Below are 228532 nucleotides of genomic sequence, written 5' to 3' on the forward strand. Positions count from 1 at the left end.
ACTGGTCATTTCCCCTGGAAGCGGGCGGGGACGGGTGGCGGACCCGGTGGCCGGGGGCGGTGGGGGCGGAAGGTAAGGTCAGGGGTCAACGTCGGTACCGTTCCCAGCAGGAGGCCCCCGGGTGGAGGTCCAGGAGACTCAGGTCCAGACGGACCGGGTCCTCACCATCCCCAACATTCTCAGCATGGCGCGCCTCGTCGGCGTGCCGCTGTTCCTGTGGCTCATCCTCCGGCCGGAGTTCGGCGGGCCCAACAGTGACGTCTGGGCCCTGGTCGTCCTGGCGCTCAGTGGCGTCAGCGATTACCTCGACGGCAAACTCGCCCGGCGGTGGAACCAGATCAGCAGCCTCGGCCGGCTGCTGGATCCGGCCGCCGACCGGCTCTACATCCTGTCCACGCTGGTGGGCCTCACCTGGCGCGAGATCTTGCCACTGTGGCTGACCGCCGTCCTTTTGGCGCGCGAAGTCATGCTGCTGGTCATGGTGGGAATCCTCCGCCGGCACGGCTACCCGCCGCCGCAGGTGAACTTCCTCGGGAAAGCTGCGACTTTCAACTTGATGTACGCCTTCCCGTTGCTGCTTCTCAGTGACGGAACCGGCTGGCTGGCGTCACTCGCTGAAGTTTTCGGATGGGCTTTCGCCGGATGGGGTACAACTCTCTACTGGTGGGCAGGGATCCTCTACGTGGTCCAGGTCCGCCGACTCGTGAAGGCGGATACCGCGGCCGATTGAGCCCGTCCGTCCCGTGCCGTGCAGCGTCGCCGGCAGGAACGAGGACGTCCGAGGGCGAGTGAGCGGACAGGTTTGGTCGGCAGGACCGTCGTCTCTTCAAGGAGGACGCTTCCGACATGAAGGCCGTCGTGATGGCCGGTGGCGAAGGAACCCGCCTTCGCCCCATGACCTCGAGCATGCCCAAGCCTCTTCTGCCGGTGGTGAACCGGCCGATCATGGAGCACGTCCTGAGACTGCTCAAGCGGCACGGTCTCAACGAGACCGTCGTCACCGTGCAGTTTCTCGCGTCGCTCGTCCGGAACTACTTCGGCGACGGCGAAGAGCTCGGGATGGAGCTCACCTATGCCAACGAGGAAAAGCCGCTCGGCACAGCGGGCAGTGTGAAGAACGCCGAGGAAGCGTTGAAGGACGACGCTTTTCTCGTGATCTCGGGGGACGCCCTCACCGATTTCGACCTCACCGACCTGATCCGTTTCCACAAGGAGAAGGGCGCCCTCGTCACGGTCTGTCTGACACGGGTGCCGAATCCGCTGGAATTCGGCATCACGATCGTCGACGAGGAAGGGAAGGTCGAGCGTTTTCTGGAGAAACCGACCTGGGGGCAGGTCTTCTCCGACACCGTGAACACGGGCATCTACGTCATGGAGCCCGAGGTCTTCGACTACGTCGAGGCCGATGTTCCGGTCGACTGGTCCGGTGACGTCTTCCCACGGCTCATGAAAGAGGGCAAGCCGATCTACGGCTATGTCGCCGAGGGCTACTGGGAGGACGTCGGCACCCACGAGAGCTACGTCAAGGCACAGGCGGACGTCCTCGAAGGCAAGGTCCAGGTCGACATCGACGGCTTCGAGATCTCGCCCGGCGTCTGGGTCGCCGAAGGCGCGGAAGTGCATCCCGACGCTGTGCTGCGGGGGCCGCTGTACATCGGGGACTACGCCAAGGTCGAGGCCGGCGCCGAGATCCGCGAGCACACCGTCGTCGGCTCCAACGTGGTGGTGAAGACCGGGGCGTTCCTGCACAAGGCGGTCGTCCACGACAACGTCTACATCGGACAGCAGAGCAATCTCCGCGGCTGCGTCATCGGCAAGAACACCGACGTCATGCGGGCGGCCCGGATCGAGGACGGGGCCGTCATCGGCGACGAGTGCATGATCGGCGAGGAGTCGATCGTGCAGGGCAACGTGCGGGTCTACCCGTTCAAGACCATCGAGGCCGGTGCCTTCGTCAACACCTCCGTGATCTGGGAGTCCCGTGGGCAGGCCCACCTCTTCGGGGCGCGCGGGGTGTCCGGGATCCTCAACGTCGAGATCACGCCGGAACTGGCCGTACGGCTCGCCGGGGCGTACGCGACGACCCTGAAGAAGGGCGCCACCGTCACCACCGCCCGTGACCACTCGCGCGGTGCCCGCGCGCTCAAGCGGGCCGTGATCTCCGCGCTCCAGGCCAGCGCCATCGACGTGCGGGACCTGGAGAACGTGCCGCTGCCGGTGGCCCGGCAGCAGACCGCGCGGGGAAGCGCCGGCGGGATCATGGTGCGTACCTCTCCCGGGGTGCCGGACTCCGTCGACATCATGTTCTTCGACGAGCGGGGCGCGGACCTGTCGCAGGCCGGGCAGCGGAAGCTGGACCGGGTGTACGCGCGGCAGGAATACCGGCGGGCCTTCCCCGGAGAGATCGGCGACCTGTCCTTCCCGGCGAGCGTCTTCGACTCGTACACCGGGTCCCTGCTGCGGAACGTCGACACGTCCGGGATCGCGGAGGCCGGGCTGAAGGTGGTCGTGGACGCGTCCAACGGAAGCGCGGGGCTCGTCCTGCCCAGCCTGCTCGGGCGGCTCCAGGTGGACTCGCTGACCATCAACCCGGGACTCGACGAGTCGCGGCCCACCGAGTCCGTCGAGAGACGGCGGGCAGGGCTGGTCAGGCTCGGCGAGATCGTGGCGTCGGCGCGGGCCGCGTTCGGCGTGCGGTTCGACCCGGTGGGCGAGCGGCTGTCGCTCGTCGACGAGCGGGGCCGGATCATCGAGGACGACCGGGCGCTGCTCGTGATGCTCGACCTGGTGGCGGCCGAGCGCCGGTCCGGCCGGGTCGCGCTGCCGGTCACCACGACCCGTATCGCCGAGCAGGTGGCCGCGTACCACGGCACCCAGGTCGAGTGGACGACCACCTCGCCCGACGACCTGACCCGGGTCGGACGGCAGGATTCGACGATCTTCGGTGGGGACGGGCGCGGCGGGTTCATCGTGCCCGAGTTCAGCAGCGTCTTCGACGGGGCCGCGGCCTTCGTGCGGCTGATCGGTCTGGTCGCGCGGACGCAGCTCACGCTGAGCCAGATCGACGCCCGCATCCCGCGGGCGCACGTCATCAAGCGGGACCTCGCCACACCGTGGGCCGTGAAGGGGCTCGTGATGCGGCGGGTGGTCGAGGCGGCCGGCAGCCGGTCGGTGGACACCACCGACGGCGTGCGGGTCGTGGAGGCCGACGGACGGTGGGTGATGGTCCTTCCGGACCCCGCCGAGGCCGTCACCCATCTGTGGGCGGAAGGACCCGACGACACCTCCGCACAGGCGCTGCTCGACGAGTGGGCGCGGGTGGTCGAGAGCGCGGGTCGCTGACCAGGACGCGGACCGGGGCCGGGCGGCGGTGCGACGGGGCCGCCCGGCCTTTCCCAGGGGCCATTCGGTGGTAGGGCGTACGACGTGCGACGATGTGCGGCATGTCGCAGCAGCCCCCCGTTCGGAGCACAGGATCTCCGCCCCCGCGCCCGGACGCGTCGATGTCGCTGCTGAACAACGTCATCGACCACGCGCTGGACGACGGGTACGCGGAGGCGACCGCCCGGCGCGAGGCCGAGGGCGGCCCGACGCGGAAGCCGCTGCGGGCCCAGCTCGGCCTCGCGGCCGGTCTCGTGCTGGCCGCCGCCGTGGTGACCGTGGGCGCGGCCGAGGCCCGGATCTCGGCCCCCGTCGTCGCCAAGGAGCGGCAGGAGCTCATCGACCGGATCGAGGACGAGGACGAGTCCGCCGACAAGCTGGAACAGGACATCGAGCGGATCCGCGCCGAGGTCGGCGAACGGCAGCGTGCGGCGCTCGAGAAGCACGGCGGCGACCAGGCGGAACTGGTCGCCCTGCTGTCCGGGGCCGTTCCCGTGAGCGGCCCGGGGGTGAAGCTCGTCGTCGACGACGCCAAGGGCTCCGACGGTGGAGGCGGCGGGCCGCGCGAGAGCGCCGGCTTCTCCGACACCGGCCGGGTGCGGGACCGCGACCTCCAGCGGGTCGTCAACGGGCTGTGGGAGTCGGGCGCCGAGGCCGTGTCGATCAACGGCCAGCGGCTGACCTCGCTCTCCGCCATCCGGGCCGCCGGTGACGCGGTCCTCGTCGACAACCGGCCGCTCGTGCCGCCGTACACCGTCCTCGCCGTCGGGGACGGACAGCGGCTCCGCACCGCCTTCCAGGACAGTGCGGACGGGCAGTACCTGCACGCCCTCGTGGAGAACTTCGGGATCCGCAGCAGCATCTCGGCCGAGGGCGACCTGCGGCTGCCGGCCGCGCCGAGCCTGATCGTACGTACAGCAGAGCCGAGGGGGGCCGGGGCGACGACGCCGACCGGCCGGGCCACGGCCGACAAGGGGAAGGCAACATCGTGATCGCCGTACTGGGTCTGATCGTCGGAGTCGTGGCCGGACTGCTGGTCCGGCCCGAGATCCCGGCGGTCGTCGAGCCCTATCTCCCGATCGCCGTGGTCGCCGCCCTCGACGCGGTCTTCGGCGGCCTGCGGGCCATGCTCGACGGGATCTTCGTCGACAAGGTCTTCGTCGTCTCCTTCCTGTCGAACGTGGTCGTGGCCGCGCTGATCGTCTTTCTCGGCGACAAGCTCGGCGTCGGCGCGCAGCTGTCCACCGGTGTCGTGGTCGTGCTCGGCATCCGGATCTTCTCCAACGCGGCCGCGATCCGCCGCCATGTCTTCCGGGCGTGAGGCCGATGAGTGTGAACCCGAACGAGAAGCCGGAGCCGGACGAGAAGCCGGACACGCCGGATACGGGTGAGAAGCCCGAGCAGGACGTGAAGCCCGAGCAGGCGGAGACGGGGGAGCCGCGCGAGGCTTCCGGGACGCCCAGGCTCTCCAAGGACCCGGAACCGGGGGCGCGGCCCGTGGAGGGCGGTGAGACCGCTCCCGAGGCGGCTGTGCCCGCCCCGGCGGCCGGCGCCGGTGCCGGGGACGCGCCGAGCGGGCGCCGGCGACTCGCGGACGCCCTGTGGCCGCCGCGGGTGACGCGGGCCCAGCTCGTCGTCGCCCTGCTGCTGTTCTGCCTGGGCTTCGGCCTCGCCATCCAGGTCTCCTCGACCAGCGAGAGCAGCGCCCTGCGCGGAGCCCGGCAGGAGGACCTCGTACGGATCCTCGACGAGCTCGACGACCGGACCCAGCGCCTGGAGGACGAGAAGGCGCGCCTCGAGAAGCAGCGGTCCGAGCTGGAGTCCAGCTCCGACCAGGCCGAGGAGGCCCGCCGGCAGACGCAGGAGAAGGAGCGGCAGCTCGGGATCCTGGCCGGTACGGTCGCCGCCGAGGGCCCCGGCATCACGCTGACCGTGACCGACCCCGTGGGCGCGGTCGAGTCCGACATGCTGCTCGACGCCATCCAGGAGCTGCGGGCGGCCGGCGCCGAGGCGATCCAGGTCGACGGGGTGCGGGTGGTCGCGGACAGCTATTTCACCGGCAGCGGTGATGACATGCGGATCGATGGAACGCCGGTGGCCGCTCCGTACGTCTTCAAGGTCATCGGCAAGCCCGAGGATCTCGAGCCCGCGCTCAACATCCCCGGTGGAGTCGTGCAGACCCTCGAGAAGGAGCAGGCCACGGCCACGGTGGAGCGGTCGACGAAGATCGTCGTCGACGCCTTGCGACCCGCGAAGCGGCCTGACTACGCTCGGTCGTCCTCCCCGTGAGAGAGGGGGCGGGGGGTCCCGCGACATGGGCTGGAGCGTTGCGGGGGGTCGGCGCACCACAAGGGTGGTGCGTGGTGGAAACTGTCCAGAGGATACGGACGTTGTGAAGGTGTCCGGGTCGGCAGGTGTGATGGATCTCGGTTCGTCCTGCCCCACGGGCGGGTCTGTTTCGGTCAAGGGGAATCGCCCGTGAAGTTGTTTGCGAAGTTGTTCGGCAAGAGCGCACGCGAGGACGGCGGCAACGCCAAACACCGCGCGTCGCGCCATGCCCAGAGCGAGGAGCAGGGCGGCGAGCGTCCGCTCTTCCGTGACGAGGTCGGTGGCCCGGGCGGTGACATTCCGGGCGCTCAGGGCGCGTTGTCTGTTGACCCTGCCGGTGCCGCGCGCATAGGTTTCGGTGAACCATCAACCTCAAGTACGGGTGGAGGGTTCACCCCCGACCCGTACGCGACCCAGACCTCCGCGGGGCAGCCGCGGCAGGAGGACGCGTCCATGCCGGTGTGTACGAGGTGCGGTCACCGCAACGCGGCGGACAGCCGCTTCTGCTCCCACTGCGGCACGCCGCTGCGGGGCGGGGTCGCCGCGGAGCGTCCCTCCGAGACGACGTCGACGATCTCGATCTCGGGTCTCGAGGCGTACGACGCGGAGACCACCGGTCAGATCGCGATGCCGGCGCTGTCCGCCGAGGCCCTGGCGGCCGTCGAGGCGCTGCCGCCCGGCTCCGCGCTCCTCGTGGTGCGCCGCGGCCCGAACTCGGGCAGCCGCTTCCTCCTGGACGGTGAGCTGACGACGGCCGGCCGTCACCCGCAGAGCGACATCTTCCTGGACGACTTCACGGTCTCCCGGAGGCACGTCGAGTTCCGCCGGGGCCAGGACGGCACCTTCACCGTCTCCGACGTCGGCAGCCTCAACGGCACCTACGTCAACCGCGAGCCGATCGACTCGGTCGTGCTCAACAACGGCGACGAGGTGCAGATCGGCAAGTACCGCCTGGTCTTCTACGCGAGCCAGCGAGGCGTGTGACGCCTCGGAGATCCTTCAGGAAAGGTCCATGGTGCGAACACCGACGGGCGGTGCCGGATCCGGCACCGCCACCGCGGGCGACCGGCTGGTGAGTATCGGCACCGTGCTGAACCAGCTGCGGGACGAGTTTCCCGAAGTGACGATCTCCAAGATCCGTTTCCTGGAGGCCGAGGGGCTCGTCGAGCCCCGCCGTACGGCCTCCGGGTACCGGAAGTTCAGCCCGCAGGACGTGGAGCGGCTCGCCGCCGTCCTGCGGATGCAGCGGGACCACTACCTTCCCCTGAAGGTCATCAGGGAGCACCTCGACGCCCTCGCCCGGGGCGAGCAGGTGAAGCTCCCGGCGCCCGGCCGGCGCCGGGATCTGCTGGACGGCCTGCTCGACGGCCCCCCGGACGAGGGGGAGGGTGAGCGGCCGGCCGCCGCACGGCTGGGCCGGGCCGAGCTGATCGCCGCGGCCGGGGTCACCGAGGCCGAGCTGGCCGAGTGGGAGTCCTACGGCCTGATCGGCGAGAGCGAGGGCGGCGGCTACGACGCGGAGAGCGTCGGCGTGGCCCGGATCGTGGCCGATCTCGGGCGGTTCGGGCTCGAACCGCGGCACCTGCGGGGCGTGAAGGCCTCGGCGGACCGGGAGGCCGGGCTCATCGAGCAGGTCGTCGCGCCGCTGCGCCGCCATCGCAACCCGCAGACCCGGGCCCATGCCGAGGACACGGCCGCCGAGCTGGCCCAGCTGTCGGTGCGGCTGCACGCCGCCCTGGTGCAGACGGCGCTCGGCATCCGCCTGCAGTGACGTCCGCGGGTGGCTCCGGAAGGGCTCCCGCGGTGCCGAGCGGGGCCCGAGCGGGAGCCCGGGCACGGCCCTGAGCGGGGGCCCGACTATCCAAACCGGCCGGGCACGTCCTAGGGTTGCTGTGTGAACGAGCTCGACGTTGTGGGTGTCCGGGTGGAAATGCCCTCCAACCAGCCGATCGTGCTCCTGCGCGAGGTGGGAGGCGACCGGTACCTTCCCATCTGGATCGGACCCGGCGAGGCGACCGCGATCGCCTTCGCCCAGCAAGGCATGGCTCCGCCCAGGCCGCTGACGCACGACCTCTTCAAGGACGTGCTGGAGGCCGTGGGCCAGGAGCTCACCCAGGTCCGCATCACCGACCTGCGGGACGGGGTCTTCTACGCCGAGCTGGTCTTCGCCAGCGGCGTGGAGGTGAGCGCGCGGCCGTCCGACGCGATAGCCCTGGCGCTGCGGACCGGTTCGCCGATCTTCGGCAGCGACGGCGTCCTCGACGACGCAGGCATCGCGATTCCCGACGAGCAGGAGGACGAGGTGGAGAAGTTCCGCGAATTCCTCGACCAGATCTCGCCGGAGGACTTCGGGAGCCAGTGACCGGCTGAGCCGGTGACGGAGGCCGCCGGTGAGGGGTGCGGAGGCGGGAGAGGGCGGCCGGGGAGCGCTGTCAGCACATTCGAGGCATTCGAGTAGCCTTTCCCGGATCGGGATACGTGAAACCACTCTTCGGGTGATTATCACTCGGCGTGCCGAGTGTGGCGATCGTTGACGCACCCCTGGTGACTGCCTACCTTCGAGTGGGCAGGTCAAGGACGGAGGGTCGGCGTGATGAGCAGCGCGGACGGTACGGCAGGGAGCTCGCTCGGACGTGTGTCCGGGGAGACCGCTCCGTATCCGCTTCACGGCAGTGGGGGCGACTTCGGTCCGGGGACGAGCGCCGGGGCGGCGGACGAGGCGATCGGATACCGCGGCCCCACGGCCTGCGCGGCCGCCGGCATCACCTACCGTCAGCTGGACTACTGGGCGCGCACCGGGCTCGTCGAGCCGAGCGTGCGGCCCGCGTACGGCTCCGGGACACAGCGGCTGTACAGCTTCCGCGACGTCGTCGTCCTGAAGATCGTCAAGCGTTTCCTCGACACGGGCGTCGCCCTCCAGAACATCCGGGCCGCCGTGCAGCACCTGCGCGCCCGCGGCTTCCGCGACCTGGAGCGGATGACGCTGATGAGCGACGGGGCGACCGTCTACGAGTGCTCCTCGCCGGACGAGGTGGTCTCCCTGCTCCAGGGCGGGCAGGGGGTCTTCGGCATCGCGGTGGGGGTCGTCTGGCGGGACGTCGAGGCGGCACTGTCGCAGCTGCACGGCGAGCGCGTCGACACCGGCGAGACGCTCGTCGGGCACAACCCGCAGGACGAGCTGGCGCGGCGCCGGCGCGACCGGGCCGTCTGAGGAACCCTTCCCTCCAGGGCGGGCGGCCGGTGCCCGCACCGGCGACTGTCAGTGGCGTGAGGCAGCATCGGAGACGTGAGAGCCGCCCCCACGATCCTGCACCTGGACATGGACGCCTTCTTCGCCGCCGCCGAGCAGGCGTCCAAGCCGAGCCTGCGCGGAAAGCCCGTGGTGGTGGGCGGGCTCGGGCCGCGCGGTGTGGTCGCCACCGCCTCGTACGAGGCGCGGCGCTTCGGCGTGCACTCGGCGATGCCGATGGCGCAGGCGCGCAGGCTCGCGCCCAACGCGGCCTATCTGGTGCCGCGCTTCGCCTTCTACCGGGCGATCAGCGGACAGGTGATGGGGCTCCTCGGGCGGCTGTCGCCGCTGGTGGAGCCGCTCAGCCTCGACGAGGCCTTCGTGGACCTGGAGGCCGGGGGACTGGCGGACGACAGCGCGAGCGCGCGGGCCGTGGGGGAGCGGCTGCGGGCCGAGATCCGGGCGACGACCGGGCTGACCGGGTCGGTGGGGCTCGCGGGGTCCAAGATGCTCGCGAAGATCGCCTCGGAGGAGGCGAAGCCGGACGGGCTCGTGCTCTTCGAACCGGGGACCGAGCGGGCGCTGCTCGCTCCCCGGTCGGTGCGGATCATCCCCGGCGTGGGGCCGGCGACCGGCGACCACCTGCGGCGGGCGGGGATCACCACGGTCGCCGAGGTGGTGGAGGCCGGCGAGGACGAGCTCGTACGGATCCTGGGGCGGGCGCACGGGGCCTCGCTGTACCGGATGGCGCTCGGGCACGACGACCGGCCGGTGGTGGCCGAGCGGGACGCCAAGTCGGTCTCCGTGGAGGACACCTTCGACATCGACCTGCACGACCGGCTGCGGATCCGGCTGGAGGTGGAGCGGCTGGCGGAGCGGTGCGTGGCGCGGCTGCGGGAGGCGGGGCACTCGGGGCGGACGATCGTGCTGAAGGTGCGGCGGTACGACTTCTCGACACTGACCCGGTCCGAGACGCTGCGGGGGCCGACGGACGACCCGCTGGTGGTGCGGGAGGCCGCGGAGCGCCTCCTGGAGCTCGTGGACACCACGGGCGGGGTGCGGCTCCTCGGGGTCGGTGTGAGCGGCCTCGCCGACTACACGCAGGAGGACCTCTTCGCCCAGGCGGAGGCCCAGGCGGAGGCTCGGACGGAGGCCGAGGCCGGGGCCGTCACGAGGACGGAGGCCGTCACGGAGGCGGAGACGGGGGTTGAGACGCCCGAGGGGGCTCGGGGGGCCGCGGCGGCCGTCGTGGCCGTGGCCGCGCCGCCGACGGCCACGGAGACCGCGACGCGACGGTGGGCGCCCGGCCACGACGTCCGGCACGCGGCCTTCGGGGCCGGCTGGGTGCAGGGCAGCGGACTCGGCCGGGTCACCGTCCGCTTCGAGGAGCCCGGCGGTACGGCTCCGGGGCGGGTGCGGACCTTCGCGGTGGACGACCCGGAGCTCGAGCCGGCGGATCCGCTGCCGCTGGTGCCCGGCGGGGTGACCGGGGCGGAGGAGACCGCCCCGGCCCTCCAGGGGGACGGGTGAACGGGCCCTACACGGTGTCGTCCTGTCCGGCGAGCCGGCCGAAGTCGGGGACGTCGTCCGGTGGGGGAGGCAGCGTCAGCTGGTAGTGGCGGTAGAGCTGGAGCTCCTGCTCGGGGGAGAGGTGGCGGCCCACGCCGAAGTCCGGGGCGTCCTTGACGAGGGAGCGGTCGAAGGGGACGTGGAGGCCGTCGTCGGCCAGCTCGCTCGGCTCCAGTGGGACGAACACGTCCCTGCTGAACAGGCCGGTGCGGACGGCGGCCCACTCGGGGACGCCGGTGGCGTCGTCCAGGTACACCTCGTCCACGGTTCCGATCTTGTGCCCGTTCCGGTCGAACGCCTTGCGGCCGATCAGGCTGCGCGGATCGATGTCGGTCTGCACGGTCCCTCCAACTGGTCGCAACTGCTCTACACCCCTACGAAAGGGCACATCCGGGATGTCGGCCACTTGAGCGATGGCACGCACAACCGCGCTGGTAGGCTGGCTGTGGCTGTCGACACCGTGCGGGAGAGTCCTCCGGAGAACGTTTCCGGTGGCGCCGAAGGAGCAAATCCTCCCCGGAATCTCTCAGGCACCCGGTACCGCGCGGGCGAGGTCACTCTGGAAAGCAGGGCGGAGGTCCGACGGCATCCGCTCTCACCGACGGTGAAAGCCGGCGTGCCCCCGGGCGTGCCGGTGAAGCTCTCAGGTTGAGATGACAGAGGGGGAGGCCGTCCGGGCACCCGCGCCGCGGTGCCCCTCGCAGGTCGTGACGACCAGGAGGCCCCCGCATCATGACCGCCAACCGCACTCCGCTCTCCGAGCTCGAACAGGGCATTCCCTTCGAGCAGCGGCACATCGGACCCGACGCCGAGGCGCGGGCCAAGATGCTCGCCCAGGTCGGTTACGGCTCGCTCGACGAGCTGACGGCCGCCGCGGTGCCGGACGTCATCAAGAACGCCGAGGCGCTGGACCTGCCCGGCGCCCGCACCGAGGCCGAGGTCCTGGCCGAGCTGCGCGCCCTCGCCGGCCGCAACCAGGTCCTCGCCCCGATGATCGGCCTCGGCTACTACGGCACCTTCACCCCGCCGGTGATCCTCCGCAACGTCATGGAGAACCCGGCCTGGTACACGGCGTACACGCCCTACCAGCCGGAGATCTCGCAGGGCCGCCTGGAGGCGCTGCTCAACTTCCAGACGATGGTCGCCGACCTCACCGGCCTGCCGACCTCCGGCGCCTCCCTCCTCGACGAGGGCACCGCCGCCGCCGAGGCCATGTCGCTCGCGCGCCGCGTCGGCAAGGTCAAGAACGGCGTCTTCCTCGTGGACGCCGACGCGCTGCCGCAGACCATCGCCGTCATCGAGACCCGCGCCGAGCCCACCGGCGTCGAGGTCGTCGTCGCCGACCTGAGCGAGGGCATCCCCGCCGAGATCGCCGAGCGCGGTGTCTTCGGCGTGCTCCTCCAGTACCCGGGCGCCTCCGGCGCGGTCCGCGACATCAAGCCGCTGATCGACGCCGCCCACGAGCTCGGCGCGGTCGTGACCGTCGCCGCCGACCTGCTCGCGCTCACCCTGCTCGCCTCGCCCGGCTCGCTCGGCGCCGACATCGCCGTCGGCACCACCCAGCGCTTCGGTGTCCCCATGGGCTTCGGCGGCCCGCACGCCGGCTACATGGCCGTCCAGGACAAGCACGCCCGCTCGCTGCCCGGCCGGCTCGTCGGCGTCTCCGTCGACGCCGACGGCAACAAGGCGTACCGCCTCGCCCTGCAGACCCGCGAGCAGCACATCCGCCGCGAGAAGGCCACCAGCAACATCTGCACCGCCCAGGTGCTCCTCGCCGTCATGGCCGGCATGTACGCCGTCTACCACGGCCCGGACGGCCTGAAGCAGATCGCGCGGCGCACCCACCGGTACGCCGCGATCCTCGCCGCCGGCCTCACCGCGGGTGGCGTCGAGCTCACCCAGGGCGCCTTCTTCGACACGCTCACCGCCCGCGTGCCCGGCCGTGCCGACGCCGTCGTCGCCGCCGCCCGGGAGGCCGGCGTCAACCTGTACCGCGTCGACGCCGACCACGTCTCCGTCTCCTGCGACGAGACCACCGGCCGCGAGCAGCTCGCCGCCGTCTGGGGCGCCTTCGGCGTCACCGCGGACATCGAGGCCCTGGACGCCGTCACCGAGGACGCCCTCCCGGCCGGACTGCTGCGCTCCGACGCGTACCTGACCCACCCGGTCTTCCACGCGCACCGCTCCGAGACCTCGATGCTGCGCTACCTGCGCAAGCTCGCCGACCGCGACTACGCGCTCGACCGCGGCATGATCCCGCTCGGCTCCTGCACCATGAAGCTGAACGCGACCACCGAGATGGAGCCGGTCACCTGGCCCGAGTTCGGCCAGATCCACCCCTTCGCTCCGATCGAGCAGGCCCAGGGCTACGTCACGCTCATCACCGAGCTGGAGGAGCGCCTGGCCGAGGTCACCGGCTACGACAAGGTCTCGATCCAGCCGAACGCCGGTTCGCAGGGCGAGCTGGCCGGTCTGCTCGCGGTCCGCGCCTACCACCGCGCCAACGGCGACGAGCAGCGCACCGTCTGCCTCATCCCGTCCTCCGCGCACGGCACCAACGCCGCCTCCGCCGTGATGGCCGGCATGAAGGTCGTCGTCGTGAAGACCGCCGAGGACGGCGAGGTCGACGTCGAGGACCTGCGCGCCAAGATCGAGCAGTACCGCGACGAGCTCGCCGTGCTGATGATCACCTACCCGTCGACGCACGGCGTCTTCGAGGAGCACGTCGCCGACATCTGCGCGGCCGTGCACGAGGCCGGCGGCCAGGTGTACGTCGACGGCGCCAACCTCAACGCCCTGGTCGGCCTCGCCAAGCCGGGCCACTTCGGCGGCGACGTCTCGCACCTCAACCTGCACAAGACCTTCTGCATCCCGCACGGCGGCGGCGGCCCCGGCGTCGGCCCGGTCGGCGTGCGCGCGCACCTCGCCCCGTACCTGCCGAACCACCCGCTCCAGCCCACCGCGGGCCCGGAGACCGGCGTCGGCCCGATCTCGGCCGCCCCGTGGGGCTCGGCCGGCATCCTGCCCATCTCCTGGACGTACGTCCGCCTGATGGGCGGCGAGGGCCTCAAGCGCGCCACCCAGGTCGCCGTCCTCGCGGCGAACTACATCGCCAAGCGCCTGGAGCCGCACTACCCGGTGCTCTACACCGGTCCGGCCGGGCTCGTCGCCCACGAGTGCATCGTGGACCTGCGGCCGCTGACCAAGGCGACCGGCGTCACCGTCGACGACATCGCCAAGCGTCTGATCGACTACGGCTTCCACGCGCCGACCATGTCCTTCCCGGTGGCCGGCACGCTGATGATCGAGCCGACCGAGTCCGAGGACCTGGCCGAGCTCGACCGCTTCTGCGACACGATGATCGCGATCCGCGCCGAGATCGAGAAGGTCGCCTCCGGCGAGTGGCCGGCCGAGGACAACCCGCTGCGCAACGCCCCGCACACCGCGGCCGCGCTCGGCGGCGAGTGGGCCCACGCCTACGACCGCGACGTGGCGGTCTTCCCCGCCGGAGTCTCGGCCGCCGACAAGTACTGGCCGCCGGTCCGCCGCATCGACGGCGCCTTCGGCGACCGGAACCTGGTCTGCTCCTGCCCGCCGCTCGACGAGTACGACCACTGACGGCAGGCGTGACAGAGGGCCGGTCCGGAGTCTCCTCCGGGCCGGCCCTCGGTCGTGTCCGGGCGGCGGTTCAGGCCGCCGTCGTCACCCGGCCCGCCGTCAGCAGCCGGTGCGGAGCGATGATCTGCCCGTCCGGCAGCAGTTCGCCGGTGTCCTCGAAGAGGAGGACACCGTTGCACAGCAGGCTCCACCCCTGCTCCGGGTGGCACGCCACAGGGCGGGCGGCCTCACGGTCGGCGGAGTCGGCGGTGGGACAGGCAGGCTGGTGCTGGCACATGGGTGGGTTCTTTCGCTGCGTCGTGGTGGATGTCCTGCGGCTCTTGGCGCTCATAACCGCCCCCGTCGGTCGGCTCGGTTCCGGTCCCAGTCTTGCCGCACGGACGGCCTTCCGCAGGGATTTCGCGTCAGCTCGTCCGCTCCTGGGAAGACGCATCACCCGCAGGGGCGGTTCAGGTCAACACCCCCGCCTTTTCGGGTGGTTCGGGGTGGCCCGAGCGGGCTAGTCCGTACGGGAGGGGTGTTCGGGGCTGCGTTCGGACGCGGTTTCCCGGACAACAGTGCGCCCCGTGACCCGGCGGGGTCACGGGGCGGTGCGTGGGGGCCGGGTCAGGCGGGCGCCGCGGAGCCGAGCAGCGGCGGCGGCGTGAGGCGCGTGCTGAGCACGGGCAGCAGATCGGCCACCCGGTAGGGGCGGTTGGCGGCGATGCCGGGCGGCGCGGGGGCGAGCGGCACGAGGACGTCGGCGGACTCGGCGCCCGGTTCCGTACCGTCCGGGTCCGGTTCGGCGTGCAGCCACAGCGTCAGCATGTACAGCTCCGGGACCGAGAGCAGCCGTGGCTGGTACGTGCCCGGCAGCGCCTCGGCCTGGGCCAGTGCCCGTTCCGTGGCGGCGACGTACGGCCCCTCGAAGAAGTGCGAGAAGGACCAGCCGTCCGGAGTGAGCATGGTGTCCGCGGCGGCGATCGCCCGGTCCCCGCTGCGGATGAGGAAGCGCCAGCCGACGAGCCGGGTGCCGGGCGCCTGGCCGGCGGCGTCGGAGATCCTCAGCACGTGGACGGGCAGGGGGAGTTCGGGACTCAGCGGTCCCGAGGCGGCACGCAGGGCGGGCGTGCGGGCCTCGCGTACGGCCGTGGGCGAGCCGAGTGCCGCCAGGACACTGCGGAGGGCCGGCGCGGGTGCCGGGGAGGATCGGAGCATCGTGTGGGTCGCCTCTCGCTCAGGAGACACGGTGATACGGGGGCACGGAGCAGGTACGACGGCGCTGTCGGCGGCGGGGGCGGAGCGGGGGCCGTGCGGGCATGGCCGTCACCGGCGCTCCGTCTCGTCCGCGGAGTTTATACGACGCGTGTTCACAGAGTGTTTCCGCTAGACCCCGACGATATTCCTGACAAGGCTCCATCAGGTCGTCCGCGAGGAGTCGCGGAGGGGAATCGGGGCGAAGACAGGATCTCCGTCCTCGCATTCCCCGGCAAGCCGGACGTCCGAATTCCGAGAGCCGTCCGGTCCGCACCGGAGAGGCGATATGACATTGGTATATGTCGTCGGCCGGTCCGGATACGGAGGGCCGCGTGCGCGACGGACAGGTTCGTACCAGACTATCCGTGGAACCATCCGCGGAGCGGCCGGAAACGCAGGCGTTGTCGATCAGCGGTGTGGGCATCATCGTCCGTACGCGCGGCCCCGCCCGGTGGCCGCCCACGCGGAGGGACGCCTCGATGGGGGAGAAGGTCGTGACGGACGGGTTCGGCCCGGCCGACCGGCAGCGGTACCGGCGCAAGCTCCAGCAGTGTCTGGCGGCGCTGGCCCGGCTCCTCGCGGAGCAGCGGTTCGACCGCCCGCGGAACCTCATGGGCGTGGAGATCGAACTCAATCTCGCGGGCCCCGACGGCCTTCCGAGGATGCTGAACGAGGCCGTCCTCGAAAAGATCGCGAGCTCCGATTTCCAGACCGAACTCGGAATGTTCAACCTGGAAGTGAACATCGCGCCGCGCCGACTCGCCGGCCACGTTTTCGACCGGCTCGCGGAAGAGCTGAGGGCCGGCCTCGGATATGCCGACCGCAAGGCCGCCGAAGTCGACGCCGGGGTCGTCATGATCGGCATACTGCCGACCCTCTCCCAGCGCGAGCTCGTCTTCGAGAACCTTTCTTCGGCGGATCGCTACGCCCTGCTCAACGACCAGATACTCGCCGCCCGCGGAGAACAGATCGCCCTCGACATCCAGGGCGTCGAACGGCTCCGGCACACCTCGGAGTCGATCATCGCGGAAGCCGCCTGCACCTCGGTCCAGCTCCACCTCCAGGTCACCCCGGCCCGCTTCTCCGCCGTCTGGAACGCCGCCCAGGCCGTCGCCGGCGTGCAGATAGCCCTGGGCGCCAACGCGCCCTTCGTCTTCGGCCACGAGGTGTGGCGCGAGTCCCGCCCGCCGCTCTTCCTGCAGGCGACCGACACCCGCCCGCCCGAGCTCCAGGCCCAGGGGGTCCGGCCGCGCACCTGGTTCGGCGAGCGGTGGGTGGACTCGGTGTACGACCTCTTCGAGGAGAACGTGCGCTACTTCCCCTCGCTGCTGCCGCTGTGCGACGAGGAGGACCCACTGCGCGTCCTCGACGACGGCGGAGTGCCGCAGCTCAAGGAGCTCGTCCTGCACAACGGCACCGTCTACCGGTGGAACCGGCCGGTCTACGGGTGGGCCGACGGCGTCCCGCACCTGCGGGTGGAGAACCGGGTCCTGCCCGCGGGCCCGACCGTCACCGACGTCCTCGCCAACGCGGCCTTCTACTACGGGCTCGTCCGAGCCCTCGCCGACGACCCGCGCCCGCTGTGGCGGCGGATGGCCTTCGAGGACGCCGAGGCGAACTTCGACGCCGCCTGCCGGTACGGCATCGAGGCGGAGCTGCGCTGGCCCCGGCCGGGGCGCGCGGGCGGGATCGCGACCCAGCCCGCCGTACGCCTCGTCCTCGACGAACTGCTGCCGCTGGCCGCGGCGGGGCTCGACGCCTGGCGCGTCGACCCGGCGGACCGAGACTTCTACCTGGGCGTCATCGAGCAGCGGTGCCGCCGCCGGGTGAACGGGGCGTCCTGGCAGGCCGACACCTTCCACCGGGCCCTGGAGACCGGTCTCGACCGGGAGGCGGCCCTTGCGGCGACCACCCGGCGCTACCGGGAGCTGATGCTGGAGGGCGAGCCGGTGCACACCTGGCCGGTGGGGGTCGCGGGGGCGTGAGGAGCGCCCGGGGCGCGGGACGCCGGGCCGGGTGGCCGGTGAGGGGGGGAGAGGCGGCCCGGGGAACGGGCGTGGAGGGCCGGGCGGTCGGTGGTGGGGCAGGTGAGGGGAGGGAGAGGCGGGCCGGGCCGCGGGGGTGGAAGGACGTCCGCCGGACCCCTGGATGGCGTACCGGGGGTGCCGTCGCGCATGATCGTCGTACCGGGGCCGTGGGCCGGTCCCGGGGCGGTCGCGACGGGAACGGGAGACGGGTGTGGTGGCGGAACAACGGATCGTGGACGCTTCCCCACCGCCGGGCGGGCCGCCGCGCCGGGTGCTGCGCTCCGAGACCCTCATCGTGCTCGCGCTCTCGCTCGGGGCGAGCGGGGTCTCCTCCCTCATCAGCTTCATCGGTTCGCTGACCAAGCCCGGCGCGCTCAAGGAGCAGGCCGCCACTCTCAACGGCTCGTACGCCCCCGGCCGCCCCTGGCTCGACCTCACCTGGCAGCTCTTCGGCATCGCCACGGCCCTCGTGCCGGTCCTGCTCGTCGCCCACCTGCTCATGCGGGAGGGCTCCGGCATGCGGGACCTCGGCTTCGACCGCACCCGGCCCTGGTCCGACCTCGGGCGCGGCGCGCTGGTGGCCGCCGGGATCGGCAGCGCGGGCCTCGCCTTCTACCTCGCGGCCCGGGCCTCCGGCTTCAACCTCACGGTGGTGCCGGAGTCGCTGCCCGAGGTGTGGTGGAAGTACCCGGTCCTGATCCTCTCGGCGGTGCAGAACTCCGTCCTGGAGGAGGTCGTCGTGGTCGGCTATCTGCTGCGCCGGCTGGGGCAGTTGGGGTGGTCGCCGATGGCCGCGCTGGTGGCGAGCTCGGTGCTGCGCGGCTCGTACCACCTCTACCAGGGCGTCGGCGGCTTCATCGGCAACGTGGTGATGGGCGTCGTCTTCGTGCTGCTCTACCGCCGCTGGAAGCGGGTGGGGCCGCTGGTGGTCGCCCACGCACTCCTCGACATCGTGGCCTTCGTCGGCTACGGGCTGCTGGCGGGGAAGGTGGACTGGCTGCCCACGCTGTGAGATCCGGCGGGAGGGACACGGAGGGGCGTACGGCATCGGAGCCGTACGCCCCTCCGCCGTACGCGGTGCGGTGCGTCAGGCGTGCAGCTCACCGTCGATGACGGTCACGGCGTGGCCGGTCAGGAGGGTGCGGTCGCCGCGCAGACGGGTGCGCACCAGGCCCGTACGGGCGCCGCCCTGGAAGCCGGTGAGCTCGTCGCGGCCGAGGCGGGCCGACCAGTACGGCGCGAGCGCGGTGTGGGCGCTGCCCGTGACCGGGTCCTCGGCGATGTCGATGGCGGGGAAGAAGCAGCGCGAGACGAAGTCGTAGCCGCAGCCGGGGTCGGCGGCACGGGCCGTCGCGATCACGCCGCGCGAGGAGTGGGCCTTGAGGGCCGCGAGGTCCGGCGCGAGGCCCCGGACGGCCTCCTCGTCGCGGAGCTCGACGACGAGGTCGCCGATGTGGGCGGCGGTGCCGTGGACGGCGACGATCTCGGCTCCCAGCGCCTCCAGCAGGCCGTCCGGAACCGGCAGCGGGGTGAGCGAGGAGGTCGGGAAGTCCATCGTGATGCCGCCGTCCGCCTCGGGGGCGGCGCCGAGGACGCCCGAGCGGGTGGCGAAGCGGACCGGACCTGACGCCGCTCCGGTGGTGCGCAGGACGTGCGCGGTGGCGAGGGTGGCATGGCCGCACATGTCGACCTCGGTCGTCGGCGTGAACCAGCGCAGCGCCCAGTCGGCCTCGCCGCCCGCGGGCAGCGGATGCGCGAAGGCGGTCTCGGAGAGGTTGACCTCGGCGGCCACCTGCCGGAGCCAGGAGTCGTCGGGGAAGGAGTCGAGGAGGAGGACGCCGGCGGGGTTGCCGGAGAAGGGGCGGTCGGCGAAGGCGTCGACGATTCGGATGCGCATGGTCCGGACCGTACCGGCGGCGGGAAGGGGCGGACCAAGGCCAATCCGGAACGGATGGCCCCGGATTTCGTCTTTCACGGGGCGGATGCCCGGTGGGTTGTTCATCGAACAGTTCCGATATATCGTTGAAGCATCGCGACAGTTCAGTGAAGGAATCTCGCGGAAGGAGCGTTGCGATGCGTTCACATGGACACGACCACGGACACGGATACGAGTTCGGTCAGGGCCGCGGTGCCGGGCGCGGGATGTGCGGGCCCGGGCCGCGGGGCGACTTCGAGGGGCGGCGGGCCGCCTTCGGGCCCTTCGGGCCCGGTTTCGGCGGCGGGCCCGGTTTCGGCGGGCCCTTCGGGCGCGGGCGGGGCGGTGGCCGGGGGCGGGCGCGGCGCGGTGACGTGCGCGCCTCGATCCTGGCGCTGCTCAAGGACCGCCCGATGCACGGCTACGAGATGATCCAGGAGATCGGCGAGCGCAGCGGCGGGGCCTGGAGGCCCAGCCCCGGCTCGGTCTACCCGACCCTCCAGCTCCTTGAGGACGAGGGCCTGATCGTCAGCGCGAGCGAGGGCGGCAAGAAGCTCTTCTCGCTCACCGACGCCGGGCGCGAGGAGGCCGGGGCCGCGCCGGACGCCCCCTGGGAGGAGGCCGGCCGCGGCGTCGACTGGGAGGCCGTCAACGAGATCCGGCAGGCCGGCTTCGGCCTGATGGAGGCGTTCGGGCAGGTCTGGAAGACCGGCAGCTCCGAGCAGCGGCAGAAGGCCGTCGAGGTCATCAACGAGGCACGGAAGAAGCTGTACCTGATCCTCGCCGACGAGCACTGAAGGCGAGCACTGAAGGCGGGCACTGAGGGCGGGCGCTGAGCCGCGGCGGAGACTGTGAAGGGCCCCTCGGCGGCGTGTGCCGCCGAGGGGCCCGCCTCGTGTGCGTCCGGGTCAGGCGACCAGGCCGGAGAGCTTGCGCAGCGACTCGTTCAGCGCCGCCGTCGCCGAGTCCTTGAGCTTCCCGGCCATCAGCGAGACCGCCGCGCCGGTGAACTCGCCGTCGATGCGGACCGTCGTCGCCCCGCCCTCGTCGGCGAGCGAGTAGCGGGTGCCGACGACCACGCCCATCGGCCCCTTGCCCCGGATGGCGAGGACCCGGCCGTCCTCCAGCTCCTCGACGGTCCACAGCACCTCGGCCGGGAAGCCCATCAGCTTCATGTTCTCGGTGAAGGTGGACCCGGTCGCCAGGGTCTCGGGGCCGCCGCCCGGGAAGCTGGTGTGGGTGGCGTTCCACTCCCCGTACGAACCGAAGTCGGTGAGGCGTTCCCACACCTTCCCCGCCGGTGCCTCGATCCGTGCCTCCGCGCTGACTTCGGCCATGACGACCACCCCTTCACGCGTGCCCGCTGGGTTCTGGTGTCGCGGAACGTAGCCGCAGGGGCGTGAACATTCAATACTGATGAACCGTCAGTTCTGCGAGGGTCGGGTCCGTGCCCCCGACCCACCGGATCTCGGCCGCGTCGAAGGAGTCCGACACCCGGGGACCGCCGTCGTCCTCGTGGCGGTGGAACGCGGCCCAGAACAGATCGCCCGGCAGCGCCTCCCGGGGGGCGTACACCCGGTACACGAACTGCCGGCCGTCGCACGCGCGCAGACCCACCATCCAGAACACGGGGGAAGGACGCGCGACGGCGGCCCGTGGTTGCGTCCCGGGCCGAAGGCAAGGCGGCGCGCCCCTCTTACGGGAAACCGGCCGGATCTCCTCCCCGAGGAGGAGGAGCCGCGCGCGCCCGCACGACTCCGGTGGGACGCGGACATGGTTCTCCCGTGGGATGACCCGGGCGGGCGCGGCTGATGAGGTGGAAGGGTGCACCCTCCCGTCCCGTCGCGCCCCGTCCCGCCCCCGGCCCCCGCCGGGCCCGCGCCGCTGCTCGCCACCGTGCTCGGCGCCGCCCGCCGCCGGGCCCTGCGGGACGGCGACCGCCAGGTCGACACCGCCCACCTCCTGCACGCGCTCGTCGAGTCCGACCCGGAGACCCGCGCCGCCTTCGACGGCGAGGAGCGGGTCGCGCGGGTCCTCGGCTACCTCGTCCAGCGTTCGATCGGATACGGGCTCCGCTGGCAGCGGTCCGCCGAGGGCGAGGGCGCCCCGCGCCCGCTGCCCGCCGCCCGGGCGGGGGAAGGGACGCCGCGCCGCACCTCCCGCTGGTCACCGGCGGCCGCGGCCGCCCTGGAGGAGGCCCTGCGCCGCGCCGCAGCCCGAGGCGAGGAGCAGCCCCGCGGGCTCGACCTGCTCGCGGGGCTCGCCGCCGACCCCGGCAGCCGGGCCGGCGAGGTGCTGCGGCACGCCGGTATCGAACCGCCCGCGCTGGGCGCCCGCGCCGTCGCGCTCGCGACGGCCTCCGCCGTCGGCGTCCTCGACCGTGAAGGGCCGTCCACGGAGGTGTGCGCGCGGGAGGCGGAGCGCTGAATTCCGGGGACGGGGAGGGGGCTTCCCGGCCGCCGTCTCAACAGGTGCGACGGGGGTTACACGCCTGACCGGGTCCTGTCATCATGACCGGATGCACGCGTCTCAGGGGAGAAGCGCCGGCCTGGGACTCGCCCTGGCCTCGGCCTTCGCATTCGGTGGTTCGGGAGTGGCGGCCAAGCCGCTGATCGAGGCGGGCCTCGACCCGCTCCACGTCGTCTGGCTCCGGGTCGCCGGCGCCGCGCTCGTCATGCTGCCCGTGGCCTGGCGCCACCGGGACCTGCTGCGCCGCAAGCCCGGCCTGCTCCTCGGCTTCGGCCTGCTCGCCGTCGCCGGCGTCCAGGCCTTCTACTTCGCCTCCCTCTCCCGGATCCCGGTCGGCGTCGCCCTGCTCATCGAGTACCTCGCCCCGGCGCTGGTCCTCGGCTGGGTCCGCTTCGTCCAGCGGCGGCCGGTCACCCGCGCCGCCGCCCTGGGCGTGGTGCTCGCCGTCGTCGGTCTCGCCTGCGTCGTCCAGGTCTGGTCCGGGCTGAGCCTCGACCTCCTCGGGCTGCTCCTCGCGCTCGCCGCCGCCTGCTGCCAGGTCGGCTACTTCGTCCTCTCCGACCAGGGCACCGACGAGGCCGAACCGGCCGATCCGCTCGGCGTGATCGCGTACGGCCTGCTCATCGGCGCGCTCGTGCTCACCGCGGTCGCCCGCCCGTGGGGCATGGACGGCGAGGTCCTGGCCGGGCGGGCCGACCTCGACGGGACCTCCGTGCCGGCCTGGCTGCTGCTCGGCTGGATCGTCCTGATCGCCACCGTCCTCGCGTACGTCACCGGCGTCGTCACGGTGCGCCGGCTCTCGCCGCAGGTCGCCGGTGTCGTGGCCTGCCTGGAGGCGGTCGTCGCGACCGTCCTCGCCTGGGTGCTGCTCGGCGAGCACCTGGAGGCGCCGCAGCTCCTCGGCGGCGCGCTCGTCCTCGGCGGCGCCTTCATCGCCCAGTCCGCCGCGCCCAAAGCTCCGTCCGGGGAGCCGGTCGCCGGGTCGGACGGGGCCGTGGGCGCGGAGCGCGAGGGGGAGTTGTCGGCCGGTCGGACCACCCCGTAGGGTGCGGGCCATGCACTCGACCGTTCTTCCGCCGCCCGCCGCCTAGCGCGCGCGGCACCTTCTCCGAAGAAGACCGACCGGGCTCGGGCGGGCGACCACGCCCCGAGGCGATCACGCCCCCGAGCGGTCCGTCGCTGCCCGCGCGCGGAGCCGGCGACCACCCTTCACCCCGGTCCGTACGCACGGACCGTCTTCACGGAGAGAACACGTGTCGAACCAGCAGTCCCTCCCTGCCGCTGCCGCGGACCCCGCCCTGCCCGTCGGGCGGAGCCTGATCTATCTCGTCGTCGCCGGAATCGCCTGGGGCACGGCCGGCGCCGCCGGTTCCCTCGTCTTCCGGAACAGCGACATGGGCCCGCTCGCCCTCTCCTTCTGGCGCTGCGTCGGCGGCCTCCTGCTGCTGCTCGCGGTCCCGGCGCTGCGGCTGCCGCGCCGGGGACGTACGCGCGGGGCCGACGCCGCGGCGCCCGTCGTCGAGCCGCGGCGGACCCGGCTGATCCGGATCGTCGGCACCGGGATCGGGCTCGCGGTCTTCCAGAGCGCCTACTTCGCCGCCGTCGAGTCCACCGGGCTCGCCGTCGGCACCGTCGTCACCCTCGGCGCGGGACCCGTCCTCATCGCGGTCGGAGCCCGTGTGACCATGGGCGAGCGCCTCGGCCTCGGCGGCCTCGCGGCCGTCGCCGGCGCCCTCGCCGGGCTCGCCGTCCTCGTCCTGGGCGGCGGGGGCGCGGAGGTCCGGCTCGCGGGCGTCGGCCACGCGCTGCTCTCCGCCGCCGGATTCGCCTTCATCACCCTGCTCACCCGCCGGCTCGGCCGCGCGGGCGGCAGCGCCGCCGGCTCGCTCGCGAGCACCGCGTGGACCTTCGGCGTCTCGGCGCTCGTCGTGCTTCCCCTGGCGGCCGTCGAGGGGCTGCTGCCGCACACCGAGGACGCCGTCCGGCTGCTGCTCCTGCTGCTGTACGTGGCGGCGATCCCGACGGCCCTCGCCTACGCCCTGTACTTCGCGGGCGCCGCGGCCGTCCGGGCCGCGACCGTCTCCGTGATCATGCTCCTGGAGCCGGTCAGCGCCGCGCTCCTCGCCGTCACCCTCCTCGGCGAGGAGCTGACGGCGACGACCGTGCTCGGCACCGTGCTGCTGCTCGCCGCCGTCACCGGCCTCGTCCTCGCGGAGGCGCGGACGGCGGCGGAGCGGCGCGGGGACGCCGAACCGGTGGCCGTGTAGCGCGCGGACCCGGGTGGCGGGCCGCCGGGGTCAGGACCCGTCGGCCAGGCGGCGGAGCTGGTGGGCGCGGGCGGCCAGGTCGCCCGGTCCTGCCCGTTCGGCGAGCCGGGCCGCCACCCGGGTCCGTACCCCGGCCGGTTTGTTGCCCGCGTACTTGAACTTCGCCCGCACCTCCGTCACCTCGAGGACCAGGCCCCGGAGGCCGGGGAGCAGCCGGCCGAACGGGGCCTCGCCGGGGGCGACGGGAGCGGTCCCGCCGTCCGGCTGGAAGTGGGCGACCTGCCGGTTCAGGAGCTCGGCCTTCTCCGCCGGGTCGTCCACCACGCGTGCGACGCAGTGCAGTTGCACGGCCGCGTAGTACGACGTCGGGGTGGAGTGCTCGGAGGGCGTGCCCTCGGGGGCCGTCCAGGGGCCGGGGACGTACACGTAGTCGTCGACCACACTGAGCAGCACCCGCGGGTCGGCCTCAAGGGCGCGCCACAGCGGGTTGGGGCGGGCCAGGTGGGTGAGAACGCGGCCGTACGGGCCCGGCTCCGCCTCGTACCGGAAGTGCGTCGGCTGCACGGAGGGAGGTTCGCCGGGCAGACCGTTGACGGCGAGCTGGCCGAAGTCGTGGCGGGCGAGCCACTCCCGCCACTCGGCCTCGTCGGTGGCGGCGTCCCAGGGATGGATGAGCATGGCGGCCTTCTCAGCGGGCGGTCAGGTAGTCGGGCAGGGCGATCTCCGGGGCGAGGTCCGCCGACGGGACGGGGGAGCCGGTGCGCGGGGCGACCGGGACCACGCCGGCCCAGTGCGGCAGGGCCAGGTCCCCGGCGTCGTCGTCGGGGCCGCCGGTGCGGACCTTGGCCGAGACCTCCTCCAGGTCGAGCCGGATCACGGCGGTGGCGGCCAGTTCCCTGGCGTTCGCGGGCCGGGAGTCGGCCGAGCGGCCCGGGACCACCTGGTCGACGAGGGCGTCGAGCGCGGTGCGCAGCTCCTCCGGGTCCGTGACCTGGTGGGCGGTGCCGTGGACGACGACCGAGCGGTAGTTGAGCGAGTGGTGGAAGGCGGAGCGGGCCAGGACGAGGCCGTCGACATGGGTGACCGTGAGGCAGACCGGCAGGCCGGGGGCCCCGGTGGCTCCTTCGGCGGGCTGCGCGCCGGCCATGCGGAGCGGGCGGGAGCCGGTGGAGCCGTGCACGTACAGCCGCTCGCCGACCCGGCCGTAGAGGGTGGGGAGCACGACGGGCGCGCCGTCCCGGACGAAGCCGAGGTGGCAGACGTACCCCTCGTCGAGGATCGCGTGGACGAGTGCCCTGTCGTACGAGGCGCGCTGCCGGGAACGGGTGGGCACGGTCCGGTCGGTGGGGGTGTAGCTCGTGGCGGTCGTCGTCGTGGTCGTCACGGTCGCGGAGGTCATGGTGCGTCCCCTTGCCCCTTGTTTTGTACTAGTGCATAATGTGGTTTGTGCTAGGAGAGTATCGGATCGAAGGTCGTCGCGCATCGGAGATCGCCGCCAGCGTGGAGCGGGGGGTGGGAGCGGGAGCGCTGGAGCCCGGCCAAGTCCTGCCACCACTGCGGGAGTTGGCCGCCGAACTGGGCGTGAACCCGAACACCGTCGCCGCCGCCTACCGCACCCTGCGCGAGCGCGGGGTCATCGAGACGGACGGGCGGCGCGGCAGCCGGGTGCGCCCGCGGCCCGCCACCACCGCGCGCGGATCGCTGCGCGTCGAGGCGCCGCCGGGCGTCCGGGACGTCAGCAGGGGCAACCCGGACCCCGCGCTGCTGCCGCCGCTCGACGAGGCCTTCGCCGCGGCGGCCCGGCGGTACGCCGCACGGCCCGGCCTCTACGGCGAGGCGCCCGTCGACCCCGACTTCGCGCGGCTCGCCCGCGCCGCCTTCGACGCCGACGGCGTCCCCGACGGGCCGGTGGGCGTGGCCTCCGGCTCGCTCGACGCCATCGAGCGGGTCCTCGCCGTCCGCCTCAGGCCCGGCGACGCCGTCGCCGTCGAGGACCCGGGCTGGGGCAGCCTCCTCGACCTCGTCCCCGCGCTCGGGCTCCGCCCCGTACCGGTCGCCGTCGACGACGACGGGCCGCTCGCCTCCGAGGTCGAACGGGCCGTGGAGCGCGACGGGGCCCGCGCGGTGATCGTCACCGACCGCGCCCAGAACCCCACCGGTGCCTGCGTCGGTCCGGCCCGCGCGGCGGAGCTGCGCCGGGTCCTCGCCGCCCGTCCCGGGGTGCTGCTCGTCGAGGACGACCACGGCCACGGCATCGTCTCCCAGCGGCTGCGGCCGCTCGCCGGGGTCACCGACCACTGGGTGATCGTCCGTTCGATCGCCAAGGCGTACGGGCCGGACCTGCGCATCGCCGCCTTCACCGGCGACCCCGAGACCGTCGACCGGGTCCTCGGCCGGCAGCGCCTCGGCCCCGGCTGGGTCAGCCGGCTCCTCCAGCAGGCCGTCGTCCACCTGTGGGCCACGGACGCGGTGGACCCCGAGACCGTCGCCGACGCGTACGGGGAGCGGCGTGACGCCCTCGTCCGGGCGCTGGCCCGGCGGGGCGTCGAGGCGCGCGGCCGCAGTGGCATGAACGTCTGGGTGCCGGTCGCCGACGAGACCGGCGCCGTCGCCCGCCTGCTCGCCGCGGGCTGGGCGGTCGCCCCCGGCGCCCGCTTCCGCATCGCCGCGGGCCCCGCCGTCCGGCTCACGGTCTCCGGCCTCTCGCGCGACGACATCGACTCCCTGGCCGACGCCGTCGCCGGGGCCGCGGGCCCGGCCCCGGCCCGCAGCTACGGCTGACCCCCGGCCCCGCGTTTCGTACGGATCAGGTGCGGGCCGGGGCCCGGCGGCGGGCTTCGGCGGGGGCCGCCGAGACGGGGACGGTGCGGGAAGGGGGCGGGGTCCGGCGGGAGGTGCGGGTCTGGGTGAGGGCCGCGCCGAGGAGGACGACCGCCGCGCCCACGGGGGTGTTCCAGGCCAGGTGCTCGCCGAGGAAGGCCACGCCCGCCGCCGTCGCGATGACCGGGATGAAGTACGTGACCATGGAGGCGGTGGTGGGGCCGACCTCGGCGACCACGCCGTACTGGAGGAGCATCGCGTAGCCGGTGCCCAGCGCGCCGAGGGCGACCACCGCGAGCAGCGGGAGGAGCTCGACCGACTCCGGCAGGGTGGTGAAGAGCGGGGTGACCAGGGCCAGTTGCAGGGTGGCCAGACCGACCTGGCCGGTCGCCAGGGAGAGGTGGGAGGAGCCGGTGGCGCTCAGGGTGCGGCGGACGTAGATCCAGCCGACCGCGTAGCTGAACGAGGCCAGCAGCGCCAGCGCCGTACCCGTCACGTCCAGGCCGGAGAAGCCCTGCCACGCGCCGAGGACCGTCAGGACGCCGACGAAGCCGATGCCCAGGCCCGCCGCCCGGACCCGCGTGGGCCGGTCCTCGGAGAGCGCCACCAGCGAGAGGACCATGCCCCACAGCGGTGTCGTCGCGTTGCAGATCCCCGCCAGCGTCGACGGGATCGTCAGCTCCGCGTACGCGAAGAGCGAGAACGGCAGCGCGTTGAGCAGGAACGCCGCCACCGCCAGGTGGCCCCACACCCGCGCCCCGCGCGGCAGCCGGTCCCGCCTCACCAGGAGCGCCGCGGCCAGCACCGCCGTGCCGAACAGCAGCCGGCCCAGCGTCACCTGGAAGGGGGCGAAGCCCTCCGTGCCGACCTTGATGAGCAGGAAGCTGAAGCCCCAGATCAGGGCCAGCACGCCGAAGCGGACCCGCCAGTCGAGGCGACGGGCGGAGGGGGAGGGTGAGGGGACGGGGGACGGCGAGGGGACGGAGGCGGCTGCGTGGCTCATGTACTCAGGGTGACGACCCCGACGTCGTAGGACAAGCGAGATTCCGTCGACCCTTTCCTTTAGTATCACTTACATGTTGAACCTGGAGCGCCTCCGCACCCTCGACGCCGTCGCCCGGCACGGCTCCGTCAGCGGCGCCGCGGACGGCCTGCATGTGACGACCTCCGCCGTCTCTCAGCAGCTGTCCAAGCTGGAGCGCGAGGTGGGTCAGCAGCTCCTCGCCAAGAACGGGCGCGGGGTGCGGCTCACCGACGCCGGGCTGCTGCTCGCCGAGCACGCCGCCCGGATCCTCTCCCACGTCCAGCTCGCCCAGGCCGACATCGAGGCCCGGCGCGGCCAGGTCGTCGGCGAGGTCCGGCTCGTCGGCTTCCCGACCGCCGCGCGCGGCCTCTTCCCCGCCGCCCTCGCCTCGCTGCGTACCCGACACCCCGAACTACGGGTCCGCACCGCCGAGTTCGAGCCCGAGCAGGGGGTGCGGGCGGTGTTGCGCGGTGACGCCGACCTCGCGATCGTCCTGGACTGGAGCAACCGCAGGGCGCCGGTCCCAGGCGAGCTGGAGCGGGCCCATCTGCTCGACGACTCCGCGGACGTCGCCCTGCCGGTCGGGCACCGGCTCGCCGGGCGGGACGCGGTGGACCTGGAGGACTTCGCGGACGAGGACTGGGTGTCCTGGCCCGAGGGCGAGTTCTGCCACGACTGGCTGATGTTCACCCTCCGCTCCCAGGGCATCGAGCCGCACATCGCCCACTTCGCAGGGGAGCACCACACCCAGCTCGCGCTCGTCGCCGCCGGGCTCGGCGTGTGCGTCACGCCCCGGCTCGGCCAGCCGCACCCCGAGGGGGTCGTCTGCGTCCCCGTACGGCAGCAGATGCGCCGCCACATCTACGCCACCTGGCGCACCGACGCCGGCCGCCGGCCGTCCCTGCGCGCCGTCGTCGAGGCGCTGAGGGAGGCGGGACGGCCGCACACCGGCTGACCGGCCGCACGCGATCGGCCCCCTATAGTGCGCCCAGCTTGCGGAAGTCCCAGGAGGCGACCGCGTCCGGGGTCAGTCGGAGCCAGGCGTGCCGGCCGTCGTGCGGCATGGTGTCCAGGCCGAAGTTCTTCGCGGCGAAGAGGCGTTCCACGGCGTCGAGTTCGGGGCACGGCTCGCCCGTGCGCGGCGCCTCGCCGACGAAGACGGCCGTCCCCGACAGCTCGACCCCGCGCAGCTCCCCGTACTCCTCCCCGTCGTCCACCAGGACGGAGATCCGCGGATCGGCGCGCAGCTCGGCCCAACGGCGGCTGCGCGTCAGCGAGTAGAGCCAGAGCGAGGTACCGTCCCAGGCGAACCAGAGCGCGCTCACATGGGGACGGCCGTCGGCGGAGACGGTCGCCACCCGGCAGGTGCGCTGTTCGGCGAGGAAGGAGTCCAGCTCCTCCGGGGTCATCATGATCCGGCGTCCACGGCGCTGCGCGACGGTCATCGTCCGCACCCTTCTGGATTTCTGATGAGACGTCAGAAATCATGGGCGCGCGACCACGCCGGTGCAAGGGTACGCGCGAGGGGGAGAGATGGGCGGAACGGAAGCGACGGACCGGGGGAGAGCGGTGTCCCGCAAGGAGGAGCTCGACGAGCTGCTACGCCCGGACGGCACCGTCCTGCTCACCGTCGAGTGTCAGGAGGGGGTCGTCGGCGCGGACAGCGCCCTGCCCGAACTCGCCGCCGTCGCCCGGAAGTCGGGTGCCCTGACCAACGTGGCCCGGCTGGTCGACGCCGCCCACGGCGCAGGCGTCCAGGTGATCCACGCCGTCGCCGAGCGGCGCCCCGACGGGCGCGGCTCCAACGGCAACGCCCGGCTGTTCCGGGCCGCCGCACGGCTCCCCGTGCAACAGCACAGCGGCTCCACGGCGGTACGCGTCGCGGCGCCCATCCGGGTGGCGGACGAGGACCTGGTGGTACGGCGGCTGCACGGCCTGTCCCCGCTGGCCGGAACGGACGTGGACGCCCTGCTGCGCAACCTCGGCTGCCGGACCCTCGTCGTCACCGGCGTGTCCGCCAATGTGGCCGTGCCCAACGCCGTCTTCGACGCGGTGAACCTCGGCTACACGGTCGTCGTGCCCCGGGACGCCATCGCGGGGGTGCCGGCCGACTACACCCCCGCGATGATCCGCAACACCCTCGCCCTCGTCGCCACCCTCGCGACCACCGACGACCTGCTCGCCGCCTGGAGGGCGCCGAGACGTTCCGCCGCCGGCCGGGGCTAGGCGTACGTCCGGCCGGGGATCTTCTCCGGGCCGGGTCAGCCGAAGGAGATCTCCTCGCCCTTCACCTCGATCGGCTCCGGCGGCAGTGAGGACGTCGCCGGGCCCGACTTCACGCTGCCGTCCGACATGTCGAACTTGCTCTGGTGGCACGGGCAGACGATGAGGCCGTTCTCGACCGCTCCCACCGCGCAGCCCGCGTGCGTGCACTTCGAGGAGAACGCCTTGAACTCCCCGGCCTTCGGCTGGGTGATGACGATCCCCTTGTCCGCGAGGACCTTGCCGCCGCCCACCGGGATGTCCCCGGTCTTCGCGAGCGGGCCCTGCGGCGCGCCGTCCACGCCTCCCGTGCCGGTGCCGCCCTCCGTGTCCGCGCCTCCGCAGGCGGCCAGTGCCGCCGAGGCGAGTCCCGCCCCGCCGGCCGCCACCACGGTCCGCCGTGCCACTCCGCTCATGCCTTGCCCCTTCTCCGTCCGCACGCACTGCCGTGCTTCGGGAGTGACGGTAGACGCAGTGGCTGTGACGTACGCCCTGTTCGCCGCAGACTCCTCCTGCCGCTCTACGGTCCGCACCGGGAACACCGTCCTCGACGGGATCACCGGTACGCCGTGAGGCCGGAGTTCACGCTTCCGGGCGACGATCTCTTTGTTTCCCCCGACGGCACCTGCGGGCAAGACCCGGGCGGATAAAATTCCGGGGCGGGGGTGACGGTGTGGACGAGTGGGCTGTGTCGGCTGAGGTGACGCGCCGTGATGGGGCCGGTTCCGGTGACGGCGGGCGCGACGTCGCCGTGACGCGTCGCGACGACGGCGGCGACGCCCCGACGCTGCTGCGATTACCGTCGGCGCTCGTCGAACGGTTCGTGGCGGTCCGCGAGTTACCCCACCAGGGGCGCGAGGCGGATGTGCTGCTGGTCCGCGACGCGGAGGGCGACGAGTTCGTCGCGAAGGTGTACCGCAGCGGCGTCCGGGTCGCGCCCGGCGTCTGGGAGCGGCTGCGGGGACTGGACACCGGCCATGTGGCGCGGCTGATCGAGACGGGCTTCTCGGACGGGCGCGACTACGAGGTGTCCGAATACCTGCCCCGGGGGTCCCTCGAGGGTCTGACCGGGGCCGGGACGGCGGTGCCGCCGGCCGTCCTGACCAGTGTCGTCTCCCAGCTGACGGAGGCGGTGGCCCAGCTGCACGGCGCGGGGATCGTGCACGGCGACCTGAAACCGTCGAACGTGCTCCTGCGCCGCAGGGAACCGCTGGAATTGGCTCTGGCGGACTTCGGGGTGAGCAAATCACTGGACGCGACCTCCCGGTTCACCCGGCGGGTGTTCGGGACGCTGGCCTACTCGGCCCCGGAGTACGTGTTCGGCGCGGAGGTGTCCGGTTCGCAGGACTGGTGGTCCGTGGGGGTGATCGTCCGCCAACTGGCCACCGGCCGCGCGCCGTTCGACGGCCTGTCGGAGCAGGCCGTCCGGCACCATCTGGCGACCCGGCCGGTCGACCTGTCGGACGTGCCGGACGAACGGGTGCGGCTGCTGTGCGCCGGGCTCCTGGTCAGGGACCCCGAGCGCCGGTGGGGCGCCGCCGAGGTGCGCGGCTGGCTCCGGGGCGACACCCCGGAGGTCCCCGAGGACCGGCCGTTCCCCGGCGCCGTGCCGCCGGGCGCCGCCGGGCGCAGGCCGCTGGAGTTCAACGGCGTGAGGCACACGGAGAAGGCGGCACTGGCCCGGGCCCTGGCTGCGGACTGGGAGACCGCCGCGCGCCGGTTCTTCGCCCTCATGGGGGACCCGGAGGACCCCGGGCAGGGCTGGCGCCAACTGCGGGGCTGGCTGGCCCAGTTCGAGGACCCCGAGCACGACCGCCTCGAAGAGCTCGCGGACCTGGTCGACGTCCACCTGCCGGGAGGCGACGCGCCGGACGTGAAGATGCTGCGGCTGCTGCACTGGCTCGACCCGACGATGCCGCCCGTCTACCGCGGCGGGCGGATGCTTCCCGAGGACCTGCTCTCCCTCGCCGAGCGGGCCTCGGCCACCCGGGACGACGACGGACGCCGGGCCGCCCGCGCACTCGTCGACGAGCTGTACACCCACGATCTGCTCGCCACCCTCGCGGCCTTCGGCGCGGGCGCCGACCGGCTCGCCGGCGTGGACCAGCGCTGGCGCGACCTGAACGCCCGGTGGGACGGACTGCGGCGGTCGGCCGCGCTGCCCCCCAGGATCCGGGAGGAGCTCGGGGCCGCCGACATCCGGGTGGAGGCGCTGGCCATCGCGGTGGCGCCGGAATGGGCCCGGGCGCTGCGGCAGCGGGTCGAGTCCTCCGCGGCCTCCGTCCGGGGCGGGACCGGCTGGTTCGACGCCCTGCTGGCCGACGGCGGGGACCCCGTCCGGCACCTGGCGGCCGCGCGCGTCCTGCCGACCGCCGCCGCCGAGGCCCGCCGCCTGGAGGAGCTGCGCCGCGCCCACCGGGCCGCGGAGGCGGTCCACCGGCGCGAGTGGACCGAGGCGGAGGAACGCAGACGCTCCGGCTCCCGGGAGGCCGTCCTGCGCGCCCTCGGCGGCGTGGCCCTGCTGGCCGTCCTGCCGTTCGGCGTCCCCCTGGTCCTGGGAGCCCTGATCGGCGACGAGGAGTTCCTCCCGCGGTTCGTCCCCGCCGCCACCGTGACCTTCGGGATTCCGCTCGTCTGCGAGCTGCTCCTGGCGGCGAGGCTCGGAGAGGCCTACCACCCGCGGTGGTCCCTGCAGTCCCGCCTCGCCGGCCTGCGCCGCCGGCTGCCCGGCCGGCAGGGGGCACTGGCGGTACAGCTGCGGTCCATGCGGAAGAGGACGATCGCCTGCGGCGGGGGCTGCCTGCTCTACCTGGCCCTCGCCACCGTGACCTGGCTGATCGTCACCCTGCGGGTCTGGTCGCCGATCCCCCTCCTGGTCGCGGCGGGGTACGGGACGTGGTCGTGGGTGCGGTACCGGGACTGGCGCGCGGCGCACCAGTCGCAGCGGACACAGATGCTGGGGGAGAGATGAGCGGGCCCAAATGCGCGACGTACCAGTGCGATCCGTCCCTCACCGCCGCCGAGTTGCGCGCGGCCGCGCGGGACGCCGCGGTGCGCGAGGCCACCCGGCGCCGTGCGGAGGCCGCCCGCGAGGCGGCCCTCCTGGCCGCGGCCGCCCGGGACGCGGCCGTACGCGGCGTGAAGACCCGCAACGCGCGGATCGCGGCGCTCGCCCGCTTCCGGGCGGAGCTCGCGGAGCGGTACGGCGACGCCGTCACCGTACGGCCGCCCGCACCGCTCCACCTCGACACGCAGCCCACGTCCGGCCTTGAGGCCTGGTGCGCCGAGACCGACCGCGCGCTGGACGCCGCGGAGCGGGAACTGCGGGAACAGGCCGCCCGGGCCGTCGCGGCGGACCTGTTCAAGGACGTGACCGGAGAGCGCGCCGAACGCCCGGCCGACGCCGCCGAGTCGTTCGCGGACCGCCCGGAATCCGATGGTGCCGTCGGAGCCGGGCACGAGGACGCGGAGGACGTCGAACGGACCCTGACCCGCGTCCTGTCGCGGCTCCTCCCGGACTGCGACGACGCCCACCGGGCGGAGGCCCACGCGGCGGCGGCGCGGATGGCCGGGGCGGCCACCCCCGGCGAGGCGCGCACCTGGCTGACCGAGACGCGGCTCCGGGTCCAGCGCGCCAACGCGGCCGCGGAGACCCGGCGGAGCGAGGCCGACGAGGCGGTCCGCCTCCTCCACGACCTCGACGCCCCGGGAGACGCCGGGAACGAGGCGGAGACGGACGCGGTACGGGCCCTGCTCGCGGAGGTCGTGGCAGGCCGCCGCGCCCTCGACGCGCCGCTGCGCCGACGGGCGGCCGACCGCCGGGCCGCGGCCGAGGCGGAGGCGGAACGGCAGTACGTGGTCACCACGGTGACCGACGCCCTCACCGACCTCGGCTACCAGGTCAGCCAGGGGTTCGAGACGCTCACCGTCACCGACGGCGCCCTGCGCCTGTCCCGGAGCGAATGGCCCGACCACGCCGTCAACCTGGTCGTCGACCAGCAGGGCGGCCAGCTCCGTACCGCCGTGGTGCGCACCGCCGCGGGCCGCGGCGACGACGACGCCCACCTGGACGCCGAACGCGAGGAGCAGTGGTGCGAGGACTTCCGCGACCTGCGGGGCCACCTCGCGCAGGCGGGGCTGACCACGGACCTCCAGGTCGCGATCCCGCCCGGACAGGTTCCCGTACCCCTGGCCGTCCCCCCGGCCGCGTCGGGCACGCGGGCCCGGCCCCGGCACCGGGAGCGCGACCGATGACCCCTCCGTTCGTCCGGGAGTTCGAGGCGACCCTGCCCGTCCACTCCCAGTTCGTGCTGTGGGGGAACCGCCACGACAGCTTCCTCGTCCGGGAGCCCGGCGGCGCACGGCCCCGTCTGCTGTCCCTGCCCGACCTGCTCTGGGAGACGCTCCGCCGCAACGGATACGCGTGCCTGCTCGTCCACGACCCCGTGGACGGCCTCCGGGCGCACCTGCCCGCCGGCGCCACGGCCGAGGACGCCGACCGGGCCGAGGACGCCGTGTCCCGGCTGTTCACCCGGGCCCCGCGACCGGGCACCCTCCCGTCCCTGGAGGCCCTGCGGACGCTGATGGCCGAGCTGGCCCGCCCCGCGCAGCCGATCCGGGCGGCGCTCGCGATCGACGACGCCTCCCGCATCGCGCGCGGCGCCACCGAGATGGAACCGAACGAGCGGGACTTCTTCAGGTTCTGCGCCGGGCTCTCCCGGCTCGCCGCCCCGGTGGGGGCGCGGACCGGCCGTACGACCCCGCTGTACAACCCGGTGATCTGGCTGGCGGACCGCGAGGGCGATCTGCCGGCCTGGCTCACCTCGGCCAACGACCAGGTCCGGTCCATCGGCCTTCCGCTGCCGGACCTCGGCGACCGGCAGGCCACCGCGCGCCTGCTGATGAAGCTCTTCGGCGTCACGGACCTCGACGCGGACCCGGGGGCGGCCGAGGCGTGCGAAGCCTTCGCGGCCCAGACGGACGGCCTCACCCTCCAGGCGATGATCGAGGTCACCCGGCTGGCCCGGGACCACGGCCTGACCCTGACCGGACTCCCGGACGCGATCCGCGTCTACAAGCTCGGCGTCATGGACAACCCCTGGAAACGGGAGTACCTCCGCAAGCGGATCACGGACGGCCAGCAGTCGATCCCGCGCCGCGTCGTCGGACAGCCGCAGGCCGTCACCAAGACCCTCGACATCCTGAAGCGGGCGGCACTCGGACTGTCCGGCGCACAGCAGGCCAGCTCCTCGGCCCGGCCGCGCGGCGTGCTCTTCTTCGCCGGCCCCACGGGCGTCGGCAAGACGGAACTGGCCAAGGCCGTCTCCTCGTTGATCTTCGCGGACGAGTCCGCCTATCTGCGGTTCGACATGAGCGAGTTCTCCTCGGAGCACGCCGGGGACCGGCTGATCGGGGCGCCCCCGGGGTACGTCGGCTTCGAGGCGGGCGGCGAACTGACCAACGCGGTGCGGCAGCAGCCCTTCCGGGTGATCCTCTTCGACGAGATCGAGAAGGCGCACCCGCGGATCCTGGACAAGTTCCTGCAGATCCTGGAGGACGGCCGGCTGACGGACGGGCGCGGCGCGACGGCGCACTTCTCCGAGTCCGTCCTCGTGTTCACCTCCAACCTCGGCATGAACGTGACGGACGACAGCGGGCGGCTCGTGCCGCACGTCCATCCCGGCATGCCGTACGAGGAACTCGAAGGCCGCGTGAAGGCGGCGATCAGCGACCACTTCACCCGCGTCCTCGGCCGACCCGAGCTGCTCAACCGCTTCGGCGACAACATCGTGGTGTTCGACTTCATCGACGACGAGGCGGCCACCCGCATCTTCGGCCTCCAGCTCGACAACATCGTCTCCAGGGTCCGCGAGGAGCAGGGCATCGTCCTGGAGGTGACCCCCGAGGCCCGGGAGGCGCTGCGCACGGCCTGCGCCGACCACCCGCGGATGGGCGGCCGGGGCATCGGCATGGCCCTGGAGTCGCAGTTCCTCAACCCCCTCGCCCGCGCCCTGTTCGACCGCGACCCGGCGGCGGGGGCGCACGTCCGGGTGACCGGCCTGCGGCGCGAGGGCGACATCGTCTCCCTGGAGCTGGCATGACGTCCCCCGTCCCGTTGATGCTGAACAAGGCGCACTACCCGGTGACGTCGCTGGGACCCGGCACCCGGGCGGGCATCTGGACGCAGGGCTGCACGATCGGCTGTGCCGGGTGCGTCTCCCAGGACACCTGGGAGGCCGACCCCGGCACGTCCGTGGACGTCGCGGCGGTCCGGGCCTGGCTCGCCGGGCTGCCCGAACCGCTCGACGGGATCACGGTCTCCGGCGGCGAGCCGTTCCAGCAGCCGGAAGCGCTCGCCGCGCTCCTGGAGTGGGTCCGCGCCTGGAACCGCGAGCGGCCCGTGCCCCTGGACGTGCTCGTCTACAGCGGGTACTCCCTCACACGGCTGAGGAAGGAGCACCCCTCGCTCCTCGGCCTGTGCGACGCGGTGCTCACAGGGCCGTACGTCGAACGCCTCAACAGCCCCGGCCTGCGCTGGAAGGGGTCGAGCAACCAGCGGCTGACCGCGCTGACCGACCTCGGACGCGAGCGCTACGAGGGAACGGACCCCGGGGACGCGCCGCCGCCCATGCAGGTCGCGGTGGACGACGGCCGCGTCTGGTTCATCGGTGTGCCGCGCCGGGGCGACATGGACCGCCTGAGCGCCCGGCTCCGGTCGGCCGGCATCACCGTGGAAGGGGCGTCGTGGCGCAGCTGACCTGTCCGGCCTGCGGTCTGGAGGCGGAGGGGGACGATCTCGTGTGCCGGGGATGCTCCGGCAACCTCAGCCGGCCCGTCGTCGCACGGTACGCGGCGGGCGACGGGGGCGAGGACGGCGGCGGCGAGGGCGGCGCGGCCGAGGAGGAGTCCCCGGTCTGCCCGCACTGCGGGGCCCCGGTGCCGGTGCCGACCAATCGGATCTGCGTGGTCTGCCAGCGGATGCTGGGGGAGACCGGCCCGTCCCGCGCCTCCGGCCCCGGCGAGCGGGCCGTGGACCCGTACACGACCCGCCGCGACCTTCCCGCCACCGTCCTGCGGATCCGGTTCGGCACGGTGGAGCGCACCGTGACGCCGGGCGGCACCCTGCTCCTCGGCCGCGCTCCGGCCGCCCGTACGACGCGCGACCTGCTGGAGCGTCACGACAACGTCTCCCGCAGGCACGCCACCGTCGGCCTGGAACCGGACGGCTCCGCGTGGGTGCGGGACGAGCACTCCACCAACGGCACCTTCGTGAACAGCACCTCGGTCACCCCCGGGGCGCGGACGCGCCTCCGGGACGGTGACGTGCTGCGGCTGGCCGCGGACTGCACGCTCGGGATCTCCGTGGATCAGCCCGATCAGCCCGATCAGCCCGATCAGCCGGATCAGTCCGAGCGGCCCGGGGGAGCGGATTCGCGCCCCTGAGACCGGTTCACTCGCACCCCTTGGCGCTGTTCGCCGTGATCGCCTCGGCCGTGTACGGGCACTGGAAGCCGATCCAGCGCAGCTCCTCCCACAGCTGGGGCCAGGGCTTCAGCGGGCCGCGGCACACCATGAACTCCTGGCCGTCGTCGGAGACGGGCAGGTCGCTCTCGTAGGCGCCCCGCTTCTCGCACGAGGTGAAGAGCCTGCCGAAGTGCTCCGGGTCGACGCCGATGGTGATCACGGTGGTCTTGTCCTCGCCGGGCACGCCGAAGTCGGCGTACGAGTTGTGCCCGCTGTACGCCTTCGGCAGCCCGTACTCCGGCCCCCACCTGTCGATCGCGCCGGCCTGGCCGTAGTGGTTGCCGTAGACGACGGTACGTGCCTGCTCGTCCGGCGGCAGCGAGCGGTGGACGGCGCTCACCTGCCGGGTCAGCTCGGGCCAGCCGGCCTGGTCGAACTGGACGATGGCCATCTCGCTGAGGACGGGGTTGGTCGCGTACACGTGGATCGGGAGCGTCGGCAGCAGCAGGACCGCGCAGCTCGCCGCGTTGAGCCCGGTCAGGCCGCCGATCACACCGAGCCGGACGGTGCTGCGGGCCCACCGGTCGACGACCACGGCCCCGGCGGCGAGCAGGACGTACTGCAACGAGGTCGTGTAGGCGCCCTGCCCGCCGATGGCCAGCAGGACGACCACCATCAGGAGGTACGCCCAGCCGACGAACCGGTAGGCGCGCCATTCGGGGCGGCGCAGCAGCGCGACGAGCCCGGCGATCCACACCGGGCTCAGGAAGAGGCCGATGAGGAGGAGCTGCATCGGGAGGAAGGTGCTGCGGGCCAGGCCCTCCAGGGCCTTGGACAGCGCGGCGCTCATCTCCAGCTGCGGCATGCCGTGGGTGATCTGCCAGAGCAGCACCGGCGAGGAGACGACCACGGCCACGCCGACCGCGGCCGGGAAGCGCCAGGTGCGGAACACCTGCCGCGGCCCGGACAGCAGCAGGCCGGCCCCGAGGCAGAGCAGCAGGAGGACCAGCAGGTACTTCGCGGTCAGGCCGACCCCGACCACCACGCCGACCGCCCACCACAGGCGGGTGTCGCGGGTGCGCGCCATCCGGATCAGCAGCCAGGACACCGTGAGCCAGGACAGCTCGTCCCAGTTGTTCGTGCCCATGATGTGGCCGGTGTACATGACCAGGCCCGAGGCGAACGCCATGAGCGCCGCGAGGATCTGCGCCCGGGAACCGCCGCCGAGCTCGCGGGCGATCAGCGGGGCGAGCAGCACGGCGAGGGAGGCGAGCAGCGCCGGCACCACGCGGAAGCCGAAGAGGGTGTCCCCGAACACCGCCGTCTCGACCCTGGCGACCAGGGCGACGAGCGGCGGCTGGTCGATGTAGCCCCACGCGAGGTGGTGGCTCGCCGCCCGGGTGTAGAGCTCGTCCACGTGGTAGCCGTGCCGGGTGGCCAGCGCCAGCAGGCACACCGTCATCGAGGCGGCGATCAGCGACACCGGCCGCCAGGGCACGGGGGCCGGTCTCTCCGGGGACGGGGTTGCCTCTGGTACGGGGGAAGCGGTCGCTTGTGCCAAAGTCATCGGGACTCCGTTCCGTTCCGTCATGGCCGGCCGCCGTGCCGGAGGCCGGACACGACTCAGCCGCCCACTATCGGGGCGCGCCACCGTGTCCTCAACGAACTTGAGCCGTGCCGACAGTACGCAGGCCGTGGCCCGCGCCCGGTGGCGTGACGCGGCTGGCCTCGGAGTTTCGTCCACGGGGCAACTTCATGGCAGGGCCCGGCCCGCCGCCGGGAGACTCGGGGCGTCGGCCGCCGTCACCCAGGGAAGGCACGGTATGACCACGCCCCTGCCGCGCAACCGCGACTACCGCATCCTCTGGTCCGGCATGTTCCTGTCCGAGATGGCGGGTGAGGTCGCGTACATCGCGTTCCCGCTCCTCGTGCTCGCCCACGGCGGCTCGGCGGCCGCGGTCGCCGGTGTCGCCGCGATGCTCGCCGGCGCCCGCGCCCTGGTCAGCCTGCCCGCCGGGGCGCTGGCCGACCGGGTGGACCGCAAGCGGGTCATGGTGGCGACCCAGTGCGTACGCACCGTGGCGATGCTCAGCGTCGCCGTCACCGTCCTGCTGGGCGACTGCCCGCTGTGGCTGATCCTGCTGGTGGCGGTCGTCGAGGGCGCGGCCGCAGGTGTCTTCGTACCGGCCGAGCACGCGGCCCTGCCCCAGGTGGTGCCGGCGAGCCTGCTGCCGCAGGCGCTGGCGCGCAACGCGGCGCGGCCGTTCGCCGCGCTGTTGATCGGTCCGGCGCTGGCCGGCTTCACGTTCGGGCTGCACGAGGCGCTGCCGTTCACGCTGAACACCTCGGTGCTCGCGGTGTCGTTCGTGGCGCTGGCCGCCCTGCACCTGCCGCGCCGCGCCGCCCAGGAGACCGCGGCTGTCGCCGCGCCGCAGGTGGGCGGGTTCGCGCCGCTGCTGCGCATGCGGATGATACGGGCGACGACGGCCTGGATCGTCGGCGTGAACCTCGCGTTCCACACCCTGGTCGTGCTCGTCCTCATCGTGTCGGGCGAGGCCGACGTGGCGCCCGGGCAGATGGGCCTGATGATGACGTGCTTCGGCGCGGGCGGTCTGGCCGGCGCCCTGATCGCCGACCGGCTGCACGCGGCGGCGCTGTCGCCGGCGGTCCTGGTCATCGGCTCGACCTGGGTCTTCGCCGCCGTCGCCGGAGCCATGGCGTACGCACCGCGCGGCGTGCCGCTCGGCATCCTCCTCGGTGTGGCCGCGATGGCCATGCCGGTCGCGAACACCACCGTGATCACCTGTCAGCTGTCGGCGGTGCCCGACGGCTTGCGCGGACGCCTCTCAGGGCTGACGGCGCTCGGCTCCGAACTGGCCGCCACGGCCGGGCCCGTCGTCGCCGGCGTGCTGTCCACCACCACCCGGGACGGCGCCGTGAGCATCCTCGGCGCGGCCGCGCTGCTGGTGGCCGTCGCCGCCCTCGCCACCCTGAGCCCGACCCTGCGCCGCCTCGCGCTGCCCCGGCCGGTCGACGGTTCGGCCGAGGAACAGCCGGTGCACTCCTGACCACCGGGTCCGACCATCGACTCTGACCATCGGCTCCGGCCACCGGCCCTGGCCATCGACAACGGAGGAAGACGATGCTGAAGCTGCGGTTGCGCGACGAGGACGTCGTCGCGATCGAGAAGATCACCGACGAGGTCGCGGGGCGCTTCTCGTCCATCGAGGACCCCGCCCTGCACCGGGCCGCGCAGGTCTACGCGCACGAGCTGCCCCGCGGACTGCGGTCGGCGCTGGTCGACTTCAGGCTGACCGAGCCGTCGGGCGTCCTGGTCGTGTCCGGACTGCCGGTCGACGACACGGTGCTCGGGCCCACCCCGCCGGACTGGCGCGAGAAGGAGGCACCGGACGCGACCCTGCGTCTCGACATCCCCTTCCTGCTCATCGGCTGCCTGCTCGGCGAGCCGATCGCCTGGGCCACCCAGCAGGACGGGCGCCTCATGCACGACATCTTCCCGATCCGCGCCCACGAGCACGGCCAGATCGGCTGGGGAAGCGCGGAGACGCTCGCCTGGCACACCGAGGACGCCTTCCACCCCCTGCGCACCGACTACCTGGGGCTCATGTGCCTGCGCAACCCCGACGGGGTGGAGACGACCTTCGCCGACATCGCCGACGTCCGGCTCGACGACGCGACGCGCGCGGTCCTGGCGGAGAAGCGCTTCAGGATCCTCCCGGACGACTCGCACCGCCCGCAGAACCAGGTCGAGGGCGGCCGGGAGGACCAGGAGGGCCCCGAGGCGGCCGAGTTGAGGAGGCGCAGCGCCGAGCGGGTGGAGAGCGCCCTGCGGTTCCCCGAGCCGGTGGCGGTGCTCTTCGGCTCGCCCGAGAATCCATACGTCCGACTGGATCCTTATTACATGCAGGGAGTGCAGGGCGAATACGAGCAGCGGGCACTGGACAAGATCGGAAAAGCCCTGGACGACGCGATGAGCGGGGTGGCGCTGGTCCCCGGCGATATCGCTTTCATCGACAACTATCGCGTGGTGCACGGACGCAAGCCCTTCCGGGCGCGTTTCGACGGAACCGATCGCTGGCTGCGTCGGCTGAATATCACCCGCGATCTGCGCAAGTCCCGGCATGCGCGGCTCTCGGCGGGCGCGCGCGTCATCTACTGAGGCGCGGCCCGGCCGTTCCCGGCTTTCCCACGGCCTCGGAGACTGGCACGGAACACCCGCCGTCGGCCAGTCGATTCTCGGACGACTACGGCCGAATCGCGGTGATCGGGGTCCGGATGCGGGGCTCGGACGCGGCGGGGACCGGGCCCACCGGGGGTCGGGCGCAGGTGACGGCGCGAACGGCGGTGATGGCCCGCACCGGACACGGGGGCGACAATTCCGTGGCCCGGACGTGAAATCGGATTACCGTCGTCCGCTGTCGACTTCCTCGTCGAATCACTGTTCTTGCCACGGCTGGCGGCTCGCACTTAGGCTCCGCGTGACAATTGTGTATCGGGGGAAGCCAATGCTGCGCATCAAAGTCTCCAGCGAAGACATACAGCGGCTGAGAATGGTACATACTTTAGGTCCGGTGTCCGAAGCGGTCTTCGCACTGCACCACTTCGGACGGGACCGGGCCCGCAACGGCGCCGGCTGGCACAGATGCGTCCGCGAGCGCCTCGGCGACGACCTCCCCGCCGTGAACGAGGTCGTCTCCCAGTACCAGGTGGTGCCGGATCTCCTGTGGCTGCTGGAACGGGACGGGACCGACGCGGACTCGGTGCCGACGGCCGTGCGCGCCCGGGCCCGCAGCCTCGCCCAGATCGTCTTCCTGTTCTGCAGCGCCGGCGTCCTGCCCTACTGGTCGCAGATGCGGGCCCGGCTGGAGATCGAGCGTGACGTCCGAGGACGGATCGCCATCACGAACGGCGTCGAGTTCCTGCTCGCGGGCCTCCACCCGAAGGTGACCTGGGAGTCCTCGGAGCTGCGCATCGCGTCCGAGGCCGACCTGGAGATCCAGCTCGACGGACGCGGCCTGCTCCTGTGTCCCTCGCTCTTCCTCCCCGACAAGACCTGCGTGCTCGTCCGCTCCGAGCGGCAGTCCAGCCTGCCGGCGCTCGTCTTCTCGGTCCCCCTGGACCTCCACCTCCTGGAGTCGCCCTCCGAGGAGGCGGGGACCGAGGGCGACCGGGCGCTGGCCGCCCTGGTCGGGGCCACCCGGGCGGCCGCTCTGCGCGCGCTGTCCGAGAGCGGCACCACCGGTGATCTGTCCGACCGGCTCGGCATCTCCCTCTCCGGCGCCAGCAAGCAGGCCACCGTCCTGCGCGAGGCGGGCCTGATCACGACGCTCCGCAACCGCACCACCGCCATGCACACGCTCACCCCGCTCGGCCTGGCGCTCCTGCAGCGGGAGTTGCCCACCGAGACCGTCGGTCTCCCGGGCCACGCCGACAGCCTCCGGGCGGGCGCACGAAGGAGCCGTCCCGTTCCTCGCTGTTAGCTACGCGCATCACGGCCGTTCAGCTACGCGCATCACGTCCGACGCCGCCACGATCCACGAACCCGGACAGGGGCCTCACGGCATGACCCGTGTCTCGACCACGCGTCCCTCGGCGAGCATCACCACCACGTCGGCCCGTTCCAGCGAGGCCAGGCCCTCGGCCGCGGCCACCACGCACAGCCCCCGCCGGTCCACCGCCTCGCGCAGCAGGTCCAGGACCGCCGCCGCGGCGACCGGCGGAAGCCCGCTCGTGAGACGGTCGGCGACCAGGACGTCGGGAGCCCCGGCGACGGCGACCGCGACGGCGGCCGCGCGCTGCCCCTTCTCCGTCAGGTCGCGTACCGGGGTGTGCCGTTCCTCCCACAGGTCCAGCCGGTGCACGGCGTCACGCAGCACCTTGGCGGCTCCCGCCGGCAGCTCGTCGAGCGCCGTGGCGAGGGTGCCGGCCGCCGCCGGCTGCTCCGCCACCGGCAGCAGCCCCACGTGCGCGAGCCGGAGGCCCTCCGCGAGCCGGACCTCGCCCTCCGTCACCGGGTCCAGACCCGCGGCGCACCGCAGGACGGCGGTCCTGTCCTCGGCGGCCGGCCCGGCCACGGCCGTCCAGGTCCCGCGCTCGCAGGCGAAGGACACGCTCTCGATCACGTACGCGGACTCGTCGCCCCCGGCTCCGATCCTGCCGGCGCGGCTCAGCCGCAGCGCCGGATGATGCTCAGTCATGGTGGTCCCTTTCCCCCCTCGGGAGGTAGGTTGTGCAACCGGTCCGCCGTCCCCGTTCCACTCCGGCGGAGGTGGGCCGACCCTGTCCACCCCCCGTTCCCGACAATCGGCCTGACCGGCATGTTAGAGCTTCCGTCAGCGCGGGGCCCATACCTTCCGCCGCAGGGAAACAACTACAGCCTGCTGTAATGCGCGCGGCGGCCCGGTCTGTTCCGGTGCTCCGGGCCTGGGCGCCGTCGCCGCGGGCCGCGGTCTATCTGCTCGGGGAACTCGGCACCGCCGTCACGAGCCTGCTGTCGTTCCTGCTCCTCTGCCATCCGAGCATGCGTCGGTCGTGGGCCGACTGGCACCGGCAGCGCGCCGGGCGCCTGCTCGGCCGGAAGGTCCGCGCCCAGGACGTCGGACTGCCCCGTCTGCTGCGCTGGCTCGCCCTGCACGTCACCTTCGGCATCGCCTGCGGCCTCGCCACGCTCGTCTGCGTCGGCAACGCCCTGCTCCTCCTGGTCACCCCCCTGCTGCCCTGGCTGCTCCCGGCTCGGGAGACCCCGCAGACGGTGCTGGACATGCCGGTGGCCGGCTGGCAGGAGGACGCCGCCGGCCCGTCGGTGGGGACCGTCCTGTTCGCCGTCGGCTGTCTGGCGCTGTCGCCGCTCGCCACGGGGTACGCCCGTCTGACGCTCGCCGCGCTCGGCTCGTCCCGTACCCAGGTACTGGCCGACCGGGTGGCCACCCTCACCCGCACCCGAAGCGACGCGCTCGAGACGCACGCCGCGGAGCTGCGGCGGATCGAACGCGACCTGCACGACGGCACCCAGGCACGGCTGGTGGCCGTGGCCATGCGGCTCGCGATGGCCCGGCGGTGCCTCGACGGCGACCCGGCCACCGTCGCCCGGATGCTGCGCGAGGCGACCGAGATCACCGAGGAGGCGATGGTCGAACTCCGCGAGGTCCTCCGCGGGATCTACCCGCCCATCCTCGCCGACCGGGGCCTGCCCGGGGCCCTGCGCACCGTCGCCGCCCGGGGCGGGGTGCCGGTCTCCCTCGACATCGGCGAACTGCACCGGATCCCGGCGGCCATCGAGGCGGTCGCCTACTTCGCGGCCGCCGAGGCGCTGACGAACGTGGCCAAGCACAGCCGGGCCACCGAGGCGGGGCTGCGGGTGTCGCGCACCGAGGACGTGCTGACGGTCGTCGTCACCGACAACGGCGTGGGAGGGGCGCGGGAGACGAACGGCAGCGGACTGGCCGGCCTCCGCGGCCGGGCGCGGGCCCTCGACGGCAGCGTCACGGTCGTCAGCCCGGCGGGCGGGCCCACCACGATCACCGTGGAGCTGCCGTGCGCATAGTCATCGCGGAGGACAACGTCCTGCTCGCCACCGGCATGGAGCTGCTGCTGACCCACGCCGGCTACGAGGTGGCCGAGGTCGCCGGCGACGCCGAGGGGTTCCTGGCCGCCGTGGACCGGCACCGCCCGTCCGCCACCATCGTCGACGTACGGCTGCCGCCGTCCTTCCGCGACGAGGGGATCCGGGCCGCGATCGAGGCCCGGCGCCTCCACCCCCGCCTGCCGGTCCTGGTCCTCTCCCAGTACGTGGAGCAGACGTACGCCTCCGAGCTGCTCTCCGGCAGCGGGGGAGGGGTCGGCTACCTGCTCAAGGACCGCATCAGCCGGGTCGACGAGTTCCTGGAGGCGCTCGACCGGGTGGCCTCCGGCGGAACCGCGCTCGACCCCGACGTGGTGGCCCAGCTGCTCGCCCGGCGCACCCAGCCGCTGTCCACGCTCACCCGCCGGGAGCGGGAGGTCCTGGCGCTCATGGCGGAAGGGCACGACAACGCCACACTGGCCAGGAAGCTCTCCATCACGGACAACGCCGTGCACAAGCACATCGGCAACATCTTCGCGAAGTTCGACCTCACCGAGGCCGACGCAGGCCACCGCCGGGTCCTGGCCGTCCTGACCTACCTGGAAGCACGCTGAGAGCGGCGGGCCCGTCCGCCGGACGGGCCCGCCGCTCCCGTGACGCGCTACTTCCGCACGCGCTCCTCCCGCCGGACGGAGAGCCTGCCGGTGATCTGCACCCGGTCGATCCCGCCGGTCGCCGGGTCGCGCAGGAACCGCCCGAGGTACGGCATCGCCGCGCGCGGACCACCGTCCGAGGGCGTACGGAAGGCGAGGTCCTCGCCGACGTGGAGCCGTACCGGGGCCGTACCGGCGACCGAGAGCAGGAGGTCACCGCCGTCGGTCTCGACACGGCAGGACCAGTCGCCGTTCACGTACCGCCCCGCGCATTCCGGCGGTGCCGGCACGGGCCCGGTGCCGCTCGTGTCCCGGGGGTGGTCGCCGACCCGCAGGCCGGTCCCGGCCAGCCGCCCGAGCAGCGACTCCCACAGGCGCGCGCCGGTGCTGCCGTTGGCGGTCAGCGCCACCACGGTCCGGGTCGGCGGGTGCACCCGAAGGTGGCTCCAGGCGCCGTCGCCGGTGCCGTCGTGGCCGAACCAGCTCCCGTACCGCGACCAGCCGGCGCCCCAGCCGCCCGCGAGGCCGTGGGCGCCCGCGGCGAGCCCCTCCGTGACGTCCTCCCGCATCGCCGGCGCCGTCCCGGCGTCGAGCAGGGACGTGCCCGGGCCGAGGCCCAGGTGCGCGGCACCGAACACCGCGAGGTCGCGGGCGGAGAGGCACAGGCCCGCGGCCGGGTCCTCCAACGGCGGCACGGACTGCTCCCGGATGGGCCGGGGCGGGGCGTCCGGGCGTACGAGATGGCCCGGGGCCACGGGTCCCGCGCCCTCGTGCCCCAGGGGGCGCAGCAGCATCGCGTCGACGGCCTCCGCCCAGTCGAGGCCCGTGATCTCCTCGACCAGCCGGCCGGCGACGAGATAGCCGGGGTTGGAGTACGAGAAGACCGTGCCCGGCGCGTGCACCGGCAGCTCGGCCGCGTGGCGGGCGAGCCACCGGGCGCGGGTGGTCCCGGGCGGCAGCTCGGCGGTGTTGGCCGCGAGGCCCGCGGTGTGGCTGAGCACCTGCCGCAGCGTGAACTCCGGGACCCCGCGCAGCTCGGCCAGCTGTTCCGACAGCGGCTCGTCCAGGTCCGCGTCGCCGTCGGCGACCAGCAGGGCCGCGAGCGTGGCGGTGAACGGCTTGGTGAGCGAGCCGAGCGGGAACGCCGTCTCCGCCGTCACCGGGCGTCCGGAACCGGCCTCCTCCTCACCGGTCTCCGCGGTGAGCAGGTCGCCGTCGCGCCAGACGGCCAGCTGGGCGCCGGGGACGCCGTGCCGGAGGGCGAGCTCCGCCAGAAGGTCCTTCACCGGTGGCCCTCCGTCCCGAGGGCCGGGTCGCAGAGGCGGGCGATCGACCGCAGCGCCGCCACGAGCTCCGAGCCGACCCGCTCGATCGTGTCGGGCTCGTGCAGGTCGACCGAGTAGTACAGGTCGAAGCCGAGCCGCCCGTCCTCGACGGCGCCGACCACCTCAAGGGCCTGCACGACCCGCTCGCGGTCGTCCTGCTCCCGGCCGATCGGCTCGTGGAAGGCGTGGAACAGGGAGCGGTCGGCCGTCTGCGTGATCTCCTGGGTCTGGCTGTGGTAGTTGAACAGCACCGCGGGCGGCGTGTGCTCCGCCGGCGGGGTGCCGGTCCCGGCGAGGTGCCGCAGCGCCCCGTGGCCGAGCCCGTTGCCGGGAACGGCGCGCAGACAGCGCCGCACCGACCGTACGACGGCCGGCCAGTCGGCCTCGTCCCCGGCCCGTCCCGGCACCTCCAGGGCCACCGGGTACGAGCTGGTGAACCAGCCGACGGTACGGGACAGGTCGACGTCCTCGAAGATCTCCTCCCGGCCGTGGCCCTCCATCTCGATCACCAGCCGGTCCTCGCCGGACCAGCGGCACACCGTCCACGCCAGCGCGGACAGCAGCACGTCGCTGGCCCGGGCCCGGAACCTGCCGGGCGCCGTGTGCAGCAGCACCGCGGTCTCGTCCCGTTCGAGGCGCACCGGCATGATCCGCCGCGAGGACACCACGTTCGGCCCCGGACCGTCGGCCGGCAGCGGCGCCGGCTCGGGCACCGCGTCCCAGTGCGCCGTCTGGTCCGCGAAGCCCCCGTCGGCCGCGTGCGCCGCGAGCCGCGTGGCCCACTGCCGGAACGAGGAGGTCTTGGCGCCGAGGTCGATCGCCTCGCCGTCCACGGCCTGCCGGTAGGCGAGGTCCAGGTCGTGGTTGAGGATCCGCCAGGACACGGCGTCGACCACGAGGTGGTGCACGGTCAGGTGCAGACGGGCCCGCCGGTCCGGACCGAGGTCGAACAGGACCGCCCGCAGCAGCGGCCCGGCCGCCAGGTCGAAGCCGGTGTCGGCCGCCGCGGCGAGCCGGTCCATGACCGGGAGCAGCTCCTCGTCGGGCAGCCCCGACAGGTCGTGGCGCTCGAACAGTTCACCGGTCTCGGCGGCGGCGTTCCACTGCGACCAGCGGCCCTGTTCGTCCCGGGTGTAGCGCATCCGCAGCGCGTCGTGATGGGCGACGACCGCCGTGAGCGCGGCCCGCAGCGCCGACTCGTCGGTGCCGGCGGCGAGTTCGACGTGGATCGACTGGACGAGGTGCTGCGGGGCGACCGTGTTGCGGGCGAAGAACTCGTGCTGGATCGGGGTGAGCGGCACCTCGCCGGCCTCGGCGTCCTGGGTGGCGGCGACCCGGCGGTCCCGGCCCGCGGCGGCGACGAGCCGCTCGACGGTCGGATGGCGGAACAGGTCGCTGGAGGAGACCTGCAGCCCCGCCCGGCGGCTCTTGAACACCACCTGGATGCTGAGGATCGAGTCGCCGCCGAGGTCGAAGAAGTCGTCGGTGACCCCGACGCGCTCCACGCCGAGGACCTCCGCCCAGATCGCGGCCATCGTGCGCTCCTCGGCCGTGCGGGGCTCCACCCGGGCCCGGCCGGACGGTGTGGCGGCGGGCTCCGGCAGGGCGCGGCGGTCGACCTTGCCGTGCGGGGTGAGCGGCATCCGCTCCAACCGCACGAGCGCGGCCGGGACCATGTACGCGGGAAGCCGGTCGGCGAGGTACCGGGTCAGTTCGGCCGGGTCCTGCTCCGAGACGACGTACCCGACCAGACGCCGGCGGCCCGGCTGGTCCTCGCGGACGACGACCGCGGCCCCGGCCACGTCCGGGTGCGCGGTGAGCGCCCGCTCGACCTCGCCGAGCTCGACGCGGTAGCCGCGCAGCTTCACCTGGTCGTCGGTGCGGCCGACGAACTCGAGCGTGCCGTCCGGGAGCCGGCGCATCAGGTCGCCGGTGCGGTACATGCGGGCACCGGGCGCCCCGAACGGGTCCGGCAGGAAGCGTTCCGCGGTCATCGCGGGCCGGTCCCGGTAGCCGCGGCACACCCCGTCCCCGGCGATGTACGCCTCCCCGGTCACCCCCACCGGCACCACCTGGAGGTCCCGGTCGAGGAGGTACACCCGGGCGTCGGCGGCCGGCCGGCCGACCGGGACGGTCCGTCCGGGCCGTCCACCGCGCTCGACCGGGAAGCACGTCGCCGTCACCGAGCACTCGGTGGGGCCGTACGCGTTGACGATCCGCAGGTCGGGCAGCCGGTCCAGGACGCGCGCGCAGTGCGGCCCGGACAGCGCCTCGCCGCCGACGACGACCTTGCGCAGCCCCGCGAGGATGCCAGGGTCGGTGTCGGCGACGGCGTGGAAGAAGCCCGCCGAGAACGACATGGCCTGCACCTCGTGGTCGCGCAGGAACTTGTCGAGCTCGTCCACCGAGCGGAAGTCGCCGGGCCGCACGGCCAGGCACGCGCCGCTCAGCAGCGTCTGCCACAGCTCGTTCTGCGCGGCGTCGAAGGAGATCGAGTGGTGCTGGGCGACGGTGGCCGCGTCCCCGAAGGTGTGCTCGCCCGCCGCCCGCACGAGGCGGGCGAGACCACGGTGGGTGACCATGCTCGCCTTGGGCGTGCCGGTCGAGCCCGAGGTGTACACGAGCACGGCGAGGTTGTCCGGCACGGTGCGCGAGGGCGGCGGCCCGTCGAAGGCCCCCGGCCGCAACTCACCGGTCAGAAGCTCGTCGGTGAGCAGGACCCGGGCCTCGGTCGGCGGCAGGCCGGGGGCGAGCGCGGCACTGGTCAGCAGCACCGGCACCCCCGAGTCGCGGAAGAGGTGGGCGAGGCGCTCGGGCGGGTAGCCGGGGTCGAGCGGCACGTACGCGCCGCCCGCCTTCAGGACGGCGAGCATGGCGGTGATCATCTCGGCGCCGCCGGGCAGGCAGATGCCCACCGGCACCTCGGGACCGACCCCCCGGCCGACGAGTTCGTGGGCGAACCGGTCGGAACGGGCGTCCAGTTCGGCGTAGGTGAGCCGGGTGTCGCCGGCGACGACCGCGGGCCGGCCGGGGTGCTCGCGGGCCACCTCCGCGAAGAGCTCGTGCAGGCACCGCTCGGGGTAGCCGGACGGCGTCCCGTTGAACTCCTCGACCAGAAGGGCGCGTTCGGCGCCGCGGACCATCGGGAGCTCCCGCAGTGTGGCGCCGGGCGCCGTCACCATCGCGTCGAGCACGCCGAGCAGGTGACCGGCGAAGCGGCGCGCGGTGGCGTCGTCGAACAGGCGCGGGTCGTAGCCCACCCGCAGGTGGAGCCCGCCCACCAGGTGCGCCACGCACGTGAGCGGGAAGTTCGACGTCTCCAGGCCGGCGAGCGACCGCACCTCCAGACCGTGGCGCTCGGCCGCGTGCTCGTCGTACGGGAAGTTCTCGAAGACCACGCAGCTCTCGAAGAGGTCGGTGCCCGCCGGGATCGCGGCCCAGCGCCGCACCTCGGCGAGCGAGACGTACTCGTACTGGCGGCCGTCGACCTGCTGCTCCTGGATCTCGCGCAGCCAGGACCGCAGTTCGCTGTCGGGCGAGACGGTCAGCCGGGCGGGCAGGGTGTTGATGAACAGGCCGATCATGTCGTCCGAGCCAGGCAGTTCGGCGGGCCGGCCGCCGGCCGTGGTGCCGAAGCAGACCTGCCGGTCGCCGCTGTAGCGGGACAGCAGCAGGGCCCAGGCGCCCTGGACGAGCGTGTTGACGGTGACCCGTGCCTCCCGGGCGAAGCGCTCCAGGCGCCCGGTCTCCTCCGCGGTGAGCGCGAGGTCGACGTGCCCGGTGTCGCGGGACTGGTGGGAGCGCAGCGGCGTCCGGTCGTACGGCAGCGCGGTGGGCGTGGAGAACCCGGCGAGCAGCCCCGTCCAGTACGCCTCCGCCGCCGCGGTGTCCTGCTCGCCCAGCCAGCGCACGTACTCGCGGAACGGGCGGCGGGGGCGCGGCGGTTCGACCTCGCGTCCGCTGAGCGCGGCGTGTTCCGCGAACACCTCGCCGAGCACCTCGGCGAAGCTCCAGCCGTCCAGGAGCAGGTGGTGCGAGGAGCAGCGCAGGTGGACGGCGGACGGGGAGAGCCGGGCCAGGTGCAGCCGCAGCAGCGGCGGCCGCGACAGGTCCATCGGTTCGACGGGTGCCTCGGACAGCAGGCGTATGCGCTCCTGCTGCTGAGTATCCGTCAGCTCCGACCAGTCCTCGACGACGACGGGCACGCGCACGTCCCGGTGGACCACCTGAAGGGGGTGTCCGCCGTCGGCGTCGGCGATCGCCGTGCGCAGCACGGGGGTGCGGTCGACGACCCGCTGCCACGCCTCGGCCAGCAGCGCCGGGTCGCGGACGCCGTCGAGGACGAGCGCGAGGTGGGTGAGGTACATGTCGTCCTCGTGCGCGTCGAGCGAGTGGAACAGCAGACCGCTCTGCATCGGCGTCAGCGGGTAGACGTCCTCGACCGTGCGGCCGTCCCCGGCGATCCGGTCGACGCCGGCCTGGTCGAGCCCGGCGAGCGGGAAGTCGGAGGGGGTGCAGCCGCCGGCCCGGGCGCAGTGCGCCACGATCTCGGCGAGCGCCGCCGTGAACCGTGCCGCGAGGCCGGCGACGGTGGCCTCGTCGTGCAGCGCGGTCGAGTACTCCCAGGAGAGTTCGAGCCGGCCGCCGCGGACCATGCCGGTGATCTCCAGGGGGTTCGGGCGGGTCAGCTCCGCACCGCGGTCCGGCGCCGGGCTGGGGTGCCAGGCGCGCAGCAGGCCGTCGCCCGAGGCCACGTCGAAGTGGCCGTGGTAGTTGAAACCGACCTGGCAGCGGCCGCCGCCGAGCCCGGAGCCCTCGGTGAGGTGGCGCAGGGCGCCGTAGCCGATGCCGGCCTCGGGGACCGCGCGCAGGGTCTCCTTGACGGCCTTGAGCCGGGTGCCCCAGTCGCCGTCCGGCACGGGCAGCACCACGGGGAAGAGCGTGGTGAACCAGCCGGCCGTACGGGACAGGTCGACGTCGTCGAAGAGGTTCTCGCGGCCGTGGCCCTCCAGCTCGACGGCGACGGCCTCGCCGCCGGTCCAGTCGGCGAGCACCGCCGCGAGCGCGGTCAGCAGGACGTCGTTGACCTGGGTGCGGTACGCCGCCGGCACGTCCCGCAGCAGCGCGCGGGTCAGTTCGGGGTCGAGGGCGGTCTCGACCGTACGGGCGTGGGCGAGGGTGTCCGGTGCCGTGCGGTCGAGGGGCAGCGGCGGGCAGGCGGCGGAGGCGGCCTCCACGCCCCGCCAGTACGGCAGTTCGGCGGCGAAGCGACCGGATCCGGCCGCCTCGGTCAGCCGCGTCGACCACTCCCGGAAGCCGGTGGACTTCTCCGGGAGGACGACCGGCAGGCCCTGTGCCGCCTGCCCGTGGGCGAGTTCGAGGTCGGCGAGCAGCACCCGCCAGGTGACCCCGTCGACGACGAGGTGGTGCGCCGTGACGAACAGCCGGTCGGGCTCGGGGGCGCCGGTGAAGAGCACCGCGGCGAACAGGGGCCCGGTGTCCAGCCGGAAACCGGTCTGCGCCGCCGTGACCGCCTCCCGGACGGCCCGTTCGCGGGCGGGGCCGTCGAGCCCCGAGAGGTCGACCGTGCGGAAGGGCTCGCCCGTCTCGGCGGGCGGGCAGTGCTGCCGCCAGGTGCCGTCGGCGGGGACGGCGCGCAGCCGCAGCGCGTCGTGGTGGTCGACCAGCGCCGTCACGGCCGTGCGCAGGGCGGCCGGGTCGGTGCCGGGGGCGAGCTCGACGAACAGCGACTGGTTGAAGTGGGCGGCGCCCTCCGGGTACTGCTCGAAGTACCAGCGCTGCACCGGGGTGAGCGGCACGTCCCCGACCGCGGCGGCGGGCGCCCGCCGCTCCGACGGCTCCACGGCCCGGACGACGGCGGCCAGTTCGGCCACGGTCTGGTGCCGGAAGATCTGCTTGGCGGTCAGGCGCAGACCGGCCCGCCGCGCCTTCGACACGACCTGCAGCCCGACGATCGAGTCGCCGCCGAGCTCGAAGAAGTTGTCGCCGACACCGACCGTGCCGGGCTGAAGTCCCAGCACCTCGGCCCAGATCGCGGCGAGCGCGGCCTCGGTGGGGTCGCGCGGCGGCACGTGGTCCCCGCCGGTCTGCTCGGTGAGCGCCGGGGCGGGCAGCGCCTTGCGGTCGAGCGTGCCGCTCGGGGTCGCCGGAAGCTCGTCGAGGACGACGAGCGCGGAGGGGATCGCCGGGTCGGGGACGATCCCCGCGAGGAAGGCGCGCAACTCGGTGAGGGTGGGCGCGGCACCGTCCGCGACCAGGTAGCCGACGAGCCGGTCGCGGCCGGCCGTGTCGGCCCGTACGGCGGCGGCCGCGGCGGCGACGCCGGGGTGGCGCAGCAGGGCGGCCTCGACCTCGCCGAGCTCCACCCGGAAGCCGCGGATCTTGACCTGGTCGTCCGCCCGGCCGAGGTACTCAAGGTCGCCGTCGGGCCGCCATCGCCCGATGTCGCCGGTGCGGTAGAGGCGCCCGTCGGTGAACGGGTCGTCGAGGAAGCGCTGGGCGGTCAGCTCGGGCCGGTTCCAGTAGCCCTGCGCCACACCGTCACCGCCGATGTGGATCTCGCCGGGCACGCCGACGGGCACGGGCCGCATCCGGCCGTCGAGGACGTACGTACGGGTGTTGCCCAGCGGCCGGCCGACGGGCACGACCGCCGTGCCGGCCGACGTACCGGGCCGCAGCCGGTACGTCGTGGAGTCCACGGTGGTCTCCGTGGCGCCGTAGTTGTTGGTGACGACGGCGTCGGCGGGGAGCAGCTCCAGGACCGCCGCCGCGTCGTCGGCCAGCCACGCCTCCGAACCGACCGCGAGGACGCGCAGCGAGTCCGCCCGGCCGCCCGCCCAGGACAGCTCCTGGGCGACCGCCTTGGCCAGCGACGGGGTGGTCACGAGCAGCTGAGGGCGGACCTCGGAGATCAGCGCGGCCAGGGCGGGCGGATCGGTGACCACGTCCGCCGGGCAGATCACCATCTCGCCGCCGTACATCGCGGACATCAGGAAGTCGCCGAGGAACAGGTCCACGGCGAGGCTGGACACCGACAGGCTGCGGCCCCGCAGCCCGGCCAGGTCGTAGCGGTCGTCCCAGGCGCGCATCATGTGGACGGCGTTGCGGTGGCTGACCATCACGCCCTTGGGGCGGCCGGTCGAGCCGGAGGTGTAGACGACGTACGCCAGGTCGTCGGGCCCGGCGGCCGTGACGGGGGGCGTGGCGGGCCGGCGGGCGATGGCGTCCTGGTCGGTGTCGAGCCGGATCGTGGTCCAGGAGCCCTCGCCGATCGCCGCCGAGTCGGTGATCAGCACCGGCGCCGCGGCGTCGTCGAGCATCAGGGCGAGCCGCCCGGCGGGATGCTCGGGGTCGAGCGGCACGAACGCGCCACCGGCCTTGAGCACGGCCAGCAGGGCGACCATCGCGTCCACGGTGCGGTCGAGGCAGACCCCGGTCAGCGTGCCGGGGCGGACGCCGGCCGCGACCAGGTGGTGGGCGAGCCGGTTGGCCCGCGCGGCCAGTTCCGCGAAGGTGAGCCGCCGGCTGCCGTCGCTCACCGCGACGGAGTCGGGGGTCCGGGCCGCCTGCTCGTCGAAGAGCCGGTGCAGGGTCCGCGCGGGCGGTACCGGGAGGGCCGGGCCCTGCCAGTCCGCGGTGAGCGTGCGCAGCTCCTCGGCCGGCAGCATGGACAGACCGGCGAGCGGGGCCGCGGGCTCCCGCGTCACCGCGCGCAGCAGGGTGACGAGGTGGCCGCCGAGCCGCTCGACGGTCGCCCGGTCGAACAGGTCGGTGCTGTATTCGAGGTAGCAGACGAGCGAGGAGTCGTCCTCGTAGAAGTCGAAGGTGAGGTCCAGCTTCGCGACGTCGACCGGCGGCTGGATCTCGGAGACGTCCAGACCCCGGAAGTCCGGCAGCGTGGCGGCCATGTTCTGCAGGTTGACCATCACCTGGACCAGCGGCGGCCGGGACGCGTCCCGCTCGGGCCGCAGCGCGTCCACGAGGCGTTGGAAGGGGACCTCGTCGTGGGCGAAGGCGTCGAGGAGGCCGTCGCGCACCCGGCCGAGCAGCTCCGTGAACGCCAGGGACTCGTCCACCTGGGAGCGCAGGACCACGGTGTTGATGAAGAAGCCGATCAGGTTCTCCAGTTCGGGCCGCTGCCGGCCCAGGGTGACCGTGCCGACGGCCACGTCGGGCTCGCCGCAGTACCGGGCGAGCAGCACCTTCGTGACCGTGACCAGGGACATGAACAGCGTCGCGTCCTGCCCGCGGCTCAACTCCCGCAGGCGGTCGAGGACGTCGGCGGGGATCTCCACCGGCAGGGTCGCGCCCGCCGGCGTGCGGACCGGCGGCCGGGGCCGGTCGGTGGGCAGCTCGGTCGGGCGTATCCCGGCGAGCCGCTCGCGCCAGTGGGCGAGCTGCTCGTCGAGCGCGGCGGACCGCTCGCGCTCCCAGACGGCGTAGTCGGCGTACTGCACGGGCACGGGCGGCAGGGACGCGCCGGTGCCGGCGGCCCCGGCCTCGTAGGCGGCGGACAGTTCGCCGAGCAGCTGCCCGGTCGACCAGCCGTCGCACACGATGTGGTGCATGGCCAGGACGAGCACGTGCTCATGGGCGTCGACGCGCAGCAGCGTGGCCCGCAGCAGCGGCCCGCGGCGCAGGTCGAACGGCCTGTTCATCTCCTCCGCGAGGAAGCGCTCGACCGCGGCCGGGGCGTCGGGCCCCGACACGTCGACGACGGACAGGGCCCGGCCGGCGGGCTCGTGGACGACCTGGACGCCACGGCCGTCGACCGCGTCGAAGGTGGTGCGGAGCACCTCGTGCCGGCGCACGACCAGGTCGAGCGCGGCGGCGAGCGCCGCGGTGTCGAGCCGGCCGCTCAGCCGCAGCGCGCGCAGGGTGTTGTACTCGGCGCTGTCCGGCTCCAGTTCGGCCAGGAACCAGAGCCGTTCCTGCGCCGAGGACATCGGCAGCAGACCGTCGCGGGGAACGGCCGGGATGGGCCGCTCCTCGGGCGCGGACTCGCCGGCGAGGCGCCGCAGCAGCTCCGCCTGCAGGTGGGCCGGGACGGACGCGAACTTCTCGTCGGGCTGGGTCATCTGCGTTCCTCTCTGGGTCAGATCCGGCCGGGCACTTCGGGACCGGGGACGGCGGTCAGGCTCGCGAGGACGCGCTCCTGGACCGTTCCGGCGAGGTCCCGCACATGGCGGTGCTCGAACAGGTCCCTCGGGGAGATCGGTACGCCGAACGCCGCGCGCATGCGGACGGCCAGGCGGATCGCGTTGATCGAGTCGCCGCCGAGGGCCACGAAGCCGTCGTGCGCGCCCACCCGGGGCACCGCGAGGACCTCGCCCCAGATCCGGCAGAGGGCCTCCTCGGTCGGGCCGTCCGGCGCCACGTACGACTCCTCGGCCGGGCGGAGCCCCACCTCGGGCAGCGCCGCCCGGTCGAGCTTGCCGTTGCGGGTGACCGGCAGCACGGTCAGCGGCACCACGGCCGCCGGGACCATGTACGCGGGGACGTGGCGGGCGACGTGGTCGCGCAGCTCCTCCGCGGACGGCACGCCGCCGCGCGGCACCACGTACGCGACGAGCCGCTTGCCGGCCTCGTCGGACCGCACCACGACCGCGGCCTCGGCCACCGCCTCGTGCCGCAGCAGTACGTTCTCGACCTCGCGCGGTTCCACCCGGAAGCCCCGGATCTTGACCTGGTCGTCCGCCCGGCCGGCGAACTCCAGAAGGCCGTCCGGGTTCCAGCGGACCAGGTCGCCGGTGCGGTACAGCCGGGCGCCCGGCCGGCCGAACGGGTCGGCCACGAAGCGCTCCGCCGTCAGGCCGGGACGCCCGACGTAGCCGCGGCCCACGCCGACGCCGCCCAGGTAGAGCTCGCCCGTGACGCCCGGCGGCACGGGGCGCAGCCGGTCGTCGAGGACGCGGACGCTGGTGTGGGGGATCGGCCTGCCGATCGGGACGTTGTCGTACCGGACGCCGGGCTCCACCGGGAACAGCGTGGCGGCGACCGCGCATTCGCTGGGCCCGTACCCGTTGAGCAGGCGGCGGCCGGGCGACCAGGCGGCCGCGACGTCCGGGGTCAGGACCTCGCCGCCGGTGTTGATGGATTCGAGGCGCGGCAGCGCCTCCGGGTCGAGCACCGGAAGGACGGTCGGCGGCCCGGTGACGGCGTGGACGTCGGCCTCGCGCATCTGCTCGATGAGTTCGGCGCCGCTGTACGTCCCGGCGGTCCTGGGGGCGACCAGCGTGGCGCCGCCCGCGAGCGAGCTCAGGAGGACGAGCGAGGCGGCGTCGAAGCTCATGGGGGTGAGCTGGTAGGTCCGGGCGCCGGGGCGCACGTGCAGGGGGATGAACGTTTCCACAGTGTTGACCATGGACCGGTGCTCGATCATGGTGCCCTTGGGCCGCCCGGTGGAGCCCGAGGTGTAGACGATGTACATGAGGTCGCGGGGGCTGCCGTGGTCGGGCGGGGCGGTCGCCGGCCGGGCGGCGATGGCGGGCCAGTCCTCGTCGAGCAGGACGAGGGGGGTCGCGGTGCCCGCGAACACGTCGGCGTGGCGGGCGTGGGTGAGCACCACCGCCGGACGCGCCTCCTCCAGGATCGCGGCGGTGCGCGCGACGGGGTGGTCGGGGTCGATCGGCACGTACGCGCCGCCGGCCTTGAGCACACCGAGGACGCCGACGACCAGATCGGGGCCCCGCTCGACGGACACCCCGACGATCACGTCCGCGCCGACGCCGAGGCCGGTCAGGTGGTGGGCGAGCCGGTTGGAGCGCTCCTCGACCTCCGCGTAGGTGAGCCGGTGCTCGCCGCGCTCGATCGCGACGGCGTCCGGCCACCGGGCGGCGCGTTCGCTGATGAGGTGATGCATGCGCCGCTCGACGGAGTACGCGGCGGGCGGGGCCGTGCCCCACGCGCCGAGGACGAGTTCCCGCTCGGCGCCGGTCAGCGCCGTCACGTCGCCGACGCTCGGCGCGGCGGGGTCGACCAGCCCGTCGAGGACCGTGATCAGCCGTGCGGCGACCCGTTCCACGGTGCCCGGTTCGAAGACCGTCTCGTCGTAGAGCAGCCGCATGACCAGGGACTCGTCGGGGAACACACTCAGCGCGAGCGGGTAGTTGGTGGCGAACTCGACGTCGAACGCCTGGACCGCGGTCCGGTCGAACGGATAGTTCTGGAACACGACGGCGGTGTGGAACAGCGCGGCCCCGGGCTCCACGTCGGCGAAGGACTGCACCCGGCCGAGCGGGGCGTAACCGAACTCGCGCGCCGTGGCCAGCTCGCGCTGCAACTCCTCCAGCCAGGGCAGGACCGGCCGGTCGTCGTCCGCCAGGACCCGGACGGGCTGCGTGTTGATCATCATGCCGACCATCGACTCGACCCCGGGCAGCTGCGCGGGACGCACCGCCGCGCTCGTGGCGAAGCAGACGTCCCGCTCGCCGCTCAGCCGGGCCAGGAGGACGGCCCAGGCCCCCTGGACCAGGGTGTTGACGGTGAGTCCGGTGCGCCGTGCGTACGCCGAGACCCGTGCGGCGGTCTCCGCCGGCACGGTCACCCGCACCGACCGCCTGGCCGCGGGCCGGTGGCCCTCGGGCGGCTGCCGGTCGCCGGGCACGGCCACCGGACTCGTGAAGCCGGCCATCCGGTCGCGCCAGTAGGCGTCGGCCGCGTCCAGGTCCTGCTCCGCGAGCCAGCGCACGAAGTCCTGGAAGGGCGGCCGCGTCCGCACCGGCTCGCCGCGGTACCCGTCGAGCACGTCCTGCAGCAGCTCCGCCGAGCTCCACCCGTCGGTGACCACGTGGTGCATCGTCCAGACGAGCTGAACGGAGTCCGGGCCGAGCCGCACGACCGTGACCCGGCTCAGCGGCGCCCGGGTGAGGTCGATTCCGGCGGCACGGTCGGCGTCGAGCAGCTCCCGCAGCCGCGCCGGGTGCTCCGCCTCGGGCACGGCGCTCCAGTCGAGGTGGGTCACCGGCAGCGTGACCTTCTCCCTGACGTGCTGGACGGGCTCCTCGACGTCGGCCCAGCGGAGTTCGGTGCGCAGCACCTCGTGCCGCTCGGTGGCCTCCTGCCAGGCCCGGCCGAGGCGGCCGGGGTCGGTGACGTCGCCGAGCCGGACGACGAACTGGATCAGGTGCAGCGCCGGGTCGTCGAGCATGAGCGCGTCGAAGAGCATGCCGCTCTGCAGGGGGGTCAGGGGGTAGCTGTCCGCCCGCCGCGTGCCGTCGGGTGCCGCGGGGGACGCGGGTGCCTCGTCGAGCCGGGTCGCGGCACCGGCCATCGCCTCGACCGTCGGGTGGGCGAAGACGTCGGCCGTGCTCAGGACGAGCCCCCTGGCCCGCGCCCGCGCGACGAGCTTCATGGTCAGTACGGAGTCGCCGCCCAGGGCGAAGAAGTCGTCGCGTGCGCCGACCCGTTCGACACCGAGCGTCTCGGCCCAGAGCACGGCGAGCTCGCGCTCGGTGGCGGTGCGCGGCGCGAGGTACGCCCCGGCGCCGTCGGCCGGGGGCTCGGGCAGCGCGGTGCGATCGACCTTGCCGTTGGCGTTGACCGGAAGCCGCTCGGTCCAGACGACGCGCGCGGGCACCATGTAGCCCGGCAGGCGCGCGGCCAGCCGGTCGAGGAGTTCGCGCTCGGGGAGCGGCCTCGGCCCCGTCGGGTAGGCGAGGATGCCGCGGGCCGGGCCGTTCTCCCGCACCACGGCGACGGCGTCGGTGACGCCGGGGCAGTCGCGCAGCGCGGCCTCGATCTCGCCCAGCTCGATCCGGAAACCACGGATCTTGACCTGGTGGTCGACGCGGCCGAGGAACTCGACGAGCCCGCCCTCGGTCAGCCGTACCCGGTCGCCGGTGCGGTACAGGCGGCCGCCGGGCACGAACGGATGGGCCACGAACCGCTCGGCGGTCAGCGCGGGGCGGCCGGAGTAGCCGCGGCCCGTGCCCTCACCGCCCAGGTACAGCTCGCCGGTGCCGCCCGCGCCGACGGCCCGCAGCCGCTCGTCGAGCACGTACGCCTCGGTGTCGTCGAGGGCCGTGCCGATCACCGTCACCCCGCCGCGCTTCTCGTCCGGCGTCATCCGGTGCGCGGTGGCGAAGACCGTGCACTCGGTCGGACCGTACACGTTGACGAGGGCGGTGTCCGGGCAGGCGCGGCGCACCCGCTCGACGGCGCTCTCCGACGGGACCTCGCCGCCGGTCCACACCTCGCGCAGCCCCGCGTAGCAGTCGGGCTGCTCCTCGGCGAAGAGCCGGAACAGCGCGGCGGTCAGGAAGAGCGCGTCGGGGCGGTGCTCGGCGACGAGCCCGGCCAGCGCGGGAGCGGTCAGCTCCGCGGGCCCTATGACCACACGGCCGCCGTTGAGCAGCGGCAGCCAGACCTCGTAGGTGGAGGCGTCGAAGGCGAGCGGCGCGTTGAACAGCGCGCACCGGCCGAACGCGGCGCGCACCCGGGGTTCCCGGGCCAGCGCGGTGATGTTGCGGTGGGTGATGGACACGCCCTTGGGCAGGCCGGTGGAGCCCGAGGTGTGGATGACGTACGCGAGTTGCTCCTCGTCGACGGTGACGCGCGGGGCGTCGGGGCGCCGGCCCGGCTCCGCGTCGTCCACGAGGAGTACGGGCGGCCCCGCGACCGCCGCCCGGCCCTCGGTCGACCGGTCGGCCATCAGGACGACCGCGCCGGACTCGGCGAGGAGCCGGCGGACCCGCTCGTCGGGATAGCTCTCGTGCAACGGCACGTAGACACCGCCCGCCTTGAGCACGGCGAGCAGGGCGACGACGGTCTCCGGCGTGTGGCCCGAACGGCCCGTCAGCAGACCGACCCGCGACTCGGCGGCCACCCCGGCGGCGACGAGGCGGTGGGCCAGGTGGTTGGCGCGCTCGTCCAGCTCGCGGTACGTGAGGGTGGTACCGGCATCGACGACCGCGGGCGCGCCGGGCTCCCGCCGGGCGTGTGCGGCGACGAGGTGGTGGACGGCCCGGCTCTCCGGGCCGACCGGTGCGTGGGCAGGATCGTGGGACATGCTCGGCCTCCACTGGGGACACGCGTGGCGCGCGGATCTGTCGACGGTCGAGCTTGGCCCGCGGAGCCGTACCGGCTCCACGTTCTTGAACGGTGAGGAAACTGCCCGCTCGGTACGGGGCGGGCGGCGGGGACGTGACACAGGCGAGGCGCGGGCGGCGGGCCCGGAAATGGGTGAGACGCGGGCGGCGGCCCGCGAAACGGGTGAGACGCGGCCGGAGCCGCGCCTCACCCGTGCCGACGGCCGCCCGTCACTCGGCCCTGGCGATCGCCTCCACGGCCGGGGGCCGCAGCGCCAGCCTGGCCGGCAGCATCACGGCGGGCCAGGCGATCGCGGCGGCGGCGCCCACGATGCCGAGGTACATCAGGGGCGGGATGGACGGGAACACGGACTCGCGGATCGCGTAGCTCATCCCGATCAGCGAGGGCAGCGCGGCGAGCGTGCCGACGACGACGGCGGAGAGGACGACGATGCCCGCCTCCCGGCGCATCATCGACCTGACCTGGTCGGTGCGGGTGCCGACCAGACGCAGCAGGGCGAACTCGCGGCGCCGTGAGATCGTCGCCATGACCAGGGTGTTGACGACGGCGATGGCGAGATAGCCGAGCAGGACGGCGTTGAGCACGAGGCTGATCCCGCCGCCCCCGTCGTCGGTCGGCGCGGCGGTGAGCGCCTCGGCGTCCCGCAGCCGCAGGGTGGGGTACGCCTTGAGCGCCGCGCTCAACTCCGCCTCGCGGTCGGTGTTCACCATCAGCCACTGGTCGAGGTGGTCGGTGGTGTGCGCGATCACCACGTCGTGGGGGAGGGTGACGTCGCCGAAGCCGAGACCGTTCTCGTAGACCGCGACCACCGTCGCCTTCTCGACGGTGCCGTCGCCGAGGTGCACGTCGACGCTGCCGCCCACGTCGACGCCGACGGTGCCGGCGACGAGACGGCTGAGGGCGACCGTGGAGCCGGTGAGACGGTTCAGGTCGCCGCGCAGCAGACCCAGGTCCAGGGTGTCCGGTACGGCGGCGGGGTCGACGCCCTGCGCCGTGGAGATCCGGTACTGGATGCCGTCCCCGTCGTCGGGCCAGGTGAGGATCGCCGAGGTACGGACGACCGGGCCGACCGTGCGGACGCCGGGGACGTCCCGGAGCTCCCCGGCCAGTCCCGGTGAGATGCCCGCGCCGACGGAGGTCACCACGTGGTCGGCGATCACCCCGGCGGCGGCCTGGTCCTGCGCGGTCGCGGCGAGCGTCGTCCCGCTGAAGAGCTGGGCGGACGCCATGGTCACGCCCATGATCAGCGGGGTGGTGGCGGCGCTGAGCCGGCGGGCCCGGGCCCGGGAGTTGGCGATGGCGAGGAAGCGGGTGACGCCGCCGGGCCGTCGGCCGAGCAGGGCCGCGATGCCGCCGAACAGCTTCGGCCCGAGCAGGCCGACCGCGATCACCAGGATCAGGGCGGAGCTGGCGGCGCCCTCGATCGCCGCCTCGCCGGGCAGCACGATCGGCAGCACGACCGCGACGGCCAGGCCCGCGGGCACGAGCAGCACACCGAGCGAGAGGCGGAACCAGCCGAGCTTCCTCGGCTCCACGGCCACGTCGCCGAGCGCCTCGACGGGACTGACCTTCGCGGCGCGCCGGGCCGCGAGCCAGCCGCCGATCCGGGCCGCGAGGACGCAGACCAGCAGGGCGAACAGCACCGGCAGCACCGTGATCACCAGCGAGAACCCGGGCGGCAGCGCGCCGGCCGCGGTGAACACGGTGTGCAGCAGCAGGGCGAGCAGGACGCCGGGGACGGCGCCGAGCACGGCACCGATCCCGCCGACGAGCACGGCCTCGCCGCCGATCATGCGGAGCACCTGCCGGGGGGTGGCGCCGACGGCCCGCAGCAGGGCCAGTTCGCGGCGGCGCTGCTGCACCGAGAGGGCCAGCGTGCCGGCGACCACGATGATCACCAGCAGGATCATGGTGGCACCGAAGGCGCTGGCCACCTCGATGACGAACGCCCGCATCTGCCCGACGTCGAGCGTCTCGGCGTCGCTGCGGTCGTCGCCCGTGTACGTGACCACGCCGGGCACGGCTTTCTCGATCCGCTCGGCGAGCTCGCCCGGATCGGTCCCCGGCGCGGCCAGCACACCGACCGCGTCCACCGTGCCGGGCGTGCCGTGGAGCCGCGCCGCCCGGTCGTCGGTGAAGAAGACCGCGGACTGGCGGTGGAACGGGGCGGCGGGCGCGGCGACGCCGCTGACCCGGTACGACGCCGGTTCCGAGCCCGTCACGAGCGTGACCGCGTCTCCCGGGGAGGCTCCGAGCCGCCGGGCGAGGCCCTCGTCGAGGACGACGTCCTCGGCCGCGCCCGGCGGGGTGCCGGCGCGCACCGTGAACGGCGCGAGCACGGAGGCGGACCAGCCGTGCCCGTACACGGGCGGACCGTCGAGGACGGAGCCGCCCTTGAGGACGGTCGTGCGGACGCTGACGTCCCCGACCGCGGACTCCACGCCCTCGACCGCGGCGACCTTCCCGACCGTGCCGGCGGGCAGCCTGACCCGTTCGGAGAGCCGCGGGTCCGTGTCGCCCTCGACGGGCATGGCCTGGTGGCCGCCGACGACGACGGCCGCCCGGTGGTACCGCTCGGCCGGGACTCCCGAGCGGATGCCGGTCTCCAGGAGCACGCCGCAGGCGGTGATCACGGCGGAACCGACCGCGACGGCGACGAGGACCGCGGCGAAGCCGCCCTTGCGGCCGCGGATCGTGCTCCAGGCGAGGGAGAGGTTCTGGCGCGAGAGCGTACGGACCTTCTTCTTCGTCTTCCGGGTCTCCCGCGTCGTCAGGGCCGTCGCCGGGGCCGCCGGCCGGTCCGCCGCCGTGGTCCCGTACTCGCGGCTCACCCGTCACCGAGCCTGGTCATCCGGTCGGCCACCTGCTCCGGCGTCGGCCGGACGAGCTCACCGGCGAGCCGGCCGTCGGCCAGGAAGGTCACCGAGTCCGCGTGCGAGGCGGCGACCGGGTCGTGGGTCACCATCACCACGGTCTGCCCGGTCCGGTCGACGACCCCCCGCAGGAGCTCCAGGACCTGCTTGCCGGTACGGGTGTCGAGCGCGCCCGTCGGCTCGTCGGCGAAGATCACGTCGGGTCTCGTGATGAGGGCGCGGGCGATGGCCACGCGCTGCCGCTGGCCGCCGGAGAGCTGCCCGGGGTAGCGGTCGCCCATGTCGGCGAGGCCGACGTTCGCCAGTTCGGCGCGCACCTGGTCGGTGGGGACCGGGGCGCCGGCCAGCCGGAACGGCAGGCCCACGTTGTCGGCGACGGTGAGCGAGTCGAGCAGGTTGTACGACTGGAAGACGAACCCGACCCGCTCCCTGCGGATCTCGGTGAGCCGCTCCTCGTCCAGGCCGGCCAGCCGGACGTCGCCGAGGACCACCCCGCCCTCCGTGGGCTTGTCGAGCCCCGCCGAACAGTGCAGGAAGGTGCTCTTGCCCGAGCCGGAGGGGCCCATGACCGCGAGGAACGTCCCGCGCGGCACGCCCATCGTGACGCCGTCAAGGGCTGTGACCGCATTACGGCCGGAGCCGTAGGTTTTTGTCACGGATTCCAATAAGAGCGCGTACCCGCCAGTCACCGCACACCCCTTTCCCTATTTGCCGGAACGGTAGCGTTCGGCGCCCTCGCCGATCAACTCGGATGCGAGGGCAATACGATTTCGCGCCTTCCGCCACGGCCCGCGCGCACGGCCCCCCACCTGCGGTCCCCTCTTCGGCCGTCGCCTCCCCGTGCGGCCGCCCGGCCGGATCCCGACGCCCGTCGCACAGCTGTTCATGGGCTGGCCGACCGCTGTTCACGGTCGGCCGGCGGGCGGGCCCTGCGGCGAGGAGGCCCGCCGTGGCGCCCCGGGCGGCGCGCCACGGCCGGAGCGCGGGCCTCGGGGCGGCCCCGAGCTGGGGGTTTCACTCTGCGGGCAACAAGATGGCCGATCCGTCGCGCCCGCCGAAATACTTGTCGACGCCCCGGGGATTTCTCACCGCCGGGTCATGGGGCACAAATCGAGCCCGATAAAGCTTGACAATTCCCTTGCATCGATGGGCAGCGAAAACAATGATTCCTGCGAATCTGGAACGCGCCGTCTACGGAATGTATGCCACCCACGCCCTGCACGTCGCGGACAGGCACGGCGTGTTCGAGCACCTGACGCGGCACAGCGGCGACAGCGCCGAGAAGATCGCGGCCGCCCTGGCCGTCGACGAGGACACCCTGGAGCGGCTCCTGCTGGTGCTGGCCTCCTTCGGCGTCCTCGACGCGGAAGGAGGGCGCTACGGGCTCGCCGCGGGCGTGCGGCCCTACGTCGACCGCGAGGACCCCCGCTTCCTGATGGGCTTCGTCGACCACCTGCTCGGCGACACCGCCGAGCAGTTCGGGCGGCTGAACGGCTATCTGCGCGCCGGCAAGGCCGAGACCGACCGGGACGCGCCGGCCCCGTTCGAGTCCCTCTACCGCGACGAGGAGTCGGTGGGCCGCTTCCTCGACGCGATGTGGGGCCTCAGCCACCACGTCTCGCACGAGCTCGCCGCCCTGGCCGACCTGGGCGAATCCCGCCGGCTGATCGACGTCGGCGGAGCGAGCGGCCCCTTCTCCGTGGCCGCCCTCCGGGCCTTCCCCGAGCTCCGCTCGACCGTCTTCGACCTCCCCCAGGTCGGCCCGCACCTGACCGCACGCGCCGCCGAGCACGGACTCGGCGACCGCCTCGACTTCGCGGCGGGCGACTTCTTCCGCGACCCGCTGCCGGCCGGCGACTGCTTCGCCTTCGGCTACATCCTGTCCGACTGGGACGACGAGACCTGCGCGGCGCTGCTGCGCAAGGCGTACGAGGCGTGCCTCCCCGGCGGCCGTGTCCTGATCATGGAGCGGCTCTTCGACGACGACCGCGGCGGCCCGCTCGCCACGGCCGTCATGAACCTCTCCATGCACGTCGAGACCCAGGGCCGGCACCGCACGGCGGCGGAGTACCTGGAACTGTTGCGCGGGGCCGGGTTCACGGACGGCACGGTCCGGCGCTCCACCGGCGACAAGCACCTGGTCATCGGCCGGCGGCCCACCGAGAGCGGGTCCGGGAGATGAGCGCCGTACGCTCCGTCGCCCCGCCCCGCTCGCGGGAACTGCCCGCCGTCTGCGCCGAGCTGGCCGCCCGGCTGCACGCGACGCCCGTCGCCGAGCTGCCCGAGGACGAGCTCCTCCGGCTCTCCGCGCTCCACGACACGAGCGCGGCCGGACCGGAGAGCGAGGAGAACGAGATCCTGCGGCTCCTGACCCGGCCCTTCAGCAAGCGCCTCGACATACCCGAGTACTACCGGTACACGGGACTGCACGTGGCCGGCTGGTACTTCGCCCGGCGGGAGGACTCGTACGAGGCGGCCCTGCTGCTCCTGCACGCGCTCGTGAGCGAGCTGATCGCCCTGGAGGAGCGCGAGGCCGGACTGCACGAGACCACGGTCGAGGAGGGCGCCGAACGCGTGCGCCGCCTGGAGGCCGTCCTCGACCACCTGGGCGGCTCCCCCCTCGGCCAGGGCCGCACCATGACGAGCGCCGAACTGGTCCGGCTCGCCGACCACGACGACGTCCTGGTGCGCGACCTCCTCGTGGTCAACCGCTGTTCGGGTTTCCGCCGGTCGGACAAGCACGACGAGCACATGTTCATGCGCACCGTGCAGGCCTGCGAGATCGGCTTCTTCCTCGTCCGCTGGACCGCCCGCCGCGCCACCGAGGCCATCGGCCGCGACCGCGACGAGGCCCTCCTGCGGCTGCGTCAGCTCACCTCGGCGTCCGAACTCCTGAACGTCCTCTTCCACGCGCTGCGGACGCTGACCCCGGAGCTCTTCATGGGTTTCCGGGACGCGACCGGCAGCGCCAGCGCGGTCCAGTCGCTCAACTACCACCTGATGGAACTGGTGGTGTACGGCCACGACGACCGGAAGGCCGAGATCTACGAGCGCTTCGCGCACCTGGCCCCGATCACCAGCCCGCTGCTCCGCGCCTTCACCTCCCTGCGGGACGCGGCGGCCGGCGCCCACGACGCCGACGTACGCGAGGCGTTCGCCGCGAGCGAGGCGCCGCTGCACGTGTGGCGCGGCCGGCACTACGGATTCGGCCGCCGCTATCTGCCGGAGATGACCGGCTCCGGCGGCACCGAGGGGGCCGGTTACCTCAAACGCTTCGTCGGGAAAGCCGGATTGGCTTCCGGTGACCGCATCGACGATGTCGAGCAACTCCTCATCCAGTTCGCCTTCTGCTGACGGAGGTCCCTCCTCGATTCCTATCCCGGCGTCCCGTACGCCGGTGAGTCCCGGCACCGCCGGGGCTCCAAGCACGCTTCGCCCGACACTCCTTGAGAGGTGCTTGTGAACAGAATTCAGCCCGCGGTCTCCGCAGAGAACCTGACGCAGTTCGAGACCCTCGCCCTCACCAGTCCGATGAACCTCGCCGACGGCCACGCCCGCCAGCAGCTCACGGCCGCGCAGGGAAAGATCGTCGCCGAATTGCCGTCCCTGTGGGCCGAGGCCGCCCTGCGCCCGGTCGACGAGATCGAACAGGAGACCGCCGACGCGTTCTTCGGCATGCTCGGCCAGCACAGCCACCCCGCCGCGGCCGGACGGACGCTGAGCTGCTACTCGTCCTCGCTGGCCATGGAGATCCTCGCCCGCTCCCTGGTCACCACGTCCGACGCGGTGGCCCTGATCCACCCCACCTTCGACAACATCCCCGACATCCTGCGCGGCGTCGGCCTGCGGCTCGTACCGGTCGAGGAGGAACAGGCCCACGACGACGACCTGCCGGCGGAGCTGCTCGAACAGGTCGGCTGCGTCTTCATCACCACGCCGAACAACCCCACCGGCCGGGTGATGAGCGAGGACCGCCTGCGCAGGCTCGCCGAACAGTGCGCCGAGCACGGCGTGGTGCTCGCCCTGGACACCTGCTTCCGGGGGTTCGACCCCGCCGCCCAGTACGACCACTACGCCGTGCTCGACGCGAGCGGCTGCCGCTGGGTGGTCATCGAGGACACCGGCAAGCTGTGGCCCACGCTCGAACTCAAGATCGGCTGGCTGGTCCGCTCGGCCAACGTGGACCTGCCGATCGAGAAGATCCACTCGGACATCCTGCTCGGCACCTCGCCGCTGATCATGCTCATGGTGAAGAAGTTCGCCGAGGACGGGGCCGACGGCGGCCTGGCCGAGCTCCAGCGCACGATCGCCGACCACCGGGCCCTCGTCCGCACCGCCCTGGACGGCGTGCCCGACATCGGCTTCGTCGACGGGAACGCCCGGGTCAGCGTGGACCGCCTGCACGTCGGCTCCCGCCTCGCCATGGACGTCTGGTCGGCGGTCCGCTCGCAGAACCTCTACGTGCTCCCCTGCCAGAAGTTCCACTGGGCGAGGCCGCACGAGGGCGAGCGGATGCTGCGCCTGGCCCTCTCGCGCAACCCCTCCACCCTGCTCGCGGGCGCGCGGGTGCTGCGCTCGGCCCTGCTCGACACCGCCGGGACGCAGGGCTGATGGTCCGTCCGGCCCCGACGGCCGCCCCGCTCCCGCACGCCCGGTGGTGGCGCGCGGGAGTGGTGCAGGCCGTCTCCCCGCCCGGCGTCATCGACCTGGGGCCGGGCTATCTGGAACCGGGCCTGCTCCCGGTCGACGAGGTCCTCCCGCTCTACGCGGAGGCCCTCACCGAGTTCGGCCCCGCCGCCCTCGGCTACGGGGCCAACGCCGGGGCCGAGCCGCTGCGCGCCCTGCTGGCCGCCCGGCACGGCTGCGCGGCCGAGGAGGTCATGGTCACCGCCGGCACCTCGCAGGCGCTGGCCCTGCTGTGCACCGTCCTCGGCCGGCCCGGCCGCTCCGTCCTGGTCGAACGCACCTGCTACGACCTGGGCCGCACCGTCATGACCGACCACGGACTGAGCCCGCACGAGGTGGACGCCGACGGCGAGGGCGTCCGGCCCGAGGCCCTCGACCGGGCCCTCTCGCGCGGCGACGACGTGGCCTTCGTCTATCTGACGCCGACCTTCCACAACCCGACCGGCACCGTCGCGGGCGAACCCCGCCGCCGGGAACTGCTCGCCGTCGCCGCCCGGCACGGCGTGCCGATCGTGGAGGACGACGCGTACGCGGAACTGGGCCTGGACGGCTCCGCCCCGCCGCCCCCGCTCGCCGCACTGGCCGGAGGGCGCGGCGTGATCCGGCTCGGCTCGTTCTCCAAGACCCTCGGACCGGGCCTGCGACTGGGCTGGCTGCAGGCCGAACCGGACCTGGTCGGAACCCTGACGGGCCGTGGACAACTGCTCAGCGGCGGAGCGCTCAACCACCTGACCTCCCTTGCCGTGACCATGCTGCTGGGGGACGGCCGCTACGACCGGCGGCTCTCGTGGCTGCGCGGGCAGCTCCGGCTGCGGCGCGACACGCTCGTGGCGGCCCTGCGGGCCGGCCTGGGCGAGTCGGTCACCGTCAGCAGCCCAGCGGGGGGCTTCTTCCTCTGGCTGGCCTTCCGGCCGGGGCACAGCGAGGCGTCGCTGCTCGCCGCGGCCGACCGGGCGGGCGTCGCGGTGGCGCCGGGCTCCCGCTTCGGCAGCACGGACGGCACCCGCCTGCGGCTCGCGTACAGCTTCCACTCACCCGACCGTCTGGCGGAGGCGGCCGCACGGCTCGCCCCCGCCTGGAGAAACGAGGAGTCCCTTCGATGACCGGTTCCGTCGTCAGCGGTCCGCTCGGCTACAGCCTTCCGCTCTCCCCGTCCGGCACCTCGGCCACGCTGACCCCTCCGCCGTGGCACTTCGCCGGCGAGGTCGTGATGGTCGACTACCGGGTGGACCCGGAGGCGGCGGCGCGGTTCCTGCCGCCCGAGCTCGACCTCGGCGCCGACCCGGGGCAGGCCGCCGCGGTCTTCGCCCGCTGGCAGTGGTGCTCGGAGCCGGGCACCGAGCTGGCCGACCCGGGGGCCAGCCAGTTCAACGAGTTCCTGATCCTGCTCGGCTGCGAGTACCAGGGCCGCCGCCTGGCCCGCTGCCCGTACGCCTGGGTCGACCAGCCCGTGCCGCTGCTGCGCGGCTGGGTGCAGGGCATGCCGAAGCAGTTCGGCGAGGTGCACCAGACCTGGCCGATGCGCGTCGGCAGGGCGGGCCCCCTGGACTCCGCCGGAGGTACGTACCACGGCACCGCCTCGGCGGGCGGCCGCCGGATCGTCCACGCGTCGGTGACCGCGACCGCCCCGGCCGCCGAACCGCCGGAGCTGCACACCGTGCCGCTGGTGCACAGCCGGGTCCAGCCGGCCTGGCTGCCCGGCGAGAAGCCGTCCGTCGAGCTTGTGACCTCGACCGTCACGGGGGTCGAGTTCTCGGAGGTGTGGTCGGGCGACGCGACGCTCGACCTGTTCGACGTGCTCGACGCGGACTTCGCCTCGCTGCGGCCGGTCTCGGTCGGGCGAGGCCATGTCTTCGGCTACGCCGAGACGCTCGTCTCCGGCCAGGCCCTCGTCTGAAAATCCCACCCCTTCAGGAGGAGCAGAAGATGACCAACCCGTTCGACGACACCGACGCGACCTTCAAGGTGCTGGTCAACGACGAGGGCCAGCACTCGCTCTGGCCCTCCTTCGCCGCCGTGCCCGAGGGATGGCACATCGCGCTCGCCGACGCGGAACGCGGCACCTGCCTCGCGTATGTCGAGGAGCACTGGACCGACATGCGCCCGAAGAGCCTGGCCGACCGGATGGCCACGCCGTGAGGGGCGTCGCGGTCGTCGGCGGCACCCGGCTGCACTACGACGACGTCGCGCCCGACGGCCCGGGGACCGGCGAGCCGGTCGTCCTGGTCATGGGCGCGGGCGGGCGCGGCCGGGCGTGGCACCTGCACCAGCTCCCCGCCCTCGTCGAGGCCGGCTACCGGGTGATCACGTACGACTCCCGAGGCGTGCCCCCCAGCGACCCCGGCGAGGCGGGGTTCACCGTCGCCGATCTCGCGGCCGACCTGGCCGGGCTCATCGAGCACCTGGACGCCGGTCCCTGCCGCCTGGTGGGGACCTCGCTCGGCGCGCACGTGGTGGAGGAGCTGCTGCTGACCCGGCCCGAACTGGCCACCGCCGCCGTCCTGATGGCCACCCGCGGCCGCGACGACCACCTGCGCGCGGCGGCCGCCAGGGCCGAGCTCGAACTCCTCGACTCCGGCATCAGCCTGCCGCCCCGCTACCACGCGGCCCTGCAGGCGATCCAGAACCTGTCCCCGCACACGCTCGACGACGAGGTCGCGGTCTCCGACTGGCTGTCGGTGTTCGAGCAGTCGCTGTCCACCGGCCCCGGACTGCGGCACCAGCTCGCCATCACCCCGGCCCCCGGCCGTCTCGCGGCCTACGCCGAGATCACCACCCCCTGCCTGGTCCTCGCCTTCGCCGACGACCTGGTCACGCCCCCGCACCTGGTCGCCGAGGTGGCCCGCGCCATCCCCCACGCCACCCACCGCCTCGTCCGGCACGCGGGCCACTACGGGTACCTGGAGCGGCCGGAGGAGGTGAACCGGCAGATCCTCGCGTTCTTCCGCACCACCCCGGCCCGTCCGCTCGCCCGCACGGGCCGTGCCGCGCCCCACGGGCACCGCGTGCCCACCCCCTGAACCGTCGCCGACCGAGGAAACCCGCCGATGGCCCCCGTACCCCTGAAGACCGTCGTCGTCGTGCCGACCTACAACGAGCGGGACAACCTGCCCGTCCTGGCCGGTCTGCTCGCGGAGCTGCCGGTGCCGAACCTGCGGCTGCTCGTGGTCGACGACGACTCGCCCGACGGCACCGGCGAGGTCGCCGACAAACTCGCCGCCGATTCGCCGGACACCGTCGGCGTGCTGCACCGCGTCACCAAGGACGGACTGGGTCGCGCCTACGTCGCCGGCATGACCCGCGCGCTGGACGAGGGCGCGGACGTCGTGGTCCAGATGGACGCCGACCTGTCGCACCCGCCCTCGGCGATCCCCGCCATGCTCGACACCCTGCGGACCGGGAACGCCGCCGCCGTCATCGGCTCGCGCTACGTGGCCGGCGGCTCGACCGCCCCCGACTGGCCCCGGTCCCGCAGGGCACTGTCGGCCTGGGCCAACGTCTACGTCAACACGATCCTGAGGCTGCGCCTGAAGGACGCCACCGCGGGGTTCAAGGCGTGGCGGGCCGAGACCCTGCGCGCGATCGACCTGGACTCGGTGCGCAGCAACGGCTACGCCTTCCAGTTCGAGATGAACCACCGTGCCGTCAGACGGGGCTTCACCCTCCTGGAAGTCCCGATCCGCTTCGAGGAACGGGACCGGGGCACGTCGAAGATGGACCTGGGCGTTCAGCTCGAATCCGCCCTCGCCCCGTGGAAGTTGTGCTTCGGCGGCAGACCCTAGGGTCTGTCTCCCCGATCCGTGCACATCTGGTTCGCGCGGCTCGACCACTCGGTGGCAGGGTGCAGTCATGGATCAAGCAGAGGTATTGCTCATCGGAGGGCGTGCCGGCGTCGGCAAGACGACGGTGGGGTGGGAGGTCTCGGCACGTTTGCGTGCTGCGACGGTTTCTCACTGTGTGATCGAAGGCGACTTCATGGGCCAGGCCCATCCCGCACCGGAGGGGGACCCGGACCGTAGGAAGATCGCCGAGCGCAATCTGGCGGCGCTCTGGTCGAACTATGCCGAGCTCGGGTACCGCCGCTTGATCTATACCAACACGGTGAGCGTCCTGGCCGAGAACGAGGGCATGTTCCTGCGAGCCATGGGTGCGGATGTCAGGATCGTGCGGGTGGTGCTCACCGCCTCCGACGCCACCGCCCGTGAGCGGCTGACCGGCCGGGAACTGGGCTCGGAGCTGGAGCAGGAGTTGGAGGCCAGCGCCCGCAAAGCGCGGATTCTGGATGAGCGGATGCCTCCGGACACGGTGCGGGTGGTGACCGACGGACGGACCGTGGTCGACATGGCGCGCGAGGTCGTGAGCGCCACCGGATGGCTGGCGAGCGCCCCCGGGTAGGTTCCTCGCCGCCCAGGGCCGAGTCCAGATGAGGATGGCGGCGACGTGGAGTGCGGTCTGGTAGGCGATGGCGAGCTTGCCCGTTCGCAGGGCCGGACCGCGCCACTGTTCGAGCCGGTTGATGCATCGCTCGACCGCGTTGCGCTGCTTGTACACCTCGGCATCGAACGCCGGTGGGCGACCGTGGGCGCGGCCTCGCCGTGGACGGTGGCCGACCCGTTCGGACGGTTGGGGAATGACAGCACGGATGCTTCGCCGACGAAGACGGGTCCGGATCGCCCGGGACGAACAGGCACGGTCCGCCAGGACGATGTCCGGGCGGGTGCCCGGTCGTCCAGGTCCGCTTCGCGGGACGCGGATGGCGGCCATGACGGTCTCGAAAGCGGGGCGTCGCCCGCCTGGTCGGCGGTGAGGTGAAGGGCCAAGGGCCGGGCGTGGCCGTCGCCGGCGAGATGGACCTTCGTGCTCAGGCCGCCGCGGGAGCGTCCAAGCGCATGGTCGCCGGGTGGGTCCGGGAGGTGTGGCCCTGCGTGGAAGGCTCGCGGCGGCCCGTGGGGCCTGGCTCGTCTTCGAGGACGAGGCCGGGCACTCCATGACGCCGCCACAGGCGAAGACCTGGTCACAGCGCGGCCGGACCCCCGTGGTGCGGGTCCGCGGCCGCTCTCGCGGACGGATGTCGATCGCCGCGCCGACCTGCCGCGAGCCCGGCCGCAGGTCGCGGCTGATCTACCGGCCGCGCCGGGACGACGGCCGGCGCGGCGGGCGCAAGAGCTTCTCCTGGCGCGACTACCGGGACCCGCCGATCGCCGCCCACCGGCGGCTCGGCGGCCCGACCGTCCTCGTCCGGGACAACCGCGACGTCCACAAGGCCGCCGGCCCGCGGGAGTTCGCCGAAGCCCGGGACCGGTCGACCATCTCCTGCCTGCCGCCCCGCGCACCCGGCCTCGGCCCGGCGAGGGCATCTGGCCACTGCTGCGGCGCATTACCCGCCGACGCGTCGGCGGAGAAGACGACGGTCGCCTGAGGGCCCCGCAGGACGCACCCCGCGCACGGCGCGGGCGGCATGGCCGTGTGCCTCGCCGCGCTCGGTGCCGGGGTTCTGCCCCTGGCGCGTGCCGCGCGCGGGCGGCTCCCGCCGGTGACACCGCCGCCGCGCCGGTACGCCTGGTGCACGCGTTCCGCGTGATCCCGCCGCCCGGGCCGGTCCCCGCTGACGCGCCCGTCGTACCGTCCTCGGTGCCGGCCCTGGCAGCCGTCGGCACCGGCCCGCTCACCGCCTGTTCCGGCGGCGGCATGGCGCCTCCTGCCGACCGCGCCACCTCCGACGGCAAGAAGGCCGGGGCCGCTGAAGCACTCCGCAGGCCCGGCCCGGAGCGGAAGGCGAGGCTCACCGAGGCCGAGACCCCGCTCGACCCCGGCGGCGGGCACACGGTCCGCTCCTGGGCGTACGGGGACGACCTGCCCGGCCGGGAGACGCGGGTCACCGTCGACGACACCCTCGTGCTCACCCTCGCCGGCCACCTTCCCGAGCCCGCGAGCGTCCACCGGCACGGAATCGCCCTGCCCGACGACATGGACGGCGTGCCCGGCCTCACCCGGCGCGACACCCGGCTCGGCGGATCCTTCGATCACCGTTTCGCGGTCGCCCACCCCGGCACGTACTGGTTCCACCGGGACACCGTCGCCACGGGGCGGTCCCGGTTCCTGCCTCACCGGCTCGACGGACTCGCCGAAGAGCCCGGGCCCGGGGCGCCGCGGCCCTCACGGACACCCGGGTCGGAGAGGCCGTGGTGCCCGCTCCGACGGGCCGGCGGGGGCCGCGTTCCGGAGTCGGCCAGGCACCTCCGGACGCGCCGCTGAGCGCGGCGCCGGGGCTCAGGGGTGCTGGTGGAGGAACCGCACGATGGCATTGTTCACGCGCTCTGGTTCCTGCTCTGCCGGGTAGTGGCCGGACCGTTCGAAGACGAGCGGGGTGACGTCGGTCGCGAGGGCGGCCAGTCCTTCTGCGACAGCCACCCCCATCGCGTGCCGGCCTCCGACCGCCAGGACGGGTGTGGAGATCGGCCGCCGGGAGAGTGCCCGGATGTCCTCGACGTCTTCCGACCGGGTGCGGTAGTACGCGAGCCCGGCGTCCAGGACGCCTGGAGCGCTGTACGCCTCGACGTAGGCGTGCAGGACGTCCGGGGCGAGGCCGGTCGGTCCGGCGCTCTGTTGCAGGAAGGCGCCGTAGTACGCCGCTTCCCGCCCGGGTACGAGCTGCTCGGCGAGGCCGGGTGCTCGGTTGAAGGGGCCGTGCCAAGCCGGATAGTGGCTTCGGCCGGCAGGGGGGATCTCGACGTCGACCCCGGGAAGGATCTCCTCCTCGACGACGAGCGCACTGACCGACTCGGGCGCTGCGGCGGCCATGAGGTATCCGACCGTCGCGCCCCAGTCGTGACCGACGACGGCGTAGCGGGTGACGCCCTCCCGCGCCAGCCGCGTCCGGACCCGTTCCGCAAGTGCCGCCTTGCGGTAGTCGCTCACGTCGGGGGCGGGGGCGACGCCGAGTCCGGGAAGCGTGACGGGGATCGTGGTGACACCGGCTGCCTCAAGGGCTGGAACCAGGTGTCGCCAGTGACCGGTCGTGACCGGCCAGCCGTGCAGGAGTACCGCCGTCGGGGTTCGGTTGTCGTGCGTCATGATGCCCTTCGGTATGCGCGATGGCTGTGGCGAGAACTCGATTCCGGCTCCGAGCTCGGTGGTCACCGCCGCCCGGACGGAGTCGGCACGGGTGATTCCGGTCGGAGCGAGGCCGCGGGGCGCGGAGTCCGCGGACTCCGCACGGCCTCAGTCCCGGTCTCCGTCCGTGAGGAGGGCGAGCAGGACGTGACGCAGATGGGCGTCCGTCCCGGCGCTGCGCCGCCCGGCGACGCCGGAGCGGAAGAGGGAGGCTCCTTCCATGAGCATCACGAAGACCTCGGCCCGCCGACGGGCGGTGTCCACGGACAGCACGGGGGCGTGGTCGCGGAGGAAGCCGGCCACATGGGTGGCGTACTGATCGTAGAAGGCGCGGACGGCCGCTGCGGCCTCCGGGTCGTGTGCGGCCATGGCCCAGACCTCGGTGAACAGCCTTACGAGAGCCGGGTCGTCGTGGTCGGAGAGGACGCCGTCGAGGAGCGCGTCGACGCTGTTGCCGTCCGGGCGACCGGTGAGGAGTGCGACCCGTTCCAGTGAGGAGGCGAGGACGCGGTCGAGGAGAGCGGACAGGAGGGCGGAGCGTGACGGGAAGTAGTACTGGAGGTGCCCGAGTCGTACGCCGGCCTCGTCCGCGACCGCCCGCAGTGTGAGTTCGGAGCCTCCGGACGAGGCGAGGATGCGCTCGGCCGCGTCCAGGAGGGCCGTGCGCCGCTGCCTGCCCTTGGGCGTCGGCTTGGTGCTCACGAGGCGACCTCGCCGTGGGCCCGGTCGGTTCCCTCGTCGAGGGCGAGCTCGACGCCGAGGGCCGCCAGGGAGTCGATCGCCTGGGCGGGGGACGGGTGTTGTTCGGGGAAGACCGGTCCTCGGGGGGCGGGGGAGCCGTCGGTGCCGAGGACGCGGCGCAGGCCCAGCACCGCACCGACCGCGGTCAGGTGGTGCTGTCCGAGGGGGTCGGTGACGGTCGTGGTGCGGGTGCGCCCCCGGTGGGAGACGTCGACGCGCACCTGGGCCGTGCCGCCCTCGCCGGGCGAGTGGAGGACGGCCCGGCGCACCGGGGTCCAGCGGTCACCGGACGCCCAGCGGAAGAACCCCGTCCTGCGCAGCGCGAGGAGTGCGCGGGTCGTGGCCGGGGAGCTGAAGCCGATGCGGGTGGCCGCCGTGGTGGCCCCGAGGGTCAGGGGGAAGGTGAACTGTTCCGGGGTGTCGATGCGCGCGACTCGTACCGGCGCACCGCCGATGCCCACGGTCCGCGTGTCCGTGAGCGGCGTGGCGAGCCGGCGTGCACCCCGCTCGACCACCTCGAAGTCCACGCCCAGCCGGTCCATGAACTCGACGGAATCCGCACCGGCCCGGTCGGCCGTGTCCCAGCGCACGGCGATCTCGATCCGCTCGGCGCCGCCCAGGTCCGCCGCGAGCGCCGCCGCCACCAGACTGCTCACCCCGCCCATCCAGGCGGAGGAGAACAGGACGGGTGAGTCCGGGCGGAGCAGGGCGGTGAGTGCGGTGGCCCGTTGCAGCCGGCTCGTCCAGCGCGTGATGTCGACGTAGGGGACGCCCCCTGCCACCGTCGCGCGCAGCACTCGGTCGTCAGGGTCGTTGACCGAGCTGATGACGGCCCGTACGTCCGCCCGGAAGGGGGTCGGGTCCGCCAGGTCCCAGGTGCGTGCCTCGCCCCCGAGGGCAACCGCCAGGGGCCGGCCCTTGTCGGGGGAACGCCCTGTGAGCAGGACCGGAGTGTCCGCGGCGACCATCCGGGCGATCTCGGCCCCCACGGTGCCGTACCCGCCGGTGATCAGTACGGGGCCGGAGGGGTCCAGGCGTACTTCGTCCATCGATTCAGTGATCATGCATCCCAGTATAGGTCGTACGACCTAGAAAGTTGCACGGGGACGTCCGGCGGCCGGGGCTCCTCGGTGCCCTGGCGGTCGTCGAACGATCTCCGGTCGGGGATCGCGGTCGGGTGACACGTCGCCGTGAACCGTCCGGTGCGGAGCGGCCCTTCGTGGAGCCGTCGCCCCGGTCCGGGTGGGGCGGCGGACGGCTGGACGCTCCTCGTGCGGAGGGCCGGGCCCGGCGGGGCGTGCCCGAGCGGTACGGCTCCCGAGTCACGCCTCCGCTCGCTTCCGCCGGCAGGCTGCGGACGGCGCCTTCGACCGGAGGCTCCGGGTCACCCGGGCGAAGACCGACTCGGCGGTCGGGACGGCGGGTTCACCGCGTGGCCCCTTCTTGGGGCCCGGGGGATCCCCGCCGGGGAAGGGGAGTACCGCCATCTCTGCGATGAGCGGTGGAGTGAGGCCGGCGGGCAGGCCGGGCCCCGGTTCGAAGGCGTCGCACGCCAGGGCCCGTTCGGCGCCTGCCGGGCTGACGGGGAGGCCGTCCATCCGGCGCGGTGCCCGCTGCCGCCATGACGGAGGGCGGCAGGCTGCTGGGCCGCCATCAACCCGCCTCCCCCGGCGGAGTACGCGAGCAGACCACCCGCGAACGCTGGAACAGGATCCACGATCTCCCCGGTCAAGGTATCGGCCTGCTCGACTGCTCTCGCCGGTTGGGCCTGGCCCTGAACACCGTCAAACGGTATGCCCGCGTGCCCGAACCCCAGACCCCGCGCCTCACCCCTGCCTACCGGCCCACCTTCCTCGAGCCCTACGACCGCGAGCACTTGCGCCGACGCCGTGCCGAAGAACCAGCCGTCCCGGTCGCCCACCTCCTCGAAGGGATCCGAGGACCGGGCTGCACCGGCGGCGCAAACCTGCTGGTCCGCTACCTCAACCAGGCCGCACCGAAGGTGATCGCCCCGTCACCACGGTGCGTCACGCCGGTCGCCTCCCGCTCACCCACCCCGAGAACCTACGCCCGAAGGAAACGGCCCTGTTGGAGAAGATCGCCGCGGCCTGTCCGCAGATGACCGCACTCGCCGATCCCATACGCGATTTCGTCGCTCTGCTGAAACCAGCCGAGGGCAACGACACGAAACTCACCGATCGGATCAGCACCACCCGCGCCGTCGCCCTGCCCCACCCGCGCAGTCTCGCCAACGGGCTCGAAAACGACCGGCCCGCCGTGAACACCGGCCTCACCCCGCCTTACCGCAACGGCCGCGCCGAAGGCGGCGACATCCGCACCAGGAGGATCATGCGGCAGACGCACGCACGTGCCGGATTCGACCTTCTCCGGCACCGCATCCTCCTGCGCCGTCCAGGCCGCACGCATCCTGTGACACCGCACCGACCTCGCCACCGGAAGATGCAGCCGCCAGACCGTCTACGCGGTCACGGACCCGACCTCGCAGGCTGCCTCGCCCTCGCGCCAGGCGCAGTAGGAGGAGCGGGTCACGTGCGGCACCCGGCACAGCAGCACGATCAGGTGGTTCGCCTTCTCCACGTGGATCAACCGGTACAGCTCGCTCACCGGTCGCCCTCCTTCACGAAGAGGGCCGTCGCTTTTCCAGGATCTCGATCGCCTGCTGCTGCTCGCGGACCTCCTTGCGTAGCCGCTTGAGCTCCTCGCGCGCGGCGCTGGTCAGCTCACCGGACTCGCCCTCGCCCCGGTCCGTCTTGGCCCGGCGGTACCAGCTGCGCAGGGACTCCGAGCTGATACCGAGTTCCCGGGCAACCGCGGTGACCGTCCTGACTGAGGAATCCGCGAGCGCGATCGCGTCCCGCTTGAACTCCTCGGCGTACCGCCTCGTGTGCTTGCTTCCCACCCGGTGCTACTTCCTCCGGAACCCCAGGATCCCAGTCTCCGGGCGTCCACGATCAAGGGGAAGCCTCACTCGGCGTTCCCACCGGTGCCGGGGGGTCGGGGGCTGCTGCAGGCGGTGCCTCAGCTGCCATCTCGGAGCCCCGCGCCAGGCCCCCGTGGCGTGCGGCTCGCGCGGCGTGGTGCCAGGAGGGACATGCGGCGAAGCGCAGCCCGGTTCGCCGGTCCACCCGCCTGCTGCACGGCGGGCGCTGCACCCGGCACAAGGAGCCGACCGGGTGAGACACAGTCCACCAAGCCCGCCCGTCGCACCAGACGTGGAACCAATGTCTGCGAGGCGGGGAGTTGCCCTGCCACGACGGAAGGCAGACAGACCATGGGACACGGCGGAAACGTGATCGACGAATTGAAGGCTGACCACCGAGAGGTGGAAGAGCTCTTCGGCCGGCTCCAGCAGATGACCGGCGGCGGGCAGGACCTGCGGGATCTGGTGGACGAGGTCACCATCGAGCTGGTGCGACATTCCGTGGCCGAAGAGGAGTACCTCTACCCGGCCGTACGCGAACACGTCGAGGGCGGAGACCGCCTGGCGGACAAGGAGATCAACGATCACAGCCGGGTCGAGAACCTCCTCAAGCAGCTGGAGAAGATGGACACCGCCGACCCCCGGATGAGCCCCACGCTCCAGCAGCTCATGGACGAGGTCGCCGCTCACGTCCGGGACGAGGAGAACAACCTCTTCCCCGCACTCGCCGAAGCCTGCAGCCCAGAGCAGTTGGACGAACTCGGCGACAAGGTCCGCCGGGCCAAGTCGATGGCACCCACCCGCCCGCACCCCTCCGCCCCGGACAGCCCGCCGGCCAACAAGCTCCTCGCCCCCGGCGCTGGGCTCGTCGACCGCGCCCGCGACTTCGTTTCCGGCCGCGGACGGTCCTGAACCACCTCTGCGGGGGCGGGCGCATCGCGCCGCCCCCGCAGAGGTGGTTCAGGACCGTCCGGTCGGAAGCTCGGGCGTGACGCGCATCATGCCGTTCTCCGCCTCACCCCACCTACACTGGTCGGCCACCCGCGGGGCAGCGCAGCCCCGCACCAGCGGCTCGCACAGTCACATCATGTGATGCACACGGACGAGCCCCGCCCCGAGGAACCGATCACCGTGGCCGCCGACCTCACCCCCGTCATAGCCGCATCCACCCGCTGGCTCCTGAACGCCTATCCACCCCCGCCAGGAGCCCTCAACCGCGCCCTGGCCGAGGCCCAGGCCCGCCAGGCCACCACCCTCGCGGCACACCTGCGCTACCCCACAGCCACGGACGTGCACCTGCTGCACCTGCTCGGCCCCGGCGGATCCGACCACCTCGACAGCCTCACCGGCAGACCTCCCGGTTCGGAGGAATCCGACACGCTGTGGCGGACCTGGGTCGACGAGACCGTGGTGAGCTGGGCCGCCGGATTCCTGGCCGAGCCGGCACTCACCGCCCGCGCACACCTGCTCTCCCAGGGCCTGGACGTCGAAGGCCTCCGGCGCCTGGCCGCGCCAGGCGATCACGAGAACGAGGCCGCCGTCCTGCTGCGCCATCCCGACCTTCTCGAACCGGTCGCCGCACTTCACCGCCCTCAGCTGCTCGAACTGCTCGACCGCAAGGACACCGCGGTGGCGTAGTCGTGCTCGGACACCCGGACAGGCCGGCCTTCCGCCGTGACGCCAGAGCCCGTGCCGGGTTCTTCCGGCGTGACATGCAAGGCCACGGGGACGGCTACAGGGAGGTGAGGGCCTGCGGCGCCAGATTCTTGATCATGGTGTTGGTCCAGCGCATCTGCCGCAGGGTCCGCGGATGGCAGGAGGAGGCGAGGGCGAGGAGCCGGGTGTCCTTGGATGCCTGGGCGGCCTGGGCGAGCATCTCCCAATGAAGGGACACGTGCGTGGCCGCCAGGTGCGTCTCGCGCAGGTCCCGCAGAAGCAGCAGGGCGGGTTCGGGACGGCTGCCCGTCAGGTCGGACGCCTTCCTCCTGAGCGAGGCGAGCAGGCCGTCGGAGCTGTCGCCGGGCGGGCCGGCGAGGTCGAGGCCGTAGTGGGCGGCCGTCTCGGCGAGGCGCCGCAGGTGCTCGCGGGACCACGCTGCGATATCGGTGGCGACATGGTGGACCTCGTGGTCGGCGCGGTGCCGTTCGGACAGCGCCATGAGCTCGTGGACGACGTTGCGTTCGCCGTGGTGGAGGGTGCGCAGGGCGAGGGTGATGCCGTTCACCGGTGGTCTTCCTTCCTGTCCCAGGTCGCGTCCGGCACCTGGGACACCTGTGCCGTGGGTCCTCCCGCGGTGGCCGGCGCGGCGTCGGGGCGTACCGGGGCGGAGGCTGTCGTGGTGGGGGCGGGGGAGGGCTCTTTGCCGCCGCGTTCGACGAGGGTGACCGCGGCCGCGGCCGTCTTGAACAGGGGCTGTTTGGAGGCCGGGTCCCAGTCGGTGACGGTGGTCTCGTTGGCGGCCCGTCCCGGGGCGGCGACGTCCGGGCCGGCACCGGAGGGGGTGTCCCAGTAGCCGTAGTGGAACGGTACGAAGACCACCCCCGGCCGCAGGTCCGTGACGCGCAGCCGGCCCCGCAGGGCTCCCCTGGCCGTTCGCACCTCCACCACATCGCCCTCGTTGAGGTCGAGCCGCTGCGCGTCGGCGGCGGAGAGCTCCACCCACACCTCGGGCGCCGCCGCGTTCAACTGCGGCGCACGGCCGGTCTTGGTACGGGTGTGGAACTGGTACAGGGTCCGTCCGGTCGTGAGCTGGAACGGGTACTCGTCGTCGGTCGTCTCGTGCGGCGGCAGGTAGTCGGCGGCCTTGAGCATGGCCTTGCCGTCGGGGTTGAGGGAGCGGTACTCGACCGCGCTGTCCGCGGCTCCGGTCACGAGGTCCTTGCCGTAGTGCTCGCACACGTCGGCGTGCGCCCAGGTGATGCCGTCGGTGTACAACCGGCTGGTGCCGTCGGGTGCCTGCTCGTTGACGGGCCACTGGATACCGCTTCCGCCGCGCAGTTTGGCGTAGGTCAGCCCGGTGTAGTCACACGGTCGGCCGGCACTGCACCGCTTCCACGCCTCGAAGGCCGATTCGGGGTCGTGCCAGCCGATCAGCGGTCCGCCGTCCTTGTCGCGGAAGTCCATGCGCGCGGCGTAGTCCAGGAAGACGTCGAGGTCCGGCCTCGCCTCACCGGGAGGCTCCACCGCCTTGTCCGACAGGTGCACCGTGCGGTCGGCGTTGGTGAACGTACCGGTCTTCTCGGCCCACGTCGCCGCGGGCAGCACCACGTCCGCGAGCTGCGCGGTCTCGGTAAGGAACAGGTCCTGCACCACCGTGAAGAGCCGCTCCTGCGACAGGATGGAGCGGATACGGCCCAGCTCGGGCAGGGAGACGGCGGGGTTCGTCCCGCTGATCCAGAGCATGCGCAGGGAGCCCTGTTCGGCGTACCGGAACATCTGCATGGCGTGGGTCGGCGGCGCGTAGTGGGGGATCGTCGCGGGGTCGACGTTCCAGACCTCCGCGAGATCGGCGACGTGCGCGTCGTTCTGCCAGTTACGGAATCCCGGCAGATCGCCGTTGGCCCCGCACTCGCGGGTGTTCTGCGCGGTGGGCTGCCCGTTCATCTGCAGCAGGCCGGCGCCGGGCTTCCCGAGCATGCCGCGGATCAGGTGGAGGTTGTTGATCTGCACGGCCGCCGCCGTGGCCTGGTGCGACTGGTAGACGCCCTGCAGCACGGTGGACAGAAGCCGGTCCGCGGTTCCGACGAGTTCGGCGGCCTCGGCGATCCGGGCGGCGGGGACGTCGCAGATGCCGGCCGCCCACTGCGGAGTGCAGTCCCGCACCCGGGCCACCAGCTCCTCGAAGCCGACCGTGTGCGCTTCGACGTACGCATGGTCGATCCGGTCGTGGCGGATCGTTTCGTGCAGAAGGGCGTTCAGCAGTGCCACGTTCGTGCCGGGGCGCGGTGCCAGGTGCACCGCGGCGCGGCGGGCCACGAGCGTCGGCCGCGGGTCGACACAGAGCAGCCGGGGCGGCTCGACTCCCTCCAGCCGATCGAGGATGCGCATCCACTGGACGGGCTGGGTCTCCGCGAGGTTATGGCCGAAAAGCGCGATGACGTCCGCGTGGTCGATGTCGTCGTAGCTGCCGGGCTGCCCGTCGCAGCCGAAGGTCTCCTTCAGCGCCTCCGCGGCGGTGGCGGTGCACAGGCGCGTGTTGCCGTCCAGGTGGTTCGTGCCGATCCCGGCCCGGGCGAGAACCGCAAGGGTGTAGTACTCCTCCAGGAACAGCTGCCCCGTGGTGTAGAAGCCGATGGACCCCGGTCCCCGATCGCGCAACAGCTCCCCGGAGCGGGCCACGACACGGTTCATCGCCGTCTCCCAGTCCGTCTCCACCAGCCTTCCGCCCTCCCGGACCAGCGGGCGCGTCAGCCGGTCGGGTGAGGCGTTGGCCTGCCAGCCGAAGAGGTCCTTCGGACCGAGCCTGCCCCGGTTGACACGGTCGACCGCCCGTCCGCGTACACCCACCATCCGGCCGTCGACGACCGCGATGTCCATGGCGTCCCCGTCCGAGTGCAGGATCGACGCGGCCTGCACCCACTTCTGCACCATGCCGGGCTCCATGCCGTCGGCCAGGAACGTGTCCACCCGTGCTCGCCACGGCGCATGCCGTTCGTGGGGCACCCGGCCGCCCCAGGGATTCGCGATCCGGTCCGCAGAAGACTCCATGACACCCTCCGGCCTCGGTGTGCAGACCGGTCATCGGTACCCCCACGGGTGGCAGGCTAACGGAACTCGAACGGACGCCACTCGCGTGCATGGACAGCCGCGCCCGCGGAGGCACAACCCACTCAAGAGGGGCCGGCCGATACTGACCGTGCGGTGCAGACCGAGCCTTGCCACGCTGGGGCCGGGGGGGGCACTTCCTACGAAGGAGGACTGATGACAGGCATCGCACCGCCGCGGTCGGCACCGTCGGCCGTGGTGCACCTGCGCCCGCTCGCCACCCCGCTGCCCATGGGCTTCCTGGGACTGGCCGCCGGCACCTTCGTCGTGGCCGGGCTGCAGCTGGGCTGGGTGCCACAGGCCCAGGGCAACGCCGTCGCCCTGGTGCTGGTGGCGTTCGTCTTCCCCCTGCAGGCCGTCGCGGCGCTACTCGGCTTCTTGTGCCGGGACGCGGCCGCAGCGACCGGCATGGCGGTACTGGCAGGCACATGGCTGTCCCTGGGCCTGATCACCCTTGCCGGTCCACCGGGCACCACCAGCGAGGCCGCCGGACTGCTGCTCGTGCTGTCAGCCCTGGTCCTGTGGGTCCCCGTGGCGGCCGCCGGTCCGGGAAAACCCGTGGCGTCCGGAGTCATCGCGCTGTCATCGCTCCGCTTCGCGGTGACAGGCGTCCACGAGCTGTCCGCTTCCGAGACATGGAAGGACACCGCGGGCATCGTCGGCCTCCTCCTCGCGGCGGCCGCCGTCTACGCAGCCTTCGCGCTGGCCATCGAGGACCAGCGCAGGCACCCCCTGCTGCCCACCTGGCGTCAGGGGGCAGGTGCCGCAGCCATGCACGGTGACTGGTCCGACCAGACCGAGGAACTGGTACACGAAGCCGGAGTGCGGCGCCAACTGTGAGTGCCCCGCCGAGCCGACCGGCACCTACGCCTGGGTGACGGCGCCTGATCGTGCCACCGGTGTCCACACGGTTCCTTCCCAGTCGGTGCGGAGGGCGGCCCCGGATCCGTACGGGCACCGGCGGGCGCCTGTGTCTCGGTGACCGCGGCGCGGACGAAGCTTCAGCTGGTGCGTGGCGCGGTGACGACGTGGACCAGGAGGGCGACGGGCCGGCGGCCGAAGCGGACCTGATCGGCTGCCCAGTCATCCGTCGTTGCCACGGGTGCATCCGCCCGAGCGGGTAGCCGGCCGCGAGAGCGACGACCGCGGTGACGACGATGGCCATCACGAGCACCGCATCCCGATCGCGGACGGCCGCGGCCTCCACGTGCGTCAGCACGCCTACGCCTCGATCGTGTGGGAAGCCGGGGAGTCCCTCGTGCCCCGGCTCGGTGGCTCGGACGCTCCCAGCCGACGATCACCCCCGGTTACTATGCTCACTTCATGCCGGAAGTCGGCAGCAAGGGACGCGGCGCCGTCGACGGGCTGCTGGGGGAGCGGGGAGACCGGCTCGCCGGCCGAAACTCCCCGGATTCTCCCCAGCGCCGTCGACCGGTGATTCCTGCCTCTGTGCCCCGGAGAGGTCGTCCGTGGGTCGTAAGGCTGAAGAGATGGGTGGCCTGGGAAAGTGTTGGAAGAGGTCGCAGCGACCCGCTACGTCACGCCCTTGCGTGAGGGTGGATCGCTCCCGGGGATCGTCGAGGCAGACGACCTCGGCACGTACGTCATGAAGTTCACCGGTGCCGGACAGGGACGCAAGACCCTCGTCGCCGAGGTGATCTGCGGGCAGCTCGCCCGGCGGCTCGGGCTGCGTGTGCCCGAGCTGGTCACCCTTCAGCTCGACCCGGTCATCGGGCTCTCCGAGCCAGACCAGGAGGTGCAGGAGCTGCTCAAGGCGAGCGGCGGGCTCAACCTGGGGATGGACTTCCTGCCGGGCTCGCTGGGCTTCGACCCGCTCGCGTACGAGGTCGGCCCGGAGGAGGCCGGGAAGGTCGTCTGGTTCGACGCGGTGATCAACAACGTCGACCGGTCCTGGCGCAACCCGAACATGCTCGTCTGGCACGGCGACCTCTGGCTCATCGACCACGGCGCCACCATGATCTGGCACCACAACTGGCCGGGCGCCGCCGCCTCCGCCGCCAGGCCGTACGACGCCTCCGACCACGCCCTCGCCCCCTTCGCCCCGGACATCGCCGCGGCCGCCGCCGAACTGGCGCCGCTCGTCACCAGGGAACTGCTCGACGAGGTCGCCGCCGACGTGCCCGACGAGTGGCTGGTGGACGAGCCCGGCTTCGACTCCACCGACGCGCTGCGCGCCGCGTACGTCGAGGCCCTGCTGCCGCGCGCCGCCACCATCCACGAGCGGATCACCCTCGGCCCGCGCGCCGAACGCCGCCCGCAGCAGCCGCCCGGCTGGCTCGCCGAGCGCCTCGCCCCCCGGCCGCACCACGCCCCCGAGAAGGACAGCACCACGTGACCGACCGCGATGTCTTCGAGTACGCGCTGCTGCGCGTGGTGCCGCGCGTCGAGCGCGGCGAGTGCTTCAACGCGGGCGTGGTCGTCTACTGCCGCGCCCGGTCCTTCGTCGCCGCCCGCACCCACCTCGACGAGGCCAGGCTGGCCGCGCTCGACCCGGCGGCCGACGTCGCCGGCGTCCGCGCGGCCCTGCGCGCCGTCGAAGGGGTCTGCCTCGGCGGGGACGCGGCCGGGCAGGCCGCGGGGGACGACGCGGGGCGGCGCTTCCGCTGGCTGATCGCGCCGCGCTCCACGGTGGTCCAGCCGGGTCCGGTCCATACGGGCCTCACCGCCGACCCCGAGGCGGAGGTGGAGCGCCTGCTCGATCTCCTGGTGCGGTGACCCGCCCCCTCCCCGTGCGGTGACGACGGAGTGACAGGGCGCACCCGGTGGGCCGTTGACACCGGGTGCCAGGGCTTCTAGCGTCTCGTCCTGCGGTCGATACTAAGCGGTCGCTCATGTCCCGGCGGAGAGCCCGGGAACCCCTGAGGGCGAGGAGAAGCAACCATGTCCACCACCGAGCAGCGCGTAGCCGTCGTCACCGGTGCCGCACGGGGCATCGGCGCCGCCACCGCCGTCCGCCTCGCGGCCGAGGGCCGTGCCGTCGCCGTCCTCGACCTCGACGAGGCGGCCTGCAAGGACACCGTCGAGAAGATCACCGCCGCCGGCGGCCGCGCCCTCGCGGTGGGCTGCGACGTCTCCGACGGCGCCCAGGTGGAGGCCGCGGTCGCCCGGGTCGCCGCCGAGCTCGGCGCGCCGACGATCCTCGTCAACAACGCCGGCGTGCTCCGCGACAACCTCCTCTTCAAGATGTCCGAGTCCGACTGGGACACGGTCATGAACGTGCACCTCAAGGGTGCGTTCCTGATGGCGAAGGCCTGTCAGAAGCACATGGTCGACGCGGGCTTCGGCCGGATCGTCTCGCTCTCCTCCTCCTCGGCGCTCGGCAACCGCGGCCAGGCCAACTACTCGGCCGTCAAGGCCGGTCTGCAGGGCTTCACCAAGACCCTCGCCAAGGAGCTCGGCAAGTTCGGCATCACCGCCAACGCCGTCGCCCCCGGCTTCATCGTCACCGAGATGACCGCCCAGACCGCCGAGCGGGTCGGCATGGGCTTCGAGGAGTTCCAGGCCGCCGCCGCCTCCATGATCCCGGTCGCGCGCGTCGGCCGGCCCGAGGACGTCGCCAACGCCATCGCCTTCTTCACGGGCGACGACGCCGGCTTCGTCTCCGGCCAGGTCATGTACGTGGCCGGCGGCCCGCTCAACTGACCCCGCGGCGAGAGACGAGAGTGAGGGGAGCGGGATGACCGCACAGCAGCCGCCGGAGCCCTCCGGCAGGGTCGCGCTCGTCACCGGCGCCAGCCGGGGCATCGGCTACGGCATCGCGGAGGCGCTCGTCGCCCGCGGCGACCGGGTCGTCATCACCGGGCGCGGCCAGGACGCCCTCAAGGAGGCCGTGGAGCGCCTCGGCGCCGACCGGGCGGTCGGGGTGGCGGGCAAGGCCCACGACGCAGCCCACCAGGCCGCCGCCGTCGAGGCCGCGATGGACACCTTCGGCCGCCTCGACCACCTGGTGAACAACGCCGGTACGAACCCGGTCTTCGGCCCCCTCGCGGACCTGGACCTGGACGTGGCCCGAAAGGTCTTCGAGACCAATGTCGTCTCGGCGCTCGGTTTCGCGCAGCGGACCTGGCACGCCTGGCAGAAGGAGAACGGCGGCACGATCGTGAACATCGCCTCCGTCGCCGGAATCTCCGCCTCCCCCTTCATCGGGGCGTACGGGGTGAGCAAGGCCGCCATGATCAACCTGACCCAGCAGCTGGCGCACGAATTCGCGCCGGCGGTCCGGGTCAACGCGATCGCGCCGGCCGTCGTGAAGACGAAATTCGCCCAGGCGCTCTACGAGGGCCGGGAGGCCGAGGCGGCCGCCGCCTACCCGCTGGGCCGGCTCGGCGTGCCGGAGGACATCGGGGGCGCCGCGGCCTTCCTGACCTCGGACCGGTCGGCCTGGATCACGGGCCAGACGCTGGTCGTCGACGGCGGCGTTTTCCTGAACGCCGGAGTCGGCTGACCGAATACCGGACACTTCCCGGATTTCGTGTCCGGATTGGCCCCGATTGCGTATCGATTGCCTCAAGTGCCCCGCCGGGCTCACCCATTGACCTGGCGGGGTACTGCGGTATCGTCGGCCGACCCCAGGCTGAACGAGGAGCGTGCACGTGTTCAACCGGACGAGTCTGCAGGCCGCTGCAGCCCTTGCGTCCATATCCCTGGTATCCGGATGCGGTGTTTTCTCGGATACCGAATCCGCCGGGGAGCAGAGGATCACGATCGGGACGACGAGTTCCCCCTCCACCCTCGATCCGGCGGCTTCCTGGGACAATTCCTGGGAGCTTTTCAGGAACGTCTACCAGACCCTCCTGAGTTTCCCCACGGGAACCACCACCCCGAAGCCGGACGCGGCCGACTGCAAATTCACGGACACGTCCAGCCGGATCTTCGAGTGCACGCTCTTCGAGGGGCTCACGTTCTCCAACGGCCACAAGCTCGACGCCGAGGCCGTGCGGCACTCGATCGAGCGCATCCGCACGATCGACGCCGAGGGCGGCCCCAACGGCATGCTCGGCTCGCTCAACTCCATCGAGACGGTCGGCGACCGCACGGTCGTCTTCAAGCTCAACAAGGCCGACGCCACCTTCCCCTTCGTCCTCGCCACCCCCGCGATGTCGATCGTGGACCCGGCCGAGTACCCGGCCGACCAGCTGCGCAAGAAGGACGGCAAGATCGCCGGCTCCGGCCCGTACGTCCTCGACGGCTACGAGGAGCGCAAGCAGGCCGAGCTGTCCCGCAACCCGAAGTACAAGGGCTTCGCCGACCGCAAGAACGGCGGCGTGACCATCAAGTACTTCGACGAGTCGGAGGCGATGGTCAAGGCGCTGCACGCCGAGGAGATCGACGCCACCTACCGCGGTCTGACCGCCGAGGAGGTGAGCTCCCTCCAGGACGACAAGGAGGAGAACCAGGGCCTCCAGCTGGTCGAGTCCACCGGCGCCGACATCCGCTACCTGGTCTTCAACACCGAGGACGAGTCCGTCGCCGACCCGGCGGTCCGCAAGGCGATCGCCCAGGTCGTCGACCGCGACGAACTGGTCAGCAAGGTCTACCGGGGCACCGCCGAGCCGCTGTACTCGATGGTGCCCAAGGGCATCGCCGCCCACACCACCAAGTTCTTCGACACCTACGGCCACCCCGACAGGGCCAAGGCGAAGAAGATCCTGGAGAAGGCCGGCATCACCGAGAAGGTCGAGCTGAACCTCTGGTACACGACCGATCGGTACGGCTCCTCGACCGCCGCCGAGTTCGCCGAGCTGAAGCGCCAGCTGGAGGAGTCCGGCCTCTTCAAGGTCACCGTCCAGGGCAAGCCGTGGACCGAGTACCAGGCCGCCTACCAGAAGGGCGAGTACCCCGTCTTCGGCCGCGGCTGGTTCCCCGACTTCCCGGACCCGGACAACTTCGTCGCCCCCTTCGTCGGCAAGAAGAACGTGCTCGGCACCCCCTACCTGAGCCCGCGCATCACCGACGAACTGCTGCCCAAGTCCCGCCGCGAGAGCGACCGCGGGGCCGTCACCGACGAGTTCGTCGAGGCCCAGTCGATCATGGTCGACGACGTCCGGCTGCTGCCGCTGTGGCAGGGCAAGCTGTACATCGCGGCCCGCGAGGACATCGGCGGCGGCGAGCGCGCCCTCGACCCGCAGACCGTCATGCAGCTGTGGGAGCTGCACCGCCGGGCCAGCTGGTAAGGCCGGGGAGGCCGCCGGTACGGGAGCCGCCGGGACCCGCTGTCAGTGGGGCCCGGTAGGTTCCGTGTCCGGAACTGCCGAACCACCGGAGGGTGTGGACCGTGACCGACATCAACATGCTGCCCGAATCCTGGCGGGGCGTCCTCGGCGAGGATCTGGACAAGCCGTACTTCGCCCAGCTCGTCGAGTTCGTCGAGCAGGAGCGGGCCGCCGGTCCGGTCTACCCGCCGAAGGACGAGGTCTTCGCGGCCCTGGAGGCCACCCCGTACGACCGGGTGAAGGTCCTGATCCTCGGTCAGGACCCGTACCACGGCGAGGGCCAGGGCCACGGCCTGTGCTTCTCCGTCCGGCCCGGCGTGAAGACCCCGCCGTCCCTGCGGAACATCTACAAGGAGATGCAGGCCGAGCTGGGCCTTCCGATCCCGGACAACGGCTATCTGATGCCGTGGGCCCGGCAGGGCGTGCTGCTGCTCAACGCGGTCCTCACCGTCCGCGCCGGCGAGGCGAACTCGCACAAGGGCAAGGGCTGGGAGAAGTTCACCGACGCCGTCATCAAGGCCGTCGCCTCCCGCCCGGACCCCGCCGTCTTCGTCCTGTGGGGCAACTACGCCCAGAAGAAGCTGCCCCTCATCGACGAGGAGCGGCACGTCGTGGTGAAGGGTGCCCACCCCTCGCCGCTGTCGGCGAAGAAGTTCTTCGGCTCCAGGCCGTTCACCCAGATCAACGAGGCCGTCGCCGCCCAGGGCCACGAGCCGATCGACTGGCGCATCCCGGACCTCGGCTGAGCCTCGGCGTGATCGGGGCCGCGGCCGGTTAGCGTCGTTCCTCCACGCAGTGCGAGCGCCGGGAGGCCGGGTGACCGAGCAGCAGCGGACGTCGGACGAGGGGGTCCTGACCAGGATCGGGCAGGCGAGGATGCTGCTCCACGGCGGGGACCGGGAGGAGGCCCGCAACCGCCTCGGCACCCTGTGGCAGCAGCTCGACCCCGACGGGGACCCCCTCCACCGCTGCACCCTCGCCCACTACCTGGCGGACGCCCAGGACGACCCGGACACCGAACTGGCCTGGGACCTGCGCGCCCTGAGCGCCGCCGAGGGCCTGGAGGACGGGCGGGCGGCCGCGCACGGCTCGGCCGCCGCCCTGCGGGCCCTCTACCCCTCGCTCCACCTCAACCTCGCCGCCGACTACGCCAAACTGCGGCGGCCGGACGCGGCACGGACCCACCTGGACAGGGCCCGCGCCGCCTCCGAGGCCCTCGACGACGACGGCTACGGGAGGGGCGTCCGGGCCGCGATCGAACGGCTGGACCGGCGGCTGCGCGAGGGGTGAGCCGCCCAGGGGACCGCGCTCAGTGCCGCTCGGACGCGCCCTGGCACAGCTCGGCCCGCGCGCTTCCCGACTTCCAGGCGCCGTACCGCTCACCCAGCTCGCACACGTCCGCGCCGGTGACCGGGGGCGCCTCCTCCGGCCGCCCCGCCGCCCGCTCCGGCTTGTGGACCTCGGGCACGAACGGGCGCGGCACCTCGGCCCGGGCCCGGGCCCGGGGCAGGGCCGGCGGACGGTCGGGGACGGGGGAGGGCTCCGGGGCGGCGGAGGGCTCGGGGACGGTGGCGGTACGGGTCGGGGCGGGAGTACGGGACGGGGCCGCGTCGCCGGTGGCGCGCCGGGTCTCGCCGCGAGGCGGGACGGCGGTGGGCGCCGGCGAGGGGAGGGCCGCTTCGAGCGCTTCCCTGGCCGGCCCCTGGAGGACGATCTGCGGCTCCACGTCCTGGGCGGGCCGTACGGGCTCGGCGGTGGGCGCGGGGGCCGGGGCGGGGACCGGGGGCGGGCCGTCGACGGCCATGCACCCGGTCAGGGCGGCGGCGACGGCCGCGCCGGCCAGGAGCTGCGCGGGGGTTCGGGTTCCTTGCACCCGCGCCACTCTGCTGGTCCGAAGACGATCTTCGAACCCCTACCGGCGGGGAATGCCCCGCACGGGTGAGCGGCCGGTCGTCCCCTTGACCGGGTGGCCCGGGGGACAGGGCGTCAGGCGCCGGTGGCGCCGTCGATGCGCTCGCGGATGAGGTCGGCGTGGCCATTGTGCCGCGCGTACTCCTCGATCATGTGGAGGTAGATCCAGCGCAGGTTGTAGAGCTCGCCGGTGCGGTGGTGGTGGCCCGCGCCGATGTCGTCGAGGGAGTGCTTCGCGGCCAGCGCGCGGGCGTGGGCGATCTCGGCCTGCCAGGTGGCGTGGGCCTCCTCGTAGGTGTCGTCCTCGGTCGTGCGGATGTCCCGGTCGAAGTCCTCGTCGGTGGCGTAGAGCCAGGGGGTCTCCTCGCCGGAGAGGACCTTGCGGAACCAGCCGCGCTCGACCTCCGCCATGTGGCGCACCAGGCCGAGCAGGTTGAGATCGGAGGGCGGGACGGAGACGGTGCGGAGCTGCTCGTCGGTGAGGCCCGCGCACTTCGTCGCGAGGGTCGCGCGATGGAAGTCGAGCCACTGTTCGAGGGCCTGGCGCTCGCCCGTGGTGGTGGCCGGCCAGACGCGCTCGGGTGCCGCGGTGTGATCGGTGGTCATGAGGGGCATCGTGACGGACCGTCGGGCCGGGCGCCAGCGGTTTGGCGTGTCGGCCCGGTGAGCATTCCGCGCAGCAGCTCGTCGAAGCCGGTCCGCAGTTCCGTACGGCTCGGTACGGCCGCGTGGAAGGAGCCGGCGGCGCAGGAGAACATCAGCCCCTCGCACCAGGCGATGACCGAGAGTGCGTGCCGCTCCGGGGCCGGCGAGCCGGCGCCGCGCATCATCGCGACCACCGGGTCGCGGAAGGCGGAGCCCGCCCGGTCGAAGAAGCCGCGCAGCTCGGGGCGGCGGGTCGCCTCCAGGGCCAGCTCGTAGCGGGAGACGAGCAGCGCGCGGTGGTCGGTCAGATAGCGGTGCAGCGCGAGCGCGAGGGCGTCCGCGAGGAGGCCGGGGTCCGCGCCGGGCGGCGGCAGCTCGTGCGGGGCGAGGACCTGGGCCTCGCGCTCGGCCTGGCGGCGCACGGCCGTCTCCAGGAGGGCCTGGCGGGTGCGCGCGTGGTTGGAGGTCGAGCCCTGCGGCAGTCCGGCGCGCTCGTCCACCGCCCGGTGGGTCAGCCCGCGCATCCCGCGCTCCACCAGCAGGTCGAGCGCCGCGTCGCCGATCCGCTCGGCACGGGTCGGGGGAGCGGAGGCGGCGCCGGGGCCCGGTGCGGGGGCCTGGGGCGGGGTGCGCGCGGTCATGGGGACAACCTACCTATCGCGCCGGACTACACCCGTAGTACGGTTGCGGCAGCGCTGGAACTACAGCTGTAGTCCAGCGGTCTCTGTCGTCCCGTCCGAGGGAGCAGCCATGCCGCAGCACCGTGCCGTCGTCCTGGGAGCGGGCATCGGCGGCCTCACCGCCGCCGTCGCCCTCCACCGCCGGGGCTGGGCCGTCACCGTCCTGGAACGCGCCGCCGACCTCGCCCCCGTCGGCGCGGGCATCGGCCTCGCCCCCAACGCCCTGCGGGCCCTGGACACGGTCGGCCTCGGCGACCGCGTCCGCGACCTCGCCGCCTGGCAGGGTGAGGGCGGGATGCGGTCCCCGGACGGTCGCTGGCTCGCCCGCACCGACGCCCGCGCCGCCACCGCCCGCTTCGGCGACCCCCTCGTCCTCCTCCACCGCGCCGCCCTCGTCGAGATCCTCGCCTCCGCCCTCCCCGCCGGGACGGTCCGCACCGGTGCCCCCGCCGCGCTCACCCACCCCGGCGACGCCCGGACACCCGCCCGCGTCACCACTCCCGACGGCGAACTGGAGGCCGAACTCGCCGTCGCCGCCGACGGGATCCGCTCCGCCGCCCGCGCCGCGCTCTTCCCCGCCCACCCCGGCCCCCGCTACTCCGGCTGCACCACCTGGCGGCTCGTCGTCCCCGCCCCCGACCGCCCCTTCGCCCCGCACGAGACCTGGGGAGCCGGACGCCTCTGGGGGACCCAGCCCCTGAAGGACGGCCGGATCTACGCGTACGCCATGGCCGCCGCGCCCGCCGGAGCCCATGCCCCCGACGACGAACGGGCCGAACTCCTCCGGCTCTTCGGCGACTGGCACCACCCCGTGCCCGAAATCCTCGCCGCCGCCGAGCCCGGCCAGGTGCTGCGGCACGACGTCCACCACCTCGTCGACCCGCTGCCCGCCCACCACCGGGGCCGTACCGCGCTCCTCGGCGACGCGGCGCACGCGATGATGCCCAGCCTCGGACAGGGCGGGAACCAGGCCGTCGAGGACGCCGTCGTCCTCGCCCACCACGCCCGCGTCCCGGCCGCTTTCTCGCCGGACCGGGACCTCGCCGCGTACACCGCCGACCGGCTGCCCCGCACCACCGCCCTCGTCCGCAAGGCGGCCCGCACCGGCGCCCTCACCCTCGTCTCGGCCCGCCCCGCCGTCGCCCTGCGCGACACGCTCGTGCGGACCGTCTCGCGCTTCGGCCCCGGCTTCCTCCTCCGCGGCTTCGACGGCATCGCCGACTGGCGTCCCCCGGTCCCACAGGACCGCTCCCGCGTAAGCTGACCGGCGCGAACGGCTCTCGTACCACGGGCCGTCGGACCACCGCAGAGGCAGAGGGAGAGAGCCCCGTGAAGATCGGCTGCATCGGACTCGGCGACATCGCCCGGAAGGCGTACCTGCCCGTCCTCGCCACCCTCCCCGGGACCGAACTCCACCTCCAGACCCGCACCCCCACCACCCTGGCGCGGGTCGCCGACACCCTGCACCTGCCGGAGGCGCGCCGCCACCGGGACCTGGACTCGCTGCTCTCCGCCGGACTCGACGCGGCCTTCGTGCACGCCTCCACCGCCGCCCACGCCGAGATCGCCACCCGCCTCCTCGACGCCGGCGTGCCCACCTACGTCGACAAGCCGCTCGCCTACGAGTACGCCGACTCCGAGCGGGTCGTCGAACTCGCCGAGAAGCGGGGCGTCTCGCTCGCCGTCGGCTTCAACCGGCGCTTCGCCCCCTGCTACGCCCAGTGCCTCGACCACCCGCGCGACCTGATCCTCCTGCAGAAGAACCGCATCGGCCTCCCCGAGGACCCGCGCACCCTCGTCCTCGACGACTTCATCCACGTCGTCGACACCCTCCGCTTCCTGCTCCCCGGCGAGGTCGACCACATCGACGTCCGGGCCCGGATCCGCGACGGCCTGATGCACCACGTGGTGCTCCAGCTCTCCGGCGACGGCTTCACCGCCCTCGGCATGATGAACCGGATGAACGGCTCCACCGAGGAGGTCCTGGAGGTCTCGGGACAGGACACCAAGCGCCAGGTCCTCAACCTCGCCGAGGTCGTCGACCACAAGGGCCAGCCCACCGTCCGCCGGCGCGGCGACTGGGTGCCGGTCGCCCGGCAGCGCGGCATCGAACAGGCCGTGCTCGCCTTCCTCGACGCCGTACGGGACGGCAGGACGCTCAGCGCCCGTGACGCCCTGCTCACCCACGAACTGTGCGAGCGGGTCGTCCGCGACGCCCTCCACCAGGCCTCCTGAGCGCCCCGGCGCCCGCCGCCGCGCACACCGCGCCGACCACGACGAACGCCCCGTACAGCGGCCAGTCGCCCCAGCGGACGTACCCCGTCGTCGCCTCCGACAGGGGCAGTTCCCGTACGACGGCACCGCTCACGTCCGTGCCCATGGGCGGCCCCACCCGCCGGCCGTCGGGGCCGTACGCGGCGCTGATCCCCGTCAGCGTCGCGTGCACCACCGGGCGGCCCGTCTCCGCCGCCCGCAGCGCGGCCAGCGAGGCGTGCTGCGCGGGCGCCCAGCTGTGCTGGAAGGTGCTGGTCGCGGACTGCACCACGACCACGTCGGCCCCGTCCCCGACCAGGCGCCGGCTCATGTCGGGGAACGCGGACTCGAAGCAGACCAGCGGCCCGACCCTCAGCGGCTGTTCGCCGTCGGGCAGGCGCATCACGACCGGTGCCGTCCCACGCCGCCGGTCCTCCTCCGCCGCCCTGCCCACGGACGTCGCCCAGCCGAGCAGACTCCGGGCCGGTATGTACTCGCCGAAGGGCACGAGCCGCATCTTGTCGTACCGGTCGCCGGTCGGCCCGCCCGGCGCGAAGAGCAGCGCGCTCTTGTAGATGCCGGGGCGGTCCGCGCGCCGCGCGTCCACGTTCACCAGGAGCGGCGCGTCCACCGTCCGCGCGAGAGCGGTGAGCCGCGCGGTGAGCGCCGGATCACCGGCCGGGTCCCGGCCCACCCCGCTCTCGCCCCACACCACCAGGTCGAGCCGCTGCCCGGCGAGGCCGCGCGTCAGCTCCGCCGCCCGGTCGAGCCGCCGCTCCGCGCCCTCCGGCCCGCCGTACACCCCCGGCTGCACCATCGCCACCCGCACCGAACCCGACGGGCGCGGTGCCCCCACGCCCCACGCCGCGGTCCCCGCCACCAGGGCGCAGCCGGCCAGCCCCGCCACCCCCACCGACCGCAGCCCGGGCGCGGCGACGAGCAGCACCACGGCCGTGTTCACCGCCACCACCAGCAGGCTCACCAGCCACACCCCGCCCACCGACGCCAGACGCAGCGCCACCGGCACGTCCCACTGGCTCGCGCCCAGCAGCCCCCACGGCCCGCCCAGTCCCTCCCACGACCGCACCAGCTCGATCAGCAGCCACCCCGACGGCACGGCGAACAGCGCCGCGACGGCCCGCCGCAGACTCGGCCCGCCGCCGAGCAGCGCCCGCGCGAGCACCGCCCACGGCACCCAGAGCAGCCCCATCAGCGCCGCCATGACCAGCAGGAACACATGCACGTTCGGCAGCAGCCAGTGGTGCGCGGCCAGCAGGAACCCGATGCCCCCGCACCACCCGTCAAGCGCGGCGCGGCGCGTCCCCGGGGCCGTACGCACAAGCAGCAGCCAGGGCACGAGACAGACGTACGCCCACCACCACAGCCCAGGTGCGGGGAACGCGAGCGCCGGCAGCGCGCCGAGCACGACGGCCAGCAGCGACCGGAGCACCCCCGCCCGCCGCGTACCCGCACCCCGCCCGGCGTCCGGCCCGGCGCCCGGCTCCGCGCGCCCGAAGGGGTTCCGCATGGCGTGCCTCCCGCCCGTCGCCTCCAGTCTGCGCCCGCCCGCCGGGCCGGGGCCCGCTCAGGGGAGCCGGCGCCAGCGCTCCTCGACGACGACCGAGCGCAGCCGCCAGCCGTCACCGGTACGGCGCGCCGCGAAGGCGTACCGGCCGCCGCAGACGAAGTCCTCGCCGGAGGCCGTCCGCATCGGGTTGACGTAGTCGGCGCGGACCTCGGCCGCGTCGCCGTCCTCGGCGTAGCCCTGGGGCAGGTGGAGGGTCACCCGTCGGTTGACGATCAGGTGCTGGCGCACCGGGAAGAGCGTCATCGTCTCCGCCAGCCAGTCGGCCACCGCCGCCACGGGCCCCTCGACGCCGCCGGAGCCGGAGTAGTCGGCGTGCCCGTCGGGGGTGAAGAGGGCACGGTAGGCGGCCCAGTCGGCGTCGTCCACGGCCGCCGCGTAACCGGTGATCAGGTCGTCGATGGCGAGCCGGTCCATCACGTTCGCGAGGTCCACGCGCTGCGTCATCGCCTCAGTGTCGGGCAGCGGGCGTGCGAGGCCAAGAGGCGTGCGGCCCCTCGTCCCGTACGAAGGTCATACTGGCCGGATGCGTATCGACGTCGACCCGTCCCTCACCGACCCCACCTCCGTCTACCGGTTGCTGACCGCGACCGTCGTCCCCCGGCCGATCGCCTGGGTGTCCACGAGCTCCGCCGACGGCACGGACAACCTCGCCCCGCACTCCTTCTTCACCATCGCCTCGGTGGACCCGCCGGTCGTGCAGTTCACCTCCGTCGGCCGGAAGGACTCGCTGCGGAACGTGGAGGAGACCGGCGAGTTCGTGGTGAACCTCGCCCCCGAGGGCCTCTTCGAGCAGATCAACGCGACCGCGACGGACTTCCCGCGCGGGACGAGCGAGTTCGACGCGTGCGGCGTGGAGCGCGAACCGAGCCTCCGGGTGAAGGCCCCGCGCGTGGCCGCCTCGCCGGTGGCGCTGGAGTGCGTCCTGCACAGCACGCTCCGGATCGGCGACTCGACGGTGGTCTTCGGACGCGTCGTGCACGTGGCCGTCGACGAGGCGTACATGGCCGACGGCCACCCCGAGATCACGCGCATGCGGCCGCTGACCCGGCTCGGGAAGAACGAGTGGGGGACCCTGGGAGACATCCGGGAGATCGCCCGCGTCCCGTACCGGGGCTGAGACGACGAACCGGGGGCGGGCCCGCCGTGCGCGGGCCCGCCCCCGGTCGGGCGGTGGGGGCGGCCGGTCAGCCGCCGGACTCGCCCGCGTGCGGGCTGAGGACACCCGCGCCGACCAGGATGAACAGCAGGATGCCCAGCGCGATCCGGTAGATCACGAACGGCATGAAGGACTTCGTGGTGATGAACTTCATGAACCACGCGATCACCGCGTATCCCACCCCGAAGGCGACGATCGTCGCGAAGACCGTCGGCCCCCAGGACACGTGCCCGTCCTCGGCCGCGTCCTTCAGCTCGAACGCGCCGGAGGCGAGGACGGCGGGGATGGCCAGGAGGAACGAGTAGCGGGCGGCGGACTCGCGGGTGTAGCCCATGAGCAGACCGCCGGAGATGGTCGCGCCGGAGCGGGAGACGCCCGGGACGAGGGCCATCGCCTGGCAGAAGCCGTAGATCAGGCCGTCGCGGACGCCGAGGTCCTTGAGCGTCTTGCGCTCGCGGACCGCGCGGTGCCGGCCGCCGATCTCGTCACGGGCGGCGAGCCGGTCGGCGACGCCGAGCACGACGCCCATCACGATGAGGGTGGTGGCGGTGAGCCGCAGATCGCGGAAGGGGCCCTCGATCTGGTCCTTGAGCGTGAGGCCGAGGACACCGATCGGGATCGAGCCGACGATCACCAGCCAGCCCATCTGGGCGTCGTGGTCGGAGCGCATCTCCTTGTCCGTCAGCGACCGGAACCATGCCGTGACGATCCTGCCGATGTCCTTGCGGAAGTAGATCAGGACGGCGGTCTCCGTACCGATCTGCGTGATCGCCGTGAAGGCGGCGCCGGGGTCCTCCCAGCCGGCGAAGGCCGCGGTCAGCCGGAGGTGCGCGCTGGAGGAGATGGGAAGGAACTCCGTCAGCCCCTGGACGAGCCCGAGGATGAACGATTCGAACCAACTCATGGGGCTTGGGCCGTCCCGTTATGTACGTGTGCGGTCAGAAGGTCGAGCGCAGAGTACCGCCCCAAGGTGACGGGCCCGTGATCAGGTCCGGTCGGCGACGGCCGCGACCGTCACCGGACGCCGCAGGGCGTGCCGTTTGCGCCAGGCCACCACCGCCGCGCCCAGCATCGACAGCGCGATGAAACCCGCCGAGACCAGGAACGCGGGGGAGCCCGGATCGCCCGCCCGCGCCCCGGCCACCACGTAGGCCGCCGTGTTCGGCACCGTACCGATCGCCGTCGCGAGCAGGAACGGCACGTATCCCATCCGGGAGACGGCCGCGCAGTAGTTGGCGGCGGCGAACGGCACGCCGGGGAAGAGCCGGATCGCCAGCATCGAGCGGAAGCCGTGCCGGCTCAGCTGCCCGTCCGCCGCCCGCAGCCACCGCCCCCTGAGCAGCGGCCGCAGCGCGTCCTGCCCGAGCGTCCGGCCCAGCGTGAACGCGATCCCCGCGCCGAGCACCGTCCCCGCGACCGCCGCCGTGAGCCCGGCACCCGAACCGAAGAGCGCGCCCGCCGCCAGGTTGAGCACCGGCCGCGGCACGAACGCCGCCGTGCACAGCCCGTACGCCAGGCCGAAGAGCAGCACCGCGCCCGCGCCGCCCGTGCTCGGCCACCCCGAGGCGAGGAGCCGCTGCGGCTCGTACAGCACCACCAGCGTGGCGGCGCTCAGCAGGACGAGCGCGAGCAGCGAGAGCCGCGACCGGGGCGAGAGCAGGGCCCGGGAGCAGCGGACGGCGAACGGGTCCGTCGGCCGGGGCACGGGAGCGAGCATCCGGGGAGAGTAACGGACACCTCCGTATGATCGCCGTAATGTGCGCCATGTCCGCCCCCGACCCCGCCTCCGGTCCCGCGTCCGGCTCCGGCCCCGGTGCCGCGCCCGGCGCTGTCCCCGACAGCGAGCTCGCCGACGTCCTCATGGCACGGCTGACCACGCTCTACCCCGCCGCCGGGAACCCCTTCCGGGCGCAGGAGATGGTCGCGTACATGAAGGGCGTGGCGCCCTTCCTCGGCATCCGGACGCCGGAGCGCCGCGCGCTCTCCCGGACCGTCCTCGACGGCACGCCCCGCCCCGCCGAGCCCGACTGCGCGGCCGTCGCCCTGCGCTGCTTCGCCCTGCCCGAGCGCGAGTACCACTACTTCGCCGTCGACTACCTGCGCCGCCACGTGAAGCGCTGCTCGTCCGGCTTCCTGCCCGTCGCCCGCCGGCTCGTCACCACCGTCTCCTGGTGGGACACCGTCGACCACCTCGCCGCCCACGTCGTGGGCGGACTCGTCGCCGCCGACCCCGCGCTCGCCGGGGAGATGGACGTCTGGATCGACGACGAGGACCCCTGGACCGCCCGGACCGCCCTCCTTCACCAGCTGCGCTTCAAGGAGGGCACGGACGCCGACCGGCTCTTCTCCTACTGTCTGCGGCGGGCCGCCGACACCGACTTCTTCCTCAGGAAGGCGATCGGCTGGAGTCTGCGCGAGTACGCCAAGACCGCCCCCGGCGAGGTGCGGGCCTTCGTCGCGGAAAACCGTTCCCTCTTCTCCCCGCTCTCCGTCCGCGAGGCCCTCAAGCACCTGTGAGGGCGGCGGGTCCGGCGGGCCACCCCGCCGGGGGCGCCGTCCGACGGCTGCGTCAGACTCGGATCATGACGGACAAGGAGACGACGCCCACGGGCGGTGCGACGGGCGGAACGGCGGGCGGCAGGACGGCACTCGTCCTCGGAGCGGGCGGGCTCGTCGGCGCCGCCTGGGAGGTCGGCATCCTCCACGGCCTCGCCGAGGCGGGCGTGGACCTCTCCGACGCCGACCTGGTCGTCGGCAGCTCCGCCGGCGCCGTCGTCGGCGCCCTCCTCACCTCCGGCACCACCACCCCCGCCGAACTGTACGCGCGCCAACTCGACGGTACGGACGCCGAACCGGCCGTCCGCTTCGGCGCCGGAACCCTCCTCCGCTACACCCTCGCCGTGCTCACCTCCCGCACCCCGGAGGCGTACGGGCGCAAGCTCGGCAGACTCGCCCTGCGCGCCCGCACCGTCGACGAGGCCACCCGGCGGGCCACCGTGGCGAAGCGGCTCGGCGACGTCACCTACTGGCCCGACGCGGGCCGGCTCCGGCTGACGGCCGTCGACGCGGAGAGCGGCGCGCTCGCCGTCTTCGACGGCGGTACCGGAACCGGCGGGGACGGCGTCGGGCTCGTGGACGCGGTCACGGCCAGCTGCGCGATCCCGGGGGCCTGGCCGCCCGTCGGCCTCGCGGGCCGGCGCTGGATCGACGGCGGGGTCCACTCCACCGCCAACGCGCACCTCGCGGCCGGGTGGGAGCGCGTGGTCGTCGTCGCGCCCACCGCGACGGGCAGCAAGGCCGTGCACTCCCCGGCCCGCCAGGCCGCCGCCCTCACGGCCGCCGGCGCCCGTGTCGAGGTGATCACCCCCGACGCGGACGCCAAGGCCGTGATCGGGGTCCGGGCGCTCGACCCCGCCCAGCGGGGCGCCGCCGCCCGCGCCGGACGCGCCCAGGCCGCGGCGCACGCGAAGGCGGTCGCGGCCGTGTGGAGGGGGTGACGGGCACCGGGCCGTACGGGAGCACCCTCCGCGGGCCGCACAATGAAGGGGTGAACGAGCAGATCCCCGTCCTGCGCGAGGTCGACCACGGCACCGCGCGTCTCATGCCCGACGTGGACCGGGAGCGGGCCTGGCTCCTCACGGTCGACGGCGCGCCGCAGTCGTACGTCGACCTCGACGCCCCCGGCCACCTGGAGTTCGAGTACGCCCGCCGGCTCGGGCACGTCGTCGACGGCGCCGCCGCCGACGGGGCGCCGCTGGACGTGCTGCACCTCGGCGGCGGGGCGCTCTCGCTGCCCCGGTACGTCTCCGCCACCCGGCCCGGTTCGCGCCAGGACGTCGTCGAGGCCGACGCCGGACTCGTCGCCCTGGTCGCCGAGCACCTGCCGCTGCCGGAGGGCCCCGGGATCACCGTGCACACGGCGGACGCGCGCGCGTGGCTCGAAGCGGCCCCCGCCGCCTCGGCCGACCTGATCGTCGGCGACGTCTTCGGCGGCTCGCGGGTCCCCGCGCACCTCACCTCCGTCGCGTACGCCCGCGAACTCCGGCGCGTCCTGCGCCCCGGCGGGATCTACGCGGCCAACCTGGCCGACGGCGCGCCCTTCGCCTTCCTCCGCTCCCAGCTCGCCACCTTCGCCGCCGTCTTCCCCGAGCTGGCGCTGCTCGCCGAACCGGCGATGCTGCGCGGCCGGCGGTTCGGGAACGCGATCCTGGTCGCCTCCGACGAGCCCCTCGACGTCCCCGGCCTCACCCGTCGCGCCGCCGGGGACGCCTTCCCCGCGCGCGTGGAGCACGGGGAGGCGCTGGCCCGGTTCACCGGCGACGCCGCTCCGGTCGACGACGCCGGGGCCGTGGGGTCACCCGCTCCCCCGGAGGGTGCCTTCGGCATCGGCTGACGGCCCCTGCGCGGGCACCGCGCCGCCGCCCGCGGCGACCGCCTCCGCGTCCTGCGCGCGCCGCGTCAGGTTCCGTACGTCCGGGACGAGCAGGACGAGTGCGGTGACCACGGTCATCAGGGCCGCCGCGCCCCACAGCGAGGCCGTCCGGCCGAAGGCCGTCTCGGCCGGGCCCGCGAGGGCGGTCGACAGCGGCAGCAGCGCGGTCGAGCCGAACCAGTCGTAGGCGGAGACCCGGGACAGCTTCTCCTCCGGTATCTCCTGGTGCATCGTCGTCATCCAGGAGACGCCGAAGACCTCCATCGCCACACCGCTGACGAACATCACCAGGGTCAGCCCGGCGGGATGCAGCGGCACGGCGAGCGCCGCCGAGGGCAGCGCGATCGGGAAGACGCCGAGCGTGCCGGCGAGGAGCATCCGGCGCGGCTTCCACCGGGTCATCAGGAAGGCGCCGGCGACCGTGCCCACGCCGTAGCCGGCGAGCGCGATGCCCCAGGGGCGCGCGCCGCCGAGCTCGTCCCGGGCGACCAGCGGCCCGTACACCGACTCCACCGCGCCGATGAGCGCGACGACGACCGAGAACTGGGCGACGATCGACCACAGCCACGGTCGGCCGATGAACTCCTGCCAGCCCTCGCGCAGATCGGAGAGGAGCCCGCCGCCGGGCTTGCGGTCCGGGATGCCGCTGACGTCGAGGAAGGCCCGCAGCGCGCCCGCCACGGCGAACGCGGCCGCGTCGACGGCGAGGACCCAGCCGGGGCCGACGAAGGCGACGAGCGCCCCGCCGAGCGCGGCGCCGCCGATGGCCGCGCCGTGCATCGCCATCCGGTAGAAGGCGAAGGCACGGCTCGCCTGCTCGCCCGTGACGGTGGCCATGAGCATGCCCTCGGCGGCCGGGTTGAAGAAGGCCTGCCCGGTGCCGCAGAGCCCGGTGAGCACCATCATCTGCCAGAGCTCGGCCGTGCCGGAGAGCACCAGCGCGGCGAAGACCGCCTGCGAGACGAAGTTGAGCGCGTTGGCCGCGACCATCACCCGGTGCCGGGGTATCCGGTCCGCCACCGCGCCGCCGACGAGCAGGAACAGGACCAGCGGCAGGAAGCGCGCCATCGCCACGAGACCCACGTCGCCCGTGTCGCCACCGGCCGCGAAGACGGCCCAGACGGTGGCGATCAGGGCACCGTTGGCACCGAGGCTGGTCACGACGGTGGCGGCGGTGAGCAGCACGTAGTTGCGCCCGGCCCATGCGGGGCGGCGGGTGCTGCGCGGGGAGGCGGAGGGTTTCGTCACCCCGGGACTATCCCCGCCGCCGCCCCCGCCTGCCAAACCGATTACCGGACGGATCGTCAGGGCAGGAGGGGGGGGCGGGGAAGCCGGTCAGGACTGCTTGGTGAGCCGGACCGTGGAGAGGATCTTCCGCATCGTCGCGTCCGAGAGCTCGTCCTTCACGCCGTCGGCCGCGTAGAGCACGAAGGTCGCGTAGTCGTTCTCGGCGTTGAAGAAGGTGAAGGCGAGCGACTTGCCGTCGGTCTCGCACTTGTTGCGCTTCGTCACGTTCGGGGCGGTGGCCGTGGCCATGCTGCCCTTGAGGCCGGACGCCGTCGTGTAGGGGGTGGCCGCGCTGATCTTGATGCTCTTCTCCGGCATGTGCTGGGCGAACGCGCCCCACACCCAGATGCCGGCCTGGCCGCGCGCGGCGGAGGCGGTGTCCTTCGCGCCCTTGTTGCCCTTGGTGCCCGCGGAGGCGAGGCCCCAGGTCTCCGGGCTGCCGTCCTTGTCCTCGTCGTAGGTGCACCACTTGCTCTTGAGGTCGGCGGGCCCTGACATCATGACGAGGGGGCTGCCGTCGCCCTTCTTGGCGTCCTCGAAGCCCGTGCTCGTGGTCGGCTTCGCGACCTCCCACTCCGGCGGGACGTCGAAGAGGGTGCCGTACCTGGGGTTGTGGACGACCTTCCAGCCGGGGATCGTCGGCTCGAACGCGGTGTCGCCGCGCGGGTTGTCGTCGTCGGACTCGCCGGTGGGGCCGTCGGACGGTGCGTCCGTCTCCGTGGAGGGCGTGCCGGAGGCCGGGGCCGAGGAGCTCGTGGCCGGCTTGTCGGCGACGTCCTTCTTGTCGCCCTTGTCGTCGTTCTTGCCGTTCAGGGCGACGAAGGTGGTCACGCCCGCCGCGACGACCACCGCGGCGGCGGCCACGACCGCGATGAGCGTCGTCCGGTTCCGGCCGCCCCCGCCGGAGCCCTGCGGCGGGGGCGGACCGGGCACCTGGTACTGCGGCACGGTCGGCTGCTGGTACGGGTTCGGCTGCGCGTATCCCTGTGCGGGGTACCCGCCCTGCTGCGGATGCCCCTGCTGGGGGTACGACGGCTGCTGCGGGAACGCCGGCTGCGTCGGCTGCTGGTACGGGTTCGGCTGCTGGTACCCCGGCTGCTGGTACGGGTTCTGACTCTGGTCCTGCGGGTTCTGCTCGCCCCCGGGCGGCTGCTGTCCTGGCCACATGGGCCGTAACGATAGAGGGGCGGCGTGGACCGGGCCACGCCCGGGGCGCGGGGCGGCCGGAGGCCTCCGGCCGGAGAGGCGTGACCAGGGGCATGGCCGGAGGCGTGACCGCAGGCATGGCCAAGGCTCCTACTCGTGGGTAACATCACGGCACATGAGCGCAGATCAGATGTCCGTCGGCGAGATGCTCGCCGCCACGGTTCCCATGGCCAAGACCCTCGACCTGGAGTTCCTGGAGACCACCGCGGAGCGCGCCGTCGTGCGCCTGCCGGACCAGGCCGCCTACCACAACCACCTGGGCGGCCCGCACGCCGGCGCCATGTTCACCCTCGCCGAGTCCGCCAGCGGCGCCATCGTGATCGCCGCCTTCGGCGCCCAGCTCGGCCGGGCCGTACCGCTCGCCGTCAGCGCCGAGATCGCGTACAAGAAGCTCGCCATGGGCGTCGTCACCGCCACCGCCACCCTCGGCCGCCCCGTCGCCGAGGTCGTCGCCGAGCTCGACGCCGGGCAGCGCCCCGAGTTCCCGGTCCGCATCGACATCACCCGTGAGGACGGCGCCGTCACCGGCGAGATGACCGTTCTGTGGACCCTGAGGCCCAACGACTCCGGCAAGTGACCCGCTTCCTCCCTCCGGCCGGGGGCGGCCGTCGAAACCCGTTCGACGCGAACGGGTAGGCTGCCCCGGCGTGCCCGACGCGGGGCACGCCACCGACGCGGTCCGCGACCGGGACCGCGTCCGCCCGACGGGAGGAACCCGCGTTGCACGTCCAGGAGTGGCTGGAGACGATCCCGGCCGTCGCCATCTACGCGCTGGTGGGGGTGGTGATCGGCCTGGAGAGCCTCGGCATCCCGCTCCCCGGCGAGATCGTCCTCGTCAGCTCGGCCCTGCTCGCCTCGCAGCACGGGGACATCAACCCGTACGTGCTCGGCACCTGCGCCACCGCCGGGGCGATCATCGGCGACTCGATCGGGTACGCGATCGGCCGCAGGGGCGGCCGTCCGCTGCTCGCCTGGCTCGGCGGCAAGTTCCCCAAGCACTTCAGCGAGGCGAACATCGCCCTCGCCGAACGCTCCTTCCAGAAGTGGGGCATGTGGGCGGTCTTCTTCGGCCGCTTCATCGCCCTCCTGCGGATCTTCGCAGGCCCGCTCGCGGGCGTCCTGAAGATGCCGTACTGGAAGTTCCTCATCGCCAACGTCTTCGGCGGCATCCTGTGGGCGGGCGGCACCACCGCCGTCATCTACTCGGTCGGCATCGTCGCCGAGGCATGGCTGAAGCGCTTCTCCTGGCTGGGTCTGGTCCTCGCCGTCCTGGTCGGTCTCGCCTCGATGCTCATCATCAAGAACCGCGCCAAGAAGGCGGCCGCGGCGGCCGAGCCGCACCCGGCGGCACCGCGGGAGCCGGTCGCGGTGGACTGAGCGCGCGGACCGACGGCTTCGGACACGTGACGGAGGGCGGCACCCGGACCCGTTCCGGCTGCCGCCCTCCGTCGTGCTCCCCGGGGCCGGCGGTCAGTCGCCGTACGCCTCGGCGTGGACCTTGGCCAGGTGGAGGTACATCTCGGCGTTCAGCCGGATGCCCGCCCGCTCCTCCTCCGTCAGCGGGCGGCGGACCTTCGCGGGGACACCGGCGACCAGCGAACCGGGCGGGACCTCCATGCCCTGCGGCACGAGCGCCTGCGCCGCGACGAGCGAGCCCGCGCCGATCCGGGCCCCGTTGAGCACGGTCGCGCCCATGCCGACGAGCACGTCGTCCTCGATGACACAGCCGTGCACGGTCGCGTTGTGCCCGACCGTCACCCGGTCGCCGATCGAGACGGGGAAACCGGGGTCCACGTGGACGGTGCAGTTGTCCTGGATGTTGGAGTCCTCGCCGACGACGATGGGGCCGCAGTCGGCGCGCAGCACCGCGTGGTACCAGACGCCGGCGCGGGCGCCGAGCGTCACCTCGCCGAGTACCACCGAGGTCGGCGCCGTGAAGGCGGTCGGGTCGACATTCGGTTCCCTGCCGCCGACGGCCTTGATCAACGCCTCTGCCATGGGGTCACTCCTGAGGGTCCGTACGGCTCGTGCGGCCGTGGGGGTGTCGCGCCTTCCGGTTGTCCTCCGCACCCTAATGCCGTGCCCATGACGGACATCACAGGGGACCGCACCGATCCGCCCCCACACCGCCGACTACGGTGGCGGGGTGCCCAGAAACGGAAACACGTTCTCATCCCTCGCCGCCTGGCGGCGCCGGGTCGTCGCCCACGCCCTCCAGGGCGGCTGGCGCTGGGCGCAGCAGGCGGGCGCGGTCACCGCGGAGCACCCGGGGAAGCTGCGGTTCCGGCGGCTCGGCGCGGGCACCCGGCTGGCCTTTCCGCAGGGCACGGTCTTCGGCGAGCGGTGGATCGAGATCGGCGAGTGCTGCATCATCGCCGAGCAGGTCACCCTGACCGCCGGGATGCTGCCGGGGCTCGATCTCGGCACGGAGACCGTCCTCACCCTGGGGAACGGCGTCGTGCTCGGCCGCGGCAGCCACGTCATCGCCGACACGACGATCACCATCGGCTCGGACACCTACTGCGGGCCGTACGTCTACATCACCTCGACCAACCACAGCTACGACGACCCGCACGAGCCCATCGGCCGCCAGTGGCCGCGCTCCGAGCCGGTCTCGATCGGCCCCGGCTGCTGGCTCGGCACGGGGGCGGTGATCCTGCCGGGCGCGCGGATCGGCCGCAACGTGGTGGTGGCGGCGGGTGCGGTGGTACGCGGCGAGGTGCCGGACCACTCGGTGGTGGCGGGCGCTCCGGCCAGGGTCGTACGGCGCTGGGACCCGGAGCGCGGCTGGCAGCCGCCCCTGCGCACCCCGGCCCCCCGGCCGATCCCCGAGGACGTCACGCCGGAGCAGCTGGCGGCGCTCGCGGCCTGGGAGGTCGAACAGGCGGAGGCGGGGGAGCGGGCGGAGACGGAGAAGGGCACGGAGGCCGAGCCGTCCGTCAGCCGCTCGCGATGAGGAGCGTGCCGACGAGCGCGAGGCCCGCGCCGGCCGCCTGGATCGCGCGCAGCCGCTCACGGAGCACGCCGAAGGCGGCGAGCGCGGTCACGACCGGGTAGAGGCTGGCGAGCACGGCGGCCACGAGGACCGGGCCGCGCTGCGCGGCGATGGCGTAGGTGCCGTTCGCGGCGACGTCGGCGAGTCCCACGAAGGCGAGGGCCGGGAGCGCGCCCCGGATCGCCCGGAACCCCTCCTCGGGCAGCGCCCGGCCGCCGCGCCGCACGGAGAGGTACAGGGCGCCGCCGCCCACGGCCACGTTGGTGACGCGCTGGACGAAGAGGGCGAGGAAGAGGCCGGTGAGGGTGGTGGACGCCTCGGCGATGAGCACCATGACGGCGCCGAACCCGAAGGCGGCGAAGAGCGTGAGGACGATCGCCTGCCGCTGGACGGGCGCCCCGCGCAGCTCCGGGCCGCCCGCGAGGACGATGCCGAGGACCGCCGCGACGATGCCGCCGACCTGGAACAGGCCGGGCCGGTCGCCGAGGACCAGGCCGACGGTGACGGGGACGGCCACGCCGAGCGAGCCGAGCGGGGAGACCACGCCCATCGGGCCGAGCGCGAGCGCCTTGTAGAAGGCGAGCATGGCGGCCGGGCCGACGACGCCGGCGGCGACCGCGTACCAGAGGCCGGGCCCGGCCTCGGTCCAGGCGGAGGTGGCGAGGACGACCGCGCCGAGGACGAGGACCGCGAGGACCTGGGAGACCACGACGACGGTGAGGGCCGGGATGCGCCGGGTGAGCAGGCCGCCCCCGAAGTCGGCGAAGCCCCACAGGAGGGCGGTGGCCAGGGCGAACAGGGCGGTCATGGAGTCCTCGCAGGCGGGCACGGGCGGAACGGGCGGTAACGGGGCAGTACAGTGCAGTGCACAGTGGGGTCCACCCCACCGTAGTGCAGCCTATTGGACTCTGTCATCCAGGATATTGGACGGAATGTGTCGGACCTCGACCAGCTGACCCAGTCGCTCGCCCGTAACCTGAAGCGCTGGCGCAACGAGCGGGGCTTCACCCTGGACGCGCTCGCCGCCCGCTCCGGGGTCAGCCGCGGCATGATCATTCAGATCGAGCAGGCCAGGACCAACCCGAGCGTCGGCACCACCGTGAAGCTGGCCGACGCCCTCGGCGTCTCCATCACCACGCTCCTCGACTACGAGCAGGGCTCCCACGTCCGGCTCGTCCCGCCGGAGCAGGCCGTCCGCATGTGGTCCACCCCCGCCGGCAGCCACACCACCCTGCTCGTCGGCACCGAGGCCCGCGGCCCCCTCGAACTCTGGTCCTGGTCGCTGATGCCGGGCGAGGGCAGCGCCTCCGACCCGCACCCGCAGGGCACCACGGAGCTCCTCCACGTCGTCGCCGGCGTGCTCACCCTGGTCGTCGACGGCGTCGAGCACACCGTCCCCGCCGGGACCTCCGCCGTCTTCGAGGCCGCGGCCCCGCACACGTACCGCAACGACGGCGAGGAGCCGGTCGAGATGACCATGGCCGTCTCGGTCCCGCCCGCCCGCTGAAGGCCCCGTCCGCCGCCACGGCGGCCGGGGCTCAGCCCAGGCGCGGGATCTCGATGGCGGGGCAGCGGTCCATCACCATGTCCAGGCCCGCCTCCGTCGTACGGGCGTACGCGGCCTCGTCGACGACGCCGAGCTGGAACCAGACCGCCTTCGCGCCGACCTCCCGGGCCTCGTCGGCGACCGCCCCGGCCAGGTCGCTGTTGACGAAGACGTCCACCACGTCGACGGGGAAGGGGATGTCGGCGAGCGAGGCGTACCCCGGCTCCCCGTGCACCGTCTCCGCCTTCGGGTGCACCGGCACGATCCGCTTGCCGAAGCGCTGGAGGACGGCCGCCACCCCGTACGCGGCACGCGCCCGGTTCGTGGAGAGGCCCACGATCGCCCAGGTGTCGCCCGTTCCCGTCAGGATCCGGCGGACGGTCTCCTCCTCGGACCGCCCGGTCGCCGCGATGGTCGTGGTGTCGACGCTCATCCTGGTGCCTTCCTTCGTCGCCTGCGGCCCGTACGGCCTCTTCCCCGTTACGAACCCGCCACGCCCCGCGATCCTTCCCGCATCGGAGGAGAACCGGGCGCGAACGACGGCCGGATCAGACCTCCCAGGCGCGCCGCTCGTCCTCCCGAGGGGCCAGGACCAGGGACGGACGGCCGGGACCGAAGGCCATCACAGGGCGTTCCGCGTCCCACGCCCGCCACCCGGGATCGCCCTCCGCCGCGAAGGCCACCCAGGCCGCGTGCATCGCCGCCGCCAGATCGCGCGGAGCGTCCGGACCCGTCATCGCCTCCGCCTCCGGCGTGTCCAGGGTGTCGAAGACGAACCCGAGCTCCAGCGCGTGGCAGGCGCCGAGGCCGAGCACCGGCGACGGCCAGCCGAACTCGTACAGGTACGTGCGTCCCGCCGCCCCCGACCGCAGCCGCGCGTCGGCGATCCGGTTGAGCGGCACCCGCAGCAGCTTGTCGGTGGCGAGCGCCCCCAGGACCTCGCCGGGCCGCGCCTGCGGCCGGTTGGCCCGGTAGACCCGGGCGGTACGCGACGGCACCCGCGTCCTCCACAGCGCCGCCCGCAGCATCAGCGGCGACAGCCGCTCCACGAGCCCGTTCGGCACGAACCAGAGCCGGTACTCCTCCGTCGTCGTCCCCAGCAGCAGGTCCACCCCGGCGGACTCCCCGGCCGCAAGCGCCTCCGCCGGATCGCGCGGCAGCACCTCGCCGTCCACCACGATCCGGAACGCGTGCCCGCCGCCCGTCAGCGGCGAGCCCTTCGCCGTCACCTCCGTCTGCGCCGTGAGCAGCCGCTCCCGGTCCACGGCCGCGAACGCCTCCGCCGTCGCCGGGACCCCCAGCCGCCGGGCCACCGCCTCCGTCGTCCGCCGCGCCCGCCCGAGCGGCACCGCCATCGGCGCCCCGCTCTGGACCACGGCCCGCCGGAAGAGCCCGCGCGCGAGCGGCGAGGCGAGCAGCGCCGCGATCGAGATCGCGCCCGCCGACTCCCCGAAGACCGTCACCCGCTCCGGATCGCCGCCGAAGGCCGCGACGTTCTCCCGCACCCATCGGAGCGCGGCGATCTGGTCGCGCAGGCCGAGATCGGCGGGCGCGTCGGGGAAGACCCCGAACCCCTCGATCCCCAGCCGGTAGTTGACGGAGACGAGGACCACGCCGTCGCGCGCGAACGCGGTCCCGTCGTAGACGGGCACGGCGTTCGAACCGTGGAGGAGCGAGCCCCCGTGGATCCACACCATCACCGGCCGGCCGGCGCCGTCCGGACCGGCGGCCGGACCCGAAGGACCCCAGGGCGCCCAGATGTTGACGTTCAGGCAGTCGTCGCCGTCGACCGCAGGGTCCGGCAACAGCGCGTCCAGCGGCGGCGCGTAGGGCCGCTTCGGCGCGGTCGGACCGAACTCCGTCGCCTTCCGCACCCCCTCCCACGGCTCCACCGGCTCCGGCGCCCGGAACCGCAGCTCCCCGAACGGCGCCCGCGCGTACGGCACACCGAGGAAGCCGGCCACCCCCTCCCGTACGCGCACACCGCGCACCCGCCCGGCGACGAGGGCGGCCTCGGGCGCATCTGCTTTCCGCTCCGTCACGGCCGCGCCCCTTCCGCGACGGGTGCCACCAGGGCGCGCTTGAGGACCTTGCCCGTCGGACCGAGGGGCAGCGCGTCGACGAAACGGACGACGCGCGGGTACTTGTGGCGGCCGAGCCGTTCCCGCGCCCAGTCGACGAGTGCGTCCTCCGTCACGGGGACGGCGCCGTCCCGGCGTACCACCACCGCGCACACCTCCTCGCCCTTCGCCTCGTCGGGCACGCCGATCACGGCGACCTCGGAGACCGCGGGGTGACGGACCAGGACCTCCTCGACCTCGCGCGGATAGATGTTGAAACCGCCCCGGATGACCAGGTCCTTCTTCCGGTCCACGATCCGCAGGAAACCGTCCTCGTCCCGCGCGCCCAGATCGCCCGTGCGGAACCAGCCGTCCACGACCGCGGCGGCCGTCGCCTCCGGATCGTCGAGGTAGCCGGCGAACACGTTGTGCCCCCGCACCACCACCTCGCCGACCTCGCCGTCCGGCAGCAGCCGGACCTCGCCGTCGAGCGCCGCGTCGGCCACCGCGACCTCGACGCCCCAGACCGGGTGCCCCACCGTGCCCGGGCGGCGCCCGAGGTGCGGCTGGTTGAACGTCGCCACCGGCGAGGTCTCCGTCAGTCCGTACCCCTCCAGGACCGGCGTCCGGAAGGTCTCCTCGAAGCGCTCAAGGACGGCGAGCGGCAGCGCCGCCCCGCCGGAGACCGCCGCCCGCAGAGCCCCGGGCCGCCGCTCCGAGACGGCCGCCGCCTCCACCAGGGCGTGGTACATCGTCGGCACGCCCATGAACACCGTGACGCCCTCGTCGGCGAGCGCCTCCAGGGCCGCGGGCCCGCTGAACCTGGGCATCAGGACCAGCGTCGCGCCCTGCCGCAGCGTCCCGTTCATCGCGCACGTCTGCCCGTAGCTGTGGAACAGCGGCAGACAGCCGAGGACGACGTCGTCCGCGCCGAGACCGAGCAGGTCCTGCGAGGTCACGGCCGCGTTCATGACGATGTTGAGGTGGGTCAGACGGGCGCCCTTGGGGCGCCCCGTGGTGCCGCTCGTGTAGAGGATCACCGCCGTGTCCGACGGCTCGGCCGGCTCCGCGGCGGCCAGCGGCTCCGGTGCCGACGGCGCACCCCGGAAGGCCCGTACGCCGGCCGCCCGCGCCGCCTCCTCGGCGACCTCCCACAGCGGGCCGCCGCTCACGATCGCGACCGCGCCGCTGTGCTCCAGGACGAAACGGACCTCGTCGGCGACGAGCAGCGCGTGCACCGGGACGACGGTGGCGCCGACGGCGAGCGCCCCGTAGTAGACGCGCAGGAACTCGGCGGTGTTGGGCAGCAGCACCGCCACCCGGTCGCCCGGCTTCACCCCCGCCTCCCGCAGCCCGGCGGCGCAGCGCAGCGCCGCGTCCCACAGCTCGCGGTAGGTGGACCGGCCCGCGCCCTCGACGACGGCGATCCGGTCGGGGAAGTGGCGGGCGGACTCGCCCAGCACGCCGGCGACGCTCAGTGACATGACACGCTCCAGGGACATGGTGGTGACCGCGGTGCCGACCTTCCGTGACACGACCTTCCGTGACACCGCCTTCCGTGACATGGCACAGAATCGTCCGTGGAGACGGCGCGACACCATGTGCAGACGCCCACCATGTACGCCCTCGGCCTGGGCACCGGCCCCTCGGCCGCCGCCGGGGCGTGGCAATCGCCAAAGAGCGGCGCTACGGTGCGAGCCATGACGCCAAGCCCGCCCGGCGCCCCCCACCCCTCGTCCCAGCCCCCGCCGGACCGCTCCTCCGCCGCGCTGCGCCGCTCCCTCGCCGCCGCGCTGCTCGCCGACGTCGACCGGCTCACCGACCGGGCCGTCGACGACATCCGCGCCCACTCCGGCACCTACGCCTCCGGCGACCCCGTCACCCGCCAGGACCTGTGGGCGGTCTGCCGCGACAACATGCTGCGCGCCCTGGAGGACTTCGGCGGCCTCGCCCCGACCGTCGGCGACTTCGAGGGCGCGGCCCGCGAGACCGGCCGCCGCCGCGCCGAACAGGGCGTCCCGCTGGACACCGTCCTCCAGGCGTACCGGCGCGGCGGGCGGGTCCTGTGGCAGGTCATGGCCGAGCACCTGCGCGGCCGGGCCGGCCGCGCAGCGGACAGCCGCGACCTGGAGCTCGACGTCGCCGGCGCCGTCTGGGAGACCATCGACCGCTACTCCGTCGCGATGGCCGACGCGTACCGCCTCGCCCAGCTGGAGCTCCAGAACCGGCAGGACACCCGCCGCGCCGCGCTCTTCGAGGCGCTGCTCGACGGCCGCGCCGACGACCCCGCCGTCGCGTCCGCCGCGGCCGCCGCCCTGGGGGTGCCCGCCCAGGACCGGTACGTCGTCGTGGTCGCCACCCAGGACCCGGCGGCCCCGCCCCACCCCGCGCCCGTCCTCGAGGCCCAGGGGCTGTGGTCGTTCTGGCACCCGCGCTCCGGGCGGTACGCCGGCATCGTCCGCCTCCCGCGCCGTGACACGTCCGCCGGCCGGACCCCGCCGCCCGGCGCCCGGCCCGACCCGGCCCTGCTCCGGCTCCTCGACGCGCTGCGCGAACGCACCGGCGCCACCGCCGGCGTCTCGCCCGAGTTCGCCCGCCTCTCCCAGGCCGGCCGCGCCCTCCGGCTCGCCGAGCAGACCCTCCGTACCCTCCCCGCCGGAAGCGGTGAGGCCGCCGTCTTCGACGCCCGCCTCACCGAGGTCCTGCTCAGCGGCCGCCCCGACATCGCCGAGCGGATCGTCACCGTCCACCTCGGCCCCGTCCTCGCCACCGGCGGCGAACGCACCGCGCTCCTGACCACCCTCCGCGTCTGGCTCGACCAGGGCTGCTCCGCCTCCCGCGCCGCCGAACTCCTCTACTGCCACCGCAACACCGTGCTCAACCGCATCGGCCGCGTCGCCGAACTCACCGGCCGCTCCAGCGAGTCCGGCGAGGCGCGCCTCGGCTGGGCACTCGCCCTGCGCGCCCTCCCGTACGCCGGTATCCCCGACGCACCCGGTTCCTCCCGGGCCGTGGCGGAGCCGGCCGGCCCGGGCGGCGCGGAGCGCGAGGCGCCCGGCGCGTAGGCTGGCCGAATGCAGGAGCAGTACCGCACGCCGGCACGCGAGGGTGTCCACGAGACCGAGATCAACCGTTCGCGTTTCCTCTGCGCGCTCGCACCGGTCGCCGACGAACGCGAGGCGCAGGAGTTCGTGGCGCGGATCCGCCGGGAACATCCGACGGCCACCCACAACTGCTACGCCTACGTGCTCGGCGCCGATGCCTCCGTCCAGAAGGCGAGCGACGACGGAGAACCCGGCGGCACCGCCGGCGTCCCCATGCTCCAGATGCTGCTGCGCCGCGACATGCGGTACGTCGTCGCCGTCGTCACCCGCTACTACGGGGGCGTCAAACTCGGCGCGGGCGGCCTCATCCGCGCCTACGGCGGGGTCGTCGGCGAAGCCCTCGACGCGCTCGGCACCATCACCCGGCAGCGGTACCGGCTCGCCACCGTCACCGTCGACCACCAGCGGGCCGGAAAGCTGGAGAACGACCTGCGGTCCACCGGCCGCGCCGTGCGGGAGGTGCGGTACGCCGACGCCGTCACCATCGAGATCGGCCTCCCGGACGCCGACGTGCCCGCCTTCCGCACCTGGCTCGCCGACGCGACGGCCGGCACGGCCACCGTGGAACTCGGCGGCGAGGCGTACGGCGACGCCTGACACGGGTCCGCCGGGGTAGCGTGGTGGACGCGCCGGATCCACAATCCGAGGCGGACCTCCTGGATCCAAAATCCAGGATCCAGGATCCGAGATCCAGGATTTTGGATCCAGAATTTCGAGAAGCAGGGACGAGGGGCGGCACGCGCATGCGGGGTGGGGCGACGACGTGAGGTTCCTGCACACCTCGGACTGGCACCTCGGTCGATCCTTCCACCGCGTCGGCCTGCTCAAGGCCCAGGCCGCCTTCCTCGACCACCTCGTCGCCACCGTGCGCGACCGCGAGGTGGACGCCGTCCTCGTCGCAGGCGACGTGTACGACCGTGCCGTGCCGCCGCTCCCCGCCGTCGAGCTCTTCGACCGCGCCCTGCACCGCCTCGCCGAGGCCGGCGTGCCCACCGTCATGATCTCCGGCAACCACGACTCCGCCCGCCGACTCGGCGTCGGCGCCGGACTCCTCGGCCGCGCCGGCATCCACCTGCGGACCGACCCGGCCGGCATCGGCACCCCCGTCGTCCTCACCGACGCCCACGGCGAGGTCGCCCTCTACGGCCTGCCGTACCTGGAGCCCGCCCTCGTACGGGAACAGCTCGGCGCGGCGAGGTCCGGTCACGAGGCAGTGCTCGGCGCCGCCATGGACCGGGTCAGGGAGGACCTCGCGGCCCGGCCCCCCGGCACCCGCTCCGTCGTCCTCGCGCACGCCTTCGTCGCCGGCGGCGCGCCCAGCGACAGCGAGCGCGACATCACCGTCGGCGGCGTCGCCGCCGTCCCCGCCGGCGTCTTCGACGGCGTCGACTACGTGGCCCTCGGCCATCTGCACGGCGCCCAGACCCTCACCCCGCGCGTCCGGTACTCCGGCTCGCCGCTCGCCTACTCCTTCTCCGAGGCCGACCACCGCAAGACCATGTGGCTGATCGACCTCGGCGCGGACGGCGAGGTCACCGCCGCCGAGCGCGTCGACTGCCCGGTGCCCCGCCCCCTCGCCCGGCTCAGGGGCCGCCTCGACGACCTGCTCGCCGACCCGGCGCACGACCGGCACCGGGACTCCTGGGTCGAGGCCACCCTCACCGACGCCGTACGGCCGCACGACCCCATGGCCCGGCTCGCCGAACGCTTCCCGCACACCCTCAGCCTCGTCTTCGAGCCCGAGCGTGCCGACACCGACTCCCTCGCCTCCTACGCCCAGCGCCTCCGGGGCCGCAGCGACCGGCAGATCGCCGAGGACTTCGTGGCCCACGTCCGCGGCGACGGACTCGACACGGCGGAACGGGCCGTCCTGTACGGCGCCTTCGACGACGTCCGCGTCGACGCCGCCACCACCGAGCGCGAGGGGGGCCGATGAGGCTGCACCGCCTGGAGATCACCGCCTTCGGCCCCTTCGGGACCACCCAGACCATCGACTTCGACGCCCTGTCCTCCGCCGGACTCTTCCTCCTCCACGGCCCCACCGGCGCCGGCAAGACCTCCGTCCTCGACGCCGTCTGCTTCGCCCTGTACGGGAGCGTGCCCGGCGCCCGCCAGGCCCCCGGCACCACCCTCCGCAGCGACCACGCCCCGGCCGGCACCCCCACCGAGGTGCTGCTCGACCTGACCGTCGGCGGCCGCCGCCTGGAGATCACGCGCAAGCCCGCCCAGCCCCGCCCCAAGAAGCGCGGCGGCGGCTTCACCACCGAGAAGGCGCAGAGCACGCTGCGCGAGTACGACCCCGCCACGCGCGCGTGGACCGGGCTCAGCAGGTCCCACCAGGAGATCGGCGAGGAGGTCACCCAGCTCCTCGGGATGAGCCGCGACCAGTTCTGCCAGGTCGTCCTCCTCCCGCAGGGCGACTTCGCCCGCTTCCTGCGCGCCGACGCCGAGGCCCGCGGCAAGCTCCTCGGCCGCCTCTTCGACACCCGCCGCTTCGCCGCCGTCGAGGAACGCCTCGCCGAACTGCGCCGCCTCGCCGCCCACCAGGTCGAGGAGGGCGACACCCGGCTCCTCGCCCTCGCCCACCGCATGGCCCAGGCCGCCGAAGGACTGCCCGCCGCCCGCACCCCCGTCGACGGCAGGCCCGGCGAACCCGGCCTCGCCGACACCGTCCTCGGCTGGGGTGCCGTCGCCCGCACCGAGGCCCGCGAGGCCGTCGACATCGCCGCCGTACGCCTCGCCGCCGCCGAGCACGCCGAGGCCCGTGCCCGCGCCGCCGCCGGGCACGCCCGGGACCTCGCCGCCCGCCAGGCCCGCCACGCCGAGGCGCTGCGCCGCCGCGAGGCGCTCACCGCCAGGATCCCCGAACGCGACCGTGACCGGCGCGCCCTCGACCTCGCCCTCGCGGCCGAGCGGGTCGCCCCCGCCCTCGCCCTGCGCCGGGAGGCCGAACGCGAGCACGCCGACGCCCTCGCCGCCCGCGACGCCGCCCGCTCCCCGCTGCCCCCCGACCTCGCCGACGCCCCGGCCGAACAGCTCTCCGCCCTGGGGGACCGGCTCCGTGAGGAGCTCGGCGGACTCGCCGCCGCCCGCCGCGCCGAGCACCGCGCCGCCGAACTCGCCGAGGAACACGCCCTCCTGGAGCGTGAGGCCCGCGCCGACGAGGAGGCCCTCCAGGAGGCGGCCGGCTGGCTCGCCGACTGGGAACGCCGCCGTGCCGAGCTCAAGGAGCGCGTCGACACCGCGCAGGACGCCGCCGCCCGCGCCGAACAGCTCGCCGGACGGCTCGAACCCCTCCGCCTCCGGCTCGCCGCCGCCCGCCGCCGCGACACCCTCGCCCGGACCCTCGCCGAGGCCGAGGAGCGGTACGCGGCCGCCCGCGAGCACCGCAACGCCACCCACGAGACCTGGCTCGACCTCAAGTCCCGCCGGCTGCGCGGCATCGCCGCCGAACTCGCCGCCACCCTCACCGACGGAGACCCCTGCCAGGTCTGCGGCTCCACCAGCCACCCCGCGCCCACCCCCACCACCGCCGACCACGTCGACCGGGCCGCGGAGGAGGCCGCCTACGCCCGCTACACGGAGGCCGACGAGACCGCCCGCGCCGCCGAACGCGAACGCGTCGCCACCCGCGAGGCGCTCGCCGCGGCCCGCGAGGAGGTGCGCTCCCTGGCCCCGTCAGGGACGCAGCACGATGAGTCGAACCATGAGCCCACCGTCGCCGAACTCGTCGAGGAGACCGAGGAGCTGACCGCCCGTCACGCCGAGGCGCACGCCCTCGCCGCCCGCAGCCACCCGGCCCGCGAGGCGCTGGCGCGCGCCGAGCGCGAGCACGAGGAGCGGGCCGCCGCCCGACAGGAGGCGGAACGGCGCGTCGCCGCCCGCACCTCGCACCGCGAAGCCCTCGACCGGCAGCGGGCCGCGCTCGCCGAGGAACTGGCCCGGGGGCGCGGCGCGTTCGCCACCGTGGCCGAACACGCCGACCGCCTGGAACGGCGCATCGCCCTCCTGACCGAGGCCGCCGGAGCCGCCCGCGCCGAGGAGACCGCCGTCGACCGCCTCAAGAAGGCCGACTCCCAACTCGCCGACGCCGCCTACAAGGCAGGGTTCTCCACCCCCGCCGAGGCCGCCGCCGCCCTCCTCGACGAACACGGGCGCCGCACCCTCCGCGACCGTCTCGACGCCTGGCAGGCAGAGGCCGCCGCCGTCGCCGACCGGCTCGCCGAACCCGGCGTCGAGGAGGCCGCCGCGCTCCCGCCCGCCGACCCGGCCGGGGCCGAGGCCGCCCACGAGGCCGCGGAGCGGGCCCTGCGGGCCGCCACGGCCGGACTCGCCGCCGCCCGCGAGCGCGCCGCGGGACTCGCCGGCCTCGCCCGCCAGGCCGAGGCCGAGGTACGGCGCCTGGGGCCGCTGCGTACCGCCCACGACCGGGTCGCACGGCTCGCCGGACTCACCGCCGGCACCTCCACGGAGAACGAACGCCGGATGCGCCTGGAGTCGTACGTCCTCGCCGCCCGGCTCGAACAGGTCGCCGCGGCCGCCTCCGCCCGCCTCCGGCGCATGTCCTCCGGCCGCTACACCCTCGTCCACTCCGACGCGCGGGCCGGCGGAGTCCGGCGCAGCGGCCTCGGCCTGCACGTCGTCGACGCCTGGACCGGCCACACCCGCGACACCGCCACCCTCTCGGGCGGCGAGACCTTCTTCGCCTCGCTCGCCCTCGCCCTCGGCCTCGCCGACGTCGTCACCGACGAGGCCGGCGGCGTCCGCCTCGACACCCTCTTCATCGACGAGGGCTTCGGCAGCCTCGACGACCAGACCCTCGACGAGGTCCTCGACGTCCTGGACTCGCTGCGCGAACGGGACCGGAGCGTGGGCATCGTCAGCCACGTCGCCGACCTGCGCCGCCGGATCCCGGCCCAGCTGGAGGTCACCAAGTCCCGCCACGGCTCGGCCGTCCGCCTCCGCGCGGGCGGCGACGGACTCGGCGACTGACGGACCCGGCCGCCGACGGATTCAGCGGCTGACGGGACGGCGGGGGAGCGGCGAGGAGTAGACGACGCTGGTCGTCACCGAACCGAGCGCGCCGATCTTCCCTGAGATCTCCTCCAGGTGCCGCATGGACCGGGCGGCGACCTTGATCACGAAGCAGTCGTCCCCGGTGACGTGGTGCGCTTCCAGGACCTCGGGCGTGGCGGCGATCAGGTCGTGGAACGGCTTGTAGTTGCCCGTGGGATAACGGAGCCGGACGAAAGCCAGGATGGGGAGCCCCAGCCGCTCGTGGTCGACCACGGCGGTGTACCCCGTGATCACCCCGGCCTCCTCCAGGCGGCGCACCCGCTCGGTCACCGCCGACGGCGACATGGAGACGGCGCGGGCGAGTTCGGCGTAGCTGGCCCGGCCCCGGGCCTGGAGGGCGTCGAGGATCCGCCAGTCGGTGGCGTCCGGTACGTAGTCGTGCATGGTCCGAGCCAACAGGGGTTTCCCCGGCGGATCAAGCCGTCCGCCGGGGAAACGCACCGTGACACGGCGTCAGAGCCGGGAGAGCTCGTCCACGAGGTCGTCCAGGCCCAGCGGCCCCTGGCTCAGCGCCGCCATGTGCCAGCGCTTCGCGTCGAAGGCCTCGCCGTGCGCCTCGCGGGCCCGCTCGCGGCCGAGCAGCCACGCCCGCTCGCCCAGCTTGTAGCCGATGGCCTGGCCCGGCATCGACAGATAGCGCGTCAGCTCGCTCTCCACGAACGCCGGCGGCCGGCTGCTGTGCCGCTGGAAGAACTCCTGCGCCAGCTCCGGCGTCCACCGCTCGCCCGGGTGGAACGGAGAGTCCGCCGGGATGTCGAGCCCCAGGTGCATGCCGATGTCCACGATCACCCGGCAGGCCCGCATCATCTGCGCGTCCAGGTAGCCGAGCCGCCGCTCCGCGTCCGGCAGGAAGCCGAGCTCGTCCATCAGCCGCTCCGCGTACAGCGCCCAGCCCTCCGCGTTGGCGCTGACCATGCCGATGGTGGCCTGGTAGCGGGAGAGGCTGTCGGCGACGTGCACCCACTGCGCGATCTGCAGGTGGTGGCCGGGCACGCCCTCGTGGTACCAGGTCGACACCAGGTCGTAGACGGGGAACCGGGTCTGCCCGTCCACCGGCAGCCAGGTGCGGCCCGGGCGCGAGAAGTCCTCGGAGGGACCCGTGTAGTACGGGGCGGCGGCGCCGCCCGCGGGCGCGATGCGGGACTCCACCTTCCGCACCCGCTCGGCCAGTTCGAAGTGGGTGCCGTCGAGCGCCTCGATGGCCTCGTCCATGAGCTCCTGGAGCCAGGCGCGGACCTCGTCGACGCCCTCGATGTGGGTGCCGTGCTCGTCGAGGTGGGCGAGGGCCTCCCACGGGTCGGAGCCGGGCAGGATCCGGTCGGCCTCGGTGCGCATCTCGCCGAGCAGCCGGTGGTACTCGGCCCAGCCGTAGGCGTACGCCTGGTCGAGGTCGAGGTCGGTGCCGTTGAAGTAGCGGCTCCAGCGGCGGTAGCGCTCGCGGCCCACGGTGTCGGGGGCGTCGGCGATCGCGGGGGCGTACACGTCCCGCATCCAGTCGCGCAGCGAGGCGACGGCGGCGCTCGCCCCGGCCGCGGCCCCGGCGAGCTCCGTGCGCAGCTCCTCGGGCAGCGTGTCGGGCCGGGCCGCGGCGTACTGCTCGAACCAGCCCGGCTCGCCCTCGCCGCCCGCCCAGTCGGTGAGCTGCCCGACGAAGGTGGCGGTGGCCCGCGGCCCGCCGAAGAGCTTGCGCTCCAGGCCGAGCGCGAGCGAGGCCCGGTACCCCTCCAGGGCGGCGGGCACGGCCCGCAGCCGCTGGGCGACGGCCGCCCAGTCGTCCTCGGTGTCGGTGGGCATCACGGTGAAGACGATCCGGATGCTGTGCACCGGCGACCGCATGTTGCTGACCGCGCACAGGCCCTCGTCGGCGTCGTGGACGGCCAGTTCGGCCGTGAGCCGCTCCCGGAGCAGGCGGGCGCAGCGCCGCTCGGCGTCACTCTCCGCGCCCGGGGTCCGCTCGGCCTCGTCGAGCAGGGCGAGGGTCCTGCGGGCGAGCTCGGCCACGGCCTCCTGGCCCGCGGGGGAGAAGTCGGGAAGACGGCCGGCGCTCTCCCGGACTCCCAGGTGGGTGCCGGTGATCGGGTCGAGGGCGATGAGGTCGTCGACGTACGCGTCGGCGACCTGGCGGGGCAGCTTGCTGCGGGAACTCTCTGGCATGTGTCTCATCCTGGTACCTCGATCGGCCTCCCGTCACCCTCGGCCGATGTCACACGGCCGACAAGGACGCCCCCGCACCGGGCGGCATCAGGGGCCCGCAGTCCCACTGCTGGAAGATCAGCCGGGTCTCGACGCGCGCCACCTCGCGCTGCGAGGTGAACTCGTCGAGCACGAGTCGCTGCAGGTCGGCGGGGTCGGCGACGGCCACGTGCACGAGGTAGTCGTCGGGTCCCGTGAGGTGGAACAGGGCCCGGGACTCGGGCAGGGCCCGGATCCGCTCCACGAACGGACCGATCAGTTCCCGCCGGTGGGGCCGTACCTGCACGAGCAGCAACGCCTCCAGACCGCGGCCGAGTTTGGCCGGATCCAGTCGTAGCTGGTGCCCGAGGACGACACCGGTGCGACGGAGCCGGGTCACCCGGTCCAGACAGGTGGAGGGCGCGACGCCGACCTCGGCGGCGAGCTCGCGGTAGGTGGTCCGGGCGTCGTTCTGCAGAAGGCGGAGAATGTGCAGATCGACCGTGTCCAGTACGACAGATTCGGCCATCGGCCGAACGTAGCACGGATTTCGGGTGCTACTTCCCGGTATCCGTTCACAGTGCGGGCCATGGACGCCATGGATCACGCCCCTTCGGCCACCCCGAAGGCGCTCGCCACCGAAGCCGTGCACGCCGGCCGCGAGGACCTCGCCGCGCTCGGGCTGCACGCCCCGCCGCTCGACCTGTCCACCACCTACCCCTCGTACGACGCCCGGGCGGAGGCCGCCCGCATCGACGAGTTCGCCGCCACCGGCGCCCGCCTCGAAGGCCCGCCCGTCTACGCCCGGCTCGACAACCCCACCGTGGCCCGCTTCGAGGAGGCGCTGGCCCGCCTGGAGGGCACCGAGGCCGCCGTGGCCTTCGCGAGCGGCATGGCCGCCCTGACCGCGGTCCTGCTGGCCCGCGCGAGCCAGGGCCTGCGGCACGTCGTCGCGGTCCGCCCGCTCTACGGGTGCAGCGACCACCTCCTGGACGCCGGACTGCTCGGCACCGAGGTGACCTGGACCGATCCGGCGGGCGTCGCCGAGGCGATCCGCCCGGACACGGGGCTCGTGATGGTCGAGTCCCCGGCCAACCCCACCCTTGCCGAGGTCGACATCCGCGCCGTCGCCCAGGCCGCCGGCACGGTCCCGCTCCTCGTCGACAACACCTTCGCCACCCCGGTCCTCCAGCGCCCGGCCGGCCTCGGCGCCCGGATCGTGCTGCACAGCGCCACCAAGTACCTGGGCGGCCACGGCGACGTCATGGGCGGTGTCGTCGCCTGCGACGAGGAGTTCGCCCGTGAGCTCCGCCGTGTCCGCTTCGCCACCGGCGGCGTGCTCCACCCGCTCGCCGGCTACCTCCTGCTCCGGGGCCTGTCCACCCTCCCGGTTCGGGTCAGGGCGGCGTCGGCGACCGCCGCGGAGCTGGTACGGCGTCTGAGCGCCGACCCGCGGATCGCCCGCGTCCACTACCCGGCGATCGGCGGGGCGATGGTCTCCTTCGAGGTGTACGGCGACCCGCACGAGGTGATCGCGGGCGTCCGGCTGATCACCCCGGCGGTGAGCCTCGGCAGCGTCGACACCCTGATCCAGCACCCGGCCTCCATCAGTCACCGCATCGTGCACGAGGGCGACCGCAGGGCCGCGGGCGTCAGCGACCGGCTGCTGCGGATGTCGGTGGGTCTGGAGGACGTCGAGGACCTGTGGCGCGACCTGACCCAGGCGCTCAGCGCTCGCTCCGGTGAGCCGGCTGCTGCGGCCGCTCGGCCCGTCGCGGTGCCGGCTCCAGCCGAGCGGTGATGACCAGCGTCCCCTCCTCGATCTGGTAGTCGAGGGGACGGCCGAGCGCCCGCATCGCCGCGACCATGCCGGTGTTGGACGCCTGGGTCACGGCGTAGACGCTCTCGCACCCGTCCTCCTCGGCCATGGCCACGAGCCGGCCGAGGAGTTCGGAGCCGATGCCGCGCCGCTGCCAGTCGTCCTCGACCAGGAGCGCCACCTCGGTCTCGTCGCCGTCCCACAGCAGGTGCCCGAGGGCGACGAGCCGCCCGGAGGCGGTCTGCACGGCGAGGGTGCGGCCGAACCGCGGGCTCAGCAGATGGCCGAGGTAACGGTCGGCGTCACCGACCGGCCCGTGGTAGCGCAGGCCCAGCGTGCGCGCCGAGCAGCGGTCGTGCATGGCGCGGGCGGCCGGCAGGTCGCGCTGGTCGGCGCGGCGGACCGTGATCTCGTTCCCCTCGGGCAGGGTGAGCACGTCCCGGCCGCGGGGGAGCCGGGGACCGAGCCGCGCGTCGAGCTCGACCAGGGCGCGGGCGCGGGCGAACTCGGTCGGGGTGAAGGGCAGATACGGTCGCTCGATCAGCAGCGTGCCCCCGCTGGGGTCGCGCAGCTTCATCACGGTCTCCTCCAGGACGCCCTCGACGGGCGTCTGCTCCCCGGTCGGGCGGCCGGTCAGGGAGACCGCGGGCACCGAGTGCAGGGTGCACCGGCCGAGCAACTGGCGTAGTGCCAGGGGAAGCTCGGCGGCGTCGAGCGCGGTGCGGGCGGCGAGCCCCAGGACGCGCGTCGGGGTGTCCACCAGGTCGTGGGCGTCGGCGCGCTCGGTCCAGGTGTCGCGCCCGCCGGCCTTCCCGATCTCGCGGGCGAGGTCCCCGGCGGCGAGACCCGCCGGGGCACGGAGCAGGAACTCGTCGACCGTGCCCTCGGTCAGCGGATGCGTCTGCAGGGTGAGGATGTCGACGCCGAGCCGGGCGAGCACCGTGCACAGCGCCGCCAGGCTGCCCGGAGCGTCGTCGACGGTGGTCCTCATCCGCCACAGCACGGTCTCGGCCGGACCGGGGGCGGCTTCCTGCGCGGCCGGGACCGTGGCCGGGGGCGTGGCCGTCGCGGGCGGGGCATGGCTGTGCCTCCGTGCCCACCACGTGTGGAAGCCCGCGGTGGCGATCAGCGCGATGGCCGAGAACACCAGGAGGTAGGGGCCGTCGGGCCCCTTGACGATGGTCTTGGCGATCGTGTCGGCCACCACCACCGCGGTGAACAGGGCCGCGAGTTCGATCAGGTCGTGCCGCCAGTGGTGGGGGCGGCGGCTGCTCTTCGAGGACGTCACATCGGTCATGGCCTCACTCTGGCCCAGAGGTGTTGCGTGATCACGAACGCTTTGTGACTGGCGGGTTAAGTGGCGATCTGGAGGATTTATGACCGGTTCGGACTATTTCTGTCGCGCCCTGATCGGCCCGCCGGCCGTGCCCTGATCGGCCCTCCGGCGGAGCGTGCTCCGAAATCCCTTCGCCCCCGCCACCCCTCGCGCCGTACCCTGCGCAGCGCACCCGTCCGACCTCCGAAAGGCGCGTCCCCGCAGTGAGCACCGACGTCATCGTGTTGAACGGCGGCTCCAGTGCCGGAAAGTCAGGCATCGTCCGCTGTCTCAAGGCGATCCTCCCGCAGCCGTGGATCAACATGGGCGTGGACGACCTGATCGACCGGCTGCCGCCCGCCCTGCTCGACTCGGGGTCGGGCGTCTCCGTCGGGCAGGGCGGAGAGGTCGTCCTCGGCGACGACTGGCGTGCCGTGGAGACCGCCCGGACGAAGGGTGTGGCCGCCATGGCGAGGGCGGGCGCCCACGTCATCATCGACGACGTCTTCCTGGACGGGCGGGCCGGTCAGGAGCGCCTGCGCGGACACCTGGAAGGGCTGAACGTGCTGTGGGTGGGCGTGCGCTGCGCCCCCGAGGCCGCCGCCGCCCGGGAGATCGCGCGCGGCGACCGGGCCCCCGGCATGGCGGCCCTGCAGGCGGAGACCGTGCACAAGGGCGTGACGTACGACGTGGAGGTCGACACCACGCACACCGAGTCGCTCGACTGCGCCCGCGTCATCGCCGCGCACGTGCGCTGACCTTCCCCGGCCGGAGCGGAGCGCGTACGCCACCCGGCGCTCCCGCCCGACGTGGTCCCCGACGGCGCACCGGAAGCGGACCCCGACCGCCGGGCGGTCTCCTGTCCGGAGCCGGAGCCGGAGCCGGAGCCGGAGCCGGAGCCGCGCCCGGTACCGGTCTGCCGACCGTCCGGCGGTCGGCGGGCTCAGCCGGCGGCGCTGCCGTCGAGGATGACGCGGGCGACGAGCGCGGGGTCGTCGTTCATCGGCACGTGGCCGCAGCCGGGCAGCCGCACGAGCCGCGCGCCGGGGAGGGCCCGTTTGGCACGCACACCCTGACGGGGCGGCAGCAGCCGGTCCCGGGTGCCCCAGGCGACGGTGACCGGTAGCGACGGGAGGTCGTCGCGGAAGAGGGCGTCCCGGCCCGTGGCGAGGGTCTGGTGGAAGCCGGTGGCCCCGCGCAGCGCGAGCGTCTCGGCGACCACCGCCTCGGGTGAACGGCGGCCGGGCCGGGCGTAGATCGTGCTGGTCAGGACGGTGCGGCCGGCCGCGGTCCGGGAGAGCCGCCCGATGAGGGGGACGGACAGGGACCGGGCCGCGCCGCGCATGGCCCGCAGGGTGCCGAAGGCGTACCGGCGCTCGCTCTCCGACCAGAACCCGGCGGGGGAGAGCGCGGTCACCGAGCGGACGGCCTTCTCGCGGCCGAGCTGGAGGGCGAGCAGTCCGCCGAGCGAGTTGCCCGCCACGTGCGGGCGTTCGGCGCCGACGGCGGCGCAGAAGGCGGAGAGCACGGGCGTGACGGTCGCCAGGTCGTAGGCGCAGTCCGGCGGGAGCCCGTCGGACGCGCCGAAGCCGGGCAGGTCCACGGCGATGACATCGCGTTCGGCGGTCAGGACGTCGAGGACCGGCTCCCATGCCTGCCAGTGGTGTCCGATCCCGTGGAGCAGGAGCAACGGCTCGCCCGCCCCCCGGCGTTCGTACGTCAGGGAGGCGGTGCGGCGGCCCCGCGGGGTCTCGAACGCGAACGTGATCCGTGCCGGCATGGAAGCTCCCTCGCCCCTCTTCGTAGACGTTCCGTCAGCAAGCATTACCGGCCGGTAGTCACGGGGCAAGAGCCACGGCGGTGCGAACGTCCTGTGAACGATCAAGACCGGAGGGTCATGATTCCGGGCGTTCGGCCGAGGATTGGTCTTGACCAAGGTGGGGGCTCGCCTTATGGTCGCAGGGTTAGTGCAGGAACCTTTAATAAACAAGGGCGCGGAAACGCCGCGGGACACGGCGAATTGCGGAGGACAGGGTGGGGACCACGCAGCTGGGATCGGTGCAGGAACCGAAGTACCAGCACCTCAAGACGGTGATCGGCGAAGCTCTCGACTCCGACTTCGCGGTCGGCGAGATCCTGCCCAACGAGCGCGAGCTCGCGGCCCGCTTCGGCGTCGCCAGGGCCACGCTCCGCCAGGCCCTGGAGCAGCTGGAGCTGGAAGGACGCCTCCAGCGCCGCCGGGGCGTCGGCACCACGGTCGCGCCGCCGCGCGTCGGCGTCGACGTCTCCACCACGCAGCAGGCGTGGCCCGGCGTCGGGGACGACGCCTGGGAGGCCCAGGACTCCGTCCTCGGCACGGCGCCCGCCGCCGTCGCGCGTCTCCTGGACACGCCGGCCGGCGAGGAGGTGCACCTGGTGCGCAGGCTGCGCATCGGCGAGGGCCAGGCCGTCGCCGCCGAGCTGCTGTACGTCCCCGCCTCCGCGGTCGCGGGACCCGCCGCCGACGACGCGCCCGCCGGACCCGCCCGTGCCCGCGCCGTGCTGCGCGAGCTCCAGCACCTCGCCCTCGACGGCCAGGACCGCTCGGTGGAGCTGGGCTCCGCGCGGGCCGAGGACGCCAAGGAGCTGGACCGCCTGCCGGGTTCGCCGGTCCTGGTCGTGACGACCCGTTACCTCTCCGGTGGCCGTACCGCGGCCGTCTCCGTCGCCACCTACCGCGCCGACACCTGCCGCCTCACCTTCGGGGGCTCCGCCGACCTGGCGATGGCCTCCTGACCCGGATCCGACCCGGTCCGGTGCACCCGGCTCCCCAGGGGGCCGGGCGTCAGCCCTGGCGCCGGCCCGTCACCCGGCCCTCGACCGCGAACAGCTGCTCCTCCACGTGGTCGAGGGCGAGCCGCAGGGCGCCCGTGCCCACGGCCGCCTCGCCGAGCAGCGAGAGCACCACCCGCGGCGGGCGGAGACAGAAGCGCGCCAGTTCCTCGCGGAGCGGCTGCAGCACCCCGTCCAGGCCGGCCGCCCAGCCGCCGACCACCACGAGCTCCGGGTCGAGCGCGAGGACGAGCGCGCCGACGTCGTGCACCAGCCGCTGGATGAACCGCTCCACGGCGGCCTGGGCCCGTACGTCCCCCTTCTTCGCCAGCGCGAAGACCTCCGTCACCGCCTGCTCGTCCAGCGGGGGCAGCGGTTCGTCGGTCGTCGACAGCAGGTGCTCCGGCGTCACGCCGCGCCCCAGCAGGTGCAGCGCGCCGATCTCGCCCGCCGCGCCGCCGTAACCGCGGTGCAGCCGGCCGCCGATCAGCGAACCGGCGCCGGGGCTCAGCCCGGCGAGGACGAAGACGATGTCGTCGGAGTCGGTCGCGGCACCCTTCCAGTGCTCGGCGACGGCCGCCGCGTTGGCGTCGTTCTCCACGATCACCGGGCAGCGGAAGGAGCGGCGCAGCCGCTCGCCGAGGGCGAGACCGGTCCAGCCGGGCAGCGCGGTGCCGAGCCGGACCGTTCCGTCGGCCTCGACGATGCCGGGGGTGCCGACCCCGACCGCCCGCAGGTTCGACCGGGGTACGCCGGCCCGCCGCAGGACGTCCGCGACCACCGTGCGGACCTTGTCCAGGCGTTCGTCCTCGGGCGCGGTCTCCGACACCTCGCGCGCGCCGGCGCCGATGATCCGGCCGTCGAGACCGGAGAGGAGGGCGGCGACGCGGTGCGGACCGATCTCGATGCCGAGCAGATGACCGGCCTCGGCGCGGAAGCGGAACCTCCGGGCGGGCCGGCCCTGGCGCCGGGTCTCGCCCTCCTCGGGCGCGGCCTCGACGACGAGACCGCCTTCGATGAGTCCCTCGACGACGCCCTCGACGGTCGGCCGGGACAGGCCCGTGATCCGGGTCAGGTCCGTGAGCGTCAGCGCGTCGGAGCCGCGCAGCGCATGGAGTACCACCGCGGAATTGATCCGCCGGAGTAGCGACGGATCCCCGCCGGTCAGCCGCCCCACCGTGTGTCCTCCCAGCTCGTGCCCGTCTGAGCGGATGGTACTCAATGGTTCCGGAGGCGGCGAGGTCCGCCCCGGACCGCGTCCGCCGCCGGTCACGCCTCTGCCGTCGCGACCGGCAGACCGGCGGCCTCGCGCAGGCGCGCGTACTCCTCGGCCATCGTCCGCGCCGTCCAGTGCGCGTTGAGCCCGCTCGGATTGGGCAGCACCCAGATCCGCGTCGTGCCGATCGTGCGCTCCTGCGGCCCGATGGCCGCCCTCGGTTCGCCGAAGGCGGTGCGGTACGCGGTGACGCCGACGACCGCGAGCCAGCGGGGCCTCAGCCGCAGGACCTTCTCGGCGAGGACACGGCCGCCCTCGACGTACTCCTCGCGGCTCAGTTCGTCCGCGCGCGCGGTCGGCCGGGCGACGACGTTGGTGATCCCGAGCCTGTACGAGAGCAGCTCGCCCTGCTCGTCGGGGCGCAGCAGCCGCGGGGTGAAGCCGGACAGGTGGAGCACCGGCCAGAACCGGTTGCCGGGGCGGGCTGGGGGTCCCCCCGGACGGAGTCTGGGGGAGGTGGCCGGTCGCGGCGGTCATCAGGCCCGGGTTGATGCCGCAGAAGAGAACGGCGAGGCCGCCCGCGGCCACGTCGGGGACGACGCGGTCGCGGGCGGCCTCCAGTTCCTCGCGGGTGAACCGGCGGGTCCGGGTCAGAGGATCGCCCCGGGGGTGTACGCGGCGGCCTCCGGGTGCTGCTTGACGAGCTCCTCGATCCGGGACACCACGGTGGCGACCTGGTCGGCGGCGGCGCCGGTGAAGGAGAGCTTGTCCGCCATCAGCCCGTCGAGCTGCGCGCGGTCCAGCGGGATGCGGTCGTCGGCGGCGAGCTTGTCGAGCAGCTCGTTGCGCTCGGCGCCCTGCTCGCGCATGGCGAGGGCCGACGCCACCGCGTTCTCCTTGATCGCCTCGTGGGCGAGCTCGCGGCCCACACCGGCGCGCACCGAGGCCATGAGGACCTTGGTGGTGGCGAGGAAGGGGAGGTAGCGGTCGAGCTCGCGGGCGACGACGGCCGGGAAGGCGCCGAACTCGTCGAGCACGGTGAGGAAGGTCTCCAGGAGCCCGTCGAGCGCGAAGAACGCGTCCGGCAGGGCCACGCGGCGCACCACGGAGCAGGACACGTCGCCCTCGTTCCACTGGTCGCCGGCGAGCTCGCCGGTCATCGAGGCGTAACCGCGCAGGATGACCATGAGGCCGTTGACGCGCTCGCAGGAACGGGTGTTCATCTTGTGCGGCATCGCGGAGGAGCCGACCTGGCCGGGCTTGAAGCCCTCGGTGACCAGCTCGTGACCGGCCATCAGACGGATCGTCTTGGCGATCGAGGACGGCCCTGCGGCCAGCTGCACCAGCGTGGTGACCACGTCGTAGTCGAGCGAGCGGGGGTAGACCTGGCCGACCGAGGTGAAGGCGTGCGCGAAGCCGAGGTGCCCGGCGATGCGCTGTTCGAGCTCGGCGAGCTTGCCGGCGTCGCCGCCGAGCAGGTCGAGCATGTCCTGGGCGGTGCCGACCGGGCCCTTGATGCCGCGCAGCGGGTAGCGGCCCAGGAGGTCCTCAAGCCGCGCGTAGGCCACGAGCAGCTCGTCCGCGGTGGTCGCGAAGCGCTTGCCGAGGGTGGTGGCCTGCGCGGCGACGTTGTGCGAACGCCCCGCCATGACCAGCTCGCCGTACTCGGCGGACAGCTTGCCCAGACGGGCGAGGACGGCGACCGTACGGTCCCGCACCAGCTCCAGGGAGAGGCGGATCTGGAGCTGCTCGACGTTCTCCGTGAGGTCGCGGGAGGTCATGCCCTTGTGCACGTGCTCGTGGCCGGCGAGGGCGTTGAACTCCTCGATGCGGGCCTTCACGTCGTGCCGGGTGACCTTCTCGCGCTCGGCGATGGAGCCGAGGTCGACCTGGTCGAGCACGCGCTCGTAGTCGGCGATCGCCGCGTCCGGGACCTCGATCCCGAGGTCCTTCTGGGCACGCAGCACGGCGAGCCACAGCTGCCGCTCCAGCTTCACCTTCTGCTCGGGGGACCAGAGGACGGCGAGCTCCGCGGAGGCGTAGCGGCCGGCCAGGACGTTGGGGATACGGGGCTTCACAGTCGCAGCAGTCACGTGTCCGGATTCTACTGGTGATTTCTGCAGGCCAGCGCCGTGGCCCGGGCTGGAGCTTGCTACGAGACGCAGCTCACCCGGCCGCGCCCGCGACCGCTCAGGCCTCGGCGCGCGTCTCGTACGGCAGCAGCTCGGGCCGCTTGGGCGGACGGCCGTCGCCGGACGAGCGGCCGGTGAGCCGGCGGCCGATCCACGGCCCGAGGTGCTCCCTCGCGAACCGGGCGTCCGCGACGCGCCGGGTCACCCAGCCCGGCCGCACGCCGGGGGGCAGCGGCGCCCGCCAGTCCTGCTCGGGCGCGAGCCCCAGGCTCTGCCACACGGCCTCGGCCACCCGCCGGTGGCCGTCGGCGGTGAGGTGCAGCCGGTCCACGTCCCACAGTCGCGGATCGCCCAGGACCGGCGCCCCGTACAGGTCGACCACGAGGGCGCCGTGCCGGGCGGCCAGCTCGTCGATGTGGACGAACAGCTCCTCCATCCGGGGGCGGAAGCGCTCCATCACCGGCCCGTTCCGGCCGGGGCTGCGCATCAGGACGAGCTGCCCGCAGGAAGGTGTGAGGCGTTCCACGGCCTCGGTCAGGAGACCCTTCACCCGCCCCATGTCGACCTTGGGGCGGAGGGTGTCGTTGAGCCCGCCGACGAGGGTCACCACATCGGCCTTCATCCCCGCCGCCAGGGCGACTTGCTCCTCGACGATCTGCCCGATGAGCTTTCCGCGCACGGCGAGGTTCGCGTACCGGAAGCCCGGCGCGCGCGCCGCGAGCCGGCCCGCGAGGACGTCCGCCCAGCCCCGGTAGGAGCCGTCGGGCCTCAGGTCCGACATACCCTCGGTGAAGCTGTCCCCGACGGCGACGAGACTGTTGTACGTGGCATTGATCTCCATGGCGGAGCCGATCATACCGCGCGGTATGCGCGGGTGCCGTGGAGAACCCGGGAGGGGAAACCCAGATGAGCGACGCGCTCCTGAACGCCCTGGCCGAGGCGCTGGCCGGGCTTGTGACGGCGGTCGAGACCAGCGACGAGGAGGTGCTCGACCCCGACACCGCCGTGACGTGGCTGGAGGACACCGGACACGTCCTCCGCGGACTCGGGACCGCGGACCGGCACGCCCTCGACGGCCTCTTCCGCGAGGTCGCGCTGCGGCAGCCGCCCGGCGCCCGGCGCGAGGAACTGCTCAGGGTCTCCGGCGGCTTCGGACTCGACGAGGACCCTCACCTCGCGGCCGTCGACGCCGTCGCCGACCACGCCCGGCGGTACGCGGACACCGTCCGCGGCGCCGATCCGGCGACGCCCGTCCCGACCTGCCCCGGCTGGAACCTCGGCGACCTGACCCGCCACCTCGGCACCCTCCACGGCTGGGCCGAGCACCTCGTGACCGCCCGCCCCGCCACCCGCGTCCGCCCCGCCGACGTCCCCCTCGACCCGCCGGCCGACCCCGCCGCGTACCCCGGCTGGTTCGCCGCCCGCGCCGAGGCCTTCACCGCCGCCGCCCGCGCGGCCGACCCCGGCGCCCCGGTGTGGTCGCCGGGCGCCGACCCGCACGTACGCCACTACCCGCGCCACCTCCTCGCCGAGACGCTCGTCCACCTCGCCGACGCCGAGATCGCGCTCACCGGAACGGCCCGGCCGCTCGACCCCGGCACGGCCGCCGACGCGCTCGACCACTTCCTCATCACGGCCCCCCACATCCCGTGGATCGCCGAACCGCTCGCCCATCTCGACCGCGACGGCGCGGTCCTGCGTCTCGCCGCGCGCGACAGCGGCGCCGTCTGGACGGTGATCCTCGGCGGGGGCGGCTTCGCCTGGAGCCGTGGGAACGGCGCCGCCGCCCCGACAGCGGAGATCACGGCGGACACCGGCGACCTGCTGCTCCTGCTGCACCGCCGCCACGCCGCCGACGACCCCCGCCTCACCCTCACAGGCGACCGCGACCTCCTCGACGACTGGCTCGCCGCCGCCGCGCTCTGACCCCACAGGGAGGCGGAGCGCGGCGTCACGGCCCCGTCGGGCGCCCCACCAGCTCGCGGAGCACGTCCTCCATCGTCACCAGACCGGCGAGCTTGCCGCCGTCGTCGAGCACGGCGGCCAGGTGGGTACGGCTGCGGCGCATCGCCGTCAGCACGTCGTCCATCGGCGTCGCCGCCCGCACGCGGGCGATCGGACGCAGCGCCGACACCGGGAACGGAAGGTCGCGCGGGGTGACGTCCAGGGCGTCCTTCACATGGAGGTAGCCCAGGATCCGGCGGTCGGAGTCCACCACGGGGAAGCGGGAGTAGCCCGACTGCGCCGACAGCGCCTCCAGCTCCTCCGGCGTGGTGCCCACCTGCGCGTACGTCACCTTCTCCACCGGTACGACCACGTCCCGCACCGGCCGGCGGCCCAGCTCCAGGGCGTCGTGCAACCGTTCGGTCGCGCGGTCGTCGAGCAGTCCGGCGTCGCTCGCGTCGGTGACCATCCGGGCCAGCTCGTCGTCCGAGAACGTCGCCGTCACCTCGTTCTTCGCCTCCACCCGCAACAGTCTGAGCAGGCCGTTCGCGAAGGCGTTGATCGTGAAGATCACCGGCCGCAGGGCGCGGGCCAGGGCCACCAGCGGCGGACCGAGGAACAGCGCGGTCTTCGCCGGCTCGGCGAGCGCGATGTTCTTCGGCACCATCTCGCCGAGCAGCATGTGCAGATAGGTGGCCACGGTCAGCGCGATCACGAAGGAGATCGGGTGGACCAGGCCGTGCGGCACCCCGACCGCGTCGAAGACCGGCTCCAGGAGGTGCGCGATGGCGGGCTCGGCGACGATGCCGAGCACCAGGGTGCACAGCGTGATGCCGAGCTGCGCCGCCGCGAGCAGCGCGGAGACGTGCTCCAGACCCCAGACGACGCTGCGGGCCCGCCGGTCACCGGCCTCGGCGAGCGGCTCCATCTGGCTGCGGCGGACGGAGATCAGGGCGAACTCGGCACCGACGAAGAAGGCGTTCAGGACCAGCGTGAGCAGGCCGATCAGCAGCTGGATCGCGGTCATCGGAGCGTCTCCCCGGTCTCGTCCCCGTCCTGCCCGTCCTGGGGGTGCGGCGCGTGCAGCAGCACGCGCGCGGCGCGGCGCCCGGAGGCGTCGACGACGTCGAGCCGCCAGCCGCCGAGCTCCACGCGGTCGCCGACGGCCGGGATCCGGCCGAGCTCGGTCGCGAGGACGCCGGCGAGGGTCTCGTACGGCCCGTCCGGCACCTTCAGGCCGATGCGTTCCAGCTGGTCGGTGCGGGCGGCGCCGTCGGCCGACCACAGCACGCGACCGTCCTCGTCCTCGCCCGCCCGCGCCAGGTCGGGGGTCTCGTGCGGATCGTGCTCGTCGCGCACCTCGCCGACGACCTCCTCCACGATGTCCTCCAGGGTCGCGACCCCGGCCGTGCCGCCGTACTCGTCGATGACGACGGCCATCGTCTGCTTGCCGGAGAGCCGGTCGAGCAGCTTGTCGACGGTCAGCGTCTCGGGCACGAGCAGCGGTTCGCGCACGATGTCGCCGACGCGGCGCAGCCGCCGCTCGTCGGCCGGTATGGCCAGGACGTCCTTGATGTGGGCGGTGCCCACGACCGTGTCGAGGCTGCCCCGGTAGACGGGGAACCGGGACAGGCCGGTGGCGCGCGTCGCGTTCGCGACGTCCTCGGCGGTGGCCTGCACCTCCAGGGCGGTCACCTGGACGCGCGGGGTCATCACGTTCTCGGCGGTCAGCTCCGCCAGGTTCAGGGTGCGGACGAACAGCTCGGCCGTGTCGGCCGGCAGCGCGCCCTCCTTCGCCGAGTGGCGTGCGAGCGCCACCAGCTCCTGCGGGGAGCGGGCGGACGCCAGCTCCTCGGTCGGCTCCATGCCGAGTCGGCGCAGGATCCGGTTGGCGGTGTTGTTGAGGTGGCTGATCAGCGGCTTGAACGCGGCCGTGAACACCCGCTGCGGGGTCGCCACGACCTTGGCGATCGCGAGCGGCGAGGAGATCGCCCAGTTCTTGGGGACCAGCTCGCCCACCACCATGAGGACCACGGTGGAGGCGGCGGTGCCGAGGACCAGGGCGACCGAGGAGGCCACCGAGGGGGAGAGGCCGAGCGCCTCGACCGGGCCCTTGATCAGCTCGGCGATGGAGGGCTCGGCGAGCATGCCGACGACCAGGTTGGTCACGGTGATGCCGAGCTGGGCGCCGGAGAGCTGGAAGGTGAGCGACCTGACGGCCTTCAGCGCGCCGGCCGCGCCGCGCTCGCCGCGCTCCGCGGCGGCTTCGAGCTCGCTCCGTTCGACGGTGGTCAGCGAGAACTCCGCCGCCACGAACGCGCCGCACGCGAGCGAGAGCAGCAGCGCCACCAGGAGCAGAAGCACTTCGGTCATCGGGTCACCTCCGTCCCATGATCAGTCAGCGGGGCACGGAGCGCGCGATGTCGGCCGCCGGAATCGGGACCGGTGCTCTGGCGCGGAGAGGCACCAGTACTACTGGGAGGCTCGCCCATGGACGGACGGTCACACCTTTCGGTCGTCTTGCCCGACTCGGTCGTCCCGATCGGGGATCCCATGGTAAAGGACCGGCAAAACAGCAGGCCGATCACCTCGTGAACGGCTTCACCCAGCGGCGCCAGGAGTCCTGCCGCTCGTACCCGGCCGCCGCCCACACGTGGTGCGCCCGCTCGTTCGCCTCCAGGACCATCGCGTCCGCGCGGCGCCCGCCCAGGGCGGCGAACCGTTCCTCCGCCGTCTTCAGGAGCGCCGTCGAGATGCCGCGCCGACGGTACGGGGGGAGCACCGCGAGCCGGTAGAGCGAGGCGCGCCAGCCGTCCCAGCCGGCGATCACGGAACCGACGATCCGGTCGCCGTCGACGGCGAGGAGCAGCGCCTCGGGGTCGCGGTCGAGGAGCCGCTTCACCCCGTCGACGTCGTCGGAGATGGAGGTGCCCTCGGCGGACTCCCGCCAGAAGGCGAGCACGGACTCGGCGTCGGAGGGCGCGGCGGCACGGATGCGTATGTCGATCATGGCCGGATCCCATCATGCGGGTACGGCCGCCGCCAGCACATTCCGCACCGTGGGACCCACCCCGTCCTTCCGTCACCCCGTCACGAAGCAGAACTCGTTCCCCTCCGGATCGCGCATCACCTGGAAGGAACCCTGGGCGTCGGTGACGAGACCGCCGACCCGTACCGCGCCGAGCGGCGAGACCCCGTCGGCCGCCTCCTCGGGATCGGCCACCTCCAGGTCCAGGTGCATCCGGTTCTTCACGGTCTTGCCCTCGGGCACCCGCTGGAAGGCGAGCCGTACGAAGCCGGGCGGGTCCACGTACGACCAGTCGGGGCTCCGGTCGACGGGCTCCCCGCCGAGGAGCGCCGCCCAGAAGCGGACCAGGGCGGCCGGATCACCGCAGTCGAGAACGAGCTCCTGTACGTGTGCGCGCATCCCCTCACTCTACGGAGGGACCCTCAGGCCCCGACCGCGCGCGCGAACGCCGCCGCGTCCCACGTACCGCCGAGCGCGGGGGCGAGCCAGTCGGGCGCCGCGGCGCGGAAGGCCGCCGGGTCCAGCGCGCCGGACCCCTCCGGCACCGCGCCGAGCAGCGGGGCGCCCGCCGCCTCCGGCAGGTCGGCCAGATTGCACCGGGCCGCGAGGTCCGGCCCCGCCGGCCAGCTGCCGACGACCACACCGAGCTGCCCGATGCCGCGCGCCCGCAGCGCCTCCGCCGTCAGGGCGGTCGAGTTCAGCGTGCCGAGACCGGCCGGCGCCACCACGAGGACGGGCGCGCCGAGCAGCCGGGCCGCGTCCGCGAGCGTGCCGCCGTCCTCGTCGAACCGGACGAGCAGCCCGCCCGCGCCCTCGACGAGCACCAGGTCGTGCTCCTCGGCGAGCGCGCGCGCCGCCTCGGCGACCCGCCCGGCGCCGACCGGGGCCATGCCCGCGCGCCGGGCGGCCGTGCCCGGGGCGAGCGGCTCCGGGTAGCGGGCCAGTTCGGCGGCGGTCTTCGCGCCCGAGAGCCGTACCGCCTCGTCGGCGTCGCCCCGCTCCCCGGGCGCGAGCCCGGTCTGGGCGGGCTTGAGGACCGCGACCGAACGGCCGGCGGTGACGGCCGCGGCGGCGACGGCCGCCGTGACGACCGTCTTGCCGATCTCCGTCCCCGTCCCGCTGACGACGACGATGTTCATGCTGTTCCTTTCCGTTCGCGTCAGCCCGCGGCCGCGGCGGCGCGCACCGCCGCGCAGATCCGGGCCAGGTCGGCGTCCTCCGTCACGTACGGCGGCATCGTGTACACGAGGTCCCGGAACGGGCGCAGCCACACGCCCTCCCGGACCGCCGCCCGCGTCGCCGCCGCCATGTCGACCTCGTGGTCGAGCTGGACGACGCCGATCGCGCCGAGCACCCGCACGTCGCGGACGCCCGGCAGGCCACCGGCGGCCGCGAGCCCGTCGCGCAGCCCGCCCTCGATCCGCTTGACCTCCTGGGCCCAGTCCTGCGAGAGGAGCAGGTCGATCGAGGCGCAGGCGACCGCGGCGGCGAGGGGGTTGCCCATGAACGTCGGGCCGTGCGCGAGCACCGGCACCTCGCCCCGGGAGATGCCGTCGGCGACCGCGCTCGTGCACAGCGTCGCCGCCATCGACAGATAACCGCCCGTCAGCGCCTTGCCCAGGCACATCACATCGGGGGAGACCCCGGCCCGGTCCGCCGCGAACAGCGTGCCCGTCCGGCCGAAGCCCGTCGCGATCTCGTCGAAGACGAGCAGCACGCCGTGCGCGTCGCACGCCTCGCGCAGCACCCGCAGATAGCCGGGGTCGTGGAAGCGCATCCCGCCCGCGCCCTGCACCACCGGCTCCACGACCACCGCGGCCAGCTCGTCCGCGTGCCGCGCGATCGCGGTACGCAGCAGCTCGGCGTACGACTCCTCGTACGCGGCCGGCGGCGCGTCCACGAAGACCTGCCGCTGGAGCACCCCCGACCACAGCTGGTGCATGCCGCCCTCGGGGTCGCACACCGACATCGGCTGCCAGGTGTCGCCGTGGTAGCCGCCGCGCCAGGTCAGCAGCCGCTGCTTGCCGGGGCGGCCGAGCGAGCGCCAGTACTGGAGGCACATCTTGGCCGCGACCTCGACCGAGACGGAGCCGGAGTCGCTGAGGAAGACGTGCCGCAGCGGCTCGGGCGTGATCTCCACGAGCCGGGCCGCGAGGCGTACCGCCGGCTCGTGGGTGAGCCCGCCGAACATGACGTGGCTCATCCGGTCGAGCTGACCGCGCGCCGCCTCGTTGAGCACCGGGTGGTTGTAGCCGTGCACGGCCGACCACCACGAGGACATGCCGTCGATCAGCTCGGACCGCCCCTCGGCCGGCTCGGCGAGGCGCAGCCGCACCCCGGACGCCGAGGCGACCACCAGCGGCTCCGTACGGCCCGGCATGGGGCCGTACGGATGCCACACGTGCGCCCGGTCCAGGGCGAGGAGTTCGTCGTTGCGCATCGTCACCCGTTACGCGTTCGGCGCGAGGTCCGTGCCGGCGCCGCGGCGGCGCACCGCCACCAGGTCGGTCCGCGCCTCCGAGGTCTCGGCCGGCGCCTCCGCGTGACCGCCGCACGGACCGCAGCCGCCACCGGCCGCCGCGTCCGCGTGCGAGCCGCAGCCGCCCCCGGCCGTGTCGGCGTGCGAGCCGCAGCCGGCCGCCGCGCCGGAACCGCAGCCGCCGCCCGCCGCGGCGAGCGCGTCGGCCCGGTGCTTCGGGAGCGTCGTCGTGCCCGCGCCCTCCACCTCGAAGCCCGCGTCCGCGATCATGTCGAGGTCGGCCTTGCCGGCCTGGCCCTCGCTGGTCAGGTAGTCGCCGAGGAAGATCGAGTTGGCGATGTGCAGCGCCAGCGGCTGCATCGACCGCAGATGGACCTCACGGCCGCCCGCGATCCGCACCTCCACGTCGGGGCAGACGAAACGGACCATGGCCAGGATCCGCAGGCAGCGCTGCGGGCTGAGGTTCCACTCCTTCGCCAGCGGCGTGCCCTCGAACGGGATCAGGAAGTTGACCGGCACCGAGTCCGAGTCGAGCTCGCGCAGCGCGAACACCACGTCGACCAGGTCCTCGTCGGTCTCGCCCATGCCCGCGATCAGGCCCGAGCAGGCCGAGAGGCCCGCCGCGTGCGCCTTCTGCACGGTGTCCACCCGGTCCGCGTAGGTGTGGGTGGTGGTGATCTCGCCGTACGTGCCCTCGGAGGTGTTGAGGTTGTGGTTGTACGCGTCGGCGCCGGCCGACTTCAGCCGCTCGGCCTGGCCGTCGGAGAGCAGACCGAGGCAGGCGCACACCTCCACGCCCTCGTTCTGCTCCTTGATGGCCTCGATGGTCCTGCCGACCCGCTCCACGTCCCGGTCCGTCGGGCCGCGGCCGCTCGCCACCAGGCAGACCCGCTTGGCGCCGCCCGCGATGCCCGCCGCGGCCGCCTCGGACGCCTCGTCCGGCTTCAGCCAGGTGTACTTGAGGATGTCGGCCTTGGAGCCGAGCCGCTGCGAACAGTACGAGCAGTCCTCCGGGCACAGCCCGGACTTCAGGTTGACGAGGTAGTTCAGCTTCACCCGCCGTCCGAACCACTGACGGCGCACCTTGCCGGCGGCCGCCACCACATCGAGCAGTTCGTCGTCGGAGGTCGCCAGCACGGCGAGCGCTTCTTCACGGGTCGGCGACTCGCGCCGCAGCCCCTTCTCCACCAGCGTGTTCAGCAGGTCCATAAAGGGTGATCCTTGCCTACGGCAGGCCCCCCGGCCAAGGAGGATCCGCACAAACGAGCCCGATCGAGGTGTGTGTATGACCACACCCCGAGCCCGGCCCCCTGCGGTTAGGGTCTGTGCGCTGCCTACAAAAGGGCGCCTACAAAAACGGTGCCTGCAAAAGGAACGCCGCATGCCCCAGGCCCAGCCGACCCCGCCCCCGCGCCGCGGCGCCTTCGACTGGACCGGGGACGAGGCCCGCCGCCGGGCCGAGGCCGGGCTCGTCCGGACGCTGCGCCCGCGGCCTGCGGAGTCGGAGCTCCTGGACCTGGCGAGCAACGACTACCTCGGCCTCACCCGGCACCCCGAGGTCACCGCGGCGGCCGCCGAGGCCGCCCGCCGCTGGGGCGCCGGCGCGACCGGTTCGCGTCTCGTCACCGGCACGACCCTGCTGCACACCCGCCTTGAGGACGAACTGGCCGCGTTCTGCGGTTTCGAGGCGGCCCTCGTCCTCTCCTCCGGCTACGCCGCCAACCTCGCCGCGCTCACCGCGCTCGGCGGCCCGGGCACCCTGATCGTCTCCGACGCGGCCAACCACGCCTCGATCGTGGACGGCTGCCGGCTCGCGCGCGCGGAGACCGCCGTGGTCCCGCACGCCGACCCCGAGGCCGTACGCAAGACGCTGGAGGCGCATCCGGGGCGGCGGGCGCTCGCCGTCAGCGACTCCGTCTTCTCCGTCGACGGCGACCGGGCCCCGCTGGAGGAGCTCGCCGCCGCCTGCCGCGACCACGGGGCCGGGCTCGTCGTCGACGACGCCCACGGTTTCGGCGTGCTCGGCGCGGGCGGCCGGGGCGCCCTCCACGGCGCGGGCCTCGCCGGCGACGAGGACGTGGTGGCCACCCTCACCCTCTCCAAGTCGCTGGGCAGCCAGGGCGGCGCGGTCCTCGGCCCCGCCCGGGTGATCGAGCACCTGGTCAACGCGGCGCGCACCTTCATCTTCGACACCGGTCTCGCCCCGGCCGCCACCGGCGCGGCGCTCGCGAGCCTGCGGCTGATCGCCGCGGAGCCGGACCTCGCCGGGCGGGCCCGTACGGTCGCGGCCACCCTGCACCGGCTGCTCACCGAGGCCGGGTTCACCTCGGCCCGGCCGGACGCGGCCGTGGTGTCGGTCCGCGCGCCGGGGCCCGAGGAGGCCCTGCGGTGGGCGGCCGACTGCCGCGAACTCGGCCTGTCCGTGGGCTGCTTCCGGCCCCCGTCCGTGCCGGACGGGATCTCCCGGCTGCGGCTGACGGCCCGCGCGGATCTCACGGACGCGGAGATCGAGCGGGCGGTCGCGACGATCGTCGGGACCGCGCCGGCCGGAGCACGCTGAGGGCGCCTCCGCGTATGCCCAAGGCCGTTTTACAGCCCGAGAGTTCACCGCTTCGGGCGACAGAACAGGGCATATCTCGGGCGAACACCCCACCGGGGGACGCGATCGGTGGCAGTCTGGCGCGAAGCGCGATCCGGGGCGACGGCCCCGGCGGGAAAGGGACGACGTCGCCATGGCAGATCACCAGGAAGCATCCGTCACCCTGCCGAGCGATCCCGCCGAGGTGGCCACGGCACGGAGGTTCGTGGCGGAGGCGCTCGGCCGCTGGGGTCTGGACGGCGACGGGGACACGGCGGACTCGATCCGGCTGATGGTCTCGGAACTGGCGACCAACGCGGTGCAGCACACCTTCGGGCAGTCGCCCACCTTCACCGTCGAGCTGCGCCTCGACCGCGAGGAGGTCCTGCGGATCGGGGTCACCGACAGCCACCCGCGCTTCCCGCGCCGCCTCCCGGCCGCCGTCCAGCAGGACAACGGCCGCGGCATGGTGATCATCCGAGTCCTCGCGGCGGAGGCCGGCGGCCGCCTCTCGGTCACGCCGACCGCGGAGGGCGGCAAGACGGTGTGGATCACCCTTCCGTGGACCGCGGCCGCCGTCCCCGCCTGCTGAACCGCCCGCTCACTCGGAGTGCATCCTCGTCGAGGGCCACGCCCCGCCGGCGAAGTGGGTCGCCCAGTAGTACGGGTTGACCTCCACGAGCCTGCGGGAGAGCCAGCGGGTCGGGTCCTCGGGGTCGGGCACACCGACCTCGACGTCGGGGCCCCAGAGCGCGAGCCGCTCCTGGCAGACGCCGCACGGCGGCAGGATGACGTACCGGCCGTCCCCGGGGTCACGGAAGACGCAGACGGAGGCGGTCACCCGGCGGTCGAGGGTGTATGCCTGGCAGTACGCACCGGTCTCCTGGCACAGGGCGACGCTCCCGTGGATGTTGTCGAGACCGACGCTCGTCAGGATCCGTCCGTCGTCGAGGCGGACGGCGGCGGCCCCGCCGGGCTCGTCGGCGGGCCAGCGGCGGTCCAGTTGGGCGATGGCGGCGTCGACGAGGGCTTGATCGAGGGTCATCGCCGCATCCTAGGAACAGGGACCGCGGAGGGGCGAGGGGACAAGGGTACGGCGCCTGCGGGAGGGGTGCGGCGGCGCCACCGCACCCCGGGGATACGACCGCGGGCGCCGTGGGGTCAGCGCACGCGCCCGTAGGAGACCTTGGAGGACCAGATCCGGTCGAGCTTCACCCAGGAACCGGTCTTGGGCGAGTGCCAGATCTTGTTGTCACCGGCGTAGATCCCCACGTGGTAGACCCTGCCGCCGGAGTGGAAGAAGACCAGGTCGCCCTTCTGCCGGCCGGCGGCGGAGACGTGCCGGGTCTGGTTGTACTGCTGCTGTGCGGTGCGGGGCAGCGACTTGCCCGCCTGCTTGTAGGCGTAGACCGTGAGCCCTGAGCAGTCGAAGCGGGTGGGGCCCGCCGCGCCGTAGCGGTAGGGCGCGCCCTTCTTGGCCGCGGCGACGCTCAGGGCCTTCGACGCGTGGGAGGTGGCCGCCTGGGCCTCGGGTGCGGCTCCCGGGGCGAGGAGCGTGCCGCCGACGGCGGCGAGGGTGAGGGCCGAAACGGCGCCGGCCCGGGACAGCAGGGACGGGACATGCATCTGCGCAGTCATGCGCAACCCTTCGTCAGCCGCCTGTGAAGGATGACCTGTCGGGTTCGGGCAGGCGAAGATGCCCGGCCGCGGCTGCGGCTTCACCCCAAGGGACGGCCGCGCCGGGGATACGGCGCGGTCGACCCGTACTGCTCGGGTCCTCCACTCCTGCCGGTCCAATCCTGTCGACCAGACGTCCGGGACGGCGGCAGGACTCGGCGTCCGCCCGGACCGCCCCGCCTGGGTGGCGGGGGCTTGTCGTCGTCAGGGATCTTGACCCACAGTCCGGGTGAAAACCGAGCGGAAACGGCGTTATGTGAGGCTCCTCACGACTGATCCATACGGGTGGACAAGAGGGTTTCGTGATCGTCGTAGGTTTAGCCGATGAGCCCCGTACCAGCGTCGGAATGCCCTATTCCGCCAGATGTGTACACCCGTTGCGCAACTCACCCGATCCATCTGCCGTTTTCGCGACTACGCCGAACGGAGCAGGTTTTCTGCGTCCCGTGTCGGCCGTCCGGGGCTCGACACGACACGACGGAATGTCAACTGGCGCGGGTCGCGGGCACGGTGACGCGGGCCGCCCGCCGTTCCCCGTCCAACACCCGCAGCGCGCAGGCCAGGGTCTCGGCGTGGACCTCGCTCTCGCCCCGCAGGTGCATGAGCGTCAGGGCCTCGCGCAGCGCCTCCGCCCGTCCGACCAGTGCCTGCGCCGCGCGCAGGGCGCCGTAGGTGTGCGAGGTCCTGGCCGGATTGATCTTCCCCAGGAGGTCGACGACTTCGAGGTACGCGTCGACGAACTGGCCCTCGGCGCGCGTCAGGGCGGGCAGCGGCGGAAGCTCGGGGACCATCGCGGCCTCAGCGGGCCGAGGCGCCGGAGACGGCCCTGCGGTCGTCGACGATGTGGTCGACCAGGCCGTACGCGCGGGCGGCCGGCGCGTCGAGCACGGTCGGGCGGTCGGTGTCGGCGGCGATCCGCTCCTCGTCCAGGCCGGTGTACGCGGCGAGCAGCCCCGTCATCACCCCGCGCAGCCGCAGCAGTTCGCGCGCGTGGAGGTCCAGGTCCGAGGGCTGCCCGGAGATCGGCTCGTCGAGGAGCGGCTGGCGCAGCGTGATCCGGGCGCCGGGGAGCATCAGACGCTTGCCGGGCGTGCCCGCCGCGAGCAGGACCGCCGCCGTGGAACCGGCCTGGCCGAGGCAGATCGTCTCCACGTCGCTCGCCAGGGCGCGCATCGTGTCGTGGATCGCGGTCATCGCGGTGACCGAGCCGCCCGGGGAGTTGAGATAGAGCGAGATGTCCCGCCCCGGATCCGCGTGGTCCAGGTGCAGGAACTGGGTGATCACGTCGCTCGCGGCGACGTCGTCGACCGGCGTGCCCAGGAGGACGATCCGGTTCTCCAGGAGCTTCGCGTACGGATCGAGCGTCCGGGTTCCGTACGAGGTCCGCTCCGAGAACTCCGGCAGTACGTGGCGTGCGTCCACGAGGAGCACCTCCTTCTGTCGAAAATGTACAGGACGTACAGACCGTAAGATGAGGAGCATGACCTACGAGATCCCGGTGACGCAAGCGCGGGCGGAGCTCGCCGACCTCATCAACCGTGTGGTGTACGGCGGCGAGCGCGTGGTCGTGACCCGGCACGGGAAGCCGCTGGCCGCCCTCGTCTCCGCCGCCGACCTGGAACGACTGGAGAAGCTGGAGGCCGAGGCGCCGGAGGCGACCGGCGGGCCGGTGATCAGCTCCCTCTCCGGCACGGGCACGGCGGGCGGCCTCGGTTCCGCCGCCGGCGAACAGCGCCGCTTCGGCATCGCCGCCCACCACCGCGAGCCCGGCACCGACTGACCGCCACCCCTGTACGCGAAAGCCGCGTGCCCCCGTCGTGACGGACGGGGGCACGCGGCTTTCGCGCGGGCAGGGGTGCGGCGGGTCAGCCCGCCGTCGCCGGGACCCGGACCGGTACGGACGCCGGCGCGGTCCGCCGCCGGCCGCCCAGGGCCACCGCCGTCAGGCCCGCCGCCGCCCAGAGGGAGAGCACCAGGAGCGGGCCCCCCACCGCCGAGCCGTCGAAGTAGGCCACGGAGCGCAGGGCACTGCCGCTCGCGCCCGGCGGCAGCCACTGGCCGAGGAGACCGATCCCGGTCGGGAGCAGTTCCGGCGCGCTGCTCATGCCCGAGAAGGCGTTGCCCGCGAGGACGGTGAGCACCGCGGCGAGCCCGAGACCGCGCTGACCCAGCAGGGTGGCGAAGCCCGCGAAGACCGCGCCGGTGGCGAGTACGGCCAGGGCCAGCACCCCGGCCTCGGCCCACCAGTTCCCGGTCAGCGCGCCGAGGCCGGGCTGTCCGCCGGCGCGGTCTACCGCTACTTCCGCAGCAAGGACGAACTGATCGCGGCCATCGCCGAGGAGACCTTCGCCGGCGTGCGGGCGGCGTTCGCCGAGGTCGCCGGCGCGCACCCGCTGCCGACCCCCGACGTCCTCGTCGCCCGCGTGATGGCGATCGTCCTGGAGGGGCGGAGCGCCGGCGAGGACCGGCGGGCCTTCGCCCGGATGATCGTCCAGGTGTGGGCCGAGATGCTCCGCGACGAGACGCTGGCGAAGACGCTCGCCCAGAGCTTCGACGCGATGCGGAAGATCTGGGCCGGGACCGTCGACGCCTACCAGGAGAGCGGGCTGCTCCCCGCCGACGTCTCCTCGACGCACATGGCCCGCGCCCTCATCGCCACCGTCCAGGGGTACATCGCCCAGCAGGCACTCTTCGGCGACGTCGAGCCCGAGGTCCTGAGCGAGGGGCTGCGGGGACTCATGTCGAGGAACGTCTCCACCCCGCCGCCGGCCCGATGATCATCGGATCGCAAAGCCGGAGTTAACGCGCCGGAAAAACTTCCGCCCTAACGTGCAATGTCCGGCCCTCTGCCGCATCTCCACAGTTCAGCGGAGTGTTGACGGTCGGTAGGGTCCGCAGCTGTCCGGGTGCGCCCGGCGGACGACCGTGAGGTGGAAGAGTGCAACTGAGCCCGCACGAGCAGGAACGCCTACTCATCCATGTGGCCGCCGACGTGGCCGAGAAGCGCCGCGCCCGCGGGGTGAAGCTCAACCACCCGGAAGCCGTCGCGCTCCTCACCGTCCACATCCTGGAGGGCGCGCGCGACGGGCGCACCGTCGCCGAACTCATGGCCTCCGGACGCAAGGTCCTCTCCCGCGACGACGTCATGGACGGCATCCCCGAGATGATCCACGACGTGCAGGTCGAGGCGACCTTCCCGGACGGCACCAAGCTCGTCACCGTCCACGACCCGATCGTCTGACGGGGGCCGCGCACGATGATCCCCGGAGAGATCCTGTACGCGGACGAGCCCGTCACCGTCAACGCCGGACGCCCCGTCACCCGCCTCACCGTCCTGAACGCCGCCGACCGGCCCGTCCAGGTCGGCTCCCACTACCACTTCGCCGAGGTCAACCCCGGTCTCGACTTCGACCGCGTCGCCGCCCACGGCCTGCGGCTCCACATCGCCGCCGGCACCGCCGTGCGCTTCGAACCCGGCATCCCCGTCGAGGTCGAGCTCGTGCCGATCGCCGGCCGCCGGACCGTCCCCGGCCTGCGCGGCGCAGCCGCTGGCCCCCTCGACCCGCAGGTCGCGACGCCGGGCCCGCAGACCGCGACGCCGAACGGAGACCCCCGTGCCTGACCTCCACCGCGCCGCGTACGCCGACCTGTTCGGCCCCACCACCGGCGACCGCATCCGGCTCGCCGACACCGACCTGCTCGTGGAGATCGAGGAGGACCGCTCCGGCGGCCCGGGACGGGCCGGCGACGAAGCCGTCTTCGGCGGCGGCAAGGTCATCCGCGAGTCCATGGGCCAGGCCCGCACCACCCGCGCCGAAGGCGCCCCCGACACCGTGATCACCGGAGTCGTCGTCATCGACCACTGGGGCATCGTCAAGGCGGACCTCGGCATCCGCGACGGCCGGATCACCGCTCTCGGCAAGGCCGGCAACCCCGACACCATGGACGGGGTGGAGCCCGCACTCGTCATCGGCCCCGAGACGGAGGTCATCGCCGGCAACGGGCGGATCGTCACGGCCGGCGGCGTCGACGCCCACGTCCACTTCATCTCGCCGACCGTCGTCGAGCAGGCGCTCGCCACCGGCGTCACCACGCTCGTCGGCGGCGGCACCGGACCCGCCGAGGGCACCAAGGCCACCACCGTCACCCCGGGCCCCTGGCACGCGGCCCGGATGTTCGAGGCCCTCGACACCTTCCCGGTCAACATCGGCCTCCTCGGCAAGGGCAACACGATGTCCCGCGAGGCCCTGCACTCCCAACTGCGCGGCGGAGCCCTCGGCTTCAAGATCCACGAGGACTGGGGTGCCACCCCCGCGGTCATCGACGCCTGCCTCGGCGTCTGTGAGGAGACCGGCGTCCAGCTCGCCGTCCACACCGACACCCTCAACGAGGCCGGTTTCGTCGGCGACACCCTCGCCGCCGTCGCGGGCCGGACCATCCACGCGTACCACACCGAGGGTGCGGGCGGCGGACACGCCCCCGACATCATCACCGTGGTCTCCGAGCCGCACGTCCTGCCCAGCTCGACCAACCCCACCCGGCCGCACACCGTCAACACCGTCGAGGAACACCTCGACATGCTGATGGTCTGCCACCACCTCAACCCGGCCGTCCCCGAGGACCTCGCCTTCGCCGAGTCCCGGATCCGGCCCTCCACCATCGCCGCCGAGGACATCCTCCACGACCTCGGGGCCATCTCGATCATCTCCTCCGACTCCCAGGCCATGGGCCGGATCGGCGAGGTGATCCTGCGGACCTGGCAGACCGCCCATGTCATGAAGGGACGGCGGGGAGCGCTCCCCGGGGACGGCAGGGCCGACAACCACCGGGTGCGCCGCTACGTCGCCAAGTACACGATCAACCCGGCCGTCGCCCAGGGCATGGGCCACCTCATCGGCTCCGTCGAACCCGGCAAGCTCGCCGACCTCGTCCTGTGGGAGCCCGCCTTCTTCGGCGTGAAGCCACTCCTCGTCCTCAAGGGCGGACAGATCGCGTACGCGCAGATGGGCGACGCCAACGCCTCCATCCCCACCCCGCAACCCGTGCTGCCACGGCCCATGTTCGGCGCGCTCGGCCGGGCGGCCGCCGCCGGATCCGTCAACTTCACCGCCGAAGCGGCCATCGAGGACGACCTGCCCCAACGACTCGGCCTGAACAAGGAGTTCACCCCGATCCGATCCACCCGCCGGGTCACCAAGGCGGACATGCGGGAGAACGACGCCCTGCCACGCGTCGAGGTCGACGCCGACACCTTCACCGTCACCATCGACGGCGAAGCGGTCGAACCCGCCCCCGCCACGGAACTCCCCATGGCCCAGCGCTACTTCCTCTTCTGATGACGCGCTCGGCTCTCCTCGTGCTCGCCGACGGACGCTTCCCCGCCGGCGGGCACGCCCACTCGGGCGGCGCCGAAGCCGCCGTCAAGGCCGGCCACATCCGGGACGCCGCCGGACTCGAAACCTTCTGCCGGGGCCGGCTGCACACCACAGGGCTCACCGCGGCGGGCCTCGCCGCCGGCGCGGCCCTCGGCCTCGACCCGTACGAACTCGACGCCGCCGCCGACGCCCGCACCCCCTCGCCCGCCCTCCGGGCCGCCGCGCGCCGGCTCGGCCGCCAGCTGATGCGGGCCGCCCGCGCCGCCTGGCCGAGCCCCGGACTCGACGCGCTCGCCGCCGCCTTCCCGCGCGGCGCGCACCAGCCCGTCGTCCTCGGCGTCACGGCCCACGCCGCCGGCCTCGGCCCCGGGGACGCCGCGCACTGCGCCGCGTACGAGACGGTCGGCGGTCCCGCCACGGCGGCCGTACGACTCCTCGGCCTCGACCCGTACCAGGCGACCGCCGTCCTGGCCCGGCTCGCCCCCGAGATGGACGAGGTCGCCGACCGGGCCACCGCCGCCGCGCACCGAGGCGTCGACGCGCTGCCCGCCGCCTCCGCGCCGCTCCTCGACATCACCGCCGAGCAGCACGCCACCTGGCCCGTCCGCCTCTTCGCCTCGTAAAGCCCCCTTGCACGCCTCAAGGAGCCGCCCCGTGCACCTCGACCACGACCACACCCACCACACCGCCGTCTCCGCCGACGCCCACCGCCCCGACGGCACCCGGCGCGCGCTGCGTATCGGGCTCGGCGGACCGGTCGGCTCCGGCAAGACCGCCACCGTCGCCGCGCTCTGCCGCGCCCTCCGCGACAGGCTCTCGCTCGCCGTCGTCACCAACGACATCTACACCCGCGAGGACGCCGAGTTCCTGCTCCGCGAGGCCGTGCTGCCACCGGAGCGCATCCAGGCCGTCGAGACCGGCGCCTGCCCGCACACTGCCATCCGCGACGACATCTCCGCCAACCTCGAAGCCGTCGAAGAACTCGAAGACGCGGTCGGACCGCTCGACCTGATCCTCGTCGAGTCCGGCGGCGACAACCTCACCGCCACCTTCTCCAAGGGCCTCGTCGACGCGCAGATCTTCGTCATCGACGTCGCCGGCGGCGACGACATCCCCCGCAAGGGCGGCCCCGGCGTCACCACCGCCGACCTCCTCGTCGTCAACAAGACAGACCTCGCCCCGTACGTCGGCTCCGACCTCGACCGGATGGCCCGCGACGCGGCGGCCCAGCGCGGCGACCTGCCGGTCGCGTTCACCTCGCTGCGCTCGGCGGAGGGCGTCGCCCCGGTCGCCGACTGGGTACGGGAACGGCTCGCCGCCTGGACGGCACGACCGGCGCCCACCGCATGAGCCTGCGCGCCACCGCCCGGATCACCGCCGAAGCCGACGGTTCCCTGCCGGTCCTGGAGAGCGAAGGACCGCTCGCCCTGCGCCGTACCCGCGCCGCCGCCCCCGGCTGGACCCGGGTGACGGTCGTCGGCGCGATGAGCGCGCCGCTCGGCGGCGACCGGCTCGCGATCGAGACGGAGGTACGGGACGGGGCCCGGCTGCGGGTCGACTCGGCCGCCGCCACCCTCGCCCTGCCCGGCCGCACCCCGGACCCGGCCACGTACGCACTCCACCTCCGGGTCGGCGCGGACGCCGTGCTGTGCTGGCTGCCCGAACAGCTCGTCAGCGCCCACGGCTCCGACCTGCGGGTCCGCACCGCCGTCGAGCTCGCCCCCACCGCCCGGCTCGTCCTGCGCGAGGAGCAGGTCCTCGGCCGCCACGGCGAACCGCCCGGCACCCTGGTCTCCCGCCTCACCGTCCGCCGCGCGGGCCGCCCGCTGCTCGACCAGGAACTCGCGTACGGCCCCGGCGCCCCCGGCGGCTGGGACGGCGGCGCCGTCCTCGCCGGTCACCGCGCCACCGGCCAGCTCCTCGTCGTCGACCCGGCCTACGACGACCGGCCGGTGGCGGCCCGGCCGCTCGGCGACCACGCGGTGCTCACCCCGCTCGCCGGACCGGCCGCCCTCGTCACCGCCGTCGCCCCCGACGCGCTCGCCCTGCGCCGGATCCTCGACGCGGCACGGGACGAACTCGCCCCCGGCTGAGGCGGATCCGGGCGCACCGCTCATCCGGCCGCACCGCGCGAAGAGAGGTCAGGACCCGGCCGCCTTCACGACGGCCGCGTACTCGTCGACGTACTCCTGCCCCGACAGGCGCATGATCGCGTACATGATCTCGTCCGTGACCGCCCGGACCACCGCCCGCTCGTCCGCCGAGCCCGCGAAGCGCGAGAAGTCCAGCGGCTCCCCGAACCGGATCGTCACCCGCCGGATCCTCGGCACCACCCGTCCCGGCGGCTGGATCTCGAAGGTGCCGACCATCGCGCACGGCACCACCTTCACCCCGGCCGTCAGCGCCATCACCGCCACCCCGGCCTTGCCCTTGTAGAGGCGCCCGTCGTGCGAGCGGGTGCCCTCCGGGTAGATCCCGAGCAGTTCGCCCCTCGCCAGCACACCCAGGCCCTCGCGGATCGCGGCCTGCCCGGCCTCCTTGCCCGAGCGGTCCACCGGGATCTGCCCGGCCGCCCGGAAGAACGCCGCCGTCAGCCTCCCCTTCAGCCCCGGCCCGGTGAAGCACTCCTGTTTCGCCAGGAAGGTGATCCGCCGGTCCAGCACCGCCGGCATCAGGAAGTGGTCCGAGAAGGAGAGGTGGTTGCCCGCGACGATCGCCGCACCCTCCTCCGGAACGTGCTCGATCCCTTCCACCCTCGGCCGGAACAGCAGTTTGAGCAGCGGCCCGAGCAGTACGTGCTTCAGCAGCCGGTAGAACACCGCGACCCCCCGTTCGTCGTCCGTCGTCCGTCGTCGTCTGTCGTCGTCCGTCACGCCCGTTGTAACCCCCCGGCCGCCCGTGGTCCACTGGTGGGAGTGGCCCGACTCACCGGGGAGGTCCACATGCCAGGCGCGCGCGGACCCCGGCGTCCCGGCCGCGCGCTCACCGCCCTGCTGTGCGCGGTGACCGCGGCCGGTCTGTACGGCTGCTCCGGCTCGGGCCCGCCGGAACCGACACCGACGCCGACGCGCGCGCCCACCACCGCCCCCGCCCCCGCCACTCCCAGCGGCGTCTCCCCGCTCACCGGACTGCCCGCCCGCCCCGGCCCCGTCCTCGCAGTCAAGATCGACAACGTGGCCGCGGCCCGCCCCCACACCGGCCTCGGCGCCGCCGACCTCGTCTACGTCGAACAGGTCGAGGGAGGCGTCACCCGCCTGCTCGCCGTCTACTCCTCCCGCCTCCCCGACAGCATCGGCCCCGTCCGCAGCGCCCGCGAGTCCGACCTCTCCCTGCTGCGCCCCTTCGGGCACCCCGCCCTCGCCTACTCCGGCGCCCAGAGGGCCCTGAACCCGCTCCTCTCCGCCGCCCCCCTCGACCTGGTCAGCGAGTCCACCGCCCCCGGCGCCTTCCGGCGCTCCTCGGACCGGCCCGCCCCGCACAACCTCTACCTGCGCCCCGAGCGCGCCCTCGCCGCCGCTCCCGACGCCTCCGACGTACGGCCGATCGGCCTCCGCTTCGGCCCCGCACCCGCCGGCGGCACCGCGACCGGCACCGAGACCGTCCGCTTCCCGGCCGCCCGCTACACCTTCACCTGGTCCGCCGCCGACCGCGGCTGGCGCGTCGCCATGGACGGGCGCCCCGCCACCTCCACCGACAGCGGCCCGCTCGCCCCCGCCACCGTCGTCGTCCAGCGCGTCACCATCCGCCCCTCCGCCTTCCACGACGTCACCGGCGCCGTCTCCCCGTACACCGAGACCACCGGCTCCGGCACGGCGACGGTGCTGCGCGACGGGCGGGCGTACGAGGCCCGCTGGTCCCGCCCCGACCCGGCGGGCGGCACCTCCTTCACCACCCCCGACGGCCGCCCGCTCGCCTTCGCCCCCGGCCAGGTCTGGTTCGTCCTCGCCCCCCGATGAGGACACGGGCAAGAACACCACGAGGAATCGCGACGACGGGACGGGGCAGTCGCAGCACGAGGAGGCATGCCATGAGCACCGACATCTGGGGCTACACCGAGTCCTCCGGCCACGTGCCGGGCGAGGCGCTCATCGGGTACTCGGTGGAGGCCACCGACGGAGGGATCGGCAAGGTCGACCGGCACACCGAGGACGTCGGCCGGTCCTACCTGGTCGTGGACACCGGGCCGTGGATCCTCGGCCACAAGGTCGTCCTGCCCGCCGGGCTCGTCGGCCGGGTGGACAAGGAGAACGAGACCGTCCACCTGAACTGCACCAAGCAGCAGGTCCGCGAGTCGCCCGACTTCGAGTCCGGCCAGGACGACCACGACGTGACGTTCATCCGCCTCCTTGAGCAGTACTACTCGAACCGGCACATGTAACCGGCACGTGTAAGGGACACCGGTCAGCGCGGTGACGGCCCCGCCCCGCCCCTGCGGGGCGGACGCGGCATCTCCGCCGTCCCGCCGCTGTCCGCCGCCGCCATCCCGATCGTCGCCACCCCCAGCACGATCCAGCCGAACCAGAGCCAGCCGCTGCTGCCGAGCGCCACCGTGTACGCGCTGATCAGCACCAGCGCCGCACAGGTGACGATCGTCATCGCCTTCGTGGAACCGGACATCTGCCCGCCCTCCTCCCGACCGGGGCCGCGGAAGCCTCCCTGCCATCGTGACCCCGGGCAGGGGGCGCGCGCTACTCCCCGGACGCCCCCGTGTGCGCCGGACAGCACGAGGCCCCCGGGACCGCGCGGGTCCCGGGGGCCTCGTCAAGCCGTACGGTCGTACCGCCGCCGGATCAGCGTCCGCGCGCCTGGAGGGAGGCCAGGTAGGCGTTGTACTCCGCCAGCTCCTTGTCGCCGTCCCGGTCGGCCTGCCGGTCCTTGCGGGCCGCGTGCCGCTGCTCGGAGTGGTACCACTGGTAGACCAGCGCGATCAGCACGAGCACCGAGGGGATCTCGCTGAAGGCCCAGGCGATGCCGCCCGCGGCGTTCTGGTCGGCGAGCGCGTCGATGCCGAGCGAGGCCGGCGGGTTCTTGTACGCCTCCACCATCGGCTGGGTGGCCATCATCATCGCGATGCCGAAGAAGGCGTGGAACGGCATGCCCGCGAACAGCTCCAGCATCCGCATCACGTAACCGGGCCGGTGCGGACCCGGGTCGACGCCCATGATCGGCCAGAAGAAGACCAGACCCACCGCGAGGAAGTGGACCATCATCGCGATGTGCCCCGGCTTCGACGCCATCAGGGTGTCGAAGAGCGGGGTGAAGTAGAGGCCGTAGAGGCTGGCGATGAACATGCTGATGGTGAACGCGGGGTGCGTGACGATCCGCATGTACCGGCTGTGCAGCAGCTTGAGGAGCAGCTCGCGCGGGCCGAGCGCGTCGCGCCCGGCCACCGGCAGGGCCCGCAGCGCCAGCGTCACCGGCGCGCCGAGCAGCAGCAGGATCGGCGAGACCATGGAGATCACCATGTGCTGCACCATGTGCACGCTGAACATGACCATGCCGTAGTCGTTCAGCTGGGTGCACATCACAAGTGCGATGCTCAGCACGCCGATCGTGAACAGCACGGTCCGGCCGACCGGCCACGCGTCGCCGCGCTTCCGCAGCCGGGCGACCCCCCACCCGTACAGACCGAGCGCGGCGAGGCACCCGATCAGGAAGAAGGGATCGGGAGAGAACTCCAGGCCCCGCCCCAGCGTGAACGGCGGCAGGTCCATGGGCATGCCGTGCCCGCTGTGATCCATCGCTTACTCCTGGAGCCCATTGCGCGCCGAGCCCGTTTCGCGCTTGTTGTCCGCACCAGAGTAGAACCGCCCCCGGCCGCGCTCGCGACCGGGGGCGGGTGTCGTACGGCGAGGGACGCGCGGCCTCCGCCGGACCGGGCTCAGAGCACGCACTGGGCCTCGGCGTAGCGGTCCGCGGGGACCGTCTTCAGCGTCCGCACGGCGTCGGCCAGCGGCACCATCACGATGTCGGTGCCGCGCAGCGCGGTCAGCATGCCGAACTCGCCGCGGTGCGCCGCCTCGACCGCGTGCCAGCCGAAGCGGGTGGCGAGGACGCGGTCGTACGCGGTGGGGGTGCCGCCGCGCTGGACGTGGCCGAGGATGACCGGGCGGGCCTCCTTGCCGAGCCGGCGCTCCAGCTCCACGGAGAGCTGGTTGGCGACGCCGGTGAACCGCTCGTGGCCGTAGATGTCGGTGCCGGCGGTCTTGAAGTCCATGGAGGAGCCCTCGCGCGGCTTGGCGCCCTCGGCGACGACGACGATGGCGAACCGCTTGCCGTCCTCGAAGCGGGCGCCGACGCGGGAGGTCAGCTCGTCGATGTCGAAGGGGCGCTCCGGGACGACGACGGCGTGGGCGCCGGCGGCCATGCCCGAGTGGAGGGCTATCCAGCCGGTGTGACGGCCCATGACCTCGACGACGAGGACGCGCTGGTGGGACTCGGCGGTGGTCTTCAGCCGGTCGAGGGCCTCGGTCGCCACGGTGACGGCGGTGTCGAAGCCGAAGGTGACGTCGGTGGAGGCGATGTCGTTGTCGATCGTCTTCGGGACGCCGACGATGGGGAGGCCCGCCTCGGAGAGGAGATGGGCGGCCTTGAGGGTGCCCTCGCCGCCGATCGGGATGATCGCGTCGAGACCGAGGTCGGCGACGTGGCCCCTGGCCCGCTCCACACCGTCGACGAGGTGCGCGGGCTGGACGCGGGAGGAGCCGAGGATGGTGCCGCCGCGGGCGAGGATGCCGCCCACCGCGTCGAGGTCGAGCTTCCGGTAGTCGCACTCCAGGAGGCCCTTCCACCCGTCGTGGAAGCCGATGACCTCGTCCCCGTGGTCGACGACGGCCCGGTGCACGACGGAACGGATGACGGCGTTCAGACCGGGGCAGTCTCCGCCGGAGGTGAGCACACCAATGCGCATAGCCCAAAAACCTTTGCAACGTGGGCCGATTCCCGGACCACGTCGTCCGGCTGGATCCCCGCCACCCTATCGTTGCCGAGTGGCGGGGCCGAACCGGATGTCCGCAGATTGGACACCGTATTTACTTACGAATCCAATGTGCGCTAGGCCGCTCAGAAGTGCGGCCCCGAAAGGTGCCTGACGGCCGGTCAGGCGGGCTGGGAGGCGGCCGCGATGCGCTCGGCGCGCAGCGCCTCGTACCACCGGTCGTCGGTCGGCGGCAGCGCGTTGACGTCCAGGGCCAGCTTCAGCAGCAGGTCCGCGATCTGCGGGTTGCGGGCCAGCACGGGACCGTGCATGTAGGTGCCGAAGACGGTGTCGTTGTACGCGCCCTCGGTGCCGTCGCCGGTGCCGTTGCCGTTGCCGAAGACGGTCCGCGCGAAGGGGCGGGCCGTCGGGCCGAGGTGGGTGACGCCCTGGTGGTTCTCGAAGCCGGTCAGCTGGGGGAGGCCGAGCTGCGGGTCGATGTCGGCGAGCACGTCGCCGACGCAGCGGGCGCCCTCGCCGCGGACCGTGGTCACGTCGAGCAGGCCGAGGCCCGGCTCGCGCGCCCCGAGGTCGTTGATGAACTCGTGGCCCAGGATCTGGTAGCCGGCGCAGACCGAGAAGATGATCGCGCCGTTGGCGGCGGCCCGGGACAGGCCGCCGTCGCGGCGCAGCCGCTCGGCCGCGAGCCGCTGCGGCCGGTCCTCGCCGCCGCCGATCAGGTAGATGTCGCCGGAGGTGGGGACGGGCTGGTCGCTGCGGACGTCGACGCGCTCGACGTTCAGCCGCCGCTGGCGGGCGCGGCGCTCGACGACGAGCACGTTGCCCTGGTCGCCGTAGGTGCTGAGCAGGTCCGGGTAGACCCAGACCACGCGCAGGCTGCTCTCACTCATGCTGCAAGTCCTTCTGCGAGTCGGGGCGGGGTCAGTTGCCCACGCGGCGGCGGACGTCCTGGAACGCGGTGTAGTTGGCGATCAGCTCGATCTGCCCGGGCGGGGCCGACGCGACGGCCTCGTCGAGCGTCTCGCAGACGCGGAAGTCGACGCCCGCGACCTCCAGGCGGACCGCCAGGTCGAGGCGGCGGTCGCCGATCACCATGATCGGGTGGCCGGCGAGCCGGCCGTAGTCGACGTCCCACAGCCACGAGGTGTCGGTGCCGTCGGCGCCGCGCGCGTTGACCGAGAGGATGACCGGCGTCGGCGGCGGGTCGATCAGCGAGAAGGTCTCCAGCCAGCCCGCCGGGTTCTTCGCGAGCAGCAGCCGCAGCTGCCGGTTCTGGAAGGAGACCACGTCGTACCGGCCGGCCACGGCCTGCACCTGGTACATGCGCTCCAGGGCGACCTGCGGCGGCACGCCGAAGACGGCGGCGACGGCGGCCGAGGTGGCGGCGTTCGCCTTGTTGGCGCGGCCGGGCAGCTGGAGCCGGATCGGCCAGGCCGAACCGTGCGGGTCGAGCACGTGGTCGCCGCTGAGCGCCCAGCTCGGCGCGGGGCGGCGGAAGCCGCACTCGCCGCAGAACCAGTCGTCGCCGGGGCGCTGGAGGACACCGCCGCAGGAGGGGCACGACCAGGCGTCGTCCTTCCACTCCTGACCGACCGCGACCCACACCACGTTGGGGGAGGAGGAGGCGGCCCACACGATCAGCGGGTCGTCGGCGTTGGCGATGACGACGGCCTTCGAGCCGTTCAGGCCCTCCCGCCACTTCTCGGCCAGCATCCGCGTCTCGGCGGCGCGGTCGAGCTGGTCGCGGGAGAGGTTGAGCAGCGCGATCGCCTTGGGGGTGGTGTCGCGGGCGACACCGGCGAGGTACTTCTCGTCGACCTCGATCACGCCGTACCGGGCGTCGCCGCCGCCGGCGAGGGCGGAGGTGATGCCCGCGGGCATGTTGGCGCCCAGCGCGTTGGAGACCACCGGGCCGGCGGCCCGCAGGGCCTCGGCGATCAGCCGGGTCGTGGTGGTCTTGCCGTTGGTGGCGGACACGAGGACGACGTCCAGGTGCTGCGCGAGCCGTCCCAGCAGGTCCGGGTCGAGCTTGAGCGCCACCCGGCCGCCGATCACCGATCCGCTGCCGCGGCCGGCCGCCCGCGACACCGCGGCGGCCGCCTTGCCCGCGGTCACGGCCAGCTTGGCGCGCGGCGACAGCGGCTCTGGATTACCGGGGTGTCCTGACATCGTCCTTGATCCTCCTTGCGTCGGTCGGGGCTCAGCCTATCGAGAACCGGCCAGGAGCCCGAACCGCGGCACCCGTGCCGGGCGTATGAAACGAGGAGGTCACGGCGGACCGTACGCTTGCCGCCATGCGAAACCGCCCCATCCCCGGCACCTCCGGCCTCGTCCGGACGATGACCCTGCTCGGCGATCCCGTGCTGCACACCCCCTGCGCCCCCGTCACCGAGTTCGGGCCCCGGCTCGACCGCCTGGTGGAGGACATGTTCGCCACGATGTACGCGGCGCACGGCGTGGGCCTCGCCGCCAACCAGGTGGGCGTGGGGCTGCGGGTCTTCGTCTACGACTGCCCCGACGACGAGGACGTCCGGCACCTGGGCCACGTGGTGAACCCCCGCCTGGTGGAGACCGGCGGCGACGAGTACCGAGGCCCGGAAGGCTGCCTCTCCCTGCCGGGCCTGGAGGCGCCGGTGCCCCGCCACGACCGCGCGGTGGTGGAGGGCGTCCGGACGGACGGCACCCCCGTACGCGTCGAGGGCACGGGCTTCTTCGCCCGCTGCCTCCTCCACGAGACGGACCACCTGGAGGGCCGCGTCTACGCGCAACACGTCACCGGCCGGCACAGGTCCCGCCTCCTCCGAGCGATCCGCAGGCAACCGTGGGGCGAAGGCGTGACCGCCCTGGAACCGTAGCGGAAGAGACGGTACGACTCCGAGCCCGACCGCCCGCCATCGCCAGGCCCCGAGCCCGGCCGCCCCGCCCCCGTCCGGGGTCGCTCCCGTACGGGACCCCGGCCGGAGGGATGCGCGGCCGGGGCCGGAGGGCGTACCTCTCGGGGGCGCGGCCGGGGCCGGAGGGCGTACAGCTCGGGAGCCGGTCCCGGTGGCGTACCGCTCGGGGGCCGGACCGGTCCCGGCGGCGGGCCCGGTCAGAAGCCCGGGCCGTCCGCGCGGTCGTCGGCTTCGGCGAGGCGGCCCCAGAGGAGGTCCGCGAGGGAGCGGACCAGTTCGGCGCGGGCGCAGGGGCGCTCGCCGAGCCACCAGTCGCCGGCGGCGTGCATCATGCCGACGATGCCGTGGCCCCAGATCCGGGCCTGCGCCTCGGCGCCGGGGCCGAGGTCGACGCGCTCGGCGATGACCTGGCCCAGCTCCTCGCCCATGCGGCGAAGGAGCGGCGCGGAGTGGCGGCCGACGTCGAAGCCCTGCTCGGACTGGTGGGGTTCCTCGGCCGGGTGCATGAGGAAGCGGTAGACCTGCGGCATCGCCTCGATGGAGGCGAGGTAGGTGTCGAGGGTGGACTCGACCCGGCGGCGCCGGTTGGCGGGGGCGTCGAGCGCGGCCCGCAGCGAGGCGAGCAGGGCGTCGGTGTGGCGGGTGGCGAGGGCGCGGTAGAGGCCGCCCTTGTCGCCGAAGTGGCGGTAGAGGATCGGCTTGGTGATGCCGGCCTCGGCCGCGATCGCGTTCATGGATGCCTGGGGGCCGTCGCGGAGCACCACCCGGTCCGCCGCCTCCAGCAGTTCGCGCCGCCGCTGCTCGGCGGGCTTCTGCTGGTCGGTGGTCCGGTGTGCGATGTCCATAAGCGTGTCTCCCCGCCCGTGCGATGACCTGAGGCTGTCGCAACGTAACACCCGACCGGCGTCCCGTGCCGAACCACCCGATCCGCTTCGTCCGCGAGGACCCGCAGGTTGACAGCCGTACCCACTGGTAACAGACTGGCGTTACCGTAAGTAACGCACTGCTGGGAGGGCACATGGCCGAGTTCACGCTCGAACTCAACGAGGACCAGAGGCAGGTCCGCGACTGGCTCCACGGCTTCGCCGCGGACGTCATGCGGCCGGCCGCCGCCGAGTGGGACGAGCGTGAGGAGACCCCCTGGCCCATCATCCAGGAAGCGGCCAAGCTGGGCATCTACTCCCTCGACTTCTACGCCCAGCAGTTCTTCGACCCGACCGGCCTCGGCATCCCGATGACCATGGAGGAGCTCTTCTGGGGCGACGCGGGCATCGCCCTCTCCATCGTCGGCACCGGCCTCGCCGCCGTCGGCGTCCTCGCCAACGGCACCGAGGAGCAGATCGGCACCTGGGTGCCGCAGATGTACGGCGACGCGAACGACGTCAAGGTCGCCGCCTTCTGCTCCTCCGAGCCCGACGCCGGCTCCGACGTGGCCTCCATGCGCACCCGGGCCGTCTACGACGAGGCCAAGGACGAGTGGGTGCTCAACGGCACCAAGACCTGGGCGACCAACGGCGGCATCGCCGACGTCCACGTCGTCGTCGCCGTCGTCGACCCCGAGCTCGGCTCCAAGGGCCACGCCTCCTTCATCGTGCCGCCGGGCACCCCCGGCCTCTCCCAGGGCCAGAAGTTCCAGAAGCACGGCATCCGCGCCTCGCACACCGCGGAGGTCGTCCTGGAGGACGTGCGCGTCCCCGGCTCCTGCCTGCTCGGCGGCAAGGACAAGCTGGACGAGCGGCTGGCCCGCGCCCGCGAGAAGGCGAAGTCCGGGGAGCGCGTGAAGAACGCCGCCATGGCCACCTTCGAGGCCTCCCGCCCGGCGGTCGGCGCCATGGCCGTCGGCACCGCCCGCGCCGCGTACGAGGTCGCCCTCGACTACGCCAGGACCCGCGTCCAGTTCGGCCGGCCCATCATCGAGAACCAGGGCGTCGCCTTCCAGCTCGCCGACATGGCCACCCGGATCGACGCCGCCCGCCTCCTCGTCTGGCGCGCCTCCTGGATGGCCACCGCCGGCAAGCCCTTCACCCACGCCGAGGGCTCCATGTCCAAGCTGTACGCGAGCGAGGTCGCCAAGACCGTCACCGCCCAGGCGATCCAGATCCTCGGCGGCAACGGCTACACCCGCGAGTACCCCGTCGAGCGCATGCACCGCGACGCCGCCATCTACACGATCTTCGAGGGGACGAGCGAGATCCAGCGCATGGTCATCAGCCGCGCCCTGGCGAAGTAGCCGGGTGCTCAGCCGAACCAGACGACCAGGCGGACGTTCCCGTCACCGTGGACGGCCGCCAGGTCGCGCATGACCGCCCAGACCGGACCCCAGTGCTCGCCGTCCGGCGGGGCGAACGGGCGGGGCGTGTACACCACCGGGCGGTAGACGGCCCCGTCGAGCCGGACCTCGCCGCCGGGCGGCCACTCGTACGGCCACAGGTCCTCGCCGAACAGCTCCTCCGCCGCGTCCAGGACCGCGAGCGGCGTCCGGGCCACGTGGTCCAGGGCGAGTTCGCCGTCAGGGCCCGGCCGCCACACGCCGACGTGGTTCCCGTCGGCGCGGTCGTTCAGCGGCGCGTCCCAGTCGACGGCCGCCACCTCGGCCCAGGTGGCGTAGGAGTGACTGTGGTTCACCTCGTCGGCCGGTACGTCGTCGGAGACGTCGTCCGGGACGCCCCGCCGGTCGAACAGCGGCCGCTCCACCTGGAGCCCCCCGCCGTACCCGAACAGGCACTCCCAGGCCTCCCGGTCGCGCACGAGCGCGCGGTCCGGCAGCCGGTCACGCGTCTCCCAGCGGCCGTCCGCCCCGCGTACCTCGATCACACCGTCGATGTCGCTCCCCACGAGCGGGATGCTAACCGCCGCTCCCGGACGGCCCCTTGGGTCACCGACAACCACGCCCGGAAGCTACCCTCCGGTCACTCCCTGGGGGAGAATCGCCGCAGCGCCGCGATCAAGGGGGAGACCTGTGTCCACCGAAACCCACACCCGCACCGAAGCACCCGTCCTCGCCGGACTGCCCGTCCTCGGCTCGATGTTCGACCTCAAGAACGACTCGCTCGGCACCTTCCTGCGCGCCCGGCGCGAACTCGGCGACGTCGTCCGCATCACCGCGGGACCGCCCGGTGCCCGCGCCCAGGTGTACGCCGTCTTCTCCGCCGAGGGCGCCCAGCAGGTCCTCGCCGGCGAGTCCGCCAACTTCCGCAAGGACAACGCCTTCTACCAGGAGATCCGCGAGTCCTTCGGCAACGGCCTGCTCACCAGCCAGGACGACGACTACCTGCGCCAGCGCCGGCTCGTCCAGCCCCTCTTCACCAAGCGCCGCGTCGACGGCTACGCCGACGCCATCGCCACCGAGGTCACCACCCTCACCGGCGAGTGGGAGAAGGCCGGCGCCACCACGGTGGACGTCCTCCACGAGTCGACCCGGCTCGCCCTGCGCGCCGTCGCCCGCATCCTCTTCGGCACCGACGTGGACTCCGCCGTCGAGGTCGTCGAACGCTGCTTCCCCGGCGTCGGCTCGTACGTGCTCCGCCGCGGCTACGCCCCGGTCAAGGTGCCCCGCGACTGGCCCACCCCCGGCAACCGGCGGGCCGCCGCCCTCCACCAGGCGCTGTACGAGGAGTGCGACCGGATCATCGCCACGCGGCGGGCCACCGGGCGGGAGGCCGCCGACGGCGACGACCTGCTGACCCTGCTCATGCGGGCCGAGAGCGCCGAGGACGGCGCCTTCGACGCCACCGAACTCCGCGAGCAGGTCCTCGTCTTCCTCCTCGCGGGACACGAGACGACGGCCACCTCGCTGGGCTTCGCCCTCCACCTCCTCGCCCTCCACCCCGAGGCGCAGCGCCGCGCCCACGAGGAGGTCGACCGGGTCCTCGCGGGCCGCACCCCCGGCGCCGCCGACCTCGACGCCCTGCCGTACGTGACGCGGGTCCTGAAGGAGGCGATGCGGCTCTTCCCGGCCGCCCCCGTCATCGGCCGCCGGGCCGTCGCCGCCACGACGATCGGCGGCGTCGCCATCCCGGCCGGCGCCGACGTCATCGTCGCCCCCTGGGTCACCCACCGGCACCCCGCCTACTGGGAGGACGCCGAGCGCTTCGACCCGGACCGCTTCACCCCCGAGGCGGAGGCCGGCCGGCCCCGCTACGCCTGGTTCCCCTTCGGCGGCGGACCCCGGGCCTGCATCGGCCAGCACTTCTCGATGCTGGAGTCGGTGATCGCGCTCGCGATGATCCTCCAGCGCCACGGCCTGGAGGCCGTGGACACCGAGGTCCCGCTCACCTCCGCGATCACCCTCCAGGCCGGCGGCCCGGCCCGCTGCCGGCTCGTTCCCCGCGAGGGCTAGGCCGTTCCCTCAGGGGCACCCCTCCGGCCGGACGAGGACGGCGGGGTGCCACGGGCACCGGGAGCCCGGCAGGTTCCGGAAGAGACGGCCTAGCGGTCCGAACCCCAGCGCCAGAGCAGTTCGCCGCCTTCGGGCACGGCGGCCCAGCGGGCCGCGGCGGCGTCCAGACGGGGCCCTGTCCTCGCCAGTGCCTCGGCGTCCAGCGGAGCCGGGCCGACGCCACGGCCCTCCGTGGGGAGACCGCGCCAGACCCGGTAGGCCCAGTTCACCGACAGCTCGGCCGCCATGACGGCGTCGCCGTCCCGGCGCAGCACCTTCAGCCCCGAGCGGCGGTGCCGGCCCGGCGTGACGAGCTCGAAGCCCTGGAAGGTGGCACCGCGCTCCATCGCCCCCCAGAACCCGTCGCCGATGCCGAGGGCGGTCTCCACGACCGCGTGGACCAGATCGTGCGGCATGCTCGGGCCGTCGGCCTGGGCGGGCAGTCTGACGTCCGGCCCCTTGCGGGCGCGGACCAGGAGCTCGTGCTGTTGACCCGGCAGCTTCCGGAAGACCATCTCCATCACGCGCGATGTTAGGCGCCTCCGCCCCCGCCGCCCATCGATTTTCCGCGGAGCCGGCCCGCCGAGGACACCGACGCCCCCGGCCGCCGGGCGTCAGTCCTCCAGGGTGGCGACGAGCACGGTCGCGTACCGCTCCTCGCAGGAGAAGAACCGCGGCGACAGCCCGTGCGAGGAGACGGCCTCGGCCGCCGCGCCGGTCTGCCGCTCGCTCGTCTCGACGAGCAGGTGCCCGCCCGGCGCCAGCCACTTCGGCGCCTCGGCGGCCACCCGGCGCAGCACGTCGAGGCCGTCCGGGCCGCCGTCCAGCGCGACCAGCGGTTCGTGCTCGCGGGCCTCGGGCGGCAGCAGGCCGACCTCCCCGGTCGGTACGTACGGCACGTTGGCGACCAGCACCTCGACCCGCCCGCGCAGGGCGTCCGGCAGCGGCGCGAACAGGTCGCCCCGGAAGACCCGGCCGCCGCGCGGCTCGATGTTCCGGCGCGCGCACTCCACCGCCGCGGGCTCGACGTCCGCGGCGTACACCCGCGCGTCCGGCACGGCCGACAGCAGGACCGCGCCCGCCGCCCCGGAACCGCAGCACAGGTCGACGCAGAGGGCACCGGGCGCGGCCAGCGCGACGGCCCGCTCGACGAGGAACTCGGTGCGCCGCCGGGGCACGAAGACCCCCGGGTCCACGGCGATCCGCAGCCCGGCGAAGTCCGCCCAGCCGACGACGTGTTCCAGGGGGAGCCCGGCGGCCCGCCGCTCGACGAGCACGTCGAGTTCGGCGGCGTCACGGGCCGCGGAGAAGAGGAGTTCCGCCTCGTCCTCGGCGAACACGCAGCCGGCGGCGCGGAGTCGGGAGACGGTGGTGGAGCGGAGGGCGGACGAGGGCGCGAGCGACATGGGGTGACCTTCCGGGAAACCGCCGACCCTACACCGGACCGGCCCCGGGGCGATCACCCGGGGCCGGTCCGCACGCTCGCCCCCGCTCAGCCGAGGAGCGCCTCGATCGCCGCGACGACCTCGGCGGCCTCCGGCTCGGTGCGCGGACGGAAGCGGGTCACGGTCCCGTCGGCGGAGATGAGGAACTTCTCGAAGTTCCACTGCACGTCGCCGGCCTCGCCGTCGGCGTCCGCGACCCGGGTCAGCTCCGCGTACAGCGGGTGCCGGCCGTCGCCGTTGACCTCGGTCTTCTCCAGGAGCGGGAAGGTGACGCCGTACGTCGTCGAGCAGAAGCTCCGGATCTCCTCCGCCGACCCCGGCTCCTGCCCGAGGAACTGGTTGCAGGGCACGCCGACGACGGTCAGACCGCGCTCCCCGTACGTCTTCTGCAGCCGCTCCAGGCCCTCGTACTGCGGGGTGAGGCCGCACTTCGAGGCCACGTTCACCACCAGCACGGCACGGTCCCGGTAGTCGGCCAGGGAGACCGGCTCACCGGTGAGGGTCTTCAGCGGAATGTCGTACAGACTCATGGGGGAGCTCCTCGTAAAGGGACCAAGGCGAGACTAAGGTGTGATGACAGCATGAAGGACGAACCGCTGGCAATCGCCGTCGATTCCCCCGGCGAAGCCGCCCGCCTCGTCCGCTGCCGTCTCTGCGGCCGCCCCCTCACCGGCGCCGGCTCCCGCCGCACCGGCCTGGGCCCCACCTGCGACGCCAAGCTCCACCCCCCGGCCCCCGACATCCGGACCCGCCGCCACGAGGTGGAGCAGGACCCCCTGCCGGGTCTGGACGGGACCGCGGGCTGAAGCCCCCACTCACCGATCCCTTCGAGAAAGCGTGCATCCATGTCCACGTCCCCCGACATCAAGGTCCGCCCCGTCCGCGCGGAGGACTTCCCGCAGTGGCGCGCCCTCTACCGCGGCTACGCCGACTTCTACCGGGTCGAGCAGACCGAGGAGGCGGCCCGGCGCGTCTGGTCGTGGGTGAACGACCCCGACCACGAGGTCGGCGCCCTCGTCGCCGAGGACGGCGGGGGCCGGCTCGTCGGCCTCGCCCACTACCGCCCCTTCGCCCGGCCGCTCTCGGCCACCGTCGGCGGCTTCCTCGACGACCTCTTCGTGGACCCCGCCCACCGCGGCTCCGGCGCCGCCGACCTGCTGCTCGCCGCCCTCCGCGAACTCGCCGCCGAGCGCGGCTGGAGCGTGGTCCGCTGGATCACCGCCGACGACAACCACCGTGCCCGCGCCAAGTACGACCAGGTCGCCACCCGAACCATGTGGGTGACGTACGACATGGCGCCCGGTCACTGATCCTCGGCCCCCGGGAGGCGCTCAGACCCGCCGGAACAGGCCCTCCTGGACCACCGACACGAGCATCCGGCCCGCCCGGTCGTAGATCCGGCCCCGGGCCAGTCCCCGGCCGCCGGTCGCGACCGGGGACTCCTGCTCGTACAGGAACCACTCGTCCGCCCGGAACGGCCTGTGGAACCACATCGCGTGGTCCAGCGACGCCATGTCGAAGCCGCGCGGTCCCCACAGGGGCTCGACCGGGATCCGCACCGCGTCGAGGAGGGTCATGTCGGAGGCGTACGTCACCGCGCAGGTGTGCACCAGCGGGTCGTCGCCCAGCGGCCCCACCGCCCGCATCCACACCGCGCTGCGCGGGTCCGCGTCCTTGACCTCGTCCTTCGTCCAGCGCAGCCGGTCCACGTACCGGATGTCGAAGGGCTGGCGGCGGGCCATCCGCTCCAGCGCCTCCGGCAGCGCCCCGAGGTGGTCGCGGATCTCGTCCGCCAGCTTCGGCAGGGTCTCCGGGTCCACCAGGTGCCGGGGCGGCAGCTGGTGCTCGAAGGCACCCGGCTCGGGGAGGTGGAAGGAGGCCGTCAGATTGAAGATCGTCCGGCCCTCCTGGACGGCCGTGACCCGGCGGGTCGTGAACGACCGGCCGTCCCGGACCCGCTCCACCTGGTAGACGATCGGCACGCCCGGCCGGCCCGGCCGCAGGAAGTACGCGTGCAGCGAGTGCACCGGGCGGTCCTCGTCCACGGTCCGCCCGGCCGCCACCAGGGCCTGCCCCGCGACCTGCCCGCCGAAGACCCGCTGGAGCGATTCCTGCGGGCTGCGGCCGCGGAAGATGTTCACCTCGATCCGCTCCAGGTCGAGCAGGTCCACGAGCCTGTCGGCGGGGTTGGTCACGAGCGTCCTCCTCGGGTGTCCTCGGATGTCCTCTACAGCTGTCCGACCGACGTCACGCGGACGACCGCCCGGCCCTCCTCGTCGGAGGCCGCCAGGTCCACCTCCGCGCTGATGCCCCAGTCATGGTCGCCGTTGGGGTCGGCGAAGGTCTGCCGGACGCGCCACAGGCCGTGCGCCGGGTCCTCCTCGATGGAGAGCAGCTTCGGGCCGCGCGCGTCGGGACCCGTCCCCAGGTCGTCGTACTCGTCCCAGTACGCGTCCATCGCCTCGCCCCACGCGTCCGCGTCCCAGCCGGACTCGGCGTCCATCTCGCCCAGCTCCCCGACCTTGTCGAGGGCGGCCAGCTCGACCCGCCGGAACATCGCGTTGCGCACCAGGACCCGGAAGGCGCGGGCGTTCGCCGTGACCGGCTTGACCTGGTCGGCCTTCTCCTGCGCCTCCTCGGCCGTCTCCACGTCCGGGTTGGCCAGCTGCTCCCACTCGTCGAGCAGCGAGGAGTCCACCTGGCGCACCATCTCGCCCAGCCAGGCGATCAGGTCCTCCAGGTCGTCCGTCTTCAGGTCGTCAGGGATGGTGTGGTCCAGCGCCTTGTACGCGCTCGCCAGGTACCGCAGCACGATGCCCTCGGTCCGCGCCAGCTCGTAGTACGAGGTGAACTCGGTGAAGGTCAGGGCCCGTTCGTACATGTCACGGATGACGGACTTCGGCGACACCGGGTGGTCGCCGACCCACGGGTGCGACTTCCGGTACACGTTGTACGCGTGCCAGAGCAGCTCCTCCAGCGGCTTCGGGTACGAGATGTCCTGGAGCCGCTCCATCCGCTCCTCGTACTCGACGCCGTCCGCCTTCATCTGCCCGACGGCCTCCCCGCGCGCCTTGTTCTGCATGGCGGCGAGGATCTGGCGCGGGTCGTCGAGCGTCGACTCGACCACGGAGACCATGTCGAGGGCGTACGAGGGGGATTCGGGGTCCAGCAGGTCGAAGGCGGCGAGCGCGAACGTCGACAGCGGCTGGTTGAGCGCGAAGTCCTGCTGGAGGTCGACGGTCAGCCGGATCGTGCGGCCCTCCGCGTCCGGCTTCTCCAGCTGCTCCACCACGCCGCCGTCGAGCAGCGACCGGTAGATCGCGATCGCCCGGCGGATGTGCCGGAGCTGGTTCTTCCGCGGCTCGTGGTTGTCCTCCAGGAGCTTGCGCATCGCCTCGAAGGCGTTCCCTGGCCGTGCGATCACCGAGAGCAGCATGGTGTGGGTGACGCGGAAGCGGGAGGTCAGCGGCTCCGGCTCGGAGGCGATCAGCTTCTCGAAGGTGTTCTCCGACCAGGCGACGAAGCCCTCCGGCGCCTTCTTGCGGACCACCTTGCGCCGCTTCTTCGGGTCGTCGCCCGCCTTCGCGAGCGCCTTCTCGTTCTCGATGACGTGCTCGGGCGCCTGCGCCACCACGAAACCGGCCGTGTCGAAGCCGGCCCGGCCCGCCCGGCCCGCGATCTGGTGGAACTCACGGGCCCGCAGCGTCCGCACCCGGTTGCCGTCGTACTTCGTCAGCGCGGTGAAGAGGACCGTGCGGATCGGCACGTTCACGCCCACGCCCAGGGTGTCCGTGCCGCAGATCACCTTCAGCAGACCCGCCTGCGCCAGCTTCTCCACGAGCCGCCGGTACTTCGGCAGCATGCCCGCGTGGTGCACGCCGATGCCGTGCCGCACATAGCGGGAGAGGTTGCGGCCGAAGGAGGTGGTGAACCGGAAGTTGCCGATCATCTCGGCGATCCGGTCCTTCTCCTCCCGCGTGCACATGTTGATGCTCATCAGCGACTGCGCCCGCTCCACCGCCTGCGCCTGCGTGAAGTGCACGATGTACACCGGCGCCTGCTTGGTCTCCAGGAGCTCGGTCAGGGTCTCGGTGATCGGCGTCATCCGGTACTCGTACGACAGCGGCACCGGCCGCGTCGCCGACCGGACCGTCGCCGTCGGACGCCCGGTCCGCCGCGTCAGGTCCTTCTCGAACATCGACACGTCGCCGAGGGTCGCCGACATCAGCACGAACTGCGCCTGCGGCAGTTCCAGGAGCGGGATCTGCCAGGCCCAGCCGCGGTCCTGCTCCGCGTAGAAGTGGAACTCGTCCATGACGACCTGGCCGATGTCGGCGTCCTTGCCGTCGCGCAGCGCGATCGAGGCGAGGACCTCGGCCGTGCAGCAGATGACCGGCGCGTCCGCGTTCACCGACGCGTCGCCGGTCAGCATGCCGACGTTCTCCGTGCCGAAGATCTTGCACAGGTCGAAGAACTTCTCCGACACCAGCGCCTTGATCGGCGCCGTGTAGAAGGTGACCTGGTCGTTGGCGAGCGCCGTGAAGTGCGCCCCCGCCGCCACCAGCGACTTCCCGGAGCCCGTCGGCGTCGACAGGATCACGTTCGCCCCCGACACCACCTCGATCAGCGCCTCCTCCTGCGCCGGGTAGAGCGTGATGCCCCGCTCCTCGGCCCAGGTGGAGAAGGCCTCGAAGAGAGCGTCGGGGTCGGCGGTCGGTGGCAGCTGATCGATAAGGGTCACGCTCCCATCTTGCCTGTATTCCGCTCGGATGAGGCAACCGGCCGTCGGACCCGAAGATCACGCCCGATAGGCTGCTCCGTCGACCGGCCGTCAACTCGACGCCGGCAGGGGAGAAACGGGGCGACACCGAACATGATGGGACCGGCGCACTCGCTGTCCGGAGCAGCGGCCTGGCTCGGCGTGGGAGCCGCCGCGGCCGCCTTCGACCACCCCATGCCCTGGCCGGTGCTCCTCGCCGGCGCCCTGCTGTGCGCGGGCGCCGCCCTCGCCCCCGACCTGGACCACAAGTCGGCCACCATCTCGCGCGCCTTCGGCCCCGTCTCCCGGGGCCTGTGCGAGATCGTCGACAAGCTCTCGTACGCCGTCTACAAGGCGACCCGCAGCCCCCAGGACCCGCGCCGCTCCGGCGGCCACCGCACCCTCACCCACACCTGGCTGTGGGCCGTGCTCATCGGCGGCGGCTGCTCGGCCGTGGCCGTCACCGGCGGCCGCTGGGCGGTCCTCGCCATCCTCTTCGTCCACCTCGTCCTCGCCGTCGAGGGCCTGCTGTGGCGGGCCGCCCGCGTCTCCAGCGACATCCTCGTCTGGCTGCTCGGCGCGACCAGCGCCTGGATCCTCGCCGGCGTCCTCGACCAGCCGGGCAACGGCTCGGACTGGCTCTTCACCGGCCCCGGCCAGGAGTACCTGTGGCTGGGCCTGCCGATCGTCCTCGGCGCCCTCGTCCACGACATCGGCGACGCGCTCACCGTCTCCGGCTGCCCGATCCTGTGGCCGATCCCCATCGCCCGCAAGCGCTGGTACCCGATCGGCCCGCCCAAGGGCATGCGCTTCCGCGCCGGCAGCTGGGTCGAGCTGAAGGTCCTCATGCCGGCTTTCATGGTCCTCGGCGGCGTGGGCGGGGCGACGGCACTCGGCTTCTTCTGATTCCGTGACTCCGACGAGGGCGCTTCCGGCGTGGGTTCTTCCGGCGCCGGGGTTTGGCGGGCGCGCGGGCGCACCAGATTTCCGGTGACCCCGCACCGCTCCCGCCCCGACCCCACCGGAGGCCCCATGCGCCGCAGCGTCACCACCCTCGTCACCGCTCTCGCCGCCGCCCTGCTCCTCGCGGCCCCGGCCGCCCCGCCCGCCACCGCCGACAGCGGCCCGGCCGCCGCCGGGCCCCGGCCGGTGATCCTCGTGCACGGACGCAACGCCGGCCCCGGCGTCTGGGGCTCCCTGAGCGAGCGCCTCCGGGCCGCGGGCCACCCCGCCGACCGGATCTTCGCGTGGAGCTACGACACCTCCCGCTCCACCAACGAGGTCCTCGCCGGACAGCTCGCCGGGTACGTGGACGAGGTGCTGCGCACCACCGGCGCCGACCGGGTCGACCTCGTCGCGCACAGCCTCGGCTCCCTGCCCACCCGCTGGTACGTGAAGCACGGCGGCGGCGCCGCGAAGGTCCGCGACTGGATCTCCCTGGCCGGCCCCAACCACGGCACCACCCTGGCGTGGGCCTGCGCCCTGTGGGACCAGGGCTGCCGGGACATGACCCCGGGCTCGTACGTGGTCTCCCGCCTCAACGAGGGCGACGAGACGCCCGGCACCGTCCGCTACACCACCTTCTGGTCCGCCGGCGACGGCCAGATCCTGCCCACCGGCAGCACCGCCCTCGCAGGAGCCCGCAACGTCCAGGTCGGCGACATGGGCCACAACGACCTGCTCGGCGACCCGGAGGTCGCCGCCGGGGTGATCGCCACCCTCGCGGCGCCCTGACGGGACACGGAACGGGGGCGTACCGACGCAGGCGGTACGCCCCCGTTCCCCGCGGCCTGCCTAGCCGTGCCAGGAGCGCCAGAGCGCCGCGTACGCGCCGTCCGCCGCGACCAGCTCGTCGTGGCTGCCCAGCTCGGTGATGCGGCCGGCCTCGACGACCGCGATCAGGTCGGCGTCGTGCGCGGTGTGCAGGCGGTGGGCGATCGCCACGACCGTCCGGCCGTCCAGGACCTGGCCCAGGGAGCGTTCCAGGTGGCGGGCGGCCCGGGGGTCGAGCAGGGAGGTCGCCTCGTCCAGGACCAGGGTGTGCGGGTCCGCCAGGACGAGCCGGGCCAGCGCGATCTGCTGGGCCTGCGCCGGGGTCAGTGTCCGGCCGCCGGAGCCGACCTCCGTGTCCAGGCCCTCGTCGAGGCCGCGCGCCCAGGCCTCCGCGTCCACGGCCGCCAGGGCCTCCCACAGTTCCCCGTCGGCGGCCCCCGGGCGGGCGAGGAGCAGGTTGTCGCGGAGCGAGCCGACGAAGACGTGGTGCTCCTGGTTGACCAGGGCCACGTGCTCGCGCACCCGCTCGGCCGGCATCCGCGCCAGCTCGGCGCCGCCCAGCGTGACCTCGCCCGTGCGGGGCCCGTAGATACCGGCGAGCAGCCGGCCCAGCGTGGACTTGCCCGCGCCGGACGGGCCGACCAGGGCGAGCCGGGTGCCCGGCGCCACCGCGAGGGACACGTCGTGCAGCACGTCCACGCCCTCCCGGTAGCCGAACCGCACCCCGTCCGCGGCGACCGTGCGCCCCTCGGGCCGTACGGTCTCGTCGCCGACGTCGGGCTCGATGTCACGGACGCCGACCAGACGGGCCAACGACACCTGCGCGACCTGGAGTTCGTCGTACCAGCGCAGCACGATCCCGATCGGGTCCACCAGCATCTGCGCGAGCAGCGCACCCGTCGTCAGCTGGCCCACGTCCATCCAGCCCCGGAAGACGCAGAAGCCGCCGATGGCGAGCACCCCGCACAGCACCGTCGTATGGGTGACCGTCACGACCGGGAAGAGCACCGAGCGGAGGAAGAGGGTGTACCGCTCCCATCGCGTCCACTCCAGGACCCGCCGGTCCGAGAGCGCGACCCGGCGGGCGCCGAGCCGGTGCGCCTCCACCGTCCGCCCCGCGTCCACCGTCTCGGCGAGGGCCGCGGCCACCGCCGCGTACCCGGCCGCCTCCGAGCGGTAGGCCGCCGGGGCGCGCCGGAAGTACCAGCGGCAGCCGGCGATCAGCAGCGGGGCCGCGATCAGCGCGGCGAGGGCGAGCGGTGGCGAGGTGACGGCGAGGCCGCCGATCAGGAGGCCCGCCCACACCACGCCGATCACGAGCTGGGGCACGGCCTCGCGCATGGCGTTCGCGAGCCGGTCGACGTCGGTGGTGATGCGGGAGAGCAGGTCGCCGGTGCCCGCGCGCTCCAGGACGCCCGGCGGCAGCCCGACGGCCCGGACCAGGAAGTCCTCCCGCAGGTCGGCCAGCATCTCCTCGCCGAGCATCGCCCCGCGCAGCCGGACCATCCGCACGAACACGGCCTGCACGACGACCGCGGCGGCGAAGAGGACGAGCGTGCGCTCCAGGCGCAGGTCGGCGGCGCCGTCGGAGAGCCGGTCCACCAGGCGGCCGAGCAGATAGGGCCCGGCCATGGAGACGACGACGGCGACCGCGTTCACCCCGACGAGGAGCGCGAAGGCGGTGCGGTGCCGGCGGAGCAGATCACGGACGTAGGCCCGGACGGTCGCGGTGGCCGCGACGGGCAGGGTGGTGGCGGTCGTCGGGGCCGCCGGGTCGTACGAGGGCGGCGCCAGGCCGATCATGCCGATTCCCCTTTCAGCGCTTCGAGGTCGTCCAGGTCGTCCAGGTCGTCCAGGGCGTTCAGTTCGTCCAGGCCGTCGAGGGGCTTCGGGTCTTCGTCCAGGCCGTTCAGCTCCTCGTCCGTCTCCCGGGTCACGACCGCCCGGTAGCGCGGCTCCGCGGCGAGCAGCTCGCGGTGGGTGCCCGCGGCGACCGCGCGCCCCTCGTGGATCAGGACCACCCGGTCGGCGAGGTCGAGCAGCAGCGGGGAGGAGGCGAGGACCACCGTCGTCGCGCCCGCGCGCAGCTTCCTGATCCCGGCCGCCACCCGGGCCTCGGTGTGCGAGTCGACCGCCGAGGTCGGCTCGTCCAGGACGAGCACCCGCGGATCGGCGACGAGCGAACGGGCCAGGGCGAGCCGCTGGCGCTGGCCGCCCGAGAGGGACCGGCCCCGCTCGGTGATCCGGGTCCGCATCGGATCGCCGTCCGCGCCGACCGACGCCTGGGCGAGCGCGTCGAGGACGTCGTCGCACTGGGCGGCGGCCAGCGCCTCCTCGGGCCGTACGGCTCCGGAGGAGGGCACGTCGAGGAGTTCGCTCAGGGTCCCGGAGAGCAGCACCGGCTCCTTGTCCTGCACCAGGACCGCCGTCCGGGCCTCCTCCAGCGGAAGCCCGTCGAGCGGGACGCCGCCGAGCAGCACGGAGGCGTGGTCCCCGGCGGGTTCGGCCGGATGGCCGCCGAGCCGGTCCGCGAGCCGCCCGGCGAGGTCCGGGTCGCCGCAGACCACGGCGGTGAACCGGCCCGCGGGGGCGAGCAGCCCGCTCGACGGGTCGTACAGGTCGCCGTCGGCCGTCTCACCGCCGGACCCCTCGGCGGCCTCGGTGGGCTCGGTGGCGCGGCGCAGCGCCAGGACGCGGGCGGCGCGCTTCGCGGACGGCCGGGAGAAGGCGAAGGCCATCCCGATCTCCTCCACGGTCCGCAGCGGATGGTGGGTCAGCGCCACCGCGCCGTACACCGTCACCAGCGCGCCCACCGAGATCCGCCCGTCGGACACGAGCCCCGCCCCGTACCCGACGACGGCGATCAGGAGCACGCCGGGCAGCAGGACCTGGACGGCGGCGATCAGGGCCCACATGCGGGCGCTGCGCACGGCCGTGCGGCGCACCTCCTGGGAGGCGGTCCGGTAGCGGCCCAGGAACAGCTCCTCGCCACCGATCCCGCGCAGCACCCGCAGGCCGGCCACGGTGTCGGAGGCGAGTTCGGTGGCCTTGCCGGCCTTGGCACGCTGCTCGTCGGCGCGGCGGGTGGCGGCGGGCAGGAGCGGCAGCGAGGCGAGCGCGAGCGCCGGGACGCCGAGCGCCACGACGAGACCGAGCGCCGGCTCGTACACGACGAGTCCCGCGCAGACCGCGACCAGGGTGACGGCGGAGGCGGCGAAGCGGGAGAACGCCTCCACGAACCAGCCGATCTTCTCCACGTCGGACGTGGAGACGGCGACGACCTCGCCGGCCGCGACCCGGCGGGTCAGCAGCGAGCCGAGCTCGGCCGTCTTGCGGGCGAGGAGCTGCTGGACGCGGGCGGCGGCGGTGATCCAGTTGGTGACGGCGGTGCGGTGGAGCATCGTGTCGCCGACGGCGATGCCGACGCCCAGGGCCACGAGCACGCCGCAGCCGAGGGCGAGCAGGCCGCCGTCGTGCTCGACGACGGCCTGCACGGCGAGGCCGACACCGAGCGGGAGGGCGGCGATGGACAGCTGGAGCAGCAGCCCCCACAGCAGGGACCTCGCCTGTCCGCCGATCTGCATGCGTCCGAGCCAGACCAGGAACCGGGTGCCCGAGCGGACGTCGGGAACCCCCGGGTCGGCGTACGGGAGTTGATGGATCTGCATGACGTCCCAAAGGCTGTTCGGGGGCGGACGGGGGGTGGACGGGGGGTGGACGCGGAGCCGGACGGCGGCACGCGGGCGCACGCCGGCGGGGTCCTTGTCAGGTTCGCCCTTCCGCCCGCCCCGGGGCAACGGGTTTTCGGTCGAGGACACCCGGTCGGGCAGGGTCCCGCGACCGCCGCGGAGGCGTGTGGGACCGAAGGGGCTTGCTTGACGGGCGACTTGGGTGTGACCAAGGGTTACAGCCGATGTCACGGTCAACTCCGGCTCTGATGAGAGCAGTTCATGCACGGACTGTCCTCGCGCGCCAGGAACCGACAGGGCCGGAAGGGCCGGTGGGGCGCTCTGCCGGCGTCGCTGACGGTGGCCGCCTCACTGGCCGGTGCCGCGGCCCCGGCGGGAGCGGAGGAGGGCGGCGCGGTGTCCGTCGGACCGGCGCGGATCGACGTACCGGGATCGGTCGGGAAGTCCAGGGCCGAGCGGGAGAAGGCGCTGCGCGCGTACTGGACGCCGGAGCGCATCGAGGAAGCCGTGCGCGTCGGTGACGGGTGTGCCGGTGGTGCCCGTGCCGGTGGCAGACGGCGACGGCCGGCCGGGGTGGGGCGGAGACGGCGCGGGCCTCCGGTCCCGTCCCCGGGCAGGCGATCGACCAGGTGGGGAAGGTCTTCTTCAACTTCCCCGGCGGACAGCCGGGTTCCTGCACGGGGACCGTGGTGGACTCGCCCTCCGGAAGGGTCGTGATCGCGGCGGCGCACTGCGTCGAGCACGGCGGACCGGGCGGGGAGTGGTTCACCAACTTCGCCTTCGTGCCCGCGTTCGAGAACGGGGAGGAGCCGCTCGGCCTGTTCACGGTGGCCGACGTCGCCACGGACGGACTGTGGGCCGGCGACGCGGACGAGACGCACGACTACGGCGTCCTGGTCGTCAACGACGACGCCGAGGGCGAGACCGTCGCGGACGTGGCCGGCGCCCTTCCCCTCCGCACCACGCCGAGCGCCACCGCGAACGTGCACATCACCGGCTACCCCGCCGCAGGGGGGTACGACGGCAAGAACCAGGAGCACTGCGAGGACCTGACCGAGCCCACCCTGCCGCCGAGGAAGCTGATCTGGGTCAACTGCCCCACCATGGAACAGGGCGCCAGCGGCGGCCCCTGGCTCCACGGCTTCGACGCGACCACACAGGAGGGGGAGATCTACGGCGTCAACACGATCCTCGACGACCTGGGGAACATCTACACTCCCCCGGTTCGACAACAGGACGCTCCAGATGGTCGCCATCATGGACATGGCGGCCGGAGCCATGTGACCGCCTTCGTGCGAGCAGTCGGGAGAGGGGTGGAGCACCATGGAGGAACCACCGCGCAGGGGGCGCCCGCCTCGGTACAAGCGGGAGGGCCGGGAGCGCCCGCACCTCGGGAGCGACCACCCCTACTGGACCCCGGAGCGGATGGCCGCCACCCGGGGTGCCCCCTACCCGGCGCTCGAGCCCTTCGCCCGGCGTGAGCCGGAGCCGCCCCGCCTCCTCGACCCGGCGGCGGGGGGTCCGCCGCCCCGCGTCGTCCGGACGGGCCGGCCGGCCTTCTGGCTCGCCACGCCGACCGGCCGGGAGCCGTACGAGCCCCGGCGGCTCCTGTACGCGCTCCTCGCCGCCGACCTCGGCATCGCACCCGAGCGGCTGGTCGTCGACGACGGGCCCTGCCCGTGGTGCGGGACGCGGCACGGCTTCACCGCCGGTGACGGCACCGACGACGGCCCGTCGGTCCGCTTCGGGGTCGTCACGGCGGGGCGCACCGCCGTGTACGCCCTGTCCGACACGGCGGTCGGTCTCGGGCTCGGAGAGCGCCTCGGCCCCTCCGCCCGGGCCGAGGCCGACGCCCGGTCCGCGGCCCGCAGGGGCGCCTACGACCAGATGGCCGTCCGGGGCCGGTGCGGACCGGGGCGGGACGCCCTCCCGGCCGACCTCACCTACGTGGCCGTACCGGGAGACCTCGTGGTCACCGCCCTCTGGCGCACGCCCGCGGAGCCGACGCCTTCCTGAGGAGGGCTCAGGGGCGGGTGGCGCGCTCCAGGGCGAGGAGGGCGGAGACGTACCGGCGGCCGGTGGCGCGCTCCATGCCGATCTCGCACATCCGGTTGGCCGAGAGGTGCGCGTCGAAGGGGCGGGCGGTGACCTCGGCGGCCTCGCGGGCCGTCGCCGAGGCCGTCAGCTCGGGATGGAGCATGCCCCGGTCGCCGGCGAAGGCGCAGCAGCCCGCGTCGACCGGCACGACGACCTCCTCGGCGCAGAACCCGGCGATCTCGGTGAGCTCGTCCACGACGCCGAGGTGCCGCATCGAACAGGTCGGGTGCACGACGGCCGCGCCCACCCGGCGGCGCACCTCAAGGCGGGGGAGGAGCTCCCGGGCCGCCCACACCGGGGAGTCCAGGACGGTCAGTTCGGCGTGCAGCGCGCGGTTGTCGTCGGTGAGGTGGGGGACGACCTCGCGGGCGAGGCCGAGGGCGCACGAGGAGGCGTCCACCACCAGCGGGAGCCGGCCGCCGGCGGTCCAGCCCCAGGCGGCCTCGACGATCCGGTTGGCCATCACCGCGTGGCCCTCCTCGTACCCCTTGGAGTGCCAGATGGTGGCGCAGCACGTACCGGCCACGTCCTCGGGGATCCACACGGGCAGCCCGGCCCGCGCCGAGACGGTGACGACGGCCTCCGGCAGGGAGGGGCCGGGGGTGCCCTCCGGGTTGCCGAAGACGCGGTTGACGCAGGACGGGTAGTAGACGGCGGCGGCCGCGGGGCGGTGGGTGCGGGGCAGCCTGCGGGGCGCCGCTCCGGGGAGCTCGGGCAGCCACTCCGGTACGAGATCGGGCCGGACGACCCTGCGGGCGAGGCCGGTCACCCGCTCCATGAAGCCGTCGCCCATCCGCCCGGCACCCCCCACGGCGAGCCGCGCCGAGGTCTCCACGAGACGGAAACGCTTCGCGGCGAGGGCGGCGATCCGCTCCTCGCGCGGGGAGTGCCGCTCGTGCCGGAACCCCCTCATCAGCGCGCCGGTGTCGATGCCGACGGGGCAGGCCAGCTTGCAGGTGGAGTCCCCGGCGCAGGTGTCCACGGCGTCGTAGCCGTACGCCTCCAGGAGCCGCTGTTCCACGGGGGAGCCGTCGGCCTGTCGCAGCATCTCCCGGCGGAGCACGATCCGTTGGCGCGGAGTGGTCGTCAGGTCGTGGCTGGGGCAGGTCGGTTCGCAGAAGCCGCACTCGATGCACGGGTCGGCGATCCGCTCCACGGCCGGGATGGTCTTCAGGCCGCGCAGGTGCGCCTGGGGGTCCCGGTCGAGGACGATCCGGGGGGCCAGGACCCCCTCGGGGTCGATGAGTTCCTTGGTCCGCCACATCAGCTCGGTCGCCTTCGGGCCCCACTCCAGCTCCAGGAAGGGGGCGATGTTGCGGCCGGTGGCGTGCTCGGCCTTCAGCGAGCCGTCGAAGCGCTCGACGGTGAGCTTGCAGAAGTCGGCCATGAAGGAGGCGTACCGCTCGACGTCGGCCGGGTCGGCGGCGTCGAAGGCGAGCAGGAAGTGCAGGTTGCCGTGGGCGGCGTGACCGGCGACGGCCGCGTCGAAGCCGTGCCGGGCCTGGAGGTCGAGCAGCTCCGCGCAGGCCTCGGCCAGCCGGGCCGGGGGCACCGCGAAGTCCTCGGTGATCAGGGTCGTACCGGCGGGGCGGGAACCGCCGACGGCCGTCACGAACGCCCTGCGGGCCTTCCAGTGGCCGGCGATCGTCCCGGGGTCGCGGGTGAAGGCGTTGTCGACGGAAGGGGTCGGGGCGACCAGGTCGAGCCCGGCGAGGACCTCGTCCGCCGCCCGCTCGTACGCGGCCAGTGCGGCCTCGTCGGGTGCCCGGAACTCGACGAGCAGCGCCGTGGCGTCCCGGGGCAGCCCCGCCCAGTCGGCCGGGACGCCGGGCACGCGCACCGAGGCCCGCAGCGTGTTGCCGTCCATGAGCTCGACGGCCAGCGCCCCGGCCTCGTTGAACCGGGGCACGGCCGCCGCCGCGGCGGGCAGGGACGGGAAGAGGAGCAGGGCGGTGGAGACCAGCCGGTCGAGCGGCAGGGTGTCGAGGACGACCTCGGAGAGGAAGCCGAAGGTGCCCTCGGAGCCGACCATCAGACCGCGCAGGATCTCCATCGGGGTGGCGCCGTCGAGGAAGGCGTCGAGACGGTAGCCGTTGGTGTTCTTGATCGCGTACTTGGCGCGGATCCGGTCCGTGAGCTCCTGATCGGCCTCGATCTCGGCCTTGAGGGCGAGCAGCCCCGCGCAGAGGCGTGGCTCTGCGCGGGCCAGCTCCTCGTCGGCGGCCGGGTCGGCGGTGTCGACGACCGTCCCGCTCGGGAGCACGAAGGTGAGCGAGGAGACCGTCCGGTACGCGCTCCGGGCGGTGCCCGCGGTCATGCCGGAGGCGTTGTTGGCGACGACCCCGCCGATGGTGCAGGCGACCGCGCTGGCAGGGTCCGGGCCGAGCACGCGCCCGTACGGGGCGAGGGCCGCGTTGGCGCGGACGACGGTGGTGCCGGGGCGGATCCGGGCCCGGGCGCCGCCGTCCAGGACCTCGACGCCCGCCCAGTGGCGGCGGACGTCGACGAGGATGTCCTCGCCCTGCGCCTGCCCGTTGAGACTGGTCCCGGCGGCCCGGAAGACCACCTCGCGGCCCTTGCCGCGGGCGTAGGACAGCACGGCGGAGACGTCGTCGACGTCCTCGGCGACCACGACCACCTGCGGCAGGAACCGGTAGGGGCTGGCGTCGGAGGCGTACCGCACCAGGTCGGAGACGCCCGAGAGCACCTTCTCGGGGCCGAGCAGCGCCGCCAGGTCCTCGCGCAGCCGCCGGGGGGTGCCCCGCGCCTGGAGGTCCGGGACCCGGTCCGGGGCCGGGGTCCGCTTCCGGCCCGGACGGAGCGACCGCGGGTTCGGTTCCAGCAGCGGCATGGCACGGCTCCCCTCGGCGCGGGCGCCGGAGGCCTCAGCAGCCGCTCTCCGGGGCGGGCCCGGCCAGGGCGGTCAGCAGACCTCCGAGCACCTCGCGCTGTTCGACGGTCAATGGAGCCAGGATGTCCTCTGCGGCGGCCCGGCGCGCGCTGCGCAGCTCCCGCAGCGTGGCGCGGCCCTCGTCGGTGAGCTCGATCCGCACCACCCGGCGGTTGGCCGGATCGGGCACCCGGCGCACCCGCCCGGCCGCCTCCAGACCGTCGACGAGGCTGGTCACGGCACGCGGGACGACCTCCAGGCGGGCGGCGAGGTCGGCCATCCGGGGCGGGGCGTCGCCGAACTGCGCGACCAGGCGAAGGAGCCGGGACTGGGCCGGGGTGATGCCGACCGGCTCCAGGTGGCGCTTCTGGATGCGGTGGAGCCGGCGGGTGAGCCGGAGCAGCTGCTCGGCGAGGAGCCCGTCGGGGTCGGGGGTGCTCACGGCGGGGGTGTTCATGCGGGAACGATATCAGGACCTAGCTCATTGTGAACATAGGTAAGAGTGAGCTATAGTCCGATGCGTGTCTTCATGTCCCGCCCCCGGGCCGTGTCCGCTCTTCGGATCCGGCCCGGCCCGAAGGGCGGATCCGGCCCGGCCCCCTCGGGCGCGGTCCCGAACCCCTCGAAGGAGCCCATGCGTCCCCACGACGAGTCCACCTGGACACCCCCGCCGCGCGATCCCGCGCAGCCGAAGGAGCCCGCCCAGCTGCGGCGCATTCTCGGCCTCTTCCGGCCCTACCGCGCCCGCCTCGCACTCGTCGGCCTGCTGGTCGCCGCCGCCTCGCTGGTCTCGGTCGCCTCCCCGTTCCTCCTCAAGGAGATCCTCGACACCGCGATCCCCGAGGGGCGCACCGGGCTGCTCAGCCTGCTCGCCCTCGGCATGATCGCCACCGCCGTCCTGACCGGCGTCTTCGGCGTGCTCCAGACCCTGATCTCCACCACGGTGGGCCAGCGCGTCATGCACGACCTGCGCACCGCCGTCTACGGCCGGCTCCAGCGGATGTCGCTGGCCTTCTTCACCCGGACCCGGACCGGCGAGGTCCAGTCCCGGATCGCCAACGACATCGGCGGCATGCAGGCCACCGTCACCTCCACGGCCACCTCCCTGGTCTCCAACCTCACCGCCGTCGTCGCGACCGTGGTCGCCATGCTCGCCCTCGACTGGCGGCTCACTGTCCTCTCGCTCCTTCTGCTCCCCGTCTTCGTCTGGATCAGCCGGCGGGTCGGCCGCGAGCGGAAGCAGATCACCACCCAGCGCCAGAAGCAGATGGCCGCCATGGCCGCGACCGTCACCGAGTCCCTCTCCGTCAGCGGCATCCTCCTCGGCCGCACCATGGGCCGCGCCGACTCGCTGACCGAGTCCTTCGCCCGGGAGTCCGAGCGCCTCGTCGACCTCGAAGTGCGCTCCTCCATGGCCGGACGCTGGCGGATGTCCGTCATCGGGATCGTCATGGCCGCCATGCCCGCCCTGCTCTACTGGGGGGCCGGCCTCGCGGTGCAGGCCGGCGGCGCCGCGATATCGCTCGGCACCCTGGTCGCCTTCGTCTCGCTCCAGCAGGGCCTCTTCCGGCCCACCGTGAGCCTGCTCTCCACCGGCGTGCAGATACAGACCTCGCTCGCGCTCTTCCAGCGCATCTTCGAGTACCTCGACCTCCCGGTGGACATCACCGAGCCCGAGGAGCCCGTCCGCATCGGCGCCGTCCGCGGTGAGATCGGCTTCGAGAAGGTCGGCTTCCGGTACGACCCCGAGGGCGCCGGCCGCCCCACCCTCGCCGGCATCGACCTCACCGTCCCCGCCGGTGGCAGCCTCGCCGTCGTCGGCCCCACCGGCTCCGGCAAGTCCACCCTCGGCCACCTCGTGCCCCGGCTGTACGACGTGACCGAGGGTCGGGTCACCCTGGACGGCGTCGACGTCCGCGACCTCGGCTTCGACACCCTCGCCGGGGCCGTCGGCGTCGTCTCCCAGGAGACGTACCTCTTCCACGCCTCCGTCGCCGACAACCTGCGCTTCGCCAAGCCCGACGCCACCGACGCGGAGATGGAGGCCGCCGCCAGGGCCGCCCAGATCCACGACCACATCGCCTCGCTGCCCGACGGCTACGACACCCTCGTCGGCGAGCGAGGCCACCGCTTCTCCGGCGGCGAGAAGCAGCGCCTCGCCCTCGCCCGTACGATCCTGCGCGACCCGCCGGTGCTCATCCTCGACGAGGCGACCAGCGCCCTCGACACCCGCACCGAGCGCGCGGTCCAGCAGGCCGTCGACGCCCTCTCCGCCGGGCGCACCACGATCACCATCGCCCATCGCCTCTCCACCATCCGCGACGCCGACCGGATCGTCGTCCTGGAGGCGGGCCGGATCGCTGAGAGCGGCACCCATGAGGAGCTGATGGCCCGGGACGGCCGATACGCCGCCCTGGTCCGCCGCGACGAACAGGCGAACGTGGGAGCGGTTGTTCCCGCGAACGTGTGATCGTCCCCGGTTTTCTCGCTCAACTCCCGTACGGCGTCGGATGATTACGGTGCGCAAGCGGCGGGCTGCAGACCGCGACTGCGCTGTCCCACGAAACACCTGTACGAGGAGAAGCACCACCATGAACGTGATCACCGATCTGCTCGCCGGCGTCCTCCACTTCCTGGGCTGGCTCGTCTGACGCTCGCAGTTCCCGGCGCCGCCGGCCCCCCGTCCCAGGGGGCCGGCGGCGCCGTCGTGTACGCGCCGATATCGACTGATTTGGGCGGTATCGCGAGGGCTGTCGACTCGTTGGGCAGCACATGAAGCAGCTCAGACGACGCCGCTGGATCTGGTCTCCCATCACCTCCTGGCAGGCCAGACGACTGGCCCGGGTGACCGGGGTGGACTTCGACGACGCCTGGGTCGAGATCAGACTGACCACCCATCCGGACGAGCGGCATTTCGCCCTCGCCCACGACGTCCTCACCCAGGTCCTCCTCGCCCGGAGCGCCGTCTGCCTGGAAGAGGGGCCGCGGTACGCGCCGGAGGGGGAGTGGCGGCCGCGCGACGGATCGCTCAGACGGTGACCGGTTCCGGGGTCCGCGCGGGCTCGGCCGCGAGGAGGCGGCGGATCTCGGCCACCGCGGCGCGGCCGGCCCGGTTGGCGCCGATCGTCGAGGCCGACGGGCCGTAACCGACCAGATGGACGCGCTCGTCGAGGACGGCACGGGTCCCCTGGAGACGGATGCCGCCACCGGCCTCCCGAAGCCGCAGCGGGGCCAGGTGGTCGATCGCCGGCCGGAAACCGGTCGCCCACAGGATCACGTCCGCGTCGACCGTGCGGCCGTCCGCCCAGACGGCCCCGGTCGGCGTGATCCGTTCGAACATCGGCTGCCGGTCCAGGACGCCGTTCGCCAGCCCCGCGCGGATCGCGTCGTTGAGCGGCAGCCCCGTCACCGAGACCACACTGCGCGGCGGCAGCCCCCGCCGCACCCGCTCCTCGACCAGGGCGACGGCCGTACGGCCCTCCGCCTCGCCGAAGGGCCCCTCCCGGAAGACCGGCTCGCGCCGGGTCACCCAGGTGGTCGCCGCGGCGTGCTCCGCGATCTCCAACAGGTGCTGCGTGGCCGACGCCCCGCCGCCCACCACGATCACCCGCCGTCCGGCGAAGGCCTCGGGCCCCGGATACCGCGCCGTGTGCAGCTGAAGCCCCCGAAAGGTCTCCTGCCCGGGGTAACGGGGCCAGAACGGCCGGTCCCACGTGCCGGTGGCGTTGATCAGAGCCCGGGCCGCGTACACCCCCTCCGAGGTCTCCACCCGCAGCCGGCCGCCCTCGCCCTCGCGGACGGCGGTCACGTCGACGGGCCGGTGCACCCGCAGACCGAAGGTCTGCTCGTACGTGTCGAAGTACCCGCCGATCACCTCGGAGGAGGGCCGCCCCGGATCGGCCCCGGTCAGCTCCATGCCCGGCAGGGAGTGCATCCCGTGCACCTTCCCGTAGGTCAGTGAGTCCCACCGGAACTGCCAGGCCCCGCCCGGCCGGGGCGCGTGGTCGAGGACGACGAAGTCCCGGTCCGGCTCAAGCCCGACGCGCCGCAGATGGAAGGCGGCGGAGAGCCCCGCCTGCCCGGCGCCGATCACCACGACGTCCACCGCCCGGCCCGCTGCTTCGACCACAAAATCGTTCACGTTTCTACTAACAGGGTCGGTCCCCGGGATCTTCCCGCCCCGTCGCCACCGACACGCTCGACGGAGTCTCGCGACGAGGGCGCGAGATCCCGCGTCCGGGGCGGCAGGATGACCCCATGTCACCCTCCTTCACCACCCGCGTCCTCCACCTCACCACCGGCACCCGCGAGACGGTCACCGACCTGACCCGGTCCTGCGAGGACTTCCTGTCAGAGGTGGCGGCAGCCCGCGACGGCCTCCTCAACCTCTTCGTCCCGCACGCCACCGCAGGCCTCGCCGTCCTGGAGACCGGCTCCGGCAGCGACAGCGACCTCCTGGCCACCCTCCACCACCTCCTCCCCGCCGACGACCGCTGGCAGCACCGCCACGGCACCCCCGGCCACGGTCGCGACCACGTCCTCCCCGCCTTCCTCCCGCCCCACGCCACCCTCCCGGTCGTCGGAGGCGGCCTCGCCCTGGGCACCTGGCAGTCGGTCTGTCTGGTCGACACCAACAAGGACAACCCGGAGCGTCAGGTGCGGCTCAGCTTCCTGGGCTGACCGGGCCGATCAGGATCGGCCCGGGTGTGGCCGTCATGTCCTGTCGTCGATCCCCGTGTCGGGAAGGGCCTCGCGTACGGCCTTGCGGGTGGTGCCGAGCTTCTTGAGGATGTGGGCCACATGCTGCTCGACGGTACGGGGGGAAACGAACAGCGCCTGAGCGATGTCCTGGTTGGTGGAGCCTTGGGCCAGCATTTCGGCGACCTGCCGCTCGCGCGGGGACAGCCGGCCACCGTAGCCCCGGCGGCCGCGCGCGGGCCGCTGTACCAGGCCGAGTCGGCTCAGGGTGTCCCGGCAGCGGGCGGCGTCGGCGGTGGCGCCGAGGCGGCTGTAGGTGTCGAGGGCCTCGGTGAGGTGGGCGGTCGAGGCGTCGGGCCGTGCGGGGGCGAATGCCCTGCCGGCGTACTCGGCCGCACGGGCTGCCTCGTACGGTCGGCCGATCGCCTTCCAGAGCCGCTGCGCCCGTGTGAAGAGCTCCGCGGCCGCAGCGGATTCGCCGACGTGGTGGAGCAGACCGCGGGCGAAGTGGAGCTCGGCGTCGGCGGCGGGCGTGTCGGCGTCGCGCAGGCCGCGTTCGGCGTCGTCGGCGAGCTGCTGGGCGTACCGGCGATCCGCGCGGGCCAGTGCCGCCTCGACCGCGACAGGGACCACGCCGGTCCCTCGCGCCCAGGCAGCGGCTTCCCGCAGCATGGCCACGGCGGGCTCGATCACGGCGAGGGCTTCCTCGAGCGAGCCCTGGGCGAGCTGGACGACCGCGATCCCGGACGCGGCCCGCAGCGCCGTGGTGACCTGCGACTCGCGCTCCCCGTACCCGGCGGCGAGACTCAGCTGCTCCAGCGCCCGGGAGCGTTGGCCCCTCGCGTTGGCCAACCGGCCCAGCAGCAAGGCCTGTTCGTGGCCCGCCATGGCGATGTCGGGGAATTCGGCGCCGAGGGCGGCGAAGTCCTCCTCCAGGCCGTCCCAGTGGCCTGCGAGGCCGTTCAGGCGCAGCAGGGCGATCCGGCTGTAGCACTCCAGGTGGGGGGTGCCGGCGCGGTGTGCGAGGTCGCGGCTCTCGGTGAGCAGGGCGCGGGCGCGGCGATCGTGTCCGAGTTCGATGGCGATGTCGCCGACGTTGTAGAGGGCACGGGCGGTCTGCCGCAGCACACCGGGGTCGCCGGAGCCACGGGGCAGTCGGTCGAGCAGGGGCCAGACGGCGGGGTCTCCCTGCCGGGCCATGAGAGTCAGGCGGGTGGCCTGTACGGCGGCGGTCACCGCATCGTCGGTGGTGCCGTGCAGGGTGCGCTCGGCCTGGTCGATCCACTTCCATGCCTGGTCGGAGCCGCCGCTGCGCTCGTTCATCGCCAGGGCGACCATCGCCCGGGCGGCTCGCTCCGGGCGGGTGGTCAGCTCCTCGACCGACCGGCGGATCTCCCGGAAGCCGTCGCGGTCTCCGCCGTGGTTGACCATGAGCAGGCCGAGCCCCAGACGGATCTCGCCCCGGGTGGCCTCCGACTGGCGTGGGTCGTCGATGAGCCGCCGCAGCAGGGTGACAGTGGCGGCATGGTCGGTGCTGTCGACCGAGATCCGGGCGAGCGAGAGGGCGGTTCGCGAACGGACCTCGTCCCCGAGGTCCGGCTGTTCGAGCATCCGGTGGAGCAGGGCGGCAGCGGTGCCGGTGTCGCCGAGAGCGATGGCCTGGTCGGCGGCGGCTTCGGCGCGGCGGAACCAGGCTTCGCGGTCTCCGGCGGCGAGCGTGTGGTGGGCCATCTGCACCAGTGGAGGCGGGGTCTGCCCCTCGAGTGCCTCGACGGCCCGCCGGTGGAGGCGGGTGCGCAGGGGGCCCGGCACGTTCTGGTAGGCGACCTGCTGGGCGAGGACGTGCCGGAAGACGTACAGGCCGACGTCGTCCTCGCGGAGCACCGCGGCCTGCAACGCGTCGGTGAGGCCCCGCGCGCCCTGATCGGGATCAAGTCCGGCGACGGTGGTGAGCAGCGGCTCGGCGGCGGGGACGGCCAGGATGGCGGCGGCGTCGACGACCGCGGCGCCGGCGGGGGAGAGTCCGGCCAGGCGCTCGGTCACCGCCTCGCGCAGCCCCCTGGGGACCTGGGTCTGTTCGAGGATCGCCACGGCGTCCTCGGCGTTGCCGCGCCGCCCCTGCTCGCCGAGGGTGATCAGGTCCTCTTCGGCGACCAGAGGCAGCCCCTCGCTGCGGTCGTACACGGCCCTGGCGAGGCCAGGGGTGGTGTGCGAGCCGAGGGCGGCGGTGGCCAGCTCCGCGACGTCGGCCTCGGTGAGCGGCGCCAAGGTGATCACCGTGCCGCCGGTGCCGGGCGGGTGGCGGTAGGCGGCGCCGAGGACGGGTGTACGGGGCGGCAGGTCCTCGGCACGGTACGTGAGCACCAGACTCAGCTCGGCGGGCAGGTCGCGCGCGAGCAGCAGGAGGAGCTCACGGGTGGCGTCGTCGACCCAGTGCATGTCCTCGACGACGATCACCGCCGGGCCCAGCGCGGCGAGCAGGGAGCGCACTGCCCGGACGAGCTGGTGGCGCTCGGCCTGCGGGTCGCCCGGTGGAGTCGGCGGCGGAGGGAGCCGGTCCGCCAGGTCGGGCAGCAGAGGTGCGAGGGCGCCGGACGCCGGCGGAAGGTCCGTGGCGGGCAACCCGGAGCCGGCCTTGGCCAGAGCGTCGATGAGCGGACCGTAGGGGTACGGTTCGCGCAGCGGCTGGCAGTAGCCGGTCAGCACGTGCCGGCCTTCGGCGGTCAGCGCGGCGGTGGCCTCGTGCACCAGGCGGGACTTGCCGATTCCGGCCTCGCCCTCGATCAGTACGACGGCCGGCGGGCGCCGGACGGCGGCCAGCAGCGTGCCGAGCTCCCGTCGGCGGCCGACGAAGACGAAGCCGCCGCTGACAGGCGCCGCCTGCTGGCTGCTCGGCCGTGCCACGCCACCACCTTCCCTGCCTGGTCAGGCTAGGTCCGGCGGTGACGAGCGGCAAGCGCGGCCGAGACCGCCCAAGGCCCTCGGTACGGTCGTTCCGATCACCGGGCCGCGGGCGTCGGAGAGAGGGACAGTTCCACCATGACGCGGGTGCCGGCGGCCGTGCGCCGCAGAGTGCACCTGTCGGCGTATTCCTCGACCAGCCGCAGGCCGCGTCCACCGCAAGCCGGGTCGTCGATGACGTGCCGCGAACCGACGCCCGCGGCCTGCCGGGATCGCCAGCGGCCGCTGTCCTTGACCTGCACCGTCAGCATGTCGGCCGTCGTGGCCAGAATCAGGGTCACGTCCGGGCTTCCGCTGTGCCGCACCGCGTTGGTCACCAGTTCGGTGACGACGAGGGCCAGCGCGGCCTCCGCATCCTCCGGGACGTCCCAGAGCCGTGCCGACGTCCGTGCGAAGCGCCGCAGGGCGGGCACCGAGGCGGGAACGGCGGACATCGTGCAGACGGCCGTCCTCTCACGGACGCCGGCGCCCCGCGGCACCGGCGCGGCCGCATCGGGAACAGCCGGAACACGGCGGAGGGCGGTGGTCGTGGCGATCATCTCGGACTCCTGGGGCATGTGCGGCGACCCCCTTCTGCCTTCCAAGGTCGCCGCCCCGGCCGGGTGGAAACAATGCGGACCCCTATACGTACGGGTACGCAAAATTAACCGGCCACCGAGGTGTGCCCCTGCTGCGCGCCATGGGGCACCGCGTCGCACTGCTGCGGACGTCGGATCTCGCGGGCCTCCTACCGCCCGGAGCGGCGCAGGGGCAGGTCCGCTGCGAGGTGTGCGCCGAGTGGGCCGGCCGCGATGCGCAGGGTGCCGCCGTGGCCTGCGGCGCTTTCGCGGGCGATGGCCAGGCCGAGGCCGGTGCTGTCGGTGCGAGGGGAGCCGTCGGCATGCTCGGTGCGGAGGGTGACCTGGATGGTGGTGTGTGCGGAGCGGCAGGCGTTGTCGATGCGGATCGCGCAGGAGCCGCCCCGGTTGGAGGGCGCTGCCGTGGACGTATACGGGCTTGTCGGCGACGCAGCGGAAGTCCAGCGGAAGTCCAGGGGACGTGGGTGGCAGGTGCTGGTACTCCGCGACGAGGTCGTGGGCGAGGGCGGCCAGCTCTACGGTGCTGCCGCCGGGCGGGGCCGTGGCATCCAGGCGGGTCAGCAGCAGGTCCTCGCTGAGGTACTGGAGACGTGTGGTGTCGGTGAGCGCGCCGCGGACGACCTCGGGCCAGTCCACGCCTTGCGGGTGGGTGAGTGCCGCTTCGAGGGAAGCGCGCAGGATGGCAAGGGGGCTGCGTAGCTCGTGGGAGGCGCCGGCGACGAACCGCTGCCGGCGCTCGGGCGCGCTGTGCAGCTGGTCCAGGGTGGCGTTGACGGAGTGCGCCGGTTCGGTGATCTCGTCGTCGGAGGCCGGTACGGGGACCCGGCGGCTGAGTGAGCGGGCGGTGATGTCGTCGAGTTCCCGGCGGATCGCGTCGACGGGGCGCAGCGGGCGACCGACGGCGGCCCAGGCGGTGGCGGTGGCGGTGGCCAGGAGCCCGGTGGCCGGAACGCCGGCGGCCGGGCCCACGGGCAGCGCTTGGTGGGCGCTGAACGCCGGCAAGGTGGTGCTGCTCAGGCTGAGCCACAGCAGCGCGACGAGGACCAGGAAGCCGGCCGTGGTCCCGGCGAGGACGGCGGAGCCGGTGCGCAGCGGTAGGTCGCGGCCGGAGGGCTGGGCGAAGGGAGGTCACCGTTCCGCCGCCCGCCCCGACGGGCACGCCGTACCTCAGTGACCTGCCGGTCATGTCCTGGCTCGTCGGCTGGGGCGCTGCAGCGCGGCCTGAGCCCAGGCGCGCTCCCGATGGTCTGCGACTGCGGCCATCACGGCCGCGGGAAAAGGACCGGTGAGCCTTGTTCTGGGCGGTCATCCTGAAAAGGTAGGGGTGCAAGGTTTTTCCCTGCGGGCCCGGCTAGAGTGATGCGGTGACCACGCGACGACGCCGGGGCCCGTACGCCAAGACCGCCGCCAAGCGGCAGGAGATCCTCGACGCGGCTCTGGCCGCCTACGCGGAAGCCGGTAGCCGCGGGGTGTCGGTGCGGGACATCGCCCAGCGGGTGGGGATGACCGACGCGGGCGTCCTGCATCACTTCGGGAGCCGCGAGGCACTGCTCACGGCGGTGGTCGAGGCCCGCGACACGGCGGCGTCCGAGGCGTACAGCCCGGAGACCGTGCTGTGGCGGACGGAGCTCCTGGCCCGGAACGCCGCCACGCCCGGCCTGGTCAAGCTGTTCCTGGACATCGCCGCAGCCTCGGCCGACCCCGACCACTCGGGGCATGCGTTCTTCACCGAGCGGTACCGCGGCCTGAGGCTCCAGATCGCGGCACTGCTCGCCGGCGGGCCGCCGCCGGGGGCCGGCTCCGAGGGGCCGGTGGCGGACGCCGATGCCGACTGGGCCGCGCGGATCCTGCTGGCCGCGACGGACGGCATCCAGCTCCAGTGGCTGCTGGAGCCGACGATCGACATGGCGGGGGACATCGGCCGGCTGCGGGACGTGCTGCTGGACGTGCTGGACCGGCAGCGGGAGTGCGAGCCGGGGCCTGAGGGCACTCCCGCGCCTTAGTCCGCCACCGTTCTCTGGGCGATCACCGCGTCGGCGACGAGCGTCACGGCCACCCGCGTGCCGTGTGCCGTCCGGATGATCGCGCAGTCCTGTGCGTATGCGCGTACGAGCTGCAGGCCGCGGCCGCAGCATGCGGCGTCGTCGTCACCGGGGAGGCGGGGGCGCCGGGGGCGCCACCTGCCGGTGTCCTGGACCTGGAGGGTGAGCGTGGTGCCGGTCGTCGTCAGGAGCACGGCCACGTCCGGGCTGCCGCTGTGCCGGACGACATTGGCGACGAGTTCGGTCACGGCGACGCCGAGCGCCTCCTCGACCTCGTCGCCGAGTTCCCACGGGGCGGCCGCCTCCCGGGCGAAGCGGCGCAGCAGCGGGACCGCTTCGACGGTCGCGCGCATCACGCACAGGGCTCGATGCGCGTCCCGCACGTGCGAGCCGGGGTGAAGGGGGAGGCCGGGAGGGCCGGTGAGGGGGGCGAGCGGGGTGCTCTGCGTGGCGGTGGGCATGGGGCTCCTCGGCGCCTGGGGAGCGGGGCGCGGTGGCGAACGGGAAATCGCCGGTTATGCCACGGTAAGCATGAAAACTTTGAATATCTAGGTTTTGGGTCTCATGGCTGTGCCCCGACCGATGACGGTCGGGGCACAGTTCCCCTTCTCGGGGGGCGTCAGGCCGTGGGTGTCCAGCGCTGGGCCGCCGTGCCCGAGCAGGTGGCGAGCGTCAGCTTCGTGCCGCTCGCCGTGCCCGCCCCGACCGGGGCCAGGCAGCGTCCGCCGCTGGTGATCGTCGCCTGGGCGCCGAGCTGCCATTTCTGGCCGGTCGAGCCGCTGCACGCCTGGACGGTCACGGTGGTGCCGGAGCCGTCGAGGCAGACGCCGTCCTTGCCGGTCACGGTGCCGGCCGCGGTGAACGTCCAGCGCTGGTTGGCGCCGCCGTGGCAGGCGTAGAGCGTCGGTTCCGTACCGGGGGCCGTGGCGCTGTACGGCAGGTCCACGCACGTCCCGGAGGCTCCGTTGACCAGCGTCGCGTTCGCCGGGAGCGGGGTGGCCCTGCCGGTCGCGGAGATCTCGGCCGCGCTGGTCCACGGGCCGCTGTCCCCGGCCTCGGTGAGGGCCTTGAGCCGCAGGTAGCGGCCCGTCTTCGGAGCGAAGGAGGTCTTCTTCTCGGTGGCGTTGTCGGCCCACACACCGGTCGCGACCGGGCTGCCCCAGCTCGCGGTGGTGTCGGAGACGTACACCTCGTACGACCCGATGTGGCCGTTGCTGCCGCCGTCCTGCCGCGGCAGGTATGACAGGCTGTCCACGTCGTAGCGCGCCCCGAGGTCGATCTGGACCTCGTGGGGGAGCTGCGCGGCCGTGCCGCCGGAGTACGCCGTGTGCCACGTGGTGGCCGGGGCGCCGTCGATGGCGTTGGCGGCCGCCCCGTCCTCGTACGTCGTCTCCTGGCTGTCGGCGTGGACGACCTTCCAGGCGGTCTTGGAGATCGGCGCGCCCGTGGCGGGGACCTCGGCGGCCGGGAGCAGCGTCACACCGGACGCGGTGACCGTGAACGCGCCGGACTTCGCACCCGTCTTGACCCACAGGACGCCGGAGCGGTCGGCCGGGTCGAAGTACCAGCCGGTCGCGGCGGAGTCGTACGCGGCCTTCGACGTCAGAGCCGGCAGGGCGTCACCGTCGACGGTGACGCCGCTGGGGGCGGCGGACGCGTGGACGGTGAACTCGTAGCCGCGTGAGGCGGGCTTGCCGGTGTACGCGCCGGTGCCGGCGCCGACACTGATCCTCACGTCGCCGGTGCCGGAGGCGGGGGCGGTGACGTCGACCTTCTGCTTGGCGTACGCGCCGGTCTGGTACTGGCGGGTGATCCCGTCGTCCTCGTACAGCGTGAACGTCGACGAGCCGCGCGGGTACACGTCGTACGTGAGGGTGGAGACGGGCTTCTCGCCGGTGTGGTTCATCTGCGGCCACATCGGCACGATCCCGCCGCCCTTGACGAACATGGGGAGTCGGTCGAGCGGGGCGTCGTAGCCGTTCAGCCAGCCCGGGCCGCTGTACGTCCTGCCGCTCCAGTAGTCGGTCCAGGTGCCGGCGGGCAGGTAGATGCCGTCGCGCTTCGTCGTGTCCGTGACGACGGGAGCCACGAGGAGCGAGTCGCCGGACATGAACTGGCCGCTCGTCTGGTTGCCGCGCGCGACCGGGTCGTTCGGGTACTCCAGGACCATGGCCCGCAGCGTCGGCGTACCGGTCTCCGTCGCCACCCGGCTCATGGAGTAGAAGTACGGCATCATCCGCATCTTCAGCTTGAGGTACTTGCGGTTGATGGACAGGTACGGGTCGGAGAAGCGCCACGGCTGCTTGTCGTGGTACCCGGCCTCCGGGTTGGTGGCACCCCAGCCGGACATCGTCATGAAGACGGGCGTCATCGCCTTCCACTGCAGGTCGCGGACGTACGTCTTGGGGCTGCCCTGGAAGATGCCGTCGACGTCGCCGGCCGCGTAGTTGAGGGCGGACAGACCCGCGCCGGTGATCGCCGGGACGTGCCAGCGCATGGCGTCCCAGTTGCCCGGCGTGTCGCCGGTCCAGACGATGGCGTTGCGCTGCGTGCCGGCCCAGCCGTCGACCGTCCAGACGTAGCGGCGGGCGTCGGAGTTCCTCTCGATGCCCTCGACGGCCTGCTGGACGCCGTCGAAGGCGTACTTGTAGCCGGGACCGATCCAGGCGACGTCGGTCTTGACGCCGCGGCTGCCCGCGACGCCGACCTCCGTGTCGATGTCCGCCAGACCGGTCGAGGTCCACAGGCCGGTCTGGAAGCCCTTGGCCTTCAGGCCGTCGACCACTGTCTTCAGGTCCGCGTACCCGCAGCCGTAACCGTCGTTGGGCAGGAACCAGCCCGACGGCATGTCGGCGGCGCGGGCGTCCGCCGCGTAACCCAGGACGTCCTTCGTGGTCTGGTGACGGAGCCGGTCGTGGCCACCGGTGTAGTCGGGGTTCGAGGCGTTCCAGCAGTCGGCGTTGCCGAGCTCGAAGCCCCACAGCGGCGCCAGGAACGGCTTGCCGCTGACGTCCGTGTACGCGTCGAGGACGCCCTTGAGGGAGTCGCCGACGAAGTACCAGGCGTCGAAGCGGCTCTCGTTGTGCGTGAACGTGCCCGGCGCGCCGAAGCTGTACGTGCCCGGCGCCCAGGTGTTCCGCATCACGCCGTAGTTGTTGGTCGACATGTAGAAGGGCGCGGGACTCGCGTTGTGGTTCTCCAGCCACTTGTTGCTGCCGGAGATCGGCACGGTCTTGCCGCGCAGCGCCCACTCGCCGAGCCGCAGGCCCGTGCCGTAGAACTGCTCGTCGGGTCCCTGGGTCAGGTACTGGCTGGTCTGCGTGCCCGTCCAGGAGAGCGGCTGGGACTCCGACCACACCAGGGTGGAGTCGTCGGCGCGGTAGACCGAGAACCGCAGCGGGGACTTGTTCACCCGGATGTTCAGGGCGGGAGTGGCGATCTTGTAGTACGTGCCGGCGTCCGCGACGCTCGTGGTCACGGCACCGAAGTCGGTGTCGATCGCGAGGGCGTTGCCCGCGGGGTCGTCGGTGAAGCCGCCGTTCGGCGACACCCAGATCCGGAAGATGTCCTGGCGGGCCACTTGAATCCGGGCCTTCGCCGCCGTCGAGGTGCTGATCGTGAAGGTGTTGCCGGTCCGACTGACCCCCGTGGCGTTCCCGGCGGTCGCCGCCGCGGCCGGCGAGACCGGACCCGCGACGGAGAAGACCGCCGCCACCAGGGCCGCCACCAGGCCGAGGACGGCTGGTCGCCGCCCTCGGCCTCTGATCCGTACTGAAGAGCGTGCTCGCATCGCTGTCGCCTTTCGCTCGCCGACGCTGCCGAGAGTGGTGCGCGACATGACAGCAGCCTCCTCGGAATGACGTCAAGCGCTCGCTTGATGCGTCTATCGATCAAAAGCAATCAGAAGTGCGCATGCGATCCCGACCTCCGGCCTGCGGTTACAACTCCATAACTGACGAGGGCCTGAGGATGACGCGAGGCGGACTGGGTGCTCTAAGTTGAGCAATACGCGCCAACCTGGTCAGTTTCGCGCGTCAATCTCTCTCCTCGTGAACCAGGCGGTAGTTGCCATGAAGCGACGTCTTCTCACCCTGTCCACCGCCGGAACGGTCGGCGCGCTCGTGCTCACGGCGTGCGGAGGCGGATCCGGCGCCTCGACCGGCGCGGACGGGGTCACCACGATCAAGTTCGTCGCGGCGGACTACGGCTCCAACGGCGACAACCCCAGCCAGGCGTACTGGCAGGACGTCATCAAGGCGTTCGAGAAGGAGAACCCGAAGGTCGAGGTCGACCTCCAGGTGATCAACTGGAACGACATCGACGCCCAGGTCAGGACCATGGTCCAGAACGGGAACCAGCCGGACGTCCTCCAGACCGGCGGCTACGCGGACTTCGCCAAGAGCGGCTTGCTGTACTCCGTCCCGGAGGTGCTCTCGGTGCCCACCGAAGGGGACCTCATCCCCGCCCTGGCCGACGCCGGGGCCCAGGACGACACCCGTTACGGCGTCCCGTTCGTCTCCAGTGCCCGGATGTTCCTCATCAACAACGCGCTGTTCCGCAAGGCCGGCCTCGACCCCGCGAAGCCGCCGCAGACCTGGGCCGAGGTCACCGCCGCCGCGACCGCCCTCAAGAAGGCCGGCGTCGAGGTGCCCCTCGGCATTCCCCTGGGCAAGGAGGAGGCACAGGCCGAGGCGTTCATCTGGATGATGGGCAACGGCGGCGACTACCAGAACTCCAGCCGGAAGTACGCGATCAACTCCGAGGCGAACGTGGAGACGTTCACCCAGCTCAAGAAGTGGGTCGACGCGGGCCTCACGGAGAAGAGCCCGGCCGCCGTCAACCGCACCGACCTCACCGAGAACTTCGCCTCCGGCAAGGTCGGCATGCTCAACGGCTTCCCCGGCCAGCTCGCCGAACTCAAGGGCATGGACGTCACCTGGACCGCCATGCCCGGCGCGAACGAGAAGAGCCCCAGCACCCTCGGCGTCGCCGACTGGGTCATGGCCTTCAAGAAGGGCGGCCACAAGAAGGAGATCAAGGCCTTCCTCGACTTCGCGTACGGCACGGAGAACGTGGTCAGGTTCGCCAAGACCTACAACCTGCTGCCCGTGACGCAGACGGCCCGTGCCGCGCTCGTCGAGGACCCGGCGGCGAAGGAGCTCAGGCCCTTCCTCGAGATCCTGCCGACCGCGACCTTCTACCCGCTCAGCGACCCGACCTGGCCCGGCGTCTCCGCCCAGATCAAGACCCAGATCGGCAGCGCCCTCGACGACCCGCGGAAGGGCCTCGACGCTCTCCAGAAGGCAGCCGAGCAGGCGGGTCGGTGACGAGCCGCGGCCGTACCTCCGAAACGAGAACGCACGTGTCCACCAGCACCCCACCCCGTACCGCCGACCGGCGGGTCCACGCGGCCCGCCGGCCCGCGGCCCCGGGACCCGGTCGGCGCCATCCTGACCGGCCGGCCGGGTCCCGGCCCCGCTCCTGGTTCCGGCGCCTCGGCGCCCTGCCCTGGATCGCGCCCTCCGTCCTGCTCATCCTGGCCGTGGTCGTCTGGCCGGTCGTCGAGATGGTCCGCACCTCGCTGCGGAGGATCGACACCTCGGGTGCGGACCTGGGCCCGGCCGGGCTCGACAAGTACCGCAAGCTGTTCGCCGACCCCCGGCTCCCCGACGTCCTGACCTGGACCGCCGTATGGACGGTCGCCGTCGTCGCGCTGACGATGCTGATCTCGCTGGCCCTGGCCCAGCTGTTCGACCAGCGCTTCCCCGGCCGCCGGATCACCCGCTGGGCGCTCGTCGCACCCTGGGCGGCCTCCGTCCTGATGACCGCCATCGGCTTCCGCTGGATGCTCGACCAGGTGGCCGGCGTCCTCAACCGGGTCCTGCTCGACCTCGGCCTCATCGACTCGGCCGAGGCGTGGACCGGCGACGCCGCGCACGCCAAGCCGTGGCTGATCGCCGTCGCCGTCTTCGTGTCGCTGCCCTTCACCACGTACACCCTCCTCGCCGGGCTCCAGACCGTCCCCGCGGAGGTGTACGAGGCGGCTCGTGCCGACGGCGCCTCACGCCTCCAGACCTACCTCCGGATCACGCTGCCCCTGCTGCGGCCGGCGTTCCTCGTCGCCCTGGTGATCAACCTGATCAACGTCTTCAACTCGTTCCCCGTCATCTGGGGCATGACCCAGGGTGGCCCCAACGCCGACACGGCCACCACCACGGTCCTCATGTACATGCTGCGCAGTTACGACGTGGCCGAGTCGGCCGCCCTCTCGGTGGTCAACTTCGCCGCCGTCATCGTCATGGTCCTGGTCTTCCTCAAGGTCAGCGGCTGGAAGGAGGCCGACCGATGAGCACCGTGAGCACCGCGGCCCCGCGCCCGCGCCCCCGTACGAAGACCGTGCTGCTCACCGTCACGGCCTGGGCCCTGGCCGCGGTCTTCCTGCTGCCGTACGTCCAGATGGTGATCACGGCCGGGCGGCCGGCCGACGAGCTGCGCGACAACGGCTACCTGCCGTCCCGCTTCGACTGGTCCGCGTTCACCCGCGTCTGGAGCGAGACCACACTCGGCCAGAACCTGTCCAACACCCTGCTGATCGCGGCCGGTTCGACCCTCCTCGTCCTGCTGGCGGCGCTGCCCGCCGCGTACTACACGGCACGCGTCCGCTTCCGCGGGCGCACCGCCTTCCTGCTCCTGGTCCTCGTCACGCAGATGTTCCAGCCCACGGCCCTGCAGGTGGGGCTCTACCGGGAGTTCCACGCGCTCGGCCTGCTGGACACGACGGCCGTCCTGATGGTGGCCAACGCGGCCTTCAACCTCGCCTTCGCGGTCTGGATCATCAGCGCCTACATCGGCTCGATCCCCGTCGAACTGGAGGAGGCCGCGATGATGGACGGCTGCGGCCGGGCCCGCGCACTGTTCCGGGTGACCCTGCCGCTGGCCGTGCCCGGCATCGTCACCGCCGTGATCTTCACCTTCATCGCGGCGTGGAACGAGTTCATCATGGGCCTGACGCTCACCACCTCACCCGAGCGGCAGCCCCTCACCGTCGGCATCAACAACATGATCGGTGCCTACACCGTTCAGTGGAACCAGGTGTTCGCCGCGTCCCTTGTGGCCATCGTGCCGGTGATCGTGCTGTTCGCGGTCATCGAGCGCCACGTGGTGTCCGGCCTGACCGCCGGGTCCGTCAAGTAGCCCCGGGACCGGGCGTCGCAGCCCTACACGCAGTGGACGTCGACGCCCTGGTTGGTCAGCTGCTCGACCAGGTCGTCGGGGGCGTCGTGGTCGGTGACCAGGACGTCGATCTCGGGGATCGTGCAGACCCGGGCGAACGCGCGCTGGCCGAGCTTGGTGGAGTCGGCGACCACGATCACCTTCCCCGCCCGCTCGGCCATCGCGCGGTTGGCACTGGCCTCGCCCTCGTCGTGGGTGGCGGCGCCGAAGCGCGGGTCGACGGCGTTGACGCCGAGGATGGCGTAGTCGAGCGACAGGCCCTGGAGAACGGTCGTCGCCAGCGGTCCGGTCAGCTCGTACGACTGGGGACGGGCGACCCCGCCGGTGACCACGGTCTTCACGTACGGGCGGACCGCCAGCTCGTTGGCGATGTTCACGGCGTTGGTCACGATCGTCAGCGCCGTGGACCCGCCGTGCTCGGCCAGGTCGGCCCGGGTCACCAGCTCGCGCGCCACCTCGGACGTCGTGGTGCCGCCGTTGAGCCCGACGACCGCGCCCGGGGGGATGAGCGCGGCGGCGGCGCGGGCGATGCGCTGCTTCTCGTCGGCCTTGCGCGCCGTCTTGTACCGCAGCGGCAGGTCGTACGAGACCCCGGACAGCACCGCCCCGCCGCGGGTGCGGGTGAGCAGCTGTTGACGGGCCAGCTCCTCGAGGTCGCGGCGGATGGTGGCGGGGGAGACGCCAAGCAGTTCGGCGGCCTCGCCGACCTCGATGCTGCCGCGCTCGCCCAGAGCGTCGAGCAGCCGCGTCCACCGCTCGTGCGTGCTCATCACCGTTCTCCTCGCCTCGTGACATCGCCTCGCGACATCCAGGAGCCGAGGGTAACCCGGTTCGCACTTCCGTGATCAACCCTTGCGCACTCTTGCTCAAAAATGCTCGATAGAGCTATAAACAAGTCATCTTCAATCATTCGGCGGGTGTGAGCCGGCCGTCACGTCCCTCGGGAGACCCCTGTGAGTCACATCGACGTGGAGATAGCCGAGCAGCCCTCGTGCTGGCGCCGGGCCCTTGAGACCCGACCGGCCGGGTTGCCCGAGGCGGGTGAGCGGGTCGCGGTCGTGGGCTGCGGCACCTCGCTCTACATGGCGCAGGCGTACGCGGCGCTGCGCGAGGGCGCCGGACTCGGCGAGACGGACGCGTTCGCCGCCTCCGGCTTCCCGGCCGCGCGCCGCTACGACCGGGTGGTGGCCATCAGCCGCTCCGGCACCACGACCGAGGTCCTCGACGCCCTCGGACGGGCCGGCGACACCGCCACGGTGGCGCTGACCGGTGATCCCGACACGCCCGTCAAGGACGCCGCCGACACCGTCGTGGACCTGTCCTTCGCCGACGAACGGTCCGTCGTGCAGACCCGCTTCGCGACGACCGCGCTCGTCCTTCTGCGCGCCGGACTCGGACCCGTGCCGCCGGACCTCCTGCGGCAGGCCGACTACGCCCTGGCGTCCTGGCTGCCCGACGAGATCCTGAACGCCGGTCAGTTCACGTTCCTCGGCACGGGCTGGAGCACGGGGATCGCGCACGAGGCGGCGCTGAAACTGCGCGAGGCCTCCGGATCGTGGACGGAGTCGTACCCGGCCATGGAGTACCGGCACGGCCCCATCAGCGTCAGCGGACCCGGCACCGTCGTGTGGTTCTTCGGCGAACCGCCGGCCGGCCTCGTCGACCAGGTCCGCGAGACCGGCGCGTACGTCACGGCCTCGCCCGGCGACCCGCTCGCCGACCTGATCCGCGCCCAGCGCCTGGCCGTCGCCCTCGCCGAGCGCCGGGGCCTCGACCCCGACCGGCCGCGCAACCTCACCCGCTCCATCGTCCTCACCGGCTCATGACCACCGCCACGAGCACCGGAAGCACCATGAGCACCGCCAGGACAGCCGCACGGACGGTCATCGCCCTGGACGTCGGCGGCACCTACATCAAGGGGGGCACGCTCACCGGCGGCGCCCCTGCCCTGGAACACACCGACCGCTGGTACACGCGCGCCGACCGCGGCCCCGAGGCGGTCCTGGAGACCGTCCTCGCCTGTGCCGAAGAACTCGCCGGGCGCTGCCCGGACGTGGACGCGGCGGGGATCGTCGTCCCCGGCATCGTCGACGAGGAATCGGGCCTCGCCGTCCTCGCCGGCAACCTCGGCTGGACCGGCGTACCCGTCCAGGACTGGCTGGCCGAACACCTCTGCCTCCCGGTCGCCTTCGGCCACGACGTACGCGCCGGGGGGCTGGCGGAGGCGCGCCTCGGCGCGGGCCGCGGCTGCGCCGACTTCCTGTTCGTCCCGGTCGGTACGGGCATCGCGGCCGCCGCCTTCAGCCGGGGCCGCGCCCTCGCCGGCGGCCACGGCCGGGCGGGCGAGCTCGGCCACGTGGTCGTCCGGCCCGACGGCGCCCGCTGCCACTGCGGAGGGCGCGGCTGTCTGGAGACGGTGGCGTCGGCGGCGGCCATCGCCCGCCGCTACAGCCGCGCCACCGGCCGGCACGGGATCACCGCCCGGGACGTCCAGCGGCGCGCCGACGCCGGCGACACCGTGGCCGCCGGGATCTGGGCCGAGGCGATCGAAGCGCTCGCCGACGCCCTGGCCACGGCGGTCACGCTGTACGACCCCGAGCGCGTCGTCGGCGGCGGCGGTCTGGCCCGTGCGGGCGAGGCGTACCTGACGCCCCTGCGCGAGGCCCTCGCCCGGAGACTGAGCTTCCAGGCCATGCCGGAGGTCACCGAGGCCCGGCTCGGCGACCAGGCCGGCTGCATGGGCGCGGCTCTGCTCGCCCACGACCTCCTGGCACGGGAGGCGACAGGGCCGTGATCGTGACCGTCACCCTCAACGCGGCCCTCGACATCACCCATCGCGTCGACCGCCTCCGCCCCCACTCCGCGCACCGCGTCCGCGCCGTCGGCGCCCGGGCGGGCGGCAAGGGGGTCAACGTGTCGCGCGTCCTGCACGCCCTGGGCCTCCCCACGCTCGTCACCGGCTTGGCCGGCGGCCCGACCGGCGAGGCGGTACGCCGCGAACTCCGCGAGGCGGAACTGCCGGAGCGCCTCACGCGCATCGACGGCGAGACCCGCCGCACGGTGGCCGTGGTGGACGAGCACACCGGCGACACGACGACGCTCCTCGAACCGGGCCCCGTCGTCCGGCCGGACGAATGGCGGAGCTTCCTCACCGACTTCGACACGTGCGTCGACCGGGCCTCGGCCGTCGTGCTCTCCGGCAGTCTCCCGCCCGGCCTCCCCGAGGACGCGTACGCGACCCTCGTCCGCGCCGCGAGGGCCCGGGGCGTCCCGGCGATCCTCGACACGAGCGGCCCGGCGCTCCGCGCCGCCCTCGCGGCAGGCCCCGCCCTCGTCAAACCGAACGCGGACGAACTGGCCGAGGCCACCGGCGAGCCGGACCCTCCCCCAGCCTCCGGCCGGGGGTACCCCCGTCTCGCCTTGCTCGGGGCGGCCGAGGCCCTGCGCGCCGCCGGTGCCGAGGCCGTGGTCGCCTCCCTCGGTCCGGACGGCCTCCTCGCGGTGACCCCGTCGGGCGCCTGGCGCGCCGCGCCGCCCGAGCGGCTGCGCGGCAACCCGACCGGCGCCGGTGACGCAGCGGTCGCCGCCCTGGCCCGCGGTCTCACGGCCGGCGTCTCCTGGCCGCGCCGGCTCGCCGACGCGGTGGCGCTCTCGGCCGCCGCCGTCGCCGCGCCGCTGGCCGGCTCGTACGACCCCACCGTCCACCGGCGCCTCCGCGGCGCCGTGGACGTCCACCCCCTCTCGTAAGGAACCGTCATGCCTCTCGTAGGTACGGGGGACATCGTCGCCCCCGCCGCGCGCACCGGTCACGGCGCGGGCGCCTTCAACGTCATCCAGCTCGAACACGCCCAGGCGATCGTGGCCGGCGCGGAGGAGGCGGGCGCGCCGGTGATCCTCCAGATCAGCGAGAACGCGGCCCGCTACCACGGCGGTCTGCGGGCCATCGGCCCGGCGACCCTGGCCGTGGCCCGCGCCGCCCGGGTCCCGGTCGCGGTCCACCTCGACCACGCGACCTCCGACGACCTGGTCCACGAGGCCGTGGAACTCGGCTTCGCCTCCGTCATGTACGACGCCTCGGCCCTCCCGTACGAGGAGAACCTCCGCGCCACCGCGGCGATCACCGCCCACTGCCACGAGGCCGGGGTCTGGGTGGAGGCCGAGCTCGGCGAGGTCGGCGGCAAGGACGGCGTTCACGCCCCCGGCGCCCGCACCGACCCGGCCGGGGCCGCCGCCTTCGTCGCCGCCACGGGAGTGGACGCCCTCGCGGTCGCCGTGGGCACCTCCCACGCCATGCTCACCCGGGACGCGGCCCTGGACTTCGCCCTGATCCGTGCGCTGCGCGAAGCCGTCCCCGTACCGCTGGTCCTGCACGGCTCCTCCGGCGTCGCGGACGACGCGCTGACCGCCGCGGTCGATCACGGCATGACCAAGGTCAATCTCGCCACCCATCTGAACCGGGTCTTCACCACGGCCGCGCGCGAGGTGCTCGCCGGCGACCCGTCCCTTGTCGACACCCGCCGGTACCTCGGCGCGGGACGGACGGCGATGGCCGGTGAGGTGACGCGGCTGCTCGGCGTGCTCAGAGCCCCGGCCGCGTCCGTGACGCGGACACGGTGACGAGCCGAGGCGGACCGGCGTCGGCCGGGCACCGGGGCCCGGTCCCGGGACGGCCTTCTGCCGAGGCGGCGGCCCGGCGCCCGGCAGGATGCGGTATCTCCCGTCGAGGAAGCCGCGCGCCGGGTGGTCCGGCTCGGCGGCCCCACGGTGAGGTCCGCGGAGAGCCGGGCGGGGCCGGGCACCGAGGCGCTCTCGGCCGGACCGGGTTCCTGCCGGGCGGGGGAGTCAGCCGCCGTGACCGGCGGCGTCGGCCGCGAGGTGACGGGCGAGGAACGCCACGCTCCGCGCGACGATCCCCTCCCCGTCATGCGCTCCGAGGAAGATGTGGTCCGCCCCGGGCACCGGGACCACCTCGGCCTCGGTGCCGCACGCGGTCAGTCGCTCCGCTGTCCCGCCGGTGTACTCCTCGGCGCCCTTGCGGTACGGCAGCGCGGGAAGCCCGACGCCCAGCGCGCCGACCACGAGGAGGTACAGCCCGTACTGGCTCACGACGTACGAGAGCAGGATCGGCCGGGACGGAATCGAAGCGGAGACGGTGACGAAGGTGAAGGCCGCCGACACCAGCGCCGGCAGTACCGGCAGGGCGGTCAGTGTGCGGTGAACGATCCCCCTCTCATCGGCGTATGGAGACACGCGGCGCGGTGTCCCCGTCTACGTCGTCCGGCCGGGTGAACACCTGGGCGCGTCTCCCGCGCAGCCGACGAGCAGGCCGGGGGAAAACCGTGCTGCGTGCTGGAACGACAGCGCGGCTCATGTCCTCGCAGAGCCGACGAGCGGCCGGTATGCAGCCGATCCCGCGGCACCAGGTCTCACCTGGCGCTGACCGCATGTGCTGAGGGAGCAAGGCCGGGGTTGTCCTTGCGGAGGCCGGCGGACACCGACGTCGATCATCCCAACCGTCAGGTCCGCGTTTCGTTTCTCGGTAGCGGCAGGCGGAGCGCGGGACTGTGGGCGGGACTTCCGGCCGTACCGGCGCTGGGCCGGTGGCTGTCTCTGTCCACCTGGGAGTCCGAAGCCCACGAGCCGTCGCGCTCGCTCCGCCGACCGTGCTGTGGTGGGCCCTGGTCCGGTGGCCGATGTACCCGTACGCCATGGTCACCTGCCACCGGACCAACCGCTGAGGCACCGCCCCGGCGGAGAGACGGTTCAGCGGTGGCGTGTGCCGCGGCGGGGCGTGGTGGTGGCGGTGACGGCCAGGACGGAGAGGAGGATCAGGGCGCAGGCCGGGGCGAGCGCGGTCCAGGGGGCGAGTTCGGCGTAGGGCTGGTTCTCGGAGAGCAGGCGTCCCCACTCGGGGGCGGGCGGTTGTTCGCCGAGACCGAGGAAGCCGAGGGAGGCCAGGACGAGGACGGTGGTGGGCAGGCGGAGCAGGGCGTTGCGCAGGAGCGGGGCACCGAGCGCGGGGAGCAGGTGGCGGCGGAGGATGTGGAGCCGCCCTGCGCCGAGGGAGCGCGCGGCGGCGATGTGACCACCGGCTCGTTCCTGTTCGAGCAGGGCTGCGGTCTGCGCCGCGTACGGGCTCCAGCCGACCGCACAGACGGCGAGCGCGGCTCCCCACAGGGAGGGGCCGGTGGCCGCTGTCACGAGGAGGCCGGCGAGGACGGCGGGCATGGTCGCGACGACGTCGGTGAGGCCCGCGCCGGCGCGGGAGGCGAGGCCGAGGAGGAGGCCGGTGAGGGCGCCGGCCGCAGTGACGGCGAGGGCGACGGCCGTGGTGCGCAGGGCGCCGTGGCCCAGGCGGGCGAGGAGGTCGCGGCCGAGGGAGTCGGTGCCGAGCGGGTGGGCGGGGGAGGGCGGGAGCAGGCGGGCGGCCGTGTCGACGTGCAGGGGGTCGCGCAGCAGCCCGGTGACGACGAGGGCGAGCAGGGCGAGCCCGCAGCCGATGGCGGTGAGGCGCCGGGCGCGTCCCGCCGACAGCTCGGGCCGGGGGAGCGAGGGCAGGGCGCCGTCACGCAGGGCGCGGCCGAGAAGCGCGCGGCGCAGGGCCTGGACGAGGAGGCCGGCGGTGGTGCCGAGCAGGACGAGGGCGAGGGTCGCGGTCTGCAGAGGCGGCAGGTCCTGGGCGATGGCGGCGTCCAGGGCGAGACGGCCGAGCCCGGGGATGTTGAAGATGCGTTCCACGGCGACGGCGCCGCCGACGAGGGCGACGACGGTGGGCAGGAGTTGGGGAAGGACGCCGGGCAGGGCGCGACGCAGCGCGTGGCGGGCGGTGTGCCGGGGCGGGAATCCGACGGCGTGCCAGGTCTTGGCCCAGGGTTCGTGGAGGGCGGCGGGCAGGGCCTGGTCGAGGAGGCCGCCGATCATCGCCCCCGACGGAACGCCCAGCGCGAGGGCGGGCAGCACCATCGACGCCGGGCCCTCCCAGCCGCCCGAGGGGAACCAGCCCAGCCACACCCCGCCGGCCAGGGAGAGGAGGGAGGCGAGGAGGAACTTGGGCAGCGCCGCCAGAACCGCCGCCCCGGTACCCGTGCGTTCCCGGCGCAGCCGTCGGCGTGCCCCGAGGCGGAGCGTGCGTGCGCAGACGGCCGCGGCGACGAGGCCGGTGACGAGCAGCGCGCCCAGCATGAGCGTGACGGAGACGCCGAGGGCCGCCGTCACCTGGGGCAGGACGGGCTCTCCGGACACCCACGACGTGCCGGCGTCGCCGTGCGGCAGCCCACCCAGCCAGTCGGCGAGGTGGGTGAAGGGGCCGTCGGCGAGGCCGAGTTCCTCGCGTACGGCGGCGAGTTCGGCCGGAGTGGGATCCTGGTCGGCGGAGCGGGCGCGCAGGACGGTCAGCGCGGGGTCGGTCCGGGACAGCCAGGGCAGCAGGGCCACGGTTGTCAGGAGCGCGGCTCCCGCGCCGGCGCGGCCGGCGCCCGCCACCCAGCGTGCCGGGCGGGCGGGCGCGGTGCCGTGAGCGCTGCTCATACCGCCTACTCGCGGTGGGTGTCGAGGGTGATGAGGGCGCGCTCGCGCGGGTCGAGGGTCACGCCTTCGACGCCGGTGGCGATGCCCTGGACGACCTTCTCGTGGACGAGCGGCACGACCGCGTCGGTGCGCAGGATGTCGGCCTCGGCCCGCATGATCTTCTGCTGCCGCTTCGCCGTGTCGCTCTCCTCTGCGGCGGCGCGGATCGCCCGGTCGACCGAGGCGTCCTTCAGGGCGGCGATGTTGTAGACGCCGGTGCCGGTGAAGTCGCTGGCGAGGTAGGCGACGGCGTCGCCGGTGTCGAGGAGCGTGACCCGGGAGAAGACGAGCGCGTCGTACTTCCCCGCGAGGAGGTCGGCCTCCATCTGCGTGTACTCGCGGACGTCCTGCCGCACTGTGAACCCCGCCTTCTCCAGCTGCTGCTGGAGGACGGTCGCGGCCTCGGGCAGTTCGGCGCGGTTGGTGTACGTGGCCAGACGCAGGATCTTCCCGGCGGCCTTGGCCTTGACCTGGTCGGGCGTCGCGGCGGCGGCGCGGCCGGTGACCGCGACCCGCTGGTCGGCGGCCCACGGCACCGCGGGCCCGAAGAGGCCGTGCGCCGGGTCGGCGTAGCCGCTGAAGACGGAGCCGACGAGGGCGGAGCCGTCCACGGACCGGCGGGCCGCCGCGCGCAGGGCGGGATCGGTGAACAGCCCGTCGCCGGTGTTGAGGATCAGGCTGTCGGTGCGCACGGACGGCACCTCGTGCCGGGTGCCCTGGTCGAGGAGCTTCGCCTGGGCGGTCGGGATCCACTCGGCGATGTCGACGGTGCCGGAGCGCAGCGCGTTGGCGCGGGCCGTGCCGTCGGCGATCCACGTCACGTCGATGCCGGTGGACTTCGCCTTGCCGCCCCAGTAGCCGTCGTAGCGGTCGAGGGTGGCCTTGGTCTTGCCGGTGAGGCTGGTGATCCGGAACGGGCCGGTGCCGGTGCCGACCGGGCTGGTGCTGCCGTCCGCCGCGTACGCCTTCGCCGAGAGGATCGCGAGGGCGGGGCTCGCGAGCCGGAGCGGCAGGACCGGGTCGGCGCTCTTCGTGGTGAGGCTGACGGTGTCGGCGTCGACGGCGCGGGCGGCGAGCTCCACGTCGCTGAGGACGCGCGGCTTGGGCGTGACCCGGTTCGCGTGCGCGAGGGCGGTGACGACGGCCTGGGCGGTGACCGGGGTGCCGTCCTGGAAGGTGGCCTTGCGCAGCTCGAAGGTCCAGGTGGTGGCGGTGTCCCGCTTCCAGGAGGTGGCGAGCGCGGGGGCGGCCGTGCCCTGGGCGTCGAGGGCGGTGAGGCCCTCGGCGACCGCCAGCTTGCTGAGCAGGGTGGCGTCGTTGCTGTACGGCGAGAGGGCCTTGACCGGCGGCACCGCGAGCGCCACCCGCAGCCGTCCCTCCACATCCGCCGCCCCACCCCCGCCGGCTCCGCCGGAGCCTTGGGCGAAGCAGCCGGCCAGGAGGGGGGTGAGGGCGAGTGCCGCAAGGAGATGGCGAGGCGTGCTGCGCATGGAGACGTCCTGTCAGAGGGGCGTGGGAACGGCCCGGAGCACCGGTGCGGGGGGGGGGTCCAGGAGGCAGCAGCCTATAAGGGTAGGCTTACCAAACTTCACCCGGGTGGGTGAATTCTCAACCAATGATCGATCGCCCGGGAACTCCGTACCAGCGAAGGCGCACCGCATGACCCCGCTCGCCCGGCTCCTCGTGGCCAGTCAGTTCGCGTTCAACGTCGGGTTCTTCGCCGTCCTGCCCTACCTCGCCGACCACCTGGGCGGCACGCTGGGCCTCGGCGGGGCGATGGTCGGGTTCGTCCTGGGGCTGCGGACCTTCAGTCAACAGGGCCTCTTCGTCGTCGGCGGGGCGCTCACCGACCGGTACGGACCGCGGCCCGTCGTCCTCGTGGGCTGTGCGCTGCGGGTGGCCGGGTTCGTCTGGCTCGCGTTCGCCGCGAGCCCCTGGAGCGTGGTCGCGGCGGTGGTCGCCGTCGGCTTCGCCGCCGCGCTCTTCTCGCCCGCCGTCGAGTCCGAGATCGCCCGCGAGGCGCTGCGCGTCGAACGGGCCGGCGGCCACCGCCGTACCCGCACCCTCGCCCGCTTCTCCGCCGGAGGCCAGGCCGGAGCCCTCCTCGGCCCGGTCCTCGGGGCGCTCCTGCTGTACGGGGGCGGGGCCGCCCACTTCCGCACCGCCTGCCTCGCCGGGGCGGGCGTCTTCCTCCTCGTCCTGGCGGCGCACGCCCGGCTCATGCCGCACCGCACCGCCCGATCGGAGTCCCGCGAGGAGCGACCGGGCACCTGGCGCACCCTCCTCGGCGACCGCCGCTTCCTCCTCCTGTCCCTCGCCTACTCCACCTACCTCCTCGCCTACAACCAGCTCTATCTGGCCCTCCCGGCGGAACTCGACCGCGCCACCGGCTCCCAGGCGGCCCTCGGCTGGCTCTTCGCCCTCTCCTCCGCCCTGGTCGTCGCCGGCTCCGGACCCGTCGAGAGGCTCGCCGCACGAGCGGACCGGCCCGCCGCGATCCGCGCGGGACTGCTGTTGATCTCCGCCGCCTTCGCGGCGACCGCCGTCCTGCGTGCCCGGGACGGGATCTGGGGAGCCCTCACGTTCACCGTCCTGCTGACCCTCGGCCAGATGCTGGTGCTGCCCGCCACCCGCGCCCTCCTCCCCGACCTCGCGGGTGACCGCCGCCTCGGCCTCGCCACCGGCGCCCTGTCCTCCCTCTCGGGCGTGGTCGTCCTCGCCTTCGGTGCCCCTGTCGGCGCCCTCCTCGAACGCGACGGCCCCGCCCCCTGGCTCCTGCTCTCGGCGGTTCCGCTCCTCGGTCTCGTCCTCGTCCCGACCCGGGGGCGCGGCTCCGATGCCGCCGCCACGGTGGACGGCGGGGCGCAGGCGTCACCACGACCGTAACTTACGTTGACCTTCAATCACTTGCGTGATCGTTCCAAGGTGCGCCCCGTGCGCGTACTTCTGGTGGAGGACGACGAGTCGGTGGCCCGCTCGCTGCGGCGCGGTCCGGTCCGCTTCGGGTTCGAGGCCGAACGGGTCGCCACGGGCCACGCGGCGCTCGCCGCCGGGCGGACGTACGACCTGGTCCTGCTGGACCGCGGACTGCCGGACACCGACGGGCTGGACCTCCGCCGCGAGCCGCACGCACGTGGCGACGGCGTCCCGATCATCGTGATCAGCGCCCGCAGCGACGAGACCGACCGGGTCGTCGGCCTCGAACCCGGCGCCGACGACTACGTCTTCAAGCCCTTCGGCGTACGCGAGGTGGTCGCCCGGATCAGGGCGGTGATGCGCCGCGTCCGGCCCGGGACCCCGCAGGAGACCGCCGGCCCCGACCGCTACGGCCCTCGGCTGACCGTCGACCGCAAGGCGCCCGGGTCCACCTGGACGGCGCCGAGGTGGCGCTCACGCCCAAGGAGTACGACCTGCTCGCCTTCCTCACCGAGGAGCCGGGCGCGCTGATGTCCCGCGAGCAGACCACGGAGGCGGTCTGGGACGCCGACTGGTTCGGGCCGGTCAAGACCCTGGACGTCCACGTGGCCGCGCTGCGCCGCAAGCTCGCGGGCGCGATCGCCATCGAGGCGGTGCGCGGGGTCGGCTTCCGCCTGATCGTCACCGAGGCGGAACACGGTCCCGGGACAAGGGCGCCGTCGTGATCCGGCAGCTGATCGTCGGTTACGTCCTCCTGGTCGCCGTCGCCGTCGCCGTCGCCGTCGCCGCCTTCACCGTTCCCGTGGCCTTCACCCTCACCGACCAGCTGCGCGGCGACACCGAGCTGTCCGTCAGCCGGGAGGCCGCCACCATGGCCCGGCTGCTCGCGGACCCCGCGCCCGCCTCACGCGCGGCGCTGGTGGAGATGGCCACCGCGTACGAGAGCGCCACCCCTGGCACGGTCCAGGTCATCACCGCCGACGGGGCCCGCGTGGGGCCCTGTCGGCGCCGGCCCGGCCGGGCGAGCCGTACGACCAGGCCCTCGCCCGCGCGCCGGACGAGGGGAAGCCGACCGTCGACTGGGGCTCCCGGTTCGTGTGGGGACCACGGCTGACGGTCACCGAGCCCGCGCACTCCCGGACCGGCCTCGGAACGGCGCTCGCGACATCCTCGACGGAAGAGCGGACATCCCGTGCCGCGCAGCCGCCGCCTGCGGTCCGCACCGACCGTTCGACGACGCTCGCCGTCAACCGCCGATCCGGCCTCCCGGGCCGGCGCTAGTGCCGCATCAGGCAAGTTCCGCCCCTGGTGACGAGCCCTGTCCGGTCGGACTTCGTGGCCGGCGACGAGTTTCCCCGCCTGCCTCCGTCTTACCTGGTGAACACCGAGGAAGCGGAGGCATGGGATGAGCAGGACCACCCACACCACACAGGTGGCCACGGTCGGGATTCGCGTCACCGACCAGCGGAAGGCCGTCGAGTTCCACGTCGGTGAGCTCGGCTTCGAAGTACGCCGGGACGCGCCCTTCGGCGGCGGGCGCTGGATCGGGGTGGCACCGCCCGGGGCGACGACGACTGTCGCGCTCGTTCCCGACGGGGCTCCGGTCGGCATCCGTCTTACGGCACAGGACGTCGACGCCGCCCACGCGGACCTGCACGCACGCGGCGTCGACGCGGACGCGGAGGCCGTGCGGACGGGGCCCGCGGTGCCGCCCATGTTCGCCGTGCGTGACCCGGACGGCAACGACCTCGTCCTCATCGAAAGCTCGTGAACAGGAGACACCCGTGAGGGACAAGCAGTTCACCGCGACCCTGCGGAAGAGCCCGGCCAAGGGCGGCTGGACCTACGTCGTGTGGCCCGAGTCGGCAGAGTTCTTCGGCACCCGCGGCCTGGTGAAGGTCCGGGGCACGATCGACGGTCATCCGTTCGAAAGTTCGTTCATGGCCCTGGGGGACGGCACGCACAAGCTGCCGGTGAAGGCTGACGTGCGCAAGGCGATCGGCAAGGAGGAAGGGGACACCGTGACCGTCCGCCTGGAGGAACGGGTGGACGCCTGACGTCGGAACGATTGCCCCTCGCGATGCGGTGCGCCGTCCCGGGATCCGCATCGCGATCGTCTGCGACAACCTCTTCCCACCCGATGGCCAAGCGGTGTCAACGGGTCGGCACCTGGGCTGCGGCGAACAATGTCGAGATCGCCTCCACCCCCGAGCGACAGTTCCTGGCTGAAACCGGATCGAGGCCCGGTTCACCGCCTGCGCTACTGCGCCCTCGACGGCACCGACCACTCCAGCCATGAGGAACAGGGCAGCGTGAACCACCGCCGCCCCACCTGGCGAAACCGCCATGCCGACGACCAGCGCCTCCGGGCCGTTGTCGACGGGGCGAACGTTGCCTGACGCGGCACCAGGGAGCTTCGCGACACCCAACGGGCAATCCAGCGAATCCAAGCGGTTCATGGCTCACCCGGGCGTCTTCGGCGTGGTCGGTTGGTCCGATGCCAGGCCGTACCCGGAGCTGGGGCGTGTGCTGCGGCGGTGGGGCCGGGGTTGTCCTGACGGAGGTTGGCGGAGTCGAGGGTCAGCAACGGAGACAACCGGTAAGTGGGGCTGCGCGAGGCCGACGGTGCCCTGCGTAGTGGAAGCGAGCCGGAGCAGCGGTGGCGTCGGCCTTCGTGGGCGAGGTTCTGATCGACAAACGCATCAGACGCGTAGGGACGGGCGCACAGTGCGGCATCCACGTCGCCGCCCCTGAGCTCCTCGTCCCGTGCCCGGGAACCGGCTGGTTCGGCCGTTGTCTGTGCCACCGTTGGACCTGTCGATGGCCGGCGGCGCGAAGGGGGGATGGCGTGAGACTGTCACGCGAGGTCACCGGGTGGGCGTTCCTCGCCGATGTGGAGGGTGTCCGGCATGCCGGCCTGGCCGTCGGCCTGTCCGGCATCAGCCCGTTTTCCACCGGTGGCGGGTCAGGCGGCAGCCTGTTCACCCGCGCGTACGCGCGGGGCCTCCCGGTGCTCCTCTCACTGGACGAACTGCCGTTCAGCCACCCCCTCTCCCCCCGGTGGCGTGTCACGCAAGACGAAGAAGGTGTGCTGTCCGTCCTGGACCCCGACGGCGCGCTCTTCGTGCACGACCTCGACGTGGAACGGCCGGCGGGGTGGCGGGAGGCGGCGGACGCCTCGGGCTCCGTCATGCTGGTCGTGTCCCACGTGCTGCCTGCCACAGACGATCCACTCGGCGCGCTGATCTTCGAAACGCGGCGGGGGAAGGTGTGTGCCGGCTTTGTGCGCTTCGGTGAGCCCGACCGCGAGGCGGACGACAGGCCGACGGTCACCTTCGTCATCGACCCGGTCGGCGTGCTCATGGAACTGGCACAGTACGTGCGCGACCGGATCATGTCGCTGGACGAGGCGAAGCGACGGGCGCGCGAAGTGGAGGAGATGCGGCAGGCCCTGGCGGAGCACGGCGCGATGTCCGCCGAGGCGATGGTGGATCTGCTGTTCCGGGACGAGTTCCTCGATCACCGCGGCCTGGTGGAGTTCATGTACGTCTACTGGCGACTGGTCGCCGAGGTCGCCGACGCCTGCGCGATGGAGGCTGCCTGGCGGGCCGCGGCGTTCCGGACCGTCGAGGCGGGCGTCCAGCTGGTGGCGGACCGGTGCGACCGCGCGGTGTTCGAGGAGGCCGAAGCCTTGGCGGCTCGGCTGATCGACGAACTGAGCGACACCGCCGACCTGGAAGCCGCGCTGCTGGCTGCCGCTCGGTTGCGGATGGCCACCAGGGGGCAGGAGGACCTGGCCGCCGACGACTACGCTCGTGAGCCGCTGCTGACCACATGGTCCGCTCGGCTGACCGCGGACCTGTACCGCACGTGGTTCACCGAAGAGGAGCCCTTCCAGAAGGAGTCCCATCGGCTGGTGGCAGAAGCGGGACACCTGGTGGTGCGTGCGCTGGAGCTGGATGGTGGGGTGAGGAGGCCCCGGCTGCTGGCGATACTGGCGCAGATCCTCGCGGACGAGGAGGGAGTCCACCGTGGTGCTGCTCGCGCTGCGCTCTCGGCATGGCACGACCCTTCCGCCGACGACGAGCCGGACCTCGCACTGTTCCTCCTCAGGACGGTGGACGGGGTGCCCCCGGAGACGGCCGACCGGCTGCTCACAGGGGTGTTCGGGACGCCACCGGCCGATTTCGTCGTCGCCCACGGGAGTACGGTGACCGCGAAGGCGATCAGCCAAGGCGTCAACCTGGCCCGGGAACGCGCCGACCGACGGCTGCTGCGAACCGTGCTGGACTGGGCCGGCCGGCTCGACATCCGGTGGACCTCTGCCCACCGCAGGCAACTGATCGAGGCCAGGCTCCACGTGTTGCCCGACGATCCGAGCGAATGCCCAGGTCCCCACCAGGCACTGTCGGTGTCGATCCCGGAGTTCTGGACACCGGCGCAGCGATCTGCGGCTCTGCTGCATGCGGCCGCACACGCCCGCGAACGGGGGCAGCCGGTGTGGGGGCTCACCCTCCTGCGCCAGGCGGGCGACGCCCGGAACGAAGAGGTCCGGCTGCTCACGGCCGATCTGTACTACCAGTCGGCGGAGGCGGGCGAGCCGGTCTCCAGCCCTGTCCCGTTCCCATGGGGCTACTACACGTACGCGGCGCTCTCCTACGCCTCGCTCGGCTTCGAGGAACTGGCCCAAGCGAGCCTGGTGCCGCTTGTGCGGCAGCTGGGCAACCTCCGCGGCGACGAACTCAGGAACGCGCTGTACGCGATCATCGTGGACGCGCCGAACTTCGACACCATCGGCGCGCCCGAACTCGGCGCGATCCTGCGCGACCTCGTGCACTCGGCGGTCTGGCGGCTCACCGCGGAAAGCGAGACGCTGCCGATGGGGCTGATACTCGGCCTGCACCAAGCGGGCAAGGGTTCGGAACTGGGCGCGTGGTGGCGCATCGAGGGCCCGCTCGTGCTGCCCGCCCACATCCAGCACTTCCTCGGCAAGTTGCGCGACTGGGAGGAGCCCACCGCCGCAGGCGGCGCCTTGCCGAACCTGCTGAACGCGGTGGACGCCGACCATCGTCCTGGCGGCCACGACAACACGCAGATCGCCCGGAACCTGCGGTGGCGCATCTCGTCGTTCATCGACGACGAGCTGCGTCGGCGTTCGACGGCGCTCATCGACGACCAGCACATCTGGGCCAAGGTGCCTGATCTGCTGGACGACCGAACGGTGCTGTTGACGTGGTTCCTGCCCGCGGCGGTGAACGGCGCGACCGTGCTGCTCGCGGTCACCAGGCAGGGCCGGGAGCTCGTGGTGCACCTCGGCGAGGGCGCGGACGGGAACGGCGACCGGCACCCGGACGCGGACCGCGTCGAGGCGATCCGGACGGAGATCGAACGCGACCCGCTGTTCGGCGACGTGACACCGGAGGGCAGTCGGCTGCTGGAGTCGGCCGGCCTGCCGCTCGGCGGCAGCGAACTGTGGGACAACTGGCGCGCCCGGGGCAAGGACCGAATCCTGGCCTGGCCGCACGGCGCTCTGCACTACCTGCCCCTACCGCCGTGCCGCAGGGGCGGCCGTCTGATCGCCGACGACTGGACGGTCACCACGATCGCCGGCCTCGAAGCCCTGGCACCCGCCGAAGTACCTGCGCGTGAGGGCCGCACCGTCGTACTGGCCTCCGCTGCCGGGGGTGTTCCCTTCGGTCTGCACGCCGAACCGGCGCTGGAGGAGCATGCGCGGAAGGTCGCCGAGGCGGTAGGCGCTGAAGCCCTCACCGGTCGTGCGGCCACTCGCGACAGGCTGCGCGCGGAGATGTCCGTGGCGGACGTCGTCCACATCGCCGTACACGGGACGCTGGACGAGGACGCGCCGTGGATGCACTGCCTCTACCTCGCGCCGGACGGCGACGACGACGGCCGCGTATTCGCCTACGACTTCCTGGACATCGACCTGCGCGGCGTCCGTCTTGTCACGCTCGCCGCCTGTGAGTCGGCGCTCGGCCGATTCGACCGCGGTGACAACGTTCGTGGCATCCCTTCGGCACTGATCACCGCCGGAGCGCAGGCCGTCGTCGGGTGCCTGTGGCCCGTGCGCCCGGAACCGGCCACGTACTTCTACCACCACCTGCATCAAGGAGTCGCGCGCGGCACTGACCCGGAGCAGGCCTTCCGCGGCGCCCAACTCGCCACGCGTGCCGCGTATCCCCAGTACCGTGACTGGGGAGCGTTCATCTATGTGCACGGTAGGAACAAGGGAGCCACCCCATGACCGAGATTCGGCTGCACGACGTCGAACTCGTGCCGGAGCGTACGCTCGGCAGCCCAGCGGATGACGCACCGCTGCGTGGCAGGCTCACTTTCGGCTGGGACCTGCTGCCCGCCGACCATGCGGGCGCGCCGGCCGGCTGGCTGTCCTATCTGAGTGCCGCCCCCGACCGGGAGTTCCGGCAACTGCTCATGGTGTGCTCGTTTCGCCCCGAGACACCGGAGAGCAGAGGCGTGTTCCGTCATGCCTCCCTGGGCGTCGCACTGTCCGCACCGGAGCGTGAGGCACAGCCGATCGCGCGCCTGATCGACCCTGGCGAGCGTACCCACCCGGTCCCCGGCCTCGGGACCGGCGTGAGCTTCACGGTCACGACGGGAGTGCTGGATGTAGGGGTGGAGAAGCCGCCGGGATCCGGACCGACGAGGGAGGAGTGGATCGTCCGGGGCCACGGAGCCTCCCAGCCGAACCCGCAGTGGGAGTTCCGACGAGTCAAAGGATTCCCGCTGGTCGGCGATCACCCGGTGGCCGCGCTGGTGGAGCTCGTGCCCGACTCCGTGAACACGGCCGAGGTGCTGGTCGCGGCGGAGCTGGAGCACCGTAGCTGGGGCGTCCGCCGCTACCGGGCGCAGCTCACGCCGGCACCGCACACGATCGTGCTGGCGGAGTGACCCGATCCCGGGCAAGGCCGCCTCTGGAACGACACGGGCGTCTGACCCACGATGGGCAGGCCATCGTCACCCCGGTTCACGTGTGTCGTATGGGGATACCCCTCGTTTGAGGATGCGGCCGTTGACGTGGATCCGCCGAGCGGGCGGGCGCGGCCGGATCCGAAAAACAGGGTGGTCGGGGCCTGCCGCCTCCTCGGAACCGCTCTCCGTCCGGCGGACGGCGTGGCGGCTCGCCTCGCGTCCCAGGAGGGGAGCGAACGCGCACCACAGCAGCAGGCCGGTGGCGAATCCGGCCAGGGCTCCGGCGACGGTGTCGCTGAGCCAGTGGGCGTGGAGCCAGGTTCGGGACCACATCATCGCCGTTGTGAACAGGGCGCCGAGGGACCACCAGAGAGGGCGTCGGGCGCGGGTCACGAACAGTGCGCCGACGAGTACGACGAGCAGTGCGGCACCGAACGCGTGCCCGGAGGGGAACGAGCCGTGGTCCACCCGGACCAGGGGCCCGGCGGGCCGGGGGCGGTCCACCGCGTACTTGACGACCTGGACGACGAGCGCACTGCCGCCGAGGTAGGCGGTGAGGAAGTACAGCAACGACCACCAGCGCCGTCGAACGCACAGGACGGCCACCAGGGCGAGCGGCACGACCGCCCCGAGGGGGCCGCCGAACCAGTCGAGCACGGTCGCGGCCGCCAGCGGGAGGCCGTCGTGCGGGCCGCCCATCAGGGCCAGCCAGCGCTCGTCGGCATTCTGGAGACGCGGACGGGTGGTGCCGGCCGCGACGAGCGCGCAGACCAGGGTCGCCGTGGCGGCGAACGCCGCGCCGAGCAGCGCTGTTCCTGCGGCCGGGAGACCAGGGGCGGGACGACGCCGGACGGGGCCGGGGGGCACCGGTGCGGTGGGAGAGGTGTGGGGCATGTGATCCCTCGTGGATGTGGCAGGTTCGGGGGCCGGCTCAGGCTTCCCGCGTGACCGGTCGCTTCGGGTACGACCGCGCGCAGGCGGTGGTGTTCGCCGCCGTCCAGGTTCCACAGGGTGGGGCGCCGGCCGGTCATGGGGAGCAGCGGGGAGCCGGGTGGTAGTCGTCCCTCCCGGAGGGTGCGCCAGTGGCGGGAGTCCCGTGAGAAGAACCGGTCGTCGCGCGTGACCGTGAGCAGTTCGCCGTATCCCGGGACCAGCCAGGCGCCGATGCCGGGTTCGAGCTCCACCGGGGCGACAGGGCCCCAGTGGGCGCGGAGATGCGCGTAGAGAGCTTGCGGATTCCGGGCGAGGCCGGGCCGTGGAGAGGGATCGCGCCATGCGGTGACGTGTCGTGCGGTGACGTGTCGTGCGGCCCTTGGCGGGGATGGCGGTAGGTCATGGTTCACGTTCGCCTTACGTGAAGGGGGCGAGTCGGCGGTGCGGCGGGCGGAACCCGGTTCACAGCGGGGTGGCGGGCGGCGTGGCGTGCCGTGCGTGACGGTGCGGGCTCCGAGCCGCCGGGAACCGGACCGCCGAGGGCGGTCGGCCTGGCGCCGCCGCGGCCGACGGCCGGCTGCCGCGGGCGTCAGTGCGGGGCGTTCGCCTTGAGGTGCTCGGCGAGGAAGGACACGCTGCGGGTGACGAGCGAGGGAACGTCCGATGCGCCGAGGAAGATGTGGTCGGCGCCGTCCACGGGGACGAGTTCGACCACACCGCCCTGCGCCCGCAGCCGCTCGGCCAGCAGCTCGCTCTGCCGGTAGGGCACCAGGCTGTCCGCCGTGCCGTGGACGAGGAGGAACGGCGGGGCGGGCCGGTCCGCGTACGTGACCGGGCTGGCCGCACGCGCCAGGTCGGGCCGGTCGGCCGGGGCCGCGCCGAGCAGCGCGGCGTACGGGTCCGCGAGCGAGGCGAGCTGTGGAGGGAGCGCCGCGGCCGCCGAGGAGATGTCGGACACGCCGTACCAGTCGACCGCCGCCTGGACGGAGGTGTCGCCCTCGGCCACGCCCTCGGTGCCTTCGAGCGGCCCGCCGGAAGTGCCGGGCCCGGTGAGGGCGGCGAGGGCGGAGAGGTGACCGCCCGCCGATTCGCCCCAGACGCCGATGCGGTCGGCGTCGATTCCCAGCGCGTCGGCGAAGGCGCGGACGTAGCGGATGGCGGCCTTGACGTCGTGCAGCTGGGCGGGGAACGGCGCTTCGAGACTGTGACGGTAGTCGAGGGTGACCACCGCGAGGCCCGCGCCGAGGAGGGAGCCGAACAGCAGCTCCGCGGGCACGGTGGGCGGCGGGAAGCGCCGGTCGCCGTCCATCCAGCCGCCGCCGTGGATCCACACGACCGCGGGCGGGGGCCCCTCTGTGCCGTCGCCGGCGGGGACGTACACGTCGAGCAGGCGAGGCCGGTAGCCGGAGGTCGTGGCGTAGGTGACGCTCTCGTGGCGGCGGCACCCGTCGGCCGTGACGACCGGTGCCGGGGGCGGCAGGAAGGTCGGCGGCGGCCAGGTCATGTCGGTCTGAGGCGGGGGCTGCTGGGTCATGGTCTGCCTCCTGGCGGGGCGCTTCGGACGGCGCGGCGCGCGGGCTCTGCCACGCATCGGCAAATCGCCCAAAAGTGAAGTTTTTGCCCGAAGAGGGTTGAGTCGACCTACGGCGGGCGCTATGAAGGTAACACGTGTTACCTATGGGGTCCACGTCTCGGTCGAGAGTCGCGCCCCAGGGTCCCGGACATGTCGGGAGTTCGATCATGTGCACCATCTCCGCACTGTCCGCCCCGCCGGCCGCCGAGGCCGACCGGGTGGCCGTCAGGCTCGTCCGGTGGGGCTTTCCGCCCTCCGTCGAGGTGGTCCCCGAAGCGAGGGGTCGGCTGCGCGCGGTCCTGCGCGACTGGCCGGTCACCTCCGATGTCGTCGATGCCCTGCTGCTGGCCGTCAGCGAACTCGTCGCCAACGCCGTCACGCACGCCGCCCTGGTCACCGAGGTCGTCCGGGTCGCGCTCGGGCTCGACGGGCCCTGGGTGTGGCTGGAGGTGGGTGACGATCACCCCTTCCTGCCCGAGATCTCCGATCCGGTCGACGAAGCCGCCGAGGGCGGGCGTGGGCTCTTCATCGTCGAGTGCGCCGTGGCCGACCTGGCGGGCGGGCTGGACATCCTGCCCGGGTCGCCGGGCAAGGCCGTCCGGGTCCGGCTGCCGGTCGCGGCCTGATGCGGCGGTTTCCCCGGTCGTGGCACGCGGATGCGGGCGGCCTGCCGGGATGCCGGATCCGTTCGGCGCCGCTGCCGACCGCGACGCCGGGAGCCCGGGATTCGCCTCGACGAAATATGCCGCTCTCTTGACTGTCGTCAAGGCATCGCCATACTTGCCTCACTCCCCGCTGACCCGAATGAGGTGCCGCCATGGAGCTTTCCCCTTCCGCGCATGTGGACACGTTCTGTCGCGACCGGCTCCCGCCGTTCGAGCAGTGGCCGGAACTGATTTTCGAACTACCCGAGTTGACCTATCCGGATCGGCTGAACTGTGCGGTGTCGCTGCTCGACGACACCATCGAGCGGTTCGGGGCCGACCGTCGCTGCCTGCTGACGCCGGCCGAGGAGTGGACGTACGGGGAACTGCGGCGCCGTGTCGACCGGATCGCCCAGGTCCTGACCGAGGACCTGGGCCTCGTGCCGGGCAACCGTGTTCTGCTGCGGGGCCCCAACAACCCGTGGCTGGTGGCCTGTTGGCTCGGTGTGCTCAAGGCCGGCGGCGTCGTCGTCACCACGATGCCGCTCCTGCGGGCACCCGAGCTGTCCGTCGTCTGCGAGATCAGCTCGCCGGTCGTCGCGCTGTGCGACCACCGCTTCCGCGAGGAACTGGACGCCGCCGAGTCGCCGGGCCTGACCACGCTGACCTACGGCGGCTCGGGCCCGGGGGATCTGTCGGAGCGCTGCGCGGCCAAGCGGGGTGCCTTCACCGCGGTGGAGACCGCGGCGGACGACGTGGCCCTGATCGCGTTCACGTCCGGCACCACCGGCAGGCCGAAGGCGACCCTGCACTTCCACCGCGATGTGCTGGCGAACGCCGACACCTTCTCCCGGCACGTCCTGCGGCCGGAGGCGGACGACCTGTTCGCCGGAACCCCGCCCCTGGCGTTCACCTTCGGCCTCGGCGGTCTGGTCGTCTTCCCCCTGCGGGTCGGGGCGGCGTCCCTGCTCCTGGAGCAGGCGACGCCCCGGCAGCTCGCCGAGTACGTGGCGGAGCACCGGGTCACCGTGCTCTTCACCGCCCCGACGGCCTACCGGGCGATCCTCGCGGCCGGGCTCGCCGACCGCCTGGCGGCGGTGCGCCGCTGTGTCTCGGCCGGTGAGCCCCTGCCCGCCTCGGTGTGGGAGGCGTTCCACGAGGCGACCGGGCTGCGCCTGATCGACGGCATCGGGGCGACGGAGATGCTGCACGTGTTCATCTCGGCCGCCGACGGCGACGTCCGCCCCGGTGCCACCGGCAGACCCGTCCCCGGCTACCGGGCCGCCGTCCTCGACACCGAGGGCAACCCCGTGCCCGACGGCCGGCCCGGCCTGCTGGCGGTGAAGGGGCCGACGGGCTGTCGCTACCTGGACGACGAACGGCAGACCGCCTATGTGCGCGACGGCTGGAACATCACCGGCGACACCTACATCCGTGACCAGGACGGCTACTTCTGGTACCAGGCGCGCAGCGACGACATGATCGTCTCCTCCGGGTACAACATCGCGGGTCCCGAGGTCGAGCAGGCCCTGATCGGGCATCCGGACGTCGAGGACTGCGCGGTCGCGGGGGCGCCCGACGAGCATCGCGGGGCGATCGTCAAGGCGTTCGTGGTGCTCCGTGACGGAGTGCCGGCCGGACCGGCGGCGGCGAAGGAGCTGCAGGACTTCGTCAAGCGCACCATCGCCCCCTACAAGTACCCGCGCGCGGTGGAGTTCGTCGCCGCACTGCCCCGCAACTCCAGTGGAAAGCTCCACAGGGCGGAGTTGAGGCGATGGGCCCGGGTCGGGCACGGGGAGACGGGGGAGGGCGACAGGCCCGCTCTGCCCAGTGTGGTGGTCGAGCGGCGGGTCGAGTGGTCCGACACGGACGCGGCGGGGCACTACCACTTCTCCTCCGTCCAGCGCTGGGCCGAGGCTGCGGAGGCCGTCCTGCTGCGGCGGCTCGGTCTCGACGGGCTGTTCGGCAGCATTCCGCGGGTCCACTTCGAGGCCGACTACCGCGCGCGGCTGTGGTTCGGGGATCCGGTCCGGATCGAGTTCCGGGTCGCGAAGGTGGGCGGCTCGTCGCTGCACTACGCCTTCGACGTACAGGGGCCGCGCGGCCTGGCCGCCACCGGGCGGATGTCGGTGGTGCACTCCGCCGCCCGCGCCACGGGCGCCGCGCCCTGGCCGGACGAGGTGCGCTCCGTGCTGTCCGAGGCAGGGCCGCAGCCGGGGGAGTCCTACTGCTGAACACGGCACGGCCTCGGGGTCGGCCGGATGGGTGAACATCACCATGCATGGCGAATGATTGACGATCGAAAAAAGAACGCAATACCTTGAAGTCATGGAACCACTGGAGGACGCCATGCGCGTAGCAGTCATCGGAGGCGGGCCCGGCGGCCTCTACTTCGCGGCCCTGGCCAAGAAGCTCTCACCGGGGTGGGACATCACGGTCTGGGAACGCAACACCCGTGACGACGCGTTCGGGTTCGGCGTGGTCTTCTCCGACGAGACGCTGGGCGGCATCGCGCAGGCCGATCCCGAGGTGTTCGCCGCGATGTCGGCCGAGTTCGCCCGCTGGAGCGACATCGACATCCACTATCGGGGCGAGGTCCGCACCTCCGGCGGCCACGGCTTCGCGGCCCTCGACCGCAACCGGCTGCGGGAGATCCTGCAGAAGCGCTGTGCCGAACTGGGAGTCGAGGTCCGTTACGGCACCCCGGCTCCGCCCGCCGCGGAACTGGCCGCCGACCACGACCTGGTCGTCGCCGCGGACGGCGTCCGGTCGGCGACCCGCGACGCGTACGCCGAGGTCTTCGGCGCGCACCTGGACGAGCGGAACTGCCGCTACATGTGGCTCTCCACCGACCGCGTCTTCGAGGCGTTCACCTTCATCGTGGAGGAGCGGGACTTCGGAGTCGTCCAGGTCCACGCCTACCCCTACGACGAGCACCGCTCCACCTTCATCGTCGAGATCGCCGAGGACGCCTGGCGGCGGGCCGGCTTCGAGGCCCTCGCCGACCGGGAGTTCGCCCGGGGGGAGAGCGACGAGGCCGGCGTGCGACGGTGCCAGGAGATCCTGGCGGACCACCTCGACGGCCACCGGCTGATCCCCAACGCCTCGAAGTGGATCACCTTCTCGACCGTACGCACGTCCTCCTGGAGCCACGGCAACATCGTCCTGCTGGGCGACGCCGCCCACACCGCGCACTTCTCGATCGGCTCGGGCACCAAGCTCGCCATGGAGGACGCCCTCGCACTCGTCGCGAGCCTGCACGAGCACCCCGATGTGACCGAGGCGCTGGCCGCGTACGAGGCGGAGCGCCGGCCGGCCGTCGAGTCCGTCCAGCGGGCCGCCCAGGCCAGTCTGGAGTGGTTCGAGACCATCGACCGCTATGCCGGCCAGGACCCCGGCCAGTTCGCCTTCAACCTGCTCACCCGCAGCCGCCGGGTCACCTACGACAACCTGCGGGCGCGCGACGCGGACTTCGTGGACGCCGTGGACACCGGGGGCCCCGGCGTGCCGCCGATGTTCCGGCCCCTGCGGCTGGGAGGGCTGACGCTGCGCAACCGGATCGTGGTGCCGCCCCTGGCGACGTACACGGCGGAGGACGGCGTGCCGGGCGCCTTCCCCCACGCCCAACTGGCCGCACAGGCACTGGGCGGGGCCGGGCTTGTGTTCGCCGGAATGACCGCGATCAGCCCTGACGCCCGGGCCACCGCCGGCTGCCCGGGCCTGTGGACCGACGACCAGGAGGCCGCCTGGCGGACGACCGTCGAGGCGATCCGCCGGATCTCCGACACGCCGCTCGGCATCCAGCTCGCTCACGCCGGGCGACGCGGATCGACCGCGATGCCCGGCCCGGACGGGGTCGGCCGGCCGCTCGGCGGGGACGGCTGGCCCACCCTCGCGGCCTCGGCCCTCGCCTGGGACGAGGGGTACCCCGTCCCGCGCGAGGCCACCCCCGCCGACCTCGCGGCCGTCACCGCGGACTTCGCGGCGGCGGCGGTACGCGCCGACCGGGCCGGATTCGACGTGCTGGAGCTGCAGTTCGGCCACGGCCAGCTGGTCTCCGGCTTCCTCTCCCCGCTCACCAACCACCGCACCGACGCCTACGGCGGCACGCTGGAGAACCGGTTGCGGTTCCCGCTGGAGGTGCTGACCGAGGTGCGCGCGGCCTGGCCCGCCGGCAAGCCCCTCGTGGTACGGATCTCCGCCACCGAATGGGCGGAAGGCGGTACCACCGAGACCGAGGTGATCGAGATCTGCCGGGCACTCGACGCGGCGGGGGCGGACGCGATCGACGTGTCCACCGGTGAGGTCGTGGCACACCAGAAGCCGGCGTACGGGCGCAGCTACCAGACCCCCTACGCCGATCTGATCCGCAACGCCACCGGCATCCCGACCATCGCGGTCGGCGCCATCTCCACCTACGACGACGCCAACTCGATCCTGTTGGCGGGGCGGGCGGACCTGGTCGCCGTCGGCCGTGGTCACCTGTACGACCCGCTGTGGACCCTCCACGCCGCCGTCGAGCAGGGCTACGCCGGCTCCGGCGCCACCTGGCCCCTGCCCTGGCGGCCGGGCAGCCGCAAGCCCCCGGGCCCGCGTGCCGACCGCGTACCGCCCCGCCTGCACCTGCTGCGCGAGGCCGCCGCACCGGTCCACCGGCGCTGGCTGCCCCGACGCTCCGCCCGACCGCTTCCGGCCACGGCTTCCTGCTGATCGGCGCTCTGGCCCCGCTACGGATGCCTCGGCCCCGCTCCTGGGTGCTTCGGCTCCCCTTCACGGGTGCTTCGGCCCCTCTTCACGGGTGCTTCGGCCCCGCTCATGGGTGCTTCGCACCTGGCAACGGAGGACACGCATGATGGACAACCCGCCCCGCTTCACCGCCGCCGCCGTCCAGGCGTCCCCGGTCTACCTGGATGCCGCCGCGACCGTGGACAAAGCCGTCTCGCTGATCCACGAGGCGGCCGGCAACGGCGCCCGACTGGTCGTCTTCCCCGAGGTGTTCGTCCCCGGATACCCGTACTGGAACTGGACGATGAACCCCGTCCAGGGATCGCCCTGGTTCGAGCGCCTCCACCGCTCCTCGATCGACGTCCCCGGACCGCACGTCGACACCCTCCGTGCCGCCGCCCGGCAGGCCGGCGTGGTGCTCGTCATCGGTGTCAACGAACGCGCCGCGCACAGCCTCGGAGTGCTCTACAACACCCTGCTGATCATCGGATCCGACGGAGAACTCCTCGGCGTCCACCGCAAGTTGGTCCCCACCTGGGCCGAGAAGCTCACCTGGACCGGCGGCGACGGCAGTTCGCTGCGCGTCCACCAGACCGAGATCGGACCGCTCGGCGCCCTCGCCTGCGGCGAGAACACCAACACCCTCGCCCGCTTCACCCTCCTCGCCCAGGGTGAACTCGTGCACACCGCCAGCTACATCGCCCTCCCCGTGGCCCCCGACGACTACGACATGGCGGACGCCATCGCGGTACGGACCGCCGCCCACAGCTTCGAGGGCAAGGTCTTCTCGGTCGTCGCCTGCTCCACCGTCTCCCCGGAGATCGCGGACCTGATCGCCGGGGACGACGAGAGCGTCCGCACGATGCTGGGCCGCCGGCGCAGCGCCCTCTCGGGCGTCTTCGGCCCGGACGGCCGACCGGTGACGGATCCGCTCATCGACGACGAGGGAATCGTCTACGCCGAGATCGACCTCGCCAAGTGCATCCAGCCCAAACAGATGCACGACATCGTCGGCCACTACAACCGTTTCGACATCTTCCGGCTCCACGTCGACAACCGCCCCCGCGGACCCGTGAGCTTCACGATCGACCCCGCAGCGGTACGGGCGGACGGCGCCCAGGGGGACAGCACCCTTTCGAAGGAGGAAGCGTGACCACCTACGACGACAACCGGCTCGGCCGGGCGAGGGTCTCCGACAGTCCAGAACTGCGCGCCTACTACGCAGAGTTGGAAGAGCTGGACGCCGGTGCCCTGTGGACCGTCGCCAACGACATCGAACCCTGGTACCCCCGGCCCAAGTCCGTCCCCGTGCTGTGGCGCTACGACACGCTGCGCCCGCTGGTCCACAAGGCACTGCCACTGGTCAAGGCCGACGACGCCGGCCGACGCGTGGTCATGCTGGTCAACCCCGGCCGCAGGGACGTCAGCGCCGCCGTCGGCCTGCTCTACACCGGACTGCAGATCATGGGGCCCGGCGAATCCATGACCGCCCACCGCCACCAGGCCGCCGCCCTGCGCTTCGTCCACGAGGGCACCGGAGCCTGGACCGTCGTCGACGGGCAGAAGCTCAAGGTCGGCCCCCGCGACTTCGCGATCACGCCCAACGGCACCTGGCACGAGCACGGCAACGAGGCCGACGACACGCCCGTCATCTGGCAGGACGGACTCGACATCCCCCTGGTCAACGCCCTCGACGCCGGCTTCTACGAGGTCCATCCGGAGCTGTACCAGACGCCGGGCAAGGTGATCAACTCCTCCGTCCTCAGCTACGGCGCCAACCTGCTGCCGTACGGGGCGGAGAAGTGGACCCGCCCCTACTCGCCGGTCTTCGGCTACCCCTGGGAGCCCACGTACCAGGCCCTGCGCGATCTGGCCAAGGCCGTCGAGGGCTCGCCGTACGACGGCGTCATCATGGAGTACGCCAACCCCCTCACCGGCGGGTCGGTCATGCCCACGATGGGCGCCCACATGCAGCTGCTGCGCCCGGGCCAGGCCACCCGCGCCCACCGCCACACCGGGTCGGTCGTCTACACGGCGGCCAAGGGCCGGGGCGCGTCGGTGATCGCCGGCCGGCGCTTCGAGTGGAAGCAGGGCGACATCTTCTGCGTACCGTCCTGGGCCTGGCACGAGCACGAGAACCTCGACCCGGCCGAGGACGCCTGTCTCTTCTCGTTCGACGACTTCCCGGTGATGCGATCGCTCGGCTTCCACCGGGAAGAGGCCTACCCCGACAACGGCGGCCACCAGCCCGTCCTCCAGGACGGCCGGTAGACGTTCCGACGCGCGGCCGCGGCCCGGGCCCAGCCGGGGGTGGGCCCGGGCCGCCCGTACGGCGGAACCCGGGGACGACCGTCCCCTCAAGGGCCGGCGATGCCCACCTGACCGGGCATCGCCGGCCCACCCTCCCCCGCCCCCTTCTCTTCAGCGCCCCACTGCAAGGAGCCACCGATGCGACTGGTCACCTACTCCCTCGACGACACCGGCGACACCACCCCTCGCCTGGGCGCCCAGCTCGACGGCCATGTGGTCGACCTCGCGGCCGCGGCCGCCGCCACGGGGACCGAACTCCCCGGCGACCTCCTCTCGTTCATCCGGGCCGGACAGCCGGCCGTCACCGCCGCGAAGGCACTCCTGCGCGCATACGGCACCGAGGACCGGCCGGCCGGCGTCCTCCACCCCCTCGCCGAGGTCACGCTGCACGCGCCGCTGCGCCCCGGAAAGATCATCGGAGTCGGCCTCAACTACGTGGAACACGTGGAGGAGTCCAGCCGAAGCCTGGACACCGACCGCGAACTGCCCGACCGCCCCGTGCTGTTCTCCAAGCCCGCGACCGCCGTCACCGGCCCCGGCCGACCGATCCTGCACAACGCCGACCTGACCAAACAGCTCGACTGGGAGTGCGAACTCGCCGTCGTCATCGGCGAGAAGGCGTCCCGGGTGTCCGAGGACGACGCCTGGGACCACGTCTTCGGCTACAGCATCATCAACGACATCAGCGCCCGCGACCAGCGCCGTTCCGGGCAGTGGTTCTTCTCCAAGGGACAGGACTCCTACGCCCCGTTCGGCCCCGCCGTGCTGACCGCCGACGAGATCGAGAACCCCCTCGACCTCGACCTCCACCTGAAGGTCAACGGCGAGACCAAGCAGAGCTCCAACACCCGCCACATGCTGTTCAAGATCCCGCGCCTGATCGCCGACATCTCCTCCGGCGTCACCCTGGAACCCGGCGACGTCATCGCCACCGGTTCCCCCTCCGGCGTCGGCGCCGGCATGGTCCCCCCGCAGTTCCTCCAGCCGGGCGACCTGGTCGAGGCCACCATCCAGCACATCGGCACCCTCGCCAACCCGGTCGTCGACGCCCGCTGAACCCCGTGGGGCCGGATCCCGCCCTGACCCGGCCCCACGGCCCGACGTTTCCCCTCACCGCCTCCGAGAAGGAGCCCCGCCCGTGACCCCGCGCACCTACCGGGTCGGCCAGATCGTGCCGAGCTCGAACATCACCATGGAGACCGAGGTCCCCGGCATCCTCCGGGCCCGCGAGACCATCGCGCCGGAACGCTTCACCTTCCACTCCAGCCGCATGCGGATGACCCACGTCACCGCCGAACAGCTCAAGGCCATGGACGCCGACTCAGACCGCTGCGCCGTCGAACTCTCCGACGCCGCCGTCGACGTCCTCGGCTACGCCTGCCTGGTCGCCATCATGAGCATGGGCCTCGGCTACCACCGCGTCTCGCAGGACCGCCTGCACACCCGTACCGCCGAGAACGGCGCCCCGGCGCCGGTCGTCACCAGCGCGGGCGCCCTGGTCAACGGCCTCCGCACGATGGGCGCCAAGAAGATCGCGCTGGTCGCCCCGTACATGCGGCCGCTCACCCGCACCGTGGTCGACTACCTCACGCACGAGGGGATCGAGGTCCTCGACCACGCCGCCCTGGAGATCCCCGGCAACCTCGACGTGGCCGCCCACGACCCGGCGAAGCTGCCGGCGATCGCCAAGAACCTCGCGTACGCCGACGCCGACGCCGTGGTGCTCTCCGCCTGCGTCCAGATGCCGTCCCTGTCCGCGATCGAGGAGGCCGAGCAACTGCTCGGCAAGCCGGTGGTCTCGGCGTCGGTCTGCACCGTCCACCAGATGCTCCGCGCCCTCGGCCTGCCCGCCGTCGCCCCCGGCGCCGGACACCTGCTCTCCGGCGCCTACGCCGAGACCCCCCTCGCGACCGGATGACCCCGCACCGGGACCCGGCGGGGACCCCTCTCACGGCGCCCCCGCCGGGCCGCCCCGGGCACCGGGAACTCCGCTGGGTAAGATCACCGCCTGGTACCCGAGGAGGCAATGCGACCATGGCGGAGAGCGCGACGCGGCCGAGCTCCCTGATCAACACGATCTACGGCGAGTTCGTCCGGCGTCTCGGCGGCTGGATCTCCATCGCCGACCTGATCGCGCTGATGGCGGAACTCGATGTGGACGGCCCGGCCGTCCGCTCCGCGATCTCCCGCCTGAAGAAGGCCGGGACCCTCCTCCAGGAGCGCCGCGACGGCATCGGTTACCGGCTCGGCGAGGAGATGGGCCCGGTCTTCGACGAGGGCGACCGCCGCATCTTCGGCAGCCTCGAACCCGCCCGCCTCCAGGACGGCTGGGTCGTCGCCGTGTTCTCCGTCCCCGAGTCCGAACGCGCCCACCGCCACCAGCTGCGCTCCCGGCTGACCTGGCTCGGCTTCGGCAACGCCGCCCCGGGCGTCTGGCTCGCCCCCGCCCGGCTGCTCCCGGACGCCCGGCGGATGCTGGAGCGGCTCGGCCTGAGCGCCTACGTCCACCTGTTCACCTCCGACTACGCGGGCTTCGCCGAGCTGCGTGACGCGGTGAGCTCCTGGTGGGACTTCACGGCCATCGAGGCCCAGTACGCCGCGTTCACCGACGACTGGGGACCGGTCGCCGAGGAGCTGCGCCCGGAGCCGCGGATCGACCCGGTCCTCGCCTTCCGCGACTACGTCCCCATGCTCACCCAGTGGCGCCGCCTGCCCTACCTCGACCCGGGCCTGCCCTCCGAGCTGCTGCCCGCCGACTGGAACGCCGTCGAGGCCAGGCGCGTCTTCGTGGAGCTCCACGACCTGCTCGCCGCGCCGAGCCTGCGGTACGTCGAGAAGCTCACCGGCCTCTCGCGGACGCGGGGCCCGGCGGACTGACCCGCCGGCCCCGGCCGAGGCTCCGCGCCGGGGCGGGCGTCAGGACGACTGGCGGGGGACCGCCTCGAACCAGATGGCGGGGAGCGGCGCGGCGGCGCCGTCCCGGACGAGCCGGTCGACGGCGTCGGCCAGCAGGTCGGCACCGGGCAGGTGATAACGCACCGAGGTCAGACGCGGCCGTACGACGCGGGCGAGCAGCAGGTCGTCCGCACCGACCACCGCGATCTGCCCGGGGACCGCCACCCCGCGGTCCGCCAGGGCGGCCGACAGCAGGGCGGCGTACTCGTCGTTGTAGCCGAACACCGCGTCCAGACCCAGCTCCCGGCAGAGGGTCGCGAGGGCCGCGGCCGCCTCGTCGCTGTAGCGCATCGGCAGCGGGGTGATCTCCGCTCCGTGCTCGGCGGCCACGCGCCGCGCGCCGGCGAGGCGGGGCTCGGAGAACGCGGCCAGTCCTCGCTCCGCGGGCATCACGACGCCGATCCGGGTACGGCCCCGCCCGACCAGGTGCTCGATGGCCGCGACGCCGACGTCGGCCTGGTCGCCGATGAGGGTGAACGCCCCCTCGACGGGGGCCGAGGCGACGGTGACGAC

The 228532-nt window shown here is 73.4% G+C and carries 202 protein-coding genes, 9 pseudogenes and 2 riboswitches (1 of these 213 cut by a window edge); of the genes and pseudogenes, 121 read left to right on the forward strand and 90 right to left on the reverse strand.

Annotated features, from left to right (window positions below):
- The first annotated feature begins 121 nt into the window (after window positions 1-121).
- The 10 genes from QK442_RS02270 to QK442_RS02315 all read left to right on the forward strand — a co-directional run bounded on the left by QK442_RS02270 (window position 122) and on the right by QK442_RS02315 (window position 10468).
- Window positions 122-730 carry a CDP-alcohol phosphatidyltransferase family protein gene (locus QK442_RS02270; RefSeq protein WP_282692062.1) on the forward strand — a complete coding sequence of 203 codons (609 nt, stop codon included), beginning with the start codon at window positions 122-124 and terminating at the stop codon, window positions 728-730.
- A 116-nt stretch (window positions 731-846) separates the two neighbouring features.
- On the forward strand, window positions 847-3342 hold the full coding sequence (locus tag QK442_RS02275; RefSeq protein ID WP_282692063.1) for a mannose-1-phosphate guanyltransferase: 2496 nt from the start codon (window positions 847-849) through the stop codon (window positions 3340-3342).
- A 101-nt stretch (window positions 3343-3443) separates the two neighbouring features.
- Window positions 3444-4373, forward strand: coding sequence for a DUF881 domain-containing protein (locus QK442_RS02280; protein ID WP_282692064.1), 930 nt, complete (start codon window positions 3444-3446; stop codon window positions 4371-4373).
- On the forward strand, window positions 4370-4702 hold the full coding sequence (locus tag QK442_RS02285; RefSeq protein WP_030492461.1) for a small basic family protein: 333 nt from the start codon (window positions 4370-4372) through the stop codon (window positions 4700-4702). The genes QK442_RS02280 and QK442_RS02285 overlap by 4 nt, the downstream gene beginning before the upstream one ends.
- A complete protein-coding gene (locus QK442_RS02290) occupies window positions 4699-5670 on the forward strand; it encodes a DUF881 domain-containing protein (protein WP_282692065.1) in 972 nt (323 codons plus the stop codon). Before QK442_RS02285 ends, QK442_RS02290 begins: the two co-directional genes overlap by 4 nt.
- A gap of 81 nt (window positions 5671-5751) precedes the next feature.
- Window positions 5752-6693, forward strand: a complete 942-nt coding sequence (locus QK442_RS02295; RefSeq protein ID WP_282692445.1) for an FHA domain-containing protein — start codon at window positions 5752-5754, stop codon at window positions 6691-6693.
- A 28-nt stretch (window positions 6694-6721) separates the two neighbouring features.
- A complete protein-coding gene (locus tag QK442_RS02300; protein WP_282692066.1) occupies window positions 6722-7480 on the forward strand; it encodes a MerR family transcriptional regulator in 759 nt (252 codons plus the stop codon).
- Window positions 7481-7603: 123 nt separating this feature from the next.
- Complete coding sequence (locus QK442_RS02305; protein WP_030492457.1) at window positions 7604-8071, forward strand: bifunctional nuclease family protein; 468 nt, start codon at window positions 7604-7606, stop codon at window positions 8069-8071.
- 231 nt (window positions 8072-8302) lie between these two features.
- Window positions 8303-8920 (forward strand): MerR family transcriptional regulator, encoded by a 618-nt coding sequence (locus QK442_RS02310; RefSeq protein ID WP_282692067.1) that lies wholly within the window; start codon window positions 8303-8305, stop codon window positions 8918-8920.
- A gap of 75 nt (window positions 8921-8995) precedes the next feature.
- A complete protein-coding gene (locus tag QK442_RS02315) occupies window positions 8996-10468 on the forward strand; it encodes a DNA polymerase IV (RefSeq protein WP_282692068.1) in 1473 nt (490 codons plus the stop codon).
- A 7-nt stretch (window positions 10469-10475) separates the two neighbouring features.
- Here QK442_RS02315 and QK442_RS02320 read toward each other — a convergent pair whose 3' ends face one another.
- Window positions 10476-10847 (reverse strand): PRC-barrel domain-containing protein, encoded by a 372-nt coding sequence (locus QK442_RS02320; RefSeq protein WP_282692069.1) that lies wholly within the window; start codon window positions 10845-10847, stop codon window positions 10476-10478.
- A gap of 113 nt (window positions 10848-10960) precedes the next feature.
- Window positions 10961-11060, forward strand: a riboswitch (glycine riboswitch).
- 179 nt (window positions 11061-11239) lie between these two features.
- On the opposite strand from QK442_RS02320, the gene gcvP reads away from it, so the two are divergent.
- Window positions 11240-14125 (forward strand): aminomethyl-transferring glycine dehydrogenase, encoded by a 2886-nt coding sequence (gcvP, locus tag QK442_RS02325; RefSeq protein ID WP_282692070.1) that lies wholly within the window; start codon window positions 11240-11242, stop codon window positions 14123-14125.
- Window positions 14126-14195: 70 nt separating this feature from the next.
- Here gcvP and QK442_RS02330 read toward each other — a convergent pair whose 3' ends face one another.
- Both QK442_RS02330 and QK442_RS02335 read right to left on the reverse strand, forming a co-directional pair.
- Window positions 14196-14402, reverse strand: coding sequence for a DUF5999 family protein (locus QK442_RS02330; protein ID WP_282692071.1), 207 nt, complete (start codon window positions 14400-14402; stop codon window positions 14196-14198).
- Between the two features lie 329 nt (window positions 14403-14731).
- Window positions 14732-15322 carry a hypothetical protein gene (locus QK442_RS02335; protein WP_282692072.1) on the reverse strand — a complete coding sequence of 197 codons (591 nt, stop codon included), beginning with the start codon at window positions 15320-15322 and terminating at the stop codon, window positions 14732-14734.
- A gap of 518 nt (window positions 15323-15840) precedes the next feature.
- Between QK442_RS02335 and QK442_RS02340 the strand changes: the two genes are divergently transcribed.
- Together QK442_RS02340 and QK442_RS02345 are read left to right on the forward strand one after the other, a co-directional pair.
- Window positions 15841-17346, forward strand: a complete 1506-nt coding sequence (locus QK442_RS02340) for a glutamate--cysteine ligase (RefSeq protein ID WP_282692073.1) — start codon at window positions 15841-15843, stop codon at window positions 17344-17346.
- A gap of 271 nt (window positions 17347-17617) precedes the next feature.
- Window positions 17618-18400, forward strand: a complete 783-nt coding sequence (locus tag QK442_RS02345; RefSeq protein WP_282692446.1) for a CPBP family intramembrane metalloprotease — start codon at window positions 17618-17620, stop codon at window positions 18398-18400.
- 75 nt (window positions 18401-18475) lie between these two features.
- Here the strand turns inward: QK442_RS02345 and QK442_RS02350 are convergent, their stop codons facing one another.
- Window positions 18476-19285 carry a PhzF family phenazine biosynthesis protein gene (locus QK442_RS02350; protein ID WP_282692074.1) on the reverse strand — a complete coding sequence of 270 codons (810 nt, stop codon included), beginning with the start codon at window positions 19283-19285 and terminating at the stop codon, window positions 18476-18478.
- Window positions 19286-19461: 176 nt separating this feature from the next.
- Here QK442_RS02350 and QK442_RS02355 point away from each other — a divergent pair, with 176 nt between their 5' ends.
- A complete protein-coding gene (locus tag QK442_RS02355; RefSeq protein WP_282692075.1) occupies window positions 19462-20100 on the forward strand; it encodes a PadR family transcriptional regulator in 639 nt (212 codons plus the stop codon).
- 111 nt (window positions 20101-20211) lie between these two features.
- Here QK442_RS02355 and QK442_RS02360 read toward each other — a convergent pair whose 3' ends face one another.
- Both QK442_RS02360 and QK442_RS02365 read right to left on the reverse strand, forming a co-directional pair.
- Window positions 20212-20640 carry an SRPBCC family protein gene (locus QK442_RS02360; RefSeq protein ID WP_282692076.1) on the reverse strand — a complete coding sequence of 143 codons (429 nt, stop codon included), beginning with the start codon at window positions 20638-20640 and terminating at the stop codon, window positions 20212-20214.
- Between the two features lie 70 nt (window positions 20641-20710).
- Entirely contained in the window at window positions 20711-20932 is a 222-nt protein-coding gene (locus QK442_RS02365; RefSeq protein WP_282692077.1) for a hypothetical protein, read from the reverse strand.
- Between the two features lie 255 nt (window positions 20933-21187).
- On the opposite strand from QK442_RS02365, the gene QK442_RS02370 reads away from it, so the two are divergent.
- The 3 genes from QK442_RS02370 (at window position 21188) to QK442_RS02380 (ending at window position 24039) form a co-directional block, all read left to right on the forward strand.
- Entirely contained in the window at window positions 21188-21730 is a 543-nt protein-coding gene (locus tag QK442_RS02370; protein ID WP_282692447.1) for a Clp protease N-terminal domain-containing protein, read from the forward strand.
- 91 nt (window positions 21731-21821) lie between these two features.
- The gene (locus tag QK442_RS02375) at window positions 21822-22817 is read left to right on the forward strand and encodes a DMT family transporter (protein WP_282692078.1); all 996 of its coding nucleotides are present in this window, start codon (window positions 21822-21824) and stop codon (window positions 22815-22817) included.
- A gap of 208 nt (window positions 22818-23025) precedes the next feature.
- On the forward strand, window positions 23026-24039 hold the full coding sequence (locus tag QK442_RS02380; RefSeq protein WP_282692079.1) for an EamA family transporter: 1014 nt from the start codon (window positions 23026-23028) through the stop codon (window positions 24037-24039).
- A gap of 30 nt (window positions 24040-24069) precedes the next feature.
- Here the strand turns inward: QK442_RS02380 and QK442_RS02385 are convergent, their stop codons facing one another.
- A complete protein-coding gene (locus tag QK442_RS02385; RefSeq protein WP_282692080.1) occupies window positions 24070-24717 on the reverse strand; it encodes an FMN-binding negative transcriptional regulator in 648 nt (215 codons plus the stop codon).
- A 10-nt stretch (window positions 24718-24727) separates the two neighbouring features.
- Entirely contained in the window at window positions 24728-25438 is a 711-nt protein-coding gene (locus QK442_RS02390; RefSeq protein ID WP_282692081.1) for a pyridoxamine 5'-phosphate oxidase family protein, read from the reverse strand.
- A 47-nt stretch (window positions 25439-25485) separates the two neighbouring features.
- Between QK442_RS02390 and QK442_RS02395 the strand changes: the two genes are divergently transcribed.
- Window positions 25486-26820: an aminotransferase class I/II-fold pyridoxal phosphate-dependent enzyme gene (locus QK442_RS02395; protein WP_282692082.1), complete on the forward strand. Its 1335-nt coding sequence runs from the start codon at window positions 25486-25488 to the stop codon at window positions 26818-26820.
- 25 nt (window positions 26821-26845) lie between these two features.
- Here QK442_RS02395 and QK442_RS02400 read toward each other — a convergent pair whose 3' ends face one another.
- Complete coding sequence (locus QK442_RS02400) at window positions 26846-27862, reverse strand: DMT family transporter (RefSeq protein ID WP_282692083.1); 1017 nt, start codon at window positions 27860-27862, stop codon at window positions 26846-26848.
- Between the two features lie 73 nt (window positions 27863-27935).
- On the opposite strand from QK442_RS02400, the gene QK442_RS02405 reads away from it, so the two are divergent.
- Window positions 27936-28838, forward strand: a complete 903-nt coding sequence (locus tag QK442_RS02405) for a LysR substrate-binding domain-containing protein (protein ID WP_282692084.1) — start codon at window positions 27936-27938, stop codon at window positions 28836-28838.
- A gap of 22 nt (window positions 28839-28860) precedes the next feature.
- Here the strand turns inward: QK442_RS02405 and QK442_RS02410 are convergent, their stop codons facing one another.
- Window positions 28861-29328 carry a pyridoxamine 5'-phosphate oxidase family protein gene (locus QK442_RS02410; RefSeq protein WP_282692085.1) on the reverse strand — a complete coding sequence of 156 codons (468 nt, stop codon included), beginning with the start codon at window positions 29326-29328 and terminating at the stop codon, window positions 28861-28863.
- A gap of 88 nt (window positions 29329-29416) precedes the next feature.
- Here QK442_RS02410 and QK442_RS02415 point away from each other — a divergent pair, with 88 nt between their 5' ends.
- On the forward strand, window positions 29417-30109 hold the full coding sequence (locus QK442_RS02415; RefSeq protein ID WP_282692086.1) for a cysteine hydrolase: 693 nt from the start codon (window positions 29417-29419) through the stop codon (window positions 30107-30109).
- Between the two features lie 35 nt (window positions 30110-30144).
- Here the strand turns inward: QK442_RS02415 and QK442_RS02420 are convergent, their stop codons facing one another.
- The gene (locus QK442_RS02420) at window positions 30145-30561 is read right to left on the reverse strand and encodes a Rieske (2Fe-2S) protein (RefSeq protein WP_282692087.1); all 417 of its coding nucleotides are present in this window, start codon (window positions 30559-30561) and stop codon (window positions 30145-30147) included.
- 335 nt (window positions 30562-30896) lie between these two features.
- Here QK442_RS02420 and QK442_RS02425 point away from each other — a divergent pair, with 335 nt between their 5' ends.
- From QK442_RS02425 to QK442_RS02445, 5 genes are read left to right on the forward strand one after another with little or no spacing between them, the layout of a single operon-like run.
- The gene (locus QK442_RS02425; RefSeq protein WP_282692088.1) at window positions 30897-33116 is read left to right on the forward strand and encodes a serine/threonine-protein kinase; all 2220 of its coding nucleotides are present in this window, start codon (window positions 30897-30899) and stop codon (window positions 33114-33116) included.
- Window positions 33113-34399 carry a hypothetical protein gene (locus QK442_RS02430; RefSeq protein WP_282692089.1) on the forward strand — a complete coding sequence of 429 codons (1287 nt, stop codon included), beginning with the start codon at window positions 33113-33115 and terminating at the stop codon, window positions 34397-34399. The genes QK442_RS02425 and QK442_RS02430 overlap by 4 nt, the downstream gene beginning before the upstream one ends.
- Window positions 34396-36246: an AAA family ATPase gene (locus QK442_RS02435; protein WP_282692090.1), complete on the forward strand. Its 1851-nt coding sequence runs from the start codon at window positions 34396-34398 to the stop codon at window positions 36244-36246. The genes QK442_RS02430 and QK442_RS02435 overlap by 4 nt, the downstream gene beginning before the upstream one ends.
- Window positions 36243-36902: a 4Fe-4S single cluster domain-containing protein gene (locus QK442_RS02440; RefSeq protein ID WP_282692091.1), complete on the forward strand. Its 660-nt coding sequence runs from the start codon at window positions 36243-36245 to the stop codon at window positions 36900-36902. Before QK442_RS02435 ends, QK442_RS02440 begins: the two co-directional genes overlap by 4 nt.
- Window positions 36890-37588, forward strand: a complete 699-nt coding sequence (locus tag QK442_RS02445; protein WP_282692092.1) for an FHA domain-containing protein — start codon at window positions 36890-36892, stop codon at window positions 37586-37588. The genes QK442_RS02440 and QK442_RS02445 overlap by 13 nt, the downstream gene beginning before the upstream one ends.
- 7 nt (window positions 37589-37595) lie before the next feature.
- Here QK442_RS02445 and QK442_RS02450 read toward each other — a convergent pair whose 3' ends face one another.
- Window positions 37596-39107 carry a glycosyltransferase family 39 protein gene (locus tag QK442_RS02450; protein ID WP_282692093.1) on the reverse strand — a complete coding sequence of 504 codons (1512 nt, stop codon included), beginning with the start codon at window positions 39105-39107 and terminating at the stop codon, window positions 37596-37598.
- Between the two features lie 325 nt (window positions 39108-39432).
- Here QK442_RS02450 and QK442_RS02455 point away from each other — a divergent pair, with 325 nt between their 5' ends.
- From QK442_RS02455 to QK442_RS02465, 3 genes are all read left to right on the forward strand, one after another.
- Complete coding sequence (locus QK442_RS02455; RefSeq protein ID WP_282692094.1) at window positions 39433-40677, forward strand: MFS transporter; 1245 nt, start codon at window positions 39433-39435, stop codon at window positions 40675-40677.
- Between the two features lie 74 nt (window positions 40678-40751).
- Window positions 40752-41789, forward strand: a complete 1038-nt coding sequence (gntD, locus tag QK442_RS02460; protein ID WP_282692095.1) for a guanitoxin biosynthesis L-enduracididine beta-hydroxylase GntD — start codon at window positions 40752-40754, stop codon at window positions 41787-41789.
- A gap of 412 nt (window positions 41790-42201) precedes the next feature.
- Complete coding sequence (locus tag QK442_RS02465) at window positions 42202-43110, forward strand: ArsR family transcriptional regulator (protein ID WP_282692096.1); 909 nt, start codon at window positions 42202-42204, stop codon at window positions 43108-43110.
- 75 nt (window positions 43111-43185) lie between these two features.
- Here QK442_RS02465 and QK442_RS02470 read toward each other — a convergent pair whose 3' ends face one another.
- On the reverse strand, window positions 43186-43827 hold the full coding sequence (locus tag QK442_RS02470; RefSeq protein ID WP_282692097.1) for a hypothetical protein: 642 nt from the start codon (window positions 43825-43827) through the stop codon (window positions 43186-43188).
- Between the two features lie 188 nt (window positions 43828-44015).
- On the opposite strand from QK442_RS02470, the gene QK442_RS02475 reads away from it, so the two are divergent.
- Both QK442_RS02475 and QK442_RS02480 read left to right on the forward strand, forming a co-directional pair.
- Complete coding sequence (locus tag QK442_RS02475) at window positions 44016-45173, forward strand: histidine kinase (RefSeq protein ID WP_282692098.1); 1158 nt, start codon at window positions 44016-44018, stop codon at window positions 45171-45173.
- Window positions 45164-45805 (forward strand): response regulator transcription factor, encoded by a 642-nt coding sequence (locus QK442_RS02480; RefSeq protein WP_282692099.1) that lies wholly within the window; start codon window positions 45164-45166, stop codon window positions 45803-45805. The genes QK442_RS02475 and QK442_RS02480 overlap by 10 nt, the downstream gene beginning before the upstream one ends.
- Window positions 45806-45852: 47 nt before the next feature.
- On the opposite strand, the gene QK442_RS02485 is transcribed toward QK442_RS02480, so the two are convergent.
- The 5 genes from QK442_RS02485 to QK442_RS02505 form a co-directional block, all read right to left on the reverse strand.
- Window positions 45853-47130, reverse strand: a complete 1278-nt coding sequence (locus tag QK442_RS02485) for a serine hydrolase domain-containing protein (RefSeq protein WP_282692100.1) — start codon at window positions 47128-47130, stop codon at window positions 45853-45855.
- Window positions 47127-56267, reverse strand: coding sequence for a non-ribosomal peptide synthetase (locus QK442_RS02490; RefSeq protein WP_282692101.1), 9141 nt, complete (start codon window positions 56265-56267; stop codon window positions 47127-47129). The genes QK442_RS02485 and QK442_RS02490 overlap by 4 nt, the downstream gene beginning before the upstream one ends.
- A gap of 17 nt (window positions 56268-56284) precedes the next feature.
- A complete protein-coding gene (locus QK442_RS02495; protein ID WP_282692102.1) occupies window positions 56285-61198 on the reverse strand; it encodes a non-ribosomal peptide synthetase in 4914 nt (1637 codons plus the stop codon).
- A gap of 250 nt (window positions 61199-61448) precedes the next feature.
- Complete coding sequence (locus QK442_RS02500) at window positions 61449-64070, reverse strand: ABC transporter permease (protein ID WP_282692103.1); 2622 nt, start codon at window positions 64068-64070, stop codon at window positions 61449-61451.
- Window positions 64067-64801, reverse strand: a complete 735-nt coding sequence (locus QK442_RS02505) for an ABC transporter ATP-binding protein (protein WP_282692104.1) — start codon at window positions 64799-64801, stop codon at window positions 64067-64069. The genes QK442_RS02500 and QK442_RS02505 overlap by 4 nt, the downstream gene beginning before the upstream one ends.
- A gap of 473 nt (window positions 64802-65274) precedes the next feature.
- Here QK442_RS02505 and QK442_RS02510 point away from each other — a divergent pair, with 473 nt between their 5' ends.
- From QK442_RS02510 to QK442_RS02550, 9 genes are all read left to right on the forward strand, one after another.
- On the forward strand, window positions 65275-66294 hold the full coding sequence (locus QK442_RS02510; protein ID WP_282692105.1) for a methyltransferase: 1020 nt from the start codon (window positions 65275-65277) through the stop codon (window positions 66292-66294).
- The gene (locus tag QK442_RS02515) at window positions 66291-67466 is read left to right on the forward strand and encodes a tryptophan 2,3-dioxygenase family protein (protein ID WP_282692106.1); all 1176 of its coding nucleotides are present in this window, start codon (window positions 66291-66293) and stop codon (window positions 67464-67466) included. Before QK442_RS02510 ends, QK442_RS02515 begins: the two co-directional genes overlap by 4 nt.
- Before the next feature lie 105 nt (window positions 67467-67571).
- Window positions 67572-68723, forward strand: a complete 1152-nt coding sequence (gene mppP / locus QK442_RS02520; protein ID WP_282692107.1) for an enduracididine biosynthesis enzyme MppP — start codon at window positions 67572-67574, stop codon at window positions 68721-68723.
- Window positions 68723-69901, forward strand: coding sequence for an aminotransferase class I/II-fold pyridoxal phosphate-dependent enzyme (locus QK442_RS02525; protein ID WP_282692108.1), 1179 nt, complete (start codon window positions 68723-68725; stop codon window positions 69899-69901). Before mppP ends, QK442_RS02525 begins: the two co-directional genes overlap by 1 nt.
- The gene (mppR, locus tag QK442_RS02530) at window positions 69898-70695 is read left to right on the forward strand and encodes an enduracididine biosynthesis enzyme MppR (protein WP_282692109.1); all 798 of its coding nucleotides are present in this window, start codon (window positions 69898-69900) and stop codon (window positions 70693-70695) included. The genes QK442_RS02525 and mppR overlap by 4 nt, the downstream gene beginning before the upstream one ends.
- A gap of 29 nt (window positions 70696-70724) precedes the next feature.
- Entirely contained in the window at window positions 70725-70937 is a 213-nt protein-coding gene (locus QK442_RS02535) for an MbtH family protein (protein ID WP_282692110.1), read from the forward strand.
- Window positions 70934-71818: an alpha/beta fold hydrolase gene (locus QK442_RS02540; RefSeq protein WP_282692111.1), complete on the forward strand. Its 885-nt coding sequence runs from the start codon at window positions 70934-70936 to the stop codon at window positions 71816-71818. The genes QK442_RS02535 and QK442_RS02540 overlap by 4 nt, the downstream gene beginning before the upstream one ends.
- 27 nt (window positions 71819-71845) lie before the next feature.
- On the forward strand, window positions 71846-72580 hold the full coding sequence (locus tag QK442_RS02545) for a polyprenol monophosphomannose synthase (protein ID WP_282692112.1): 735 nt from the start codon (window positions 71846-71848) through the stop codon (window positions 72578-72580).
- 67 nt (window positions 72581-72647) lie between these two features.
- Window positions 72648-73193, forward strand: coding sequence for an AAA family ATPase (locus QK442_RS02550; protein ID WP_282692113.1), 546 nt, complete (start codon window positions 72648-72650; stop codon window positions 73191-73193).
- Window positions 73194-73208: 15 nt separating this feature from the next.
- Here the strand turns inward: QK442_RS02550 and QK442_RS02555 are convergent.
- A pseudogene (locus tag QK442_RS02555) lies at window positions 73209-73693 on the reverse strand (IS5 family transposase); the annotation flags it as partial.
- 92 nt (window positions 73694-73785) lie between these two features.
- Here QK442_RS02555 and QK442_RS02560 point away from each other — a divergent pair.
- Window positions 73786-74174 (forward strand): annotated as a pseudogene (locus QK442_RS02560) (transposase); the annotation flags it as partial.
- A gap of 201 nt (window positions 74175-74375) precedes the next feature.
- Window positions 74376-75053 (forward strand): multicopper oxidase domain-containing protein, encoded by a 678-nt coding sequence (locus QK442_RS02565; RefSeq protein ID WP_349239630.1) that lies wholly within the window; start codon window positions 74376-74378, stop codon window positions 75051-75053.
- Window positions 75054-75068: 15 nt separating this feature from the next.
- On the opposite strand, the gene QK442_RS02570 is transcribed toward QK442_RS02565, so the two are convergent.
- From QK442_RS02570 to QK442_RS02580, 3 genes are all read right to left on the reverse strand, one after another.
- On the reverse strand, window positions 75069-75872 hold the full coding sequence (locus tag QK442_RS02570; RefSeq protein ID WP_282692114.1) for an alpha/beta hydrolase: 804 nt from the start codon (window positions 75870-75872) through the stop codon (window positions 75069-75071).
- A gap of 147 nt (window positions 75873-76019) precedes the next feature.
- A complete protein-coding gene (locus QK442_RS02575; protein WP_282692115.1) occupies window positions 76020-76613 on the reverse strand; it encodes a TetR/AcrR family transcriptional regulator in 594 nt (197 codons plus the stop codon).
- On the reverse strand, window positions 76610-77701 hold the full coding sequence (locus tag QK442_RS02580) for a saccharopine dehydrogenase (RefSeq protein ID WP_282692448.1): 1092 nt from the start codon (window positions 77699-77701) through the stop codon (window positions 76610-76612). The genes QK442_RS02575 and QK442_RS02580 overlap by 4 nt, the downstream gene beginning before the upstream one ends.
- Before the next feature lie 585 nt (window positions 77702-78286).
- Here QK442_RS02580 and QK442_RS02585 point away from each other — a divergent pair.
- Window positions 78287-79058 (forward strand): annotated as a pseudogene (locus QK442_RS02585) (ISL3 family transposase); the annotation flags it as partial.
- 72 nt (window positions 79059-79130) lie between these two features.
- On the opposite strand, the gene QK442_RS02590 reads toward QK442_RS02585, so the two are convergent.
- Window positions 79131-79277, reverse strand: coding sequence for a hypothetical protein (locus QK442_RS02590; RefSeq protein WP_282692116.1), 147 nt, complete (start codon window positions 79275-79277; stop codon window positions 79131-79133).
- Window positions 79278-79290: 13 nt separating this feature from the next.
- Window positions 79291-79572: a transposase gene (locus tag QK442_RS02595; RefSeq protein ID WP_282692117.1), complete on the reverse strand. Its 282-nt coding sequence runs from the start codon at window positions 79570-79572 to the stop codon at window positions 79291-79293.
- 372 nt (window positions 79573-79944) lie between these two features.
- Between QK442_RS02595 and QK442_RS02600 the strand changes: the two genes are divergently transcribed.
- Window positions 79945-80505: a hemerythrin domain-containing protein gene (locus tag QK442_RS02600; protein ID WP_282692118.1), complete on the forward strand. Its 561-nt coding sequence runs from the start codon at window positions 79945-79947 to the stop codon at window positions 80503-80505.
- Window positions 80506-80685: 180 nt separating this feature from the next.
- Complete coding sequence (locus tag QK442_RS02605) at window positions 80686-81231, forward strand: hypothetical protein (protein ID WP_349239628.1); 546 nt, start codon at window positions 80686-80688, stop codon at window positions 81229-81231.
- 94 nt (window positions 81232-81325) lie between these two features.
- Here the strand turns inward: QK442_RS02605 and QK442_RS02610 are convergent, their stop codons facing one another.
- Together QK442_RS02610 and QK442_RS02615 are read right to left on the reverse strand one after the other, a co-directional pair.
- Window positions 81326-81817 (reverse strand): hypothetical protein, encoded by a 492-nt coding sequence (locus QK442_RS02610; protein ID WP_282692119.1) that lies wholly within the window; start codon window positions 81815-81817, stop codon window positions 81326-81328.
- Window positions 81814-84300 (reverse strand): nitrate reductase, encoded by a 2487-nt coding sequence (locus QK442_RS02615; protein ID WP_282692120.1) that lies wholly within the window; start codon window positions 84298-84300, stop codon window positions 81814-81816. The genes QK442_RS02610 and QK442_RS02615 overlap by 4 nt, the downstream gene beginning before the upstream one ends.
- Before the next feature lie 213 nt (window positions 84301-84513).
- On the opposite strand from QK442_RS02615, the gene QK442_RS02620 reads away from it, so the two are divergent.
- The 8 genes from QK442_RS02620 to QK442_RS02655 all read left to right on the forward strand — a co-directional run bounded on the left by QK442_RS02620 (window position 84514) and on the right by QK442_RS02655 (window position 91880).
- Window positions 84514-85197, forward strand: coding sequence for a GPR1/FUN34/YaaH family transporter (locus tag QK442_RS02620; RefSeq protein WP_282692121.1), 684 nt, complete (start codon window positions 84514-84516; stop codon window positions 85195-85197).
- A gap of 670 nt (window positions 85198-85867) precedes the next feature.
- Window positions 85868-86713, forward strand: a complete 846-nt coding sequence (locus QK442_RS02625; RefSeq protein ID WP_349239629.1) for a HipA family kinase — start codon at window positions 85868-85870, stop codon at window positions 86711-86713.
- Window positions 86710-87093, forward strand: coding sequence for a DUF3037 domain-containing protein (locus tag QK442_RS02630; protein WP_282692123.1), 384 nt, complete (start codon window positions 86710-86712; stop codon window positions 87091-87093). The genes QK442_RS02625 and QK442_RS02630 overlap by 4 nt, the downstream gene beginning before the upstream one ends.
- A gap of 165 nt (window positions 87094-87258) precedes the next feature.
- Window positions 87259-88020, forward strand: coding sequence for a 3-oxoacyl-ACP reductase FabG (gene fabG, locus QK442_RS02635; RefSeq protein ID WP_282692124.1), 762 nt, complete (start codon window positions 87259-87261; stop codon window positions 88018-88020).
- Window positions 88021-88054: 34 nt separating this feature from the next.
- Window positions 88055-88822 carry an SDR family oxidoreductase gene (locus QK442_RS02640; RefSeq protein WP_282692125.1) on the forward strand — a complete coding sequence of 256 codons (768 nt, stop codon included), beginning with the start codon at window positions 88055-88057 and terminating at the stop codon, window positions 88820-88822.
- A 148-nt stretch (window positions 88823-88970) separates the two neighbouring features.
- The gene (locus QK442_RS02645) at window positions 88971-90551 is read left to right on the forward strand and encodes an ABC transporter substrate-binding protein (RefSeq protein ID WP_282692126.1); all 1581 of its coding nucleotides are present in this window, start codon (window positions 88971-88973) and stop codon (window positions 90549-90551) included.
- Between the two features lie 101 nt (window positions 90552-90652).
- Window positions 90653-91336, forward strand: a complete 684-nt coding sequence (ung, locus tag QK442_RS02650; protein WP_282692127.1) for a uracil-DNA glycosylase — start codon at window positions 90653-90655, stop codon at window positions 91334-91336.
- 70 nt (window positions 91337-91406) lie between these two features.
- Entirely contained in the window at window positions 91407-91880 is a 474-nt protein-coding gene (locus QK442_RS02655; RefSeq protein ID WP_282692128.1) for a hypothetical protein, read from the forward strand.
- A gap of 19 nt (window positions 91881-91899) precedes the next feature.
- On the opposite strand, the gene QK442_RS02660 is transcribed toward QK442_RS02655, so the two are convergent.
- The 3 genes from QK442_RS02660 to QK442_RS02670 form a co-directional block, all read right to left on the reverse strand.
- Complete coding sequence (locus tag QK442_RS02660; protein WP_282692129.1) at window positions 91900-92463, reverse strand: hypothetical protein; 564 nt, start codon at window positions 92461-92463, stop codon at window positions 91900-91902.
- A 113-nt stretch (window positions 92464-92576) separates the two neighbouring features.
- A complete protein-coding gene (locus tag QK442_RS02665; protein ID WP_282692130.1) occupies window positions 92577-93116 on the reverse strand; it encodes a DinB family protein in 540 nt (179 codons plus the stop codon).
- Window positions 93104-93787, reverse strand: coding sequence for a TetR family transcriptional regulator (locus tag QK442_RS02670; RefSeq protein WP_282692131.1), 684 nt, complete (start codon window positions 93785-93787; stop codon window positions 93104-93106). The genes QK442_RS02665 and QK442_RS02670 overlap by 13 nt, the downstream gene beginning before the upstream one ends.
- Before the next feature lie 109 nt (window positions 93788-93896).
- On the opposite strand from QK442_RS02670, the gene QK442_RS02675 reads away from it, so the two are divergent.
- Together QK442_RS02675 and QK442_RS02680 are read left to right on the forward strand one after the other, a co-directional pair.
- Window positions 93897-95090 carry an FAD-dependent monooxygenase gene (locus QK442_RS02675; RefSeq protein ID WP_282692132.1) on the forward strand — a complete coding sequence of 398 codons (1194 nt, stop codon included), beginning with the start codon at window positions 93897-93899 and terminating at the stop codon, window positions 95088-95090.
- 65 nt (window positions 95091-95155) lie between these two features.
- Window positions 95156-96061, forward strand: coding sequence for a Gfo/Idh/MocA family oxidoreductase (locus QK442_RS02680; protein WP_282692133.1), 906 nt, complete (start codon window positions 95156-95158; stop codon window positions 96059-96061).
- Here QK442_RS02680 and lnt read toward each other — a convergent pair.
- Window positions 96006-97607, reverse strand: a complete 1602-nt coding sequence (gene lnt, locus QK442_RS02685) for an apolipoprotein N-acyltransferase (protein ID WP_282692134.1) — start codon at window positions 97605-97607, stop codon at window positions 96006-96008. The genes QK442_RS02680 and lnt overlap by 56 nt on opposite strands.
- 57 nt (window positions 97608-97664) lie before the next feature.
- Entirely contained in the window at window positions 97665-98111 is a 447-nt protein-coding gene (locus QK442_RS02690) for a nuclear transport factor 2 family protein (protein ID WP_282692135.1), read from the reverse strand.
- 79 nt (window positions 98112-98190) lie between these two features.
- Here QK442_RS02690 and QK442_RS02695 point away from each other — a divergent pair, with 79 nt between their 5' ends.
- Window positions 98191-98784: a flavin reductase family protein gene (locus QK442_RS02695; protein WP_282692136.1), complete on the forward strand. Its 594-nt coding sequence runs from the start codon at window positions 98191-98193 to the stop codon at window positions 98782-98784.
- Between the two features lie 67 nt (window positions 98785-98851).
- Here QK442_RS02695 and QK442_RS02700 read toward each other — a convergent pair whose 3' ends face one another.
- Window positions 98852-99727, reverse strand: coding sequence for an undecaprenyl-diphosphate phosphatase (locus QK442_RS02700; RefSeq protein ID WP_282692137.1), 876 nt, complete (start codon window positions 99725-99727; stop codon window positions 98852-98854).
- Window positions 99728-99808: 81 nt separating this feature from the next.
- On the reverse strand, window positions 99809-100540 hold the full coding sequence (locus QK442_RS02705) for a TVP38/TMEM64 family protein (RefSeq protein ID WP_282692138.1): 732 nt from the start codon (window positions 100538-100540) through the stop codon (window positions 99809-99811).
- Window positions 100541-100578: 38 nt separating this feature from the next.
- On the opposite strand from QK442_RS02705, the gene QK442_RS02710 reads away from it, so the two are divergent.
- The 3 genes from QK442_RS02710 (at window position 100579) to QK442_RS02720 (ending at window position 103216) form a co-directional block, all read left to right on the forward strand.
- Window positions 100579-101340 (forward strand): DNA alkylation repair protein, encoded by a 762-nt coding sequence (locus QK442_RS02710; protein WP_282692139.1) that lies wholly within the window; start codon window positions 100579-100581, stop codon window positions 101338-101340.
- Between the two features lie 65 nt (window positions 101341-101405).
- Window positions 101406-102320, forward strand: a complete 915-nt coding sequence (locus tag QK442_RS02715; RefSeq protein WP_282692140.1) for a patatin-like phospholipase family protein — start codon at window positions 101406-101408, stop codon at window positions 102318-102320.
- Between the two features lie 50 nt (window positions 102321-102370).
- A complete protein-coding gene (locus QK442_RS02720; protein WP_282692141.1) occupies window positions 102371-103216 on the forward strand; it encodes a fused MFS/spermidine synthase in 846 nt (281 codons plus the stop codon).
- Here QK442_RS02720 and QK442_RS02725 read toward each other — a convergent pair.
- Window positions 103178-104503 (reverse strand): MFS transporter, encoded by a 1326-nt coding sequence (locus QK442_RS02725; protein WP_282692142.1) that lies wholly within the window; start codon window positions 104501-104503, stop codon window positions 103178-103180. The genes QK442_RS02720 and QK442_RS02725 overlap by 39 nt on opposite strands.
- A gap of 87 nt (window positions 104504-104590) precedes the next feature.
- Window positions 104591-105709, reverse strand: a complete 1119-nt coding sequence (locus tag QK442_RS02730) for a hypothetical protein (RefSeq protein WP_282692143.1) — start codon at window positions 105707-105709, stop codon at window positions 104591-104593.
- 154 nt (window positions 105710-105863) lie between these two features.
- Here QK442_RS02730 and QK442_RS02735 point away from each other — a divergent pair, with 154 nt between their 5' ends.
- Both QK442_RS02735 and QK442_RS02740 read left to right on the forward strand, forming a co-directional pair.
- Window positions 105864-106325 (forward strand): DUF4442 domain-containing protein, encoded by a 462-nt coding sequence (locus tag QK442_RS02735; protein ID WP_282692144.1) that lies wholly within the window; start codon window positions 105864-105866, stop codon window positions 106323-106325.
- Window positions 106326-106468: 143 nt separating this feature from the next.
- Complete coding sequence (locus tag QK442_RS02740) at window positions 106469-107125, forward strand: DedA family protein (protein ID WP_282692145.1); 657 nt, start codon at window positions 106469-106471, stop codon at window positions 107123-107125.
- A gap of 93 nt (window positions 107126-107218) precedes the next feature.
- Here QK442_RS02740 and QK442_RS02745 read toward each other — a convergent pair whose 3' ends face one another.
- Window positions 107219-107746: a gamma carbonic anhydrase family protein gene (locus QK442_RS02745; RefSeq protein ID WP_282692146.1), complete on the reverse strand. Its 528-nt coding sequence runs from the start codon at window positions 107744-107746 to the stop codon at window positions 107219-107221.
- A 148-nt stretch (window positions 107747-107894) separates the two neighbouring features.
- Here QK442_RS02745 and QK442_RS02750 point away from each other — a divergent pair, with 148 nt between their 5' ends.
- A complete protein-coding gene (locus QK442_RS02750; RefSeq protein ID WP_282692147.1) occupies window positions 107895-108704 on the forward strand; it encodes an acyltransferase in 810 nt (269 codons plus the stop codon).
- Here the strand turns inward: QK442_RS02750 and QK442_RS02755 are convergent.
- Complete coding sequence (locus tag QK442_RS02755; protein ID WP_282692148.1) at window positions 108688-109551, reverse strand: DMT family transporter; 864 nt, start codon at window positions 109549-109551, stop codon at window positions 108688-108690. The genes QK442_RS02750 and QK442_RS02755 overlap by 17 nt on opposite strands.
- A gap of 126 nt (window positions 109552-109677) precedes the next feature.
- On the opposite strand from QK442_RS02755, the gene QK442_RS02760 reads away from it, so the two are divergent.
- Complete coding sequence (locus tag QK442_RS02760) at window positions 109678-110250, forward strand: XRE family transcriptional regulator (RefSeq protein WP_282692149.1); 573 nt, start codon at window positions 109678-109680, stop codon at window positions 110248-110250.
- A gap of 31 nt (window positions 110251-110281) precedes the next feature.
- Here the strand turns inward: QK442_RS02760 and QK442_RS02765 are convergent, their stop codons facing one another.
- The 3 genes from QK442_RS02765 to QK442_RS02775 all read right to left on the reverse strand — a co-directional run bounded on the left by QK442_RS02765 (window position 110282) and on the right by QK442_RS02775 (window position 113833).
- A complete protein-coding gene (locus QK442_RS02765) occupies window positions 110282-110722 on the reverse strand; it encodes a CoA-binding protein (protein WP_282692150.1) in 441 nt (146 codons plus the stop codon).
- Between the two features lie 115 nt (window positions 110723-110837).
- Complete coding sequence (locus QK442_RS02770; RefSeq protein WP_282692151.1) at window positions 110838-112331, reverse strand: carboxylesterase family protein; 1494 nt, start codon at window positions 112329-112331, stop codon at window positions 110838-110840.
- Window positions 112328-113833, reverse strand: a complete 1506-nt coding sequence (locus QK442_RS02775; RefSeq protein WP_282692450.1) for a long-chain fatty acid--CoA ligase — start codon at window positions 113831-113833, stop codon at window positions 112328-112330. Before QK442_RS02775 ends, QK442_RS02770 begins: the two co-directional genes overlap by 4 nt.
- Before the next feature lie 216 nt (window positions 113834-114049).
- Here QK442_RS02775 and QK442_RS02780 point away from each other — a divergent pair, with 216 nt between their 5' ends.
- The 4 genes from QK442_RS02780 (at window position 114050) to QK442_RS02795 (ending at window position 120445) form a co-directional block, all read left to right on the forward strand.
- Window positions 114050-115414, forward strand: coding sequence for a helix-turn-helix domain-containing protein (locus tag QK442_RS02780; protein ID WP_282692152.1), 1365 nt, complete (start codon window positions 114050-114052; stop codon window positions 115412-115414).
- A 9-nt stretch (window positions 115415-115423) separates the two neighbouring features.
- Entirely contained in the window at window positions 115424-116050 is a 627-nt protein-coding gene (locus QK442_RS02785) for a YigZ family protein (RefSeq protein ID WP_282692153.1), read from the forward strand.
- 166 nt (window positions 116051-116216) lie between these two features.
- Complete coding sequence (locus QK442_RS02790; RefSeq protein ID WP_282692154.1) at window positions 116217-117389, forward strand: exonuclease SbcCD subunit D; 1173 nt, start codon at window positions 116217-116219, stop codon at window positions 117387-117389.
- A complete protein-coding gene (locus QK442_RS02795) occupies window positions 117386-120445 on the forward strand; it encodes an SMC family ATPase (RefSeq protein WP_282692155.1) in 3060 nt (1019 codons plus the stop codon). Before QK442_RS02790 ends, QK442_RS02795 begins: the two co-directional genes overlap by 4 nt.
- Window positions 120446-120466: 21 nt before the next feature.
- Here the strand turns inward: QK442_RS02795 and QK442_RS02800 are convergent, their stop codons facing one another.
- The 3 genes from QK442_RS02800 to QK442_RS02810 all read right to left on the reverse strand — a co-directional run bounded on the left by QK442_RS02800 (window position 120467) and on the right by QK442_RS02810 (window position 123230).
- The gene (locus QK442_RS02800; RefSeq protein WP_282692156.1) at window positions 120467-120913 is read right to left on the reverse strand and encodes an Lrp/AsnC family transcriptional regulator; all 447 of its coding nucleotides are present in this window, start codon (window positions 120911-120913) and stop codon (window positions 120467-120469) included.
- Between the two features lie 69 nt (window positions 120914-120982).
- On the reverse strand, window positions 120983-122683 hold the full coding sequence (locus QK442_RS02805) for a DUF885 domain-containing protein (protein WP_282692157.1): 1701 nt from the start codon (window positions 122681-122683) through the stop codon (window positions 120983-120985).
- A gap of 49 nt (window positions 122684-122732) precedes the next feature.
- Entirely contained in the window at window positions 122733-123230 is a 498-nt protein-coding gene (locus QK442_RS02810) for an Lrp/AsnC family transcriptional regulator (protein WP_282692158.1), read from the reverse strand.
- 60 nt (window positions 123231-123290) lie between these two features.
- Here QK442_RS02810 and QK442_RS02815 point away from each other — a divergent pair, with 60 nt between their 5' ends.
- Window positions 123291-124502, forward strand: coding sequence for a PLP-dependent transferase (locus QK442_RS02815; protein WP_282692159.1), 1212 nt, complete (start codon window positions 123291-123293; stop codon window positions 124500-124502).
- Here the strand turns inward: QK442_RS02815 and QK442_RS02820 are convergent.
- Window positions 124429-125817 carry a GNAT family N-acetyltransferase gene (locus tag QK442_RS02820; RefSeq protein ID WP_282692160.1) on the reverse strand — a complete coding sequence of 463 codons (1389 nt, stop codon included), beginning with the start codon at window positions 125815-125817 and terminating at the stop codon, window positions 124429-124431. The two genes, QK442_RS02815 and QK442_RS02820, sit on opposite strands and share 74 nt — an antisense overlap.
- A 242-nt stretch (window positions 125818-126059) precedes the next feature.
- On the opposite strand from QK442_RS02820, the gene cpt reads away from it, so the two are divergent.
- Window positions 126060-126593, forward strand: a complete 534-nt coding sequence (gene cpt, locus QK442_RS02825) for a chloramphenicol phosphotransferase CPT (RefSeq protein WP_282692161.1) — start codon at window positions 126060-126062, stop codon at window positions 126591-126593.
- Between the two features lie 185 nt (window positions 126594-126778).
- Here cpt and QK442_RS02830 read toward each other — a convergent pair whose 3' ends face one another.
- On the reverse strand, window positions 126779-127615 hold the full coding sequence (locus QK442_RS02830; protein ID WP_282692162.1) for an alpha/beta fold hydrolase: 837 nt from the start codon (window positions 127613-127615) through the stop codon (window positions 126779-126781).
- A gap of 254 nt (window positions 127616-127869) precedes the next feature.
- Here QK442_RS02830 and QK442_RS02835 point away from each other — a divergent pair, with 254 nt between their 5' ends.
- Window positions 127870-128610, forward strand: a complete 741-nt coding sequence (locus QK442_RS02835) for a GntR family transcriptional regulator (RefSeq protein ID WP_282692163.1) — start codon at window positions 127870-127872, stop codon at window positions 128608-128610.
- A 49-nt stretch (window positions 128611-128659) separates the two neighbouring features.
- Here the strand turns inward: QK442_RS02835 and QK442_RS02840 are convergent, their stop codons facing one another.
- From QK442_RS02840 to QK442_RS02855, 4 genes and pseudogenes are all read right to left on the reverse strand, one after another.
- Window positions 128660-129823: an ROK family transcriptional regulator gene (locus QK442_RS02840; RefSeq protein ID WP_282692164.1), complete on the reverse strand. Its 1164-nt coding sequence runs from the start codon at window positions 129821-129823 to the stop codon at window positions 128660-128662.
- A 92-nt stretch (window positions 129824-129915) separates the two neighbouring features.
- A pseudogene (locus tag QK442_RS02845) lies at window positions 129916-130399 on the reverse strand (mismatch-specific DNA-glycosylase).
- A gap of 113 nt (window positions 130400-130512) precedes the next feature.
- Complete coding sequence (purB, locus tag QK442_RS02850) at window positions 130513-131955, reverse strand: adenylosuccinate lyase (RefSeq protein ID WP_282692165.1); 1443 nt, start codon at window positions 131953-131955, stop codon at window positions 130513-130515.
- A 97-nt stretch (window positions 131956-132052) separates the two neighbouring features.
- A complete protein-coding gene (locus QK442_RS02855; protein WP_282692166.1) occupies window positions 132053-132835 on the reverse strand; it encodes an SGNH/GDSL hydrolase family protein in 783 nt (260 codons plus the stop codon).
- A gap of 65 nt (window positions 132836-132900) precedes the next feature.
- Here QK442_RS02855 and QK442_RS02860 point away from each other — a divergent pair, with 65 nt between their 5' ends.
- Window positions 132901-133920: a maleylpyruvate isomerase N-terminal domain-containing protein gene (locus QK442_RS02860; protein ID WP_282692167.1), complete on the forward strand. Its 1020-nt coding sequence runs from the start codon at window positions 132901-132903 to the stop codon at window positions 133918-133920.
- 25 nt (window positions 133921-133945) lie between these two features.
- On the opposite strand, the gene QK442_RS02865 is transcribed toward QK442_RS02860, so the two are convergent.
- The 7 genes from QK442_RS02865 to bioB form a co-directional block, all read right to left on the reverse strand.
- Window positions 133946-134965, reverse strand: a complete 1020-nt coding sequence (locus tag QK442_RS02865; protein WP_282692168.1) for a hemolysin family protein — start codon at window positions 134963-134965, stop codon at window positions 133946-133948.
- Window positions 134962-136311 carry a hemolysin family protein gene (locus tag QK442_RS02870; protein ID WP_282692169.1) on the reverse strand — a complete coding sequence of 450 codons (1350 nt, stop codon included), beginning with the start codon at window positions 136309-136311 and terminating at the stop codon, window positions 134962-134964. The genes QK442_RS02865 and QK442_RS02870 overlap by 4 nt, the downstream gene beginning before the upstream one ends.
- Before the next feature lie 211 nt (window positions 136312-136522).
- Window positions 136523-136948 carry a GNAT family N-acetyltransferase gene (locus tag QK442_RS02875; RefSeq protein ID WP_282692170.1) on the reverse strand — a complete coding sequence of 142 codons (426 nt, stop codon included), beginning with the start codon at window positions 136946-136948 and terminating at the stop codon, window positions 136523-136525.
- Between the two features lie 72 nt (window positions 136949-137020).
- Window positions 137021-137365 carry a VOC family protein gene (locus QK442_RS02880; protein ID WP_282692171.1) on the reverse strand — a complete coding sequence of 115 codons (345 nt, stop codon included), beginning with the start codon at window positions 137363-137365 and terminating at the stop codon, window positions 137021-137023.
- Between the two features lie 23 nt (window positions 137366-137388).
- Complete coding sequence (gene bioD, locus QK442_RS02885) at window positions 137389-138105, reverse strand: dethiobiotin synthase (RefSeq protein WP_282692172.1); 717 nt, start codon at window positions 138103-138105, stop codon at window positions 137389-137391.
- Between the two features lie 20 nt (window positions 138106-138125).
- Window positions 138126-139406: an adenosylmethionine--8-amino-7-oxononanoate transaminase gene (locus tag QK442_RS02890; protein WP_282692451.1), complete on the reverse strand. Its 1281-nt coding sequence runs from the start codon at window positions 139404-139406 to the stop codon at window positions 138126-138128.
- 9 nt (window positions 139407-139415) lie between these two features.
- Window positions 139416-140654, reverse strand: coding sequence for a biotin synthase BioB (gene bioB / locus QK442_RS02895; RefSeq protein ID WP_282692173.1), 1239 nt, complete (start codon window positions 140652-140654; stop codon window positions 139416-139418).
- Window positions 140655-140826: 172 nt separating this feature from the next.
- Between bioB and QK442_RS02900 the strand changes: the two genes are divergently transcribed.
- Both QK442_RS02900 and QK442_RS02905 read left to right on the forward strand, forming a co-directional pair.
- The gene (locus tag QK442_RS02900) at window positions 140827-142005 is read left to right on the forward strand and encodes an 8-amino-7-oxononanoate synthase (RefSeq protein WP_282692174.1); all 1179 of its coding nucleotides are present in this window, start codon (window positions 140827-140829) and stop codon (window positions 142003-142005) included.
- 172 nt (window positions 142006-142177) lie between these two features.
- Window positions 142178-142615, forward strand: coding sequence for an ATP-binding protein (locus QK442_RS02905; protein WP_282692175.1), 438 nt, complete (start codon window positions 142178-142180; stop codon window positions 142613-142615).
- A 9-nt stretch (window positions 142616-142624) separates the two neighbouring features.
- On the opposite strand, the gene QK442_RS02910 is transcribed toward QK442_RS02905, so the two are convergent.
- From QK442_RS02910 to QK442_RS02925, 4 genes are all read right to left on the reverse strand, one after another.
- Window positions 142625-143068, reverse strand: coding sequence for a cytidine deaminase (locus QK442_RS02910; RefSeq protein ID WP_282692176.1), 444 nt, complete (start codon window positions 143066-143068; stop codon window positions 142625-142627).
- Between the two features lie 116 nt (window positions 143069-143184).
- Window positions 143185-143661, reverse strand: a complete 477-nt coding sequence (locus tag QK442_RS02915) for a C40 family peptidase (RefSeq protein WP_282692177.1) — start codon at window positions 143659-143661, stop codon at window positions 143185-143187.
- A 3-nt stretch (window positions 143662-143664) separates the two neighbouring features.
- Window positions 143665-143871, reverse strand: a riboswitch (cyclic di-AMP (ydaO/yuaA leader).
- Between the two features lie 314 nt (window positions 143872-144185).
- Window positions 144186-144491: a hypothetical protein gene (locus tag QK442_RS02920; protein WP_282692178.1), complete on the reverse strand. Its 306-nt coding sequence runs from the start codon at window positions 144489-144491 to the stop codon at window positions 144186-144188.
- Window positions 144492-144498: 7 nt separating this feature from the next.
- Window positions 144499-145122 (reverse strand): ATP-dependent Clp protease proteolytic subunit, encoded by a 624-nt coding sequence (locus tag QK442_RS02925; protein ID WP_282692179.1) that lies wholly within the window; start codon window positions 145120-145122, stop codon window positions 144499-144501.
- 58 nt (window positions 145123-145180) lie between these two features.
- On the opposite strand from QK442_RS02925, the gene QK442_RS02930 reads away from it, so the two are divergent.
- Entirely contained in the window at window positions 145181-145480 is a 300-nt protein-coding gene (locus QK442_RS02930; RefSeq protein WP_282692180.1) for a type II toxin-antitoxin system Phd/YefM family antitoxin, read from the forward strand.
- A gap of 85 nt (window positions 145481-145565) precedes the next feature.
- Here QK442_RS02930 and QK442_RS02935 read toward each other — a convergent pair.
- A pseudogene (locus QK442_RS02935) lies at window positions 145566-145967 on the reverse strand (ABC transporter permease); the annotation flags it as partial.
- Between the two features lie 87 nt (window positions 145968-146054).
- Between QK442_RS02935 and QK442_RS02940 the strand changes: the two are divergent.
- The 7 genes from QK442_RS02940 to QK442_RS02970 all read left to right on the forward strand — a co-directional run bounded on the left by QK442_RS02940 (window position 146055) and on the right by QK442_RS02970 (window position 151168).
- Window positions 146055-146477, forward strand: a complete 423-nt coding sequence (locus QK442_RS02940) for a TetR family transcriptional regulator C-terminal domain-containing protein (RefSeq protein ID WP_282692452.1) — start codon at window positions 146055-146057, stop codon at window positions 146475-146477.
- Between the two features lie 161 nt (window positions 146478-146638).
- Entirely contained in the window at window positions 146639-146941 is a 303-nt protein-coding gene (locus tag QK442_RS02945) for an urease subunit gamma (protein WP_282692181.1), read from the forward strand.
- A 15-nt stretch (window positions 146942-146956) separates the two neighbouring features.
- Window positions 146957-147322 carry an urease subunit beta gene (locus tag QK442_RS02950; protein ID WP_282692182.1) on the forward strand — a complete coding sequence of 122 codons (366 nt, stop codon included), beginning with the start codon at window positions 146957-146959 and terminating at the stop codon, window positions 147320-147322.
- On the forward strand, window positions 147315-149036 hold the full coding sequence (locus QK442_RS02955) for an urease subunit alpha (RefSeq protein WP_282692183.1): 1722 nt from the start codon (window positions 147315-147317) through the stop codon (window positions 149034-149036). The genes QK442_RS02950 and QK442_RS02955 overlap by 8 nt, the downstream gene beginning before the upstream one ends.
- Complete coding sequence (locus QK442_RS02960; RefSeq protein ID WP_282692184.1) at window positions 149036-149698, forward strand: urease accessory UreF family protein; 663 nt, start codon at window positions 149036-149038, stop codon at window positions 149696-149698. The genes QK442_RS02955 and QK442_RS02960 overlap by 1 nt, the downstream gene beginning before the upstream one ends.
- Window positions 149699-149729: 31 nt before the next feature.
- Window positions 149730-150425, forward strand: coding sequence for an urease accessory protein UreG (ureG, locus tag QK442_RS02965; RefSeq protein WP_282692185.1), 696 nt, complete (start codon window positions 149730-149732; stop codon window positions 150423-150425).
- Window positions 150422-151168 (forward strand): urease accessory protein UreD, encoded by a 747-nt coding sequence (locus QK442_RS02970; RefSeq protein ID WP_282692186.1) that lies wholly within the window; start codon window positions 150422-150424, stop codon window positions 151166-151168. Before ureG ends, QK442_RS02970 begins: the two co-directional genes overlap by 4 nt.
- Before the next feature lie 48 nt (window positions 151169-151216).
- On the opposite strand, the gene QK442_RS02975 is transcribed toward QK442_RS02970, so the two are convergent.
- On the reverse strand, window positions 151217-151894 hold the full coding sequence (locus tag QK442_RS02975; protein WP_282692453.1) for a lysophospholipid acyltransferase family protein: 678 nt from the start codon (window positions 151892-151894) through the stop codon (window positions 151217-151219).
- A 123-nt stretch (window positions 151895-152017) separates the two neighbouring features.
- Between QK442_RS02975 and QK442_RS02980 the strand changes: the two genes are divergently transcribed.
- Both QK442_RS02980 and QK442_RS02985 read left to right on the forward strand, forming a co-directional pair.
- Window positions 152018-153031 carry a DUF3048 domain-containing protein gene (locus QK442_RS02980; RefSeq protein ID WP_282692187.1) on the forward strand — a complete coding sequence of 338 codons (1014 nt, stop codon included), beginning with the start codon at window positions 152018-152020 and terminating at the stop codon, window positions 153029-153031.
- Window positions 153032-153102: 71 nt separating this feature from the next.
- Window positions 153103-153453 (forward strand): PRC-barrel domain containing protein, encoded by a 351-nt coding sequence (locus tag QK442_RS02985; protein ID WP_282692188.1) that lies wholly within the window; start codon window positions 153103-153105, stop codon window positions 153451-153453.
- 23 nt (window positions 153454-153476) lie between these two features.
- On the opposite strand, the gene QK442_RS02990 is transcribed toward QK442_RS02985, so the two are convergent.
- From QK442_RS02990 to QK442_RS03010, 5 genes are all read right to left on the reverse strand, one after another.
- A complete protein-coding gene (locus QK442_RS02990) occupies window positions 153477-153692 on the reverse strand; it encodes a hypothetical protein (protein ID WP_282692466.1) in 216 nt (71 codons plus the stop codon).
- Window positions 153693-153865: 173 nt separating this feature from the next.
- Window positions 153866-154816, reverse strand: coding sequence for a cytochrome c oxidase assembly protein (locus QK442_RS02995; RefSeq protein WP_282692189.1), 951 nt, complete (start codon window positions 154814-154816; stop codon window positions 153866-153868).
- Window positions 154817-154956: 140 nt separating this feature from the next.
- The gene (locus QK442_RS03000; RefSeq protein ID WP_282692190.1) at window positions 154957-155985 is read right to left on the reverse strand and encodes a 6-phosphofructokinase; all 1029 of its coding nucleotides are present in this window, start codon (window positions 155983-155985) and stop codon (window positions 154957-154959) included.
- 188 nt (window positions 155986-156173) lie between these two features.
- A complete protein-coding gene (locus QK442_RS03005; RefSeq protein WP_282692191.1) occupies window positions 156174-156902 on the reverse strand; it encodes a glutamine amidotransferase in 729 nt (242 codons plus the stop codon).
- A gap of 31 nt (window positions 156903-156933) precedes the next feature.
- Window positions 156934-158181, reverse strand: coding sequence for a MurT ligase domain-containing protein (locus QK442_RS03010; protein ID WP_282692192.1), 1248 nt, complete (start codon window positions 158179-158181; stop codon window positions 156934-156936).
- Between the two features lie 125 nt (window positions 158182-158306).
- Here QK442_RS03010 and def point away from each other — a divergent pair, with 125 nt between their 5' ends.
- On the forward strand, window positions 158307-158867 hold the full coding sequence (gene def, locus QK442_RS03015) for a peptide deformylase (RefSeq protein ID WP_282692193.1): 561 nt from the start codon (window positions 158307-158309) through the stop codon (window positions 158865-158867).
- A gap of 236 nt (window positions 158868-159103) precedes the next feature.
- Here the strand turns inward: def and QK442_RS03020 are convergent, their stop codons facing one another.
- Complete coding sequence (locus tag QK442_RS03020; protein WP_282692194.1) at window positions 159104-159751, reverse strand: TetR family transcriptional regulator; 648 nt, start codon at window positions 159749-159751, stop codon at window positions 159104-159106.
- A gap of 173 nt (window positions 159752-159924) precedes the next feature.
- Here QK442_RS03020 and QK442_RS03025 point away from each other — a divergent pair, with 173 nt between their 5' ends.
- Window positions 159925-161136, forward strand: coding sequence for an acyl-CoA dehydrogenase family protein (locus tag QK442_RS03025; RefSeq protein WP_282692195.1), 1212 nt, complete (start codon window positions 159925-159927; stop codon window positions 161134-161136).
- Between the two features lie 8 nt (window positions 161137-161144).
- Here QK442_RS03025 and QK442_RS03030 read toward each other — a convergent pair whose 3' ends face one another.
- The gene (locus QK442_RS03030; protein ID WP_282692196.1) at window positions 161145-161741 is read right to left on the reverse strand and encodes a hypothetical protein; all 597 of its coding nucleotides are present in this window, start codon (window positions 161739-161741) and stop codon (window positions 161145-161147) included.
- A 124-nt stretch (window positions 161742-161865) separates the two neighbouring features.
- On the opposite strand from QK442_RS03030, the gene QK442_RS03035 reads away from it, so the two are divergent.
- Window positions 161866-163245, forward strand: a complete 1380-nt coding sequence (locus QK442_RS03035) for a cytochrome P450 (protein WP_282692197.1) — start codon at window positions 161866-161868, stop codon at window positions 163243-163245.
- Window positions 163246-163334: 89 nt separating this feature from the next.
- Here QK442_RS03035 and QK442_RS03040 read toward each other — a convergent pair whose 3' ends face one another.
- The 3 genes from QK442_RS03040 to QK442_RS03050 all read right to left on the reverse strand — a co-directional run bounded on the left by QK442_RS03040 (window position 163335) and on the right by QK442_RS03050 (window position 165259).
- Window positions 163335-163805, reverse strand: coding sequence for a hypothetical protein (locus QK442_RS03040; RefSeq protein ID WP_282692198.1), 471 nt, complete (start codon window positions 163803-163805; stop codon window positions 163335-163337).
- 93 nt (window positions 163806-163898) lie between these two features.
- A complete protein-coding gene (locus tag QK442_RS03045; RefSeq protein ID WP_282692199.1) occupies window positions 163899-164690 on the reverse strand; it encodes a putative protein N(5)-glutamine methyltransferase in 792 nt (263 codons plus the stop codon).
- Window positions 164691-164776: 86 nt separating this feature from the next.
- Window positions 164777-165259, reverse strand: a complete 483-nt coding sequence (locus QK442_RS03050; RefSeq protein WP_282692200.1) for a glutathione peroxidase — start codon at window positions 165257-165259, stop codon at window positions 164777-164779.
- Between the two features lie 51 nt (window positions 165260-165310).
- Between QK442_RS03050 and QK442_RS03055 the strand changes: the two genes are divergently transcribed.
- Complete coding sequence (locus QK442_RS03055) at window positions 165311-165535, forward strand: DUF6011 domain-containing protein (RefSeq protein WP_282692201.1); 225 nt, start codon at window positions 165311-165313, stop codon at window positions 165533-165535.
- 39 nt (window positions 165536-165574) lie between these two features.
- Entirely contained in the window at window positions 165575-166039 is a 465-nt protein-coding gene (locus QK442_RS03060) for a GNAT family N-acetyltransferase (RefSeq protein WP_282692202.1), read from the forward strand.
- A 21-nt stretch (window positions 166040-166060) separates the two neighbouring features.
- Here the strand turns inward: QK442_RS03060 and QK442_RS03065 are convergent, their stop codons facing one another.
- Together QK442_RS03065 and QK442_RS03070 are read right to left on the reverse strand one after the other, a co-directional pair.
- Window positions 166061-166924 (reverse strand): acyl-CoA thioesterase II, encoded by an 864-nt coding sequence (locus QK442_RS03065; RefSeq protein WP_282692203.1) that lies wholly within the window; start codon window positions 166922-166924, stop codon window positions 166061-166063.
- A 32-nt stretch (window positions 166925-166956) separates the two neighbouring features.
- Entirely contained in the window at window positions 166957-169470 is a 2514-nt protein-coding gene (locus tag QK442_RS03070; protein WP_282692204.1) for a DEAD/DEAH box helicase, read from the reverse strand.
- 132 nt (window positions 169471-169602) lie between these two features.
- Between QK442_RS03070 and QK442_RS03075 the strand changes: the two genes are divergently transcribed.
- Both QK442_RS03075 and QK442_RS03080 read left to right on the forward strand, forming a co-directional pair.
- Entirely contained in the window at window positions 169603-170394 is a 792-nt protein-coding gene (locus QK442_RS03075; RefSeq protein WP_282692205.1) for a metal-dependent hydrolase, read from the forward strand.
- A gap of 126 nt (window positions 170395-170520) precedes the next feature.
- Window positions 170521-171222: a triacylglycerol lipase gene (locus QK442_RS03080; protein WP_282692206.1), complete on the forward strand. Its 702-nt coding sequence runs from the start codon at window positions 170521-170523 to the stop codon at window positions 171220-171222.
- 60 nt (window positions 171223-171282) lie between these two features.
- Here the strand turns inward: QK442_RS03080 and QK442_RS03085 are convergent, their stop codons facing one another.
- Both QK442_RS03085 and QK442_RS03090 read right to left on the reverse strand, forming a co-directional pair.
- Window positions 171283-173064 (reverse strand): ABC transporter ATP-binding protein, encoded by a 1782-nt coding sequence (locus QK442_RS03085; RefSeq protein ID WP_282692207.1) that lies wholly within the window; start codon window positions 173062-173064, stop codon window positions 171283-171285.
- Complete coding sequence (locus tag QK442_RS03090) at window positions 173061-174929, reverse strand: ABC transporter ATP-binding protein (RefSeq protein ID WP_282692208.1); 1869 nt, start codon at window positions 174927-174929, stop codon at window positions 173061-173063. Before QK442_RS03090 ends, QK442_RS03085 begins: the two co-directional genes overlap by 4 nt.
- 650 nt (window positions 174930-175579) lie before the next feature.
- Here QK442_RS03090 and QK442_RS03095 point away from each other — a divergent pair.
- On the forward strand, window positions 175580-176431 hold the full coding sequence (locus QK442_RS03095) for a hypothetical protein (RefSeq protein WP_282692209.1): 852 nt from the start codon (window positions 175580-175582) through the stop codon (window positions 176429-176431).
- On the forward strand, window positions 176376-176966 hold the full coding sequence (locus QK442_RS03100; RefSeq protein ID WP_282692210.1) for a hypothetical protein: 591 nt from the start codon (window positions 176376-176378) through the stop codon (window positions 176964-176966). Before QK442_RS03095 ends, QK442_RS03100 begins: the two co-directional genes overlap by 56 nt.
- Window positions 176967-176973: 7 nt before the next feature.
- On the opposite strand, the gene QK442_RS03105 is transcribed toward QK442_RS03100, so the two are convergent.
- Window positions 176974-179898 carry an FAD-binding and (Fe-S)-binding domain-containing protein gene (locus QK442_RS03105; protein WP_282692211.1) on the reverse strand — a complete coding sequence of 975 codons (2925 nt, stop codon included), beginning with the start codon at window positions 179896-179898 and terminating at the stop codon, window positions 176974-176976.
- Window positions 179899-179932: 34 nt separating this feature from the next.
- Complete coding sequence (locus QK442_RS03110) at window positions 179933-180394, reverse strand: MarR family transcriptional regulator (RefSeq protein ID WP_282692212.1); 462 nt, start codon at window positions 180392-180394, stop codon at window positions 179933-179935.
- Window positions 180395-180571: 177 nt separating this feature from the next.
- On the opposite strand from QK442_RS03110, the gene QK442_RS03115 reads away from it, so the two are divergent.
- From QK442_RS03115 to QK442_RS03125, 3 genes are all read left to right on the forward strand, one after another.
- Window positions 180572-182407 (forward strand): ABC transporter ATP-binding protein, encoded by a 1836-nt coding sequence (locus tag QK442_RS03115; protein ID WP_282692213.1) that lies wholly within the window; start codon window positions 180572-180574, stop codon window positions 182405-182407.
- 49 nt (window positions 182408-182456) lie between these two features.
- Window positions 182457-182588 (forward strand): hypothetical protein, encoded by a 132-nt coding sequence (locus QK442_RS03120; RefSeq protein ID WP_282692214.1) that lies wholly within the window; start codon window positions 182457-182459, stop codon window positions 182586-182588.
- Window positions 182589-182709: 121 nt separating this feature from the next.
- Entirely contained in the window at window positions 182710-182976 is a 267-nt protein-coding gene (locus tag QK442_RS03125) for a hypothetical protein (RefSeq protein WP_282692215.1), read from the forward strand.
- Here the strand turns inward: QK442_RS03125 and QK442_RS03130 are convergent.
- The gene (locus QK442_RS03130; protein ID WP_282692454.1) at window positions 182966-184042 is read right to left on the reverse strand and encodes an NAD(P)-binding domain-containing protein; all 1077 of its coding nucleotides are present in this window, start codon (window positions 184040-184042) and stop codon (window positions 182966-182968) included. The two genes, QK442_RS03125 and QK442_RS03130, sit on opposite strands and share 11 nt — an antisense overlap.
- Before the next feature lie 152 nt (window positions 184043-184194).
- Between QK442_RS03130 and QK442_RS03135 the strand changes: the two genes are divergently transcribed.
- Window positions 184195-184617: a YjbQ family protein gene (locus QK442_RS03135; RefSeq protein WP_282692216.1), complete on the forward strand. Its 423-nt coding sequence runs from the start codon at window positions 184195-184197 to the stop codon at window positions 184615-184617.
- Between the two features lie 33 nt (window positions 184618-184650).
- On the opposite strand, the gene QK442_RS03140 is transcribed toward QK442_RS03135, so the two are convergent.
- Together QK442_RS03140 and QK442_RS03145 are read right to left on the reverse strand one after the other, a co-directional pair.
- A complete protein-coding gene (locus QK442_RS03140; protein ID WP_282692217.1) occupies window positions 184651-187539 on the reverse strand; it encodes an AAA family ATPase in 2889 nt (962 codons plus the stop codon).
- 95 nt (window positions 187540-187634) lie between these two features.
- Window positions 187635-188153: an ATP-binding protein gene (locus tag QK442_RS03145; RefSeq protein WP_282692218.1), complete on the reverse strand. Its 519-nt coding sequence runs from the start codon at window positions 188151-188153 to the stop codon at window positions 187635-187637.
- 339 nt (window positions 188154-188492) lie between these two features.
- Here QK442_RS03145 and QK442_RS03150 point away from each other — a divergent pair, with 339 nt between their 5' ends.
- Together QK442_RS03150 and QK442_RS03155 are read left to right on the forward strand one after the other, a co-directional pair.
- The gene (locus QK442_RS03150) at window positions 188493-188873 is read left to right on the forward strand and encodes a hypothetical protein (RefSeq protein WP_282692219.1); all 381 of its coding nucleotides are present in this window, start codon (window positions 188493-188495) and stop codon (window positions 188871-188873) included.
- Window positions 188874-189538: 665 nt separating this feature from the next.
- On the forward strand, window positions 189539-190177 hold the full coding sequence (locus QK442_RS03155) for a TetR/AcrR family transcriptional regulator (RefSeq protein ID WP_282692220.1): 639 nt from the start codon (window positions 189539-189541) through the stop codon (window positions 190175-190177).
- Here QK442_RS03155 and QK442_RS03160 read toward each other — a convergent pair.
- Together QK442_RS03160 and QK442_RS03165 are read right to left on the reverse strand one after the other, a co-directional pair.
- Window positions 190174-190677, reverse strand: a complete 504-nt coding sequence (locus tag QK442_RS03160; RefSeq protein WP_282692221.1) for an ATP-binding protein — start codon at window positions 190675-190677, stop codon at window positions 190174-190176. The two genes, QK442_RS03155 and QK442_RS03160, sit on opposite strands and share 4 nt — an antisense overlap.
- Before the next feature lie 158 nt (window positions 190678-190835).
- A complete protein-coding gene (locus tag QK442_RS03165) occupies window positions 190836-194054 on the reverse strand; it encodes a TIM-barrel domain-containing protein (RefSeq protein WP_282692222.1) in 3219 nt (1072 codons plus the stop codon).
- Window positions 194055-194286: 232 nt separating this feature from the next.
- Here QK442_RS03165 and QK442_RS03170 point away from each other — a divergent pair, with 232 nt between their 5' ends.
- From QK442_RS03170 to QK442_RS03180, 3 genes are read left to right on the forward strand one after another with little or no spacing between them, the layout of a single operon-like run.
- Window positions 194287-195543 carry an extracellular solute-binding protein gene (locus QK442_RS03170; protein WP_282692223.1) on the forward strand — a complete coding sequence of 419 codons (1257 nt, stop codon included), beginning with the start codon at window positions 194287-194289 and terminating at the stop codon, window positions 195541-195543.
- Between the two features lie 35 nt (window positions 195544-195578).
- Entirely contained in the window at window positions 195579-196565 is a 987-nt protein-coding gene (locus tag QK442_RS03175; RefSeq protein WP_282692224.1) for a sugar ABC transporter permease, read from the forward strand.
- Window positions 196562-197410: a carbohydrate ABC transporter permease gene (locus QK442_RS03180; protein WP_282692225.1), complete on the forward strand. Its 849-nt coding sequence runs from the start codon at window positions 196562-196564 to the stop codon at window positions 197408-197410. The genes QK442_RS03175 and QK442_RS03180 overlap by 4 nt, the downstream gene beginning before the upstream one ends.
- A gap of 23 nt (window positions 197411-197433) precedes the next feature.
- Here QK442_RS03180 and QK442_RS03185 read toward each other — a convergent pair whose 3' ends face one another.
- The gene (locus QK442_RS03185; RefSeq protein ID WP_282692226.1) at window positions 197434-198219 is read right to left on the reverse strand and encodes a DeoR/GlpR family DNA-binding transcription regulator; all 786 of its coding nucleotides are present in this window, start codon (window positions 198217-198219) and stop codon (window positions 197434-197436) included.
- Window positions 198220-198402: 183 nt separating this feature from the next.
- Between QK442_RS03185 and QK442_RS03190 the strand changes: the two genes are divergently transcribed.
- From QK442_RS03190 to QK442_RS03205, 4 genes are read left to right on the forward strand one after another with little or no spacing between them, the layout of a single operon-like run.
- On the forward strand, window positions 198403-199275 hold the full coding sequence (locus tag QK442_RS03190) for an SIS domain-containing protein (protein ID WP_282692227.1): 873 nt from the start codon (window positions 198403-198405) through the stop codon (window positions 199273-199275).
- Between the two features lie 26 nt (window positions 199276-199301).
- Window positions 199302-200243 carry an ROK family protein gene (locus tag QK442_RS03195; RefSeq protein WP_282692228.1) on the forward strand — a complete coding sequence of 314 codons (942 nt, stop codon included), beginning with the start codon at window positions 199302-199304 and terminating at the stop codon, window positions 200241-200243.
- Window positions 200240-201196: a 1-phosphofructokinase family hexose kinase gene (locus QK442_RS03200; RefSeq protein ID WP_282692229.1), complete on the forward strand. Its 957-nt coding sequence runs from the start codon at window positions 200240-200242 to the stop codon at window positions 201194-201196. The genes QK442_RS03195 and QK442_RS03200 overlap by 4 nt, the downstream gene beginning before the upstream one ends.
- A gap of 9 nt (window positions 201197-201205) precedes the next feature.
- Window positions 201206-202066: a class II fructose-bisphosphate aldolase gene (locus tag QK442_RS03205; RefSeq protein WP_282692230.1), complete on the forward strand. Its 861-nt coding sequence runs from the start codon at window positions 201206-201208 to the stop codon at window positions 202064-202066.
- 225 nt (window positions 202067-202291) lie between these two features.
- On the opposite strand, the gene QK442_RS03210 is transcribed toward QK442_RS03205, so the two are convergent.
- From QK442_RS03210 to QK442_RS03220, 3 genes are all read right to left on the reverse strand, one after another.
- Entirely contained in the window at window positions 202292-202699 is a 408-nt protein-coding gene (locus QK442_RS03210; RefSeq protein ID WP_282692231.1) for a hypothetical protein, read from the reverse strand.
- Window positions 202700-203212: 513 nt separating this feature from the next.
- Window positions 203213-204976, reverse strand: a complete 1764-nt coding sequence (locus QK442_RS03215) for an ABC transporter permease subunit (RefSeq protein ID WP_282692232.1) — start codon at window positions 204974-204976, stop codon at window positions 203213-203215.
- Window positions 204977-204981: 5 nt separating this feature from the next.
- A complete protein-coding gene (locus QK442_RS03220) occupies window positions 204982-206505 on the reverse strand; it encodes an ABC transporter substrate-binding protein (protein ID WP_282692233.1) in 1524 nt (507 codons plus the stop codon).
- Window positions 206506-206674: 169 nt separating this feature from the next.
- Between QK442_RS03220 and QK442_RS03225 the strand changes: the two genes are divergently transcribed.
- From QK442_RS03225 to QK442_RS03255, 8 genes and pseudogenes are all read left to right on the forward strand, one after another.
- The gene (locus QK442_RS03225) at window positions 206675-207901 is read left to right on the forward strand and encodes an MFS transporter (RefSeq protein WP_282692234.1); all 1227 of its coding nucleotides are present in this window, start codon (window positions 206675-206677) and stop codon (window positions 207899-207901) included.
- A 48-nt stretch (window positions 207902-207949) separates the two neighbouring features.
- Window positions 207950-208656: pseudogene (locus QK442_RS03230) on the forward strand (response regulator transcription factor).
- Entirely contained in the window at window positions 208653-209045 is a 393-nt protein-coding gene (locus QK442_RS03235) for a hypothetical protein (RefSeq protein ID WP_282692235.1), read from the forward strand. Before QK442_RS03230 ends, QK442_RS03235 begins: the two are co-directional and overlap by 4 nt.
- Before the next feature lie 291 nt (window positions 209046-209336).
- A complete protein-coding gene (locus QK442_RS03240; RefSeq protein WP_282692236.1) occupies window positions 209337-209702 on the forward strand; it encodes a VOC family protein in 366 nt (121 codons plus the stop codon).
- A 13-nt stretch (window positions 209703-209715) separates the two neighbouring features.
- Window positions 209716-209988 carry a DUF1905 domain-containing protein gene (locus QK442_RS03245; protein ID WP_282692237.1) on the forward strand — a complete coding sequence of 91 codons (273 nt, stop codon included), beginning with the start codon at window positions 209716-209718 and terminating at the stop codon, window positions 209986-209988.
- A 46-nt stretch (window positions 209989-210034) separates the two neighbouring features.
- Window positions 210035-210330 (forward strand): annotated as a pseudogene (locus QK442_RS36320) (IS630 family transposase); the annotation flags it as partial.
- A gap of 449 nt (window positions 210331-210779) precedes the next feature.
- Window positions 210780-214193, forward strand: coding sequence for a CHAT domain-containing protein (locus tag QK442_RS03250; RefSeq protein ID WP_282692238.1), 3414 nt, complete (start codon window positions 210780-210782; stop codon window positions 214191-214193).
- Entirely contained in the window at window positions 214190-214858 is a 669-nt protein-coding gene (locus QK442_RS03255) for a hypothetical protein (RefSeq protein ID WP_282692239.1), read from the forward strand. Before QK442_RS03250 ends, QK442_RS03255 begins: the two co-directional genes overlap by 4 nt.
- A gap of 66 nt (window positions 214859-214924) precedes the next feature.
- Here the strand turns inward: QK442_RS03255 and QK442_RS03260 are convergent, their stop codons facing one another.
- Window positions 214925-215773, reverse strand: a complete 849-nt coding sequence (locus QK442_RS03260) for a phosphatase PAP2 family protein (RefSeq protein WP_282692240.1) — start codon at window positions 215771-215773, stop codon at window positions 214925-214927.
- Window positions 215774-216401: 628 nt separating this feature from the next.
- Entirely contained in the window at window positions 216402-217346 is a 945-nt protein-coding gene (locus QK442_RS03265) for an alpha/beta hydrolase (RefSeq protein ID WP_282692241.1), read from the reverse strand.
- A 206-nt stretch (window positions 217347-217552) separates the two neighbouring features.
- On the opposite strand from QK442_RS03265, the gene QK442_RS03270 reads away from it, so the two are divergent.
- The 9 genes and pseudogenes from QK442_RS03270 to QK442_RS03305 all read left to right on the forward strand — a co-directional run bounded on the left by QK442_RS03270 (window position 217553) and on the right by QK442_RS03305 (window position 227941).
- Window positions 217553-218011, forward strand: a complete 459-nt coding sequence (locus tag QK442_RS03270; protein ID WP_282692242.1) for an ATP-binding protein — start codon at window positions 217553-217555, stop codon at window positions 218009-218011.
- Between the two features lie 191 nt (window positions 218012-218202).
- A pseudogene (locus QK442_RS03275) lies at window positions 218203-219801 on the forward strand (AMP-binding protein); the annotation flags it as partial.
- Between the two features lie 90 nt (window positions 219802-219891).
- Window positions 219892-220263, forward strand: a pseudogene (locus QK442_RS36325) (thioesterase family protein); the annotation flags it as partial.
- A gap of 115 nt (window positions 220264-220378) precedes the next feature.
- On the forward strand, window positions 220379-222739 hold the full coding sequence (locus QK442_RS03280; protein ID WP_282692455.1) for an FAD-dependent monooxygenase: 2361 nt from the start codon (window positions 220379-220381) through the stop codon (window positions 222737-222739).
- Between the two features lie 139 nt (window positions 222740-222878).
- The gene (locus tag QK442_RS03285; RefSeq protein WP_282692243.1) at window positions 222879-223907 is read left to right on the forward strand and encodes a carbon-nitrogen hydrolase family protein; all 1029 of its coding nucleotides are present in this window, start codon (window positions 222879-222881) and stop codon (window positions 223905-223907) included.
- On the forward strand, window positions 223904-225025 hold the full coding sequence (locus QK442_RS03290) for a cupin domain-containing protein (RefSeq protein WP_282692244.1): 1122 nt from the start codon (window positions 223904-223906) through the stop codon (window positions 225023-225025). Before QK442_RS03285 ends, QK442_RS03290 begins: the two co-directional genes overlap by 4 nt.
- Window positions 225026-225202: 177 nt before the next feature.
- Window positions 225203-226120 carry a fumarylacetoacetate hydrolase family protein gene (locus QK442_RS03295; protein WP_282692245.1) on the forward strand — a complete coding sequence of 306 codons (918 nt, stop codon included), beginning with the start codon at window positions 225203-225205 and terminating at the stop codon, window positions 226118-226120.
- Between the two features lie 136 nt (window positions 226121-226256).
- On the forward strand, window positions 226257-226982 hold the full coding sequence (locus QK442_RS03300) for an Asp/Glu racemase (RefSeq protein ID WP_282692456.1): 726 nt from the start codon (window positions 226257-226259) through the stop codon (window positions 226980-226982).
- A 116-nt stretch (window positions 226983-227098) separates the two neighbouring features.
- Entirely contained in the window at window positions 227099-227941 is an 843-nt protein-coding gene (locus QK442_RS03305; RefSeq protein WP_282692246.1) for a PaaX family transcriptional regulator C-terminal domain-containing protein, read from the forward strand.
- Between the two features lie 39 nt (window positions 227942-227980).
- Here the strand turns inward: QK442_RS03305 and QK442_RS03310 are convergent, their stop codons facing one another.
- On the reverse strand, window positions 227981-228532 hold the 3' portion of the coding sequence (locus tag QK442_RS03310; protein WP_282692247.1) for a LacI family DNA-binding transcriptional regulator. The gene runs 456 nt beyond the window's last position; 552 of the gene's 1008 nt are visible here — the last part of the coding sequence; its start codon lies beyond the right edge, outside the window; its stop codon occupies window positions 227981-227983.

This window comes from Streptomyces sp. CC208A (assembly GCF_030010625.1).
Taxonomy (GTDB): domain Bacteria; phylum Actinomycetota; class Actinomycetes; order Streptomycetales; family Streptomycetaceae; genus Streptomyces.

Bases quoted from the DNA above. Each gene is read 5' to 3' on its own strand.
- QK442_RS02980 (WP_282692187.1), top strand. From the start codon at position 152,018: ATGCCAGGCGCGCGCGGACCCCGGCGTCCCGGCCGCGCGCTCACCGCC.
- QK442_RS02745 (WP_282692146.1), bottom strand. From the start codon at position 107,746: ATGGCAGAGGCGTTGATCAAGGCCGTCGGCGGCAGGGAACCGAATGTC.
- QK442_RS02355 (WP_282692075.1), top strand. From the start codon at position 19,462: ATGCGTTCACATGGACACGACCACGGACACGGATACGAGTTCGGTCAG.
- QK442_RS02860 (WP_282692167.1), top strand. From the start codon at position 132,901: ATGAGCGACGCGCTCCTGAACGCCCTGGCCGAGGCGCTGGCCGGGCTT.
- QK442_RS02700 (WP_282692137.1), bottom strand. From the start codon at position 99,727: ATGAGTTGGTTCGAATCGTTCATCCTCGGGCTCGTCCAGGGGCTGACG.
- QK442_RS03000 (WP_282692190.1), bottom strand. From the start codon at position 155,985: ATGCGCATTGGTGTGCTCACCTCCGGCGGAGACTGCCCCGGTCTGAAC.
- QK442_RS03090 (WP_282692208.1), bottom strand. From the start codon at position 174,929: ATGCAGATCCATCAACTCCCGTACGCCGACCCGGGGGTTCCCGACGTC.
- fabG (WP_282692124.1), top strand. From the start codon at position 87,259: ATGTCCACCACCGAGCAGCGCGTAGCCGTCGTCACCGGTGCCGCACGG.
- QK442_RS03145 (WP_282692218.1), bottom strand. From the start codon at position 188,153: ATGCCCCAGGAGTCCGAGATGATCGCCACGACCACCGCCCTCCGCCGT.
- QK442_RS02995 (WP_282692189.1), bottom strand. From the start codon at position 154,816: ATGGATCACAGCGGGCACGGCATGCCCATGGACCTGCCGCCGTTCACG.
- QK442_RS03255 (WP_282692239.1), top strand. From the start codon at position 214,190: ATGACCGAGATTCGGCTGCACGACGTCGAACTCGTGCCGGAGCGTACG.
- QK442_RS02865 (WP_282692168.1), bottom strand. From the start codon at position 134,965: ATGACCGCGATCCAGCTGCTGATCGGCCTGCTCACGCTGGTCCTGAAC.
- QK442_RS02615 (WP_282692120.1), bottom strand. From the start codon at position 84,300: ATGGAGTCTTCTGCGGACCGGATCGCGAATCCCTGGGGCGGCCGGGTG.
- mppR (WP_282692109.1), top strand. From the start codon at position 69,898: ATGACCGGTTCCGTCGTCAGCGGTCCGCTCGGCTACAGCCTTCCGCTC.
- QK442_RS03050 (WP_282692200.1), bottom strand. From the start codon at position 165,259: ATGAGTCTGTACGACATTCCGCTGAAGACCCTCACCGGTGAGCCGGTC.
- QK442_RS02900 (WP_282692174.1), top strand. From the start codon at position 140,827: ATGCCCCAGGCCCAGCCGACCCCGCCCCCGCGCCGCGGCGCCTTCGAC.
- QK442_RS02695 (WP_282692136.1), top strand. From the start codon at position 98,191: ATGCGTATCGACGTCGACCCGTCCCTCACCGACCCCACCTCCGTCTAC.
- QK442_RS02710 (WP_282692139.1), top strand. From the start codon at position 100,579: ATGTGCGCCATGTCCGCCCCCGACCCCGCCTCCGGTCCCGCGTCCGGC.
- QK442_RS03125 (WP_282692215.1), top strand. From the start codon at position 182,710: ATGAAGCAGCTCAGACGACGCCGCTGGATCTGGTCTCCCATCACCTCC.
- QK442_RS02620 (WP_282692121.1), top strand. From the start codon at position 84,514: ATGACAGGCATCGCACCGCCGCGGTCGGCACCGTCGGCCGTGGTGCAC.
- QK442_RS02970 (WP_282692186.1), top strand. From the start codon at position 150,422: ATGAGCCTGCGCGCCACCGCCCGGATCACCGCCGAAGCCGACGGTTCC.
- QK442_RS02410 (WP_282692085.1), bottom strand. From the start codon at position 29,328: ATGACCGTCGCGCAGCGCCGTGGACGCCGGATCATGATGACCCCGGAG.
- QK442_RS02300 (WP_282692066.1), top strand. From the start codon at position 6,722: ATGGTGCGAACACCGACGGGCGGTGCCGGATCCGGCACCGCCACCGCG.
- QK442_RS03135 (WP_282692216.1), top strand. From the start codon at position 184,195: ATGTCACCCTCCTTCACCACCCGCGTCCTCCACCTCACCACCGGCACC.
- QK442_RS02570 (WP_282692114.1), bottom strand. From the start codon at position 75,872: ATGACGCACGACAACCGAACCCCGACGGCGGTACTCCTGCACGGCTGG.
- QK442_RS02420 (WP_282692087.1), bottom strand. From the start codon at position 30,561: ATGAGCGGAGTGGCACGGCGGACCGTGGTGGCGGCCGGCGGGGCGGGA.
- QK442_RS02550 (WP_282692113.1), top strand. From the start codon at position 72,648: ATGGATCAAGCAGAGGTATTGCTCATCGGAGGGCGTGCCGGCGTCGGC.
- QK442_RS02815 (WP_282692159.1), top strand. From the start codon at position 123,291: ATGGACGCCATGGATCACGCCCCTTCGGCCACCCCGAAGGCGCTCGCC.
- QK442_RS02950 (WP_282692182.1), top strand. From the start codon at position 146,957: ATGATCCCCGGAGAGATCCTGTACGCGGACGAGCCCGTCACCGTCAAC.
- QK442_RS02515 (WP_282692106.1), top strand. From the start codon at position 66,291: ATGAGCGCCGTACGCTCCGTCGCCCCGCCCCGCTCGCGGGAACTGCCC.
- bioD (WP_282692172.1), bottom strand. From the start codon at position 138,105: ATGAACATCGTCGTCGTCAGCGGGACGGGGACGGAGATCGGCAAGACG.
- QK442_RS03195 (WP_282692228.1), top strand. From the start codon at position 199,302: ATGAGCACCGCCAGGACAGCCGCACGGACGGTCATCGCCCTGGACGTC.
- QK442_RS02675 (WP_282692132.1), top strand. From the start codon at position 93,897: ATGCCGCAGCACCGTGCCGTCGTCCTGGGAGCGGGCATCGGCGGCCTC.
- QK442_RS03075 (WP_282692205.1), top strand. From the start codon at position 169,603: ATGATGGGACCGGCGCACTCGCTGTCCGGAGCAGCGGCCTGGCTCGGC.
- QK442_RS02990 (WP_282692466.1), bottom strand. From the start codon at position 153,692: ATGTCCGGTTCCACGAAGGCGATGACGATCGTCACCTGTGCGGCGCTG.
- QK442_RS02905 (WP_282692175.1), top strand. From the start codon at position 142,178: ATGGCAGATCACCAGGAAGCATCCGTCACCCTGCCGAGCGATCCCGCC.
- QK442_RS03170 (WP_282692223.1), top strand. From the start codon at position 194,287: ATGAAGCGACGTCTTCTCACCCTGTCCACCGCCGGAACGGTCGGCGCG.
- QK442_RS03045 (WP_282692199.1), bottom strand. From the start codon at position 164,690: ATGTCGCTCGCGCCCTCGTCCGCCCTCCGCTCCACCACCGTCTCCCGA.
- QK442_RS03020 (WP_282692194.1), bottom strand. From the start codon at position 159,751: ATGGACATCGCACACCGGACCACCGACCAGCAGAAGCCCGCCGAGCAG.
- QK442_RS03280 (WP_282692455.1), top strand. From the start codon at position 220,379: ATGCGCGTAGCAGTCATCGGAGGCGGGCCCGGCGGCCTCTACTTCGCG.
- QK442_RS02545 (WP_282692112.1), top strand. From the start codon at position 71,846: ATGGCCCCCGTACCCCTGAAGACCGTCGTCGTCGTGCCGACCTACAAC.
- QK442_RS02960 (WP_282692184.1), top strand. From the start codon at position 149,036: ATGACGCGCTCGGCTCTCCTCGTGCTCGCCGACGGACGCTTCCCCGCC.
- QK442_RS03100 (WP_282692210.1), top strand. From the start codon at position 176,376: ATGGCCGCCACCCGGGGTGCCCCCTACCCGGCGCTCGAGCCCTTCGCC.
- QK442_RS03240 (WP_282692236.1), top strand. From the start codon at position 209,337: ATGAGCAGGACCACCCACACCACACAGGTGGCCACGGTCGGGATTCGC.
- QK442_RS02910 (WP_282692176.1), bottom strand. From the start codon at position 143,068: ATGACCCTCGATCAAGCCCTCGTCGACGCCGCCATCGCCCAACTGGAC.
- QK442_RS02830 (WP_282692162.1), bottom strand. From the start codon at position 127,615: ATGCCGGCACGGATCACGTTCGCGTTCGAGACCCCGCGGGGCCGCCGC.
- QK442_RS02715 (WP_282692140.1), top strand. From the start codon at position 101,406: ATGACGGACAAGGAGACGACGCCCACGGGCGGTGCGACGGGCGGAACG.
- QK442_RS02785 (WP_282692153.1), top strand. From the start codon at position 115,424: ATGCAGGAGCAGTACCGCACGCCGGCACGCGAGGGTGTCCACGAGACC.
- QK442_RS03305 (WP_282692246.1), top strand. From the start codon at position 227,099: ATGGCGGAGAGCGCGACGCGGCCGAGCTCCCTGATCAACACGATCTAC.
- QK442_RS02820 (WP_282692160.1), bottom strand. From the start codon at position 125,817: ATGACCGATGTGACGTCCTCGAAGAGCAGCCGCCGCCCCCACCACTGG.
- QK442_RS03225 (WP_282692234.1), top strand. From the start codon at position 206,675: ATGACCCCGCTCGCCCGGCTCCTCGTGGCCAGTCAGTTCGCGTTCAAC.
- QK442_RS02405 (WP_282692084.1), top strand. From the start codon at position 27,936: ATGTTGAACCTGGAGCGCCTCCGCACCCTCGACGCCGTCGCCCGGCAC.
- QK442_RS03265 (WP_282692241.1), bottom strand. From the start codon at position 217,346: ATGACCCAGCAGCCCCCGCCTCAGACCGACATGACCTGGCCGCCGCCG.
- QK442_RS03260 (WP_282692240.1), bottom strand. From the start codon at position 215,773: ATGCCCCACACCTCTCCCACCGCACCGGTGCCCCCCGGCCCCGTCCGG.
- QK442_RS02875 (WP_282692170.1), bottom strand. From the start codon at position 136,948: ATGATCGACATACGCATCCGTGCCGCCGCGCCCTCCGACGCCGAGTCC.
- QK442_RS02775 (WP_282692450.1), bottom strand. From the start codon at position 113,833: ATGTCACTGAGCGTCGCCGGCGTGCTGGGCGAGTCCGCCCGCCACTTC.
- QK442_RS02800 (WP_282692156.1), bottom strand. From the start codon at position 120,913: ATGCACGACTACGTACCGGACGCCACCGACTGGCGGATCCTCGACGCC.
- QK442_RS02930 (WP_282692180.1), top strand. From the start codon at position 145,181: ATGACCTACGAGATCCCGGTGACGCAAGCGCGGGCGGAGCTCGCCGAC.
- QK442_RS02735 (WP_282692144.1), top strand. From the start codon at position 105,864: ATGAGCGCAGATCAGATGTCCGTCGGCGAGATGCTCGCCGCCACGGTT.
- QK442_RS02870 (WP_282692169.1), bottom strand. From the start codon at position 136,311: ATGACCGAAGTGCTTCTGCTCCTGGTGGCGCTGCTGCTCTCGCTCGCG.
- QK442_RS03285 (WP_282692243.1), top strand. From the start codon at position 222,879: ATGATGGACAACCCGCCCCGCTTCACCGCCGCCGCCGTCCAGGCGTCC.
- QK442_RS03215 (WP_282692232.1), bottom strand. From the start codon at position 204,976: ATGAGCAGCGCTCACGGCACCGCGCCCGCCCGCCCGGCACGCTGGGTG.
- QK442_RS02765 (WP_282692150.1), bottom strand. From the start codon at position 110,722: ATGAGCGTCGACACCACGACCATCGCGGCGACCGGGCGGTCCGAGGAG.
- QK442_RS03010 (WP_282692192.1), bottom strand. From the start codon at position 158,181: ATGTCAGGACACCCCGGTAATCCAGAGCCGCTGTCGCCGCGCGCCAAG.
- QK442_RS02495 (WP_282692102.1), bottom strand. From the start codon at position 61,198: ATGTCCCACGATCCTGCCCACGCACCGGTCGGCCCGGAGAGCCGGGCC.
- QK442_RS03180 (WP_282692225.1), top strand. From the start codon at position 196,562: ATGAGCACCGTGAGCACCGCGGCCCCGCGCCCGCGCCCCCGTACGAAG.
- QK442_RS03270 (WP_282692242.1), top strand. From the start codon at position 217,553: ATGTGCACCATCTCCGCACTGTCCGCCCCGCCGGCCGCCGAGGCCGAC.
- QK442_RS02490 (WP_282692101.1), bottom strand. From the start codon at position 56,267: ATGACCCAGCCCGACGAGAAGTTCGCGTCCGTCCCGGCCCACCTGCAG.
- QK442_RS02670 (WP_282692131.1), bottom strand. From the start codon at position 93,787: ATGACCGCGCGCACCCCGCCCCAGGCCCCCGCACCGGGCCCCGGCGCC.
- QK442_RS02600 (WP_282692118.1), top strand. From the start codon at position 79,945: ATGGGACACGGCGGAAACGTGATCGACGAATTGAAGGCTGACCACCGA.
- QK442_RS03040 (WP_282692198.1), bottom strand. From the start codon at position 163,805: ATGGAGATGGTCTTCCGGAAGCTGCCGGGTCAACAGCACGAGCTCCTG.
- QK442_RS03085 (WP_282692207.1), bottom strand. From the start codon at position 173,064: ATGATCGGCCTGGCGCCGCCCTCGTACGACCCGGCGGCCCCGACGACC.
- QK442_RS02915 (WP_282692177.1), bottom strand. From the start codon at position 143,661: ATGACTGCGCAGATGCATGTCCCGTCCCTGCTGTCCCGGGCCGGCGCC.
- QK442_RS02340 (WP_282692073.1), top strand. From the start codon at position 15,841: ATGGGGGAGAAGGTCGTGACGGACGGGTTCGGCCCGGCCGACCGGCAG.
- QK442_RS02805 (WP_282692157.1), bottom strand. From the start codon at position 122,683: ATGCCAGAGAGTTCCCGCAGCAAGCTGCCCCGCCAGGTCGCCGACGCG.
- QK442_RS02510 (WP_282692105.1), top strand. From the start codon at position 65,275: ATGATTCCTGCGAATCTGGAACGCGCCGTCTACGGAATGTATGCCACC.
- QK442_RS02390 (WP_282692081.1), bottom strand. From the start codon at position 25,438: ATGACCTCCGCGACCGTGACGACCACGACGACGACCGCCACGAGCTAC.
- QK442_RS02415 (WP_282692086.1), top strand. From the start codon at position 29,417: ATGGGCGGAACGGAAGCGACGGACCGGGGGAGAGCGGTGTCCCGCAAG.
- lnt (WP_282692134.1), bottom strand. From the start codon at position 97,607: ATGCGGAACCCCTTCGGGCGCGCGGAGCCGGGCGCCGGGCCGGACGCC.
- QK442_RS03185 (WP_282692226.1), bottom strand. From the start codon at position 198,219: ATGAGCACGCACGAGCGGTGGACGCGGCTGCTCGACGCTCTGGGCGAG.
- QK442_RS02435 (WP_282692090.1), top strand. From the start codon at position 34,396: ATGACCCCTCCGTTCGTCCGGGAGTTCGAGGCGACCCTGCCCGTCCAC.
- QK442_RS02400 (WP_282692083.1), bottom strand. From the start codon at position 27,862: ATGAGCCACGCAGCCGCCTCCGTCCCCTCGCCGTCCCCCGTCCCCTCA.
- gntD (WP_282692095.1), top strand. From the start codon at position 40,752: ATGCTGAAGCTGCGGTTGCGCGACGAGGACGTCGTCGCGATCGAGAAG.
- QK442_RS03205 (WP_282692230.1), top strand. From the start codon at position 201,206: ATGCCTCTCGTAGGTACGGGGGACATCGTCGCCCCCGCCGCGCGCACC.
- QK442_RS02890 (WP_282692451.1), bottom strand. From the start codon at position 139,406: ATGCGCAACGACGAACTCCTCGCCCTGGACCGGGCGCACGTGTGGCAT.
- QK442_RS02535 (WP_282692110.1), top strand. From the start codon at position 70,725: ATGACCAACCCGTTCGACGACACCGACGCGACCTTCAAGGTGCTGGTC.
- QK442_RS02375 (WP_282692078.1), top strand. From the start codon at position 21,822: ATGCACGCGTCTCAGGGGAGAAGCGCCGGCCTGGGACTCGCCCTGGCC.
- QK442_RS03060 (WP_282692202.1), top strand. From the start codon at position 165,575: ATGTCCACGTCCCCCGACATCAAGGTCCGCCCCGTCCGCGCGGAGGAC.
- QK442_RS03295 (WP_282692245.1), top strand. From the start codon at position 225,203: ATGCGACTGGTCACCTACTCCCTCGACGACACCGGCGACACCACCCCT.
- QK442_RS02310 (WP_282692067.1), top strand. From the start codon at position 8,303: ATGAGCAGCGCGGACGGTACGGCAGGGAGCTCGCTCGGACGTGTGTCC.
- QK442_RS03115 (WP_282692213.1), top strand. From the start codon at position 180,572: ATGCGTCCCCACGACGAGTCCACCTGGACACCCCCGCCGCGCGATCCC.
- QK442_RS02705 (WP_282692138.1), bottom strand. From the start codon at position 100,540: ATGCTCGCTCCCGTGCCCCGGCCGACGGACCCGTTCGCCGTCCGCTGC.
- gcvP (WP_282692070.1), top strand. From the start codon at position 11,240: ATGACCGCCAACCGCACTCCGCTCTCCGAGCTCGAACAGGGCATTCCC.
- QK442_RS02605 (WP_349239628.1), top strand. From the start codon at position 80,686: ATGCACACGGACGAGCCCCGCCCCGAGGAACCGATCACCGTGGCCGCC.
- QK442_RS02665 (WP_282692130.1), bottom strand. From the start codon at position 93,116: ATGCCCCTCATGACCACCGATCACACCGCGGCACCCGAGCGCGTCTGG.
- QK442_RS03110 (WP_282692212.1), bottom strand. From the start codon at position 180,394: ATGAACACCCCCGCCGTGAGCACCCCCGACCCCGACGGGCTCCTCGCC.
- QK442_RS03055 (WP_282692201.1), top strand. From the start codon at position 165,311: ATGAAGGACGAACCGCTGGCAATCGCCGTCGATTCCCCCGGCGAAGCC.
- QK442_RS02440 (WP_282692091.1), top strand. From the start codon at position 36,243: ATGACGTCCCCCGTCCCGTTGATGCTGAACAAGGCGCACTACCCGGTG.
- QK442_RS03300 (WP_282692456.1), top strand. From the start codon at position 226,257: ATGGAGACCGAGGTCCCCGGCATCCTCCGGGCCCGCGAGACCATCGCG.
- QK442_RS03165 (WP_282692222.1), bottom strand. From the start codon at position 194,054: ATGTCGCGCACCACTCTCGGCAGCGTCGGCGAGCGAAAGGCGACAGCG.
- QK442_RS03160 (WP_282692221.1), bottom strand. From the start codon at position 190,677: ATGCCCACCGCCACGCAGAGCACCCCGCTCGCCCCCCTCACCGGCCCT.
- QK442_RS02795 (WP_282692155.1), top strand. From the start codon at position 117,386: ATGAGGCTGCACCGCCTGGAGATCACCGCCTTCGGCCCCTTCGGGACC.
- QK442_RS02280 (WP_282692064.1), top strand. From the start codon at position 3,444: ATGTCGCAGCAGCCCCCCGTTCGGAGCACAGGATCTCCGCCCCCGCGC.
- QK442_RS02470 (WP_282692097.1), bottom strand. From the start codon at position 43,827: ATGACTGAGCATCATCCGGCGCTGCGGCTGAGCCGCGCCGGCAGGATC.
- QK442_RS02985 (WP_282692188.1), top strand. From the start codon at position 153,103: ATGAGCACCGACATCTGGGGCTACACCGAGTCCTCCGGCCACGTGCCG.
- QK442_RS02275 (WP_282692063.1), top strand. From the start codon at position 847: ATGAAGGCCGTCGTGATGGCCGGTGGCGAAGGAACCCGCCTTCGCCCC.
- QK442_RS03005 (WP_282692191.1), bottom strand. From the start codon at position 156,902: ATGAGTGAGAGCAGCCTGCGCGTGGTCTGGGTCTACCCGGACCTGCTC.
- QK442_RS02455 (WP_282692094.1), top strand. From the start codon at position 39,433: ATGACCACGCCCCTGCCGCGCAACCGCGACTACCGCATCCTCTGGTCC.
- QK442_RS02920 (WP_282692178.1), bottom strand. From the start codon at position 144,491: ATGGTCCCCGAGCTTCCGCCGCTGCCCGCCCTGACGCGCGCCGAGGGC.
- QK442_RS02430 (WP_282692089.1), top strand. From the start codon at position 33,113: ATGAGCGGGCCCAAATGCGCGACGTACCAGTGCGATCCGTCCCTCACC.
- QK442_RS02330 (WP_282692071.1), bottom strand. From the start codon at position 14,402: ATGTGCCAGCACCAGCCTGCCTGTCCCACCGCCGACTCCGCCGACCGT.
- QK442_RS03025 (WP_282692195.1), top strand. From the start codon at position 159,925: ATGGCCGAGTTCACGCTCGAACTCAACGAGGACCAGAGGCAGGTCCGC.
- QK442_RS03220 (WP_282692233.1), bottom strand. From the start codon at position 206,505: ATGCGCAGCACGCCTCGCCATCTCCTTGCGGCACTCGCCCTCACCCCC.
- QK442_RS02880 (WP_282692171.1), bottom strand. From the start codon at position 137,365: ATGCGCGCACACGTACAGGAGCTCGTTCTCGACTGCGGTGATCCGGCC.
- QK442_RS02690 (WP_282692135.1), bottom strand. From the start codon at position 98,111: ATGACGCAGCGCGTGGACCTCGCGAACGTGATGGACCGGCTCGCCATC.
- QK442_RS02730 (WP_282692143.1), bottom strand. From the start codon at position 105,709: ATGTGGCCAGGACAGCAGCCGCCCGGGGGCGAGCAGAACCCGCAGGAC.
- QK442_RS02755 (WP_282692148.1), bottom strand. From the start codon at position 109,551: ATGACCGCCCTGTTCGCCCTGGCCACCGCCCTCCTGTGGGGCTTCGCC.
- QK442_RS03080 (WP_282692206.1), top strand. From the start codon at position 170,521: ATGCGCCGCAGCGTCACCACCCTCGTCACCGCTCTCGCCGCCGCCCTG.
- QK442_RS02475 (WP_282692098.1), top strand. From the start codon at position 44,016: ATGCGCGCGGCGGCCCGGTCTGTTCCGGTGCTCCGGGCCTGGGCGCCG.
- QK442_RS02360 (WP_282692076.1), bottom strand. From the start codon at position 20,640: ATGGCCGAAGTCAGCGCGGAGGCACGGATCGAGGCACCGGCGGGGAAG.
- QK442_RS02855 (WP_282692166.1), bottom strand. From the start codon at position 132,835: ATGGAGATCAATGCCACGTACAACAGTCTCGTCGCCGTCGGGGACAGC.
- QK442_RS02580 (WP_282692448.1), bottom strand. From the start codon at position 77,701: ATGGACGAAGTACGCCTGGACCCCTCCGGCCCCGTACTGATCACCGGC.
- QK442_RS02350 (WP_282692074.1), bottom strand. From the start codon at position 19,285: ATGCGCATCCGAATCGTCGACGCCTTCGCCGACCGCCCCTTCTCCGGC.
- QK442_RS03105 (WP_282692211.1), bottom strand. From the start codon at position 179,898: ATGCCGCTGCTGGAACCGAACCCGCGGTCGCTCCGTCCGGGCCGGAAG.
- QK442_RS02780 (WP_282692152.1), top strand. From the start codon at position 114,050: ATGACGCCAAGCCCGCCCGGCGCCCCCCACCCCTCGTCCCAGCCCCCG.
- def (WP_282692193.1), top strand. From the start codon at position 158,307: ATGCGAAACCGCCCCATCCCCGGCACCTCCGGCCTCGTCCGGACGATG.
- QK442_RS02335 (WP_282692072.1), bottom strand. From the start codon at position 15,322: ATGCTCCGATCCTCCCCGGCACCCGCGCCGGCCCTCCGCAGTGTCCTG.
- QK442_RS02525 (WP_282692108.1), top strand. From the start codon at position 68,723: ATGGTCCGTCCGGCCCCGACGGCCGCCCCGCTCCCGCACGCCCGGTGG.
- QK442_RS02640 (WP_282692125.1), top strand. From the start codon at position 88,055: ATGACCGCACAGCAGCCGCCGGAGCCCTCCGGCAGGGTCGCGCTCGTC.
- QK442_RS02810 (WP_282692158.1), bottom strand. From the start codon at position 123,230: ATGGCCGAATCTGTCGTACTGGACACGGTCGATCTGCACATTCTCCGC.
- QK442_RS02385 (WP_282692080.1), bottom strand. From the start codon at position 24,717: ATGCTCATCCATCCCTGGGACGCCGCCACCGACGAGGCCGAGTGGCGG.
- bioB (WP_282692173.1), bottom strand. From the start codon at position 140,654: ATGGACCTGCTGAACACGCTGGTGGAGAAGGGGCTGCGGCGCGAGTCG.